The 230,686-nt window shown below is 59.3% G+C and carries 194 protein-coding genes and 13 pseudogenes (1 of these 207 running past the window's edge); 97 read left to right on the forward strand and 110 right to left on the reverse strand.

Annotated elements, in window-relative coordinates; translation table 11 throughout:
- The first annotated feature begins 46 nt into the window (after positions 1 to 46).
- The 3 genes from IPP88_02835 (at position 47) to IPP88_02845 (ending at position 4,637) form a co-directional block, all read left to right on the forward strand.
- Entirely contained in the window at positions 47 to 1,312 is a 1,266-nt protein-coding gene (locus IPP88_02835; GenBank protein ID MBL0121691.1) for an AAA family ATPase, read from the forward strand.
- 242 nt (positions 1,313 to 1,554) lie between these two features.
- Positions 1,555 to 3,381: an ABC transporter ATP-binding protein gene (locus IPP88_02840; GenBank protein MBL0121692.1), complete on the forward strand. Its 1,827-nt coding sequence runs from the start codon at positions 1,555 to 1,557 to the stop codon at positions 3,379 to 3,381.
- Between the two features lie 185 nt (positions 3,382 to 3,566).
- A complete protein-coding gene (locus tag IPP88_02845) occupies positions 3,567 to 4,637 on the forward strand; it encodes an aldo/keto reductase (GenBank protein ID MBL0121693.1) in 1,071 nt (356 codons plus the stop codon).
- A gap of 135 nt (positions 4,638 to 4,772) precedes the next feature.
- On the opposite strand, the gene IPP88_02850 is transcribed toward IPP88_02845, so the two are convergent.
- The gene (locus IPP88_02850; GenBank protein ID MBL0121694.1) at positions 4,773 to 6,011 is read right to left on the reverse strand and encodes a peptidylprolyl isomerase; all 1,239 of its coding nucleotides are present in this window, start codon (positions 6,009 to 6,011) and stop codon (positions 4,773 to 4,775) included.
- A gap of 520 nt (positions 6,012 to 6,531) precedes the next feature.
- A complete protein-coding gene (locus IPP88_02855; protein ID MBL0121695.1) occupies positions 6,532 to 6,789 on the reverse strand; it encodes a hypothetical protein in 258 nt (85 codons plus the stop codon).
- A gap of 631 nt (positions 6,790 to 7,420) precedes the next feature.
- On the opposite strand from IPP88_02855, the gene pdxH reads away from it, so the two are divergent.
- The 3 genes from pdxH (at position 7,421) to IPP88_02870 (ending at position 11,548) form a co-directional block, all read left to right on the forward strand.
- A complete protein-coding gene (gene pdxH / locus IPP88_02860; GenBank protein ID MBL0121696.1) occupies positions 7,421 to 8,053 on the forward strand; it encodes a pyridoxamine 5'-phosphate oxidase in 633 nt (210 codons plus the stop codon).
- 256 nt (positions 8,054 to 8,309) lie between these two features.
- Positions 8,310 to 9,347: a porin gene (locus IPP88_02865; protein MBL0121697.1), complete on the forward strand. Its 1,038-nt coding sequence runs from the start codon at positions 8,310 to 8,312 to the stop codon at positions 9,345 to 9,347.
- A gap of 374 nt (positions 9,348 to 9,721) precedes the next feature.
- Positions 9,722 to 11,548 carry an ATP-binding cassette domain-containing protein gene (locus tag IPP88_02870; protein MBL0121698.1) on the forward strand — a complete coding sequence of 609 codons (1,827 nt, stop codon included), beginning with the start codon at positions 9,722 to 9,724 and terminating at the stop codon, positions 11,546 to 11,548.
- 107 nt (positions 11,549 to 11,655) lie between these two features.
- Here the strand turns inward: IPP88_02870 and IPP88_02875 are convergent, their stop codons facing one another.
- On the reverse strand, positions 11,656 to 11,817 hold the full coding sequence (locus tag IPP88_02875) for a hypothetical protein (GenBank protein MBL0121699.1): 162 nt from the start codon (positions 11,815 to 11,817) through the stop codon (positions 11,656 to 11,658).
- 468 nt (positions 11,818 to 12,285) lie between these two features.
- On the opposite strand from IPP88_02875, the gene IPP88_02880 reads away from it, so the two are divergent.
- From IPP88_02880 to IPP88_02895, 4 genes are all read left to right on the forward strand, one after another.
- Positions 12,286 to 12,624 carry a helix-turn-helix transcriptional regulator gene (locus IPP88_02880; protein MBL0121700.1) on the forward strand — a complete coding sequence of 113 codons (339 nt, stop codon included), beginning with the start codon at positions 12,286 to 12,288 and terminating at the stop codon, positions 12,622 to 12,624.
- Positions 12,621 to 13,127: an SRPBCC family protein gene (locus IPP88_02885; protein MBL0121701.1), complete on the forward strand. Its 507-nt coding sequence runs from the start codon at positions 12,621 to 12,623 to the stop codon at positions 13,125 to 13,127. Before IPP88_02880 ends, IPP88_02885 begins: the two co-directional genes overlap by 4 nt.
- A gap of 56 nt (positions 13,128 to 13,183) precedes the next feature.
- Entirely contained in the window at positions 13,184 to 14,629 is a 1,446-nt protein-coding gene (locus IPP88_02890; GenBank protein MBL0121702.1) for an erythromycin esterase family protein, read from the forward strand.
- Between the two features lie 329 nt (positions 14,630 to 14,958).
- Positions 14,959 to 15,498: a hypothetical protein gene (locus tag IPP88_02895; protein ID MBL0121703.1), complete on the forward strand. Its 540-nt coding sequence runs from the start codon at positions 14,959 to 14,961 to the stop codon at positions 15,496 to 15,498.
- 631 nt (positions 15,499 to 16,129) lie between these two features.
- Here the strand turns inward: IPP88_02895 and IPP88_02900 are convergent.
- From IPP88_02900 to IPP88_02915, 4 genes are all read right to left on the reverse strand, one after another.
- Positions 16,130 to 16,309: a CsbD family protein gene (locus tag IPP88_02900; GenBank protein MBL0121704.1), complete on the reverse strand. Its 180-nt coding sequence runs from the start codon at positions 16,307 to 16,309 to the stop codon at positions 16,130 to 16,132.
- Positions 16,310 to 16,680: 371 nt separating this feature from the next.
- A complete protein-coding gene (locus IPP88_02905; GenBank protein ID MBL0121705.1) occupies positions 16,681 to 17,058 on the reverse strand; it encodes a YXWGXW repeat-containing protein in 378 nt (125 codons plus the stop codon).
- 251 nt (positions 17,059 to 17,309) lie between these two features.
- The gene (locus IPP88_02910; GenBank protein ID MBL0121706.1) at positions 17,310 to 17,639 is read right to left on the reverse strand and encodes a BON domain-containing protein; all 330 of its coding nucleotides are present in this window, start codon (positions 17,637 to 17,639) and stop codon (positions 17,310 to 17,312) included.
- A 277-nt stretch (positions 17,640 to 17,916) separates the two neighbouring features.
- Positions 17,917 to 18,552, reverse strand: coding sequence for an HAD-IA family hydrolase (locus IPP88_02915; protein ID MBL0121707.1), 636 nt, complete (start codon positions 18,550 to 18,552; stop codon positions 17,917 to 17,919).
- Positions 18,553 to 18,729: 177 nt separating this feature from the next.
- Between IPP88_02915 and IPP88_02920 the strand changes: the two genes are divergently transcribed.
- The 3 genes from IPP88_02920 (at position 18,730) to IPP88_02930 (ending at position 22,972) form a co-directional block, all read left to right on the forward strand.
- On the forward strand, positions 18,730 to 21,093 hold the full coding sequence (locus IPP88_02920; protein ID MBL0121708.1) for a glycoside hydrolase family 127 protein: 2,364 nt from the start codon (positions 18,730 to 18,732) through the stop codon (positions 21,091 to 21,093).
- A gap of 436 nt (positions 21,094 to 21,529) precedes the next feature.
- On the forward strand, positions 21,530 to 22,450 hold the full coding sequence (locus IPP88_02925) for a cytochrome C-binding protein (GenBank protein ID MBL0121709.1): 921 nt from the start codon (positions 21,530 to 21,532) through the stop codon (positions 22,448 to 22,450).
- 132 nt (positions 22,451 to 22,582) lie between these two features.
- Positions 22,583 to 22,972: a hypothetical protein gene (locus IPP88_02930; protein MBL0121710.1), complete on the forward strand. Its 390-nt coding sequence runs from the start codon at positions 22,583 to 22,585 to the stop codon at positions 22,970 to 22,972.
- Between the two features lie 235 nt (positions 22,973 to 23,207).
- Here the strand turns inward: IPP88_02930 and IPP88_02935 are convergent, their stop codons facing one another.
- The 4 genes from IPP88_02935 to IPP88_02950 all read right to left on the reverse strand — a co-directional run bounded on the left by IPP88_02935 (position 23,208) and on the right by IPP88_02950 (position 30,546).
- Positions 23,208 to 24,449 carry a glycerophosphodiester phosphodiesterase gene (locus IPP88_02935; protein MBL0121711.1) on the reverse strand — a complete coding sequence of 414 codons (1,242 nt, stop codon included), beginning with the start codon at positions 24,447 to 24,449 and terminating at the stop codon, positions 23,208 to 23,210.
- Positions 24,450 to 24,726: 277 nt separating this feature from the next.
- Positions 24,727 to 27,885 carry a caspase family protein gene (locus IPP88_02940; protein MBL0121712.1) on the reverse strand — a complete coding sequence of 1,053 codons (3,159 nt, stop codon included), beginning with the start codon at positions 27,883 to 27,885 and terminating at the stop codon, positions 24,727 to 24,729.
- Between the two features lie 62 nt (positions 27,886 to 27,947).
- Positions 27,948 to 29,156, reverse strand: coding sequence for an OmpA family protein (locus IPP88_02945; protein ID MBL0121713.1), 1,209 nt, complete (start codon positions 29,154 to 29,156; stop codon positions 27,948 to 27,950).
- 340 nt (positions 29,157 to 29,496) lie between these two features.
- A complete protein-coding gene (locus IPP88_02950) occupies positions 29,497 to 30,546 on the reverse strand; it encodes a patatin-like phospholipase family protein (GenBank protein ID MBL0121714.1) in 1,050 nt (349 codons plus the stop codon).
- Positions 30,547 to 30,600: 54 nt separating this feature from the next.
- Here IPP88_02950 and IPP88_02955 point away from each other — a divergent pair, with 54 nt between their 5' ends.
- The 4 genes and pseudogenes from IPP88_02955 (at position 30,601) to IPP88_02970 (ending at position 32,883) form a co-directional block, all read left to right on the forward strand.
- Positions 30,601 to 31,014 (forward strand): hypothetical protein, encoded by a 414-nt coding sequence (locus IPP88_02955; GenBank protein ID MBL0121715.1) that lies wholly within the window; start codon positions 30,601 to 30,603, stop codon positions 31,012 to 31,014.
- Positions 31,015 to 31,099: 85 nt separating this feature from the next.
- Positions 31,100 to 31,423 (forward strand): annotated as a pseudogene (locus tag IPP88_02960) (hypothetical protein).
- A 354-nt stretch (positions 31,424 to 31,777) separates the two neighbouring features.
- Positions 31,778 to 32,230, forward strand: coding sequence for a disulfide bond formation protein B (locus IPP88_02965; GenBank protein MBL0121716.1), 453 nt, complete (start codon positions 31,778 to 31,780; stop codon positions 32,228 to 32,230).
- Positions 32,227 to 32,883 (forward strand): thioredoxin domain-containing protein, encoded by a 657-nt coding sequence (locus IPP88_02970; GenBank protein ID MBL0121717.1) that lies wholly within the window; start codon positions 32,227 to 32,229, stop codon positions 32,881 to 32,883. The genes IPP88_02965 and IPP88_02970 overlap by 4 nt, the downstream gene beginning before the upstream one ends.
- A 13-nt stretch (positions 32,884 to 32,896) precedes the next feature.
- Here the strand turns inward: IPP88_02970 and IPP88_02975 are convergent, their stop codons facing one another.
- Entirely contained in the window at positions 32,897 to 33,289 is a 393-nt protein-coding gene (locus IPP88_02975; protein ID MBL0121718.1) for a hypothetical protein, read from the reverse strand.
- Positions 33,290 to 33,741: 452 nt separating this feature from the next.
- On the opposite strand from IPP88_02975, the gene IPP88_02980 reads away from it, so the two are divergent.
- Positions 33,742 to 35,844, forward strand: coding sequence for an EAL domain-containing protein (locus tag IPP88_02980; protein MBL0121719.1), 2,103 nt, complete (start codon positions 33,742 to 33,744; stop codon positions 35,842 to 35,844).
- 122 nt (positions 35,845 to 35,966) lie between these two features.
- Here IPP88_02980 and IPP88_02985 read toward each other — a convergent pair whose 3' ends face one another.
- Together IPP88_02985 and IPP88_02990 are read right to left on the reverse strand one after the other, a co-directional pair.
- Positions 35,967 to 38,087, reverse strand: coding sequence for a TonB-dependent receptor (locus IPP88_02985; GenBank protein ID MBL0121720.1), 2,121 nt, complete (start codon positions 38,085 to 38,087; stop codon positions 35,967 to 35,969).
- Between the two features lie 13 nt (positions 38,088 to 38,100).
- A complete protein-coding gene (locus IPP88_02990) occupies positions 38,101 to 39,435 on the reverse strand; it encodes a c-type cytochrome (GenBank protein MBL0121721.1) in 1,335 nt (444 codons plus the stop codon).
- Between the two features lie 320 nt (positions 39,436 to 39,755).
- Here IPP88_02990 and IPP88_02995 point away from each other — a divergent pair, with 320 nt between their 5' ends.
- The 8 genes from IPP88_02995 to IPP88_03030 all read left to right on the forward strand — a co-directional run bounded on the left by IPP88_02995 (position 39,756) and on the right by IPP88_03030 (position 51,561).
- Positions 39,756 to 40,568: a MaoC family dehydratase N-terminal domain-containing protein gene (locus tag IPP88_02995; GenBank protein ID MBL0121722.1), complete on the forward strand. Its 813-nt coding sequence runs from the start codon at positions 39,756 to 39,758 to the stop codon at positions 40,566 to 40,568.
- A gap of 90 nt (positions 40,569 to 40,658) precedes the next feature.
- On the forward strand, positions 40,659 to 41,282 hold the full coding sequence (locus IPP88_03000) for a class I SAM-dependent methyltransferase (GenBank protein MBL0121723.1): 624 nt from the start codon (positions 40,659 to 40,661) through the stop codon (positions 41,280 to 41,282).
- Positions 41,279 to 42,004 carry a pseudouridine synthase gene (locus IPP88_03005; GenBank protein MBL0121724.1) on the forward strand — a complete coding sequence of 242 codons (726 nt, stop codon included), beginning with the start codon at positions 41,279 to 41,281 and terminating at the stop codon, positions 42,002 to 42,004. Before IPP88_03000 ends, IPP88_03005 begins: the two co-directional genes overlap by 4 nt.
- Before the next feature lie 534 nt (positions 42,005 to 42,538).
- A complete protein-coding gene (locus IPP88_03010; GenBank protein ID MBL0121725.1) occupies positions 42,539 to 43,396 on the forward strand; it encodes a trypsin-like serine protease in 858 nt (285 codons plus the stop codon).
- Complete coding sequence (locus IPP88_03015) at positions 43,353 to 45,572, forward strand: right-handed parallel beta-helix repeat-containing protein (protein ID MBL0121726.1); 2,220 nt, start codon at positions 43,353 to 43,355, stop codon at positions 45,570 to 45,572. The genes IPP88_03010 and IPP88_03015 overlap by 44 nt, the downstream gene beginning before the upstream one ends.
- Positions 45,560 to 46,921: a hypothetical protein gene (locus tag IPP88_03020; protein ID MBL0121727.1), complete on the forward strand. Its 1,362-nt coding sequence runs from the start codon at positions 45,560 to 45,562 to the stop codon at positions 46,919 to 46,921. The genes IPP88_03015 and IPP88_03020 overlap by 13 nt, the downstream gene beginning before the upstream one ends.
- Positions 46,922 to 47,097: 176 nt before the next feature.
- Positions 47,098 to 49,911, forward strand: a complete 2,814-nt coding sequence (locus IPP88_03025) for a hypothetical protein (protein ID MBL0121728.1) — start codon at positions 47,098 to 47,100, stop codon at positions 49,909 to 49,911.
- 1,428 nt (positions 49,912 to 51,339) lie between these two features.
- Positions 51,340 to 51,561, forward strand: coding sequence for a hypothetical protein (locus tag IPP88_03030; GenBank protein MBL0121729.1), 222 nt, complete (start codon positions 51,340 to 51,342; stop codon positions 51,559 to 51,561).
- Between the two features lie 314 nt (positions 51,562 to 51,875).
- On the opposite strand, the gene IPP88_03035 is transcribed toward IPP88_03030, so the two are convergent.
- From IPP88_03035 to IPP88_03045, 3 genes are all read right to left on the reverse strand, one after another.
- Positions 51,876 to 55,292: an AAA family ATPase gene (locus IPP88_03035; GenBank protein MBL0121730.1), complete on the reverse strand. Its 3,417-nt coding sequence runs from the start codon at positions 55,290 to 55,292 to the stop codon at positions 51,876 to 51,878.
- A 553-nt stretch (positions 55,293 to 55,845) separates the two neighbouring features.
- Entirely contained in the window at positions 55,846 to 55,998 is a 153-nt protein-coding gene (locus IPP88_03040; GenBank protein MBL0121731.1) for a hypothetical protein, read from the reverse strand.
- Positions 55,999 to 56,195: 197 nt separating this feature from the next.
- Positions 56,196 to 57,032 (reverse strand): HDOD domain-containing protein, encoded by an 837-nt coding sequence (locus tag IPP88_03045; GenBank protein MBL0121732.1) that lies wholly within the window; start codon positions 57,030 to 57,032, stop codon positions 56,196 to 56,198.
- A 420-nt stretch (positions 57,033 to 57,452) separates the two neighbouring features.
- Between IPP88_03045 and IPP88_03050 the strand changes: the two genes are divergently transcribed.
- From IPP88_03050 to IPP88_03060, 3 genes are all read left to right on the forward strand, one after another.
- Complete coding sequence (locus tag IPP88_03050) at positions 57,453 to 58,568, forward strand: hypothetical protein (protein MBL0121733.1); 1,116 nt, start codon at positions 57,453 to 57,455, stop codon at positions 58,566 to 58,568.
- A gap of 396 nt (positions 58,569 to 58,964) precedes the next feature.
- Positions 58,965 to 59,450, forward strand: a complete 486-nt coding sequence (locus tag IPP88_03055) for a prepilin-type N-terminal cleavage/methylation domain-containing protein (GenBank protein MBL0121734.1) — start codon at positions 58,965 to 58,967, stop codon at positions 59,448 to 59,450.
- A complete protein-coding gene (locus IPP88_03060; GenBank protein MBL0121735.1) occupies positions 59,447 to 62,320 on the forward strand; it encodes an EAL domain-containing protein in 2,874 nt (957 codons plus the stop codon). The genes IPP88_03055 and IPP88_03060 overlap by 4 nt, the downstream gene beginning before the upstream one ends.
- A gap of 39 nt (positions 62,321 to 62,359) precedes the next feature.
- On the opposite strand, the gene IPP88_03065 is transcribed toward IPP88_03060, so the two are convergent.
- The 13 genes and pseudogenes from IPP88_03065 to IPP88_03125 form a co-directional block, all read right to left on the reverse strand.
- The gene (locus tag IPP88_03065) at positions 62,360 to 63,580 is read right to left on the reverse strand and encodes an ABC transporter permease (protein ID MBL0121736.1); all 1,221 of its coding nucleotides are present in this window, start codon (positions 63,578 to 63,580) and stop codon (positions 62,360 to 62,362) included.
- Positions 63,580 to 64,377 carry an ABC transporter ATP-binding protein gene (locus tag IPP88_03070; protein MBL0121737.1) on the reverse strand — a complete coding sequence of 266 codons (798 nt, stop codon included), beginning with the start codon at positions 64,375 to 64,377 and terminating at the stop codon, positions 63,580 to 63,582. The genes IPP88_03065 and IPP88_03070 overlap by 1 nt, the downstream gene beginning before the upstream one ends.
- A gap of 23 nt (positions 64,378 to 64,400) precedes the next feature.
- Positions 64,401 to 65,859 (reverse strand): annotated as a pseudogene (locus IPP88_03075) (efflux RND transporter periplasmic adaptor subunit).
- The gene (locus IPP88_03080; protein MBL0121738.1) at positions 65,856 to 67,259 is read right to left on the reverse strand and encodes an efflux transporter outer membrane subunit; all 1,404 of its coding nucleotides are present in this window, start codon (positions 67,257 to 67,259) and stop codon (positions 65,856 to 65,858) included. The pseudogene IPP88_03075 and the gene IPP88_03080 overlap by 4 nt, the downstream one beginning before the upstream one ends.
- A gap of 288 nt (positions 67,260 to 67,547) precedes the next feature.
- Complete coding sequence (locus IPP88_03085) at positions 67,548 to 68,888, reverse strand: anaerobic C4-dicarboxylate transporter (GenBank protein MBL0121739.1); 1,341 nt, start codon at positions 68,886 to 68,888, stop codon at positions 67,548 to 67,550.
- Between the two features lie 121 nt (positions 68,889 to 69,009).
- Complete coding sequence (locus IPP88_03090; protein ID MBL0121740.1) at positions 69,010 to 69,183, reverse strand: hypothetical protein; 174 nt, start codon at positions 69,181 to 69,183, stop codon at positions 69,010 to 69,012.
- A 217-nt stretch (positions 69,184 to 69,400) separates the two neighbouring features.
- Positions 69,401 to 69,847, reverse strand: coding sequence for a DUF302 domain-containing protein (locus IPP88_03095; protein ID MBL0121741.1), 447 nt, complete (start codon positions 69,845 to 69,847; stop codon positions 69,401 to 69,403).
- Between the two features lie 80 nt (positions 69,848 to 69,927).
- On the reverse strand, positions 69,928 to 71,292 hold the full coding sequence (locus IPP88_03100) for a hypothetical protein (protein MBL0121742.1): 1,365 nt from the start codon (positions 71,290 to 71,292) through the stop codon (positions 69,928 to 69,930).
- 259 nt (positions 71,293 to 71,551) lie between these two features.
- Positions 71,552 to 72,895, reverse strand: coding sequence for a sensor histidine kinase N-terminal domain-containing protein (locus IPP88_03105; protein ID MBL0121743.1), 1,344 nt, complete (start codon positions 72,893 to 72,895; stop codon positions 71,552 to 71,554).
- Complete coding sequence (locus IPP88_03110; protein MBL0121744.1) at positions 72,892 to 73,563, reverse strand: winged helix-turn-helix domain-containing protein; 672 nt, start codon at positions 73,561 to 73,563, stop codon at positions 72,892 to 72,894. Before IPP88_03110 ends, IPP88_03105 begins: the two co-directional genes overlap by 4 nt.
- 25 nt (positions 73,564 to 73,588) lie before the next feature.
- A complete protein-coding gene (locus tag IPP88_03115) occupies positions 73,589 to 74,323 on the reverse strand; it encodes a cytochrome b/b6 domain-containing protein (GenBank protein ID MBL0121745.1) in 735 nt (244 codons plus the stop codon).
- Entirely contained in the window at positions 74,295 to 74,783 is a 489-nt protein-coding gene (locus IPP88_03120; protein MBL0121746.1) for a diheme cytochrome c, read from the reverse strand. Before IPP88_03120 ends, IPP88_03115 begins: the two co-directional genes overlap by 29 nt.
- 43 nt (positions 74,784 to 74,826) lie before the next feature.
- A complete protein-coding gene (locus IPP88_03125; protein ID MBL0121747.1) occupies positions 74,827 to 75,240 on the reverse strand; it encodes a DUF1924 domain-containing protein in 414 nt (137 codons plus the stop codon).
- Positions 75,241 to 75,378: 138 nt separating this feature from the next.
- On the opposite strand from IPP88_03125, the gene IPP88_03130 reads away from it, so the two are divergent.
- Positions 75,379 to 75,543, forward strand: coding sequence for a hypothetical protein (locus IPP88_03130; protein MBL0121748.1), 165 nt, complete (start codon positions 75,379 to 75,381; stop codon positions 75,541 to 75,543).
- Between the two features lie 323 nt (positions 75,544 to 75,866).
- Here the strand turns inward: IPP88_03130 and IPP88_03135 are convergent, their stop codons facing one another.
- On the reverse strand, positions 75,867 to 76,184 hold the full coding sequence (locus IPP88_03135; protein MBL0121749.1) for a hypothetical protein: 318 nt from the start codon (positions 76,182 to 76,184) through the stop codon (positions 75,867 to 75,869).
- 794 nt (positions 76,185 to 76,978) lie between these two features.
- Between IPP88_03135 and IPP88_03140 the strand changes: the two genes are divergently transcribed.
- The 3 genes from IPP88_03140 (at position 76,979) to IPP88_03150 (ending at position 80,416) form a co-directional block, all read left to right on the forward strand.
- Positions 76,979 to 77,767: a hypothetical protein gene (locus IPP88_03140; GenBank protein MBL0121750.1), complete on the forward strand. Its 789-nt coding sequence runs from the start codon at positions 76,979 to 76,981 to the stop codon at positions 77,765 to 77,767.
- A 218-nt stretch (positions 77,768 to 77,985) separates the two neighbouring features.
- Positions 77,986 to 78,774: a class I SAM-dependent methyltransferase gene (locus IPP88_03145; GenBank protein ID MBL0121751.1), complete on the forward strand. Its 789-nt coding sequence runs from the start codon at positions 77,986 to 77,988 to the stop codon at positions 78,772 to 78,774.
- 346 nt (positions 78,775 to 79,120) lie between these two features.
- Positions 79,121 to 80,416, forward strand: coding sequence for a hypothetical protein (locus IPP88_03150; protein ID MBL0121752.1), 1,296 nt, complete (start codon positions 79,121 to 79,123; stop codon positions 80,414 to 80,416).
- A 76-nt stretch (positions 80,417 to 80,492) separates the two neighbouring features.
- Here the strand turns inward: IPP88_03150 and IPP88_03155 are convergent, their stop codons facing one another.
- The gene (locus tag IPP88_03155; protein ID MBL0121753.1) at positions 80,493 to 81,380 is read right to left on the reverse strand and encodes a phosphodiester glycosidase family protein; all 888 of its coding nucleotides are present in this window, start codon (positions 81,378 to 81,380) and stop codon (positions 80,493 to 80,495) included.
- 121 nt (positions 81,381 to 81,501) lie between these two features.
- The gene (locus IPP88_03160) at positions 81,502 to 82,029 is read right to left on the reverse strand and encodes an SRPBCC family protein (GenBank protein MBL0121754.1); all 528 of its coding nucleotides are present in this window, start codon (positions 82,027 to 82,029) and stop codon (positions 81,502 to 81,504) included.
- 186 nt (positions 82,030 to 82,215) lie between these two features.
- On the opposite strand from IPP88_03160, the gene IPP88_03165 reads away from it, so the two are divergent.
- Entirely contained in the window at positions 82,216 to 82,734 is a 519-nt protein-coding gene (locus tag IPP88_03165) for a PH domain-containing protein (GenBank protein ID MBL0121755.1), read from the forward strand.
- Positions 82,735 to 82,778: 44 nt separating this feature from the next.
- On the opposite strand, the gene IPP88_03170 is transcribed toward IPP88_03165, so the two are convergent.
- The 3 genes from IPP88_03170 to IPP88_03180 form a co-directional block, all read right to left on the reverse strand.
- Positions 82,779 to 84,056: a hypothetical protein gene (locus IPP88_03170; protein ID MBL0121756.1), complete on the reverse strand. Its 1,278-nt coding sequence runs from the start codon at positions 84,054 to 84,056 to the stop codon at positions 82,779 to 82,781.
- Positions 84,053 to 85,495, reverse strand: a complete 1,443-nt coding sequence (locus IPP88_03175) for a hypothetical protein (GenBank protein ID MBL0121757.1) — start codon at positions 85,493 to 85,495, stop codon at positions 84,053 to 84,055. Before IPP88_03175 ends, IPP88_03170 begins: the two co-directional genes overlap by 4 nt.
- A 513-nt stretch (positions 85,496 to 86,008) precedes the next feature.
- Positions 86,009 to 87,397 (reverse strand): serine hydrolase, encoded by a 1,389-nt coding sequence (locus IPP88_03180; GenBank protein MBL0121758.1) that lies wholly within the window; start codon positions 87,395 to 87,397, stop codon positions 86,009 to 86,011.
- A 443-nt stretch (positions 87,398 to 87,840) separates the two neighbouring features.
- Here IPP88_03180 and IPP88_03185 point away from each other — a divergent pair, with 443 nt between their 5' ends.
- From IPP88_03185 to IPP88_03195, 3 genes are all read left to right on the forward strand, one after another.
- Positions 87,841 to 89,268, forward strand: coding sequence for a YncE family protein (locus tag IPP88_03185; protein MBL0121759.1), 1,428 nt, complete (start codon positions 87,841 to 87,843; stop codon positions 89,266 to 89,268).
- Entirely contained in the window at positions 89,258 to 90,790 is a 1,533-nt protein-coding gene (locus IPP88_03190; GenBank protein MBL0121760.1) for a hypothetical protein, read from the forward strand. The genes IPP88_03185 and IPP88_03190 overlap by 11 nt, the downstream gene beginning before the upstream one ends.
- Positions 90,791 to 90,997: 207 nt before the next feature.
- A complete protein-coding gene (locus IPP88_03195) occupies positions 90,998 to 92,302 on the forward strand; it encodes a class I SAM-dependent methyltransferase (GenBank protein ID MBL0121761.1) in 1,305 nt (434 codons plus the stop codon).
- Positions 92,303 to 92,509: 207 nt separating this feature from the next.
- On the opposite strand, the gene IPP88_03200 is transcribed toward IPP88_03195, so the two are convergent.
- On the reverse strand, positions 92,510 to 93,703 hold the full coding sequence (locus IPP88_03200; GenBank protein ID MBL0121762.1) for a TIGR03013 family PEP-CTERM/XrtA system glycosyltransferase: 1,194 nt from the start codon (positions 93,701 to 93,703) through the stop codon (positions 92,510 to 92,512).
- A gap of 337 nt (positions 93,704 to 94,040) precedes the next feature.
- On the opposite strand from IPP88_03200, the gene IPP88_03205 reads away from it, so the two are divergent.
- The 6 genes from IPP88_03205 (at position 94,041) to IPP88_03230 (ending at position 99,105) form a co-directional block, all read left to right on the forward strand.
- Positions 94,041 to 95,333, forward strand: coding sequence for a M20/M25/M40 family metallo-hydrolase (locus IPP88_03205; GenBank protein ID MBL0121763.1), 1,293 nt, complete (start codon positions 94,041 to 94,043; stop codon positions 95,331 to 95,333).
- A 218-nt stretch (positions 95,334 to 95,551) separates the two neighbouring features.
- Entirely contained in the window at positions 95,552 to 95,932 is a 381-nt protein-coding gene (locus tag IPP88_03210; GenBank protein ID MBL0121764.1) for a DUF3124 domain-containing protein, read from the forward strand.
- A 288-nt stretch (positions 95,933 to 96,220) separates the two neighbouring features.
- Positions 96,221 to 96,775 (forward strand): cytochrome b, encoded by a 555-nt coding sequence (locus tag IPP88_03215; GenBank protein MBL0121765.1) that lies wholly within the window; start codon positions 96,221 to 96,223, stop codon positions 96,773 to 96,775.
- 65 nt (positions 96,776 to 96,840) lie between these two features.
- A complete protein-coding gene (locus IPP88_03220; GenBank protein MBL0121766.1) occupies positions 96,841 to 97,863 on the forward strand; it encodes a hypothetical protein in 1,023 nt (340 codons plus the stop codon).
- Positions 97,860 to 98,369: a DUF1993 domain-containing protein gene (locus tag IPP88_03225; protein ID MBL0121767.1), complete on the forward strand. Its 510-nt coding sequence runs from the start codon at positions 97,860 to 97,862 to the stop codon at positions 98,367 to 98,369. The genes IPP88_03220 and IPP88_03225 overlap by 4 nt, the downstream gene beginning before the upstream one ends.
- A 139-nt stretch (positions 98,370 to 98,508) precedes the next feature.
- Positions 98,509 to 99,105 carry a hypothetical protein gene (locus IPP88_03230; GenBank protein ID MBL0121768.1) on the forward strand — a complete coding sequence of 199 codons (597 nt, stop codon included), beginning with the start codon at positions 98,509 to 98,511 and terminating at the stop codon, positions 99,103 to 99,105.
- 58 nt (positions 99,106 to 99,163) lie between these two features.
- On the opposite strand, the gene IPP88_03235 is transcribed toward IPP88_03230, so the two are convergent.
- From IPP88_03235 to IPP88_03245, 3 genes are all read right to left on the reverse strand, one after another.
- The gene (locus tag IPP88_03235; GenBank protein ID MBL0121769.1) at positions 99,164 to 101,845 is read right to left on the reverse strand and encodes a bifunctional acetate--CoA ligase family protein/GNAT family N-acetyltransferase; all 2,682 of its coding nucleotides are present in this window, start codon (positions 101,843 to 101,845) and stop codon (positions 99,164 to 99,166) included.
- A 48-nt stretch (positions 101,846 to 101,893) separates the two neighbouring features.
- Positions 101,894 to 102,829, reverse strand: coding sequence for a histone deacetylase family protein (locus IPP88_03240; GenBank protein MBL0121770.1), 936 nt, complete (start codon positions 102,827 to 102,829; stop codon positions 101,894 to 101,896).
- An 82-nt stretch (positions 102,830 to 102,911) separates the two neighbouring features.
- Positions 102,912 to 103,667, reverse strand: coding sequence for a hypothetical protein (locus IPP88_03245; GenBank protein ID MBL0121771.1), 756 nt, complete (start codon positions 103,665 to 103,667; stop codon positions 102,912 to 102,914).
- A gap of 466 nt (positions 103,668 to 104,133) precedes the next feature.
- Here IPP88_03245 and IPP88_03250 point away from each other — a divergent pair, with 466 nt between their 5' ends.
- Entirely contained in the window at positions 104,134 to 105,705 is a 1,572-nt protein-coding gene (locus IPP88_03250) for a nitroreductase (protein MBL0121772.1), read from the forward strand.
- A gap of 577 nt (positions 105,706 to 106,282) precedes the next feature.
- On the opposite strand, the gene IPP88_03255 is transcribed toward IPP88_03250, so the two are convergent.
- On the reverse strand, positions 106,283 to 106,525 hold the full coding sequence (locus tag IPP88_03255) for a hypothetical protein (GenBank protein MBL0121773.1): 243 nt from the start codon (positions 106,523 to 106,525) through the stop codon (positions 106,283 to 106,285).
- Between the two features lie 356 nt (positions 106,526 to 106,881).
- Here IPP88_03255 and IPP88_03260 point away from each other — a divergent pair, with 356 nt between their 5' ends.
- A complete protein-coding gene (locus IPP88_03260; GenBank protein ID MBL0121774.1) occupies positions 106,882 to 108,081 on the forward strand; it encodes a PhnD/SsuA/transferrin family substrate-binding protein in 1,200 nt (399 codons plus the stop codon).
- Positions 108,082 to 108,246: 165 nt separating this feature from the next.
- Here the strand turns inward: IPP88_03260 and IPP88_03265 are convergent, their stop codons facing one another.
- A complete protein-coding gene (locus IPP88_03265; GenBank protein MBL0121775.1) occupies positions 108,247 to 109,785 on the reverse strand; it encodes a CYTH and CHAD domain-containing protein in 1,539 nt (512 codons plus the stop codon).
- A 260-nt stretch (positions 109,786 to 110,045) separates the two neighbouring features.
- Here IPP88_03265 and IPP88_03270 point away from each other — a divergent pair, with 260 nt between their 5' ends.
- The 3 genes from IPP88_03270 to IPP88_03280 all read left to right on the forward strand — a co-directional run bounded on the left by IPP88_03270 (position 110,046) and on the right by IPP88_03280 (position 112,509).
- Complete coding sequence (locus IPP88_03270) at positions 110,046 to 110,831, forward strand: SDR family oxidoreductase (GenBank protein MBL0121776.1); 786 nt, start codon at positions 110,046 to 110,048, stop codon at positions 110,829 to 110,831.
- 10 nt (positions 110,832 to 110,841) lie between these two features.
- Positions 110,842 to 112,023 (forward strand): nitronate monooxygenase, encoded by a 1,182-nt coding sequence (locus IPP88_03275; GenBank protein ID MBL0121777.1) that lies wholly within the window; start codon positions 110,842 to 110,844, stop codon positions 112,021 to 112,023.
- Positions 112,024 to 112,143: 120 nt separating this feature from the next.
- On the forward strand, positions 112,144 to 112,509 hold the full coding sequence (locus IPP88_03280; protein ID MBL0121778.1) for a hypothetical protein: 366 nt from the start codon (positions 112,144 to 112,146) through the stop codon (positions 112,507 to 112,509).
- A 62-nt stretch (positions 112,510 to 112,571) separates the two neighbouring features.
- Here IPP88_03280 and IPP88_03285 read toward each other — a convergent pair whose 3' ends face one another.
- A complete protein-coding gene (locus IPP88_03285; protein MBL0121779.1) occupies positions 112,572 to 113,156 on the reverse strand; it encodes a hypothetical protein in 585 nt (194 codons plus the stop codon).
- 202 nt (positions 113,157 to 113,358) lie between these two features.
- Between IPP88_03285 and IPP88_03290 the strand changes: the two genes are divergently transcribed.
- On the forward strand, positions 113,359 to 114,702 hold the full coding sequence (locus IPP88_03290) for a M48 family metallopeptidase (protein MBL0121780.1): 1,344 nt from the start codon (positions 113,359 to 113,361) through the stop codon (positions 114,700 to 114,702).
- 107 nt (positions 114,703 to 114,809) lie between these two features.
- Here IPP88_03290 and IPP88_03295 read toward each other — a convergent pair whose 3' ends face one another.
- Complete coding sequence (locus tag IPP88_03295) at positions 114,810 to 116,033, reverse strand: fibronectin type III domain-containing protein (GenBank protein MBL0121781.1); 1,224 nt, start codon at positions 116,031 to 116,033, stop codon at positions 114,810 to 114,812.
- Positions 116,034 to 116,336: 303 nt separating this feature from the next.
- Here IPP88_03295 and IPP88_03300 point away from each other — a divergent pair, with 303 nt between their 5' ends.
- From IPP88_03300 to IPP88_03315, 4 genes are all read left to right on the forward strand, one after another.
- On the forward strand, positions 116,337 to 117,905 hold the full coding sequence (locus tag IPP88_03300) for an ABC transporter substrate-binding protein (GenBank protein MBL0121782.1): 1,569 nt from the start codon (positions 116,337 to 116,339) through the stop codon (positions 117,903 to 117,905).
- Between the two features lie 549 nt (positions 117,906 to 118,454).
- Positions 118,455 to 119,741 carry an efflux RND transporter periplasmic adaptor subunit gene (locus IPP88_03305; protein ID MBL0121783.1) on the forward strand — a complete coding sequence of 429 codons (1,287 nt, stop codon included), beginning with the start codon at positions 118,455 to 118,457 and terminating at the stop codon, positions 119,739 to 119,741.
- A gap of 2 nt (positions 119,742 to 119,743) precedes the next feature.
- Positions 119,744 to 122,983, forward strand: coding sequence for an efflux RND transporter permease subunit (locus tag IPP88_03310; GenBank protein MBL0121784.1), 3,240 nt, complete (start codon positions 119,744 to 119,746; stop codon positions 122,981 to 122,983).
- A gap of 64 nt (positions 122,984 to 123,047) precedes the next feature.
- On the forward strand, positions 123,048 to 123,587 hold the full coding sequence (locus IPP88_03315; GenBank protein MBL0121785.1) for a DUF1697 domain-containing protein: 540 nt from the start codon (positions 123,048 to 123,050) through the stop codon (positions 123,585 to 123,587).
- Between the two features lie 189 nt (positions 123,588 to 123,776).
- On the opposite strand, the gene ald is transcribed toward IPP88_03315, so the two are convergent.
- Positions 123,777 to 124,898 carry an alanine dehydrogenase gene (gene ald / locus IPP88_03320; protein MBL0121786.1) on the reverse strand — a complete coding sequence of 374 codons (1,122 nt, stop codon included), beginning with the start codon at positions 124,896 to 124,898 and terminating at the stop codon, positions 123,777 to 123,779.
- Between the two features lie 156 nt (positions 124,899 to 125,054).
- Positions 125,055 to 127,346, reverse strand: coding sequence for an EAL domain-containing protein (locus IPP88_03325; GenBank protein MBL0121787.1), 2,292 nt, complete (start codon positions 127,344 to 127,346; stop codon positions 125,055 to 125,057).
- Between the two features lie 435 nt (positions 127,347 to 127,781).
- On the opposite strand from IPP88_03325, the gene IPP88_03330 reads away from it, so the two are divergent.
- The 4 genes from IPP88_03330 (at position 127,782) to IPP88_03345 (ending at position 131,030) form a co-directional block, all read left to right on the forward strand.
- Positions 127,782 to 128,030: a hypothetical protein gene (locus IPP88_03330; protein MBL0121788.1), complete on the forward strand. Its 249-nt coding sequence runs from the start codon at positions 127,782 to 127,784 to the stop codon at positions 128,028 to 128,030.
- Between the two features lie 54 nt (positions 128,031 to 128,084).
- Complete coding sequence (locus IPP88_03335; protein ID MBL0121789.1) at positions 128,085 to 128,948, forward strand: hypothetical protein; 864 nt, start codon at positions 128,085 to 128,087, stop codon at positions 128,946 to 128,948.
- 104 nt (positions 128,949 to 129,052) lie between these two features.
- Positions 129,053 to 130,201, forward strand: a complete 1,149-nt coding sequence (locus tag IPP88_03340; protein MBL0121790.1) for a diguanylate cyclase — start codon at positions 129,053 to 129,055, stop codon at positions 130,199 to 130,201.
- Between the two features lie 76 nt (positions 130,202 to 130,277).
- Positions 130,278 to 131,030, forward strand: coding sequence for an ABC transporter substrate-binding protein (locus tag IPP88_03345; protein ID MBL0121791.1), 753 nt, complete (start codon positions 130,278 to 130,280; stop codon positions 131,028 to 131,030).
- A gap of 117 nt (positions 131,031 to 131,147) precedes the next feature.
- On the opposite strand, the gene IPP88_03350 is transcribed toward IPP88_03345, so the two are convergent.
- Positions 131,148 to 131,705 (reverse strand): GNAT family N-acetyltransferase, encoded by a 558-nt coding sequence (locus IPP88_03350; protein ID MBL0121792.1) that lies wholly within the window; start codon positions 131,703 to 131,705, stop codon positions 131,148 to 131,150.
- Positions 131,706 to 131,817: 112 nt separating this feature from the next.
- Positions 131,818 to 132,042, reverse strand: coding sequence for a hypothetical protein (locus IPP88_03355; protein MBL0121793.1), 225 nt, complete (start codon positions 132,040 to 132,042; stop codon positions 131,818 to 131,820).
- Between the two features lie 254 nt (positions 132,043 to 132,296).
- On the opposite strand from IPP88_03355, the gene IPP88_03360 reads away from it, so the two are divergent.
- On the forward strand, positions 132,297 to 133,244 hold the full coding sequence (locus IPP88_03360) for a LysR family transcriptional regulator (GenBank protein MBL0121794.1): 948 nt from the start codon (positions 132,297 to 132,299) through the stop codon (positions 133,242 to 133,244).
- A 244-nt stretch (positions 133,245 to 133,488) separates the two neighbouring features.
- Positions 133,489 to 133,956: a hypothetical protein gene (locus tag IPP88_03365; GenBank protein ID MBL0121795.1), complete on the forward strand. Its 468-nt coding sequence runs from the start codon at positions 133,489 to 133,491 to the stop codon at positions 133,954 to 133,956.
- Here the strand turns inward: IPP88_03365 and IPP88_03370 are convergent, their stop codons facing one another.
- A complete protein-coding gene (locus tag IPP88_03370; protein MBL0121796.1) occupies positions 133,957 to 134,472 on the reverse strand; it encodes an asparaginase in 516 nt (171 codons plus the stop codon). It lies immediately after the preceding gene.
- A gap of 187 nt (positions 134,473 to 134,659) precedes the next feature.
- Here IPP88_03370 and IPP88_03375 point away from each other — a divergent pair, with 187 nt between their 5' ends.
- Both IPP88_03375 and IPP88_03380 read left to right on the forward strand, forming a co-directional pair.
- Complete coding sequence (locus IPP88_03375) at positions 134,660 to 135,505, forward strand: branched-chain amino acid aminotransferase (GenBank protein MBL0121797.1); 846 nt, start codon at positions 134,660 to 134,662, stop codon at positions 135,503 to 135,505.
- Between the two features lie 232 nt (positions 135,506 to 135,737).
- Positions 135,738 to 137,111: a DEAD/DEAH box helicase gene (locus tag IPP88_03380; protein MBL0121798.1), complete on the forward strand. Its 1,374-nt coding sequence runs from the start codon at positions 135,738 to 135,740 to the stop codon at positions 137,109 to 137,111.
- Positions 137,112 to 137,257: 146 nt separating this feature from the next.
- Here IPP88_03380 and IPP88_03385 read toward each other — a convergent pair whose 3' ends face one another.
- Positions 137,258 to 138,064 carry a zinc ribbon domain-containing protein gene (locus IPP88_03385; GenBank protein ID MBL0121799.1) on the reverse strand — a complete coding sequence of 269 codons (807 nt, stop codon included), beginning with the start codon at positions 138,062 to 138,064 and terminating at the stop codon, positions 137,258 to 137,260.
- Between the two features lie 279 nt (positions 138,065 to 138,343).
- Here IPP88_03385 and IPP88_03390 point away from each other — a divergent pair, with 279 nt between their 5' ends.
- A complete protein-coding gene (locus IPP88_03390) occupies positions 138,344 to 139,240 on the forward strand; it encodes a peptidylprolyl isomerase (GenBank protein MBL0121800.1) in 897 nt (298 codons plus the stop codon).
- Positions 139,241 to 139,293: 53 nt separating this feature from the next.
- On the opposite strand, the gene IPP88_03395 is transcribed toward IPP88_03390, so the two are convergent.
- Together IPP88_03395 and IPP88_03400 are read right to left on the reverse strand one after the other, a co-directional pair.
- A complete protein-coding gene (locus tag IPP88_03395) occupies positions 139,294 to 139,845 on the reverse strand; it encodes a YaeQ family protein (GenBank protein MBL0121801.1) in 552 nt (183 codons plus the stop codon).
- A 12-nt stretch (positions 139,846 to 139,857) separates the two neighbouring features.
- Positions 139,858 to 140,130 (reverse strand): hypothetical protein, encoded by a 273-nt coding sequence (locus IPP88_03400; protein MBL0121802.1) that lies wholly within the window; start codon positions 140,128 to 140,130, stop codon positions 139,858 to 139,860.
- 73 nt (positions 140,131 to 140,203) lie between these two features.
- On the opposite strand from IPP88_03400, the gene IPP88_03405 reads away from it, so the two are divergent.
- A complete protein-coding gene (locus IPP88_03405; protein MBL0121803.1) occupies positions 140,204 to 140,692 on the forward strand; it encodes a hypothetical protein in 489 nt (162 codons plus the stop codon).
- Between the two features lie 14 nt (positions 140,693 to 140,706).
- On the opposite strand, the gene IPP88_03410 is transcribed toward IPP88_03405, so the two are convergent.
- Both IPP88_03410 and recQ read right to left on the reverse strand, forming a co-directional pair.
- Complete coding sequence (locus IPP88_03410) at positions 140,707 to 141,189, reverse strand: RNA-binding S4 domain-containing protein (protein ID MBL0121804.1); 483 nt, start codon at positions 141,187 to 141,189, stop codon at positions 140,707 to 140,709.
- 73 nt (positions 141,190 to 141,262) lie between these two features.
- Positions 141,263 to 143,074: a DNA helicase RecQ gene (recQ, locus tag IPP88_03415; protein MBL0121805.1), complete on the reverse strand. Its 1,812-nt coding sequence runs from the start codon at positions 143,072 to 143,074 to the stop codon at positions 141,263 to 141,265.
- 180 nt (positions 143,075 to 143,254) lie between these two features.
- Here recQ and IPP88_03420 point away from each other — a divergent pair.
- A pseudogene (locus IPP88_03420) lies at positions 143,255 to 143,685 on the forward strand (hypothetical protein).
- A 183-nt stretch (positions 143,686 to 143,868) separates the two neighbouring features.
- Here the strand turns inward: IPP88_03420 and IPP88_03425 are convergent.
- A complete protein-coding gene (locus IPP88_03425; GenBank protein ID MBL0121806.1) occupies positions 143,869 to 145,002 on the reverse strand; it encodes an ABC transporter substrate-binding protein in 1,134 nt (377 codons plus the stop codon).
- A gap of 282 nt (positions 145,003 to 145,284) precedes the next feature.
- Here IPP88_03425 and mgtA point away from each other — a divergent pair.
- Positions 145,285 to 147,857, forward strand: a pseudogene (gene mgtA / locus IPP88_03430) (magnesium-translocating P-type ATPase).
- Between the two features lie 196 nt (positions 147,858 to 148,053).
- Here mgtA and astB read toward each other — a convergent pair.
- The 6 genes and pseudogenes from astB to IPP88_03460 form a co-directional block, all read right to left on the reverse strand.
- A pseudogene (astB, locus tag IPP88_03435) lies at positions 148,054 to 149,388 on the reverse strand (N-succinylarginine dihydrolase).
- Between the two features lie 5 nt (positions 149,389 to 149,393).
- Positions 149,394 to 150,857, reverse strand: coding sequence for a succinylglutamate-semialdehyde dehydrogenase (astD, locus tag IPP88_03440; protein ID MBL0121807.1), 1,464 nt, complete (start codon positions 150,855 to 150,857; stop codon positions 149,394 to 149,396).
- Positions 150,858 to 150,884: 27 nt separating this feature from the next.
- Positions 150,885 to 151,919 (reverse strand): arginine N-succinyltransferase, encoded by a 1,035-nt coding sequence (gene astA, locus IPP88_03445; protein ID MBL0121808.1) that lies wholly within the window; start codon positions 151,917 to 151,919, stop codon positions 150,885 to 150,887.
- Positions 151,916 to 153,209: pseudogene (locus IPP88_03450) on the reverse strand (aspartate aminotransferase family protein). Before IPP88_03450 ends, astA begins: the two are co-directional and overlap by 4 nt.
- 228 nt (positions 153,210 to 153,437) lie before the next feature.
- Complete coding sequence (locus IPP88_03455) at positions 153,438 to 154,568, reverse strand: succinylglutamate desuccinylase/aspartoacylase family protein (protein MBL0121809.1); 1,131 nt, start codon at positions 154,566 to 154,568, stop codon at positions 153,438 to 153,440.
- An 82-nt stretch (positions 154,569 to 154,650) separates the two neighbouring features.
- Positions 154,651 to 155,502, reverse strand: a complete 852-nt coding sequence (locus IPP88_03460) for a transporter substrate-binding domain-containing protein (protein MBL0121810.1) — start codon at positions 155,500 to 155,502, stop codon at positions 154,651 to 154,653.
- Positions 155,503 to 155,684: 182 nt separating this feature from the next.
- Here IPP88_03460 and IPP88_03465 point away from each other — a divergent pair, with 182 nt between their 5' ends.
- A complete protein-coding gene (locus IPP88_03465; GenBank protein MBL0121811.1) occupies positions 155,685 to 156,470 on the forward strand; it encodes a TSUP family transporter in 786 nt (261 codons plus the stop codon).
- 4 nt (positions 156,471 to 156,474) lie between these two features.
- On the opposite strand, the gene IPP88_03470 is transcribed toward IPP88_03465, so the two are convergent.
- Positions 156,475 to 157,086, reverse strand: coding sequence for an arylesterase (locus IPP88_03470; GenBank protein ID MBL0121812.1), 612 nt, complete (start codon positions 157,084 to 157,086; stop codon positions 156,475 to 156,477).
- A gap of 220 nt (positions 157,087 to 157,306) precedes the next feature.
- On the opposite strand from IPP88_03470, the gene IPP88_03475 reads away from it, so the two are divergent.
- Together IPP88_03475 and IPP88_03480 are read left to right on the forward strand one after the other, a co-directional pair.
- A complete protein-coding gene (locus IPP88_03475; GenBank protein MBL0121813.1) occupies positions 157,307 to 158,683 on the forward strand; it encodes an L-serine ammonia-lyase in 1,377 nt (458 codons plus the stop codon).
- Positions 158,684 to 158,813: 130 nt separating this feature from the next.
- Positions 158,814 to 159,935: a ketoacyl-ACP synthase III gene (locus IPP88_03480; GenBank protein ID MBL0121814.1), complete on the forward strand. Its 1,122-nt coding sequence runs from the start codon at positions 158,814 to 158,816 to the stop codon at positions 159,933 to 159,935.
- Positions 159,936 to 159,990: 55 nt separating this feature from the next.
- Here IPP88_03480 and IPP88_03485 read toward each other — a convergent pair whose 3' ends face one another.
- Positions 159,991 to 160,977, reverse strand: a complete 987-nt coding sequence (locus tag IPP88_03485; GenBank protein ID MBL0121815.1) for a serine/threonine protein kinase — start codon at positions 160,975 to 160,977, stop codon at positions 159,991 to 159,993.
- Positions 160,978 to 161,162: 185 nt separating this feature from the next.
- On the opposite strand from IPP88_03485, the gene asnS reads away from it, so the two are divergent.
- The 8 genes and pseudogenes from asnS (at position 161,163) to IPP88_03525 (ending at position 167,791) form a co-directional block, all read left to right on the forward strand.
- A complete protein-coding gene (gene asnS, locus IPP88_03490; GenBank protein MBL0121816.1) occupies positions 161,163 to 162,572 on the forward strand; it encodes an asparagine--tRNA ligase in 1,410 nt (469 codons plus the stop codon).
- Positions 162,573 to 162,620: 48 nt separating this feature from the next.
- Entirely contained in the window at positions 162,621 to 163,319 is a 699-nt protein-coding gene (gene can, locus IPP88_03495; protein ID MBL0121817.1) for a carbonate dehydratase, read from the forward strand.
- Positions 163,320 to 163,363: 44 nt separating this feature from the next.
- Positions 163,364 to 163,930 carry a hypothetical protein gene (locus IPP88_03500; GenBank protein MBL0121818.1) on the forward strand — a complete coding sequence of 189 codons (567 nt, stop codon included), beginning with the start codon at positions 163,364 to 163,366 and terminating at the stop codon, positions 163,928 to 163,930.
- A gap of 350 nt (positions 163,931 to 164,280) precedes the next feature.
- Positions 164,281 to 165,754 (forward strand): annotated as a pseudogene (locus IPP88_03505) (M20 family metallopeptidase).
- A 50-nt stretch (positions 165,755 to 165,804) separates the two neighbouring features.
- The gene (locus tag IPP88_03510; GenBank protein ID MBL0121819.1) at positions 165,805 to 166,638 is read left to right on the forward strand and encodes a DUF2189 domain-containing protein; all 834 of its coding nucleotides are present in this window, start codon (positions 165,805 to 165,807) and stop codon (positions 166,636 to 166,638) included.
- Between the two features lie 10 nt (positions 166,639 to 166,648).
- Positions 166,649 to 167,239, forward strand: a complete 591-nt coding sequence (locus IPP88_03515; GenBank protein ID MBL0121820.1) for a GNAT family N-acetyltransferase — start codon at positions 166,649 to 166,651, stop codon at positions 167,237 to 167,239.
- Positions 167,240 to 167,321: 82 nt separating this feature from the next.
- Complete coding sequence (locus tag IPP88_03520; GenBank protein ID MBL0121821.1) at positions 167,322 to 167,687, forward strand: DUF1579 family protein; 366 nt, start codon at positions 167,322 to 167,324, stop codon at positions 167,685 to 167,687.
- Entirely contained in the window at positions 167,588 to 167,791 is a 204-nt protein-coding gene (locus IPP88_03525; GenBank protein ID MBL0121822.1) for a DUF1579 family protein, read from the forward strand. The genes IPP88_03520 and IPP88_03525 overlap by 100 nt, the downstream gene beginning before the upstream one ends.
- Positions 167,792 to 168,148: 357 nt before the next feature.
- Here IPP88_03525 and IPP88_03530 read toward each other — a convergent pair whose 3' ends face one another.
- The 27 genes and pseudogenes from IPP88_03530 to IPP88_03660 all read right to left on the reverse strand — a co-directional run bounded on the left by IPP88_03530 (position 168,149) and on the right by IPP88_03660 (position 187,055).
- Positions 168,149 to 169,540, reverse strand: coding sequence for a DUF1298 domain-containing protein (locus tag IPP88_03530; protein ID MBL0121823.1), 1,392 nt, complete (start codon positions 169,538 to 169,540; stop codon positions 168,149 to 168,151).
- Positions 169,541 to 169,643: 103 nt separating this feature from the next.
- On the reverse strand, positions 169,644 to 170,099 hold the full coding sequence (locus tag IPP88_03535) for a GNAT family N-acetyltransferase (protein MBL0121824.1): 456 nt from the start codon (positions 170,097 to 170,099) through the stop codon (positions 169,644 to 169,646).
- Between the two features lie 533 nt (positions 170,100 to 170,632).
- Positions 170,633 to 171,079 carry an SRPBCC family protein gene (locus IPP88_03540; protein ID MBL0121825.1) on the reverse strand — a complete coding sequence of 149 codons (447 nt, stop codon included), beginning with the start codon at positions 171,077 to 171,079 and terminating at the stop codon, positions 170,633 to 170,635.
- Between the two features lie 244 nt (positions 171,080 to 171,323).
- A complete protein-coding gene (locus tag IPP88_03545) occupies positions 171,324 to 171,770 on the reverse strand; it encodes an SRPBCC family protein (GenBank protein ID MBL0121826.1) in 447 nt (148 codons plus the stop codon).
- An 87-nt stretch (positions 171,771 to 171,857) separates the two neighbouring features.
- A complete protein-coding gene (locus IPP88_03550) occupies positions 171,858 to 172,238 on the reverse strand; it encodes a VOC family protein (GenBank protein MBL0121827.1) in 381 nt (126 codons plus the stop codon).
- Between the two features lie 99 nt (positions 172,239 to 172,337).
- Positions 172,338 to 172,715, reverse strand: a complete 378-nt coding sequence (locus IPP88_03555; GenBank protein MBL0121828.1) for a nuclear transport factor 2 family protein — start codon at positions 172,713 to 172,715, stop codon at positions 172,338 to 172,340.
- 271 nt (positions 172,716 to 172,986) lie between these two features.
- Positions 172,987 to 173,373: a VOC family protein gene (locus IPP88_03560; protein ID MBL0121829.1), complete on the reverse strand. Its 387-nt coding sequence runs from the start codon at positions 173,371 to 173,373 to the stop codon at positions 172,987 to 172,989.
- Between the two features lie 113 nt (positions 173,374 to 173,486).
- Positions 173,487 to 174,008 carry a hypothetical protein gene (locus IPP88_03565; GenBank protein MBL0121830.1) on the reverse strand — a complete coding sequence of 174 codons (522 nt, stop codon included), beginning with the start codon at positions 174,006 to 174,008 and terminating at the stop codon, positions 173,487 to 173,489.
- 95 nt (positions 174,009 to 174,103) lie between these two features.
- Positions 174,104 to 174,730 (reverse strand): SDR family oxidoreductase, encoded by a 627-nt coding sequence (locus IPP88_03570; protein ID MBL0121831.1) that lies wholly within the window; start codon positions 174,728 to 174,730, stop codon positions 174,104 to 174,106.
- Positions 174,731 to 174,881: 151 nt separating this feature from the next.
- The gene (locus IPP88_03575; protein ID MBL0121832.1) at positions 174,882 to 175,544 is read right to left on the reverse strand and encodes a dihydrofolate reductase; all 663 of its coding nucleotides are present in this window, start codon (positions 175,542 to 175,544) and stop codon (positions 174,882 to 174,884) included.
- Between the two features lie 280 nt (positions 175,545 to 175,824).
- Entirely contained in the window at positions 175,825 to 176,370 is a 546-nt protein-coding gene (locus IPP88_03580) for a GNAT family N-acetyltransferase (protein ID MBL0121833.1), read from the reverse strand.
- 99 nt (positions 176,371 to 176,469) lie between these two features.
- A complete protein-coding gene (locus IPP88_03585) occupies positions 176,470 to 176,985 on the reverse strand; it encodes a hypothetical protein (protein MBL0121834.1) in 516 nt (171 codons plus the stop codon).
- 73 nt (positions 176,986 to 177,058) lie between these two features.
- Positions 177,059 to 177,535 (reverse strand): hypothetical protein, encoded by a 477-nt coding sequence (locus tag IPP88_03590; protein MBL0121835.1) that lies wholly within the window; start codon positions 177,533 to 177,535, stop codon positions 177,059 to 177,061.
- A gap of 66 nt (positions 177,536 to 177,601) precedes the next feature.
- Positions 177,602 to 177,862 (reverse strand): helix-turn-helix transcriptional regulator, encoded by a 261-nt coding sequence (locus IPP88_03595; protein MBL0121836.1) that lies wholly within the window; start codon positions 177,860 to 177,862, stop codon positions 177,602 to 177,604.
- A gap of 1 nt (position 177,863) precedes the next feature.
- A complete protein-coding gene (locus IPP88_03600) occupies positions 177,864 to 178,148 on the reverse strand; it encodes a type II toxin-antitoxin system mRNA interferase toxin, RelE/StbE family (GenBank protein ID MBL0121837.1) in 285 nt (94 codons plus the stop codon).
- 738 nt (positions 178,149 to 178,886) lie between these two features.
- Positions 178,887 to 179,696, reverse strand: a complete 810-nt coding sequence (locus IPP88_03605) for a VOC family protein (protein ID MBL0121838.1) — start codon at positions 179,694 to 179,696, stop codon at positions 178,887 to 178,889.
- A 161-nt stretch (positions 179,697 to 179,857) separates the two neighbouring features.
- Entirely contained in the window at positions 179,858 to 180,202 is a 345-nt protein-coding gene (locus IPP88_03610) for a hypothetical protein (GenBank protein ID MBL0121839.1), read from the reverse strand.
- Between the two features lie 50 nt (positions 180,203 to 180,252).
- Positions 180,253 to 180,597, reverse strand: a complete 345-nt coding sequence (locus IPP88_03615; protein ID MBL0121840.1) for a helix-turn-helix transcriptional regulator — start codon at positions 180,595 to 180,597, stop codon at positions 180,253 to 180,255.
- Positions 180,581 to 180,909 (reverse strand): annotated as a pseudogene (locus tag IPP88_03620) (type II toxin-antitoxin system RelE/ParE family toxin). Before IPP88_03620 ends, IPP88_03615 begins: the two are co-directional and overlap by 17 nt.
- Positions 180,910 to 181,013: 104 nt before the next feature.
- Positions 181,014 to 181,559 carry a GNAT family N-acetyltransferase gene (locus tag IPP88_03625; GenBank protein ID MBL0121841.1) on the reverse strand — a complete coding sequence of 182 codons (546 nt, stop codon included), beginning with the start codon at positions 181,557 to 181,559 and terminating at the stop codon, positions 181,014 to 181,016.
- Between the two features lie 130 nt (positions 181,560 to 181,689).
- Positions 181,690 to 182,034 (reverse strand): transcription initiation protein, encoded by a 345-nt coding sequence (locus tag IPP88_03630; protein ID MBL0121842.1) that lies wholly within the window; start codon positions 182,032 to 182,034, stop codon positions 181,690 to 181,692.
- Positions 182,035 to 182,132: 98 nt separating this feature from the next.
- Positions 182,133 to 182,507 (reverse strand): annotated as a pseudogene (locus IPP88_03635) (nuclear transport factor 2 family protein).
- A gap of 170 nt (positions 182,508 to 182,677) precedes the next feature.
- Entirely contained in the window at positions 182,678 to 183,568 is an 891-nt protein-coding gene (locus IPP88_03640; GenBank protein MBL0121843.1) for a GNAT family N-acetyltransferase, read from the reverse strand.
- Between the two features lie 129 nt (positions 183,569 to 183,697).
- Positions 183,698 to 184,246 carry a GNAT family N-acetyltransferase gene (locus IPP88_03645; GenBank protein MBL0121844.1) on the reverse strand — a complete coding sequence of 183 codons (549 nt, stop codon included), beginning with the start codon at positions 184,244 to 184,246 and terminating at the stop codon, positions 183,698 to 183,700.
- Positions 184,233 to 184,745: a hypothetical protein gene (locus IPP88_03650; protein MBL0121845.1), complete on the reverse strand. Its 513-nt coding sequence runs from the start codon at positions 184,743 to 184,745 to the stop codon at positions 184,233 to 184,235. Before IPP88_03650 ends, IPP88_03645 begins: the two co-directional genes overlap by 14 nt.
- 1,330 nt (positions 184,746 to 186,075) lie before the next feature.
- Positions 186,076 to 186,405 carry a hypothetical protein gene (locus IPP88_03655; protein ID MBL0121846.1) on the reverse strand — a complete coding sequence of 110 codons (330 nt, stop codon included), beginning with the start codon at positions 186,403 to 186,405 and terminating at the stop codon, positions 186,076 to 186,078.
- Positions 186,406 to 186,737: 332 nt separating this feature from the next.
- The gene (locus tag IPP88_03660; protein ID MBL0121847.1) at positions 186,738 to 187,055 is read right to left on the reverse strand and encodes a hypothetical protein; all 318 of its coding nucleotides are present in this window, start codon (positions 187,053 to 187,055) and stop codon (positions 186,738 to 186,740) included.
- A 347-nt stretch (positions 187,056 to 187,402) separates the two neighbouring features.
- Here IPP88_03660 and IPP88_03665 point away from each other — a divergent pair.
- Positions 187,403 to 188,757 (forward strand): annotated as a pseudogene (locus IPP88_03665) (IS110 family transposase).
- A gap of 60 nt (positions 188,758 to 188,817) precedes the next feature.
- Here the strand turns inward: IPP88_03665 and IPP88_03670 are convergent.
- The 3 genes from IPP88_03670 to IPP88_03680 all read right to left on the reverse strand — a co-directional run bounded on the left by IPP88_03670 (position 188,818) and on the right by IPP88_03680 (position 190,079).
- Positions 188,818 to 189,027, reverse strand: a complete 210-nt coding sequence (locus IPP88_03670) for a hypothetical protein (protein MBL0121848.1) — start codon at positions 189,025 to 189,027, stop codon at positions 188,818 to 188,820.
- Positions 189,028 to 189,254: 227 nt separating this feature from the next.
- On the reverse strand, positions 189,255 to 189,638 hold the full coding sequence (locus tag IPP88_03675) for a hypothetical protein (protein MBL0121849.1): 384 nt from the start codon (positions 189,636 to 189,638) through the stop codon (positions 189,255 to 189,257).
- 108 nt (positions 189,639 to 189,746) lie between these two features.
- Entirely contained in the window at positions 189,747 to 190,079 is a 333-nt protein-coding gene (locus IPP88_03680; GenBank protein ID MBL0121850.1) for a hypothetical protein, read from the reverse strand.
- A 124-nt stretch (positions 190,080 to 190,203) separates the two neighbouring features.
- On the opposite strand from IPP88_03680, the gene IPP88_03685 reads away from it, so the two are divergent.
- The 4 genes and pseudogenes from IPP88_03685 to IPP88_03700 all read left to right on the forward strand — a co-directional run bounded on the left by IPP88_03685 (position 190,204) and on the right by IPP88_03700 (position 200,151).
- On the forward strand, positions 190,204 to 191,268 hold the full coding sequence (locus IPP88_03685; protein MBL0121851.1) for an integron integrase: 1,065 nt from the start codon (positions 190,204 to 190,206) through the stop codon (positions 191,266 to 191,268).
- A 278-nt stretch (positions 191,269 to 191,546) separates the two neighbouring features.
- Positions 191,547 to 197,440: pseudogene (locus IPP88_03690) on the forward strand (alpha-2-macroglobulin).
- A gap of 348 nt (positions 197,441 to 197,788) precedes the next feature.
- The gene (gene pbpC / locus IPP88_03695) at positions 197,789 to 199,120 is read left to right on the forward strand and encodes a penicillin-binding protein 1C (GenBank protein MBL0121852.1); all 1,332 of its coding nucleotides are present in this window, start codon (positions 197,789 to 197,791) and stop codon (positions 199,118 to 199,120) included.
- A 23-nt stretch (positions 199,121 to 199,143) separates the two neighbouring features.
- Entirely contained in the window at positions 199,144 to 200,151 is a 1,008-nt protein-coding gene (locus tag IPP88_03700; GenBank protein ID MBL0121853.1) for a hypothetical protein, read from the forward strand.
- Positions 200,152 to 200,237: 86 nt separating this feature from the next.
- Here the strand turns inward: IPP88_03700 and IPP88_03705 are convergent, their stop codons facing one another.
- Genes IPP88_03705 through IPP88_03715 form a run of 3 tightly spaced genes read right to left on the reverse strand, consistent with a single transcriptional unit; the run spans position 200,238 to position 201,671 of the window.
- The gene (locus tag IPP88_03705) at positions 200,238 to 200,798 is read right to left on the reverse strand and encodes a DUF4287 domain-containing protein (protein ID MBL0121854.1); all 561 of its coding nucleotides are present in this window, start codon (positions 200,796 to 200,798) and stop codon (positions 200,238 to 200,240) included.
- A gap of 28 nt (positions 200,799 to 200,826) precedes the next feature.
- A complete protein-coding gene (locus IPP88_03710) occupies positions 200,827 to 201,339 on the reverse strand; it encodes an SRPBCC domain-containing protein (GenBank protein MBL0121855.1) in 513 nt (170 codons plus the stop codon).
- Between the two features lie 2 nt (positions 201,340 to 201,341).
- Entirely contained in the window at positions 201,342 to 201,671 is a 330-nt protein-coding gene (locus tag IPP88_03715; protein MBL0121856.1) for a helix-turn-helix transcriptional regulator, read from the reverse strand.
- 117 nt (positions 201,672 to 201,788) lie between these two features.
- Here IPP88_03715 and IPP88_03720 point away from each other — a divergent pair, with 117 nt between their 5' ends.
- Both IPP88_03720 and IPP88_03725 read left to right on the forward strand, forming a co-directional pair.
- Complete coding sequence (locus IPP88_03720) at positions 201,789 to 202,403, forward strand: glutathione S-transferase (protein ID MBL0121857.1); 615 nt, start codon at positions 201,789 to 201,791, stop codon at positions 202,401 to 202,403.
- Between the two features lie 127 nt (positions 202,404 to 202,530).
- Positions 202,531 to 203,607 (forward strand): trypsin-like peptidase domain-containing protein, encoded by a 1,077-nt coding sequence (locus IPP88_03725; protein MBL0121858.1) that lies wholly within the window; start codon positions 202,531 to 202,533, stop codon positions 203,605 to 203,607.
- Between the two features lie 229 nt (positions 203,608 to 203,836).
- Here IPP88_03725 and IPP88_03730 read toward each other — a convergent pair whose 3' ends face one another.
- Together IPP88_03730 and IPP88_03735 are read right to left on the reverse strand one after the other, a co-directional pair.
- Positions 203,837 to 204,031, reverse strand: coding sequence for a hypothetical protein (locus IPP88_03730; GenBank protein MBL0121859.1), 195 nt, complete (start codon positions 204,029 to 204,031; stop codon positions 203,837 to 203,839).
- A 29-nt stretch (positions 204,032 to 204,060) separates the two neighbouring features.
- Positions 204,061 to 204,567, reverse strand: a complete 507-nt coding sequence (locus IPP88_03735; GenBank protein ID MBL0121860.1) for a DUF1993 domain-containing protein — start codon at positions 204,565 to 204,567, stop codon at positions 204,061 to 204,063.
- Between the two features lie 352 nt (positions 204,568 to 204,919).
- Here IPP88_03735 and IPP88_03740 point away from each other — a divergent pair, with 352 nt between their 5' ends.
- Both IPP88_03740 and IPP88_03745 read left to right on the forward strand, forming a co-directional pair.
- Complete coding sequence (locus IPP88_03740; protein MBL0121861.1) at positions 204,920 to 205,123, forward strand: hypothetical protein; 204 nt, start codon at positions 204,920 to 204,922, stop codon at positions 205,121 to 205,123.
- A 160-nt stretch (positions 205,124 to 205,283) separates the two neighbouring features.
- Positions 205,284 to 206,393, forward strand: a complete 1,110-nt coding sequence (locus IPP88_03745) for an enterochelin esterase (GenBank protein MBL0121862.1) — start codon at positions 205,284 to 205,286, stop codon at positions 206,391 to 206,393.
- A 233-nt stretch (positions 206,394 to 206,626) separates the two neighbouring features.
- Here the strand turns inward: IPP88_03745 and IPP88_03750 are convergent, their stop codons facing one another.
- Entirely contained in the window at positions 206,627 to 207,820 is a 1,194-nt protein-coding gene (locus IPP88_03750; protein ID MBL0121863.1) for a DUF2863 family protein, read from the reverse strand.
- 270 nt (positions 207,821 to 208,090) lie between these two features.
- Here IPP88_03750 and IPP88_03755 point away from each other — a divergent pair, with 270 nt between their 5' ends.
- The 12 genes and pseudogenes from IPP88_03755 to IPP88_03810 all read left to right on the forward strand — a co-directional run bounded on the left by IPP88_03755 (position 208,091) and on the right by IPP88_03810 (position 216,012).
- On the forward strand, positions 208,091 to 208,624 hold the full coding sequence (locus IPP88_03755; protein ID MBL0121864.1) for an SRPBCC family protein: 534 nt from the start codon (positions 208,091 to 208,093) through the stop codon (positions 208,622 to 208,624).
- A gap of 65 nt (positions 208,625 to 208,689) precedes the next feature.
- Positions 208,690 to 209,220 carry a YHS domain-containing protein gene (locus tag IPP88_03760; protein MBL0121865.1) on the forward strand — a complete coding sequence of 177 codons (531 nt, stop codon included), beginning with the start codon at positions 208,690 to 208,692 and terminating at the stop codon, positions 209,218 to 209,220.
- Positions 209,193 to 210,035, forward strand: coding sequence for a DNA alkylation repair protein (locus tag IPP88_03765; GenBank protein MBL0121866.1), 843 nt, complete (start codon positions 209,193 to 209,195; stop codon positions 210,033 to 210,035). The genes IPP88_03760 and IPP88_03765 overlap by 28 nt, the downstream gene beginning before the upstream one ends.
- Positions 210,036 to 210,091: 56 nt before the next feature.
- Entirely contained in the window at positions 210,092 to 210,547 is a 456-nt protein-coding gene (locus IPP88_03770; GenBank protein MBL0121867.1) for a heme-binding protein, read from the forward strand.
- Positions 210,534 to 210,944 carry a hypothetical protein gene (locus tag IPP88_03775; GenBank protein MBL0121868.1) on the forward strand — a complete coding sequence of 137 codons (411 nt, stop codon included), beginning with the start codon at positions 210,534 to 210,536 and terminating at the stop codon, positions 210,942 to 210,944. The genes IPP88_03770 and IPP88_03775 overlap by 14 nt, the downstream gene beginning before the upstream one ends.
- Positions 210,892 to 211,239: a hypothetical protein gene (locus tag IPP88_03780; protein ID MBL0121869.1), complete on the forward strand. Its 348-nt coding sequence runs from the start codon at positions 210,892 to 210,894 to the stop codon at positions 211,237 to 211,239. The genes IPP88_03775 and IPP88_03780 overlap by 53 nt, the downstream gene beginning before the upstream one ends.
- A 15-nt stretch (positions 211,240 to 211,254) precedes the next feature.
- Positions 211,255 to 211,989, forward strand: a complete 735-nt coding sequence (locus IPP88_03785; GenBank protein ID MBL0121870.1) for an SDR family NAD(P)-dependent oxidoreductase — start codon at positions 211,255 to 211,257, stop codon at positions 211,987 to 211,989.
- A complete protein-coding gene (locus tag IPP88_03790) occupies positions 211,986 to 212,558 on the forward strand; it encodes a DUF3109 family protein (GenBank protein ID MBL0121871.1) in 573 nt (190 codons plus the stop codon). The genes IPP88_03785 and IPP88_03790 overlap by 4 nt, the downstream gene beginning before the upstream one ends.
- 162 nt (positions 212,559 to 212,720) lie before the next feature.
- On the forward strand, positions 212,721 to 214,793 hold the full coding sequence (locus IPP88_03795) for an EAL domain-containing protein (GenBank protein ID MBL0121872.1): 2,073 nt from the start codon (positions 212,721 to 212,723) through the stop codon (positions 214,791 to 214,793).
- A 25-nt stretch (positions 214,794 to 214,818) separates the two neighbouring features.
- The gene (locus IPP88_03800) at positions 214,819 to 215,055 is read left to right on the forward strand and encodes a hypothetical protein (GenBank protein MBL0121873.1); all 237 of its coding nucleotides are present in this window, start codon (positions 214,819 to 214,821) and stop codon (positions 215,053 to 215,055) included.
- 1 nt (position 215,056) lies between these two features.
- Positions 215,057 to 215,781 (forward strand): annotated as a pseudogene (locus tag IPP88_03805) (aldo/keto reductase).
- A gap of 21 nt (positions 215,782 to 215,802) precedes the next feature.
- The gene (locus IPP88_03810) at positions 215,803 to 216,012 is read left to right on the forward strand and encodes a KTSC domain-containing protein (GenBank protein MBL0121874.1); all 210 of its coding nucleotides are present in this window, start codon (positions 215,803 to 215,805) and stop codon (positions 216,010 to 216,012) included.
- Between the two features lie 232 nt (positions 216,013 to 216,244).
- Here the strand turns inward: IPP88_03810 and IPP88_03815 are convergent, their stop codons facing one another.
- The 11 genes and pseudogenes from IPP88_03815 to IPP88_03865 all read right to left on the reverse strand — a co-directional run.
- Complete coding sequence (locus IPP88_03815; GenBank protein ID MBL0121875.1) at positions 216,245 to 216,622, reverse strand: hypothetical protein; 378 nt, start codon at positions 216,620 to 216,622, stop codon at positions 216,245 to 216,247.
- 237 nt (positions 216,623 to 216,859) lie between these two features.
- Positions 216,860 to 217,132: a hypothetical protein gene (locus IPP88_03820; protein ID MBL0121876.1), complete on the reverse strand. Its 273-nt coding sequence runs from the start codon at positions 217,130 to 217,132 to the stop codon at positions 216,860 to 216,862.
- 84 nt (positions 217,133 to 217,216) lie between these two features.
- Positions 217,217 to 220,129: pseudogene (locus IPP88_03825) on the reverse strand (class I SAM-dependent DNA methyltransferase).
- Between the two features lie 410 nt (positions 220,130 to 220,539).
- Positions 220,540 to 221,103: a hypothetical protein gene (locus tag IPP88_03830; GenBank protein MBL0121877.1), complete on the reverse strand. Its 564-nt coding sequence runs from the start codon at positions 221,101 to 221,103 to the stop codon at positions 220,540 to 220,542.
- Positions 221,104 to 221,257: 154 nt separating this feature from the next.
- The gene (locus tag IPP88_03835; GenBank protein ID MBL0121878.1) at positions 221,258 to 222,019 is read right to left on the reverse strand and encodes a tail fiber domain-containing protein; all 762 of its coding nucleotides are present in this window, start codon (positions 222,017 to 222,019) and stop codon (positions 221,258 to 221,260) included.
- 106 nt (positions 222,020 to 222,125) lie between these two features.
- Positions 222,126 to 223,415: a hypothetical protein gene (locus tag IPP88_03840; GenBank protein ID MBL0121879.1), complete on the reverse strand. Its 1,290-nt coding sequence runs from the start codon at positions 223,413 to 223,415 to the stop codon at positions 222,126 to 222,128.
- 191 nt (positions 223,416 to 223,606) lie between these two features.
- Positions 223,607 to 224,872 (reverse strand): hypothetical protein, encoded by a 1,266-nt coding sequence (locus IPP88_03845; protein MBL0121880.1) that lies wholly within the window; start codon positions 224,870 to 224,872, stop codon positions 223,607 to 223,609.
- 38 nt (positions 224,873 to 224,910) lie between these two features.
- Positions 224,911 to 226,170, reverse strand: a complete 1,260-nt coding sequence (locus IPP88_03850; GenBank protein ID MBL0121881.1) for a beta-propeller fold lactonase family protein — start codon at positions 226,168 to 226,170, stop codon at positions 224,911 to 224,913.
- Between the two features lie 293 nt (positions 226,171 to 226,463).
- Positions 226,464 to 227,051: a hypothetical protein gene (locus IPP88_03855; GenBank protein ID MBL0121882.1), complete on the reverse strand. Its 588-nt coding sequence runs from the start codon at positions 227,049 to 227,051 to the stop codon at positions 226,464 to 226,466.
- Positions 227,052 to 227,109: 58 nt separating this feature from the next.
- Positions 227,110 to 230,346 (reverse strand): hypothetical protein, encoded by a 3,237-nt coding sequence (locus tag IPP88_03860; protein MBL0121883.1) that lies wholly within the window; start codon positions 230,344 to 230,346, stop codon positions 227,110 to 227,112.
- A gap of 79 nt (positions 230,347 to 230,425) precedes the next feature.
- Positions 230,426 to 230,686 carry the 3' portion of an EAL domain-containing protein gene (locus IPP88_03865; protein ID MBL0121884.1) on the reverse strand. Its footprint extends 2,193 nt past the window's final position, so the window shows 261 of its 2,454 coding nt (coding positions 2,194–2,454); its start codon lies beyond the right edge, outside the window; the stop codon is at positions 230,426 to 230,428.

Raw genomic sequence — 230,686 nt, forward strand, 5'->3', positions numbered from 1 at the left:
GCGTTAGAGACCGGCGGCCCGATTCGGGCCCATTGGGAGACGGAAGATGTTCGAATCTTTGCAGACCGCGTTCGCGACGAACCAACTGGTGTCGGGTGGCATCGTGCTTGCCGTCCTGGGCATGGGCATGATGTGGATGCGTGAGCTGCCGGCCCGCGCCATGGGCTGGGCGCGGCATTTCTTCGTGACCACGCTCACCATCGATAGTCGCGAGGAGTTGCTGTTTCCCGCACTGGTCGAGTACATGGATACGCGCGAGGTGTTCAGACGCATCAATAATTTCACCGTGAAGAGCATGCGCCAGCAGGAGACTACCTTCCAGAGCCTGCATGACGAATTGCAGCAAGGCGGCAGGCCACGGCCGCTGTTTTCGCCCGGCGAGGGCTTTCATCTGTTCCTTCTGGATGGCCGCCTGATGTGGATGCACCGCGAAGTGCAGGTCGGTATGTCGGTAATCGAGAAAATCAAGCTCTCCACGCTTGGGCGCGACAAGAAGCCGCTGGAGGCGCTGGTCAACGCGGCGATGGAGCATCGCATCGAACGTGAAGTCAATCGCATTGCCATTTACGTGGCCAGCGCCTACGGCAACGACTGGACGCGTGCGCGACTGGGCAATAATCGCCGGCTTGATTCGGTTGTGCTGAAGGCGGGCCAGAAAGAGGCAATCCTCGCCGACCTGGAGCGCTTTTTCTCCTCACGTGATCGTTATGACGGACTCGGTATCCCGTGGCGGCGCGGGTATCTTTTGTATGGCCCTCCCGGTACCGGCAAGACCTCGCTGGTCACGGCGCTCGCCTCGGAGCTTTCTCTAAACGTTTGCGCGCTGAGCCTGGCCTCGCCCAATGTGACGGATGAAAGGATCGGCAACCTGCTCGCCAGTGTGCCGCGACGATCATTGATTTTGATCGAGGATGTCGATGCGTTTTTCACCGCCCGCACCAAGGCCGACGCGCAAGTGCGCATTTCTTACTCGGGCTTCATCAATGCGCTCGACGGCGTGGCCGCGCATGAGGGCTCGGTGGTGTTCCTGACGACCAATCACCCGCACCTTATCGATGAAGCGGCCATCCGCTCCGGGCGCGTGGATGTTCGCCTTGAATTGGGCCTGTGCGATCGCAGCCAGCTTGAAAGAATGTTCGCCAAATTCCACGACGACCCGGCGGCTATCGCCCGCTTTGCCGACACTGTCGCGCCGAATTGCTGGTCGCCGGCGCAGGTGCAGGAGGCGCTGCTCAAAGCGGTTTCGGTGGATGAGGCGATCGAACATTTCAAAAGCCGCGAACGCGAAGTGAAGGTGCTGAAGGCCGCGTAGGAGCCATTGGCACATTCATCAAATCAGCAATGGCATTTCGCCTTGGACGTTATGCCGCCGATTGGATGGCGTGAAGGAGGGACGCGTGCATCCCCGGTAAAGCGATCGAATTAGTTCGTAGAATAGCGATTCAAATTCAGTCGGACCGTCCTGTGCGATCTGTATTCTCCTACTTCGAAAAACTCGTCAATCCGTATCCGGACGGCGCACCCGCGCCGACGCCGAATACGTTTCTCGCGTTCATGTGGGCGGCATCGGAGGGCCTGCGCCCGTATTTGCTGTTCATGACGCTGTGCACGGCCGCCATCGGCGTGTTCGAGGCGTTCCTGTTCAGCATGCTGGGACAGGTGGTGGATTGGCTCGGCAAGACGGAGCCCGCCGCGCTATGGACATCCCAGCGCGGCAATCTCGTCTTGCTCGGGGGAATTCTCATCGCGAGCCCGCTGGTCGTCGGGTTGCAGGCGCTGCTGAAACATCAGGCGATGGCGGGCAATTTCCCGATGCGCTTGCGCTGGAAATTTCACCGGCTGATGCTTTCGCAGAGCCTGAGTTTTTATCAGGACGAATTTGCCGGCCGGGTCGCCACCAAGGTGATGCAAACCGCGCTCGCGGTGCGCGACGTGTGGATGATCGTCGCCGACATCCTGGTGTTTGTCGCCATCTATTTCGGGACGATGGTCCTGATTGTCGGCAACTTCGATCTATGGATCGTGACGCCATTCGCGGTGTGGCTGGCACTGTATGCATTGGCCATCCGCCACTTCGTCCCGCGCCTGGGCAAGGTTGCGCAAGAGCAGGCGGATGCGCGCTCGCTGATGACGGGGCGCATCACCGATGCCTACACCAACATCGCGACCGTGAAACTGTTTTCGCATACCAATCGCGAAGCCGGCTACGTGCGTGCGGCCATGCAGGAATTCATGAAGACGGTGTACCGTCAGTGGCGCATGATCACCGCCTTTGAAGTCGTGAACCAGATCCTCAGCGTGTTGCTGATTGCGTCGACCGCCGGCGTGACGCTCTGGCTGTGGACGCAGGGCAAGGTCGGCGTAGGTGCGGTGGCTGCCGCCACGGCGATGGCGTTGCGGTTGAACGGCATTTCGCACTGGATCATGTGGGAATTCGCCGCCTTGTTTGAACACATCGGCACCGTGCGCGATGGCATGACGATTCTCGCGCGGCCGCACACCGTCGTTGATGTGGCCGACGCGAAAGCGCTGGTGGTCTCGCATGGCGAAATTCGTTTCGACAACATGAGCTTCGCGTATGGCGCCAGAACAAGCGCGAACGGGGGCGGCAGCAAGAAAGTCATCGACAGCCTGAATCTCACCATTCGCGCCGGCGAGAAAATCGGTCTCGTGGGAAGATCCGGCGCGGGTAAATCCACCATCGTCAACCTGCTGCTGCGCTTCTACGATATCCGCGAGGGGCGCATCCTGATCGACGGGCAGGACATTGCGCATGTGACGCAGGACAGCCTGCGTACCAATGTCGGCATGGTGACGCAGGATACGTCGCTACTACACCGCTCGGTGCGCGAAAACATAGTCTATGGCCGCCCCGACGCGAGTGAGGGCGACATGATTGCCGCGGCCAAACGTGCCGAAGCCCATGAGTTCATTTTGCAACTCACCGACCCCGCCGGCCGCCACGGCTACGACGCTCACGTCGGTGAGCGCGGCGTGAAGCTCTCCGGCGGGCAACGCCAACGTATCGCGATCGCGCGCGTGAAATTGAAGGACGCGCCAATTTTGCTGCTCGACGAAGCCACCAGCGCGCTCGATTCCGAAGTCGAGGCGGCGATCCAGGCAAGCCTGTACAAGCTGATGGAAGGCAAAACCGTGGTCGCAATTGCGCATCGACTCTCCACCATCGCGGCGATGGATCGGCTCATCGTGCTCGACGAAGGTCGAATAGTGGAAGAGGGTGATCATCGGAGCCTGCTGGCACTCGATGGAATCTATGCGCGGCTGTGGGCGCACCAGAGTGGCGGTTTCTTGGGCGATGTGCTCGATGAGGGCGAGGTGCGGGGGATCGGTAGAAGCGTTCAGAAATCCTTAGCGCATTGACGCGCGACGATTCCCGCATCGCTGTTTTCTTTACGGATCCGGTTTGAAAGCGTTAGGACTATCGCATACTCGCGCGCGAGAAGCGGTCGTGGCATCATTCATCCATATGCGGCGCGGTCTGCACGCCACCGCGATCTTTCCCGGACTGAATTGACCCTTTTCATTTGTGACGAACTTGAGACGCCATGAATCGCCAACCCCCGTTGCCCGCCTCGTTTGCACGCCGCGATTTCATCAGGACAGCCACATTCGGTGCCGCTGCCGCAAGCTTGCCGACATTGCCTTTTGCCATCGGCAATGCACACGCGCAATCCACGGACATCATCACCCGCAAGATTCCGCGCACTGGCGAGGTGCTACCTGCCATCGGGCTGGGTACGTATCTGACTTTCGACGTACTCCCGGGCAAGCCGCGCGACAACATTCGCGAGGTAATCAAACGCTTTTACGAGGGCGGCGGGCGCGTGGTTGATACGTCACCTCTCTACGGCACGGGAGAGATCAGCGTCGGCGATTTCGCCGCAGCGCTCGGCATTACCGACAAACTGTTTATCACCAACAAGATCTGGTCGACCGGTGAATATCTTGCGGACGAGAGCCACGCGCAACGCAGCTTCGACCAATCCCAGCAGCGATTGTGGCGCGAGAAGCTGGATGTGTTGCAGGTCCACAGCCTGGTGAATGTCGACCAGATGCTGCCGATGTTGCAGAACTGGAAGCGCGAGGGGCGCGTTCGATACGTTGGTGCCACGCATCACGAGTTGCCCTATTTCGGCGCGCTCGCGCAGGTTGTTGAGCGCGGCGGACTCGATTTCGTCCAGGTGCACTATTCCATCCAGACTCGTCTCGCTGAGGAGCGTATCCTGCCCGCGGCGATGGACAAGGGCACCGCCGTGCTCGTGAACATGCCGTTTGAAAAGGCGCGCCTGTTCAAGCTCGTGGAGGGCCGTACGCTGCCCGACTTCGCGAGGGAGCTTGGCATCACCAACTGGGCGCAGTATTTCCTGAAGTGGGTGATCTCCCACCCGGCAATCACCGTCGCTATACCGGCCACCAGCAATCCCGACCATGAGACGGAGAACATCAGCGCGTTGAAGGGAGCGCTGCCCGACAAAGACCTGCGCAACCGCATGCTGCGCCACATGGAAACCATTCCCGGATTCGACAAGCTGCATGAAACGCTGCCTTACCCTGGCAAGGCCTACAACGGGATCATCCGCCGGGCACAGACGCTGCGGGCGGCGGTGTCAAAGTAGGTGTCAATGCTGAAGGAGCGCGGTTGCCCGCAACACGTTTTGGCTTGGGGAACCCAGCTTCCGCGGGGGTTTCCGGCACTTCATGCCCGAAAGGCCCCGCCAGTGCTTGAGTTTACCTTCGCGGGCGACAGGTTTTCAATACATCTGGCGCGCAATTACTCGGCTAGATGTCAGCCCGTCAAGTGTGTAATTCATGGTTCCGTTGGTTGCATCGGTGAAGGCGAACGTCATATTGCCGGCGATGGTTGCCGGATCGGTGCCATTCCAGGCGGCGGTGATGGGCTCGCCGCCGGCCGTCTTGTATATTGGCCCCGTGCAACCTGTGCCGATGAACGGGCAATTGGGCACGACGTACCAGACCGGCTTGCCAGTCGCATCGTAGGTATACCAGGCGGCGAAAATGATGCCGAATTGTTGGGTAAGGGAGATTCCCCAGCCTGACTCGCCGGCGTTCCACCACAGGTCCGTGTAATCGACTGCAGGTGCGATTGCCCCGGTCGCAAATACTTGTTGAGTGATTGCCTTTGCGCCCGCAATATTATTGATCGTGTAGGTGAATGCGCCAGCGCTGGTGCTCGCGAAAGTCAACGTACCGGTACCTGCCTTGGTAACGTTCTTGGTTGATCCATTCCATGGCAACGCCGGTGGCGTCCCTCCTAGTACCTTGTATATGTCACCGGTGCAACTGGCGCCCGCAATCGGGCAATTGGGAATCACATACCATGTGGCTTGACCCGCTTCGTCATACGTGTACAGCGCACTGAAAATCATGTTGCCATGCTGCGTAATGCTCATTCCCCATCCCGACTCATTGGCATTCCACCACAGACCCTGGTAGCTATTCGCCACCGCCGCCGCGGTGCTGACCATGACGAGATTTGCTTTTTGGATCATTCCATTGGCGGGCATGCTGACCAATGGCAACTCACTGAACGTACCGCCGGCATTGCCAATGGGCAGGTGCGCGATGGCGTCGACAGTGGCCATGCTGCTGGCGCTGACTTCGCCGAAAACAGTAAATCCGCCATTTTGTCCATCAAGCGAGGATCCATTGTCAGCCAGATTTATGAACCATTGTGACGTCGCGCTATTGGGTTCTCCGCTGAACTTCGCCATCGCGATGGTGCCACGCCGGTTTGACCGGCTGGCGCTGAATTCATTGGCGATCGGTGCGTTTACCGCAATGCTGCTCATGTTGCCGCTGGCATCATTCCAAACGTAACCGCCGCCTTGAATGATAAAACCCGGCACGCTACGATGAATGAAGGAGTTGTTGTACTTGCCGCTGTTTACGTAATTCAGGAAGTTGGCCACCGTGCCAGGCGCGGTGTTGTCATACAGGGTAACGTCGATGGCACCAAGCGGTGTTGCCATACTTACCGTCGTGGCATGTACCGCCGCAGGGAGAGCAAGAATGATGCACGTTGCCAGCTTTAATTGAAATGCACTGTTTAGGCGAATTGAAAACATTGTTTTCCTCGGTTGATCTGTTGGTCTGATGCCTGAAAGTGCGCAGTTTCGGGCCACCGTGACGGTATTGCGTTGGCATGTTGCCGCAGTGGTTAAGCGCCGGTGTTTGCCGCTTTCCTGCCTGCCCGTATTGTCCAATCTCGAACATACTGGCGATGACGCCTTGCCGCATCAGGCGTGCAGTGGATAAGCGCGTCAGAGTGGCAGCGCACTTGGTGTAGGACCGCGCGGAAGACGTTCTTGAGGGGCGCCTCAAAGCGGCGCCTGATTCATCCGGACACGGCCCTTCACTTACGCCTGCATGGATGCAGACAACTGGAAAGCGAACACCAGGCAGCGGCGAGTTACCGTGGCGCGACAGTTGATTGCCCAGGAAAAACGAATGGGGTTCTGTCGCCCTACGGAGCGGCGACCCCACTGAAAGTCATGATGGTGCCTCTGGCGTGGAGCCGATGCCCTTGGGATCCTGCGGGAGTTCCGCGTTCAGCCATTCGTTCGCCGTTTCATAGTCCTCAAATGCGTGAACGTTGAGGCCTCTGCTCTGCGTGCACAACTCGAGAAAATGTGCGTGATTGAATGCCACTTGACCATCGACCAGCAACGCTATTCTCTTCAGGGTCGGTAATGCCAGATCCGGGAAGGTCATGTGCTTGGCAAGTTCAAAGAGTTCGAACTCCGACATGAAACATTCGACGTCTCGCAAATCCAAAAGCACTTCGCAACGTACATTGAAGTCCGGGTCGGTCGAGAGCAATTTCAGCGCGATCTTCGACGCGTCGAGATCGAGTGTCCTTTGCCGTCATCACGATGAGATGTTTGAGGGGATATGCCTTGTTCTGGGTTTTCATGTTTGGTTTCTGGTTGCGGGCGTGTTGTGGGTCGGCAAAGGAGGGCAAAGGGGAGCAAGAATACGAGTTTGTGAGGAGCATGCTTGGAGTGCCGTGGCCCGTCTGTGCGGAAGCGAGCATTGCGCGCGAAACGGCGATCGTGGATACATCGGTCAGGCTTGCATCAGGCTCCAAAGTGCGTCAATCGGAAATTGATTGAGCCGCATTCGTCGACGAAATTACCTGCGTTCACGCACTTTGCCAGCCAGTTTCTCTTGAGACAGGCGCTGCGCAACGCAATCGTCAAAAAGCGTGGTGTGACAGTTCAAGAGCGGGTCCAAACAGCCGTCAGCCGCACCGGGCGTGCAATGGATGAAGCCATCCAAACAACGTGGGCGCGAACACGCTGTGCACGGCTAGATGAGGCAGGTGAGAATACTTATGCGTGTCGGCAGATTCACTTGCCCCGATTTACAATGATCGAACATGAACATCACCGACATTCGCAAAGACTACAAATCCGCCTCGCTGTCCGAGAGCGAAATTGCACATTCACCCTTCAGCCAGTTTGACCTATGGCTGAATGAAGCAATCGCCGGACAACTCCCGGAGCCCACCGCAATGACCGTGGCTACGGTAGGTGCGGATGGCCGTCCTTCCACGCGCGTAGTGCTGCTCAAAGGTATCGACGAACGCGGACCGGTGTGGTTTACCAACTACCAAAGCCGCAAGGGCCGCGAATTGGCGAATAATCCTTTCGCGGCGCTCCAATTTCACTGGGTGGAACTGGAGCGCGTGGTACGCATTGAAGGTCGCGTTGAAAAAGTGAGCGACGCCGAAAGCGATGCCTACTTCGACACCCGTCCGCTCGATTCACGCATCGGCGCGTGGGCATCGCCGCAGAGCGAAATCATTTCCAGCCGCGCCATATTGGTTGCGCGCGCGGCGGAGTTTGCGGCGAAGTTCCTGCTGAGGCCGCCGCGTCCACCCCACTGGGGCGGCTACCGGCTGTTGCCGGATCGATTCGAGTTTTGGCAGGGCCGCCCGAGCCGCCTGCACGATCGAATCGTCTACCGGCTGGATAACGGCGCGTGGCACACGGGACGCCTGGCGCCATGAATCGGGTTGGCGCATACCTGCGCCGGGATTGCCGATGTTCCTTCTTCACGCCCGCGTCGACGGCTGTAAGGAATGCGTGTGGTCGGCAAGAGATGATCGTCAGCGACGGATTGCGAATGCAGCCTTCCACGGGCTATTCAAGCCTTGCTGATTCACGTCCAAACCGCCGCGCCGGCGCGCGTATCTGCACGTTGAGCTTTACAACGAAAAACCGGGAAGCGATACTTGAACGTATTCAACAATAGGGAGAGTCGGCATGCAAGCAAAACAACTGTTACTTGCCATCGCATGTATTTGCGCGAGTGCGTCAGCGTTGGCGCAAAGCGCCAATCCGGTCACGCTGTACGGTCGGATTTATGCCGTGGCGGAGTCGGTTAGCGCGAATGGCGGCGCGGCGCCGGTGAGCTCACGAAGTCGGGTGACGGACCGAGTCTCGCTGGTCGGATTTCGCGGCACCGAAGACTTGGGTGGCGGCCTGAAAGCATTTTTCCAGATTGAATCCGCGACGGCTCCCGACGCTGGCGGCGGCACGTTTGCGTCACGCAACAGCGGCGTTGGGCTGACTGGTGCCTGGGGCAGCGTTTTGCTCGGACGCTGGGATACGCCTTTCAAAGTGGTACACGCGGCCGTGATTGATCCCTTCGGCGATACCGCCGCGTCGGACATAACCGCGGCCGCTCTCAACCAGGGCAACTTTTCGCGTCGAGAAAACAATGTCGTTCAATACTGGTCGCCTAATCTTGGCGGGCTATCGTTCCGGGCGCATTACTCTGCCAATGAAGGAAAGACGGCGACGGTCAATCCATCGCTGACTGGCGCCTCGCTGACCTACGCCGCCGGTGCGCTCTACGTGGCCTACGCGTGGGAAAAACACAAGGACCAGAACGGTGCCACAACTGTCGCCGGCGTCAATGAGACGGGCAATGCGATATCCGCGTACTACAAATTTGGCGGCCTGAAATTGTCGGGACAAACCGGGCGTTACAAGCGAACCGGGACCGAGACGCAAAGGAGCTATATGGTCGGCCTGGATTGGGCGTTCGGGAAGCACGTGTTATTGGCGTCGGTGCAAAATTCCCGGAATGGCGGCGTCATGACCGCAGTGCAACCAAAATGCGATTTGGTGGGAATTGGCTATCGTTACGACTTCTCCAAGCGAACCGCTTTTGTCTCTGACTACACAAAGATTGACAACGACGTCGGCAACTTGTGCAACTTCGGCACAAGCCCGCTTACGATTGGCGCCGGCCAGGATCCTCGCGGGTTTGCCGTTGGCTTCCGTCACACGTTCTGATTTCCCACGGCGGTCGCGCAATATCACCATAGCAAAGGGCCCCCTGCGGGCCCTTTTTTTGCTTCCGCACCTTTGAATCAAGCGGCCACCAATTTTCAGCGAGTTTGGCTATAACCCCAGCGTCACCGCGCCATACCAAAGGGAATCGCGGATTGGGTCGAATAGCTGCGCCCGTGGAAAAAAGTGGCGCACGAATTTCGCGGGGCTTGTCTGTCTTCGATATGCCCCCAGTTAATAGAGATTGCGCGCGCTTTGGATTGCGATTGTGTGCCGTTCTGCCTGCCTTCCCATCGTTGGTACCATGTACATAGCCTCGGCAAGAAACTGCGCTGATGCGTGGCCAAACGTTCCAATCACTCCTCGAAAAACAATCAATGTCCGCTACCGCCAACGCCAACGCCGCAAACTCTTCCCGCGCAACCAGTCCGTCTGAAGCACAAAAGAAGAGTAGCCTCGCCACCCTGCGTGGCCTGCTGCCGTTCCTCGCCCCTTACAAGCGTCAATTCATGCTGGCGGGCATTGCGCTACTGATCGCGGCGGGGGCCACGCTGGCGATTCCGTACGCATTCAAGCAGATGATCGACCTGGGCTTCGGCGCGGCGGGCGCGAAGAGCACGGAAAACATCGACCTCACTTTCCTTGCCCTGTTTGGCGTGGCCACCATGCTCGCGGTTTCGACGGCCGCGCGCTTCTATGCTGTTTCGTGGCTGGGCGAGCGGGTGACGGCCGATATTCGCAGCGCGGTCTATCGGCATGTCGTCACGCAAAGCCCGCAGTTTTTTGAAGTCACGCGCAGTGGCGAAGTGCTTTCCCGGCTCACAGCGGATACCACGCTCATCCAGTCGGTTGTTGGTACCAGTATTTCCCTCGCACTACGTAACACGCTTTTGTTCGTGGGCGGCCTCGGCATGATGTTTTTCACCAGCGTGAAGCTGTCGTCGATCATCATCGTGCTGCTGTTCGCGGTGATCGTGCCGATCATCGTCTACGGCCGCCGCGTGCGCACCCTGTCGCGCGATTCGCAGGACCGCATCGCCGACGCTTCCGCCGTGGCGGGGGAAATTCTCAATGCCATGCCAACAGTGCAGGCCTACACGCACGAGAAAATCGAGGCGGACCGCTTCAGCTCCTCGGTTGAGCGCGCGTTTACCACCGCCATCCGCCGCATCCGCGCGCGATCATTTCTGACCGTGCTGGCTATTGTGCTGGTGTTCGGCGCGATTGTGTTCGTGCTTTGGCTGGGCGCGCATGCCGTCATGCAGGGAAACATGACGGGCGGCGAACTCGGCCAGTTCATCCTCTATTCCGCGCTCGTTGCCGGTGCGGTCGGCGCGCTCGCCGAGACACTAGGTGAAGCGCAACGGGCTGCCGGCGCCACCGAGCGCCTGATGGAGTTGATGGCGGAACGCTCGCCCATCCAGTCCCCGGACAAACCGATTGCCTTGCCGCCACGCACACAAGCCGGTGCATCGCTCGCCTTGCAGGATGTCACGTTTAACTACCCGTCACGTCCGCAGTCGGCATCGCTCACGCATCTCACATTTAATATAGAGCCTGGCGAGACCGTCGCCGTCGTTGGGCCGTCGGGTGCCGGCAAGACCACGCTGTTCCAGTTGCTGCTGCGTTTCTATGACCCGCAGCACGGCCGTATCCTCCTCGATGGCGTCGAGATCCGCGATCTCGATTTGCATGTGCTGCGCGATGCGATTGGCATTGTGCCGCAGGACACGGTGATCTTTGCAGCAGATGCAATGGCGAATATCCGTTATGGCCGCGTCGATGCCACGGACGAGGAAGTCATCGCTGTCGCGAAAATGGCGGCGGCGCATGAGTTTATCGAAAAGCTGCCGGACGGTTATCAATCTTTCCTGGGCGAGCGCGGCGTGCGGCTGTCAGGCGGCCAGCGCCAGCGAATCGCCATCGCTCGCGCACTCCTGAAAAATCCGCCGCTGTTACTGCTGGACGAAGCGACCAGCGCGCTGGATGCAGAGTCGGAGCGCCTCGTGCAAGGAGCGCTGGAAGCCGCAATGGCCGGACGCACCACGCTGGTCATCGCGCACCGCCTCGCCACCGTGCAGAAGGCCAATCGCATAATCGTGCTCGACGAAGGCCGCTTGGTCGAAACCGGCACCCATGCATCGCTGGTCGCACAGGGCGGTATTTACGCCAATCTTGCGGCGTTACAGTTTCATGGCGGATGACCGTTTAGGCCGGCCGCCACCAGCTCGGGCGAATATTGGATGCTCGTAACGACTATACCCAATAGCCACTGACGCGACCCATACGAGCACAGGTGATCGCGGAAGATCTAGCCTTGGGCGAGCAATACCAACGCGAGGGCCATCAGCCAAATGGTGCCACCGACCAGCGATCCCCACATGATGCCGGTGACCTCATCAAGCTGGTCCCAGCGAAGGTCTAACGGATCTGGCGGGTGCGCTTCATGAAACTCAAAAGTGGCGTTGTTCATGGTGTCTTTCAAAGTCCACACGCATATATTCCGCCGCGCGCCGGGCGCTGCTTATAGGCCCGCGGCTGACACTTTTGTAGGAAAACGGCTACAAAATTCGTGCGGGTTGTCCAGCTGCCCATCGCGGGTTCGCTTGGCGGCTGGATAGCCCGCGATGGGCTCGTTAGCTCGAAAAATTGGCGGGTAGCCGAGATTTCTTGGGGAAATGAACAAAAGTCTAGTATCCACGGGTGTTTCCGGGTGATTATTGCCGGGAAGCCGCGCCAGTGCGTGAGTTTTGAAATATTCTTGGCTTGATCCAACGCTCAGTGCGTTCCTTGACAGAGCTTCAGGTTCGTTCATGTTGCCCAAACGATGAAAAGGAATTTCGCTGCGTCGGAAGGCGGGTAGTAGTGCGCGACCACATCGTCACTAAAGGCCAATACTTAGGTATTGACCTAAGCATTGAGGCGGATTATATTCGGTCACATGCCTGAACAAACCTTCCAGCTCGATCGTGTCTTTAGTGCGCTGGCGGACCCGACGCGCCGCGCTGTTCTCGAACGTCTGAGCGTTGGTCCCGCACCGGTCACTGAGTTAGCGCAACCGTTCGATATGGCGCTGCCGTCATTCACGCAGCATCTGAATGTGTTGGAAGGTTGCGGCCTGGTGAGCTCCGAAAAGGCCGGTCGCGTACGGACATACCAGTTATCACCACAAACGCTACAGGCAGCCGAACATTGGCTGGTTTCGCGGCGCGCAAGCTGGGAAACCCGTCTCGACCAATTGGACGGCTATCTCCGGAAAATGAAAGGGAAAACACCATGAAGCCCCTGAATCATCCATTCGATCCAAAGCTCGACCTTATGCTTGAACGCATCGTTGGAATTTCGCCTGCGCTTGTCTGGGCTGCATGGACCGAGCCAGAGCACCTCAAGCATTGGTTCACGCCCGCTCCGTGGCAAACGGTGGATTGCGAAATTGACCTTCGGCCGGGCGGTATTTTTCGCACGACCATGCGCTCACCCGACGGTCAGGAGTTTCCGAACGCCGGTTGCTATCTGGAAGTCATCAAGAATCAGAAGCTGGTCTGGACCAATGCGCTTATGCCCGGATTCCGGCCCGCCGCCACGGCGACTGATTGTGGGGAGCTTTTTTTCACGGCAGTCTTGACACTTGAGTCACAAGGCGATGGCACGAAGTACACCGCGCTCGTCATGCATCGGGAAGAAGATGGCCGCAAGAAGCACGAAGAGATGGGCTTCCATGATGGCTGGGGAACGGCGCTCGACCAGCTTGTTGCGTACATGAAGAAACCGCGAGCGGCTTGACTGGCAGAATTGGAAAATGAAACGGCGTAGCCAAATGCGCACCCAGCGGCGCACTCGTGGACGTGAATAGGGGTATTCCTGGCCGGACGCGTGAGCTGTTCGGCGTGACCTGTCTGTGGGTCGGGCTGTGGGTCACGCTCAGCGTTACTGCTGTCGCACATGCTGAAGATTCGCGCCCGTCAGCCGAAGGGTCGCTCGCGCCCAAGCCAATTGGTGTTTCGGCGACATCGGCGGCAATTCAACGCGCGGCGCAGCCGATCCGTGGCGCCGCGGACGATTACGACGCGCTGATGCAAAGAGTGGGCGACGCGCGTGTGGTGATGTTGGGCGAGGATACGCATGGGTCGCTGGAGTTCTACCGTGAGCGCGCCCGCATCACCATGCGCCTGATCGAAGAGAAGGGCTTCAATGGTGTCGTCATCGAATCGGACTGGGCACCCAGCGAGCGTGTGAATCGTTACGTTCGCGGCGAGGCAGGGGACGAGTCAGCCGAGATTGCGCTATCAGGTCACACGCGATTCCCGGACTGGATGTGGCGAAACGTGCCGTTTCGCGATCTGGTCGCATGGCTGCGCGCTTACAATCAGACGGTCGGGGGCGGAGCGCGTCCCGTGGGCGTATACGGAATGGACGCGCAGGGCATGGCGTCCTCCGCCCACAGGCTCCTGGCCACGCTGGCGCGTGTTGATCCCACCGAGGCTGCACGTGTGCGCGAACACTACGCCTGCCTCGAGCGTTTTGATTTCGATGGTGATCGCTATGGCAAGGCGCTGCAAAATTCCGAAGGCGTCTCTTGCGAACCCGGCGCGGCAGATGCACTCGCTGCGCTGCGGGCGCGCGCCGCGACCGAGGCAGATGCGAACATTGGTGCCAACGACGCCGAATGGTTTTCGGTGATGCAGAATGCGCAAGCGATGCGCGCCGCCGAGGCCTACTCGCGCGCGCAGGTTACGCCCGGCGCGAATTCATGGAACGTTCGCGATCTGCACATGGCCGATGTGATTGATGCTGTCCTCAAGCGCCTGGACAGCCAGGGAGGCGCGCCCGCCAAAGTCGTGGTGTGGGCGCATAACACACACGTCGGCGATGCGCGTGCGTCGGATCGCGGCGTGCGCAGCGGCTATTGGAGCGTCGGGCAACTGATACGCGAACGCCATGCCGATGAGACCGTACTGGTTGGCTTCACGACGCGGCTCGGGTTGGTACGTGCGGCGCCCGCATGGGGTGAGGCCGATCGGGTGTACAACCTGCGGCGCCCGGCTTGGGAAAGTCTGCCGGCGATTTTTGGACGCGTGCGGCTGCCGCGGTTCCTGCTCGTGTTTTCAACTGCGGGAGCGCCGAGATCTCTGGATGACAACTTTCCGCTACGCGCTATCGGCGTCGTATATGCACCAAGACTGGAGCGCAGCGAACACTACTATCGCGGACACGTGACGGGCTTGTTCGACGCGATTGTGCACATCGATCACACTCAGGTTCTGCCAAGATTGTCCCGCAGATAGCGGATCGACCCCATTTCGCCGCAAAGGGCAAGTTGTGGACTTCCTGCAGGATGCTTGGCCACAACATTGCCTGTTCCCCTGATTGCCACGCTGTCGGACATTCAGTGGTGCGTTTTTGCCGCGCTTCCTACGAGTGTTTCCGTGCAACGCTGATGGTGCGCGCACGCCGGGTAGGTAAATATGGTGTCGTTAGCTTACAACGAGCACCAACATTATCAACTATCCCATTGCCTTGACGGCCACGCTGATGATCGCATCAGCAGCCACGTGGAGCGCACCATCGTTTCCGTCCCCGATTGCTTCCACTACCAATGTCAGCGGGGCCGTGCATGATCGTGAGTGACCAATCGAGTGACACATCACGAAGGCGGAAGAGTGACCATCGCTTAACTGACGGACGCAACGCGTCCGCGCCCCCAGCGGATACACAAAAACGGCCCAATTGCGAACAGCTGGCGTTTGATATCCTGATTTCGAATGAAAAACTGGCACGTGGTGTTGAAATTGAACTCACCGGCATTGCCGTGGAAGACGTATTTCACGCTTTCTATCTAAATCGTCATGGCACGCCGGTGATTTCCAGAACCGCGCAAACAATTGTCGTACGCTTCGAGAGCCTCTGGCGGACCGGTGTGCAGATACTTTCTTTGACGAGGCAGGCACACGCGGCAGTAACCATATCGCGGCCCTATGTGTGGGAAATCGCGCTATTGGGCGGCGGCGGAAGTGAACGCCTTTGCCTTGAAATGAGCACGCACAAAGTTAAGGCCACGTACCGGTGGCTGTTGGAGTCTGACGAAACCGGCGATGCATTGGTGGCAGAGACTTCTCCGGCGTTCATGTATGACGCGCGAACAGGCTTCATCTGAGCGTGCCCGCGCTCACATTCGAGTCCGCTAAATCCAGGAATCACTTGCAACTGAAAAGCGTTTCAGATTGTCTGGCGCGCCGAACGGCGCAAGGAGCGGGCTACCTCCTGCCCTTGTGCCCCTTTTGCCCATCATTTTTATGCCTGCCAGCGACCTCCTTTGACTCCGCTTTTTCCCTTTGTGCTTGCTTGTCAACGCCCTCCGATGGGGGCGGTGTGGGCGTCTTGTCTGTTGGTTTGAGATCTTTATTGGGTTGTGTCATGACACTCTCCAGTTGAAGTGGATTTGAGTGAGCACAAAAAATCGTTACGACCATGCGGATGCGTGGCGCGGATAAACGTGGGCCACGAATCGTGGCGGGCCGCGTTCATATCAAGCTGACCAAGAACCCCTATACACGGGCACGTTGAAGCAATATTTTCACGAAGGCCCGTGTCAGGGATGCGCTTCACTGCCTGACGGCGCGTTTCGCGCGATACGCCGGCGATGTCGAGCCTCAGCAAAAAAATCCCCCAACACCAACGACCAACCCCACACTGATTTCGGCAATATGCAAATTGGCCTGGTTCGATTGCGCGGATGAAGGTGATTGAGGACGTGAAATCGATGGTGTGATCGACGATGTGGCCGCTTAGCTCACTGCCTTCTTGACCTTGGCTTTTAAGTCACCGTAGCTCGCCTGAGCCTTGCCGACGGTATTTTTTACGATACCTTTTGCTTCTATTTCCTTGTCCCCGACTATCTTGCCGACGACTTCCTTGATCTTTCCCGCCGCTTCCTTTTGCCGGCCCTGGATTTGGTCTTTATTCAATTTCATGATATTTCCTTCGCGTTGTTTAGGATAGAAATATTGACATCCGGCATTGCACTTGCCGTCAGCCATGATCATCGTGCTCGCCGTCTGATACCGTGTCGGTACGGCAGCGTACAAAAGCGGCTAAAAGCAGTATGATCTTTTGAAATGCATCAATCGAAAAGTCGTCGGCCGGTGGATGGCTCATGCATCCGGGTGACGTAACCTGTGTCTGCCCTCCGCGAAGCGAGCCCGCGCCAGCACTGCATCAGTGATCGGATATCGGAAGATAAACGCGGAAGAAATACGGGCAACAAGAGCCTCACTCGATACCTGCCGCCAGCAAACTGTCGGAAAGAATATCGGGCGGGGCCCTTCCAGTTTGGCGCCTACCGACGGTTCGGATTATCCGGTTGCCTGTCGCGGCTATTCGGTACGCCGTCACCATCACGATCACCGCGGTTCCAGCGGCCACGTTCAAGGGCCCAGCCGTTATTCCGTTCGATCCAGCGTGGCTCGACAAAGTGAAAGCCGGCGCGCTGGCGCTCCCAATGACCTTTTTTCCACGTGTGCTTGCCGCGGTTGGCGTCCCAATAGCCCGGGACCCAGACGTAGCCACGGCGAGGCGCGGGAGTGACTTCATGTCGCGCTGCAGGTGGTGGCGTTCTCAGGAAAATTTCGACGTCGGCAAGCGCGGGCGGCGAGAGGGAAATGCTTCCCAGTGACGAGGCAATCAGTACTGTGAGCAGTGATTTGCGGAATTTCATGATATTCAGTCTCCTTCATGTCGGCCCAGGCTGTTGCGCGAGCCTCCAGTGTGGCTGGCATTTTTACATCGTCCCGAGCGCGGGTATGCCATGCTGATACTGGAATGAGAATAGTATTCTCGCCTTCCCGCGTCGTCAGTACGGCAACGCACATAGCGTCATCGCCGAATCGATGCAACAGCCGGCATCGGTCGGGCGCGTTGAAAGTCAACGTTGCCCGCCAATACTGACCGCAATCGAATCCCGGCGAATTACTTGTCTGCGACGATTTTGATGCTGCTCTCAACTGAGGTAACACCTTTCACAGCGCGCGCGATCGAGACAGCTTTATCTGCTGCCGCCTGGCTCTTTGCGTTACCGCTCAGCGTGACCGCGCCCTTGTCGGTCGTATCAACACTGATACGCACCAGGCTCGATACTTTTTCCTCAGCCAGCTCGGCTTTTATCTTCGCCGTGATGACTGAATCCTTGACGAACGTCTTCGGCGAAGTACGGTTGGCGTCCGTGTCAGCGGTATAGCCCGAAATCGGCAGCATCAACGCGCTGGCTGCGACTATTGTTGCAACAAGTTTGATGTTCATGGTTTTGTCCTGGTTTTGGGGATGGTGGGTTGATGAAGTTGTTGCAACATCTTTGCGGATGCGTCGTGCGATCGGGTTCCCCGAGCAGCCTTCGCCTATGACAACACCGGACACAAGAAAGCCAGGTGGTTCTGCCGGCAATTTGTCTCAGGAGGCATTCTCTGCCTTGCCAACCTCGCGCTCTGTGCGGCGGCGTACACACAGCGAAATATTCATGGAATGATGGGACATTGAATGCCGGTACGCAAGATCGGCAATGCTCGCCGATCTAGTCTGCCTAGCGGATCAGGGCATTGGCGAGTGCAATGACGTCATGAATATTTTTCGATTCGCAAAATGGCGCTGGTGCGCCGCTCGGCAGCGTCAGGCCTGCCTGGTTGTGCCAGATCGTATCGAGTCCGACCTTGGACGTTCCAAACAGATCAAAGCCGGACCCGGCCACGAACAGCACGCGACTCGCCGGCAGATCGAGTTCATTCAATGCCATTTGATATGGATGCGGGTCGGGCTTGTAAAACCCGGCGCGCTCGGATGTGACCACCACGTCAAAGCGCACAGCCACGCTCTCCGCAGCCTTGCGGCCGAGACGTTCCGAGCAATTGGTGACAACACCGATCCGATGCGTTTTGCGTAAGGTGGTGAGCGTGTCGATAACTCCAGGCCACGGCATGAGCATCGGCCACAGGACCTCAAGATTGGCGGCATTCGCGGCAGACAGGCCGACTGCCTTGGCAGATTCCATCACCAGCGTTTCATAGGGCCGGTATGCCCCGCAGCCATAGGTGCGCCGCAGGTATTCGGCGCGCCATTTGCGGCCCATTTCTTTCGAACCGGCGGCCTGGTTCCAGATCGTCCACGAATCCAGCAGGGCCGTGAGTAAATCGAACAATACCGCATCGTATTTCTGCACCATGGTACTTCTTTCAATGTTTTGAACGGAGGGCCAATACTCCCACATTCAACGGCTTCAGGTTGAGCAAGCCCGATCACCAGACCAGATGGAAATGATGGCGGTTACAGATACGCATTCGGCGGCGATACTAGCGGAAATCGCGCTATATTCAGCCAACCTTCACCATAAGGAATTCGCATGTCGATGTCGCGCCGTCAGACCGTTCGCCGCAAGCTCCTGACCGGTCTTGCTATCCTCGGCGTGCCGCCAATGGACGCTCGTGCCGCGACCGGCACGGGTTCATCCACGCCCGCGGCTTTGCCCTTCAAAGTGCTCGCCAAATTGACCGACGCTGTCGAGCTTGTGTCGCCGTCCGCGGTGTTGATCGCGGGCTGGCTGGGTGAGCGCATCAGCGTGAACGCCAGAAACCGCCTCCTCAATGTGGACATGGAACCTTTGCTTGCGGGCTTTCGAGCGAAGCCGGGCAGTCACCCATGGATTGGCGAGCATGTCGGCAAGTGGCTGCACGCGGCCACGCTGGCCTGGGCCAACAACAGCGACCGGACGCTGCGTGCAAAACTCGATCGCGTGGCCAGCGAGTTGATCGCCGCACAGGAGCCTGATGGCTATCTGGGCACCTATGTGCCAGAAAAGCGCTTTGGCTTGTTCGATGGGGCGGACTGGGATGTGTGGTCGCACAAATATTGCCTCATCGGTCTGCTCACCTATCATCAATACACCGGCCATGAGCGGGCGCTGAATGCAAGCCGCAAAGCGGCAGACCTGCTGATTGCCACGTTCCCGTCCAGGCGAAGCATCCTTGCAGCCGGAACGCATGAAGGCATGGCCGCGACCAGCGTGCTGGAGCCGGTGGTGATGTTGTATCGCATCACCGGCGAAGAACGCTATCTTGCGTTTGCCCGCTATCTCGTGAAATCGTGGGACGAGGTTAAGGGGCCGGGCATCGTGAGGACGCTGCTCACGGAAAAGCAGGTCAAGAAAGTATCGAACGGCAAGGCCTACGAAATGCTTTCCAATCTCGTTGGTCTTTGCGAACTGGCGCGTGTCACGGGTGACACGGTATTGATCAAGGCTTCGCTCAATGCCTGGCAGGACATTGTTGACAACCGGCGCTACCTCACGGGCACCACGAGCCAGTGGGAACATTTTCAGGCGGATCACGACATGCGCGGCGATGTCAGGGCGCATGTGGGCGAGACTTGCGTGACCACGACATGGATCCAGTTCAATCTTTCGTTGCTGCAACTCACGGGGGAGGCGCGCTTCGGCAATGAACTCGAGCGTTCTTTTTACAACCATCTCGCCGCGGCGCAGCACCCGCGTGGCGACGATTGGTGCTACTTCACCGCACTCGAGGGCCGCAAGCAATACGACAAGGAAATCACCTGCTGTCACTCGAGCGGACCGCGTGGCCTGGCCTTGGCGCCACAGGCCGCCTATCTTCGCGGCCGTTTCAATGACGAAGATGTACTGCTCGTCAATACGTTTGAAACTTCGCGCGCGATCTTGATGCTCGGCGGCGAACGCGTGACGATCGAGCTGAAGAGCGGATTTCCGTGGCGTGGAGAGGCGACTCTCACCGTGCGGCTGGAAAGTCCCGCCACCTTTGCGCTGAGAGTCCGCGTCCCTGCATGGGCCAGGCCAATGACCATCGCCGGTGCGGCCGCGCGCGCGGGTTGGACGGAGCTGCCTGCACGCGCCTGGAAGGATGGCGACATGATTTCGGTGAAATTCAACCTGGCGTCGCGCGTCGAGTCTGGCGAATACACACTTGCCGGTCGCGCCGCGTTGGCGTGGGGACCATTTGTCCTCGCCTACGAACAGAACGCCAATCCGGCGTTGCCGCCGCCGCATCTGCTCGGCCTCACGCGCAACGCCGTTAAGATCGGTTCGCGACCGGGCGAGCCGTTGACGTTTGAAACCGATGTTGCCGTTCAGCCTGAAGCGCGCCTGCGGGCGGCGAAGTTCTTCACGTTTGCCGATGCCGGCACAGACCGCGGCGTCTTTCGTATCTGGCTGCGCGCACCGGGTGCCGACGCGCCGGGGCCGGGCGAGTCGCTGCTCACCGATGGTCAGGAAAGCCGCTCGCGCGGTGGCAATCCCGCAGGTCACGCCAACGGCTCGATCAACGACGAAGACTTCGAGAGCTTCGTCTCGACCTTCAATGGCGAAATCGCAAAGGAAGACTGGTTTGCGGTCACGCTTGCCCGGCCCGTGACGGCCAGGCGCATCGTGTTTACGCACGGCAAGAATTTTCACGATGGCGGCTGGTTCGACTCACAGGCAGGCAAACCCCGCGTACAGATTCAGCGAACCGCAGCGAGCCAATGGGAAACGATTGGGGAACTTGAGGACTATCCGGCGACCACGGCGGTCAGTGGCAAGGACGTGGAAAAGTGGGATGTGGATGCCCGGTTCACGCTTTACCTCAAAACGCCCGCGAACTTCGTTGCCGTGCGGGTGATCGGCAAGCCCGCCAGCGGCGACAATCCGAAGCAGGCGTTTGCTTCATGCACGGAGCTGCAGGCCTTTTCCCGGTAGGGAAAATAGCCCTGTGTGGCTGGCCGGCAATGGTGCTTTCCAAAGCGACACTGCACCGACATGTAAATGTAAATCGCAATTTGGCGCGGCTCTCCACGCGAAAACGGTCCAAAAGCCGCGCCAGTGCTAGCGTCTGTCGCACAGTATGCGATTGGATACGCGTGATATCACGCCGGGGCGACATCCAAAGGCCGCGCGCTTCGTAACGCTGACGTCAATCAGGTTCTGGCACTCGTTGCAGCGACAGCCAAGCCTCTTTTCCGGGAAAAAACGTAAATACGTCGTTCAATTCGTTTTAGGAGTCGGATCGAATTCACGGGGCATGCTTGCGCAAAATTGCTTCGTGTGTAGGATAGCGAGTTTGGCCGACTCTCTGGAGGCATCTGCGATGACGAAATTCTGGACGCTGTCGCTGGTCCTGTTGGCGGGTAGCTCGATTCTTGCAGCGTCGCCCTGCGCCGCGATTGATTTACCGGCGTGGGCCTACCCTGTCAATCCGCCAGACTTCAAGCCGGCGCCTGACGACGGCACTGTCAAACGCGTACCTGACAGCGCGGCCGCATATACACTAAGCCAGGTACGCAACCTGTTTGCAGCACCTGACTGGCACCCGGGCGATCACCCGAACATGCCGGAGGTGGTGGCACGCGGGCGCAAGCCGGATGTTTATGCGTGCGGATTCTGTCATCGCGCCGACGGGCCGGGCGGGCCGGAGAACGCGAGCATCGCGGGGTTGCCGTATGCGTATATCGTCCAGCAATTGGCCGATTACAAGAGTGGCGCGCGCACGACGGCAGTTGCAACGCGGCTGCCGCAGGCGGCGATGATCGCGCTCTCGAAGCGGATCACGGACGGAGACGTGATGGAAGCCGCGACGTACTTTGCGTCATTGAAGCCGCGATCAAATATACGCGTGGTCGAAACCGACACCGTTCCGCAAACCTTTGTCGCGAACTGGTTTTGGGCCGACAGGAAGACCGGCGTGAAGGAACCGATCGGCCAGCGAATTGTTGAAGTGCCGGAAGACCTGGAACAATTTGAACTTCGTGATTCACGCGCCAAGTTTGTTGCGTATGCCCCGGTGGGGAGCGTGAAGAGAGGCGAAGCGATTGTCACCGGCAAGATGCCGGATACCGCGCCGGCTTGCGCGACCTGTCACGGCGCGGATTTGCGCGGAATCGATGCGACGCCATCGATTGCGGGCCGCTCACCTTCATATGTCGTCCGCCAACTATATGAAGTGCAGAGTGGCAATCGCGCCGGTCAATATGCACCACTCATGAAGGCGGTGGTCGATAAACTCAGCCTCGATGACATGATCTCGATCGCAGCATATCTTGCCACGCGTGCACCCTGATCGCATGCCAATAACGGCAGGATGCCATCAGAAGATGCCCATTCGATTGGGAATCTTGTTACGATCTCTATGCGCATGGCGCGTTGAATTCAAGAATGGATTCACGAAACCGCAATGCATTGGAGGAAACAAATGACCAATCGCATCCACACCATCACGTTGTTTCTGTTCGCAGCCCTGTCGTTGGCAAGCGCCAGCGGTATGGCGTCAGCAGAAATTATCGCAAGCTGTAACAACACCGCCGGCGGGATTTGTGTTGAATATACTGGCGCAGGTTACAAAGATATCAAATCATTGCAACGCGTGTGTGAAGCGCAAACCGTGACGTTCCTCGTCGGGAGCGCCTGCCCCATCGGGGAGCGCGTCGGTACTTGCGTTCGGAACAAGGGCAAGCCCACCGAAACCCAGTACCGCTACTACAGCAATTTCCCGGGATCCGGGCCGAAGGTCTCAAAGAAAGGTGTCGCCGCGCAGGGCCAGCGCCAGTGCAAACCGCCGAAAGGCGAGTGGATCCTAGACTGAGGACGCAATAAAAAAGTATTGAGACAAGACGCGCCCAAATGCGTCTGGGTAATATTGGATGGAAATATTTTTTCACGCCGTAAGCCTCAATCCGGTTTCATACCCGATACAAATTTCGCGGCAGTGATGTTGTGGCGACAGTCAATTTTGCCGTTCTTTGCCTTGAGGGTTAAACGGGCGATCCGCACAGCGTTCGCACGGTGAATCGCCCGCTTTATTTCAGCGTGCCGAAAACTCAGTTGTCACGTTCGCATGCCGCGCGTTGCCGACCGCTGCTGTACTGCCCGGTCAGGCAAGCGGAACCCTCGGGATTGGTTTCCAGATCGAACAACACGCGCGCCGTGACCGCGGTATCGACGAAATCGGAAAACACGCCGTCGATGCCGAGCCGGTAGAACTGCAGGTACTCGTTCACCGGATTGCCCGCATAGTCGCTGGCGAGCCGCCGCTGTTCATTGCGGAAGGTCCAGGTGTGCACCAGCAACCCGGCCTTGTGGGCGCGCGCGATGACGTCGGTTGGCGTCGCAAGAATGCGGCTCGCTTCACCCGGTCCAGGCAGCCCGGCCGCAAGGGTGGTGACGATGTATCGTTTCCACGGGCCAATGCCATCGGCATAGGTCGCGACTTCTTTCAGCCCGGCATCCGTGACGAAGTAACCGAACGTACGTGCCATCAGTTTCGGGTCGCCGGACGCGGTCCAGTCATACGGGCGATCGAATGGTGCGTTGAACGCAAGCGAGCCGTCTGCATTGACATCGTCGGCATCGATCAACTGGATCAGCGGCAGCGGCGTCATTTTGCGGAGCTGCTTCAGGTTTGCCTGTTCGAAGGACTGGATGAACACCGGCGCACCGCGGCGATTCCATCCGGCCTTGTCGAGTGCATCGATCAGCCGCTTTTCGAGTGGCAGGCCAATCCGCTGGTGATAGGTCGGGTGCTTGGTTTCCGGGTAGATGCCGATGGTGCGGCCGGTCTCGTGGGATTTCCGTTTGGCGAGCGCGATGATCTCTTCGAACGTCGCAATATTGAATTTGCCATTGAATTGTTGCGGCCGCTCGGCAAACGCCTGTTTGGCGTGGAGGGTCCTGATCTCGGCCAGCGTGAAATCGGACGCGAAAAAACCGTCTTCCGCGGCGCCGTCAACGACAACTGTACGCCTGCGGCTGGCGAATTCGGGATGATCGATGACATCGGTCGTGTTGATGATGTTTGGCTCGTGACGCGCGATGAGGTGGCCGTCCTTGGTCGCCACCAGATCGGGCTCAATGTAATCGGCGCCAAGTTCCACGGCAAGCGCGTATGACTCGAGTGTGTGTTCAGGCAGATAGCCCGAGGTGCCGCGATGGCCGATCACGAGCGGTAGCGGCTTGCGAGCGACGCTCCGATCGCCGGAATCTGCCTGCGCGCCCAATGGAAGAAATGACAGCGCGAGCGCGCCTGTCAACCACAAGCGCACGGTTTGCTTTCTCAAATTCATGATGACTCTCCTCTGTGAATGGAAGGCAAAGGCTAAGGGCCTGTGATTGCACCACGATTACAGATTTGTAACGGTTGAGTCACAAATTGACCAGCACGAATTCATATATGCGGTGTTGAACCAGGGATCAGCAGGAGCGGGGGAGAGGATTCGAATGATTTCTAAAATCAAGCGCTAGCGCGCATTTCCGGGCATTTTGCCACCGTGAGGCGCGCCGTTGCTGGAGTTTGCCTCTGCGCGCAGCGCCTTGAGGAAGGTGGAAATTGGGAACGCGTGCCTAACGCGAAATCGCCAGCGGAAAATCCGGAATCCCTTGCGGGACGATCGTCACCGGGGATTGCGCACCCTTGGTCAGCGCCTTTACTCGTTCCGAGGTGTACAGGTCGAGCATCTTGTGGGTCACACGGCCGGAGCGGGCATTGTCGGCCTTCCCGCCAATGCCTTCGATGAGGGACAAGGTAAACACACCATTGCGCCAGGTGGCGGACTCCTGTGCAAACTGGCGACCGGTTGCGGCGGCGAAAACAATGACCCCATTTTCGGCGCTGGTCAGTTCATTGACCACCGCGGTGATGTCGTTCGGAATCGCGCGGCGTCCGGTGCCGAGCACATTGCCCGCATGGCAGGTATCAACAAAGAAAAGCGCTTTGCCGGGCAGGGTTGCCAGCGTGTTCTTGATCTCGGTGAAAATCACGCCGGTGCGCTTGAGTTTGTCGACGTCAACGTCCTGCGGCAAATAATAAAAAATGCCGTCGCTGTCGTTTACGCCGTGTCCGGCCAGAAAGATCATGCCGACATCGCGGTTGGTCATTTCGCGGCGGATCCATTCCAGCCCATCCAGCACGTCGTCGCGCTTGGCGCGGTCATCCGTCAACAGCTTGACGACAACCTTGCGATACAGGACGCCTTGCTGTTGCTTGAGGGAGGCGACGAAATCGCCGGCGTCCTTTGCTGCATAGTCGAGCTGGATCGCCGCATTACGATATTTACTCACGCCGACGGCGAGTACATATAGTGCCGGGCGGGTGTCAGGTGTGCCGGGTGGTACTTTGCCCGTATCCGGCTTGGCGGCTGGCGTCGGGGCTGGCGCCGGCTTGCCAGCGTTCTTTTTTGCGTCACCGTCCGCGCCGGTCCACCGCAAACGCAACACGGCGGGGGTGGAAAAACCAAATTGGTTTTCAGCGAATACCATTACCTCGGAATCCTGCGAAGGCACGCTGAAACGCAACTGATACTGGGCCTCACCCCCATTGCGGGTTGTGGCAACGGGGACGCTGCGATTTTCGGGAATGTCGACGATTTGGCCGTTCACCCTCACCCGCAAACTTGAAATGGGCGCATCCGCGGCCGCACGCACGGAGAGATTCAATTTCAAATCCCGCGATGCAATACTGCTGCCGTCATTCGGCGACAGAACCGTGACGACCGGTGGAAGACGTTGTTCGATTTTGACGGCCGGCTTCTTTGCCGAGTCAACCTTTTGCACGGCAGGCTTGGTGGCCGGAACGTCTGTTTTGGCGGCCACCTTGGTGTCGGCCTTTGCGCCTACCTTTTCGGCCACCTTCACGTCCGGCTTCACATCTTGCTTTGATGTTTCTGTCCTGGCGGCGACCTTGACGGGCTTTTCATCCGCAAATTTTTCATCCTTCTTTTCTTCTCTCCTTTCTTCCATTTCCCCAAGCGCCTGCCGCACATCGCTGGCCGCTTCCAGCGCCGAATCGACATCGCCTTTGACAATCACTTGTGCAATGACGTCGGGCCGGTAGAAAGTTGCGCGCAGGCGTGAGCCAGGAAAGAAATCTCCCGCGCGCTGGGCGCCATTGTTGATGTGCCAGCCAATCAGATCTTCGCCGCCGACGCTGGCGGCATAGTAGCCTTGCGGCGTCCACATGACCCATCGCTTGCGGTCCGCGTGCGGCAGGAATGCCAGTTGCTCGACACCGTCGCGGGTGCGATACCAGCGAATCGTGCCGTCGCTGAAACCTGCCACCAGCCAACGTCCATCGCGCGACAAATTGACGTGCCAGGTTGTGCCCGGTGCACTGGTGTGCCACTGCTCAACGCCGCTGCGATTGAAATAGCGCACGTTGAAGTTACTGCCCAGCGCGAAATGGGTGTTGCCGAAATTGATCGCGACCGAGAACGCCACTTCGTTCGGCGCCAAACGCAACGGCTGCTTGTTCAGCGTCGGGCGCGCGCTTTCAAACCAGCGTTCCAGCGCGATTCCCTTGGCGCTCGTTAGCGCGGCGGTCCACTTCGGTGATTTTGCCGCGGATGCCATGCCGGTTATATCGAAGCCGCCTGCTTCCGCCTTGCCCAGCGCATAAGCGAAGCCCACCGCGCTGCCATCGTGCGCCAGTGCAAATGCGCTGTCGTTGCCACGATAGTCGACCAGACCTGCACGACTCATCGTTTGCGGATCCTTGCCCCCATCAATTACGCCCCATGCCGGGTCGCTCGCCGCAAACAATATCCGTCCATCGGCGAGACTGCTCAGGCCGGTCACCGAATTGCCGGCGATGGTGCTGTCGGCAAATGCGCCGCGACCGGCGTCCGTCCAGCGTCGCAACCCATGCTGGGCATCGGCACGTTTCCAGGAGCCGGCCGCAATCAATTGACTGCCATCATGGGACCAGGCCAGCGCGCTGAGATTGCCCTGGCTGATGCCGCTCACGTCGGGCGAATAGGCCTGACGCAAGCTGTCTGCCTCCAATACCGTTACCGCGCTGGTGTCCGAAAAACTCAATGCAATCTTCGATTGATCACCGGAGAAAACGGCCGTGAATGGCTGTGTGCCGCCGATTACGCGGGCGCTTTTAAGCAACCGCAGGCGACCATCAGCCGCATCGTACAAACGCACCAGACCATCAAAGCTGGTCGTGACAACACGTTTGCCATCCCTGGAAAAATCCGCCCCGTAGGATTCGCCTTCGTATTCACTGTCACCGGCAACTTCACGGCTGTTCCGCCAATTGTCGCTACTGGCAAACAGGCGAATGCCGTTCTTGCCCCACATATTGATCAGCAGCGAATTGCCGGCGGGCGAGAAGGCCAGATGTGTGATGACATTGGGCAGGCCGGTGATACGGTGAATCAATTGACCGGAGCCACGCGCGAACAGGTAGACGTCATTATCTTTTGACCAGCCGCCAACCGCGATGACCTCGCTGTCCGGCGTTATTGCCGACGCGTACAAGCTACCCTCGCTACCGGTGCCAATCGGTGGCCGCAGCACATTGAGCAGGCGACCGGATGGCAATTCCCAGACACGCGCGGTCTTGTCCTCGGATGCGGTGACCGCAATGCGTCCCGCCGCATCGGCGCTGATGGAGCGGATCGGCGCCGTGTGCGCTCCGGACTCGATACGCAGAATGGCGGAAGCCGGATACTCGTCAGCCAACGCGGCGCTTGCGCATGCCGCGAGAACTACCCGCAACAAGAAACCAAAAAGCGAACGGCTACTCTGATCATGGCACGAGAACCAGTCGCGGCTGGCGGCTAGCAAGTCGTCGGTTTGAACTCGATACGCCGGTCCAGGGCGTCCGACTGGTCACCTTTGCCGGTGCCGATCATGGCTTTCTTCGAACCGAATCCCTGCGCCGTCAAACGCTGTTTCAACGCCTTGACTTCACCTTCCATCTTTTGCTTGATGTACTCGGCGCGCAACATCGACACCTGCTCGTTGAGTGTCTCCGAGCCACCCCGGCTGGAATGGCCCGCCACTTCCACGCAACCGGTGGATTGCCCGGACTGCTTGGCGATCTCCCTGACCCAGCGATCATGGATGGCGACGTCCGACGCAAAACTGGCGCTGCCCGGCTTGAAGTTGAATTTCACCGCCAGGCGTTGGCTGCTGAAGCCGGTACGAACCAGTTTCGCAAAGGCCTGCATGGCGCTGTCACGGCGGTTGAGTTTGAGATTGGACAGGTAAATACCCATCTGCACGCGTGGCTGATCGCCGGCGGGGATCTTCAACGCGGCGGTATAAAGCGCCAGCGCCTCCTTGTATTTCTTTGCGTGGTAGGCCTGCTGCGCTTCGTCGATCGCGGTCGCGGCCACAATTGTGTCGATGTAAGCCGCATGGATGGGGTCGCCGGCCTTGGTGCCCTGGCAGGTCTTGATATAGCCCTCAATCACCTTGTCGCTGACCCACACCGGGCTGTCGCCAAAGAAAGGCAACGGTTGCGAATCGACGCCGTCAAGCTTGGAGAAAGCGAGACCCTTGCTGATAATTTTTCCCGTCTTCAGATCGGCCAGCGAAAAGCAGATCCGATAGGAATCCCTTTCCAGTTCCGCCTTGCCTTGCAGGTTGATCGGCGTAAACGTGCCCACCAGGATAAGTGGCAATGTGGCGACATTGGCCGCATTGAACGGTTTGACTTCCACCTGCGGAAACTCGGCCTTGAGCAAGGCAACCAGTTTTTTTTCAATTGCCGCCGTCGCAGCAGACTGGGCACCGGTAACTCCGTCGAGAAGTGGATCGATCACGACGGTAAGTTTTTCACCCGGCGGCAACTTGGCGCCGGCAATAATCTGTCTGGCGGCCAGCGCTACCGCTTCATCGTGAGGCAACGCGACTGGCGGTTTTGGTGCTGCCGCAATCGCGGTACTGGTCGGTGCGGCAACGGTCGTGGTCGCGGGAGGCGCCATCTTGTTCACCGTATCTTGCGTGCTGCAGGCACCAAGCATCAGGCCAATCACAAGCATCCGCGCAAAATGTGAAAACAAAGCGCCGCCTGAAAAATTCAATGTCCTATTCATGTTTAGCCTTCCTTCGCAAGACAATGGAATTTCCACGTTCCATCTTATGACATAGATCAAGTAAATTCAACCCTTTGCGCGTTGCGCGTGCGGCTTCTAAACAAACTGTATGCAACTGGTGCTGGAAAGCGGCCGAGCCTGAGAAGGTTTGTGAGGGGAGCGGATTTCCTCTTGATCCGAAATGCGCAATGCGCGGTACGGCGGAAATTGCAGTCACAGCCGGCGAACACGAACGCGGGGAAAGCGTGGTTTATGACCTACTGAAAGTAAAGAGGACTTTGCTTGCCTACAACGGCAGCAGCCGAGCAGCGATTTCTCCGCTCGATGCAAGACGCAGAAATTCGTCACCCATGCGCTCACTCTCTGCCATTGCTGTTCGCCAGTATCGCTCGCGTGCATCTGCATCGTGTTCGAAGTGCTTGAAGTCGCTGCGATCGGGAAGCTTGCGATGGGGAAGTGAATCGAGATATTCCGGCGAGGGCGAGATCAGTACCAAATTCTCCAACCACTGGCCGCGCGCGCGCCGCCACGGCATGGGTTTGTCGAGCCAGCCGGGAATGATGCGGTCGGTAAAATGCGGATATAGCGTGATGCCGTCCGCGCGGTGGTATGGAAGATGAAGGTGGTAGTCGACGATGCCACCGTCCCAGTAGGTGCCGGGCGGCGCACCGGGAATGTGTTCGACGCCCTGCATCACCATGGGGATCGCCGCGGACGCCCACAATGCAGGATGCAAATTCTCGGCATTGAGCGCGGTCGAGACGGTGTGGAAACTATCGAAGGAATGCGACGCTTCGCCAGGCGCGGCAAGAAACGCCGGCATGCCGCGTGCATCGTGAAACCACATGCGATCGGCAAGGTGCCTGAGGTGACGGCGGCCAAGCGCATTCACCAACGCCGCGACCGTAAATCCGGCCGGCGTGCGAAATCGTGATTGCCGCGCCATCAGGCCGAGGCCTCGCGTCGCGATCACATGCAGCCGGTAGTTCGGGTGTGAAAGTACTGCGTCCTCGCGTCCGCCGATCAACTGGCGCGTATTGTTGTGCGCCGATTCGCTCACCATGCGCGCGGTAGGTTTGAGCGGATAACGCTGTCCGCAGTAAATATCGCCAAAATCCCTGAGCGCCGCCAGCACATCGCCGCGACAGACGGCCGCGAAACGCCATGAACCGATGCTGGCGCCGATCAGGTCACGCGTGCGGGGTGCGCGAGGGAGCCATTCGCCGAAGATCGCGTTATCGAGACCGATGATGCCGAGCGCCTTCGGCCCGCCGGCGGCACCGGGAACAACGGCGACTTGGTCTGGCCGGAAGCCTTCGCGACGGATTGTCGCCATTGCTTTCGGGCCGGCGCGCAGGATGGCTGAGGTGCGGCAGCGGAGGAAATGGTGTTGATCGCAAGTACACCAGACTGGTCCGGTCGGGTGAAAGCGGAACGTCAATGGGTGAGATTGCTTTGTCAGAACAACAGAATGGGGATTGTGGCGCCAAGCGTGCCGGTGTACCGTACCATGATCTTCGGTCGCGAACGTGGGATTGGCGCAATCTGTGCCAAACCAGAATGCGTACACGCTGTTTTCGGGCTAAGCTTGCCACACCTTCCTTTGATTGCCGGTCTACTGAAAAAGATCGACGATGCGCTCAAAAACCAAAGCAGACCGGGGGGGAGGAGAGCGGGGGGGAGGAGAAGCGCGGACGGAGAAGCGCTGCACAAGGCCGGTAGTCACCAGGAATCGGTTGACGCGCTTGCCAAGGCAATGAAGCTGCTCGGTATTTGCGCATCCGCCAATATAGTCAAGATATAAAAGGCCTGGATTCCGACGCAGGGAAAATCAAAATCAGGAGACCAACGTCGGAACGCCGGGCCAACACAATTCCAGGAAATTCGTCATCGCCGTTGTCGTACTGGGCTTGCTCGCAGCCGCGTATTTTGCCGCCGCCCTCAACTGGAACTATTCGACCGGTGACCGCGCCGGCTGGCTGCAGAAGCTGTCCGACAAAGGCTGGGTTTGCAAGACGTGGGAAGGGGAGATGGCATTGGTATCGCTACCAGGTTCTTCGACCGTCGAAAAATTTATGTTCACCGTACGCGATGCAACAGTCGCCGCCGAGCTCGCAAAGGTCATGGGCAAGCGGGTGACGCTGCATTACGAAGAGAAAGTGGGATTGCCGACTTCCTGCTTTGGCGAGACGCGCCACTATGTCACCAAGGTTACGGTCGCCAGCGATATCTCATTGTCACCCGGCGTCGTGGTGCAGACCGTCCCCGGAGAGTCGCCTGCACCTGCTGTCCCGAAAAAAGAATGACGATTCACGCACGTGAGTTTCAAATTATTCCTTTTGTGACGTAGTTCATAGAAACACATCCATCACTGGCATAAAGTGAGATCACCTCCTCGTAACACTTTTCAGCCCGGCAACGATTTTCGTTCCGGGCTTTTTCTTTTGGGGAATTGCACGGAAAGCAAAGCGTCCGCGATGCCGGTGGAAATGAAAGCAGAGTGCCCCAAATGGCACGTACTGCACTAGTCACATGCTGGCGCGCTCGGTATAGTGATGCCTTCCAAAATGAACCAGACTGAACACTCGATTCCTCCTCGCACGGACGCCGCAGCGTGGACGCTGATCTTCCTCGCCTGGCTGGTCGCCGCGATTTCGACGCTGGGTGCACTCTTTCTTGGCGAAGTCATGCATCTGCCGGCGTGCGTGCTTTGCTGGTACCAGCGCATCTTCATGTTTCCGTTGGCGCTGATCTTGCCGATCGGGCTGTTCCCTTATGACGCGAAGGTGGTTCGCTATGCGCTGCCTGTGGCGGCGATCGGTTTGCTGGTGGCGATCTTCCACCAACTGCTGATCACCGGCGTGATTCCGGAGCGCATCAAGCCTTGTACGCAGGGTGTGCCGTGCACGGAAAAGGTAATCGAGTGGTTTGGATTTTTGACGATTCCGCTGTTGTCGGTCGCCGCTTTTTCAATCATCATTGCCTTGCTTGTCATCACATATTTTCGGGGATCTAAATGAATAAAAAGACGCTGTTCATCGTTGTAGTGGCGGTGCTGTTGGTGATTTTTGCCGCCGGCACGACTTTCTATTACGCGATGGGCGGAGATCCGGCGCCGAAAGTGGCAGCGATCGATCGCACCGCGCTTATCCGTGTCCATTCGCCCACCATCGGCAAGGCCGAGGCGCCGGTGGTGGTGGTCGAGTTCATCGATCCGGCATGCGAAACCTGCGCAATTTTTTATTCGCGGGTCAAGGAAATCATGGCCGCGAACCCGGACCGGATACGCCTGGTGCTGCGCTATGCACCTTTCCACACTGGCTCGGACAAAGTGGTCGCCGTGCTGGAGGCGGCACGCAAGCAGGGCAAATTCTGGCCGGCGCTGGAAGCTCTGCTGGCGTCGCAGGCGGTCTGGTCACCAAACCATATGCCGCAGGTAAGCCTGGTGTGGAAGCAGCTTGAAGGTCTTGGCCTCGACCTTGAAAAAGTCAGGGTGGACATGGCCGCACCGGAGATTGCCCGCGTGATTGCGCAGGATCTTGACGACGCACGGAAGCTGAACGTCACCATGACGCCGGAGTATTTCGTCAACGGCAAGCCGCTTCCCAGTTTTGGTTTTGATGAATTGAAAACGCTCATCGACGAGGCGTTGGCCGAGACCAAGCGCCGGTGACATCGTGGACAGACTACTGCCGCGTCGTGCAGACCAATGACAACAATGTTGCGCTGGGGCTGCCTTCCTCGATGGGTTCCAGTTCGCGGTCTAGGGCGCCAAACTTGATAATGATGCCGCTGGCCATTTTGTCCGTGTACATCGACAGGTAAGCCACCCGTACCAGGCTCCTCGTGCAATCGAGTTCAAGCTCAGACTTTATCGAGCGGTACTTGTCATTCCCGACTGTTTCAATTTGCCGCGCATCCACCAGCACATACACCTTCACCTTGTCGCCGTATCGGCGGATGGACGACTTGTCGAGATAGCTGGTATCGCCGTTGCCATCCATCTCAAATTTTTCCCAGGTCGCATGCGCAATGCTGCTTACGCCGAACAAGAACATCATCAATATCAGTTTGCGCATTTCAGTACTTTCCATTTATTTGAATTTGCGGTCTAAGCAAATGACATGTATGTACCGTACCGTGCGAATGTACATAACAAAGTTGTCGGTCGTTTGCGCGGATACTTGAGGCGGGCATTTCAAGAAAACCGGCGAGACTTTCCCGTTTCACCTGCATGCGAGGCGAAAACCCTAGCATCCAAGCGGCGTTTCAGTCATTTATGCCCGGAAAGGTGCGTCAATGGTTGAGTTTAATGGCGCGCGTTGGCGCGACGGGTCGCCCGAAGCTTTCGCGGGATTATGCAAGTCTTTGGCCCGTGTCAATCGCGATTTCCGGGAACGGAAGCCGACCACGTTTGCCACCGTATTCCTTTCGTCAATTGGCGTGCCGCGGTTTTGAGATATGATCGATCACATGAATGAGAGGCACACGGTACCGGCGCGGAGACGGCGGCCACGAAAGGACTCGGAAAATGGTGGTTGAACCCATTCAGTCCTCGCTGCCGCCTTCAAATAGTCCGGCGATCTCCGGGCCGGGCGACGCCACCGTGCGGTTGACGCGTTCTTTTAGCCTCACTCGCTATTTCTCCATCGCCAGTTTGCTCGGCATGATTGTGGTCATGACGGTGCTGGTATTGATTTACCGGTATCTCGCCTTTGCCGCGCTGGCGCAGCATGAGACGCGGGACAACATCAATATCACGCAGATATTCGCCAGCACGATTTGGCGCAAACACGCCGATTACGTGAAAGGCGCGTCTGCCATTCCCATCGGCGAACTTCAGCGGCGACCAGAGGTGGCGCGGATCCGGGAGGACGTCCTGCATCAGATGAAGGGCCTCCTGGTGGTGAAAGTGAAAATCTACAATCTGGACGGGCTGACCGTGTTCTCGACCGATCCTGCCCAGATCGGCGAGGACAAAAGTACCAACTCAGGCTTTCTGATGGCGAAATCGGGTGAGACCGTCAGTGACATTACGTTCAGAGACCGATTCGATGCTTTTGAGCGGGTCATCAATGACCGCAGCCTTATCTCGTCTTACGTTCCGATCCGCACGAACCTGGATGCGCCCACGGAAGGCGTGATGGAGGTCTACTCGGATGTAACGCCATACGTTGAAAAACTCCAAACGACGACATGGGTGATTGCTTCCGGTGTCCTGGGCAGCCTGTCTATTCTCTATTTGTTCTTGTTGGCCATTGTGCGGCGCGCGGATCGGTTGATCGCCACCCAGGCCGAAGAAGTACGCGTCGCGCACTTGGCGTTGCTGCAGTACCGCGCGCTGCATGACACGTTGACCGGCTTGCCCAACCGCGTCAGTTTTACGGAGCGTCTGGAAGCATTGCTGACGCACGCCAGGAGGGACGCCGAAAAATGCGCGGTGTTGTTTCTCAATATCGATCGATTCAAGGACATCAACGAGACGCTTGGGCACCTGGTAGGCGACAGGATTCTGCGGGAAGTAGCTACCAGACTACTGCTGTGCCAGCGCGAATCCGAAAATCTTGCCCGTATTGGCGGCGATGATTTCGCGTTGGTGCTGCCGAATGTCTCCGGCACCCGGGGAGTCGAACAGATTCTCCACACTGCCGAGCGAATCCGCGGCGCGATTTCCGACAATGCCTTTGTCATCGACGCCAACGAGCTCATGGTAACCGTCAGCATCGGCATTGCCCTGTATCCCGACGATGGCACGGATGTCGTCGAGCTCATGAAAAGCGCCGATGTCGCGCTGTATCACGCCAAGGAGGCGGGGCGCAACCAGTTCCAGTTCCACACATCGGGCATGAACGCGCGTGCGCTGGAAATGTTGCTCATGGAGCGCGATCTGCGGCTGGCACTGGAGAAGCAACAATTCCGGCTGTATTACCAGGCGCAGGTCGATATCGAAAGCGGCCACATCGTCGGCGTCGAAGCGCTGATACGCTGGCAGCACCCGGAGCGGGGCATGGTGGGGCCGGCGAAATTCATCCCGATTGCGGAGGAACGGGATTTGATCGGTCGCATCGAAGCGTGGGTCATTCATGAGGCGTGCCGGCAAAACAAGCAATGGCAGGACGAAGGACTACCCGCCGTACCGGTCGCGGTCAATATCTCGGCGTTGCATTTCCAGCAAAAATCTTTCTCGCAAGAAGTGGCGGACATTCTGGCGCACAGCGGACTTGCTCCCGAATTTCTTGAGCTGGAACTTACCGAAAGCTCGATCCTGCGCGATGCCGACACCACGATCTCAACCATGAACAGGCTGAAGGGCCTGGGCCTCAAGCTGTCGCTGGATGATTTTGGCACGGGCTATTCGAGCCTGAGTCAACTGAAGCGCCTCCCCCTCGACGCGCTCAAGGTGGATCAATCGTTTGTGCGCGGATTGCCCGATGATGCGGATGACCTGGCGATCACCACGGCGATTATCCAATTGGGCAAAGCCCTGAATTTGACCGTGATCGCGGAGGGTGTGGAAACCGACCAGCAACGAGAGGTTCTGCGGTCGCGCCAGTGCGATCAGATTCAGGGTTACCTGGTGGCGAAGCCAATGCCGGCCGCGGATTTTGCACGATTCGTGCAGCAAAGGGCGTAAATGCCGTCGCCCATCCGGGAGTCTTGGCGTGTGCGCGACGATCGGGCCTAGCGGCTGCCAAAAATTCGTGCCTTCTTTTCGCCTCCGGACAGCAACGGCCCGATTGTGCCGGTCGCCTTAGCTCAAAACGAATATGCCGCATTGATCCCCACCAGAACATTGCGTCCCGGTGCCGGCTCAAAAAATCGTCCTCTTGCTTCTGCCACGATGACCGAGCCGATATAGCGATGGTCGGTGACATTATCAATCCGCACAAACTCGCTGATGCGCCAATTGCCGAGAACGCCCCCGCTGAGTTGCTGCTTGAACCCGGCGCGCATATTGGCGACACCGAATCCCGCGGCGGCGCCGCTGTTGGCTTCGTTTACATAAACCTTTCCGGATGCACGATATTCGATGGCCGCGTGAAATCCCGACGGCTGATGTCGCCACACGAGTTCGCCGTATAACACCGACTGCGCAACGCCCGGCAGCATGTTGCCGGCGAGTACCACCACCAGCGGTGTACCGGCGCTATAGGTATCCTTGAAACGCGCGTCCAACCACGTGTAGGCGGCATAGGTTTCTAAGCCGAGCGGCAAAACACTCTCGAACGAAAGTTCGAATCCGTCGCGCTGCGTTTGCGATGCGTTGCGAAAATCGCTGCGTCCGCCGCTTGATCCATTGGTGACGATTTCGTTGCGCGTATCGATGCGAAACAGCGATGCATTGATGCGCGTGCTGCCGCCGAGCACGCCCTTGACACCGAATTCGGCGTGGCGGCTGGTGGCGGGCTGCAGCGCGAAGTTGAGGCCGGTGGCGCCATTCGGCCGGTAGGCGAGTTCGGCGAAAGTCGGCGTTTCGAATCCTTCGCCATAGTTGGCGTAGAGATTCCATCGTGGCGCAAGCTTGGCCAATACGCCGAGTAGCGGCGTGGTGCGCGAGTAGCTGACCTTGCCGCTGTCGTCGGCATTGACGCCGACAATGTAGGCATCGCGCGAGTCGAACTTCACGCGGCTGTGGCGTGCGCCGCCACTGAGGCTCAATTTATCGCTGAGTTGCCATTCGGCCTGCGTGTAGAAATCGGTATTGGCAACGCGGTCGTCCTCATCGCGCTTGATGGCGCCCTGGGTTCCGGCATTGTTGACGAAGCCGCGCCGCCGTTCGTCGAGGCGATCGCCGTCAAAACCGGCTGAAAACGTCAGCGCGCGATTTGCCGCAGCGTTCAACGAGAATCGACGTGACCAGCGCAAGCCCACGCCACCGTAGGTCCGGTCCAGATCCACCACGCCACCCGCGCCCAGTGGCGTGTTGCCATCTTGGCCGAGAAATTGTTTGACCGTGCGGCCACCCCCGTAGAGCCTTGCCTGCAATGCGCCCGCAGTGTCGGACGCATCGCCAAGGTCATAGACCGCGCCGAGTTGATTCTGGCGAATGCTCTTGCGGGTATTGAACGTTATGGCCGACGTATCGACCTGTCGCGGGTCGGCTTGCACTTGCGCGCGCGTGAGGCCGAGTGGATCCTGCGTGTCTGGCTGGCTCAGGGCGTTGACCACCAGCGTGAGTTTTCCATTCCCGAGCGGCAGCTTGAATTTCGCATTGAGCTGATCGCGCGTGGCCGCACTGTGCGCGCGATACCCATCGGTGTCGAAGCGCGAAATATCGACGAGGTAATTCACACTATCCAGCTGTCCGCCGAATTGCAGGCCATACTTTTGCGTGCCGTAGCTTCCGGCATAGAACGAGTTAGTGATCGTCGGCACGGTCGGCCCATCGGCGGTAAAAATCTGCACCACGCCACCTGATGAATTGCCGTAGAGGCTTGCAAACGGACCGCGCAACACTTCGATACGCTCCGCCGACGATAGGCTGAAGGTCGCGGCTTGTCCCTGTCCATCCGGCATGGTGGCAGGAATGCCATCGGCAATCAGCCGCACGCCGCGCACGCCGAACGTGGAACGGGCGCCAAAGCCGCGCGAGGACATCTGCAAATCCTGTGCGTAGTTCTGGCGGTTCTGCACCACGATGCCCGGTACGCGATTCAGCGCTTCGGAGAGATTGACCTGCGGTTTGCCTTCGCTGATCACGTCCGCGTCGATGCGATCGATCGCCATGGGCAGGTTGAAGCCATCCTGTGTGACGCGAGTCGCGCTGATGACCAATTGGGGAATGATTTGCTCATCCGCAACAGGCGCCTGTGCCGCCGCAGGCAGAGCCACATACAGCAGTAGTGCGCAGGCGTTTGAACATGAGCGCCGTGTCATGACATCAAACTCGTTACTTCAAGCTTGCCAAGTAACCGGCCATGTCGACGATATCCTGTTCCGACAGCGGTTGGGCGGCGCTCGCCATGGTGCCGTCAATATCCGGGCGCGCGCCGCTCTTGAAGCCGCGCAATTGCGTGATCAGGTAATCGACCTGCAACCCGGCGACGCGCGGAATATGGTTTTGCCCAGCGTAGTTTGGCAGGTGGCAGGAACCACAGTGATTGCGCGTGGCGATGGCTTTGCCGGCTTCTACCTTTACGTCGTCGATCTTGATGTCGGACCCGCGCGATTTCTGAACGGAAAAAAAGGGGGGGACCCCCCCCCCCCCCGGGGGGGGGGGGAGCTTGGCCGCGTGCGGGCTCATTTCAGCGTTCACGCGACGGCCCTCGCGAAACTGCAGCAGCTGATAGTAAATATAGAGCGGCGTCTGCGCGGCCAGCGAGGATAGGTGCCTGCGTGCCAGCAGTGGCGGAGTGGGGGGGCGGGGATCGTTGGGCAGGTCGTCGTTCACCCAGTCGCGGGCATTGTTTGTGAACCACAGTTCCTTGGTAATGGGATGAAACGCCATGCCGACGCTGTTGCGCACACCGGCAGCGACCGTCTCAAGTACGCCCTTGTCGGGATCGACGCGCACGATCTGCGCATGCGTGACGGGCGGAATCACGATATTGCCCGGCGAGCCGATCTGGAAATACAGCCAGCCATCCGGACCGAGCGTCATGAATTTCCAGCCGTGCGGCTCGTCCTTCGGCAGGGCATCGAACACCACCACCGGCTTCGGCGGATTGTCGAGGTTGGCTTCGATGTTGTCGTAGCGGAGGATGCGCGACAGCTCGGCGACATACAGCGAGCCGTTCTTGAACGCCACGCCGTTCGGGCGGTGCAGCCCCTTGGCGATGACCTTGGTTTCGCGTTTGCCATCCCTTTCGACGATCGCATAGACGCTACCGACAAAGCGCGTACCAACGAACAACGTACCGTTCGTGCCGAACACCATCGAGCGCGCATTGGGAATGCCGCTCGCGTACAGGCTGATCTCGAAACCCGGCGGTAACTTGATCTTGTCGAGCGGGATTTCGTTCGGCGCCAGTGACGACATGCCCGGCGGATGCGGACTCAGGTTTGCCGCTTCCTGCGCGGCGGTGCGGCCCTGTGCCCAGGTCGGCGGAATGGGCGGCGGCGCCGGAGGTGTTGGCGCGGTAACAGAAACGGGTGCGGGGGCTGGTGCGGGTGGCGTCGGTGGGGGCGCCGCGCTGGCGGGCGCGGGCTGCTGGGCATTCAGGTTTGCGGCCATCAGCAAGGCCGCCGTTGCCGGGACCAGCACAATCTGTAATTTTGTTTTCAACATATCTCCTCCTGCAAGTTTTTTGGGAATAGAGCTTGTGCAATCCGGCAAACGGTTCAATGCGGCTTGACCGGATGGATCGTACTTGTTTTTTGCGCGGCTTGCGGCGTGGTTGGGATGGTTCATATTCACAGTGAGGCAAAGGCCGTCCCGGCAGATCGCGCAAATTTGCGCGATGAGCAGGGCATTGTTGGTGAAATCCTGCGTGGTATCCCCTTTGCAACGCATTTCTTTGCCACAATACAATTTACGCGTTGCAATGGGACAGACACATGAGCGGCATCAATATTGCGCAGTTGCGGCAATCGATCGGGCGGACAATGCGCGACGAAGATGTGGTGAGCGAACGCCTCGTCAACGAATACCGTGCCACGCTGGCTCCGCATCTCGCTGACGTGCCGGCCGGCGCGGCGCCGCTGGCCATTCACTGGTGTCTCGCGCCGCCGGCCGCGCCGATGGCGGCATTGGGTGAGGACGGGCACGCGGCGAAGGGCGAATTCCTGCCGCCGGTGCCGCTGCCGCGCCGCATGTGGGCAGGCGGCTCGGTAGAAACCCTGGCGCCATTGCGGGTGGGCGATCGGGTTCTGCGCACCTCGACCATCGATGACGTGACGCTCAAGGAAGGGCGCAGCGGTGCGTTGTGTTTTGTCGCCGTACAGCATGAGCTGTCCACTGAACTTGGTCCCGCGATTCGCGAGCGGCATGACATCGTCTATCGCGAGTCGAGTTCGCGCACGACCGCACCAGCCGGCCGGGCAGTGGTGGGGGCGAAGGTCGAGCCGTCGCGCGCGGACAAGGTGTGGACAATCGAAACGTCGCCGGTTCTCCTGTTCCGCTATTCCGCGCTGACCTTCAACGGCCACCGCATTCATTACGATCACCCGTACGTGACGGGCGTGGAAGGCTACGCCGGATTGGTGGTGCATGGGCCGCTGCAGGCGAGCCTGCTGTTCAATCTCGCCGCCTCACTTGGCGGCAGCGTGCCGCGGTTGTTTGACTATCGTGGCGTGGCGCCGCTGATTGTTGGCACGCCTCTGCGCGTGTGCGGCAAGCGCGAGGCGACGGGCGAGGTGAAATGCTGGACCGAGACCGACGAAGGCGTAAAGATGGATGCGACGGCGACGTGGTCGTAACGTTTTCCCTGAATCATTCGTCAGGCAAACAAATTGCCTGGCTCGATGTTCCCTATTGACCATTCCTTGCTTGAAGCCAACTGCCCCCAAATGAACCCCAATCTCCCGGACCTGGAAAAAATTACCGATGGCACGCTGGATCATTACAACCAGCGAGCGGAGGATTTCTGGGAAGGCACGCGTGGCCACGATGTCAGCCAGAACATCGGCGCGCTGCTGCAATATATCGAAGGCGATCCACCGTTCGCGATACTCGATTTTGGGTGCGGACCGGGGCGCGATCTCAAGACTTTTGCCGGACTCGGCCATCACGCGGCAGGGCTTGAAGGTTCCGCGCGTTTTGCGGAGATGGCGAGGGAATTCAGCGGCTGCGAAGTGTTGCAGCAGGATTTCCTGAGGCTCGATCTGCCGGTCGCGGCGTTCGATGGCATTTTCGCCAACGCATCGTTGTTTCACGTGCCCAGCGTGGAACTGCCGCGCGTGCTGGGTGAATTGCATGCCGCCCTGAAGCCACGCGGCGTGCTGTTCGCGTCCAATCCGCACGGCGATAACAGTGAGGGCTGGAACCGCGGCCGCTATGGCGTGTATCACGATCTGGAACATTGGCGCGCGTACATGGCGGCGGCGGGCTTTGCCGAATTGACGCACTACTACCGTCCGCCGGGCTTGCCCCGCGATCAGCAGCCGTGGCTGGCAAGCGTATGGCGCAAATGAAGCTGGAACAGATTTTGTTCAGCCAGGGATTTGGCGCCCGCAAATTGTGCCGCCTGCTGATTGGAACCGGCGCGGTGCAAGTGGACGGCAATGTCTGCACGGACGTCGCCGCCGAATGGGACGTGACGCCGGCTTCGATTGACGGTGACGCCTTCACGTTTTGCGTGGAGGGTGTGCCATGGGAATTCCACGCGAAGGCGTATCTGATGCTGCACAAGCCGATGGGTTACGAATGCTCGCAAAAGGCAAAATCGCATCCCAGCGTATACACGTTGTTGCCCGCGCCGCTACGGACGCGTGACGTGCAGGCGGTGGGGCGACTGGATCAGGATACGATCGGCATGTTGCTGTTTTCCGACGATGGCCAATTCATTCATCGCATGACCTCGCCCAAACATGAGGTTCCGAAGATATATGAAGTCACCGCGAGTGAGGCAATCACACCGCAACAAATGGAACGCCTGATCGCCGGTGTGGTGCTCGACGACCACCCGGACCCTGTGCGGGCGCTGGGCTGTGCACTCACCGGCACGCGAACATTGCGGCTCACGCTGACGTCGGGCAAATACCATCAAGTCAAACGCATGTTGGCCGCCGTGGGAAACCATGTCGACAGCCTGCATCGCAGTCAGATTGGACAACTGTCGATGCCGCCTGATTTGGCGCTGGGCCAATGGCGCTGGCTCACGCCTCATGAATTGTTATTGGCGAGTACTGATTGAATGCGAAATTGCCGCTTACCTTGCGATGCGGCGGCACGTTTGGTGTATTCGTCGCGTCGCGCCTGACGAAACATAACAGGCTGCAAGCAGACTGCCGTTTGCAAAAGTAGCAAACACTAGTATTGGCGGTGCTTTCCAAGGCGTTTCGGCTGGAAAAGCCCGCCGATGCTTGAGTTTCGTGTATTTGTCGGCAACAAGTGTCGCCACGATGCCCGCGGGAGGCCGCCGATCTTGCAACGAGGTCAACAGGGCCGCGCCGCCGGTTGCCGACACTGCAAATGCCTCCGTCATGTGCCGCCTGTTGCAGGTATTTCCTCTTGGGCGGCGCCGCCACTCAGTTCGGGCCGCGCCAATAACGTTTATCTAACGCTGGCGGGGTGGTGCGCGTTACGCGCCACCAACATACTCAACAGCATGGGATTGCGGCAACAGAAAGCGTGCCATCACGGTGAATCTGGCTTGGGATCGGATTGCCGAATCAAACGAAATGCAGATTCAACGATGTTGATACTTTTTCTGCACGGGGAGACAGAAATGACCAGCGCAATCGAAGAGTCCGCAGACGGAGTGAAAATGCCAAACCCCAGCATTGGCGTGGCGCTTGGAGCATTATTGGCTGGAAAAGTCCGCCAGTGCTGGCGTTTTGCCCTCGCGCTCATTGCGCTTGGGCTCGTCCTGGGGAATTCAGGCATGGTGCGAGCTATCGTGGGAGGCGCCACCATTCCTGCGCCGCAAGTTGCGCCGGGCGGAACCTTCGAGTGGCTGGTGCGGCTGGAAGGCCCCGGCGGAAGATGCACAGGTTCCTTGATTGCCGCCGACTGGGTGCTGACCGCAGCGCATTGCGGGAACCCTACCGTCGCCTTTATTGGAAACGACACGGTTGGAGTGGCAATCGTGGAGGTAGTTCTTCATCCTTCATTTACCTCCGGGCAGCCCCAGTTTGATGCCTCGCTTCTTCGCATCGCGACGCCCAGCGCGATCCGTCCGGTGAACCGCTCGGTCGCGTCTCTTACCATCACCGCCGGGCAAACTCCGATCACGCTGGCGGGATGGGGCGTCGCCAACTCTGGTGGCGCGCCGGTGGCAGAACCCCGCGCGGGCGACACGACCGTTACGTCGGTCAACACTCAGGTGCTCACCACCGGGGCTCCGACGATCGGCTGCGACGGCGACAGCGGAGGCCCGATGCTCTATCGGGGGACGCTAGTGGGAGTGATGTCGTCAACCGATGCGACGTGCAGCACTTTTACCGCGGGCGCTCGTTTTAGATCAATCGCAGACTGGGTCACGAGCATCGCGGGGCCTAGCTCGCCAATCGCCCCCTGTCGTGCGCAGTGGCGAACTAACCGTGGTTTTGGGCAGCAGCTTCGGAATACCGTACGAGTTCTCTGACCCCGATGGGGCGACGCTTACTCTCGACGCCGTCGTTGCCTTCAACGATGGCCTTCTGGAGTACCTGGGTTGCGACGCGTTGGCGCCACCAACCGTCTGTAATTTCCGCGCGCCTGCGGACTTCGTTGGCGATACCGTCGCGACGTTCACCGTCTCCGACGGACAGGTGACGACAAACGCAACCTGGACCATCCACGTGCAGCCTGATCCGGTACCTGTCGCCCCGATTGCATCCGACTCCTTTGATAAAAGCTGGTCGGGATTCGCTCGATCCGTGGTTCTTGAGGCCTTCGATGCCAATGCCGACACGCTCACCTACACGATCGTCACACCGCCAAGTAATGGTTCTGTGTCCTGCATCGGCAAGACTTGTTCCTACACACCCAACTCAGGCTTTCTGGGTGACGACACCTTCACCTGGACGGCGAGCGATGGCGTGTTCTTGTCGAACACGGGCACTGCGATAATTCGTGTTGAGCAAGGTCCCCGCGACCAGACGTTTACGACCATCGGACAGGAGCCGCTCGCGCAATTCCAACTCATTACCACCAATTTCGTGTCCTACCTGGGGGTCTTAAGCACGACCACGCATGGTGTTTTGGATTGCCCAACTCTCGAATCCCAAACGTTCCCCGTCCGATGCACCTACACGGCAGCGGAGGGATTCGTCGGCGTGGATTCGTTCACGTGGGTCGCGGGTGGCAATGGCTTCTCAGTGGTCGTGACGGTCACCATAAATGTGGATCCGCCGCCCATCACTTACGCCGTCACCGCCGTGGCCAACCCGGTAGCGGGTGGCACCGTCACTTGCCTGCCTGACCCCGTCAACCACGGCAGCACCACAGAATGTACCGCCACCGCCAATGCTGGCTATATCTTGACCGGCCTGGCTGGCTGCAGCGGTTCCAGCGCCATCAGCCCCTACACTACGCCAGCCATCACGGCGGCCTGTACGGTGACGGCCAGCTTCACGGCAGGTGTTCGGTTCGTTGTAACCAGCACGGCCGAATCGGGTCCGGGAACGTGGACGAGCGCGGTAACCATCATCAATAACCAAACCTGCGACGCACCCACAAAACGCATCGAATTCAACATCCCCGCCGCCACCGATCCGGGCTGCAATCCAGCCACCGGGGTGTGCGTCGTGCAGTTGGGCACCGGTACCGCAATTGTCTGCCCGAATGTAGTGGTTGACGGCTACTCGCAGCCGGGGGCGGTCGCAAACACGGCCACCGACCACACCAACAATGCGCAACTCAAGATTGAATTTGCGGGCACGAGCACACTTTTCCTTGGCCATGACGGCATCACCCTGCGCGGTATCGCTTTCGCCGCAGTGCAGGTCGGCATCGGCGTTCGCAACGTGTTCGGCGCAGGCCTGGTGAACACGTTCAGCCAAGTACTTGCCGGCAATTATTTCGGTTGGCGTGCCGACGGACTGACCCCCGCCGGGTTCAACGGCGAACACCGGTTGGCAATAAACAATGGCCAAAGTGTGAATGTCATCGGCGCGCGCGTGGGCGGCCCGAATCCGGCAGACCGCAATCTCATCACCCATACGCTACACGGCAACGGCCTCAGACTTTCGGGCGCCAGCAACGCGCTAGTCGAGGGCAACGTGTTCAATCTGGATCGCAATGGCAATCCGGCGGCAGGCGCCAATTCCAGCCAAGGAATCCTGCTTGACGCCGGCGGCAATAACGCCAACACCATCCGTCGCAACGTCATCACGCAAACCAAGGTATCGGGTGTCCAATGCACCGGCGGCAGCAGCACGACGCTTTCCGAGAATGAAATTTTCGATGTCGGCTCCTCGGGTGCGGCCAATGCACGCGGCATCGAACTGCAGCCCGGTTGTAATCGCAATCAGACAGCACCCGTCATCACCAGCGTGACCGAAGGTGCATCGGTCACAGTTCTAGGCACACTCAATAGCGTGGCAAACGAAACCTACAAGATCGAATTCTTTCACAACAGTGTCGCCGATACCCAGAATCTGGGACGCGCCGAAAAATTCGTGGATGTCGTGCAGATCACCACCAACGCTGCCGGTTTCGCCACCTTCTCGGCAACCCTCCCCGCTTCGTTCGCAATGTTTCCGCAACGGCAACGCGGCTTTCGACGGGTGATACATCGCAAATTTCCCGCTTCTATACCGGCCCATTGCCGACACTGACGGTAAGCAAGTCAGGCAGCGGCGCTGGCATTGTCACTAGCGCGCCAGCCGGTATCGATTGCGGCGCAAGCTGCAGCGGCAGCTTCGTGCAAGGCAGTGCCGTCACGTTAATGGCTATCGCTACCGCCGGCAGTACTTTTGGCGGCTGGACGGGTGCCTGTACGAATGCTACCGGTACTTGTAGCGTGACCATGGACGCTGTCAAAGCTGTTACCGCGAACTTCACCATGCTCGATACGATTGCGCCCACGCCAGGTTTTAGCCTGCAACCGGCATCGCCTGCAGTGGGGACACTTCAACGCATCTCATTTGCACCATCGACCGATGCCGGTGGCTCTGGCATCGATACCTACGCCATTTCTTTGCTCAGTTGCGGCGGTGGTTGCCAGCCCTATGAACTTGGCGGGGGTAACGGGCAATATTCGATCTTGTCGGCGCAGGACATTGGCTTCACGTTCACGCCACTTGCAGGCGGCGCATTCCGTTTTGCAGTAATAGTCACGGACAAAGCCGGCAATGTCGGCACAGCGGAGTTCACGTTCAACATCTCTGCCACGCCCACTGCGACCGTACCATCGGCACCAGTGATCACGACTGCGACGCCGGGAGAGCGCAGCGCGACGCTGGCATTCAGCACACCAGCCGATGGCGGCAGTGCTATCACGGGTTACACCGCGACATGCGGCACCCGTAGCACGAGTGGATTGTTCTCACCGCTAACGGTCACCGGCCTCACCAATGCCGTGGCAGTCTCGTGCACGGTACGTGCAGACAACATCATCGGCAACGGATCGGCCTCGGCCGCCGTTTCAGTCACGCCACAATCCACGCTGGTGTTGCAGTCAGCGCATTCGCGCAAGACCCACGGGGCAGCCGGAGAATTCGCGGTCCCAATCAATCTGAATGCGACCATTGACGGTAACGTCAGCGTCGAACCGCGTATCTCGAGTGGGTCTCAAAAGGTCACGTTCGATTTCAACCAGCCAATCGTGAGCGTGGGTAGCGTCTCCATTTTTGACCAGAACGGGACCGAAATTGGGCAAACCTTCGTCAGTCGTGCAAACAGCCGCATTACCGTAATTCTCACTGGAGTTCCTGATCGCACGCGAGTGGAGATTCGGCTTGCCGATGTCAATCAGTCGCGCGATGTGAACGTAGCAATGGGGTTCCTCGTTGGCGATGTGCACGAGTCGCGCCGGGTGAATTCGATCGACATTCTGACGACGAAAAAAAGACTGATGAGTCCGACCAATAGCGTCAACTTCCGTGCTGACGTTACTACCGCAGGATTCATCAGTCCTGTCGCACTCTCGGCGGTGAAGGCGCGGTCGGGATTGACCTTGCCTTGATGTCGAGTGGCAGATTCGAACGAAGTACCGCCTCGGCGTAGCGGATATTCTTGCAGTACAGGGAGAGAGCAATGAAATGCGTACTCTGCACTTCCAAATTTGCTAACCCTAGCATTGGCGGGGTTTTCAGAGCATTGTTGGCTGGAAAGGCGCGCCAGTGCGGGAGTTTTGCTTTTGTGACTCTGCTCCTGCTCGCGGGCGCATTGGGCAACGCGAACGCGCAAGTACCAGGCGCACCCGTCATCGGCACCGCCGCAGCGGGCAGCGCAGAAGCCTTCATTTTCTTTGCCCCACCCGCTTCCGTCGGTGGCAGCGGGATTAGCGCCTACACCGCGAACTGCATACCGAGCGCGGGCGCGAGTGTCACCGGTAGCGGAATCACCGCGCCGATTACGGTGAGCGGCTTGGTCAATAGCACGCTTTATAGCTGCGCGGTGACGGCCACAAATGCTTCCGGTCCGAGCGCGCCATCGGCGACGGTGAGCGTCACGCCAATTCCCGGCGCGCCACTCACGCTAATCGGCGTGAAATCGCGAAAGACGCACGGCGCGGCGGGCGTATTCGACATCGCGATCGAAAGCGCAACCGCGCTTGGTGGCGCCGTCAATGTCGAGCCGCGCGGCAGCGGCGCGGGCCACAGCATCGTTTTTCAATTCAATGCCGCGGTCAGTTCCATCGGCACGGTCACCGCTATTGATGAAGCGGGTGCTGCCGTCAGCGCCACGGCCGCACAAGCCGGCAATGAAGTCACCATCATGATCGCCGGTGTCGCCGACAACAAACGCGTGAATGTTTCGCTCCCCGCCGTCAACGGCATCGCCGTGAATGCATCAGCCTCGATCGGGTTTCTGGTCGGCGATGTGAACGACACGCGCGCCGTCAATTCGAGCGACATCAGTGGCGTGAAAGCACGCGCTGGACAAAGCGTCACCGCCGCCAATTTCCGTCTCGATGTAGACGTCACGGGCACCATCAATTCATCCGATATCTCCGCGGCGAAGTCGCGCTCCGGCACCACGCTGCGCGGCGCCACCGTGTCACCCGCGGGTGTGGTCGCGCGCGTGGAGATCGAGCAAAAGGGCCTCATCCTCACGCAGACGGGTGCATTCAAACAATTGACCGCGAAAGCATTCGATGCACAGGGAGTTCTGCTCACTGCACCCGTTACCTGGACATCCGGTAAACCCGCCGTGATCACCGTTGACGCGAGCGGCAAGGCAACAGCGGCAGCAAGTAACGGCTCCAGCCAGATCGTCGCCGTTGCGGGCGGCATTTCTTCCGCGCCGCTAGTCGCGCTCTTCACCGAGACCGCGCCCGGCGCGATCCTGATTACCGATTCGCAGATCATCGGCGACCCCGTTGAAACCACACCCAATGCGCCGCCGAGTTTCTCCAACACCTATCAGGTTCGTTTGAGCGGCATATCGCCTCCTGCCATCGGCTCAATCCTGATGAACACCGAATCGAAAGTTGTTGCCGGGCGCGTGGTGGCGGTCGACAGTACGGGGAATCCGATCATCGTCACGCTCGGACTACTCTCGGCGCGCGAGATGTTTCCGACGCTCGATTTTACCGAGACGATCGACATGTCCAACGCGGTCGTCAACATTCCGCCAGCTATCGCTGCCGCCTACAACATCACGCGCGTCGGCAATACATTCTCTTTCACGCCGAAGGCGTCGCCAGGAAAATCCAGCCCGCTCGAAAGCACGCCCGCCAAAGCAAATGCCAATGCCACCATCGGCACCCCATTTGCCGGTGCAACGGGCACCCAGGCCTTGCCGCCGTTTACTTCCTGCGAAGTTTCCATTACCGGCGTCGGTGGCCAAGGCGCGCCATTGCCGATCGCGCTGAGCGCACCACCTTTATTCACGGTCACCGCGAGCCCCGTGCTTGATGTCAGTTTCAACCTGCTTAGCGCTCTTCTCGTCAAACGTTTTGTCATCACCGCCGAACCGGTCATCAAGTTTGAAGGCGGCGTCAGCATCGCGGCCGCATTTGAAGGCAAGATTGAATGCAAGGCCGAACTGTTTGCATACGTCGTTCCCGCCGGCGGGCCGCTGGCGCTCATTCTCGGCGGCGTCGTTCCATTCGGCGTCGGCTTCGAGGCCGGCGGCAAGATCACCGTCGCCACCATGGGCATCGGCACGAAGGTTGAAGTGAAAGGCAAGATCAAAGCCGGAGTGGTTTGCCCTGGTGGCAACCCGCCCTGCACCTTCGAGCGCGCGATGGACGACTTCACAGCAAAAGTCACGCCGACACTCGATGCACCGTCGCTCGGCGATCTTCGCGTGGAGCCGTCACTTTCCGCGTTCGGCTACATGGAGGCCTCCATCGGTAACGTTTTCCTGAAGTCGCTGCGATTCGACTTCGTCAAAGCGAAGGCGGGTGCCACGCTTGCGGGCAGTTTTGCATTGAAGGAAAGCCAGATACTCGATCCGCTCTATGCGTCGGACTACAAACTCTCCCTCGACGTCGGCGCCGGCGCGGGCGGCAAATTGGGCGACGTACTGACGTTGCTGGGATTGCCTGCCGTGAGTGCGCTGGAGCTGAAGGCTTCCACCGACATCGCCAAATCGCCTGCCGGGATCGCGACCGGTGCGGTGACGGCGGACAAGGCAAGCTTTGTGTCAGGCGACACCATCAACTTCACCGTCAAGCTGGACCCGGCGACGGTCGACTTCTTCCCCATTATCGGGCCCTACAACGTGAAGAAGATTCAGCTGGTGCGTAAAGTCGGCGGGGTAGTGACGGTGGTTGCTTCAGTGAACGCGGCACCCGCGCAAACGACTTTCACTCTCGCCTACACCGCGCCTGATTCCGGCTCGGTCGTGCAATTCTCGGCGTTCGTTGTGACGACCTTGCTGCCACTGGATTTGTTGAGCCTGGAACTCGGGCAGGCTACCGGCGGGACCGACTCCTTAGCTGGCTTCAGCAATGAGATCCAAGTTGCCATGGACGCACAAGGCAACGCGATAGGCGGCTTGTAGCAGGGGCTCGTCCCAAGGCGCGCCAGCAAGCTTGGCGAATCGATTTGTCGCAGGCGCCGGCTGGGTTGCGCGGCAACAGGTCATCGAAAGTCTTGCGTTCGCAAAGGTTACGCCAAAAATCGCCATGGATGTGGTGGAAATGCCATCGCGATGTGGGGAAACGGAATGCATTGACCCTAAGTGGGGAAATCCAGATCTTGGACCAACCGGTTCACACCTTCGACCGGTTGGGGACTGCGACGCCATTGAGTGATACGCCACCGAACATCAGTGGGCGTGTCGACACGGACAACCGCGAACCATGCCATCGCGATGAATCCGCGTGGCAATTTGATCGTGGTCTGGAAAGATTTGATCGTTGTCCGCCGCTGTTAGCCCTCACGGTCTCGGCATGGTACAGCGTTACGAAATATTCACCCAGTCTTCGAGGTGGTTGGCAAGCACCTGTGTCACTCGCGACAGCCAACATAATTAGGCAAGAGTACGAAACTCAGGGCGGTTTAATCACCTGGAATTGGTGACATCGAATGACTCGGAACACCCTGATCTCAATGGGCCGAATGGCAGTGCATCGACGACATGGTTACGGTCAGACTAACGACCGCCCGCTTTACGTTAACGCGCCGATTTACGGCCGCGCGGCCATATTGCACGCAAATTGCCAATATCCATTTTGACGGGCCTGCCGATTCCTGTTGAGCCATGCGCGATGGACCACAAGCGGTAATGCTGTCGGTGTTTGGGTGGTCATCAAATAGAAGCCTATATGCCAGCCGATACGATGCGATTTCGGGGTGGGGCCCACCATTATTATTAACATCCGGCTTTGGCTTTCAATCGAATATGCCCAGGTTGCGACCGAGCCTAACGGCACAATGACGGCAACTTGGTCGGCGGGAGAGGCCTGCGTCGAATCAACCGGGCTGTCTAAGGTTCAGATACAGCCGTTTCATGCCTGGCAGCGGTTGGTCGGGCTTGCCCAACGAACCAGCGCACCGTTTGAGTCAGTAATTCTCACTCCCTGACCGGGCCCAAAATCGCGGTACTGGCAGCCTGCAGGCTCATCGCGACTTGGGAGGAATAGAAACAAATGCTTCGGCAAGCTATGGGCCAGCAGTTCAGGCTTGCCACGGTTGGAGTCGGCCCCCATTGATGTTCGGAACAGAGAACAAACCTTAACCTTCCATCAGGACTCGTACCATCTTGCTGCGGATGGCAACGGCCATGCGATCGCCGTGGCCAGGTCGAGGGCACGACGATCCAGTCACATGTCTTCCCGCACTACTGCCCGCAGATGGCAATAACTGTGCCGTGACATCAAACATTGTCGTGCCACACCAGCGACGGCCATCGCCGGGGACACTTTTCCCCTTGACGGTCGAGGTGCAAAACACTTCCAACCAACGGGACACGAACTTTGCCGGCACCATGCAATTTGCGTCGAACGACCCTGCTGCGGTACTACCGGCCGACTACACTTTCACCTCGGCGGACGCCGGGTCGCACACGTTCAATGTCACGCTGCGCAAGGCAGGCGCGCACACCTTCAGCGGTCGTTGGCAATCCAGCGGATCCGGCAACACCACTATGAATCCCGGCGCGCCGACGCAGCTTGGCGTTTATGCAGCAACCGACAGACCGCCGAGGTAAACAAACCGATCACGCCCTCCGTCACCCTTGGGTGTATGACGCGTTTGACAACACAATTACCAGCGCGACCGGCAGCGTGACGCTCACGCTAGGCAACAATCTGAACTCGGCGAGCCTGCTTGGCGCGAACCAAAGCGCCCTCGTCAATGGTGTGGCCACATTCGGGGGGCTGAGCATTAATAAAGCAGGACGTTCTCGCTCATCGCGTCATACCCCGGTGGACTCACCCGCACGAGCGGATTCTTTGCTGTTACCGAATTGTGCCGATCGGTGATTGAGGCACCATGGCGCGCGGCGAGCCCACTCGCGACGGGTCAAACCGAGAGCAGTTTGGCGGAGCAGCCGATACCATGACATGCGCTGATGCGCCGCCAACGGCACCGGCGGAGCCCTGTCGAATTGGTTATCTGAGGCGATCCCCTAAGAAGCTCATCAGCCCCCAACTTTGCTCGGGGCATGCAAATCGCTTCTTGATCGTGTGCTTCGCTACGTGAGGCTAGCGGCATACGCTTCAACCCCGCTCGCACCCCCTCAATCACCCGCCCCAACAGCTTTTCCAACTCCACATCGATCTTCTCCACCGGGAGCGCGCGCGATTTCGCGCCTTGTTTTGTCGCAGGCAAGTTCAGCGATTTCACCCATGTGTGAATATCCTTTGCCATGGTGTCCGTGCACGCCGGATGCGCGAGCAGCAGATTGGCGGCGGCTCCGAGCGACAGGCCGCCATTTTCAGCAGTGGTTGCGTGAATGATTTTGAGTCCGCAAAAAACAATTTCCAGTTTGCGAAATCCCTGCACCTTGCCTGCCGTCTCGTTGACGAGTTCGGTCAGCAGTTCGGCGGCTAGCCTGAAATCCGCGCGCTCGATCGCCACGCGAATCATCAGCGCGCCTGATTCCGCGATGAGCGCAGTAGAGCCCATACGCCGCGCGTTCAAGCGTGCTTGATTGGCAATCGTGGCCGCGCGCGCGTAGTCGTTTTGCATGAGCGCGGCGTGGGCGAGGCCGATTTGCGAAAACGTGAGCGGGCCACGATCGCCGTAGGTCGTGGCGATCGTCACGGCTTGCTCAAATACCAGTTCCGCGGCTTTCGGCCCGGCCGTTTGCAATAGCGCGCCGCCGAGGTTGCAGAGGTGGCGGCTTTGCATGTACTGCAAGCCCGCATCCTGCAACAGTGAGAGCGCGTGGCGATGAATTTCAATGCAGCGATCCAGCTTGCCCTGATATTCGGCCACACCGCCGAGCGCGTTCAGCAGCATTACCAGCACGGTGGCCGAGGCACCTGCCTTGTCGGCCTCCGCCAATCTTGCCGCGAGCAGTGTTTCCGCTTTGTCAAGTTCACCAAGCTCCATCAACGCGGTACCGGCAAAGGAATCCATCCGCACGCGCTCCGCAAATGCCACATCTGCGTCCGCGAGCGCTTCAGCGGCAGCGTGCTCCACGAGTATTTCCGCATAATTGCCGCGAAACAAAAATGCCCCCGCCCGGCCCGCGTGGATGGCGAATGCCAATGCGCGCCCGCCGCTCTCCGTCGGCGGGCCCGCTACCCCGCATGTGAGCGCGACTTCGGCCTTGCGGTACTCCTCGAGCGCCTGGTCGTATTCGCCCAGTTGCCTGACCAAATCCGCGCGCCGGATGCGTAATGCGCACGCCGCATTCACCGGCAGCGCATTATCGACTTCCGGCCAGGCTTCGACGCACGCGCGCACGAGGCCGCGCGCCATCGCGGTGTTCACCAACGCGGCGGCGAGGCTCACCACACGTTCGGTATCGCCGATCTTGCATGCAAGCTTCAAGGCATGCAGTTCATCGGTGAAGCGTTCGGGAATCGTCGCCATCGCGTCTTGCGATTGCGCACCGAGCAGCCGCGTATTTTCCGTCGCGGCACGTTTTGAAATTTCAGCGACGTAGCTCGCTTCCAGGCGCGCGGCGACGGCACGGCTCCGCGCGAGCCGCGCAACCGCCAGCTCCCGCAGCAGCGGATGCAATTTGTATTGGTCGCCGACGCGTTGAATCAACGCACGTGCGCTCAATTCCTGCAGCGTACTTTCGCGCACCCGCGCAATTGAGAAAGCGAGTGTGGCGGAAAATTCACCCTGAAAAAGTGCGAGCGAGATGAATGCCCGCGCCTGCTCGGCGCTTGCCGCGGCGAGAGACTGCTCCATCACGCGACGCACGCTGGCATGTCGTTCGGGCCGATTGCTCGCCCTGGTCGCGGCACCGCTTTCTTTCAGGAGCGACTGCGCGATCTCCGCGCACGGCCGCGAACCCACTTGCGCGGCCGCGAGCTCCAGCGCCAGCGGCAACCCTTCGGCCGCGCGGCAAATCGCGAGCACATGTGGCAGCTCCGCGCTGCGCGAAAAGCCGCGATACGCCTGTCGCGCGCGGCTGGTGAAAAGTTCGATCGCGGTTTCGTTGGAGGTATCCACGGACTCGCTGGTCCCCGATGTCTGATACGAAAGGCCGTTGAGCTCAAGTACCCATTCTTCCTGCAGCCCCAGCGCGACGCGCGACGTCACGACCATTTTCATGCGCGGCGCGGCGCGCAGCAAAGCGGGCAGGAAATCGCGCGCTTCGCAGAGTTCATTGTTGGTGTGCGGCAGCAATTGCTCGAAGTTATCGAGGATCAGAATGCCTTCGTATGAACGCAGCGCCTCGCACAGCACTTCTTTCGGATTTGCGCGCGGTGAGAGTTCCAGCCCGAATGCGGCGGCGATCGCGGCATAAAGAGCTTGCGCGGATCGCACCGCTTCCAGTGCCGCGAAATGCGCATCGTCGTCGTGCCGTCGCGTTTCTTCGGCGAAGGCCAGCGCGAGCCGCGTCTTGCCCATGCCGCCAGGGCCGTGCAGCGTGATCAATCTGCAATGCGGGTCCGAGGCCATTCGCGCCATTTCAGCGAGTTCATCCTGCCGTCCGACGAAACTCGTTGCCAACGCAGGCAGACCGGCGCCGCGAATGCTCCCCTGCCGGCGTAGCGCGCCTTCGAGAATGGCGCGTGTTGACGGTGCGGGTTTGCGGCCCGCGCCCGTGGCGAGTGTGCGCCGCAGCTGCTCGAATTGCGCTTCGGCGGCGCGGATGTTGCCTGCGAGCAAGTGCAACTGCATGACTTCAGCGTGCATCGTTTCATCGGCCGGGTCGCGCTGCAGCCAGGCTTCGGCGATTCCAAGCGCGGAGCCGATTTCCTCTTTCGCGCTACCCGACGCGCACTGTCGCCGCCGTGCCGCGACTTCACCCAAAATCACCTGCCGCACGCGCGCGGCAAGGCTCTCGCGCTGATTGCTGAGCCAATCGTCAAACTCGGGCAATTCATCGAAAACGAGACCGGCCAATAGCGCGCCATGGTAGAGCGACAGCAGCTTTTCAGCGGCGGTTGAGCGCGCCAGCGCATCCGTCACGGACCAGACATCGCAATCGTGCAGCGCGGCTTTGCCGATCGTGAGTTCATTGCGCGTACTGCTGATGGCATTGCGCAACGCCGGTGCGAGGTGATGAAGCAGCTGCCGCAGACTCGCGAGCGCGGACGCGCTATCCACGCGCCGCCAGAGCAATCGCGCGATGGCCTCACGCGTGACCGGGCCATCGGCCAACACCAGCATGGCGAGCAGCGGCAGTGCGCGCGCGGACAGCGCCGGGAGTTTGGCCCCATCGGCCACGATCACGGCCTTGCCCAGCAGTTTGATCGAGAGCGAGCCTGGCGCGAGCGGCGATTCAGCCGAAAAATCGGCGGCGCTCATGCGATCAGTGCCTTGCCGGCCAAATGCGGCCCAATCCGGCTGCTACGCATCGCGTTGGACATCGTTGTCGCAATGTGCCATCTCCCACCCGTTTCATCTGCGGCGACAAGCTGCAAGGTTTGTGCAGCGGCAAACCACACGAATGAGTATAGGCGGCGCATGGAAATTTAGAAACGATTCGCAGCGTCGCGCAGGGGCAATAACGCGGATATAACGCCCGCTATGGCGGGAAGGCTGATCAGCGCCGGTCGCTTTCCCCTTCGAAGACTTTCAAAAGTCAGGACGCCTCGGCGTAGGCCGGGACCCATCCCCATGGGGGTGCTTGAATGCGCCAAAAACATTGAAACCCCAGCATCTACGGGCCTTTCCAGCAATTTATGCTTGAGAAGTGTCGCCAGTGCTGGAGTTTGTGTATTTTCGAACGCTCGGTATCGAGCGAAATATTGAAGTCGTATTCGATCTGCGTCTGTGTGATTGCGTGATTACGCGAGTTGATGATGACGCGATTGTTTCGCCCCGCTCAGGAGGCCAGCGTGTGGAAACGCGCCGGGCGCTAGCCGTTCAGCGCGAGCGACAGCACCGACAGCCAAAGCGCGGTTCCGAGTAGCGAACCCCACAACAGGCCGGTCACCGCATGGAGCGGATCCCGTTGCGGGCGTTCCAGAACGGTCGGCTGTACGTGATGCGTCAGGTATGTCTGATTCATGGCGTCATTCCCTGTTACGTGATTGCTGCCTGCTGCACGGAACGATTGACCCGCAAGTGCAGCAAGTTCCAATACGCACTCAGTATGCATGGTGCGCATCTATCAAACCTTTCGATAAACCCGGGATTACCCCTCCAATTCACTGAATTCATTTGCGGGTGAGTGCTCGCTAGCGTTTAGTTGACTTGCACCGCGCGTCATGCCTTGAGGGCCGCAATCAGCGATGCCACTTCTTCGGCCGAGTCCTTGAGAATGCCGCTGAGCGTTTCGTCGTCGATGGCGATATCGATATCCGCGTCCATGCCCTTGTGGTTCACGCCTGCCAGCGGCCCAAGGGGCGATTCAATCGGCGAGAGCCGATCCGCCAGAAGCAATGTGTCACCCAGTGTTTCAGGAGGTATGGCGAGAAAGCCTTCCCACAGCGTCTCGACCGCGGCCAGAATATTCGCCGGCACACCGAGCACGCGCATGACGGCATGCCCAATTTCTGCCTCGCCCCGATTGTGCCAATCCGTGAGATCACCCTGAAACAGGCCGGGAAAGGCGCTCGCGCGCGAGATGAGGTAAAAGCCGCCAACTTCATGCACGATGCCCGCAAAGAAGGCGGCATCGGCGTCCTGGTGGGTTACGCGCTGCGCGATCACGCGCGCCAGCGCGGCAACGTGCGCGGTGTGCTCCCACAGGCGACCCGCCAATGCGCGATGTTCAGGCAACTGCGACATGCCTTCCATCTGGCGCACCACCATCGCGGTCACCATCACGCGGAGAGTCTTGAAGCCCAGCCGGGAGACGGCGCTGTTCACGTCGCTGGACTCACGACCAGAGCGGTTGTAGGCCACCGAATTGGCGATTCCCACCACGCGCGCCGATAGAATCGGCTCGGCGGAAATCAGCTGGCTGAGCTCGCCAACCGAGCAATCCGGGTCATCGAGCGCACGCCGAACGCGCATCGCGATTTCGGCATGCGTTGGAAAGACCATGTCGCCGCGTGCGGCGTCTGCCGCAATCGCTTCCAGTGCTTTCTGAACGTCCATGTCTTTCCGGCCCCATCTGTATGAATCATGGACTATATCGGCAACTTCCGTGCACAACATGAGGTGGCCGAAATCGATCAGTACGCCGGCAGGGGGTGCGATTCAAACTGGCGTGGAAATGTGAATTGTTTTGCTTCCCCCTTTGGAAAAGGGGGATCGGGGGGAACTTTGGTCATCGCAAGCCCGGGTAACTGCAAATTTTCGAGCATCCCAAATCTCTCTCAACCTCCCTTTGAAAAGGGAGGAGCCAAAATCCACATCACTTTGAATCGCTCCCGCCGGCAGGAGGCTGACGAAACATCTAGGCCGTGGTGTTAGAGTGGAATGCGCCCGGCGGTCAGTGGCATCGAACGCTCGGAACACATGATCCGGCGCGCGAATGCGACGCGGGACCAGAAAAACAATGAGGAGAAAATATTCATGAAACAGAAAAGTTTCGTTGCGCGCATTGCGGCGCTTGCATTGATGGCGCTCGGTTGTGGACCCGCGATCGCGGCCAGCGATGGTGTTCCGGCCTATCGGGTGGATACTTCGTGGCCGCAACCACTACCCAACAATTGGATTCTGGGGCAGGTGAGCGGTGTCGCGACCGACGCGGACGACCACGTGTGGGTGTTGCAACGGCCGGCGTCGCTGAGTGACGATGAGCGCGGGGCGACCACGACTCCACCGCTGTCGAAGTGTTGCGCGCCCGCGCCGGCCGTGCTGGAATTCGACGCTGGCGGAAAATTGTTGCGTTCCTGGGGTGGCCCCGGCAAAGGCTACGACTGGCCGGGCAACGAGCACGGCATTCATGTCGATTACAAAGGGTTTGTCTGGGTGACTGGCAATGGGCCAAACGATGGCCAGATCCTGAAATTCACGCGTGACGGAAAATTTGTCCTGCAAATCGGCAAAGTCGGCGCGCAGGCGGGAAGCGCCGATACCACGCGCCTTGGGCAGCCGGCGGCGGTGGAAGTGGATGCCGCCACCAACGAGGTGTACGTGGCAGACGGATATTACAATCGGCGCGTCATCGTGTTTGATGCCGACACGGGCGCGTACAAGCGCCACTGGGGTGCTTACGGCAAGGCGCCTGTCGATTATGAAAAGCCAAGCGCGCGCCGTACGCATCCGCCTACGGCTGCGCAGTTGCAGCATTTCGGCAATCCGGTCCACTGTGCCCGGGTTTCGAAGGACGGATTCGTCTACGTTTGCGACCGGCTCAACAACCGCATTCAGGTATTCAAGAAAGATGGCGCCTTCGTAAAGGAATTCACGGTCGAGCCGAAAACCGCGGGCAATGGCTCGGTGTGGGACATCGCCCTTTCACGCGATCCGCAACAACGTTATCTTCTCATGGCGGATGGCCGTAACAATCAGGTGCTGACCTTGTCGCGCGAAACCGGGGCGGTGTTATCGCAGCTAGGCCGCCCCGGCCGTTACGCGGGGGAATTCCATTGGGTACATGATCTCGCCATCGATTCGAACGGCAATTTGTACGCAGGAGAAGTAGATAGCGGGAAACGAGTACAGCGTTTTAATCGGCAGCCTTGACAGGATATTTTGTGTGTTAGCGGGAAAGGCTCTAGCACTGGCGCGCCTTACCGGGCGAAATACGTCTGAACGCCGCTCCAGTGCTAGAGTTTTATGTTGGTGTCGAATGGCAATTTTTTCAGGGCATACGCGCGTAGTTCATTGCTTATCGCTCGTATCGTGCCGGCGAAAGCCCACGCGACAATCCGGGGCCACGAATCGACCACCGAGACAACAATTAACAAGAGTCACTTCGCGGAATAGTCAGGAATTCGTATACTTACAGACAATGAAATGTGGGCGTACCAGCCTTTGACACCTGTGCTTTGTGACCGCATAAAGGTAAAAAAGAGAGACCACACAACGCGCATAATTGGTACACATATATCCTCCCTTGGAGCAAGGTTGGAAAGAAAAATGAATACTCGGACGATAACTCGCTTGATCCGCGCGCAACGTGCATATTCGCTAGTGGAAATCCTGCTGGCAATCGCGGTTATCGCCATCCTCGCGGCAATCGCCATCCCCAACTACTACAAGTACATTGAGAAAGCCCGCGTGGCGCAGGCGGTGACCGACATCGGCGGAATGTCGATGATCATCGTGAAGTACATGGACGATAACAACTACACGCCGCCCGACGATCTGGCGACCGTCAAGATGGATGGCAGACTTGATCCATGGGGCCGGCCCTACATGTTTACCAATCTGGTCGGCGTAAAGGGCAAGGGAACTTCGCGCAAGGACAAGAAACTCAATCCGCTCAATTCGGATTTCGATCTCTACAGCGTCGGCAAGGATGGCGATAGCAAGCTGCCGCTTTCCCCCAAAGTCAGTCAGGATGATGTGATTCGCGCACGCGATGGCCAGTTCATCGGCCTTGCTTCAGAATTCGACCCGTGATCCGAGCGCGCTCGGCATTCCTGCAGAGTCGTGTCGGCAAGAGAGTATTTTTCCTGTTTGTGATTTCTGCGTTGGCGCCGCTGGGCGTCATGGCCGCGCTTTCCCTCACCCAGGTACGCGAACTGCTGATCGATCAGGGCAAGACACGACTTGCGGCGCTCGCCAAGAATTATGCCCTGAGCGTGTATGAGCGCATGCTGACCGCGCGCGACGGCGCCTTGCTGATTGCCGCGCAGCCGGCGCGGGCGACACCTTTGCCTGTTGCTGGGCCGCTGCCGGTTTCCGCGAACATCCCCTCGTCCTCATCCCTGGCCAATCAGTTCCGATTTCTCGGTCGCGTCGATGCGATTGGCCGGGTTGAGGCCATCAAGGGAAATGCGCCGCCCGAAGCCGCGGCATTGGTTGCCGAATATCGTGGCATGGCCGTGCCGCCACCCACACTGCTACGGAGCACCGCTGGCGAAAAGTTGTTCATCCTGGAGAATCATCCCCGTACCACTGCGGCGGGCGCCATTGAGCATGGTGTTTTGGTCGGGGAATTGAATCCCGCCTATGTGTGGGGCGATGAAAGCGACATGAAGTCCGGCATGATTATCTGCGTGGTCGACAGTGCGAACATGCAATACGTGAACTGCCACAATGGGCGCGAACTGGGCTTGCCGCGATTGCTCGCTGATGCCGGTCCCAATCACGAGCCGACCGATGTTGTCTGGTCACGGGAAGGGGTGGATTATCGCGGTCGCGTTTGGGCGCAATTCCTGAAGAACGATTTTGGCGCGAAGGACTGGTATTTCGCGATATCGCTACCAGAGGATGATTTGCTTGCGGCCGTTTACACCTTTCGCCGCAGCTTCGTGTTGGTCGTTGGCCTGGCGCTGCTGTTGATCGTATGGTTCTCTTCGCGGCAGATTCGGGCGATATTGACGCCGCTGGGCCATCTTGCCGCCGCCACGCGGCATATTGCAGCCAACGACTTCAGCGCACGCGTCGACGTGAATTCGGCCGATGAATTTGGCGAGCTCGGCAGCGCATTCAATTCCATGACTGGTCGACTCGGCCGTCAATCGCAAATCTCGCGGGCACACGCCGATATCGACCAGATGATTCTCGGGCGCGAGGATCTGAAAGGTATTGTCGACGCAACGCTCCGCCAGTTGCAAGTGCTGATGCCGGCATTTCGAGTATATGCCGTGCTCCTTGATCGCATTGAGCCTGCGGTGGGCCGCCGTTTCTCATTGGATGGTGAATTATCTGGCAGCAGCGCGAACGCGCCAAGGATGGACTCCGTTCCTGTTCCGCCATCGACACGTCCGGATCTCTCGATGCCGATGCTAACGCTCCGCAAACCGTTGGCCAGTGAACCCGATTGGGCGCGCCCGTCAGGCGGGGCGGACATGCCGCCAACGGCCACGCAATGGATTTACCCTCTTGTTTGGGGGCAGGCGGCTTGCGGTTGGTTACTGATCATCGCACCGGATGCCAATGTGATCAGCGATGACGAACGCCGCATGATCAGCGATCTTGCAGGCCGGCTGGCGTTGGCTGTTGCGTCGGTTTGGCGCGATGACGAACTCTATCAGCAGGCGCACTACGATTCGCTGACGGGCCTGCCCAATCGACTGTTGTTCGGCGACCGCCTGCAACGTGAACTTGCGCGCGGCAAGCGCGAATCCCGGACCAGCGCGGTCCTGTTCGTCGATCTTGATCATTTCAAGGCGGTGAACGATTCGCAGGGGCATGGCGCCGGTGACTTTCTGCTTTGTGAAGCGGCGAGGCGCATCGCTTCCGCCATTCGCGAGAGCGACACGGTGTCGCGCCACGGCGGCGATGAGTTCACCGTGCTGTTGTCTGATATTCATGAACATCAGGACGCGTTGCGTGTTGGCGATGCCATTGTCGCCGCTCTCAGCAAGCCATTCACGGTGGCGGGTCAGGATTGCTTTCTCTCCGCATCGGTCGGTATCGCGATTCATCCGGACAATGGATTGTCGGTGGAAGAATTGCTCAAGAATGCGGATACCGCGATGTATCGTGCCAAAGCGGCGGGGCGCGGACAATCGATGTTCTATGAAGAGCGGATGAATGCCGCGGCCATTTCGCGGATTACCATCGATCGCGAATTGCGGCATGCGCTGGAGCATGGCGAGCTTGAACTCTTCTACCAGCCGCAGGTGTCGATGGTGAACGATCGTGTAGAAGCGGCTGAGGCGCTGATACGCTGGAATCACCCACGGCGCGGCTTGCTGGGGCCGGGCCAATTCATTGCCGTGGCGGAAGAAAGCGGATTGATCAACGCCATTGGCCGCTGGGTGATCGAGGAAGCTGCGCGACAGATTGTCGCGTGGCGGCGAGATGGATTCGTCATCGAGCGATTATCGGTCAATGTCTCGGCGCGGCAATTTCGTGAACCCGACTTTGTCGAACATATTCACGCGCACGTGATCGCGCCCGGACTCGCGTCTTCCATCGAGTTTGAGATCACCGAGTCGGCCATGCTGGAACGAATGGATTTGCTTGAAGAAAAGCTGAAAGTAATCGCCGATGCGGGAAGCACCATCGCGCTGGATGACTTTGGTACCGGGTTTTCGTCGATGGCCTATCTGAAAAAACTGACGGTGCATGTGGTGAAAATCGATCGCGCCTTTGTGGAAGATATCGACAAGTCGGCGGAATCGCTCGCATTTGTCGAGGCCATCATCGCGATGGCGCATGCGCTCGGGAAGACCGTCATTGCGGAAGGTGTTGAAAATGACGAGCAAGTGCGATTGCTGGGTGAGCTGGGCTGTGACTTGCTACAGGGCTATCGATTCAGCAAGCCGCTGCCGGGCGCGGCCTTTGTGGCGTATTCGACGACGTTTGGGCGTTCGTGAGCTTCAGTCAAGTATTTGACGAATGAAAATTGCAGGGCGTCATTCGTGTCGCAATGCCTCGATCGGGTCCATTTGCGCGGCGCGCCTTGCCGGGAAATACCCGAACAGCACGCCGATACCCGCCGAAAACAGGAAAGACAACACATTAATGGTCGGGTCGAACAGAAACGGTACGCCCATTGCACCCGCCAGCACGATCGATGCACCCGCCGCGATGACGATGCCTACAATGCCGCCCAGCGCCGCCAGCACCACCGCTTCGATCAGGAACTGCAGCAGCACTTCGCGTTCCAGCGCGCCGATGGCGAGCCGCAGCCCGATCTCGCGGGTACGTTCGGTCACACTGACGAGCATGATATTCATGATACCGATGCCGCCCACCAGCAGGCTTACCGCGGCCACGGCGCCGAGCAGCGTGGTCATCACCTGCGTGGTACCTGACAATGTTTCGGCGAGTTGCTGGGTGTCGAGAATGTTGAAATTGTCGTCGTCGCCCGCGGCCAGCTTGCGGCGCTCGCGCAGCAGTTGCCGCAGGCTTGCTTTCAGGCGCGTGCTGTCGCTGCCGTCCTGCATCGACACCAGCAGGGTGTTGACCTTCTGGTTACCGGTGACGCGGCGCTGCAGCGTGTGCAGCGGCACCAGCACGGAATCGTCCTGATCGTTGCCCATTGCGGCTTGGCCCTTGGACGCGAGCACACCGATCACTTCGCAGGAGAACTGCTTGATCCGCAACTGTTCACCGAGGCCGTTGCGTCCACGCTCACCGCCGTAGAGTTCCCGCCGCACTGTCTCGCCGATGATGCAAACGGCGGCGCCGGAGGTTTGCTCGTCGTCCTCGAATTCGCGCCCGGACGCAAGCTTCCAGTTACCGGTAATGAACCATGCATTGGTGCTGCCGGTAACGCTGGTGGACCAGTTGCGGCCATTCGCGATCACGGTGACGCCGGCGCGCGCTTCGGGCGCCACCGCCGCGACGCCACCGATCTGCGCCTGGATTGCATCGGCATCGGCTTCTTTGAACGACGCCGCGCCACCCCCGCCGCCGCCGCCGGGTCCCTGGCGCTGGCCGGAGCGCACCTGCAGCAGATTCGTGCCGAGGCTTGAGATCTGCATCTGCACGGCCTGCGTGGCGCCATTGCCCAGGGTCACCATGGTGATCACGGCGCTCACGCCGATGACGATGCCGAGGATGGTCAGGAACGAGCGCAGCAGGTTGCGGCGAATCGAGCGTAGCGCAAGAAACAGGGTATTGAGTAACATCAGGATTTCTCGACCGCCTTCGCGGCCAATGGTGCCGGTCGTGCTGTCGGTGCCACCGGCGCCTGATGCGGATTTGGGCCATCGCTGTCAATGAGTCCATCGACAAAATGCACCAAGCGTCGCGCGTAGGCGGCCATGTCGGATTCGTGCGTGACCATCAGCACGGTAATGCCATGATCCACGTTCAGTGCCCGCAGCAGTTCCATGATTTCCCGGCTGCGCTGCGTGTCCAGGTTACCAGTGGGCTCGTCGGCCAGCAGTACGGCAGGTTCGGTGACGATGGCGCGAGCAATCGCCACCCGTTGCTGTTGTCCACCGGACAGTTCGGCCGGCGTGTGGTGCTCCCAGCCACCCAGTCCGACCGATTTCAATGCCGCCGCGGCGGCCGCGTGGCGCATCGTTGCGCTTTCGCCGCGGTACAGAAGCGGCAGCTCGACGTTTTCCTGGGCGGACGTGCGCGCCAGCAGATTGAATCCCTGAAACACGAAGCCAAGATAGCGGCGCCTCAACCGCGCACGCTGGTCTCTCGACAAGGCTTCGACATGCGCACCTTGAAACAAATAGTGTCCCGCGCTAGGGGTATCCAGGCAGCCGAGAATATTCATCGCCGTCGACTTCCCCGATCCGCTCGGGCCCATGATGGCGATGAATTCGCCGGCGCTGATATCAAGGTCGATGCCCTTCAACGCCATCAGCTCGGCCTGCCCGCTGCCGTACACCTTGGTCACGCCGCGCATCTGGATCAGCGGTGTACCGGCGGCGACACGTGGCGCGGCGGTGGTTCGCACGGGCGCCATTTTTTCTTCGGGTGGAACAACGTTCATTTCGTCGCCGCTGTTTTTTGATCGGTAATCACCAGCATGCCGGCCTCGAGTTCGCCACCGGTAATCTCGGTCATGCGGCCGTCGCTAATTCCAGGGACCACCGATACCGCGACTGCGACATCGTCGCGCAATACCCACACCTGCCGCGCCGCCGCGGTGCTGCCACCGCCCGGGGCTGAACCGCGGGTGTTGCCCCGGGGGCATGCGTGGCACCAGGCTTGCAACAATGCCGCTCTTGGTGGTTGTCTTGCTTGCGCTTGCGCCCGCGCCAGTACCCGCGGCGGCTGGCACGCTGGCGGGCGTGAACCGCAGCGCGCTGTTGGGCACCAGCAGTACGTCCTTGCGCTGCGTCGCGGTAATGGTTGCGGTGGCCGTCATGCCGGGTCGCAGGCTCAAGTCGGTGTTGTCCACACCCAGGTACGTGAGGTAAGTGACGACATTGTCGGTGATGGTTGAGCCGAAAGCCACGCGGGTGATTTCGGCCGGATACTTGCGGCCCGCGTAGGCGCTGACCGTGAAGTTGGCTTTCTGGCCGATGGCCACCGTCCCCACATCAGCCTCGTCGACGTAGACCTGCAAGCGCAACTGCGAAAGGTCTTCGGCCACGGTGAATAACGTGACGGCCTGCAGCGACGCGGCAACCGCATTGCCGGGGTCCACGCTGCGCGTCAGTATCACGCCGTCAGAGGGCGCGCGGATCGATGCCTTCGACAAATTTGTCTCGTCGGTGGACAGCGCCGCCTGCGCGTCGGTGACGCCGGCGCGGGCGCTGGCTTCGTCGGCCTTCGCGCGTTCGACGGTTGCGCGCGCGGTATCGAGCTCGGCCTTGGACGGCACTTTGCCTCCGGACAGGCGGGCGACTTCCTCGAACCGGCCCAGGTTGGCGGTGGTTTCTTTCACCGTCGCGGCAGTCTGTGAAACCTTGGCATTCGCGGCGGACACCGCGGCGCGCGAGCGCACGATCTGGTCGCGCAACTTTGCGGTATCGAGCTCGACCAGCACCTGGCCCTTCTTGATTTTGTCATTAACGTCAACATTGACTTTCAGCACCGTGCCCGACAGTTCGCTGCCGATGTTGATCGAACGCGTCGGCTGCAAGGTGCCGTTGGCCGTGACGGTCAACGTCAGGTTGCCGCGGGCAACAGGCTGTGTGCTGTAGCTTGGCGCGGCGTTGGCGGTCTGGTTGAATTGCCAGTACCACACGCCGGCGGCGATCAGCAGGACCAGTATGACGCCTACCCATAGTGCACGACGGCGATACCAGGCTTGTGACGCCGGTTCGTCGAGCAGAGCGGCAAGATTGGTCTTTAGCTTCTGGCCAATGGAGGGTGCGTCCGCTGCCACGGGCGGAGCAGCAGCCGGGGGTGGAACATTCGCGGCAGGCGTCACGACAACGGGAGGCGGTACGGCAACGGAAGGTACCGTGGGTGAAGCGGGTGGCGTGGGCGTGCTCATGAACGGGAAGTCCGGTTGTCGGTTGAGGTTGCGGTCGAATTGTCGCTATCGGCGCGCCATCCGCCGCCTAGCGCCTTGTACAGGCGAACGTGATCGGCACCAAGTTCGGCGCGTGCGCCCGCCACGCTGTCCTGGGTGTTGAGCTGCGTACGCTGGGTTTCGAGTACGGCCGGGAAGTCCACCAAACCACTGCTGTAGCGCTGACGCGCGAGCTGCGCGGCATTGGCCGCCGCCTCGGCTGCCAGCTGTAAACGCAGTAAACGTTCGCGCCCGCCGCGTAGCGCGACCAGTGCGTCTTCAACGTCCTTGAGCGCCGCCAGCACTGCCGCCTGGTAGGCGACGCTGGCTTGTTCGAGCGCGGCCTGCTGCGCGCGCACCTGTGCACGGCTGGCGCCCCCGTCAAATACCGGCATCGAGACGCTGGCCGCCAATGCGCTGACGACCGATGCGCCATGGGTCAATGCGCCGAGCGTCAGAGCACTTAGCCCCAACGAGCCGCTGAGTTTGAAATTGGGCAGACGCGCGGCATCGGCTTGCGCGACGCGTGCCAGCGCGGCCGTCACCTGGTGCTCGGCGGCACGCACATCGGGCCGCTGGCGCAACGTCTCCGCAGGAATGCCCAGCGCCACGTTGTCAGCCGTCTGCGGGACGACGCCGGCGGCTGCCAGCACCGTGGCCAAGGCCGCGGGTGGCTTGCCGGTCAGTACCGCGAGCGCATGACGGGTCTGTTCAATGCTGGTCTGCAATGCCGGCAACTGCGCGCGCGTCTGTTCAGTCTGGGCACGCGCCTGCTCGGTTTCGAGCGAAGTCACCAGGCCCGCCTGCAAGCGCCATTGCGTGATCTGCAGCGTCTCGAGCTGGCTGGCGAGATTGTCGCCGGCAATCGCCCGTCGCGCCTGCGCGCCACGTAGCGTGATGTAACTGAGCGCGACCTCGGCCGCGATTGAGACTTGCACGTCGCCGAGGCTGGCGGCGCTGGCCTCCGCGGTGGCGTTGCTGGCCGCCAGCGCACTGCGATTGGCGCCGAAGATGTCGAGCTCCCAACTTGCATCGAGGCCGGCCCGGAAATTATTACCGTTGCTGTGGCCGCCCGATGTGCTGTGCTGCGCCGACGCCGATGCACCGACATCCGGCCACAAACCAGCCGCCGTCACGTCACGCAGTGCGCGCGCCTGCCGCAGCGCTGCCTGTGCGCTCTTGACGCTGGTATTGGCTTGCAGGGCCTGGGAAATCAGACTGCTGAGCAGCGGATCATCGAAGCGCAACCACCACTGCGCCAGTGAGGCGCTGCCGGGCGCGGTGGGGACATCAGTGACAGACCAGGCGGCGGGAATTTCGACGACGACTGGCGCATAGCATTGTTGCGGCACAGACGCGCAACCCGACAGGGCAAGCGTCATGCTGATAAGTACGGGTGCAATGCGCCTGTTTTTCGCCGCTGCCACCGCCGCTGCTGGTGCATTACCGCGGCCGGCACGAAAGATAAAGGCGTTTTGTCTGGCAGCGGGCATCATCAATCCATCTTTGTCGGCGTATCGCGACCGTGGTGTTTACGATGGTTCAAGCAGGTTCAGGCTTCAGTGGCGCCGAGCCATCGTGTCACCCGCGTGGCGCGAAGGACTCCTGCATGATGCGTTGCGGTATCACCGCGGTCTGTGCGGTGGCGCACGGTGCGCCACCGCGCCAGTTCATACCAATCCGCGCGTTGTTGCCAGGATATAACCGAACACACACGACGTGAAGACGCCGATCAGCCCAGGCAGGATAAAGCTGTGGTTGATCACGTATTTGCCGATGCGCGTCGTGCCCGAACGGTCAAACTGGATGGTCGCGAGGTCGCTTGGATACGTTGGCAGGATGTAGTAGCCGTAGGAGGCCGCCGCGAATGCAACCACGTAACCCGGTGGCACGCCGATCGAGAGCGCGACGGGAACCATGGCGCTGACCGCCGCCGCTTGTGAATTCACCAGCTTCGATACGATCAGCAAAGCAAGCGCGTAAGTCCACGGCTGTGTTTTCACGACGTCCGCCAGGGCGGCCTTGATCTGCGGGAGATTCGCTTCGAATACCGTATCGGCCATCCACGCGACGCCGAATACCGCGACCACGGCGATCATGCCGGCGCGAAACACCTCGTTCTTGGCGATCGCCGTCGGATTGGTCTTGGTGAAGATGATGATGAAGGCACCGGCCATGAGCATGAACATCTGGATCGCCAGCACCATCGACAGCGGCTTGCCGCTCACCAGCGGCCGCATTGAGGGAACCGCACCGAGTGTCGCGACGATCGCGATGGCGCCGATGAATATCCACATCGCTGTCCATTGATTCGCCGACAGCTTCTTGTCGAGCAACGTCGTGGTATCGCCATACACAAATTTTTTGGCCTCAGGGTCGGCAATGAGTTTCTGAAATTCCACGTCCTTGTCGAGATCCTTGCCGCGGAACCAGCTGAAGATGCCGATCATCAGCACGCCCGCCAGCGTGGAGGGAATGGTGATCGACAGCAGCGTGACGAAATCGATGACCGGTGAACCCGCCGGCGCCTTGGCGAGGAACGCCACCAGTGAAACCACCGCGACCGACACGGGGCTCGCCATGATGCCCATCTGGCTCGCGATCGACGAACCCGCCATCGGCCGCTCGGGCCGGATGCCGTTCTTGATGGCCACGTCATAGATGATCGGCAGCATTGTATAGACGACGTGCCCGGTACCACAGAGCATCGTCAGCGTGCAGGTCGTGAACGGCGCGAGGATAGAAACATATTTCGGATTGCGCCGCAGGATTTTTTCCGCGAGTTGGAGCAGCACGTCGAGTCCGCCGGAAGCCTGGAGCGTGGCGGACGCAGCCACGACGGCCACGATGGTGAGTATCACGTCGACCGGCGGTTTGCCCGGGGGAAGCTTGAAGGCAAACACCAGAACGACGATGCCGATACCGCCCAGCAAGCCCAGCGCGATACCGCCTTTTCGTGCGCCGTAGAACAGGCAGGCGAGGATGAGTACGATTTGCAGGAAGAATTCCATCTTGAAACCTCTTTACTTTCTCTTTGACATTTAGTCTTTAGCGGCGTGCACGTGAAAACACGATCCAGCACTCGATTCACAACATCAAGTTTGATGAAAGTATTCTGTGCTTCGCAGAAATTCAGTTGTTGCGCTGCATCAATAGCCGCTCATGTTGCGCGCTTACGAGTTCTGAAGGACGGACCACCGTCGCTTCGAACGGACTCGCGGGTGCATTGCGCACCGGCACGTCATGCGGCATTGTTGCTGACGATTGCTCAAGCAACAGTTTGGTCGCGACGCGTTCTCGCGGCATCGGCGATGCAATGTGTGATATGCGATGTGCGATATCCATTGCCGCCGGGCGCATGGGTGATTGCCCCAATGTGGAATGAAACGCCAGCACTGGCGAGCCTTGCAGGTCATTTATGGTCTGAACGGCGCACCAGTGCTTGATCTACATGAAATTATCCGGCAGTGCCGCGGGCAATCGTACGTGCAAGGTGCGCACGCTCGCCACCGCCTGTCACACTTTACGGCGCGACGACACTCTTGGCGATACCGTCCAGGGCTTTCGAAATATTGCCGACCGGCTGTTCGCAAGCCGTGCCGTGGCGTTTAGCCAGCCACGCCGGATCGTTATAGCCAAGCATGACGCTGCCGTCCGCTGCCTGCCACACCAGCATCTTTAGCGGTAAATCAATGCCCATCGATTGCGCGCACTCCATCAAGGGTGTTCCGCCGTTCGGGTTGCCGAAAATAAATACTTCCGTCGGGCGCAATGTCTTGTCGATTTTCTTCGCACCGGCAGCGTGATCGATGCGCGCAAACAGCGTGAGCTTGCGGGCTTCAATGGCAGCAGCCAATCGCGTGCCCGTTTCGGTTGCGCTGTGCGCGCTTTTCAGCTCGATCAATCCATCCGCCGCATTGGCTCCGTTGGCGATTGCGCAGAATATGGATACCGCCACTATTCTCTTCATCTTCAAACTCCTTCAGTTTCGTGAATGGATCGTGTGTGAAACATTTCGTGTACAAAAAATCATCGCGCGGCGCAAAGAAATCAATGTGCTCGTCCGGTACGCACTTCGGCCGCGATGATATCCCTGACCACGTCCGCCAGATTGACCGGCGCCGGCCGGTCATCGAGTTCAACCACGACCAGATAGCCCTGGTCGATGCCACCGCCGGTGAACGCCTTGGCGAGCGTGAGTTGATCGCTATGCATCAGCCGGCCATCGGACTTCGACCAGTATTCCATTGCCACCAGGCAGCCCGCAGACGGCGTGCCGGGATAGTACGGGCTATTGCGATAGTACTCGGGGTTGATGGTGGTGCCGTGCAACAGCATGTCATCTCGTCCGGCCAGGCCCGCGAGCCACGCTTCCTTGAACGGAAAGTAGCCACGCCATGCCGGCGGCAAAAAACTCTCGTAGCGCGCTTCGCTCCAATCCGCGTTGATGTCGATGTAGGCGTCGCTGTGTTCGTATTCCGCGATGGTCGCTTCCTTCGGTACCTTGGCATGCAGATAAGGCGTGGGGCCAATCCACTGATTGGTGGCGGTGCCGGCGCCAACGATGGTAAACAGCCCCTGCGGCGTATTGCCGTTGGTGATCGTACCTGGCAGATTGCTGAGTGCGAGAGCAAGATGCGCGATATTGAAATAGCTGCCATCGGCGTTGCGCACGAAGCGACCATCCGCTCCGCGCACCATCGCGAGCCCTATGCGTGTGCGATCGGGCCGCTGGAAGCTGAATATCACCGGCAGTCCGGCGCGGAATGGCGCGGCGAGAAGATCGGTGAGCGGCGGTCGCGCCAGGCGTTCGGTGGCGACATCGACGGTGAGCGTGTGATCGAGCGCGATGAGACGCGGCTCACTCGCCCATTCGGGAAAACGCGCGAAGAGTTTCGCGCGCAGGCGAGCGCGAAGGCCGGGCTCATTGATCGCGGCGTCGGCTTTCAGGATCGCGTAAGTGGTGATGGCGAACTCGCGCGGCGTATTGATGCGATCGAGCAGCGGTACCAATGCAGGCGCCGATTCGCGCGCATACATTGTGTAGGCGGCGGACAGCACGTCACGCTGAAAGTCGACTGGCTTTTGGTCGATATCAATCAGTGCATTCTGCAAAATCCCCAAGCCCTGCGCGCGATCGGCATTGAGAAAAGCGATCGCCCACAAGGCGCCTGGCGCGCCATTTTCTTCGCCGGCGCTCGTGGACATGAATTGTTGCGAAATGCCAACCCGAATTTTTTCGTCGCGCTCGGCAATGGCGGCGCGTTCGCCATCGATCGAAGCGATTGGCGCGACAAAATCCGCCGGCCGGTAGCTGGCGATTTCGGCGGGCGAGTGGCGTTTTTCGCCGATGATTCCGGCGCAACCAGTGAGTGCGGCAAGCAGGATGACGCTTGGTAATTTGAACGAATGCATGTTTTTGCCGTTGGGATTGTGAATCGCGCCGTGCATCGCGCGAGTCATATTGCGGCATTGTAGCGGGAGTGCAATATATCGATAAACACTAGCGCTGGCGCGGCTCACCGGCCATTTGTGCCATGAGAGGCTCGCCAGTGCTTGAGTTTTCAACTCTGACTGGCTGAAGCCCTCATTGTGCGGGCGTCAATGGGCGGGCGCTGTCTCCCCGCACACTGACGACATCTCGCAGGACAGGTTCAACGCAGCCATACCCGTCCTACGCCGGCCAATCGACGACGACGGCCAACCCGCCGAGCGTGCTCGACCGCTCAACGCGCACCACAGCGTGATGCACCGCCGCGATGCGTCGCACGATCGACCAGCCCAATCCACTCCCGCCCTGTCCGCTGCCGATCACGCGGAAGAAGCGCTCGCCCAGCCGCGCGATATTTTGCTCGGTCATGCCCGGTCCGCTATCCTCGACCTTGAGTTGAACATGCGCGTGTTGTTTTGCCACGGCAATTTTCACTACTGCGTTCGGCGGGCTGTAGCGGATCGCATTGTCGACAAGGTTTCGTACCAGCACAGCAAGCAGCGTTGCATCTCCCTGCATTTGGCACGGTTCGGGCGCGTCGACTTCAATCGCCTGCAGTTTGTGGATGGCCTGCGGCGCAACGTCGGCGACCACGCGTCGGACCAGCGTACTCAGGTCCAGCGGCGTTGCGGGCGGTGCGGCGCCTGCCTCCAGTCTGGAGAGCGTCAGCAATTGCTCGACCAGCCGGGTGGCGCGATCGCAGCCTTCCAGCGTCGCCTCCAGCGCGTGGCGGCGCAATCCAACGTCCGCTTCGCCAAGGGCAACTTGCGCCTGCGCGCGGATCGCCGCAATCGGCGTGCGCAGTTCGTGGGCGGCATCGGCCGTAAAGCGGCGCTCGGATTCCATCAACTCCGCGATGCGCGCAAACAACCCATTGAGCGCATCGAGCATCGGTGTCATTTCCGACGGCGCATCGGCAAGCGTGACCGGGTGCAGTGCCTGTGGCTGGCGTGTTGCCAGCGTGTCGCCGAGCTTTCGCAAGGGCGCCATGCCGAGTCGAACCGCCCACCAGATCGCCAGCGCCAGCAGCGGTAGCGCCACCAGCATCGGCCAGAGCATGCTGCGCAGTGCCGCCCACAGGATCGAGTCCCGCGAATCCATTTGCTCGCCGACGTACACCTGCACATCGCGTTTGCCGCCGTGCGTCGCAAACACGCGCCACGCCGTGCCGTCCATTTGCACGGTCTTGAAACCGGATTTGAAATGTTCATCCGGCGCGATCATGGGCGCGGCGGGCGCATTGGCCGAGCGCAACAGCAACTGGCCTTCGTGGAAAACCTGGAACGCCACTTTGGGGGAATAGCGATGAAGTATCGGTGCGTCGATATGCTGGTCGTCTTCGTCGATCTCGTGTGCTTGCTGCACTACCAGCAACGCCGCGGCCTGCGCGAGGTGACTGTCGAGCAGCTCGTCCAGCTCGTGACGCACATCGATCCAGGTCATCGCGGCCGTGGCCAGCCAGACGCCCACCACCAGGCCCAGCACCAGCACCAGCAGCCGGCCTTGCAGCGAGCGCGGGAGCTTCATGTTTTCGATTTCTCGCGCAACAGCATATAGCCCACGCCGCGTACCGTCTGGATGAGCGCGGCGCCGAGCTTGCGCCGCAGGTGATGGATGTGGACTTCGATTGCGTTACTCTCCACCTCCTGGCCCCAGCTATACAGATGCTGTTCAAGCTGTTCGCGCGACAGCACGCGGTCCGCATTGAGCATCAGCGCATGCAGCAGATCGAATTCGCGCGCCGGCATGGTGACCGGCACGCCCGCTTGCAGAACGGCACGTGCAGCCGGATCCAGCACGACGTCTTGTGCCGTCAATTGTTCCTGCGGCTGCCCGTGCGCGCGGCGCACCAGCGCACGCAGCCGCGCCGCCAGCTCGTTGAGGTCCACCGGCTTGATGACGTAGTCGTCAGCACCGACGTCGAGGCCACGAATACGATCGGGCACCGCATCGCGCGCGGTCAATATCAATACCGGAATGGTGATTCCGGCACGACGCACCGCGGCAAGCACGTCCATGCCATCCTTCAGCGGCAGGCCCAGATCAAGGACCGCCGCCGCGTACGGCTCCGCGCGCAGTTCGCGCTCTGCCGCGTCCCCGTCACGCACCCAGTCGACCAGGAACCCGAGCTGGCGCAAGCCGGCCCGCAGGCCATCGCCTAACAGCGGGTCGTCTTCGGCAAGGAGTATTCGCATGGATGGAATTGTGTCACGTAAGCCGCTAGTCGCGATGGCCATCGCCATGCCGGGCATTCGCGGCGGCTACCGGCACGTCGGCCAGGCCGGCGCCGGTGGGGGCGTTCTTCCATTGCGTCCACCAGAAGCCCACCACAATCACCAGCATCAACGCCGCCACGATGCGCCAGGCATTGCGTACACCTTCCTCCGGCCGGCCCGGCTTGCGTCCGCTGATCATCGCGCCGATCAGATTTTCGCGGTGCAGCCAGCTGCTGACCAGTGCGCCAAGAATATGCGCGCCCACCAGTGCCAGCATCACGTTGGCCGCAATCTCGTGGCCCTCTTCGAGCCACTTTCCACCTAACTCGTTAAACGTTGCCCAACCGGATGCCGTGATCACAACGGTCAGCCCCAGCAACGCCACAATCGCCAGCGCGCCGGCAGGGTTGTGCCCCGTGTGATGTTCAGGCTTGCCCTGCAGTATTCCGCGGACGTAGGCTACGACGGCAGAAGGGCCGCGCACGAAGCTGGAAAAGCGGGCATAACGCGTGCCCACCAGGCCCCAGAGAATACGAAACGCCACCAGCCCGGCCATGGTATAGCCCAGCGTTACGTGGACCATTCGCCAACTCTCACTCTCGGCCGTGAGCCAGGCACCGGCGAAGCTCGCCACCATCAGCCAGTGGAAGAGCCGCACGGGGGCGTCCCAGACGAGTATCTTGCGGCTCGTCTTCTCATTGGCGGTTACGTCAGAGGGGGATGCGGATACTGTGTTCATTGAAGTCTCCTTTGTCGGCTTGGGGGTGGCAGGCGGCGCAGTTGGCGGCACTTTTCACGGCAGGACGTTTCCACGCGGGTGCCGGAACCTCGCGGTGCTTGCCGACGAACCATGCAGAGAGGGTGAGGCGATCCTGAGGCGGCTCTTCACGCACGCGCTTGTAGGTCCCGGCATTGGCGGCGAGCCAGGTGGAAAGCTCATTCACGGTGGCCGGATCGAGCGAAGCGTCGGCGCCGTAATGTTTATTCAAGTTGCTCATCACACGGTTCCATGAGGCGGCCGGCAGCATGCCCGGCGGATACGCGGTATGGCAGGACGCGCATTCCTGCTGGTACGCAGGCAGTAGCGGCGCACGCGGCGTGCGCCTGTCACCGTCGGCCAATGCCGCGTTGGCGAAACTGAACGCAGCGATCAGGCCAAGAAAAATCTGTTGAAGGGAAATACGCTCTGGATGAGGCATGTCGGGTTCTCCTGATGAAGGTGTCGGAACAGGGGTTCGGCGATCAAGGCTTGAATGTAAGCAACCAGCTCAGCACATCGGCCTTTTCGCCGGCGGTGCATTCGCGTCCCATCACGTCATTGCAATTGCGGCGGAACCACTTCTCGGTTTTCAAGGCGTCGGTAAATCGGTCCACGTTGAACGCCGGCGCCAACGCGCTGATCGCTTTGCCGGTCGCCGCATGCTTGCCGGGCTGGGTAGGCACGGCGCCGTGGCAGGAAAAGCAACTCCATTCCTTGCCGTGGCGCGTCGTAAAAATCTCCCGGCCGCGCGCGGGTGAGGGCGGCGCACTGGCCTGCGCGGCATAGCCGGCCAGTAATTCGGCGGGAGTGGCCGCGCTCGCGGTCGCGACAGCGGACGCGAGGGCGCCGACGATAAATGTGGCAGTCAGGATTCGGGTAATGATCGAAATATTCATGGCAGCTCCTTGTGGGTACGTTGCCATGGTGAATCCTGTGCCTTAGGGTTTTCTTAACGCAATTTTCGCGATAAGCCAGCCTTAAGCCACGGCCACGAAACTGAATGCTCCGATCCACTTCACCCAAGAGGAAATTCCATGGATGCATCGCTGCGTGTTTTTGTCAGCCAGTATGTTGGCGCTGTTGTTGCCGCGCTGATGCTGGTTTTTGTGGTCGCGTTTCTGTCGATGCCGTTTACGCTGGGCGGTCATCCCGGTGAGGCGCGGCCTGCGAGCGCGACGGCGGGGCAGCATATGAGCTGATCGGTTGATTCAATTGTGTGCTTTGCGCGTGACGTGCAATGTTCCGATGCGGCGCGCGGACGCGGAACTTCAATGAGAAATACCGGTAACTACTTCAACGGGAATCTTGTTGGAGGACGGCTTTCGCCCCGTTTTTGCGAGGGCCTGATTTTGTGAAAGCATAGGTTAGGGAACGAGCGCTTTCTTTCAATTCAATTTTCCGCGACTATCCATTCTGCGCAGTCAAAGAACCAGAAAGCGGGCACTCAACGATTGAAGTAAAAGGTGTGACCCAGATTGCCGGGGCACGCGGTCTCAATGGATGGGTTGCACAGTGGATTGCATTAGTTAGCCCCCTCGATTGGTACCCTGCCATCAGCGTCTGGATACTTTCCAGATGCAATAGTGCTCTTTGCGTCCCGAGGAAATGGCCAGATATCAATGGCATCTCCTTCTTTTACCTTTGATTTGAGGTAGGTTTCGAACTTCGCAAAATCATCAAAGGCCAATGGCGTTGGTGCACGCGCACCGCAAAAATGCCAATGTAAGACAACAATGTCACCTACCTTCACTAAATGATTGCGCACAGCTTCCAAATTCTCTGGAGAGAGGATATTGGGCTCTTTGTTTGACCAATTTGAATTGTCGTAGTAGTCGGTCATTGTTTTGCAATCAAACGAATGGAGCTAAACGGCGCCGCTCTTTTGCGGCGCCCACCGACCGAAGGGAACGACCTTGAGCGACGAGTAGGGTGTCTTTTTCATGCCACGGCGAAGAAAACCACAGCCACTACTGGCAAGATAAACCCAATAAGCGTGGCAGTGATTCTGGTTCTGAATTTTGGGACGAGCGTCCATGCGTTAGCTGTCGGAACGAGAAGCGCCGCCGAATAGATGATTTGGTAGGCCATTGGGTCGGCGTTTCGCGTCAGTACATAGAGCGTTAACCAGAAAGCGACCACTGGTACGACTCACGCGAACCAAAGGCGCTGATGAAACTGAAGCGGAGTTGTTTTCTGCATGACAGCTAACTTGTATTCAGCGTGACAGTTTTGCATATTAGCTCGGGAAGCTGCCCGATTATTAACGACGGCGGGCCAATCGGCCGAAAAATGGCTTCCCGCTTGGTGAATGCCTTACCCCACCGCTGTTTGTACCGTATCAACTTCATGCGAAAAGCGGCACGCCGTCAACCATCAGCCGGGTCACGGATCAGCGTTAAAGCATTCGCGCAAACCTGATGTACATCATGCCGACTTGCCAGCGTCCGCATCGCGAGATCGAATATTTTGACTTCTCCGCAAAATCGGCGTATCTCAGAAATTTGTTTTCGCGCATTTCCCCCAATCGCGCGGTCAGAATGCTGTTGCGCGAACCGCGCAAGTATTTTGGCTGGCGCGAGTTTGCAGGACGTTTTTCGTATGTCACATGCTCAATCTACCCAAACGGAGGAACAAATGAAAAAAATGCTTTACGTCGCTTCGCTGGTGTTTGCCCTGCTGCCCCACGCCGCTGCCGCGCAGAGTGTCTTTGATGGAACCTGGAAAACGGACATCAAGACCATCGACTATCCGGCTAAACCGTCCGTCTACGTATTTAAGGATGGCATGTACGAATGCAAGACTTGCGCGACGAAGGTGCTCGTCAAGGCGGACGGCAAGGACCAGAAGGTCGAGGGTGATCCGTATGCCGATACCATCGCCGTGAAGATCATCGACACCCATCACGTTGAGATCACCAGCAAAAAGGCCGGGAAAGTGGTGGGACAAAGCAAGTTTGCGGTGTCGACCGATGGCAATTCGATGTTGCGCGATTATTCGAACCATTCGGCGGGCAATGCTGAAGTAGTCAAGGGCGTGACGAGCTACGCACGCGTGGCATACGACAAGACAGGTTCGAACCAGATGTCGGGTTCGTGGCGCGCGCAAAAGGCCGACAAGCTATCCGACAACGGCTTGAAGGTTACCTACAAATCAGAAGGCGCCATGATGAATATGTCGACCCCACTGGGCGAGTCGTACAGCGCCAAGACCGATGGGACCGATGCCCCTTACAAAGGCGACCCGGGGACGACCAGTGTCGCCGTAAAAGTGCGCAAGAATACCCTGGAGGAGACCTTCAAGCGCGATGGCAAGGTCATCGGCATGTCAAAGATGGAGGTTGATGCAAAGGGCAAGTCGGCAAAGGTCGACTGGATTGACAATCTGACGAAAACAAACGGCAACTATGTGATGGTGAAACAATAGTTGTCTGGCAGGCTGCTAACGCATCAGGCAATAGGCAGCACACCCCGATCCTTCCGCTGCCGGCAAGGGAAGGAATGGGGGTGGCGCATCGCGCAGCCAGTGCCCTGTACTTCCACACAGCCCATTTATTGTGCGCCTTTTGATCTGAATCACTAGTTGAAAGCTGGAAAACGTGATACTGGGCGTATGGTGAAAAATCTAAATTTCAGGGACATGTAATGAATACGTGGATTGCGAGCGGGGCGTTTGCCCTGCTTTTTTTGATGTCAATTGGAATGTTCTTTTTTGTCGTCACACGGGGTGCGTTGCTGATGCGCGGATTGTCATCCGGCTCCGGCAGTGAAAAATCGCATGTCTATCCGATTTACTCGAACATGCGGCTCATCAAGATGGTTGATTTCCAGCCCATCATCTCGGCAATCCTGCTGTTTCAATATCACCGGCTGGTGGCGAAAATCGTTGCCGGGCTGAAGGCGTCCGACCTGAAAGACAAGCGCGTGCTGATTACCTCGTGCGCGTTTGGCAACGTCATTCCGCAGGTGGTAAAGGCGGCTGTCGATGCGGGTGCCGAGCGCGTCGTCATCGCGGACATTATTTCCAATGAGCTGGTGCACGCGAAAAGCAAGCTCGCTGATTACCCCGGCAAAGTGGATTACATCGAAGACAATGCCACGGCCATGAAACAGAAGGATGGTGTCGTCGATGCCAACGTCATTTTTTTCCTGCTTCATGAACTGCCGCATCACCTGAAGGGGCAAGCTCTTAGCGAAGCCGGGCGCATGCTCGCCCCGGGCGGAAAACTCTATCTGGCGGAATTTCATCGCCCGGAATTGTGGGTACTGCGCGCACTGAGCTGGACATACTTCAAGGTCTTCGAGCCGCTTGGTTTGGCGCTTTGGGATTCGCACGATCCGCTCGATTGCCTGGAGAACATGGGCGGTTGGACGTGTGAACGCACCACATATTTTTTTGGCAATTTCCAGATCATTACCGCGACGAAGCAATAGCCGCACAACGCCACACTCCTGCATCCGGGAAAGCTGCTATTTCCCAGCGTATTTCATCGTAGAACGCCATTTGGCGGGCTTGTCCGGCCACAATGCTGCCAGAGACCGCGCCAGTGCTGGAGTTTGCTATTCGCTTCAAACGCACAAAACGCGTGCGTGTGGCAAGCCCGCTGGCAGGGTTTCGTGCGCGTTTTCCCTCACTTCGCGCCGCACCTCCTGCATTTCGTCGGCATGCGGTTGGTTGTACGCCGGCATCGGGCTACCTTACCGTTGGCCAGCCATGTTGGCAGGCACATCCGGTCACGACCCTCCGCGCCGGGTGCCGGCTTTGCAGAAAGGAATGTCCATGCATTCTCACGATTCCCATCGAAACCGCCACCGGCGTCTCCCGCGCGATCTGACAAAATCGTTGGCGGCATGTTTGTGTGCGGGCGCGATGCTCTCCATTACACCGGCGCGCGCGCAAAGTGCCGACCTCGTCGATGTTCTGGTTCGCATGTTCATTCCCGGCCAGTCGATCAACGTGGTGGAGCGCTCGCCGCAACGAGAATTCAGGTTCCGGGCAAAGGGACCGGTCACGTTTACCGACGCGGAAGATGACATTGAACGGCTGGAAGGCCGCGTGTCCATTGTAGAAAAACGTGCGGGCCGGACACGGCGCATTGACTTCAGACCCGCTGGTGCGACCGGGGTCAAGCGGATTTACAAGGTGGATGGCCGCGAGCAGCCACTGGATGCGGAAGGGCGCCGCTGGGTGGCCGAGATGATTGGCTCCACGATGCGCGAATTGCCGCTCGATACGGCGCGGCGCGTTCGTCGCCTGCATGCCAGAGGCGGCGTGGCGGCGGTGCTGTCTGAAATCGAACTGATCCATTCCGACCACGCGCGCCGGGATTACAGCGAGCATCTGGCGAAACTGGGGCCGCTCGATGAAAAATCGCTGGACCGCTTTATCGCGGCGGTATCGCGAATTCATTCGGACTTTGAACGGCGGAGCGCGTTGCTGGTGGTGATAGGTACGCAAAAACTCCCACCCGCGCAACAGGTCGCTGTGCTAGGCGCCGTCGCGAAAATGCAATCCGCGTTCGAGCAACGGAGCGTGCTCGAAGCATTGGCGCCGAAGCTGGGTACCGAGCCCATCGTGGCCAGTGCGTGGCAATCCGCCATCGGCAAAATCCGTTCGGATTTCGAGGTGCGCACAATTCTCAAGGGTATGGCACGGCGCGACACGCTCTCGCCGGCGCATGCGGAAATGATACTGGTGGCAACAAGGAAGATCGAATCAGACTTCGAACGCGCGACGGTGCTGAAAGCCATGGTCAAGCATCTGGCTCATTCGGGCGAATCGTCGCGGGTGGAATTCTTTCGCTCCACCAACAAGCTCCACTCCGACTTTGAACGGCGCGGCGTGCTGACCGCGCTGCTCGAGAGCGGCGACCTGGACCGGAATGCCTATTTCCCGCTGTTCGATTCCATAGGCGCGATTCAATCGAGTCACGAAAAGCACGTCGCATTGCTGACGGCCGCGAAACAAATGCCGCGCGATCCTGAATTGGTGGCGCGTTACCGCGAAGTGGCGGGCAGACTGAGCGACCATGAGCGAGGCCAAGCCGAAAAGGCGCTTGACCGGTTGAAGCTATAGCGAATCGGCCAATGGGCTGTCGACAGCGGCACGGAATACACAGCCCCGAATTGCGAGGACTTCCGCCACGGCTCCGTCAACGAATACGGATGCCGATCACATCCGCCACGGGCCGCTCGATGCGAACGATTGGCACGCTGCTTGACGTATCAGAGGGCTGGTTGGCGATCGCAAACACACCTGTCCCCGGATCCTTCACAACGAGCGCGGTGCTGCCGCCGCCATCCAGATTCAACGCGTCGTTTGCCCCCAGCGTTTTCATGAGCTGGCCGAATTCTTCGAGCGTCACGCCGCGGCTCTGCTCCTGCCGGCCATCCACGGCGACAATCAAAAGCGTGTGGCCATCCGCGCTCAGGCCGACGGCACTTCGGGGGTGTCGCACGGCTTCCTTCGGACGGGCAATGACTTCCCCGGCGCGCAATATGATCGCGCTACCACTGACGGCATAACGCGTATTCGCGGGTAATTCCTGCGCGCTTTCCTGGAACGAAATCCTGCCATCGTCATGCACGATAAAAACGGCACGCAGGGTTTCCTTTACCGGTCGCGTAGCCAATTTGCCGCCGGAAAAATGCCAGCCTTCGGGAATGCCGCAGTTGCCGACGAAGTAGTGAACTTTTTTCCCCAGCAGCGTTCGTGCATTCGGCGCGGCAAAGAAACTTGCGTTGATGGTGAGCGCGAAATCACGCTTGCGAGCAGCGTTGCTAGTGGTGTCAAGTTGACCCACGCAGGGACCGTCGCCGTCCGGATCTCGATCATCGGCGAGAGCGACCTGCACCTCAACCCGCGGATCGCCGAGATCAACACGGGCCACCACGCCGGCCACCGGTCCGGGCAACGTGAATCGTTCGACCTTGAATGGCAATGGCGCGTCGGAAACAGTTGTTTGCGGTGCACTGCTGGTTGCGCAACCGGTCGCGAAAATACATAAGAACAATGGAGCGAGAAGAGATCGGGTTTGCATGTTGAGATGGGGGATGGTGAAGGTGGTAATTCTGAACGTGGCGGACGTGATGGCTTCACTTTGAACAGGCTGAAACGGTTCGAACGTTTCGCGAAACCGCCGGCACGACAAATTGCGCGCGCTATTGTTCGCTGATCCGCTTGAGGTTGGCCAAACCGGATTCGAAGTCCTTGCCGACCATCTTGTCCATGCTGACAAATATCGTCATCAATTTCGACATGAACGGGCTCGGGCCGAACATGGCCCATTCGATGTGCGTGGAATCGCCCCGGCGATGCAGCGTGAATTCAGTGATGTTGTGCGCTTCGAATGGTTTCAGGAAATCCAGCTTGATCGTGATTTTGGAGTAGGGCGCGGAGTCCGTGATCTCCATGCGTCCCATACCGACCTTTTTGTTGCCTTCCCACTCGTATATGGCACCCCGGCCGCTGGTGGCGCCGCTGAAAGTGCGCTTCACCGCGGGGTCGATCTTTTCCCAAGGCGACCAGGCACCCCAATTGTGAAAGTCGTCTATCTGCGCGAACATCTTTTCGGGTAATGCACTGATTTCGGCTTCGCGTTGAAGGCGGAATGTATCGGGTCTGGTCGCGGCGAAGGCAAGCAAGGCGACGATCAGTACGATCACAACGATTGCGGCGATCTGAAGCATGAAATCCTCCGTGGCAGGTTTGGGACACGCGACCTTGTATCACAATTTGCGTGAGCATGGGTTGAAGCCGCCATATGGTCGTCAGGCAGCATTTGGTTGATCGTCCGGTCTTCCACGGCAATGGCCTCATGCTGACGGGAAGCGACATATACTGCCACGTTGGCGATGTTCACAAAGGGATGACAAATGAGCGATGACACCAAAGCCTGTCCGGTCTGCGGCGAAACCATCAAGGCTGCCGCGATCAAGTGCCGCTTCTGCAATACCGACCTGGCAGCGTTCGCCGCCACGCGTGAAGCGGAAGCGGAGAGAGTGCTCTTTACCGGTCGCCCCGCCGTGATTTACAGCGCGTGGCAGTGGATCGCCGTCGTGTTCACGCTGGGCCTGGGCTGGATCTACTACTGGCTGAAGAGTCTAGGCACCCATTACGAAATCACTTCACAGCGGGTGCGCATCGAGCGCGGAATTTTTTCGAAAATCAAGGACAGCGTTGAGGTGTTTCGCATCGATCATTTCGATTTGCACAAGCCGCTCGGCATGCGCCTTGTCGGCCACTGCCTGTTGCATCTGCGCTCATCCGATTCCAGTTTTGCCACCGTGATCCTGTACGGCATTCCCGAGCTTGAAAAGCTTGCGGATAGCTTGCGCGAATGTTCATTGCGCGAACGAACGAGAAGACGCGTCACGACGTTTGTGCAGGCTTAGCAATCGATCGGTATCGCGACGTTTTTTTCGAGAACGAACCGGTCTCAAGGCGGCAGCAATTTCCACGCCCGCAGCAATGCCCGCAATGCCTCGGGTTTGTTGGTCGGTGCTGGTGAACCCGCCTGGTCCTTGGTATTGGTGCCGTGACAGGACGCACATACCCGCACTTCTCCCGGCTGCATCGTCAGCCACACACGTTCACGAACCACCGGGTTGCCGGCGGCATCGGTGGTCTGCCAGGCCAGTGCCCGCCGCGCGGGGACGAACGCCGCGGTGGAGCCATCGGCGGCAATTTTGACGCTGCCAATCGGGCCGCCAGGGTTGGCGGGATTCTTGCCATTGGCGTCGTGCATGGGTTGCGCGATCACGCGCCGTCCTGATCGCGAGTAGCCGCGAATCAGGTCGCCCTGATAAATCTGGAAATGGGCGATGTCGTAGGTCTTGCCACCTCCCGGCGCGACGGTGCTGACGCCACCCGGTACGCGCAGGTTGAATGGCTGCTGCAGATCCGCCCGATCGCGCGTGGTCTGGTTGCGTGTCACGATCATGGCGAGATTATTGTTGCGCAGCCACGAGCGAAGCGCGTTTTCATCGACCAGTTCTTCGGCGAACACCGCGCTTTCGGGCGGTTCCAGTGCGGGAGCTGGCCGGATGGGGCGTGTGCGCGCGACCACTTCAACGGCTTCCATTTCCCAAAGTTTCCCGTCGAAGGTTTGCAGCACATCCGGACTCCACCACGTGACGGCTTTCGTTACGCCGCCAGTCAATGAGGCTCCCGGCTGGTAGAGCCCGGTGGGAATGTCGAGCGTCAAAGGTTTCAACAGGAATTCGGTGATCAGCGAAGGCGTTGCCGATATCGCCGGCGTGTGACTCGCGATCAGATTACCGGAGGCGAGCGGCAGGGGATTGCGAAAGCGCCCACCCGGTGACGACAGCCCCACACCGGGCGCGGTCACATCGCTCAATACCATGCTTTCCGCGGAAAGACCGGGCGCACCGGTCAACTTGACGATCTGATCCGAGGTCAGCGATCCAAACTCGCGCGCGGCAATGCCGACGTAAGTGCCAGCGTTAACCGGATCTTCCCGCAAATGGAACAGGCCGCCATCCATGCGTACGCTTTTGTGATTGGCGTGCAGACTGTCGTTCGTGTAATAGGACAATGCAGGATCGGATGCGAAGGACGGTGGAATGTAGCCGAATGCAAGTTCGTGCCGGCCGACGTGATTGAGGGTCTCTTCCTCGGTCCCGTCTTCGTTCATTTGCCACGGCGTGAAAAAATTCGAGGTGTAGCCGTTGACCGCGCCAAAAGCAGCGCTCACGCTGTCGGCACGGGTCTCGGGAAATACTTCATTGCGATTACCCAGCGCTGCCGCGCCCGCGCTTTCGTCCGCATAGTTGAATGAACCATTGGGCGGGTTGGCGGGTGCGGCCCGGTCCGCATCGGCTTGCTGGTCCTGTTGCAGGTGATCCCAGCGGATGAACACCACGCGACCGTAGCTGTCGATGCTCGGCGAGAATGCCCCGCTGGGCGTGTGATTGAGCATCCGCAAATCGCCGGTCGCCGGATTGAGGCTCCAGATCCGCTGACTGTCGCGGTACTTTCATATTCATCCAGTTGCGGATAAAGATGGGCCTGGCCATTGCGCGGCCGATCCGACGTGAAGAGGATGCGATCGTCGGTGCCATAAAACGGCGAGACATTGTTGTACGTACCGGGCTGATTCGGTACTTTAACGATGCTGACACTCTGGCCTTTGCCGAGGCCGGAGACCTCGTAGATTTGCCAGAAATACGTGGCGACCTGGTACTGAGCAGTGGGCGCACCGACCACCATGCTGAATACCGCCTTGGACCCGCTCCAGTGCACCGTCGGTTCGCGCACGGCGATGGCGTTGGCGCCTTGCCTGCCGTCCATCCCGAATCCGGCTTCCTTGGTCAGATTGCGCAATGTTGCATCCGGATAGCGGATCATCAAGTCCCCGCCGCGCGCGACCGAGTCCATGCTGGCGCGATGATTGCCGAAGGTTGAGGCACGGCTGGCGAAGTCGGACAGAGTTGGAACCTGCGTGACAAACAGGATCGGGTTTGGCATCGGCCCGCCAACCGCCCTCATTCGCGATTTCGCTGCCGCGATGTCGGCGGCGTTGATTGCGCCTGTCGCGTTAAGATCAAATGGAAAATTCGCGGCGGTCGTCATCTGCCCGGCGCGCGTCTTCACAGCGCTCACGTCAATATTGTTCAGGATGCGTGTGCCGTCCACATCACCGACCATGAATGCGATGGAAGGTGTTGCATTCACGGCGATACCGTTTACGCTTGGCAGCGAAATGGTCACGCGTTTGTTGTCGGGCACCACAGTGAGTCGCACCACCACTTCGTTGCCGGTTATCGCCGGTGTTGCCGGAACGGTCGCCGCCACGTCATCAACGGCGGTGACCGCGCCGAATGAATTAATCGTCGCATTGAATTGAAAGACCACATCATGGCCCGTGCCAATGGCACGGGGCTCGACGCTGATCGCGCCGCCAATGGGAATGTTGCCATCGATGGAAATATCGAAGGGGCCGGCGGAGCCGTGCGTCTTGCGCGACTTCACGCCGATAAGGGTTAGCGGTGCCAGTGCCGACGGCGTGACATTCACCGGCGCGGATGCGGCGCCCGTGCCACCTGTACTGCTGGCGGTGACGGCGCAGTCGTAGGGTGTTCCATTCACCAATCCCGCAACCGGGATCGGTGCGGTTGCGCTGGTGCCGGTCACGGTGCCATTCCCGCCGCTTGGGATGCAGGAGGCTGTGTAGCCGGCGATCGGTGCGCCAGCGGATGATGCCGGCGGCGAGAAGAAAACAAATACCTGCGCATTGCCGGCAACGGCGCTGCCGATGAGGGGCGCAGCGGGTGCCTGTGATGCCGCGTTTCCCGCCGCACACAAAACCCGAGCATGCCAATGAGCGGCAGAAATTTTCTGAAAATATTCATGGGATCGCAAACCTCTTTGGCGGGCGCACTTCCCTGGCAAACCCGATCCGCAAGCCTACAACAGAGCCTGGAACCGATGCCAGAAAAAGAACGCGGACAGATTGGGCAACAAATCACCAGCACTATTGGCGCCATCCCTGCACCAACCCAACCGAGGTACGCGAAACCACTATTTTTTTGAATATGCCTGAACATTACCACAGGGCGCCACAGGGTGCCGGGCGATAGTAGTCGAGAATTGCGATGACCTGTGATCAAGGGTCGCGGCAAATCCCACAAGCGATATGCCTGACTGCTATGGAATGCGCCGGGCCGTCTGTTTTGCCCCGCCTTGTTCCAGCAAGAAGCTTCCTGCCTTGCCATCCGTAACATCGCCAAACGTCATGACGATCGGCGCGACCTTGGCAAAGAACCGCGTTTCACTTTCCGGAAAAATTTCAAACTCGCCTTGACCGGTGGCCTGCGCGGTGATTTTCCCGGCATTCACGCGCACAGCGATATTCATGGTCTCGCTGAGTTTGTAGCTTCCCGCGTAGCGTGCCAGCGCCTTTTCGCCAATAGCAACAATCCTCGGGAATTCGCGCGGTGCCAGGCTGTGCCGGCGGTCCATCAAGTGCAGCGCAATGTCTCTTAATTGAGTCGACGAATTCGTGACAATGAATACGCCCTCCTTGGCGGCGCGATCCACCATCAGCGAGCTTGAAGAGCCGAACGTGCCGCCATCGTGATTCATGATTTCGCGTTTGTCGAACGGCAATCGCATCCACGCAAGCCCGATCGGATTGATGCGCCCAGGGCCTTCTTCGCGCGTGGTGGTGGCAAGACCGATGGCGCTTGCCAGCGGCGATACGTTCAAACCGGCAATCGCCTCGATATAGCGCCCCATGTCGCCAGCTGTCGAGCGAATGGAGCCGGCGCCAGCGTGCGCGAATGGCAGATCCCACGCAGGCGTGGGAAGGCCGCGGGCATCGTGAGGCTGTGTCATGCGGTCAGTGAAGCGCTTGGGATCGCTGCTCGTGTTGGACATGTTCAGCGGCTTCAGAATGCGAGATCGCAGCAACGCCTCGAAACTTACCGTCTTGGCCGCACGCGTCAGCGCGTAGCCCAGCAATCCGAAACCAATGTTTGAATACTCGTACTGCGCATTACGCGCACGCACGGGTTTGAAGGACTCGAGGAAATCCAGAAGATTCTGCTCGGTATAGTCGGCGTAGGGGTCCTTCTGGTCCTTCGGTTGCATGTTGGTGGCTAGTCGCGGCAGGCCGGAGCGTTGCGTGGCCAGATCGACCATGCGAATCGGCGCGCCGGTCGAATCGCGCAACGTGAGGCCGTCGGGCAGGAACTTCTCGACCGGATCGTCAAGCTTCGCTTCGCCCTTCTCGTCGGCGATCGCCAGCAGCAGGCCCGTAAAGGTCTTCGTCACCGAGCCGATCTCGAAAAGGTCATCCGCCTTTACCGGCGTGCTGCCGCGCGCGACACCCGCCGTCACGACCCGAATGCCGCTCGCGTCCACCAGTGCCACCGCCACGCCTGTGGCCCGGTGGTTGGCAATCAGGTGTTTGTCGAGAATGGCCTCGACCTCCGCGATGGTGGGCAGCGCGGCCATGGCCAGCGATGGGGCGAATACTGCGATGAGTACGGATGGAAGGACACAAAGAAAGCGGTCCAGGCGAATTGATTGCATGATGGCTTGTCCGTTTGAAGGTGCTGCACTTTCGCATTGTCACCGAATCGGCGCAATCCCCTTTGGGATGATTCGCCTCACCATGGCGACGAATCACCGTGAAGCCGCAGTTGGCATGAGGCACGTCAAAGTCTCCTGGCGAATGATTCGCCGAATTCCTTGACGACTGTCAAATGCGTGCCCCTACGTTCGGCTATCGTCTAGCTGTTCTCTGGCTGCCGGAAACCGCGAAGAGGGAATCGCGATCTCCGCGCTTGATCGTAGCGTTAGTGGTGGGCTGTGCGCGTGGTTAGTGTTTTCTTCGGACTGCCCGCATACAGGCGTCACATTCATCGCGCGCGTGAGATCCGCTCCTGTACTTGCCGGGGTGGATGGCGGCATGGAGGGCCGGATCCGCTGCAACAGCGATCCGCTCGTGGTGGACTCAACACGAAGGCACAATCATGAATGCGCGCGCTGCTCGACTGAACACTTCGCCTCTTCGCCGGGCAGTTGTATTGCTGGCGTTTTGCATCGCGACGATGCCGGCAATGGCCGATACCATTACCGCCACCGTTCCGGCAGGCGCAGGTCCCTGGACCGGCGCGGTGAATCCGGTGACGAACAAGATTTATGTGGCGAATGGCAGCGGCGACACGGTCACCGTAATCAACGGCGCGACCAATACCGCGACATCGGTCGTGACCGCGTACGGGCCGCGCGGCGTGGCGGTCAATACCGCGACCAACCGTATCTATGTGGCGAATAACGTCGGCTCGGTTTCGGTGCTTAACGGCGATACTGACGCGGTCATTGTCACCCTTCCCATTACGCCCGCCGGTTTATTGCCCGCGATTGCGGTCAACCCGGCGACCAACAAGATTTACGTGGTGAGAACCCAGGACTCGCTCGTCACGGTCATCGACGGCGCGACGCACGCAACCGTCAATGTTCCGACCGGCACTTGGCCGCAGACGCTGGCGGTGAATCCCGTGACCAACAAGATTTACGTCGCCAATGCGTCAAGCGCCAACGTCACAGTCATCGATGGCGCGACCAATACCACCACCACGGTCGCGGCCGGTACCAGTCCCCAGGCCGTGGCGGTGAATCCGGTCACCAACAAAATTTATGTGCCTTGCTACAGCACGGGTGTCACCGTCATTGACGGTGACACCAACGTGTCCACAAACGTCTCGGCCGGAACAGCGCCAACCTCCGTGGTGGTCAACCCCGTGACCAACCGCATCTACATCGGCAACGCCCTTAACCCCTACGTTGCCGTGATCAACGGTGCGACCAATGCCGTCAGTTTCGTCACCGTCACGGCCACCAACTCCCGAGTGCTGGGACTCAATACCACGACCAACGAGATCTACGCCGCCACTGGCACCAGCCCCAATAACAAGGTTACGGTGATCAATGGTACCAACAACACGACCAGCACTCTCACTTACGGCACTAATCCCTACCCGGCCGCGTTTGCAGTGAACCCGGTCACTAACAAGACTTACGTGTTGAACGGCATGACCAACGATATCACCGTGATCGATGCGGCCAATAACACCACGGCCACGGTCACTGTGGGTGACACCCCGCAAGCGGTGGCCGTGAATCCCGCGACGGACAAGGCCTACGTCGTGAACCTGTGGGGCAACAGCGTTTCGGTGATCACGGGTGCCACCAACGCGGTCAGCACTGTTCCCGTGGGACTCGGCCCCTACGCCGCCGCTGTGAATCCGGTAACCAACCGGATTTACGTCTCGAATTTCGATGACAATTCGGTCAGTATCATTAACGGCGCCACCAATGACGTGACGGCGGTCAACGTCGGTACCGGCCCGCTCGGCGTGGCCGTGAATCCGGCGACCAATCGGGTCTATGTTGGCTAACAACGGCAGCGATACGCTTTCGGTGATTGACGGCGATACCGGCACCGTCGCCGGCACCGTCAACACTGGACTATTCCCGCGCGGCGTGGCCGTGAATCCGGTGACCAACAAGATCTACGTGAGCAATTCGATCGGCAATAGCGTGACGGTGATCGATGGAGCAACGCTCACGACCGCTACGGTCTCCACCGGCGCCAGCCCCGACGCGGTGGCCGTGAACCCGGTGACCAACAAAACCTATGTCGCGAACAACGGCGGCACCACCGTCACCGTCATCGATGGGGCGAACGGGACCGCAACCATTAACGTCGGCACCAACCCGGTGAGCATTGCCGTCAATGTCGTTACCAATCGGATCTACGTGGGGAACAGCAGTGGCGGAATGACGGTAATCGATGGTGATACTAATGCCACCAGCACAGTCACCGCCGGAACCACAGGGCCGCATGGGGTGACCGTCAATCCGGCGACCAACAAAATCTATGTCGTGAACAACGGCAACCACAACGTCACGATTGTTGATGGCGCCAGCGGCAGCAAGAGCACGGTCGCGACAGGATTATTTCCTTTCGGCGTCGCGGTGAATCCGGTGACCGGCAAAATTTACGTGGCCAACAGCAGCGGCGGAACCGTCACCGTCATCACTGAGTCGCTCATGCAGGCGATCCCGCTCACGACCGCGATCGGCAGCCTGCCCGGCAACCAGACTGGTCTGGCGTCACCGACTTTCACCTTTACGCCGGCCAGCACCTTCGTGCCTACCGTGCCGCCCGTGCAAGGCGTCTATTACCAGATCGACACCTGGCAGGGCGCGTGGCAAAAAGCCGGCGGCACCGGCCTCTATACCGGCACCACCGCGCCGCTCGGCCTCGGCACGCACATCCTCTATGCCTTTGCCGTGGACGGACAAGAGTCGACCTCGGTGAGCACCGGCGTTCAGGCCTCGCCGTTGGTCGGCCAGATGGCCGCGTATGTTTTTACCGTGAGTGCCCAGACGCCGCCCTTGCTTCAGGCGGTGCAATCGAGAAAAGTCCACGGCACGGCGGGACCATTCGATCTGCCGGTGAACCCGCTGACGCCGATCACTGGCGCGATCACAGTCGAACCGCGCTTTATCGGTACCGGTCATACGCTGGTCTTTCAGTTCGACAAGCCTATTGGTTCGATCGGTGCCGTGTCGGCTGTCGACGCCTCCTCGGCATCGATCGGCACAGCAACCGCCGATCGATCCGGCAATGAAGTGGTGGTTACGCTCACAGATATTGCCAACAATCGCCGCGTCCGCGTATCCCTGAACGGCGTCAATGGCTCGGTCAATGCGTCCGCGTCACTCGGCTTTCTGGTTGGCGATGTCAACAACTCGCAGACGACCACCTCCACCGACCTCACGGCGCTCAAGGCGCGTGGCGGTCAAGCCGCGGCCGCCACGACCTTCTGGTACGACCTCAATGCGTCGGGGTCCGTTACCGCCGCCGACATTGCCACCATGAAGGCGCGTGTCGGGCAAATACTGGCACCCTGACTGGGGTCTTGAAGGCCGACATGACGTGACCGCGCAGATATCGCGGCAGGGTAATGTCGTGGCCATCGCCGCTTTACGCGTATCCTGTCGATCAATATATATTTTGATTGCCAGAATCATGTGTGTGCGACCTGTCCAAATCCGCGTCACCCCGGAAAGCGAAATCGGAAGCAATGGGCGAGCCCGTCCTGTGCGGTGCGTGCGGGCATGAGCGCGCCCCCCGTCATTCGCTGGACCGAAGCCGGCCTGGCGCGATCGGCGCGCTGGCGTTCGGAGGCAGGCATCGCGCCACACAAACGCGTGGTGATTGCCGATGAGCAAATGTCCGCAGACGCCGCCTATCGTCTGGCCTGCGAAGGCACCGCCTTGCTCTGGCGCGGCGATTTCCAGAATGCACGGCAGATGCTGCTGGCGATGGCGCGGCGCGTTGATGAAAAGGCACGCAAGGCGCAGAAGCCACGCAAGCCTTCCGTCAAAGGCAAGTTGCAGAAGCCGGGCAAGCCTAACAGGCCAGTGTCGCCCAGCATTGCCGCGTCGATGCCATCTTCGTCAATGCAGTCCAAACCGGATACCGCGGCCGCCACGCCCCCCACCGAAGCCTTCCATCTGCATCGACTGGCACAATCGCAACGCGCCCGTACGCTGGGCATGTTACTGCTGCCATTGGCGGGCGACTATACCGTGCCGTTGCAACGCGCCCCTGATCTGCAGCGCGCGTGCGTGGAAGCTTACGGCCCGCCGGGCGGTGATGCCGTGGCCGGCGATTCGGTCGTGTCGATGCGCGAACTGCTTGGCCTCATCGGCGCGCATGAGTGGCGCAAGAAGGGCGTGGACGTTCCCGCGCTGGGTGAGGGTGAGCGCATCCATCCGCATTACGGCGTATTTGCACCAGTGCGAGGTGAGTACGTCGGATTGGTGGTGAATGCGCTCGAATCGTTGAAGTCGCGCACAAAATCGCTGCCCCTGGCGTTTGATATCGGCACCGGCACCGGCGTGCTTGCCGCCGTAATGGCAAAACGCGGTGTGAAAAGAGTGGTCGCCACCGACATGGACCCACGTGCCCTGGCCTGCGCGAGCGACAACCTGCGGCGGCTGAAACTATCCGCACAGGTGCAGGTCGTGCAGGCTGATCTTTTTCCCTCAGGCCCGGAAGAAAAAAATCGTGCGCCGCTCATCGTCTGCAATCCGCCGTGGATTCCCGCGCGTCCCAGTTCGCCGATCGAAAGCGCGATCTACGATCCGGACAGCCGCATGCTGCGCGGATTCATCAAGGGTCTGGCCGCGCATCTGGAGCCGGGCGGCGAGGGCTGGCTGATCCTGTCGGACATCGCGGAGCACCTGGGCCTGCGTTCACGCGCGGAGTTGTTGGGATATTTTGAGCAGGGTGGCCTGGTCGTCATCGATCGCATCGATGTGCGTCCGAGCCATCCGCGGGTAGCCGATACCACCGATCCGCTGCACGCAGCGCGCGCGGCGGAGGTCACATCGTTGTGGCGCCTTGGGGTGCGTTAGCGTCGACTAGGAAACCACTAAGTTGCCGTTCGTCCTGAGATTGTCGAAGGACTTATTGTGCTTTCCATTATTGATGACACGCAGTATTCCCGTTCGCCCTGAGGTATCGAAGGGTGATAGGGCTTCGATACCTCAGCCCGAACGGTGTATTGATTTATGGAAATTTCAATAATCAGAGGTACCCAATTATTATCTTGGCCCGGGGATTTAACGCGATCCCTCGGCCAGCAGCACCACGCGCACTGAGTAGAGCAGTACGAGTAGATCCAGAAGCAACGTGTGGTTCTTCACGTAGTAAAGGTCGTATTGCAGCTTGTCGGAGGAATCGCCCACCGACGCGCCGTAGTGATGGCGAACCTGCGCCCAACCGGTGACGCCCGGCTTCACACTATGCCTTGCGCCATAGAACGGGATTTGCTTGACCAGCTGATCCACAAAGTAGGGACGCTCCGGCCGCGGACCCACCAGGCTCATCTGGCCCGTAAGCACGGTAATCAACTGCGGCAGTTCATCAATCCTGGTCAGGCGCATGAACCGTCCGACACGAGTGACCCGATTGTCGCCCGCCTGCGCCCACTGCGGTTTGCCGTCTATCTCCGCGTCAGTGCGCATGCTGCGAAACTTGAGGAGTTCGAACGTTTTTCCGCCCAGGCCCACGCGCTCCTGCCGATACAGGATCGGGCCGGGACTATCGAGCTTGATGGCGATGGCGGCAAGCAACATCACCGGCAAACTGAGAATCAGCAGGATGCCGCTTGATACGATGTCGAAGGCGCGCTTCACGAACATTCGCAACACGTGCTGACGAAAGCCGTTGCCAAAAATGAACCAGCCCTCGGTCAGCAGATCTATCCTGACCTTGTCCTGGTACTGCTCAAAAAATGACGACAGGTCGGTCACCTTGACGCCGTGAAGTTTGCAGTCAATCAGATCCGTCAATGGAAGGCTTCCACCGCGACGGTCGCGCATGGCGAGAACGATTTCACTCACATGTTGCTGCCGGGCGATTTCGCGGATTGACCTTGAGGCTGGCAGGATCTTGTTTGCGGGCAATGCGGAATCCTGCGGCTGGTCGGTATCGCCCGCATAGAAGCCAACCAGGGAGAGTCCATGAACGTGGGAGTGTTCAAGCGCTTCCTTGACCATCGCGGCATCTTTTCCAACGCCCAATATCAGCACCCGCCGGGTCAATATCCCGGACGTCGTCTGGCTGAAGGAAAAGCGCACCAGCAGGACAACCATCACGATGGCAATGGCTGCTTCCTTGGGTACCGGCCCAAGCAGGGCGGCACCGGCCACCGGGTAGATAAAATAGTACCCAAGCAATATCAGCAGACCGAAACACAGCGCGTTGAACGCCGTCATTTTCATCGCGTTCGGCGGAAGATGCTGGCTGATCATGCGCGCCCCTCTTTTTTCTTGGTCGTTATATGCATTCTCGGCGCTGATTGTTTCAGCCCTATAAACGGATGAACAACCGCGCATAAAACATGCGAACCGACAAACCAACGCGTGACCAATACTCGAATAGCGAAACCACCATCTCGCGGCGTAAATCACCCACAAACCCTAGCACCCGTGTGCCTCTCAGGCCAAAAGGCCGCCAGAGGCCGCGCCAGTGCTTGTGTTTGCCCAACAACAATCCAATGGTTCCAAATCCTGGTTTACCCTGATAATTTTGGGGCGCCGGGCTTTCTTTCCCCAAACCGCTCTTCATCCACCCGCCCCAGGAATCCACATGTCCTTGCCCGTCACACGCCTTGCCCATTTCATTGCCGCCGTCTGCGCCGTCCTGATGTTTGCCACCGGGCCGGCGCTCGCTGCACCCAACGACGCCGTGCTGACGCTGGCAAAACAGCAAACGCAACCTCTCCTCGACACGCTCAAGGATCTGGTGCATATCGAATCCGGCAGCGGCGACCGCGAAGGATTGGATCGCATTTCGCAGGTGATATTCGATCGCCTGAAAGCATTGGGTGGCGCGGTTGAATTCATCGAGCCGGGCGCCGACGCCTATCGCATGCACGACACGCCGGAAAAAATCGGTCGCATGGTCAAGGCTACGTTCACCGGAACGGGTACGAAGAAAATTCTGCTGATCGCGCACATGGATACGGTGTACCTGAAGGGCGCGCTCGCCAACCAGCCGTTCCGCATCGACGGCAACCGCGCCTATGGGCTCGGTATCGGCGACGACAAGGCCGGCATTGCCGTCATCCTGCACACGCTCGGAATCCTCAAGGCGATGGATTTTCGCGATTACGGCACGCTGACGGTACTGATCAATGGCGACGAGGAAATCAGCTCGCCTGCCGGTCGCAACCTGATCGGCTCGCTGGGTGCCGCGCACGATCTCACCATGTCGCACGAGGGCTCGCCCATTGCCTCCGACCGGCTGTCGCTGGCGACCGCCGGTATCGCCGCTGTCACGCTCAAGGTGACCGGCAAGGCGTCGCACGCGGGCTCGGCGCCCGAGCGCGGTCGCAATGCGATTTACGAACTGGCGCACCAGATGCTGCAGACGCGGGATTTTTCCGACAAGGCCACCGGCGTGAAAATGAACTGGACCATGATCAACGGTGGCACTAATCGTAATGTGATTCCGGCGGAAGCCACCGGTGCAGCTGATGTGCGCGTGCTGCGCGTCGCTGACTACGAAGGACTTGAAAAGAAGGTGCGCGAGACCATCACCAAACAATTGATCCCCGACACCAAGGTGGAGATGACCTTCGAGCGCCGCCGTCCGCCGCTGGAACTGAATCCCGCCGCCGCGGCCATCGCCAAACATGCCCAGACCATTTACGCCGAGATCGGCAAGCAGTTGACCGTGAGTGATTCGGTTGCCGGCGGTGGCACCGACGCGGCGTTCGCGGCATTGGGCAACAGCAAACCGGTGATCGAGCGCTTTGGCCTGCTGAGTTTCGGCGCGCATTCCAACGACAACGAATATATCCACATCGATTCGATCGAACCCAGGCTGTATCTGGCGACGCGCCTGATCATGGATGTATCGCAGGGCAAGGTTAAATAGGCCGCAAACGTACTCGCCTGTTCACGGATCAACAGGGTGAGCCACTTTACAGGCTTTGCTTCGCGTTGCATCCAAGTCTGTAAACTCCACCAACGATCCTCGATTTGCCGGAGTCAAGAATGAATTCGATGAAATGGATATTGTGGTCGCTGGTTTTATTTAGCGGCGTGGCATTCGGCCAGGGGCCGGCGGGCAGAACAAACGGCCAGGTTTTATACCTGCCCATTTATTCGCATATCTGGCATGGCGAGGTCGACGGCAAAGGGCAGCCGACAAAAACGCTCGTGTCCGTGTCGGTCAGCATTCGCAACACCGACCCGTCAAAAGCCATCCGGGTATCGTCGGCACAATATTTCGACACCGACGGCAAGAAATTGCGGGAGTATGTTCCCGCGCCGAAAACGATTGGCCCGATGGGGACTCTCGAGCTTTTCATCCCGCGAAGCGACGACACGGGCGGTTCCGGCGCGAACTTTGTTATCGCGTGGAAATCGGATGTCGCCGTCAATGCGCCGATCGTCGAGGCGCTTCATGCCAATCTTCCATCGGGAAGGTCCATTGCGTTCACGACATCGGCAAGGCAGATAATCGTCGAATAGGCGAGTAGGCAGCGCGTATCCGTTCAAGAACATCGGCGCGTTTTCGCGGTCAGAGTAATCTCACTTAGCGAAACGCCGCGCCGATGGTTGCAGCGACACCAAATATGGCTGCACGCTGCGCGAAGTTTCAACCCGGAAAACAAACCCAAGCACTGGAGCGGCTTGCAGGGCAAAAACCTTCGGGACGCCGCGCCTGGACGGGTGTCTTTCCGTCGTGATCAGGATGGATGCGCCCCTCACAACTCGGCTATCCTGTCGCAGCATCTCGACAAATTAGGATTCAGCAAAATGAACTGGAAAAACACCAAGTCACGATACGGGTCGCTGTCGATTTTTTTCCACTGGCTGATGCTGTTGCTAATGGTCGCGGTCTACGCTGCCATGGAGCTCAAATCATTCGCGGCGAAAGGCAGCGCGCTGCGCGACTCGATGGCAACCTGGCACTTCATGCTCGGCCTGTCGATCTTTTTGCTGGTCTGGCTGCGCGTGCTCGTGAACCTCACCGGCACCCGGCCTATCATTGAGCCGCCGGGCAGCGTGTGGCAGGAAAGAATTGCGCTCCTCGGCCATCTTGCGCTTTATGGCCTGATGATCGCCTTGCCGCTGCTCGGCTGGCTGATATTGAGCGCGAAGGGCAAGCCGGTGCCGTTCTTTGGCTTTGAGTTGCCAGCGCTCATGGGCCAAAGCAAGCCGTACGCGAGCTTGTTCAAGGAGGCGCACGAAGTGATCGCGACGGCAGGCTACTTTCTCATCGGACTGCATGCCGCCGCCGCGCTGCATCACCATTACATCAAGCATGACAACACGCTGACGATGATGTTGCCGTGGCGGCGCCGGGCATAGTGGCAACGCCCGTGGCGAATTGCTGAATCCGTGCAGCCGTTCATTCGTTGGTGCGCTGAGGCGACATGGCACTCCTGATCTTCATGCTCGTTCCGATCATCTATCTGATCGGCCTTGTTCTCCTGTATGCAACCGGGAGGCGCCGCGGCATTTGGGTCAGCCTGGTGTTTTTCGCGCTGGCGATGGGCGTGGGGTTGTGGGCGATTTTCCAATCGCGATCGTCGACGGCGGGAATCGGTGTGCTTTTTCTACCTTTTGTTGGCGTGCTGGCCGGCGTGCTGGGATGGTTATTCCGCAATCTTCAAATTGCCAAACATTTCGCTCTTCGCGTGCTGGGCTGGCTGTGTCTTGCCGGCGCAATGGCCTTGCTGGCATGGGGCGTTTACGATGGGCTAAAGACTATCAAACTCAACCAGACGCGTGATGCCGCGCAACAGGCGCGTTCTGCGCGCATTGATGGCCATCGGGCAGCAATCAAAACGTTGCTCGCGCAGAACAAGGGACGCGAACCGGCCACCCTTGAAAAAATAATTGTCGAGGCAAACAACGACGATGAAATCCTGATCCCGGCATTGGCCAGCGAATATGTGTCCGCCGATACGCTCGATCGCTTTGCACGTGCCGACGATCTCAGTGTTACCCTGACGGCGGTTCGCAATCCCAATTGCCGCGCCGAAACACTGGTGCGGATTTTCCGGACACACTCGTATCCCGATTATTTCTTCCAGGCCTTGGCCGCACACCCCAATACGCCACCGGTGATCCTGCGCGAAATGTATCAAAAGAATCCACGAACCATCATGGGCCTGGATATCTGGTTCGCCAAAAACCCGGCAACCCCTGACGACATGCTGCTCGAACTGACGGATACCAAGGACCCCAATGTCATCCAGAGCCTTCTGCAAAACCCAAAGGTCGATTGCAACATGCTCGGCCGTATTGACAATGCGCTAAAGCGCTCGTCACGGCCCGACGACAGCTATAGTATTGGCAGGCTGTCGGATCTCAGGAAAACACTTTGCGGAAATTTTGCCCAATCGGATAGCCGCGTCACCGTCGCACCACCTCCCACCAAGGAAACACCATGACTATTTCCCTTTACGCCGCCTCCATTCCTGTCTTCAAACAGATGCTCAGCAGCATGAGCGCCGTTCTGGCCAAAGCCGACGCGCATGCCACGGCGAAAAAAATTGATGCGAACGCGCTGCTGCAGGCACGCCTGTTTCCGGATATGTTCCCGCTGATCAAGCAAGTCCAGATCGCCGCGGAATTTGCCCGCAGTGTCTCGGCGCGCCTGGCCGGTGCGGAGGTGCCTGTATACGAGGGAAATGAACAGACTTTCGCCGAATTGCAGGCCATGATCGGCAAGTCGCTGGCGTTCATCGACGGCTTCACGGCAGCGCAAATCGACGGCCAGGAAGGCCGCGAAATCGTTCTTCGTCCGGGCACGCCGAAAGAAAGAAAATTCACGGGCCAGTCGTATCTGCTGAGCTATGCGCTGCCGCAATTCTTTTTCCATGTCACGACCACATATGCAATCCTGCGCCATAACGGATTGGAGATTGGCAAGCGCGATTACATGGGGGCGTACTAGCCGCGCCATGTGGAAGCCGCCACTTCCGCGGCGCCCTGAATTCGCGGATAAATGCCGCCCCGCCGCAGGGGCCGTGAACGTATTATCATTGCCGCAAAATCGCAAGAAAATATCGCCAACGACCAATCAGGAAAGCGCCATGCTCCATCTCATTCGTTCACCTCTCGCCTGGCTGATCGCCGGTTTGCTTGTCGTTTTCGCAGGTGGAGTTTATTGGCAGGTAGGGCAACAGCAACGGCGTGAGCAAGTCGAGCGCGAGCGCGTTGCCGAGGAGCAGGCGGAACAGCGCCGGATGGCGGAACTGGAAACCCGCCGCAAGCGCGAGCAGCAACGGCTGCAGGAAGAGTTGCAGGTGCAAAAAGAGGTGGAAGAAAAGCAACGGCAGATGGATATCGAGTTCCGGCAGGACGAGCTGAAGCACAAGAGATTTACCGCCGACGAACGCCCGGCGCACTCGCCGCTCAATACGTACTTTTCGCTAACCGATGAGCGCAACCGGCGCGAGGCGGAACGAAGGGGGCAAAGCGAAGACGAGGCTGCCGTACAGCGCGCAAGGGCCGAAGTTGACCGCCAGCGCCGGGGACTGGAGCAGCGCGAGTTGGACGAGCAGGCGGTACGCGCCCGGCGTGACGCGGCGGCGAGAGGGACGCCGGAAGTCTCTCCATCGAGTCCACCGGAAGAACCCGTGACGCGGCCGCCATTCATCAGGCCGCCCGCGGCGAGGAAGCCTTCCTGATAGACAGTAAGCGGGTAATTGCGGCAGTGAGATCGCAGGCCCCTCTGCGGAATAGAAACTAGGCGGCAGCCCCCTGTAGCTGCAAAACCACCTCCCGCAAATCCGAATCGTCCGGATCGGGCCGCGAGGTAAATCCCAGGCTGTGCATCAGCGCGAGCATGTCGCTGTTATTGCCGAGCACGAGTCCGATCACCGCCTTCAGTCCGCGCTCGCGTGCGATTTCGCAAAGGCGTTTCATCAGCGTCGAGCCGATGCCCTGGCCCTGGAATTCGTCCGATATCGCCAGCGCAAATTCCACCGTCACGGCATCCGGATTCAGCAAGTACCGCGCGACGCCAATAATGCGTTCGCCGTCCGTTTCGTCGGGGATCACCGCGACAATCGCCATTTCGCGGTCGTAATCGATCTGCGTGAAGCGGGCGAGCATCGAAGGCGACAGTTCCGCCAGCGTTGACAGGAAACGAAAGTAGCGCGATTCCTCGGAGAGTTCGCGCACGAAACGTTGCAGCGCGTTGGCATCCTCGGGGCGGATGGCGCGAAGCTGGCAATGCATGCCGTCGCGTGTGGTGAAATCCTGTGCCAGCAGATTCGGGTATGGCAGGATCGCCATGTGTGCGTACGGGGCGTCGGGTGTCGATACGATCTTTCGCACCACCGCGCGCGCATCCACCACGGCAGCGCCGTCTTCATCGATGATCACCGGATTGATGTCGAGCTCCTGCAATTCCGGCAACTCGCAAATCATTTCCGAGACGCGCAGCAGCAGGTATTCCAGTGCCTCGATCTGCACTTTAGGCATGCCGCGCCATTCACCGAGCACTGCGGCCGAACGTGCACGCTTGATGACACGCCGCGCCAGAAACAGATTCAGCGGCGGCAGCGCCACGGTGCGGTCGTCGATCACCTCGATCATGGTCCCGCCCGCACCGAAAGTAATCACCGGCCCGAACAGTTCATCGGTGGTCATGCCGACATACAGTTCGCGCCCGTTGCGCTTGACCACCATGCGCTGGAGCGATACGCCATCGATTGTTGCATCCGGCGCGCGCCGCGCTGCTTCCTCGGTCATGTCCGCGAAAATGGTGCGTACTTGCTGGGCGGTGCGCACGTTCAGCATCACGCCGCCGACATCGGATTTGTGGGCGATATCCGGCGAATTGATCTTGATGACCACCGGGAAGCCCATGCGTTGCGCAATCGCGACCGCATCATCGGCGGTGCGTGCGACTTCGGTGGGAGTGACGGGAATGCGAAACGCGTTCAGCAATTCTTTCGATTCAGTCTCGGTCAGCACTTCGCGGCCCGCCGTCAGCACGGCATTGATCACCGCTCGCGCTGCGGCCACATCCGGAGCATCTTCCAGGCCACCGACGTTCAACGGCGGCGGCGTTTGCATCAGGCTTTGCTGGTTGTGATAAAACGTCGCGATATTGGCGAATGCATCCACGGCCGCTTCCGGCAGGCGGAACACCGGCAGGCCGGCCTCATTGACCTTGCGCCGCGTTTCGCGCACGCGCGTCTCACCCATCCAGCAGCCGATCAAAACTTTTTTTACCGACGGCAGGCTCGCGGTCGCGGCTTGCGCAATGCCTTCGATATCGATACCGGGCTTCGGCGTCACGACCACCAGCACGCCGTCGATGCCGGGAGACGCCGCCAGCGCTTCCACGGCGGCGACAAAATCGGCGGCGGTGGCATGCTCGCCGATATCAACCGGATTTTCGAGTGAAGGTGCCTGCGGCAATTTCGCTTTCAACTGCGACAAGGTCTCCGCCGACAGCGATGGAATAGCGACGCCGCGCAGAAAGGCGTAGTCCGCCGCCAGCACGCCGGGCCCGCCGCCGTTGCCGATGACGCCGAGCCGATTGCCGATGGGCCGATAGCGCGACGCGAGGCATTTGGCCGCCGAAAATAGTTGCACGAAGCTATCGACCCGCACCGCGCCCGCGCGCTTGAGTGCTGCGTCGAATACATCGTCGCCGCCGACCATCGTGCCGGAGTGCGTCAGCGCCGCATGGCGGCCGCGATCGCGCCGTCCGCCCTTCAATACGATCACCGGTTTGGACCGCGATGCCGCCCGCAACGCGCTCATGAAGTGGCGCGCATTGCGGATGCCTTCCATGTACACGATGATGCTCTGGGTGCGGCCGTCCTGCGCCAGAAAATCGAGTATGTCGGCCATGTCCAGCACCGCCGAGCGGCCGGTGGCGACCACGGCCGAGAAGCGCACGCCATTGGATTCGGCCCAGTCGAGCATCGCCGCCGTCAATGCGCCCGATTGCGAGACCAGCGCGAGGCTGCCCGCGCCCTGCAGTGAACCGGCAACGCAGGCGTTGAGATGAAGATGCGGACGTTGTATCCCCGAGGAACCCGGCCCCAGAAGTTGAATGCCGTGACGCGCGGCAATCGCCGTCAGCTCGCCGATCTGCACTTCGTCCGGTTCATAGAGGATGGCGGTCCGTACCCGCGCGGTGGCGGCGTGCTGCAAGGCCCGCACCGCGCCCGCGCCGGGAATAGCGATCAGGGCCAGGCTTGGGCGCGGCTCCGCCGGTATTTTGGGGAACCCGCCCGGGGCGTCTTCCAGCCAGGTCACGCTACCGTTGAAAGCGCCTTCCGCCAGCGCGGCTTTCAGCAGTGAGGCGACATTTGATACGTTGGATGAGGACGATGAGGACGCCGGCGGTACATACACCAGCAGCGATTTCGGATCGAACAGTGCTGCAAGATAATGGGGATTCATGATTGCCTTATTACGGTGTAGGCGGGCAGTCTCGTTGCCCTCGTCGACTCAGGCGTCGACCGCTCCCAGCAGGACGCCGACATGCATGCCGACGCTGCGGGCAAGTGCGAGCAGATCGTAGCCGCCTTCCAGCACGGATACGATGCGGCCCTTTGCGTGACGCTCGGCGACCTCGACGAGCCGCGCGGTCACCCACGCATAGTCGGCATCGACCCAGCCAAGATTGGCCATGTCGTCATCGCGGTGCGCGTCAAAACCGGCGGAAATGAAAAGCATCTCGGGCTTGAATGCGTCCAGCGCCGGGAGCCAGCTTTCTTCCACGGCCTTCTTCAGCGCATCGCCCTTGGTGCGTGCCGCCAGCGGCACATTCACCATGTTGGTTCCCTTCGAAACATCGCCGACATAGGGATAGAGAGGGTGCTGAAACGTCGATACCATCAGCACTTGCTCGTCGCCGGCCAGGATGTCCTCGCTGCCGTTGCCATGATGCACATCGAAGTCGATCAGCGCGATGCGTGAAATGCCGTGGTGCCGCTGTGCGTGGCGAATGCCCACTGCCACGTTGTTGTAGAAGCAGAATCCCATCGCCGCGTCGCGTTCGGCATGATGGCCTGGTGGACGCACGGCGCAGAACGCTCGCGTCACTTCCCCCGACACGACCAGGTCGGTCGCCAGCACGACCGCGCCCGCCGCGTGACGCGCGGCGGTGAGGGTGTGCGGATTCATGCGTGTGTCGGGGTCGACTTGCTGGTAGCCGCTGGCGGGGGCCAGATTCTCGATTTCCGCGAGGTAATGCCCGGTGTGCGCGCGCAGCAACTGCTCATGCGTCACGGCGGGCGCCGTGTACGGCACCATCAAATCGAGATAGCTTTGCGCAAGCAGATAATCGTTGATCGCATCAAGCCGCGAAGGGCATTCCGGATGATCGAGCCCCATCTCATGCTTGAGAGAGGAGGGATGCGTGATATAGGCGGTGAGAGACATTTGATGCGCGATTGCTTATGTCAACACTTTAACACGCCGGATCACCGGCCAACTCACGCGCTACATTCGCCACGTTCGCAATTTACCCCGCCAGCGACTCCACCCAGCGTGCAATGGACATCCACGTCAGCGTGGCACTGATCGGCACGCTCAATAGTTGCACGCCAAGCAGCAACGTGCCGCCCGCCAGGTAGACCGGATGCGGCCGCCCGCGCGTGCGCCAGTCGTGAATGATCGCCGCGACGATCAGCAGATCCACAAAAATGCCGGGCGGAATGGCGACAAACACCGGTGGCGGGCCCTTGGCATCGGCTGGCGCAAACGCGGTCATGAACAACCGCGCCATCGCCGCATGCATCGGCGGGATCATCGCCAGCAGCATGAAGCGCTTGTGCACGTCCTTGCGGTGAATATTGGCGATCGCCAGTCCGATGAAGACGGCAAACATGACCAACCCACTCAGCGAGACGATGGTGAATCGGCGCGCGCCGTCGCCCATGCCAATGACTTCCGCGACCTTGATGGAATTGATCGCCGCGAGGAAGATGCTGATGGCCATTGCGGTGGCGAGCGCAATCCCGGCCATGCCCCAGTTGCGATGGTTCAGCGTGCGGCCAGTCGCGACCAGCGTGGTTTGCGCGAGGAAGAAAAGCGTCCAGGCGAAAAACAGCATGCCGTGAATGTGGATGATCGGTGCACCCTTGAACGTGCCGGCGGCGAGCTTGGCCCAGTACGTCGGGATGAACCCACCGAATGCGATCAGCACGAAGATGCCCGCCATCCAGACATAAAACCATTGCGCATCAGTGCGCGGCGACGCAGGGGTCATTGAGGTCATCGAGGTCTCCCTTCATATTGGCTTCGGCCGCAATGCTCCGCGGATGTTTCCACGCGCTCTCTGGCGCTCATTCAAATGTCCGAATGCGGACCTTCACATTGAAACGGGCCGTTGTCAACTCTGTAGTGTTTCTATCTCGTTCGCTGAAGGCAGGGAGCGCAATGGCGGATACAAACCCTAGCATCCATGAGCTTTCCAAGCCAAAAAGGCACGAAAATGCCCGCCAATGCTGGTGTTTGCTATAAAGAAAGTGCGACATTTCAAATATCTGTCATTCCCGCGCAGGGTGAGGGAGGGGTTTCGCGTCCTGCAGGGCGCGCCTCCCTCACCCTGCGCGGGAATGACAGGCTCTAGGGCCGGTACCATCGACAAGATGATGTGCAGGTTTGGCCGCATGACATGTAGCACCCCACACAAAACGCTACACTCCCAACCACCGCCGTAGCCCCACGCAAATCAAATCCCCATGACCCCCTCATCAAACCTCTCCGAACTGCTCCGCACCCGCCGCAGCGTGCGCGATTTCCGTGCCGATGCCATCCCCGCTGACGTGCTGGATGCCGTACTGGCCGATGCCAATTGGTCACCCAGTTGGTCGAACACCCAACCGTATCGCATCGCCATCGCCTCGGGTGAATTGCGCGATCACCTGGCGCGGGAACTGACCGCGCGCTATGACGCCGGCATCCGCGCGCTAGCCGGCGGCGTGCTCGGCAAACTGAAAGCGTTCCTGACCCGCGACGGCCTGCCTGACGGCGATTTCAAGGTTCATTTTGAATATCCGCCGGAACTGTTGCCGCGCCGCCGCGCCACCGGCTTCGGCCTGTACAAATTGCTCGGCATCGACCGCAAAGACCATGCCGCGCGCAATGCGCAGATGCGCCGCAACTTCGAATTCTTCGGCGCGCCCACCGCGATATTTATTTTTGTGCATCGCGGCTTGCACGAATATTCGGTGCTCGACGCCGGCATCTTCCTGCAATCGCTCATGCTCTCCGCCGAAGCCCACGGCCTCGCCACCTGCGCGCAAGGCGCACTCGCCACTTGGGCTGGGCCGGCGAAAGCGGCATTCGCGGTGCCGAAGGATTACAAACTGATCTGCGGCCTCGCCATCGGCTACGCGTCCGATCATCCGGTGAATCGATTCAATCCGGGGCGGGGAGAGGTTGCGGAGTTGATGATTGCGGCACGCGAGGGCGAGGGGGGGGGCGGGGGGGGGGGGGGGGCTTTGGGGGGGGTTTTTGGGGGGGGGGGGGGGGGGGGGGGGGGGGGGGGGGGGGGGGGGGGGGGTGGGGGGGGGGGGGGGGCGTTGGGGGGGGGGGGGGGGGGGGGGGGGGGTGGGTCTCGGGGGGGGGGGGGGGGGGGGGGGGGGGGGGGGGGGGGGGGGGGGGGGGGGGGGGGGGGGGGGGGGGGGGGGGGGGGGGGGGGGGGGGGGGGGGGGGGGGGGGGGGGGGGGGGGGGGGGGGGGGGGGGGGGGGGGGGGGGGGGGGGGGGGGGGGGCTGGGGGGGGGGGGGGGGGGGGGGGGGGGGGGGGGGGGTTGGGGGGGGGGGGGGGGGGGGGGGTGGGGGGGGGGGGGGGGGGGGGGGGGGGGGGGGGGGGGGGGGGGGGGGGGGGGGGGGGGGGGGGGGGGGGGGGGGGGGGGGGGGGGGGTGGGGTGTGGGGGGGGGGGGGGGGGGGGGGGGGGGCCCCGGGGGGGGGCCCGCGGGGCGGGGGGCGGGATTGGGCGCCCTGCGGGGGCGCGGCCGCGGCCCATGGGGCGACGCGACAGCATGGGCACACGGGAGGGCTGAGGTAGCCCCGCGTTCTCCGTACGGCTCCAGACTTGCGCGACGCCAGCGGAGAGTGTTGCCGGCTCGCGGGCTTGCCGGGGGGACTTGTCGAATGGTAGAATCCGGAGCGTACGGGACAGCGAGCAACGATTTATCGCGGTCCCGCAAAGCGCACCATCGCCATTGGCCCCGCAGGCGGCATGTCAGCGTCGACATACCTGCAGCCTTCAATCCGCCGCCGTGTCGTCCGCCCTCCCACCTTGGTTGAATAGCCCATCAACGGACACAAGTGCGCTTCTACGGCGACCCGGCGCTTTCACGGCGGGAAATTGACTCCGGCCTGCAAGCCGCGCCTCAGCCGCCGCCTGGCGCTCAGGGTTTAGTGCGCGGCTACAGGCGGCACGGGGGGGGGGGGGCGGCCCCGGGGGCGTTGATCTCAACATCTGTCGCCTTGGGTGAAACAGGGGTTTCGCAAAGCCGTGCTCTGCGCCTGTTTAACCGGAAAGCCAATGCAGTGGCTTGGCCCAATTTCTCAATGCCTCAGTCGCTTGGAAAAACCTGGGTACCGGACTAAATCCGGTACGACAGCGTAAATAGAGGTTCCGTGTTGAGTGGGCTGCATTGGAGGGCGCGCCGGATCGCTCATGCCAGCTAGCAGCGCCTTGTGTTTCTTAACGCGGCAATGCGTCTATCAATGTGGCCAAGCTTTGTCCGCGCGCGGGTCGCGATCCGCTGCTTCGCAAAATCCATGAACGGCGCAGGAGGCGACAAACTTTCGAGAAGACGCATTTACACCGCGTCGTCGTTTGTCTCGCCGAGCAGGTGCTTAATCTCGCTGAGGATTTTCACGTAGCGCGCGACATGCTTTTTCGGATAAAGCGTCGCGAAAAATCCGCCGCATAGTGCAATCGCTTGGCGTCGATGCCTACGCGATGACGGGCGTCGATCGGCAAATCGGCCAGCGCCGTGTTGATACGAAATAGCCGCCGGTGGCAGCGCTCGACTTCATGCGACGCAAGCTGGGAAAGGGTTTGTTTTTTCTGCGTTGGCGAGGTGTCGAGATTGGCGGCGTTCCGCGAGGGCGGCAATGCAGAGCTGCGAGGGTTATCTTGCGGTTGCGTGACGCAAATCAAATCGGCGTGGACTGCCGGGCGAATAATGGATCTATCATCACTCGGGCAACATTTTTTGCGTACAACATTGGTGATTTGGTTGCCATGAGCACGCGGCACTGGCACGCGGTCATTAGTGCTTCTGCCTTGGCGAACGCAAGTAGACAACTTCCCGCCGCGCACGCATCGGCGGCAATTTGCGATGCATTCGATGCATGGCGATGGCGTGAATCGCCTTATGAATGGTCGCTTTTGATTTCCGACGACCGTGCGCCTGTCACTTTGGAGATGTCATGAAATCCGGTTCATCAATATCGATTGGAACAACGACGATGAAAAAAGCAGTTTCCGTAACAGACATTTTTAGCACTTCGCTCTTTGTGCTGGCCGCCATCGCGGCAATATGGGCGCCGGTTGCCAAGGCGTCGTCGATACTGAGTGTCAGCTCCGAGGCAAAAGACACGGATCGAAAATGGGATCTTCTCGACAGCAGCATTCCGCTGGCCCAGTATCTTGCCAAGGTCACCGGCATTCCGATCCGGGCGGAGATCACCCATGATCTGAAGGGCGAACTGGTCACCAGCCGCAATCCGGCCGGTTTCATGATGATGGGACCCGCGCATGTGATCGGCAGCGCGCTTCGGCATGGCTACGAACCCGTTGCGCAAACAACCGGCGATGTGCAGGTTGCCATCGTTGCGCTAAAGAGCAGCGGCATCGACTCGGTCGCCAAGGCCAGGGGCAAGCGGCTTTATCTTCCCGCCGAGGATTCGCTTGCCACCTACATGGCGCTCGCGAAATTCAACGCGGACGGTATCAGCCCGAAAACCCATTTTAAATCGATTACTTACGGGCGATTTCATGGCGTTGGCCTGTACGCGCTCACCATCAATTCGGCCGATATTGCCGTGGCGGACCTGGAGGTCGCGAAGAAGTTCGTTGAATCCGGCAACGGCGTGATCATCGAAACCACCAAGCCGGTTCCCGCGTTCGGCATCGTGATCAACCCCAAGGTATCCGCCGATACCAGGGAGAAGATCAGCCGCGCGCTGCTCGACGCGAAGCCGGGCGCGCTCAAGGCCGCCGGCCTCGATAAATATCAGTTCCGGAAAATCAGTAAGGAGAATTACGCCGAGGTGGCCAAGATGGGATATTTCACGCCCGCGCTGCTGGCAGGTGCAAAGGTGTTAAGCGCCGAAGGGGTGCAGGACATGATGGGCAAGGGTGCGAAGTATTACGATGTGCGCAGTGAAGCGGAATACAAGGCCGCGCATGTCAAGGATGCGGTGCTGTTGTCGTATCACGAGAAGAGCAAGAAGGAAATCGATTTCGACCCGAAGCTTGACGAATTCAAGCTCGTCGATACGGTCAAGGACAAGAATGCCGCCATTATTTTTGCCTGCAACGGCGGTGAATGTTGGAAGAGCTACAAGGCGTCCAAGGTGGCGTTGAGCGCGGGATACAAGTCGGTCTTTTGGTTCCGCGGCGGGCTGCCGGAGTGGCGTGAAAAGAACTTGCCGGTCGAGCGGTGATCTGCTTGCCCGCTGGCGCTGATCGTAACGGTTGATTCCGGGATTTAGAAACATCAAACTCCATTACTGGAGCGGCTTTCGGCGGCATTAAGGCCTGAAAGGCGCTCCAGTAATGGAGTTTGATGATCGCATGACATGCCCGCATCGAGGTTCGTGCCGGTTTTTTCAATCATTCCAGAAGTGTCTGATTTTCTTCAGCGCAGTGATGCGCGCATCGAGATCGGAAAGCGTTTTTTGCGTGCGCTTCGCAAATGTGGCCGCCGCAAAATCGACCAGCGGCTTCGGCGCGCTCAGGCTTTCAATCAGCCTTGAGGCGACGGCGTCGTCGTTGGCCTCGCCGAGTCCCTCCTGAATTTCACCAATCACTTTCAGGTAGCGCGCGACTCGCTTCCCGGGAAACAGGCCGGCAAGAAACTCCATTGCGTAGCGCAATCGCTTGGCATCGATGCGCACGCGGTGGCGCGCCTCCGGCGACAATTCGTCCAGCGCGCCCTTGACCCGCATGAGGCGGCGGTGACGGCGGCTGATTTCATGCGATGCGAAGCGGGCGAGTCCATGCGTTGCCGGCGCGTGTGCCTCATCGCCGTGGCCAGCCATTGTCGACTGAGAATCGCCAGACGCGACGGCGCCGGGAACGCTAATCCAGCGTGCAATCGACATGACCAGCGTGGCTGCGCGGGAAGATGCCAACGCGACGCGCGCGGCGGCGCGTGCATGGGCCTGTCTCTGCATCGCAAGCGCCAAGATCTTTCCGGCAAGCCGCGGATCGCCGAAGTCGCCGAGCAATGCCGGCAGGGTTCGCGTGACAAACACATCCCAATCCCGTGCCTCACCAATTGCGGCGGCCAGCCATTTCAGTTCCGCGGAAAAATGTCCGGCGTGCGCGGGCCGGAAGATGCGGATTGCCGATCGCAGTCTTCGCAGCGCCACACGCAACTGGTGAATGAATTCCGGATCATCACGGGTGAGTGCGCCTTCGAAGTTGGCATCAAAGTGGTCGAGACACGCGGCGATTATTACTCGCATCGCCTGATGCGGCGGCCATTTGCGCTTGAGTGGAATGGCCACGGCGTGTCGCGGAACGATTGCTTCGGGCGCCACCAATTGGTAGCCGCGTTCGGCTTTGCTGAGAATCGATGGCCGCATGGCGATCTCACCGACGAGGGCAAGTGCGACATCGAATACCGCGGCGGCGTTGCCTTCCAGCAGTTCGATTTCAACTTCGGAGATGATCGCCTCGCGCTCGCCGCAACGTATCACGCCTAGGTCCAGCGCCACTTCGACGCGCTGGCTGGGTGAGATTTCCACCCGCCATGTCGTGCGAAAGAAGTCGGTGGTGAACAGCGGCTTCAGCGTGTGATGCAACGCCTTGCTTTGAGCGAGCGTGGCAAGCGGCGTCTCGCGAAACAGGGCGAGATCGAGTTGTGGCGCGCGTAACGGGTATTCCCACTCGCCGCGCTGATGTAATCCGCCGGTCGCCGTTCCCGCGGTCTTCAGTGTCTGCAGCCACTTGCCGGCGGTCTTGCGCAAGCGCAATGCCATGGAATGATGTTTGAGCACAAGTCCGGGCGTGTCGAAGTAAACGTTGAGCACTTTGCGGCGCGTCGGCCCGGCAATGCTCTTCTCGCACAACAGCGGAATCTGGCGAAATGCGACCGCGTCGGCGGGATCAATCGCCAATTTGAGTTCGATTTCGTGGTCCATTTCGTGGTCCCTATCCATCTTTTTCCATCACGATGATTGCGCCGGTGAAAAATGGTTGTTGAGACTGCCAGTCTATCCCCGATGTTGTTGCGTTCGCGCCTGTTCCAATGGTGGGCCGCCGTTCTAACGCGTGTTTTTTTGATCTCGATCAAAGGTGGGCGATGTAATTGCACCGATGATGCCAGCATGGAGCGTCTGGTCAGACGAGGCGGTTTTGCGCCAAAATGATCGATTATCCGAAAAGACGCAAAGGTCATCGCATGGGAATGTTGGACAACAAGAAAATTCTGATCACCGGCTTGCTGAGCAATCGCTCGATTGCGTACGGCGTGGCCAAGGCCATGCATCGCGAAGGCGCGCAGTTGGCGTTCACCTATCAGGGCGAAGGCGTGCGCGAGCGCGTTGAAAGACTGGCGCCGGAATTTGGCTCGAATCTGATCTTTCCCTGCGATGTCGCCAGCGATGACGAGATTGCCGCGCTGTTTGCCGATCTCGGGAAATCCTGGGATGGGCTCGACGGCATCGTCCATGCCATTGCCTATGCGCCACGCGAGGCGCTGGCGGGAGATTTTCACGATGCCGTGACGCGCGAGAATTTCCGCATCGCCCACGACATCAGCTCCTACAGCCTGGCGGCGCTGGCAAAGGGCGGCCTGCCCCTGATGAAGGGGCGCAATGCGGCGCTGGTCGCGATGACTTATCTCGGCGCGGTGCGTGCCGTGCCGAACTACAACGTGATGGGCCTCGCCAAGGCCAGCTTGGAAGCTTGCGTGCGCTACCTGGCATTCAGCCTCGGGCCGATGGGCATTCGCGTCAATGGTATTTCCGCCGGGCCAATCAAGACGCTGGCGGCGGCGGGGGTGGGCGATTTCAACAAATTGCTCAGTCATGTCGAAAAGAATTCGCCGCTACGACGCAACGTAACCACCGAGGAAGTCGGCAATACCGCCGCGTTCCTCTGCAGCGACCTGGCCAGCGGGATCAATGGCGAAATCACTTATGTCGATGGTGGCTTCAACGTTACCGGGCTTGCCAGGGAACAGTAAGGACACCCCCATGCTGAACAATGAAACCGGCGCCAATCCCGTACTGCATATCAAGGGAAAATCACTTCTGCCTATCGTACAAGGCGGAATGGGCGTCGGCATCTCCGCGCATCGGCTGGCCGGGCACGTGGCGCGTGCGGGCGCGGTCGGCACGTTGTCCAGCGTGGATCTGCGGCGCCATCACCCGGACTTGATGGCGCAAACGGAAAAAAGCCGCGACAAGGAACTGATCAATCGGGTGAATCTGATTGCCATCGACCGCGAGGTGCGCGCGGCAACGGAAATTGCGGGCGGCAACGGCCTGATCGCCGTCAATATCATGCGCGCGGTGTCGGAATATGTCGCCAACGTGCGTCAGTCTTGCGAATCCGGCGCGGGAGCAATTGTTGTTGGCGCGGGCTTGCCACTTGACCTGCCGGACCTGACCGCGGCGTATCCCGATGTCGCATTGATCCCGATACTTTCTGACTCGCGTGGCATCGCCATCGTACTGAAGAAATGGCTGCGCAAGTCGCGCCTGCCCGATGCCATTGTCATTGAACATCCGCGTTATGCGGGCGGGCATCTTGGGGCGGCGAAGATCGCCGATCTGGACGACCCGCGCTTTGATTTTCCACGTGTGCTGGAAGAGACCTTTAACGTATTCAAGCAACTGGATATTGAGCGCGAAAAAGTGCCGCTCATTCCGGCGGGCGGTATCTGTACGCCGGCACAAGTGCACGAATTGTTCGCGCTGGGTGCGAGCGCCGTGCAAGTCGGCACGCCATTCGCCGTCACCGAGGAAAGTGACGCCCATCCCAATTTCAAACGCGTGCTGGCCGAGGCCAAGCCCGAAGATATCGTTACCTTTATGAGTGTGGCCGGGTTGCCGGCGCGCGCCGTCAAAACCCCGTGGCTGGAGAAATACATGGTCAAGCTGCCGGTGCTGCAGCGGCGTGCAGGTACGCGCACCGATTGCACGCTGGCGTTCGATTGCCTCGAACAATGCGGGCTGCGCGACGGCATCGAGCGTTTCGGCCAATTCTGCATCGATCATCACCTCGCGGCCGCGTTGAAAGGCGATGTCGAGCATGGCCTGTTCTTTCGCGGGGCCGCCGCGCTGCCATTTGGCAAGCAGATTCGTCCCGTCAAGGACCTGATCAATTATTTGCTGAATGGCATCATGCCGGCGGATCTGGCGCCGGTCGTTTGAGTGCCAATTTGCAAGTCACGAATGTGTGGGATTGTGGGCGGATCGCGGGCGGATAGCAGGCAGATGCCGGGCATTTGGCCCGCCAAAATCGGGAATCCAACTTGACGGCATAATGCTCGCATGTGGGAAAAAACAAGAATCTACTTCGCGATGGGCGAGTCCTGCGTCAAGGAGGCGTGGTCCTTCGCGCCGTGCCGGGAATTCTGGGCGTTGAGTGCGTTTGTGGCGGTGTCAGCGGTGATGACGGTGGTGATGCTGGCATTTTTCGCCAGACGCTGGCGCCTTCATGCCATGCGGCGCGCGACAAAAAAACTCACGCTGGAATATCTTGAATCGCAACAGCAGGTCGCGGATGACTTGACCATGCAGCGCCTCAAATGGAAGGGCGATAGCTTTGTTGCGCCGGAACAAGATCAGGCGCATATCACCGCCGATATACGCGAAGCATTGCGAACCCGGAAGCTCAACGGTCCGCATAGTCATTGATGCCATTGACGTCACTAACGCAGCGGGCTGATAACTATTTCATCGGCACCGCGAACTGCTCGTCAAACGGCTTTCGAACGTGCGAACTCTTCGACTTCCAGATGGCATGGCGCCAGCAGCAGATGCGTGAGTTCTTCCGGATCCTGGGTATGCATGTGTTCGGCAAAGGCGGCCAGTCGCGGGTCATGTGAATCCGTCAGCGCCACGACCAGCGCCCGGGCGGTTTCGCGCGCGGTGGGGCCTCCCGCTTGATAGGTAGGCCAGCCTTTGTAGTGCGACAGGAGTTGTTCGCGATGATCCTGATACAGCGGGCACGCGCGCGTGAAATCGACTTCCGCTTTCTTGGCGGCGATCTCCGCATCAATCTCGGCATCGGAATGCCGGTACCGGGCTTTTTCAGCTTCGGTCCAATGTGCCTTTTTTTCGTGCCCGTCACCATGATGTTCCCGCAGCGTTGCCATCGTCGACTTGAGTTCAATTTGTGAATGGGTATGTGAATCCCGGAAGACGTGAACCATGTTCGCGCCTTGGCCTTCCATTCCGACGTAGCGCATACCCGCTGCCACCCGCCGCGGATTGAAGCGAAACTGACGGCTGCACGCCGCTTTCAGGGTGTCGAGAAGGGCGTTTATTTTTGCGGGATTCATGTGCGGTCCTTTGATTTTTTTGCGTCGCTGTGCCAGGAATGCAGAGTATCACGGCGTTCCCAATGACCTTGCAATTGAGAAGGGTAGTTCATATCGGCATGCATCGCAGCCGGTTTGGCGGTCGCCGGCATTATTCACAACGCTGCATGTCGGATCCGGCAAGTTACCTTATCATTCGTTTCTATTTTCCGGGGAAAGCGATATGTTGAAAGTCTTGGCCGTCTGCGCATTGGCATGGTGTTGCAACGTGGCCCATGCCCAGGTACCGGCGGCGTCCCCTGTGCCGTCAACCACACCGTCCACTGCATCAGCGCAGCCGGTCGCCGGCGACCCGGCTGTGTCGGCCCCCATCCGGCTCGATCCGGTCGTCACAGCGCGGCTTGACCCGGTCGTCGCCACCCAAGCTTTCATGAATCGCCTGCAGGGCGAGGCCCGCGCAAAATCCGATGCCTACGCGGAAGGCGGCTATTGGCTGCTGCTGTGGAATCTTGTCTATGGGCTGGTGGTCGCGTGGTTGCTGCTTTCGCGGCGTATTTCTTCGCGTATCCGCGATTTTGCCGAACGACGCACGCATCGCAAGAGCCTGCAAACGCTCATTTATGCGCTTGCATATATTCCGCTGACAGCGTTGTTCACGTTCCCGATCACATTCTATGAGGGCTTCTATCGCGAACACCAATACGGACTGTCCAATCTTTCCTTTTTCCACTGGCTGGGTGAATCCGGCATCAGCCTTGGCGTGGACATGGTGTTGTTGGGAATCGCGATTACCGGCTTGTACGCAATCCTCAGGCGCGTGCCCCAAACCTGGTGGGCCTGGGGAACGATTGCAGGCAGTGTTTTCATCATGCTGGTGATGATGATCGGGCCTGTGTTTATCTCGCCGTTGTTCAATTCGTACAAACCGTTGCCCGACGGGCCGATCCGCAACGACATCCTGTCCATGGCGCGTGCCAACGGCATCCCGGCGGACAACGTGTATTACTTCGATGCGTCGAAGCAGACCAAGCGCGTCAGCGCCAATGTGAGCGGGCTGTTTGGCACGACGCGGATTTCCCTGAACGATAATCTGCTCAATCGCACGTCGCCCGCGGAAATCCGCGCGGTCATGGCGCACGAAATGGGCCATTACGTGTTGAACCATGGTATCAAGCACACGGTGTCGTTCAGTCTCGTCCTGCTGGGCGGATTGCTGTTCATCAAGTTCAGCTGGGACTGGGCAGCCGCGCGTTTCGGCGGCCGCTTCGGTGTACGCAGCATTTCCGATCCGGCCGGCTTGCCGCTGCTTGCGGCGTTATTTTCTGTCTATGTATTTCTTGCCACACCCGTGCTCAAGACCATCATTCGCACGGCGGAAGTTGAGGCGGACCTGTTTGGCCTGAATGCCGCGCGCGAGCCGGACGGCTTTGCGGAAGCAATCTTCAAGCTGGCGGAATATCGCAAGCTCGAGCCGGGTGCGGCGGAAGAGTTTGTGTTCTTTGATCACCCGAGCGGATATAGCCGTATTTTTGCCTCAATGCGCTGGAAGGCCGAGAACACGAAGTAGCAGGCGGGGTGGGCGATCCGCGCTCATCGCTGGATATCCGGTCACACTCTTTCGGGCGGCAAACTACATAGGATGTCCGCCAGACCCGATCAATTCGTTCAGTGTGGCTATTGCGACGTAAGGTACGTTCCCGCCGCACCGACGGCAACGTATCCGGTCGCGGTGCGCGCGACCGATGTCAAATCATTGGTGGTGCCGGAAGCTTGCGATTGCCACGTGATGCCGTCCGCGCTGGTGTAAATACTGCCGCTGCTGCCGACCGCGACAAACTGTCCCCCGTAAACAACTGATGCGATGTCCTTTGTCGACATTGCGGGTTGCAGGGTCCAGGTCACGCCATCGCTGCTCGTGAGCAATGTCCCCGCTGCGCCAAGCGCCACGTAGGTGGTGGTCGTGGTTGTCGTTGTTCCCACCGTCGTCGCGTATGAGCCAAACGCAATAGCCCGCAAATCGCGGGTGGTGTTGACGGCAATGGTTGTCCACGTCACGCCATCGGTACTGGTCACCAAGGTTCCTTCCGCGCCGACCGCTACATACAATGCGCCACCGTAGACTGCGGCGTACAGGTTTTTCGTCGTGGGTGAGGTGGCGACAGTCCACGTACTGCCATCGGCACTGGTGATAATCGTGCCGGCAGCGCCGACGGCTGCAAACGAACCGGTGCCAGGGCTCGCAAGCGCATAGAGATCGGCGACCGTCCCGCTGGTTTTCGCGGTCCAGGTCAACGCATCGGAAGTGAAGATAACTGTCCCTGCCGCACCTGCCGCGACGAAACCGGCGCCGCCATTCAGGATGGCATTGAGATCCGCCGGGGCCGCGGGATTGGTCAGTGCGGTCGCGGCGGCGCCGCCGACGCTGGAGAAAATGACGCCGCCGGCACCCACGGTGGCAATGGTCGTCGTTGCCACGCTGACACTATTCAGTCGGCCTGTGCCGACGGGCGCGCCCATCACCCAGGTGGCGCCGGCAAGTCTCGGTGTCGCGACCTGCGTTGGGGCGCCCGTTCCGCCTGGGCCGCCATTTTTGCGGCCATTGATGGTAAAGGAATAAGTGGTGCCATTGACCAGCCCGCCTACCGTGTACGGAGATGTCGCCCGCGTAATGGCGCTACCGCCAAGCGATAACCAATTCGACGTCGTGACCGAACTGCCCGTGGCATAGAAAACCCAGTACTCCACGTCCGGATCCGCCGTCCATGTAAGCGTGACGGAGCTGTCGCCTGCCACTGCCTTGAGATCGGGTGGTGCATCGGCGGAGCTGCTGTTGCTGCTGCAACCGTTGAGCACAGCCGCGATGACGAAGGCAGCCATGAGGAGAGCGAATCGTTTCACAAAAATTTCCTTGGACGTTACTGACGGCGGATTATCCCACAATCTCTCTTTGACCCCTCCATGGCGCATACGTTCGTCCGGCCCGACAGGCCGCTTCCAAGCCAATGCCTGGCACCCACTGCCCGCGACGATCCTCAATGCTGGCGTGTCGTATCACGGTGGGGGTACCATGACATTCCGATGAAAAACTCTTGTCATTTCGCTGCTGACGCCATGCCAGGCCTTACCCAGACACGTGTTTCAATGCCGTGGTCCACGCGGGGGCGTGCACGCGCGATCGTCGTGCAACGGATCGCTTTTGCGATGGCCGTTTGCATGGCGGGCGTGCTCATCGGCAACGCCAATGCGGTCACGTTTCGCTGGTCGAGCCAGGGTGATTACCTCACCGCCGATCCGCACGCCCGGAATGAAGGCTTGAATAACAACATCAACGATCACATCTACGAGCGCCTGACGGTTCGAGGCAGGAAACTCGAAATCCTCCCGGCGCTGGCCGAATCGTGGATCAAGGTCAATGACCTCACCTGGCGGCTCAATCTGCGCAAGGGAGTGAAATTTCACGACGGCACGCCGTTCACGGCGGACGACGTTGTGTTTTCGTTCGAGCGCGCGCAGTCGGCCCGATCGAACTTCAAGGTGTTCGCGGCACCCTTGGGCAAGGTACGGCGGATCGATGACCACACCGTCGAATTCGTCACATCCCAGCCGCATCCGGCGTTCATGGGTAATCTTGTTTTCATCAACATCACGAGCCGCAAATGGGCCGTCGCGCATGGCGTGGCCGCGCCGCAGGACTACAAGACCGGGGAGGAAACCCATGCCTCGCGTCACGCCAACGGCACCGGGCCATTCAGGCTGGTCAGCCGCGAGCCCGAGGTGAAAACGGTGCTGCAAAAGAACCCTGATTGGTGGGGTATCAAGGCGGGGCGTTTCGAGGGCAATGTGACGGAAGTGCGTTATCTGCCCATCAAGTCGGATGCGACACGCATGTCTGCGCTGATCACCGGTGAAGTCGATTTTGTGCTCGATCCGCCGCTCCAGGATATCCCGCGCCTGAAGCGTGAGCCGCGCGTGAAAATCATCGAAGGCCCGGAGAACCGCGTGATCTTCCTCGGCATGGACCAGGGGCGCGACGAGCTCGCGCACAGCAATATCAAGGGCAGGAACCCGTTCAGGGACATCCGCGTGCGCCGCGCGATCGCACACGCCATCGATATCGAGGCGATACGCACACAGGTGATGCGCGGTTTCTCGCAGCCCACCGGCAACGTCATGGTCCCTGCATCGTTCGGCTATCGCGCCGAACAGGAAGGCCGCCTTGCCTACGATGTCGATCGAGCGAAAACGCTGTTGCGCGATGCCGGTTATGCGGGCGGCTTCGAGGTGACGATGGATTGCCCGAACAATCGCTACGTGAACGACGAGCGCATCTGCACCGCGATTGCCGCGATGCTGGCGCGCGCGGGAATCCAGCTCCGGGTAGTGGGCCTGCCGCGCGCGCAGTTCTTCCAGAAACTGGAGCGCCGGGATTCCAGTTTTTTTCTTTACGGCTGGGGTGGCGCGCCCAGCGACGGCACCACTTTCCTGACGCCGATCGCGCACAGCTTTGATGGCAAGGGGCGCGGAGATTTCAACATGGGACGCTTTTCCGATCCCGAGGTTGATCGTGCCATTGAACAGGCGTCCGTCGAGATGGACGATGCGAAGCGGGAGGCGCTGCTGTCCGCTGCGGCGGCGCGAATTCGCGAACAATCGTACATGATTCCCCTGCATCGGCAGGTCATTCCCTGGGCCGCGCGCGCCGGGGTCAGTGTGGTGCATCGCATGGATAACGTGCTGAGCATCGCCTGGGTCGCGATGCCCCCAAAATAGTCACAGCCAGATATAAAACACAAGCACTGGCGGGCGTTTCAGGGCGAAAAGCCTCCGAGAGCCGCGCCAATGCTGGGGTTTTATGAATTGACGCGAGTTGAATGTGATTGTGCCGGACGATGGCGCCCTTGCCGTTGCCACTCGTCCCGCAAAACTTGCGTTTCGTCCCCGATTGCTGGTTGCCGGCATTTTGCGTCGTTAAGCTGCTGTTTTCCTGGCATCCAATGGAATGGCGCACGATACATGGTGACAAATTGACACATATGCCGATTGCTGGCCACCGTAATATTGGCGGGGTGCGTCTTGTCGCGGGCCGCTCGTCCCATCAAAGCCAACCTGAATGGGAGCCCGTTCGGTTTCCTTGCCGACCGTTGTCATAGGCATGATCGGTGCGCCCACAAACCCGCTCAAACACGCTCGAACACTTATGCGCGCCTCGCGATTGGGCAAAAGCGTGATAATGCTCCCGGTCGCGCCGCTCAACACCCTACGTCCAACGTTTACGCGACTCATCGTCACAAGAACAACCCATCCGTGGAATAGAAGAAAATGTTGCGTCATATATTGCTTGCCCTAATCATTGCCACTGGCGCCGCCGCGTGCAGCAAGGACGCTGCCAAAGCCGACAAGGCGGCAGCCGCGGCGGCCAACGAGCGGCCGTTGCTGCTCGCGGCAGAAGACCTGCTCACAGTGCGCAATAACGCGTTGGCGTCCGGACCGTCGATTACCGGCTCGGTACAACCCGAGCGCCGCGCGGACTTGCGCGCCGAAGTGTCGGCCGTGGTATTGCAGGTGCTGAAGGAAAATGGCGATGTTGTCCGTCGTGGCGATTTGCTGGTGCGTCTTGACGACACGGCGATTCGCGATAGCCTCGATTCGGCCGAAGCCGCGACCCGCGCATCGAGCTTGTCTTATGACCAGGCGGAACGCCAATTCCAGCGCATGACCACGCTGCGGAAATCGGGGATGGTGTCCACGCAGGCGCTGGAAGACGCGGAAACTCGCCGCAATAATGCGCAAAGTGATCTGGAGGCAGCGAAAACCCGGGCCGCGCAGGCGCGCCAGCAATTGCAGCGTACCGCCGCGCGTGCGCCGTTTGACGGCATCGTCAGCGATCGCAAGGTCTCGGCTGGCGACACCGCGCAAATCGGCAAGGAACTCGTCAAGGTCATCGACCCGACAAGCATGCGTTTCGAGGGTCTGGTATCGGCCGACAACATCGGCAGCGTGAAAGCCGGACAGGCGGTGTTTTTTCAGATAAATGGCTATGGCGACAAGGAATTCGCCGGAAAAGTGAGACGCGTCAATCCGGCGGCCAACGCGACAACGCGGCAAGTCGAAGTGCTGGTGGATTTTGTCGACAAGAAGCAGCCGATTTTGGCGGGCCTCTATGCCGAAGGCCGAATCGAGACGGAAAGCACCACCGGTCTGACCATACCCGCCACCGCGCTGGTGCGTGACGGTGACAAGACTAACGCCTGGCGATTGAAAGGTAGCGCGCTGCAAAAAGTCAGCCTGACAATCGGCGAGCGCGATTCCCGTAGCGGTGATTTCGTCCTGAAAGGCGGACTGGCCGAGGGCGACCGCCTGGTTCGCTATCCGTCGGCGACACTGAAGGAAGGGCAGAAAGTCGAGATGGCGATTGCTGCCGCTCCATCGATTGCACCCGCGAAGGGTACCGGTTCCGCCGATGTTGCGAAGGCAGCAACGTCCGCCGACCTTTCGAAGGCAGCAACGTCTGCCGAAGTTGCGAAGGCTACCAAGCCGGTCGATGCCACGAAAGCCGCCACAACTACTGATGCCACCAAGGCCGCCGCAACCGACGCGAGGAAATAGCCATGTTCCTGTCCGATTTCAGTATCAAGCGACCGGTGACGACGGTCGTCATAATCATCATGCTCATGGGCCTCGGTTTGATGGCGCTGAAGAATTTGCGCGTCAACCAGATTCCCGATGTCGAGCAGCCGGTTATCGTCGTCAATATTCCGTATCCCGGCGCGTCGCCGGAAACGGTCGAGCGCGAAATCGTCAATCGGGTTGAAAAGGCCCTGCAGAGCATTTCGCAGGTCTACCAAATCAAGTCCACGGCGAGCGAGAGTTCGGCGTCCATCGTCATTATCTTCAACTTCAAGAAGAACATGGTGGAAGCCTCGGATGAAATTCGCAATGCGATCGCGTCGGTCAGGCACAAGCTGCCGGTTGAAATGCGCGAACCTATCCTGCGGCGTATTGATCCGTCCGCGCAGCCCATCATGCAACTGGCGCTGTCGTCCAGCAAGCAGACGCATGCTGAAATCTCCCGCCTTGCCGAAGACGTGTTGGCCGACAAATTCCGCGCAATCGATGGTGTCGCGGTGGTCAATGTCAACGGTGCGCTGCGGCGCGAGTTGTCGGTGCTGCTGCGCGCTGAAAGACTGCGCGAGTACAACATCTCGGTGACCGACGTTGTGAACGCGTTGCGCAATCAGAACACCACGTCCCCGGTCGGACGCGTCAAGGGCGCCCTCGATGAGCAAAGCATCCGCCTGGTCGGGCGCATCGAATCGCCCGCCGAGTTTGAGCAGATCGTGCTGAAGCGACGCGGCAATGAAGTGGTGCGTCTTGGCCAGGTGGCCAGCGTTGCCGACGGCTTTGCCGAACTCTCCGGATTCAGCCTGCGCAATGGACTGCCGAACGTCGGTATCGCCGTCACCCGCTCGCGCGACGCCAGCACCGTGTCGGTCGCCGACAAGGTGCGCAAGGAAGTCGAGGAAATCAACAAGACATTGCCGGCCGGATCAAAACTGGAAGTCACCCAGGACGGCGGCAAGGATGCCCAGACCAGCCTGCAGAATGTGATCGAGGCATTGATGTTCGGCGCGCTCCTGACGATCTTTGTGGTGTACGCGTTTCTCAATTCGTGGCGCTCCACGCTCATCACCGCGCTGGCCTTGCCGACCTCGGTGATCGCCGCCTTCATCGCCGTGTGGGCCTGCGGGTTCACGCTCAATTTCATGACCTTGCTGGGACTCTCGCTCGCCATCGGCGTGCTGATCGATGATGCCATTGTCGTTCGCGAGAATATCGTCCGCCACATGGAAATGGGCGAGGACCGGCGCACCGCCGCCAGCGCGGGCACGCAGGAAATCGGACTCGCCGTGACGGCGACGACGTTCTCCATCATCGCCGTATTCATTCCCGTCGCATTCATGGGCGGTGGCGGCGGGGAATGGTTCCGGCCGTTCGCGTTGACCGTTGCCACGTCAGTGCTCGTGAGCCTGTTCATTTCGTTCACGCTCGATCCGATGTTGTCGGCCTATTGGGGTGACCCGGTTGGATACCAGCAACGCACAAAAACGGGACTCAGCCTGTGGCTCTCGCGGTTCAATATCTGGTTCGATCATCAGGCCAGCCGCTATGGGAATGTGATCGCATGGGCGCTGCATCACCGGCGTTACATGGCCTTGATTGCCGGCCTGAGTTTGTTGGGAGCGCTGGCATTGCAGGCCACGGTTGGGGGATCGAGTTTCCTGCCGGCATCTGACGTCGGGACAATCGCCATCGAAGTGCGCACGCCGTCCAGTGCCAGCCTCGACTATTCCCGCCTGAAGGTTGAAAAAGCGGCCGAGCTCGCGCGAACGATGAAAGAAACGGTGGCGACCAACACTAACGTCTACGCCGGCGGCGGGCGCGTCTATGTCGACCTCGGCAAAAGCACCACGCGTAAACGCTCGGCCGGCGAGATCGCCGTCGAATTGCGCACGCACCTGACACGCCTGGTCGGCGCGGAATATACGGTGCTTGACGATTTGAACAACGGCGCCCGCAAGCCCGTGCAGATCCTGTTTTCTGGCCCCGATTCACGGCGACTGATGGCCATCACCAGTGACTTCATGAAAAAGTTGAACAAGGTACCCGGTGCCATCGATGTCGGCCTCTCCGAGCAGGATCCCAAGGACGAACTGCGGATTGAGCTCAATCGCGGCTTGGCCAACGCGCTGGGCATTTCGGTGGGCGATGCCGCACAGGCTCTCCGCGTAGCCTTCGCAGGCGTAGAAGTGGGCGATTGGGTGGACCCGACGGGCGAATCGCGAGACGTTTCGGTGCGTTTGCATCCCGATGACCGCGTCAATGCGACCAACATCGAACGCCTGCCGATCGCCGTCAGTGGCAGCAACATGATGGTGCCCCTGGACCAGATCGCCACCATCACCATGGGCAAGGGCCCGGCGCAGATTCAGCACTCGGACGGCAAGCGCATGATCGCCGTATCGGCCAACGCGCAAGGGCGCTCGCCTGGCGAAGTGACCGCGGACGCGATGAAGATTGCCAGTCAGATCGACTTTCCGACGGGGTACGGGCTTGAACTTGGCGGTGCATCCCGCGACCAGAAAGAGGTGTTCACGGAAATGGGCATTGCGCTGGTGACCGGCATCGGCCTCATGTATTTCACGCTGGTGATTCAATTTGGCTCATTCACCGCACCTTTGCCAATCATGCTATCGCTGCCCTTGAGCCTGATCGGCGTGGTGGTGGCACTGTTGCTAACCAAGGGAACACTGAATCTGATGAGCTTCATCGGCGTCATCATGCTGATGGGTCTGGTGGCCAAGAATGCGATCCTGTTGCTCGATTGCGCGCGCAAGGAAGAAGCACAGGGGGTCAGCCGCGAAGAAGCGCTGATGCACGCGGGACGGGTGCGCTTGCGGCCAATCCTGATGACGACTTTCGCGCTGATCGCCGGCATGATGCCGGTGGCCATTGGGCTGGGTGAAGGCGGTGAGTTCTACCGGCCGATGGCCATTGCCATCATCGGCGGAACTATTACCTCGACCATCCTCACGCTGCTGGTGGTGCCGACGTTCTACGACTCGATCGAAATTGCCCGCGATCGCGCGTTCGCCAAGTTCCATGCGCGCGAAGTGCGCTGGAATACGTTCGCCGCGTTCGTGGTGACGCTGATCGAGGCCATACTCGCGCTGCTGCTGATCCGGTTGATCTATCGGCTGGTCATGATGTTGGTTGGCTGGCCGATGGCACGCAAACGGCATCGGGATCAGATCGTCGCCAAACCGGCGATCCGGATGCAGGGCGATTGAATCGCGGGCGCGATCGGCTGAGCGCGATGTACCTGCTGGCAGCAATTGCGAGGTGCGCACCAGCATGAATATCTGGATCGCATTATTTCGCGGCATCAATGTGGGCGGCAACAACATGTTGCCGATGAAAGCCCTGACGGCACTCATCGAGGGGCTCGGCGGGACGCAGGTGAAGACCTATATCCAGAGCGGAAACGCGGTATTTGGCGGCGGCGGGCCGGATGCCGTGATCCTGTCAAAGCGTATCGAAGCCGCTGTATTGAATAACCATGGATTTTCACCGCGCGTGATGCTTCTCACCCGGAAGGAACTGGAGAGAGCTGCAATCGCGAACCCTTTCCGGGAGGCGGAGGCGGAACCAAAGACCCTGCATATTGCATTTCTGGCGGAGGCGCCAACGCAGCCGGATCTGGCGGGCATGGACGCGCTCAAACGCGAGGGCGAAGCGTATGCGCTGGACGGCAAAGTGTTCTACCTGCATACGCCGGGCGGCCTTGGTCAATCGAAACTTGCCGAGCGCTACGAGAAATTGCTGGGCGTACCGGCGACGGCCCGCAACTGGAACACGGTCATGAAGTTGCGCGAGTTGGCGAAGGAAGCATGAGCTTTGCACCGCAGCCGATTGCGAAGTTGCCGATTTGTCATATCAACCGCAAGGGCCTGACCACGGGGAACACAAAGACCACGGCGGAAAAGCAAGGGTATTTCCGGGTTTTTTCGTGGTCTCCGTGTTCGCCGTGGTTAAGGATTCCTTCACCGGATCACGAAATACTCCACCTCATTCCGTTCGTCGCTACGCCGCCGCCAGCACGTCGTTCAACGGCACATACGCGAGCCCCTGTGCGCTGGCAACCGGCTCGCAGGTGATCTTCCCATCCGCGACATTGAGACCGGCGCCAAGATGCGGATCATCCTTCAGCGCCTGCCGCCAGCCCTTGTCGGCCAGGGCAAGCGTGAAAGGCAGCGTCACATTGTTGAGCGCGAAGGTGGACGTACGCGCCACCGCACCGGGCATATTGGTCACGCAATAGTGCACCACGCCATGCTCGATGTAGGTGGGATTCGAGTGCGTGGTCGGGCGCGAGGTTTCCGCGCAGCCGCCCTGGTCGATGGAAATGTCGACGATGGCGCTGCCGGGTTTCATGCTCTTGACGATGTCGCGGGTAATGAGCTTAGGTGCCGCCGCGCCGGGAACCAGCACGGTGCCAATCAGCAAGTCGGCGCGCTCGGCGTAATGCGCGATATTGGCGCTGCTGGAAAACACCGTGCGTACGCGACCCGAAAACTCGACCGCGACGCGCTTCAGTACATCCGCGCTGCGATCCAGGATGGTGACATCGGCACCCATGCCGTGCGCAATGATGGCCGCGTGCGTGCCGGATACGCCGCCGCCGAGAATCACCACTTCCGCCGGCGCCACGCCGGGCACGCCGCCCAGCAGGATGCCGCGTCCACCGGCTGATCCTTCGAGCGCGCGTGCACCCACTTGCGGGGCAAGCCGGCCGGCTACTTCGGACATCGGTGTCAGCAGCGGCAGTGCGCCGCGCGCGGATGTCACCGTCTCATAGGCAATACAGATCGCGCCGGAGGCGATGAGGTCCTGGGTTTGCACGGCGTCCGGCGCCAAGTGCAGGTAGGTGAACAGCACCTGTCCACGGCGCAGGCGTTTGCGTTCAATGGCGAGCGGCTCCTTGACCTTGACCACCAATTCGGCGCGGGCGAATACTTCTTCCGCGGTCGCGACCATTTCCGCACCCGCCGCACGGTACTCATCATCGGTGATGCCGGCACCCACACCCGCACCCGCCTCGATCAGGACTTCATGCCCGCGCGCGACCAGCTCATGCACGGAACCCGGGACCAGCCCGACGCGACGTTCGTTGTCTTTGATTTCTTTTGGTGTGCCGACGATCATTTCATGCTCCAGTTTCGTTTGTTGTTAAGGACTGCGACTAAAGAGTGCGACTATTTTCCAACTAATGCGCCAGCGTGGAAACACCTGCAAAAAAAGTTAAAACTCAAGCACTGGTGCGCCATCTGGGCAATTTGTGTCTGTAGAGCCGCGCCAGTGCTAGGGTTTGCCTGACGGTTCGTGTAAAGCCGGGGCGCTGACTACATCGCTGACTACATCGCTGGCTACGTCGCCGGCTATGTTCATGGCAGCGGGCTCCGGCCACCCAATCAGGTAGCCTTGAAACGCCTGGCATCCCAGCGCAATGAGAAAATCCCATTGCGCTTCGGTTTCGATGCCTTCGGCAATCACCTCTTTGCCCATGCTCTGCCCCAGCGACAGGATGCTCCGGACAATCGCCGCGGCATTGGGGTCGGTGAGCATGCCGTGGACAAATGACAGGTCCAGCTTCAATTGATCCACCGGCAATCGCTTCAGGTACGACAGCGACGAATATCCCGTACCGAAATCGTCCAGGCACAGGATGATGCCCTTTGCCTTCAGCACGGCCATCCTGGCGTGCGCGTCTTCGACGTTACTCAGCATCACGCTTTCGGTCAGCTCCAAAACAAGTTTGTGCGGGTTGGCTCCGGTGACGTTGAGCACGGTCATCACCAGTTCGACGAAATCCGCGTGGCGAAATTGATGCGCGCTGACGTTAACCGCGATAGTCAGGTGCGCTTTGTCCGGTTGCGCGCTCCATGCCACCAACTGCATGCATGCGGTCTCGAGTACCCAGGCGCCGAGCTGCTGAATCAGTCCCGCATCTTCGGCAACCACGATGAACTCCTCCGGCCACACCAGGCCGCGCCGCGGGTGTTGCCAGCGCACCAGCGCCTCACAGCCGGTGATGCGCCGTTCACGATCCACTTGCGGTTGATAGTGGACCGACAATTGCCCGTCATGCAGCGCCAGCCGCAACTCGGATTCGAGCGTCGCGCGCGCCGAAAGCGCCAGTTGAATATTTGAATCGTAGAATCGCAATGCATTGCGGCCCGCCGCCTTGGCCTGGTACATCGACAAATCCGCACGTTTCAGCAACTCATCGATGGAATTTTCCTGACCGGCAAAGAGGGCGATGCCGATACTTGCGCTGCCGTGGAACGGGTGATCCGCAAGGATGAAGGGCTGATTCAGGGCCGCCAGGATTTTCTCGGCGGTGGCCCGCGCCTGATCGGCGGTCTCGTGGGGGGCATCGCTCAGATCGGTCAACATCACCACGAATTCGTCGCCGCCCAAGCGTGCCACGGTATCGCCGTCGCGCATGCAGGCAACGAGCCGCTGTGCGACCTGCTGGAGCAACAGGTCGCCTTTGTCATGGCCACGGGTGTCGTTGATGGTCTTGAAGTGATCAAGGTCAATGAACATCAGCGCACCCGCCCGCTTGATGCGGGCGCTGGCCAGCATGGCCTGGTGTAGGCGATCCATCATCAGCCGGCGGTTGGGCAGGCCGGTCAGTGAATCGTAGAAGGCGAGGCGCGTAATCTCCTCTTCGTGTGCCTTGCGGCGCGAGATATCGGTCATGGTGCTGACGTAGTGAGTCACTTCCCCTTCGGCCGCCGTTACCGCGGTAATCGTCAGCCAGGCAGGATAGACCTCGCCATTCTTGCGTTGATTCCAGATCTCACCCTGCCAGGCGCCGGTGAAGCGGATATTTTCCCAGATGGCGCTGTAGAAAGCGGAGGTTTGGCGACCCGAGTGGAACATGCGCGGCGTCTGCCCGATTATCTCGTCGATACGGTAGCCGGTCATGTCTACAAATGCGCGATTGACTTGCAGAATGTGCGAGCGGGCATCGGTGATCATGATGGCTTCCTGCGATTCAAACGCGGTAGCGGCCACGCGCAAGTCGGCTTGCGCGTCCTTGAGCGCGCTGATGTCAGTGAGCGCGATGCGTACCACCGTCGCTTCTCCGCTCGTCGTGACTTGCAGGCAATCGAGTTGGGCATGCAGTGCCGAGCCGGCACGGGTCCGCAGCGCCAGTTCGATGTGCCGCTTCTCGGATGTCTGCAGCAGGCTCATGAAATCCCGGCGCCAGCGGTCGCTGTGCGACGGTGCCACATAGCGCGCAAAGCGGCGCCGCAGCAGTTGCTTGCGCTCCTCACCCAGCATAGTCGCGCCGGTCAGGTTCACTTCGAGGATGACACCCTCAAGGTTCAGCGTGAAGTAGCCGACGGGCGCGAAGTCATACAGATCCAGGTAACGATCCCGGGCAGTTTCCAGCGCAAGCTGCGTGCGCCGCAGTTCTTCGTTTTGCTGCTCCAGTTCCGTCTGGTGTACGCGGAGATCGTGTAGAAACTCCTCGCAGGTTCTCGCCTGCGCCTCATTCTCAAGCGCGCGGGCAAGCTGCGCTTGCGCGCCGCCACGCAATGTCGTTTTGTGCCGCTTGGCTCCGCGCGGGTTTTTTGGCATGGGCGTCATGCCTCGACCCGCGAGCTGAAGTTGAGCTTTTTTCCCGCGCGTTTGGGCGCTCGCATCGGCTCGCGCAAATTGCGCTTCAATGTCCTGGCCACGGCATTGCGTCGCAGGGCAGGCTGCTCTGTGTGAAAAGTTTTGTTTTTCTCAGCCACCGAATAGCCCAATAGGAGAGAGTACGGAATGTGCGCCCGACGCCCAGGATTTCAGTAAGTATCCATGATTCACGTGCCACTTGGCTGCACCGCCCTTCAGTCAAATGGTAGCCGACCCTGCGCGTCGCGACTTGTGTTGGATCAACGAAGTCACGCGGACAGGAAACGTAAGCGTGGCAGCGCCGACGATGAAGATCGTGGAAGGCGGCGTGAAAGGCGGATTTCAGGCGTTTCTTGTCGAACTCAAGCACTGGCGCGCATTTAGAGGAAAAATGACGTGGAAGGCGCGCCAGTGCTTGAGTTTCAAAAAGGGTTTTGGAGTTTGTTTGGCCACGCTCGATTCGAAAATGCGGTGCCGGACAACGGGCGGTTGCCGCCTGATATTCATGCTTGGCGGATCGATTGTTGGGAAGCCGGTGATATGGAGCCAATCGCCAGGCCGAATTGGCCTGTCCCGGTACGCTTGCGGGATGTGTTGATCGCTTCGGCATTCGCCTTGCTGCGCCAGTATCCGGGGGTGCTATAGTTTCTCAATTGAGGAGGAGTCGGTCCGGTCGATTTCAAAAAAGGGAAACGCCCTATGAAACAAGTTCTCGCCATAGCCTTTGCGGCGATCATGTTGATACTGTCGGCCTGTTCGTCGGGGCTCGATCGCAAGTTCGACGGTACGAGTGAGAAGTCCTTTGAGTCCAGCCTCGCCGCGATAAAAAAATCCGCCAAACCTGATGAAATCGCGCGTCTCGACGACGCATTGCTGGTACTGGCCATCACCGATGTGAGCATTGGCTACGAAGGCGGCATTATCGGCGCGCTTCAGAAAATATCCACCAGGAGTCCGGAACAACTCGCGGATCAACTGATGCCGCTGGTCAATGGCAAAACCGGACGCGAAATCATTGCCGCCGGACAAAAGCGGAAAAAAGATGAAGCGGCCCGACAACTCGTCAACGTTGACCGCGAAATCGCCCAGTTGAAAAAAATGAGCGAAGACAAAGAGTCATCAAAGGGAGCGCTTGCGCCCATCGCGATCATTGAGCCCACGCTGCGTTTCAACAGCGTCGGTCCGGAAAAAATCAGTGTGATGGATTTCAAGGTCAGAAACGGTACCGATATCGGGCTTACGTATCTCTACCTGCGCGGCGCGGTCGCGGACTCAGTCAGCAGCAAAGTGCTGTTCAGCGACGACATCAAATACAAGCTTGCCGACGAGCCCCTCCTGCCCGGCGTGACCAAGAGCTTGCGACTGCCGTATTCGGGACGCGGCAAGTGGAATGCGCCGGAGATCTGGGGAAAAGACAATCTGGTATTCACCATCGAAGTTGTCAACGCAGAGAACCTTCAGGGACACAAGGTCGCGGCGGCGTTCACGCACCATGATGCCAAGCGGCTGGGCTCACTGGAAAATACCCGTCAAACACTTGAAAAGATACTGACCGAGAAGTGACGCCGTACCGGGCCGTACCCCCGGCCGGGCCGGCCACCTTGACGGGTGGCACGATACATTGACACAGGCAAGACCGCACGACCCGAATCAGGTACTCCAGGAACATGAGCCGCATACAGACAGTCGTTTTCGCTTTCCTCGCCGTCAATTTTCTGCTGGGCGCGATATCTTTGCTGGCGGCGCGTGGTGAGCGTCCGGCGCCAGCATTGCGGTGGTGGGGATGGGGCACGCTGATCTATGCTGCCGGATTGTTCATCGCGATGCTGCGATCGGCCCCTGAAGCGACAGCGCTCACGCTGGGCAACGCGCTGATTGCGTGGTCTCCGATCATTGCCATTGAGGGCGTACTCGAAAATACCGATTTTCGTTTGAATCGGCGCTGGGCATATGGCGCGCTGGCGATCGCAATCGCGATCCTGATTTATGCCAACTATTACGGCGACCTGGGCACGGCGTCTCAATCTTTGATTAACCTGATCGCGCCTGCTGTCATTGCGATCGCCACATTTGTCATCGGCGCCTACTGCCTGGTGCGTACGCCACGGCTAACCGCACCGGCCGCGTCGATTTTCCTGGCAGGGATGATGTTGCTGGCCGCCGCATTGTCGACGCTGCGCATCGCTTTTGCCAGCAACACGGCCAGCCTTGCCAGCGATGCCGATGGCATTGATCTGGTGATCTCGTTGTTTGTCATCGCGCAGATCGGTGTTGCCGTGGCGTGCACGTTGGCACTGTTCTGGATCGAACTGGTCAAAATGGAGCGCGTGCTGGCCAAGTTTGATTTCACCGACGTGCTGACTGAAGTGCCAAACCGCCGCGCAATCATGCGTCAATTCAGGGAAGCGGAATCACAGGCGGTGCGGAATGGCACGAATTTCGCGCTGCTGATTCTGGATATCGATAACTTCGGGCAGATCAATGACCGCTATGGCCATGCAATTGGTGATGAGGTGTTGCGACATGTTGCCGGCAGCCTGGCCCGGACGCGGCGTGCCGGCGACGCCTTGGGGCGCGTCAGTGGCGAAGAGTTTGTGATGCTATTAAACGGCTCGCGAGCAAACGCAGAAAGCGCGGCGGAACGATTGCGCACGGACGCTCAGGAAGTTGGTTTTGACTGCCGCGGGGTGAAACTGTCGATAAAGTTGAATGGGGGCTGGCGATGTTCCCCGAGGACGGTGTCGACTGGGACCAGCTATTTGCGGAAGCGGACAAGCGTTTGCGGAATCCCAAGCGAGATGGCCACAATCGCGTAACGGCGGCATAATTGCTTCTCCCATGCGAAATCCCCTGTTGATAGTTGCCGTCATGTTGCTCAATGCCTGCACATCTATGCCGACACCACCAACCGCGGTGGTATCCGCTGCCACGCGCGTGGAGCTGGCCCCATCGGGCAAACTGCGCGCCGCCATCAATTACGGCAATCCGATACTTGCCACGCGGGATGTCGTGACCGGCGAGCCGCGCGGCCTGTCTGTTGATCTTGCGCGTGAACTGGCGAGGCGGGTGGGGCTGCCGGTCGAATTTGTCATCTATACGGCGGCGGGAAAGGTTGTTGAGGGAATCAAATCCGGCGCCTGGGACATTGCGTTTTTCGCCATCGATCCGGTGCGTGCGGCTGATACCGATTTCACGGCGGCCTATGTTGTGATCGAAGGGGCCTACCTGGTGCCATACGATTCACCGATCCAGCGCAACGAAGATGTCGACCGCGAAAACGTGCGTGTGGTGGTCGGTCGCGGCAGCGCATACGACCTGTACCTCAGTCGCGAATTGAAACAGGCGAAGCTGGTGCGTGCCGCGACTTCGCCGGCAGTGACAGACATGATGGTGGCCGGGAAGATCGAGGTCGCGGCTGGTGTGAAGCAGCAATTGCAGGCCGACGCGAAACGCTTGCCGGGCCTGCGTTTGCTCGACGGCCGATTCATGGTCATCAATCAGGCGATGGCCGTGCCGAAAGGCCGACCGGCGGGTGCCGCTTATGTTGCCACATTCGTGGAAGAAATGAAGTCCACGGGCTTTGTGGCGGATGCCCTGAAACGCCATGGCATCGAGGGCGCCATTGTGGCGCCGGCTGCGCGTTGACGGCCTTGCCGCAACCAATTACGCGCACAACATAAATCAAAGCTGTCTGACCGCGCGCCTTGCCGGTATTGCGGCAGGTCAATTTCAGATTGCCGCAAAACCAGTGTTGGGCGTGCTTCAGATCCGCGTTACTCTTCGCAGGTAGTCCACATTGGCCTTCAGTGTCCAATCAAACTGCGCAAGCTGTTGCTGCACGAGTTCCTGACCGATGGTGAGCGGATTGCCGGGTGGCAGTTCCAGGTACGCGTCCGCGTCGGCATGATCGACAATGATGCGCATGCCAGCCTTGCGCGCGATATGCATGATTGCGGCGTTTTGTGTGAGACAGTGCATGAAGAGTTCGACGATTTGCAAATTGCGTGCACGCATCGCCGCACGATTGAACAGTGCCGTGCCGATGCCGTGTCCACGATATGCCGGCAAAACGCTGATACCCAATTCGGCGGCACCGTCCACGCAAGCCAAATGTGCAACACCCAGCAAGGTGAGTTCGTCGGTGTAGATGCCAAACACGCTATCGCGCTCAAACCGAATGCCGTCCACGTAAGCGTGGCGGGCATCGAGGTTAAGCAGGTTGCCGAAGCGCAGGCGCACGTCGTCGTCGGATAATTCGTCGAAATGCCGTTTTACCAGTTCCAGGTGGGAATGATTCAGGCGATGAACAGGGATCGTCATGGTTTATTCCGTCTTGGGTGATGAATAAAAAGGCCCCCGACCTAAGCCGGGGGCCGAATCCACGCCGTGAGGCATGGAGGAGGAGACGTGTCCGGTACGGCAGTACCGGATATCAGAAATGGGGCGGCAGCGCGGTCGAATACTCGTCAGGCGTTTCGACGAGTGCCTTGACTTTTGCGGAGACGTAGTCGGCGAGGCGCGTTGTGCCACTCCAGAGCGCGAAAATGCCGTTGGCAATGAGTTCACCCATGACGCGGCTGCGCTCAAGGCGGGCGCGCTGGATATATATTTCGATGGTGCGATAGTCGATCGTATTGGTATTCATATTGGTATTCATAAAGACCTCCATTGTGTGGAAGATGGTGGAACAAACGGTTGCAGGCGGATAGACTGTTTCCGGTCGCTACGCTGAAATTCCTGATAACTTCTAGGGGTATTGTTGCGTTGCACAATTGCAATATCGGCCCATTGGAGGGCAAAATCCAATCGTATGTTTGGATGAAGTGCATTGATTTTATTGATATCCGTCACAAAATTGTTGCAGCACAGCATTTTCCCGTAGAATTCTTGTTTGATTGTGGATATCCCCTCATGGAGCTTTATCAGCTGCGAAGTCTTGCCGCGATTGCCGAAGCCGGGCAATTGACGCGTGCGGCTGAAAAGTTGCATGTCAGCCAGCCTGCCCTGAGCGCCCAACTCAAGGCGCTGGAGGAAGAGCTCGAACTGCAACTGTTTGACCGCACGCCGGCCGGCATGACGCTCACGGCGGCCGGTAAACGCGTGCTCGCCAGTGCGGGAAAGGTGCTTGCCGCGGCGCAGGCATTGCAAAACGAAGCACGGCGGCTCAAGGCGCAAGTCGTGGGAAAAGCGAGCATCGGCACGCTGAGCGATCCGGATTTCATCCGCTTGGGTCAATTCATGAATACGGCTGTTGCCCGATTCCCGATGCTTGAGCTTGAGCTCCATCAGGAAGTGACCGGCGTTGCGTTTGAGCGCGTCGTCTCCGGTGATTTTGACGCAAGTTTCTACTACGGCGAGATTGGCAACCCTGATATCGCCGGCCTGCCGCTTCGGGATGTCGCCTACCGCGTCGCCGCGCCAGCGGAGTGGAAGGATCGATTGCAGAACGCTGGCTGGGCCGAGATCGCCGAGATGCCATGGATCATTCCGCCGCCGATCAGCACCCACCACAAGCTCGTTTACACGCTTTTGCGGAAGTATGACGTCGAGCCCGGCAAGGTTGTCGAGGCTGATCAGGAGGCGGTGATCAGCTCGCTGGTGGTGTCAGGTCTCGGCGTTGCATTGATGCGTGAGGATATGGCGCTCGAAAAAGTCGCCAGCGGCGAAGTCTGCCTTTGGAGTGACACGAGGCTGACCACCACGCTTTGGTTCATTTACCGTCGCGAACGCCAGCACGACCCGTTGATCCGTGCGCTGGTGTCCGTGCAGGAAGAGCTGTGGGATTTACGCAGGGACGTACCGGTCATTGCACGTGTGGGCGCGGGTTCGGTCGCCACGCGCAGCGGGCGCAACGCGTAATTTGCATTTTCTCGTCAGCAAGGAATAGTCTTCAGGATGGCCACCGACGGGATTTTGCCTTTTTTGGCGCAATGGCGGTAATCGAATAGATGCTGCGTATCCAGGCGAACGCCGGGTGATGGTGCCGCTCGCACATTATTCGAGTTCGGCATTGCGTTGCGCGACTTTCTATACCGATTCGTACTTAATGCCTTGCTGGCTTGGGTAGCATATTGGATTATTCCGCAAGGCTCAGGAGTGCGCGATGCCAGGATTGACGCCACAACAGCAGCTGGACAGTTTTATCGATAAGTTCACGCCGGATGTCGCCTCGCAGGCGCGCGAAGCCATGGAAAAAATGCTTGCAAGATTGCCTGGCGCCAGCATGCTTGTCTATGACAATTACAATGCATTGGCGATCGGTTTCGCACCTGGCGAACGCACGTCCGAAGCCATCTTTTCATTGGCGGTGTTTCCCCGCTGGGTGACGCTGTGCTTTCTGAAGAACGGCCCCGCGTTGCCGGATCCGGCGCGTTTGTTGAAAGGCAGCGGCACCACGGCGCGGCATATTCGGCTCGATAAGCCCGCCATGCTGGACGATCCCGCGGTGAAAACATTGATGAAGGAAGCACTGCGCATGGCGGATCCGGCCATCGACAAAGCGCAACCATCGCGCCTGATGATCAAATCGGTATCGGCAAAACAGCGTCCGCGGCGACCTGTGGCGAAGTAGTCAGGCGATACGCGTGGCTTCAAACACGCCTTCAACCTTGTTCTTCTTGACCTGATCCCAGGTGAACACCCGGCCATTCATGGCGATGTAAGTGTTCGGCGTCAACGACTGTGCGGCGGCCATTGCAAAACCAAGATTGAATAGCGCATCCGAACCCTGAACCGAATAGGGAATCATGGCGCCGGTGAAGACGATTGTTTTATCGAGCCCGGCTTGTCCCACCACTTGCGCGGTTTGCGCCATCGTGTCGGTGCCATGAATGATGACGATGCATTTCTCGGGCGCATTGCGGCACGAGGTTAATACGAGTTCGCGATGTTCATCCAGCATGTGCAGGCTGTCGATGAGCTGGTTGATTTCCAGTTCGATCGGAATCGTCACGCGCGATTGTTCCAGAATCGCAGGCAGGTGCGAGTTCCTGAAGGTGAGCTCACCCTTGATCGCGTCATAGTGCTTGTCGAAGGTTCCGCCGGTGACGATGATGCGCACGGCGAGCGAAGCATCCGGAAGATTCATTTTCATGGGCGGAAAGGTGTTTTCAGAAGGAGGAGATTGGGGCGGCGCAGACATTGTAGCGTGCGGGTAAGTGGATTCAGGCAACAGGCCTGGTCCAAGATTCTTTGAATTCCAGATTTGCTTCTGTGCACGTGCTTGCTCCCATTGCTGGGATAATGGCGTACTTCCTACCAACCGCGGGACCAGCATGTATCAGACGTATTTCAACGGCAATTGGACCGAAGGCAACACGCCGCTGTTTGGCGCAATGGATCACAGCGTGTGGCTCGGCTCGTCGGTATTTGACGGTGCGCGCTCAATTCGCCGGCTGGTGCCGGATCTCCGGTTGCATCTTGAGCGGGTAATCCGCTCCGCCGAGCGGCTGGGGCTGCAATGCCCGTACACCGTCGACGAGATGATGACAATGTGCCGGGAAGGCATTAAACGATTTCCCGCTGATGCGGAGTTATACATTCGCCCGCTGGTGTTCGGCACCGAGGGCCTGCTGATTCCGGTCCCCGAGAAATCTGCGTTTGCGCTGACCCTGTTCGATGCGCCGATGCCCGCGTTTACCGGGTTTTCAGCATGCCTTTCCGTATTGCATCGTCCCGATCCGAGCGTGGCGCCGACTGACGCCAAGGCATCCTGCCTTTATCCGAATTCAACCAGAGCCTTGCGCGAAGCGAAGCAACGCGGCTTCGACAATGCGGTCGTCTGCGACGGCGAGGGCCGTGTCGCTGAATTCGCCACCGCCAATATTTTCCTGGTCACGCCCGCGGGCAAAGCCGTCACACCGGTTGCGAATGGCACATTCCTGTCCGGCATCACGCGCGCACGTGTGATCTCACTGCTTGCCAGGGAGGGTATCGCGGTAGAAGAGCGCATTGTCATGCCAGCCGATCTCGAAACAGCCGCGGAAATTTTCAATACTGGCAACTTTGGAAAAGTGACGCCGTGCATTCGCTATGAATCGCGCGCGTTGCCAGTCGGCCCGGTCGCAACACTGGCACGCGATCGGTACATGGAGTTCGCGGCGAAGGCGTTGCTGGACTAGATTTGCGTAGATCCTTGTCACGAACTTCACGGCCGGAATCGGATTTCATCCGTGCAATCCGCGGCAAGTTTTTCATAGGTGATTCGCGATTCGCCTGTTATACTGCGCGCATCCGGCGAATTGACCAGTCCCCCTCGCCGTCGTCAGTTCTGACGTTGTAAATCTCCCTTCCGTTTGCCTCCGACTGGCGCCCACCGTGGTGACAGGCCGACTATTTTCAAAAAAGTAAATCATGTCATTCGCCTCCCTCGGCCTGTCCGAGACACTCGTGCGCGCCGTCACTGAACACGGCTATACCCAACCCACTCCTATCCAGTTGCAGGCGATTCCCGCCGTGCTCGGTGGCGGTGATCTGCTCGCGGGCGCGCAGACCGGTACCGGCAAAACCGCCGGTTTTGTGTTGCCACTGCTGCAGCGCCTGTCCACTATGCAATCCAAAAAGCTCACGGGAACCAAGCCGGTCCGTGCGCTCATTCTCACGCCAACCCGCGAACTCGCGGCACAGGTTGAAGAGAGTGTTCGTACCTACGGCAAGTACGCCAGTTTTTCTTCCGTCGTCATCTTCGGCGGCGTCGGCATCAATCCGCAAATCGCGGCGCTGAAACGTGGCGTCGATATCGTGGTGGCCACCCCTGGCCGCCTTCTCGATCTTCACCAGCAAAGGGCGATCGATCTTTCGCACGTCGAAATCCTGGTGCTTGATGAAGCCGATCGCATGCTCGACATGGGTTTCATTCACGATATCAAGCGCGTGCTGAAACTGCTGCCGCCGAAACGCCAGAACCTGCTGTTCTCGGCGACCTTTTCCGACGAAATCAAAACGCTGGCCGACAATCTCCTTAACAATCCCGCGCTGATCGAAGTCGCGCGCCGCAATTCGACCGTCGAAGCAATCACGCAAAAAATTCATCCGGTGGATCGCGACAAGAAGCGCCAACTATTGGCGCATCTGATCAAAACGCAGAACTGGCATCAGGTGCTGGTGTTCACCCGCACCAAGCATGGCGCCAACCGTCTGGCGGAATTGCTGAACAAGGATGGTATTACCTCGCTCGCCATCCACGGCAACAAGAGCCAGGGCGCGCGCACCAAGGCGCTGGCCGAATTCAAGACCGGTGACCTGCAAGTGCTGGTCGCCACCGATATCGCCGCGCGCGGCATCGACATCGATCAATTGCCGCATGTGGTGAATTTTGATTTGCCCAATGTCCCGGAAGACTATGTGCATCGTATCGGCCGCACCGGCCGCGCGGGCGCCAGCGGCGAAGCGATTTCGCTGGTGTGCATCGACGAGGCCACTTTTCTGCACGCCATCGAGCGGCTGATCAAGCGCGAAATCCCCAGCGTCGTCATACCGGGATTTGAGCCCGATCCGCATGCCAAGCCGGAGCCGATTCAATTGCGCACCCCCGGGCATCGTCCGGGTGGACGCTCGCAATCGCGTCCGGGGCAAGGGCGCGGACAGGCGAAGACGCATGCAAAACCCGCGGGCGCCCCGTCGCAGCAAAGGCGGCAAGGCAATCCGCTCGGTACGGGCCATAACAAGCCGGTGGGTACGCGTTCGTTTGGACGAACGGGCGGCGGCGGTGCGAAGGGCGGTCATTGAGTGAATACTCGCATCCAGCGATGTCGTCGCGTTGACGGGCCTATGCAGTAAACTCTAGCACTGGTGAGGCTTACAGGATGAAAAGTCGCCGGAAGCCGCGCCAATGCTAGAGTTTTTTTGGACTATATTCGAAGGTAAGTGCGGTGCTATGACGCCGTTGAATCGGTCTCATCAAGCAGCGCATCGCCCAGGCGCGTTTTCTGTTGCCAGAGAATCCATCCTGCCCAGGCGATAGAACTCAACACCACCAACGCACCCAGTTTGTGCACCAGCCACCCCAGGCTGTGTGCACGCTTCAGCAGCCCGGTTTCGCTGAGCAAATAAATCCAGTCGTGCCCACCTTCTTCGCCGGTGCGGCCACCCAGCAGCACCAGTTGCGGGTGCAGCGCGTCATAAACATACGGCGCCACATCGAGCAGGCTCACGCCGACCAGCCATAGTCCAATGGCCGCGCCGAACGGGTCGCGATTCTTGACCAGGAGTGCGCCGCACAGGATGGCCGGCATCAGCAACTGCCCAAGCGTTCCGCCGAGGATGGTCACAAATTCGCCAAACAGGCGAAAAATGACGTGCCCGGCTTCGTGAAACACCAGCAGCGGACCGTGCAGGAACGATGCGCCGATATCGCCGGTGCGATGATCCATCCAGATCAGCCGCAATCCCCATAGCGTGAACAGCGCCATCAAGATCACACGCCCCCAGAATACCGCCGGATCGACATGCGGCGGGACGTATCGCACGACCTCGCGCAGTTGCTGAGTCAGCATCCGCAAGCGGCCGGGTTCCGTGTCGCCATTAGCTGCCGATACATCGAATGATTGGCGCGGCAACGGCACCGCAAACTTGGCGAGGATCAGGCCGCAGGCTGGGCACGCGGCAGGCAGGGACTGATCCACCGGCAATGGCCGGTGCCGGCATTTCGGGCAAGAATCGTAATGAGTAGCGTGGGTCATTGTGCGATGAAGGTCACGACGATATTAACCCGAATATTTCACCGTCGCCGACGATACCAAGTCCGGCCGCATGCGAAATTTGTGCGCACGTCTTCAGGATGGTCTCGCGCGACGTCAATGGTTGACGGGTGATCTGGATATACTGCTGCATCGCGCGAACGATGTAATTTGCCGCGCCAAACAAGGGACGGAAACGCCATGATTGGATTTAGGAAGATGGGCCGCGCAGGCGTATTCAGAGTGAGGACACAGCGCGCATTGAGCGTGCTGACGGTTGCCATGTGGGCGGTGGCAACAGTGCCAGGCACCGTGCACGCACAGGCGCTGGTCGCAAAACCGACGTTCTCCTATTCCGAACTGTTGGCCGCATCCAAGCCCGGTGAATGGCGCGCGCTGGATCTGGAAAATACGCTTTACATGGATCTGCCCTCGGGTCGGGTGGTGATCGAGATTTCCGCTGCTTACGCGCCGGCTCACGCCGCCAACCTTCGCGCGCTCGCACGCGAGGGTTATTTTGATGGACTGGCAATCGTTCGCTCGCAGGACAACTATGTCGCGCAATGGGCTGATCCCGACGAGAAGAATCCGCGGCCGATGAAGCAGGGCAAGCGCAGCCTGGCGCCGGAATTCACCCGCGCCATCGACGGCAAACTGGCGTTTACGCCCTTGCCGGATATCGATGGTTATGCGCCGCAAGTCGGTTTCTCAAATGGCTTTCCGGTCGGGCGCAATCCGAAGACCGGACAAACGTGGCTCGCGCATTGCTACGGCATGGTGGGCGCGGGACGCGACAATGCGGAAACCAGCGGCAGTGGCGCGGAACTGTACGCCGTCACCGGCCACGCGCCACGCCATCTGGATCGCAATATCACATTGCTGGGGCGCGTGGTGCTGGGCATGTCCTTGTTATCGACGTTGCCGCGCGGAACGGGCGCGCTTGGCTTTTCCGAAAGGGCCGAGCAGCGCGTGCCGATCAAATCGGTTCGGGTCGCGGGGGATGGGCCGGCCGGCGAACGCACGAATCTTGCAGTGATTCGGACGGATACTCCGCTGTTCACGTCGCTGGTGGAAGCGTTAAGGAATCGCGGCGGGACCTGGTACAAGGTCCCGGCGGGGCATATCGAGTTGTGCAATGTGCCGATTGCGGTGCGGCCCGTGGCGGTTACGGCCAAGTAGAGATCAGTAAGTTAATGATCAAATTCGCAAGCCCGCGTGAGGCGTTGCGTAGCTTACTTTGCCATCACGCGCTTTAACGCGACCGGCTCCACCAGCACTGTCTGCTCCGCATTCCCCATCCAGATATGTCCGTCTTGCAAGGTCGCGTTGATCTGCATATTGCGATCCGCCAGAGACGCCATGGCCTGCGTTGCTTCGACCGGAATATCGAGAATATCCAGATTGGTGAGCCGTTCCAGCGCGCCCTGATTGGCGTTCCACCAGATTCCCACGCCGCGGCCGCCGTAAGCGAGCAACACCACGCGCCGCGCGCGACCGCAGGCTTTGCGTAGTTCGCGCTCGTCCGGCAGGCCGACATCGATCCAGCATTCAATATTGCCGGTGAGATCTTTTTTCCAGAGCGCGGGCTCGTCATCGGCGGACAGACCGCGCCCATACGCGAGCGTCGCATCGGCGTACATCGCGAATGCCAGCAAGCGCACCATCATGCGCTCGCTGGTTTCGGAGGGATGCCGCGCCAGGGTCAATGAATGGCTGGCATAGTAGCCGCGATCCATGTCCGACACGCTGAGCTCGACTTTGTGGACCGTCGCTTTAAGCGCCATTATTTAGCGCCATTATTTTTTGGCGAGGCCCTTGGTGAGCAGTTCCGCCGTGATGTCATTCAGCGACTTTTCCTGTTTTTCGGCGAGCGCCTTGATTTGCTTGATGAGATCGCCATGCAGCTTGACGGCAAACGGAATCAAACCGAGTTCCTGATCGCGTTTCCGCTGTTCGCGCTTGTCCACCAGCGCGCCAGCGTCCTTGCCGAAACGATCCGGGATTCCATTGAGTTTCATGTTGCCGGCAAGCTTCAGGCCCTTGGCTTTTTCCAGATCGGTTTTTTTCATGATGATTCCCGTGTTGTTGATGCAGAGCATTCATTTTACGCGTGCAGCGCTGCCGGCGCGTTACCATATCGTCATGGGAAGCAAAGATACTTGGGAACTTTTGAGTTTCGTCGTCACGGTGATTGGCCTGCCGGTGGCGATCGCGGTTTTTTTGTGGGAGCAACGCCGTGAGCGCAACAACGAAGAGGAAGCCGAGTACCAGTTGCTGGCGGATGCCTACAACGATTTCCTCAAGGTGGTGCTTGACAATGCGGACCTCCATCTGCGCGGCAATGCACCGAACGCCAACCTGACCACGGAGCAGGAAGAGCGCATGCTGGTCATTTTCGACATGCTGATCTCGCTGTTCGAGCGCGCATATCTGGTCGCCTATGCGCCGAACATGTCGGGCGAGAGGGCGCGACGCTGGAACTCCTGGGACGACTACATGCGCGACTGGTGCCGGCGCGAAGATTTTCTCAAGCGTTTGCCGACCCTGCTACGCGGGGAAGACCCGGAATTTTCGTCGTACATCCTGCGGCTCGCCGCGGAAGAAAATCCGCATCGCGCCATGACCCGCTGATCGTCGGCGACGAATCAAGTCTTGCGATTGCGCCGATGCGCTTCTGCCTTGTCGGCGAACACGTTGGATTTCTTTTTCGATTTGACGCCAGATGGTGCGCCGACCTTTGGGGCGACCCTAGCACCGGTCTTCACGCGGACTTTCGCGCCGGGCTTGGCGCCTGTCTTGGCTCCCGCCGCGGACCACACACCCGGCGGAGATTTTTCGGCTTTCTTCTTGGCGGCTTTGGCACGCGCTACTTCTACGCGCGCCTCTGCTTTCGCGGCGATTTCTGCGGGGTCCGCCGCCAACACAGTGATGCGAACATCACCCAGTTGCACGACCTGTCCCGGCCGGATCTTGCAACGCTTGCGCAATTCAGGTTGTCCATCAACGTGGACATTGCCCTGTGTCACCAGCGCGCCACCCTCGCCGCCACTGGTCGCAAGCCCGCATATCTTCAGCAGCTGGTTGAGTTCGATGTATTCGGTGATGATGCGGGTTTCGGTTTGTTGCATGATGTTTCTTTCGAGTTGTCTTCAGCGGTCAGTGTACGCGATGTCTGTTAGTCCGACGTGACTCGGCCGTCGGCTAGGCATGCTCCATCAGCACACTCAAAAACGCTTCGCCGTATTTCTCCAGCTTGCGTTCACCCACGCCGCTGATCGTGCCAAATTCCCGCAGGCTCTGTGGGCGCTGCAAGATCATTTCCCGCAGGGTGGCATCGTGGAAAATCACGTATGGCGGCACGCCTTGCTCGCGGGCGAGGCGCAAGCGCGCTTCACGCAGCGCCTGCCACAGCGCCTCTTGCTGCGGGGAAATGTCGTTGGTTTCGGCACTGCGCACGGCCGGATCGCGCCGTGATTTCTTCGCGTTCTTCGCGGTCTGCAATCGCAAGGTCACGGGCTGTTCGCCCTTGAGCACTGCCTTGCTGGCGGCCGTGAGCTTGAGTCCGCCGAAGCCTTCCAGATCCACGCTCAACAAGCCGGTCGCGGCCAATTGGCGAAACACGCCTTTCCATTGCAGCTCGGACAAGTCCGCTCCCACGCCAAACGTGGGCAGGCGGTCGTGACAGAATTGCTGAACGCGTTCTGTCTTCTTTCCCAACAGCACATCGACCAGATGAACAACGCCGAATCGCTGACCGGTGCGATACACGCACGAGAGGGCTTTCCGCGCCGCCGTCGTGCCATCCCACGTTTCCGGCGGGTCGAGACAGTTATCGCAATTGCCACAGGGATTGGGTCGTTTTTCGCCAAAATATTCGAGCAGTGTTTGCCGCCGGCAGCGCGTCGATTCACAGAAGCCGAGCAATGCATCGAGCTTTTGCCGCTCCAGCCGTTTGCGTTCTTCGCCCGCGTCCGAGCCATCGACCATCTGCCGCAGCATCACCACATCGGCCATGCCGTAGGTCATCCATGCTTCCGACGGCAGCCCGTCTCGCCCGGCGCGGCCAGTTTCCTGATAATAGCCCTCCATGCTCTTCGGCAAATCCATATGCACGACGAAACGCACATTTGATTTATCGATGCCCATGCCAAAGGCGATGGTAGCGACCATCACGACGCCTTCTTCCTGCAGAAAACGTTTTTGATTGGCGGCGCGCGTGCCCGCATCCAGCCCGGCGTGGTAGGGCAGGGCGTCAAATCCCCTTGCCGCGAGAAAAGTCGCGGTCTCCTCAACCTTCTTGCGCGACAGGCAATAGACGATTCCCGCATCCTCCTTGCGCCCGGCAAGAAATTCGGCCAGCTGCTGGCGCGGCTCGTTCTTCTCGACGATGCGGTAGCGAATATTTGGCCGATCAAAACTGGCGACGAAGCGGCGCGCATCTTCCAGCGCCAGGCGCTCAATGATTTCGTTGCGGGTCGGCACGTCCGCCGTCGCGGTCAATGCTATACGGGGAACATTGGGAAATTGTTCGTGCAGGATCGTCAGCTGCCGATATTCGGGACGGAAATCGTGCCCCCATTGCGAAACGCAGTGCGCTTCGTCGATGGCGAACAAGGCAATCCTGGTGCGTTCGAGCAGGTCGATGAAGCGTGGCGTCAGCAGGCGCTCCGGCGCCACATAGAGCAAATCCAGCTCACCGTTCAACAGCGATTTCTCCATCGCGTTCGAGGCGCGGGCATCCATCGTCGAATTGAGGAAGGCGGCTTTCACACCGAGCTGCTGCAGCGTTTCCACTTGATCCTGCATCAGCGCGATCAGTGGCGATACCACGATGGCGGTACCCTCGCGTACCAGTGCCGGAATCTGAAAGCACAGCGATTTGCCACCGCCGGTCGGCATCAGCACCAAGGCGTCGCCGCCGGCAATCAGGTGGTTAACAATGGCTTCCTGTTCGCCGCGAAAGGCGGGGTAGCCGAAAACGGAATGAAGTATTTTCTGTGCGTCGGTAGGCATGCCGACATGATAGGGGATTGCTCTGCAATTTCGCGAACGTGACCGCTTGATTGCGTGGCGCTTTTTTCCGTTTCGCGTGGGTAGAATGGCGGTGTCGAAGGCAATGGACCGTGATGGGACCGCGATGACGCGAATTGAGTTCAGCGAAACAGTCCAAATTGTCGACACGCAGGTGCGTCGATGAGCAGACGTTTGGACCATGCACCGATCTTTGGTTCGGGCGCCCTCCGCGCCATCGAGTTGCACGCGCAAGACATCCCGGCTTTGCAGGAATTTTTCGATGCCAATCCCGAGTACTTTCTTGCGGTCACCGGTCAGCCACCGGGGCGAGAAGAAGGGAATTGCACGGTAGTGGCGCCGCAAATGCAATGTATGCGCAGCTTGAATCATGGATGCGTGGCCACGGCGCACTGTGGCTTCGGCTCGGCGTGGTGGAAGGTAACGCGCGGGCCGAGCGGTTCTGGGAGAAAGCGGGCTATCGCGAAGTTCGCAAACGCAGCGGCGTTGCAATGGGGGCGCGGACCAATGTCATCCGCGTAATGGCCAAACCGATTGCCGGTGGAACGCGCGAAGAATATCTCGTGCTGGTAGCGCGCGACCGCCCTGAGTAGGCCATCGTTGCGGGCCACCGAATTCGCCCTGCCGGGTTGCCAAATTCATCTGGGCGCGGCGCAAGTGAAAAACTCTAGCGCTGGCGCGGCCTGTGGCGACATTATGGCTGAAGAGGCGCGCCAATGCTTGGGTTTGTCATTTCCATTGACGAAGGCGAACGCGGAAATGAGCGAAGCTGGCTGCTAGCGTACAAGCTTGCCGCCTTTGCCGATCATAGTGATATCCACCAGCGTGCTGCCGTTGTGATCCTCTGGCGAGTAACTAAGCCTCATGCCACCGAGATCCTTGTCGCGCATACCCTCGTAGGCCGCAATGAGTCCATCGCGCGTGGGGTTCTTGCCGGCGGCGCGCAAACCTTCCACCAGCGTTCTGGCCAGGACGTAGCCCTCCATGCCGGACATGGAGTAATCCGTGACATTGATGGACTTCATTAATTCCTGAAACTCCCGGGAGATCGGCATGCTGCCATCCCAGGGGAAGGGCACGACTTGCGTGACGACAATGCCGCGCGCGTTATCGCCAATGGCCTTGAACAGTACGTCGGTGGCGACAATGGACAGCGCGAAAAACTGTGTCTTGTCACCTGTCTTCAAATAGGCTTCGACCAGCTTCGGCGCCGGCCCGGCCAGCGTGAGCAGAAATACTGCTTGCGGTTTGGCCGCGGCAATCGGCAGTACGGCTTGCTCGATATTCGTCCCGTCTTCCTTGAATGGCGATATGCCGACCACGTCGAGTTTCTGCTCCGCCGCCGCGCTCTGTGCCGATTTCAGCGCTTCGCGGCCGAAGCCGTTGTCGAGATAGATCAGGCCAATCTTCTGGATGCCCAGCGCCTTGAAGTGGGTGGCGAGACGATTTATCTCGTCAGCATAGCTTGCCTTGATGTTAATCAGATATGGGTGAGTCTTGCCGTAGAACGTCTCGGCGCCCGAGGTGGTGCCGATAAGCGGTACCCGTTTCTCATTCAGGTACGGCAGCGCTGCCCCGACATTGCCCGTCCCGGAGATCCCCCACATCGCGAACACACCGTTCTTCTCGACGAGTTGTTTGACGTTCTCTTTGGTTTTGTCTGGCTTGTTGGCATTGTCGAGACGGATAACCTTTATCTTTCTGCCGTGAACTCCGCCGCGCCGGTTGACTTGATCGAAATAAGCGTCCGCCGCTTGCACCAGCGGTTTCATGCGCGCCGCGATGGTGCCGGACATATCAATGTCCTGGCCGATGAGTATTTCATTCGCCGAAACGCCGGGTTCTGCCTGTGTGGGAGGCGCCATTGAAATACACACGACCGCCACGGCAATCAGATGCGCAATTTTCATTTCTTCCTCCGACGCTATGGCCTGAAGCGTTTGGTATTCGTAAATTCATTCTATGCCGTTCGGGCGCGCAGCGTATTGCGATCGCGCAACCGTGTTTTGTTGGTCAAGGTGACGACTATGTGCACCAGTCAAGCGCCAAGTGTGCGGCAAGGCATATACTTGATAGATGAATAGTGTTGTTTGACGGAGATAGTGTGCTTCGCAAATCGATTCTCGCTGTGCTACTTGCTTTGGCCGGCAATCTTGCCGATGCTCACGCCGGTTTAGCCGGGAGCAGTTGAAATGCCGATTGCGTCAACGCACAGGCCCTGGTGGCTTGAGCCGTTGTCTGCCGAGCAGTCCGACCATGCCTCGCTTGCCAACGGCCTGTCGGCCAAAGATGCCAAGGCGCGGCTGGCGCAATTCGGGCCCAATCTGTTTCGCGAACGTCTGGATAAATCGCTGCTGCTGCAATACCTGACGCGCTTCAGGAATCCGCTGGTCCTCATCCTGCTCGTCGCCAGCGTGGTCTCGGCGTTCACCGGTGAAGTGACCAACTTCATCATCATCACCTGCATGGTCCTGCTGAGCGTCACGTTGGATTTCGTGCAGGAATATCGCGCCAACGCGGCGGCAGAAAAATTGCGCCAGTCGGTTTCCTTTCGAGCCATCGTGTTGCGCGATGGCAAGCCGCTGGAAGTTCCTGTCAGCCAAGTGGTTCCCGGCGACGTAGTGGTGCTGTCGGCAGGCGATTTGATTGCCGCCGACGGACGATTGCTTGAGGCGAGCGATTTCTTCGTCAAGCAGGCGCTGTTGACGGGTGAATCGTACCCGGTGGAAAAGCGACCGGGCGAGTTGCCAGAGTCCGCCACCGACTTGCAGGAAGCAACCAACTCAGTGTTCATGGGCACCTCGGTGATCAGCGGCAGCGCGCGGATGCTGGTGGTGAAGACAGGGGCGGAAACGGCCATCGGTGCCATTGCCGACAGCATCTCCCGGCCGTCGGAACCAACGTCGTTCGAACTCGGCACGCGCCGCTTTGGCATGCTGATCATGCGCCTCACGGTGCTGATGGTGATGTTCGTGCTGCTGGTGAACGCCTTTTCCCACAAGCCGTGGCTGGATTCCTTCCTGTTTGCCGTGGCGCTCGCCGTGGGACTGACGCCGGAACTGCTGCCAATGGTGATCTCGGTCACGCTTTCGCGTGGCGCGATGCGCATGGCAAAAAAGCACATGATCGTCAAGCGCTTGTCCGCCATCCAGGATCTGGGCTCGATGGATGTGCTGTGCACCGACAAGACCGGTACCTTGACTGAGGCAAAGATCCGCCTGGAAAAACATTTAGACGCGCAAGGCAATGCCAGCGAACGCGTCCTTGAGTTGGCGTATTTCAACAGCTTCTTCGAGACCGGCCTGAAAAGTCCGCTCGACGAAGCGATTCTTGCGCACCAGCACATCGATACCGGCTCATGGAAGAAAATCGACGAAGTTCCGTTTGACTTCGAGCGACGTCGCGTCTCGGTGCTGATCGATAACGGCGAGACACGCTGGCTGGTGGTGAAAGGCGCACCGGATGAAATCGTCGGCTTGTGCACGCAATACGAAGCCGATGGCGCCGCAGGACAGCGACCGCTGGACGATGCCGCGCTGGTTACCATTCGCGGCCTGTACCACGCGCTGGAGGAAGAGGGTTTTCGCGCGCTCGGTATTGCCTGGCGGCAGGTACCGATGGATCATCCCCATGCCGTGGTCGGCGACGAAGCCGAGCTGGTGCTCGCCGGTTTCGCCGCCTTCCTCGATCCGCCCAAGGCCAGCGCCGCCCCCGCACTCGCCGCGCTCGATCGCGTCGGCGTCGACATTAAAATCGTCACTGGCGATAGCGATCTGGTGACCCGACATGTCTGCACCGAGTTGAAAATTCCGGTGACGGGACTGCTGATCGGCAAGGAGATCGCGGAGATGGATGATCACGCGCTACAGGCGCGCGTTGAATCGGTGAACCTGTTCTGCCGCGTGAATCCTGCACAGAAGGAGCGCGTGATCCGCGCGCTCAAAGCCCGCGGCCATGTGGTCGGCTACCTCGGCGATGGCATCAACGATGCGCCGTCGCTGCACGCGGCGGACGTTGGACTGTCGGTGGATTCGGCCGTGGATGTCGCCAAGGAGGCGGCCGACATGATTCTGCTGAAACAGGACTTGCATGTGCTGCATGCGGGCGTGCTGGAAGGTCGACGCACCTTCGGCAACATCATGAAGTACATCATGATGGGTACCAGCTCGAACTTCGGCAACATGTTCAGCATGGCCGGGGCGTCGCTGTTCCTGCCTTTCCTGCCGATGCTGCCCACGCAAATCCTGCTCAACAATATTCTCTATGACATCTCGGAGGTGCCGATTCCACTGGACAAAGTGGATGACGTGGAGATTCGCCACCCGCGGGTGCTCGATCTCGATTTCATCCGCAACTTCATGCTGGTGATCGGGCCGATCAGCTCCTTTTCGATTTCCTGACCTTCTACGTGATGCTGGTGGTGTTGGAGGCCGACGAAAAACTGTTTCAGACCGGCTGGTTTGTTGAATCGCTATGCACGCAAGTGCTGGTGATCTTCATCATCCGCACCCGCGGCAATCCGCTGAAGAGCCGCGCCCATCCGGTGCTGGTGGCAACCTCGCTCGCGGTCGTGGCGATCGCCGTGCTGTTGCCCTATACCCCAATCGGATTGCATTTTGGTTTTGTGCCGCCACCTGCCAGGTTCTATTTGATTCTTGGCGGCATGGTGGTGGTCTATCTCGTTATTGTCGAATTGGCCAAGCAGGGCTTTTACCGGTGGGTGGGGAAAGCAAAGTTGTCGCGCCGGGCAGTCGTGCGGGCTTAATTTGTCAGCGGTGAGCGGCTAGATAAAGTCAAGCACTGGCGCGGCGTTCGGGCCATTTATGACTGGAAAGCCTCGCCAGATGGCGATCTTTCTTTCCGCAGAAGAGCGACACGCCCCCCCCCCATCCCCCCCCAACCAAAGCTGGAACCGGATGCACCAATCTTCCGAGCTTTGAACCACAAACCCAACGTTTTAGTTAGCCCAGCTGGAAGGGGTAGATGGAACCCAGCGCAAGGATTTGCGTCAGCTCATCCAATGCCGTCCGGCATTCAGCCAGTAGTGCCGGATCACCCAGGTCGCTTCGTCCAATCGATCACGATAGTGTCTCTCCACCCATGCGGTCAGATGGTCGTAAAGCGCGTCATCCATCAGCACTGCCGGATTGACCGCGGCAAGCCCCAGCTCACTGAGTTCCACGCGCAGACGCAAGCATGCAGGCCCGCCACCATTGCGCATGCTTTCGCGCAGGTCCATCACCAGCACTTCACGAATCGGTGATTTTTGTGCGAGCAGTTTCTGCAAATATGCCCATACCGGTCATTGCGACGACACTCTTCCGGTATCAGCAGCAACACGGCGTCGTCGCGCGACTCAAGAGTTGGCTGTTGAACAGATACGACTGCACGGCATCTTCCACGCTTACGTCGTTCGCGGAAACCTGCACGGCAATTAATTCACCGTCGAGTCTGCTGGCGATTTCATTCAGCACTTTGGCCTGGTCGACAAACGCGAGTTCGTGGCAAAACAGCACATTGCGATTGCCCACGGCGATCACATCGTTGTGAAACACGCCGGCGTCGATCACATCGGGACTCTGCTGCGCAAAGACCACGTTCGCTTCATCGAGCCCATGCAATCGCACGATGGCTTGCGAGGCTTCCAGCGTCTGTCTGGCGGGAAACTTTTCCGGCCTGGGCGCGGACGTGTTGAAACCACTCGCGCCGAAGACGAAGAACTCCACGCCGGGCTCGCCGTACTCACGGCAGAAGCGCGTGTGATTGGCCGCCCCTTCGTCGCCGAATTGCGGGCAGCCCGGCAACGCCGGATGATGGGCAAAATATTTTTCATCGCGAAATATCGCCTGCAAGGTACGTGATGTCTGCGGATGCTCGATGGCACGATGGAACTTGTTGTTGAGATTGGCAGGCGTGAAATGCACGCGGCCATCGGACGTATTCGCGCCGGGACTCACGGTGGCCGCGTTGGCGGACCACATGCTCGATGCCGACAGCGCGCTTGAATACACCAATGGCGATTGGCGGATTGCGGCGCGAATGACCTCCGCATCGCTGCCGCCAAATCCCAGCACACGCAAAGTGGCCATGCACGGACGTTCCTGCGGTGGCAGCACGCCTTGCTTGAATCCCATGTCGGCCAGCGTTTTCATTTTCGTCAGACCTTGCAGCGCGGCAAGTTTGGGGTTTGCGATGGCGCCCTGGTTGCTTTTTGACGCAATATTGCCGAAGGAAAGCCCGCTGTAGTTGTGCGTGGGGCCGACCAGTCCGTCGAAGTTGGCTTCGAGTGCGCGCATGGCCGTCACAGTACCAGGCCCGGACTGAGTTTTTCCGGCAGCGTCAGCGTGGCCGCTTCCAGTGACGCCTGCGGATAGGCGCAATAGTCCGCGGCGTAGTACGCGCTGGCGCGATGATTGCCGCTGGCACCGATGCCGCCAAACGGAGCCGCGCTTGAGGCGCCCGTGAGTGGCCGATTCCAGTTCACAATGCCGGCGCGTATATGGCGCAGAAAGGTCGAGTATTCATCCGCGTTTTCGGACAGCAACCCGGCGGCGAGTCCATAACGCGTATTGTTGGCGATAGAGAGCGCGTCGCTGAATGTCTTGTAGCGGGTGACCTGCAGAAGCGGCCCGAAATGTTCTTCATCCGGCAGGTCCACCACGTTGGTGACATCGAGAATGCCGGGGGAAAGCAGCGCGGTGCCGGCTTTGAGCGTTTTCATTTCAAGTAATGAAATGGCGCCGCACTGCAACAGCGCATTCTGTGCACGCAATAGTTTTTCCGCGGCACTCACGGAAATCACCGCGCCCATGAATGGCGGATCGGCGTCGTCGAAATGTCCCACCTTCAAACGCGCGGAAACCTCGACCAGTCGCTCGATCACGCGATCACCCTCTTGACCGACAGGCACGATCAGGCGCCGCGCACAGGTGCAGCGCTGCCCGGCCGAAATGAACGCCGACTGGATGATGTGATGAATCGTGGCGTCGAGATTCCTATTTTCGCCCACCACCAGCGGATTGTTGCCGCCCATTTCCAGCGCGAGGATTTTCTGCGGCTGCGCGGCGAATTGCTGATGCAGATGCGCGCCGGTTTGCGAACTGCCGGTAAAGAACAGGCCATCGATGCCGGAGTGTCCTGCGAGTGCAATCCCCGTATCCTTCCCTCCTTGCAGCAGATTGAGCACGCCGGGCGGCAATCCTGCCTGCTCCCAAAGCTTCACGGTGGCTTCGGCGCTTCCGGGCGCCAGCTCGCTCGGCTTGAATATCACGCAGTTGCCGGCGATGAGTGCGGGAACGATATGGCCATTCGGCAAATGTCCAGGAAAATTGTAGGGGCCGAACACGGCGACGACGCCATGCGGGCGATGCCGCAGCACCGCGGTGTGATCAGCCTGCGGTGTGCTGCGTGCGCCAGTGCGCTCCTGAAACGCGCGAATCGAAATGTCGATCTTGCCGATCATGGTGGCAACTTCGGTGGCGGCTTCCCACAGCGGTTTGCCGGTTTCGAAACCAATGGTATGGGCGAGTTCGGACTTGTGTTCGCCGAGCAGGCGCGTAAATTCCTTGAGATATCCCACGCGCGTATCGACATCGAGATTTGCCCACGTCGGGAAAGCCGCGCGTGCTGCGTTGATTGCCGTGTCCACCATTGCCGCCGACGCGGCGTGACCCTGCCACACCATCTCCTGCGTAACAGGGTTCCTTGAAGCCCATTGCGGACCGTCGCCGGCAATCCAGTGGCCGCCAATCCAGTGCTGTGTCATATGAACTTGCCTACCCTGCATGATGGACTAATGTCGGTCGCCGACGGAAAGTGGGACGGCGCGTATTTCGTCGCCCGCGTGGATATTCAATGCAGCTGCTGTATCGGCACCGAGTGGAAACCTGTCAGCCACTGGCGCTGCGGCGACCAGTGCCGCGCGGAAATTTCCAAACCCGATGTTGGAGACCAGATATATCACTGCATCGACGGCTGGCGCGAGATTGCTCACCACTGCTTCGAACCCGCAGCTGTGCGCGACCGCATTTACGTCATCCAGATCGCACTCGACGGTCGGGCCAGCATCGAAAATATCCACGTAGCCTTCATATCGAAAGCCCTCACCTTCCAGCATGCGCCGGGCCGGAATCGTTTGCGGATGCGTCTGGCCGATCGCCGCCTGCGCCTCGGGCGAAAGGAACGAAGTGTACAGCGGATGTTTTGGCATCAACTCGGCGACAAATGATTTCTTGCCAATGCCGGTCAGGTAATCCGCCTGCGAAAACTCCATGGAAAAAAATCGCCGGCCAAGGCTCTCCCAGAACGGCGATTGGCCGTTGTCGTCCGACACGCCGCGCAGTTCAGCGATAATTTTTTTTGAGAATCGCTGGCGATGCTGCGCGAGGAACAGAAAGCGCGATTTGGACAGAAGATGCCCATTGCGATCCCGGCGGTATTCTGGCGCCAGGAACAGTGAGCAAAGTTCACTGTGCCCCGTGTGATCGTTGCTGAGAAATAGTGTTTGCGTTTGCGTGAATACTCCCAGTTCCTGCGAGGCATGCACGGCGAGGCCCACCCGATACGAGTACCACGCCTGGCGCAGCCCAACGGCAGTCGCAAGACCGCAGGTGCCGACCACGCGCCTCGTCAACGTGTCTTCCAGCACGAACAGGAACAGCTCATCGGCTTTCTGCGCCGTCCCGGCAAACGATGCATTGGAAGCTTCGATACGCAGCGAAAGTGCCGCTTCACTTGAAGGCAAGGTCGTCAGTCCAACCCCGGCTGACTTGATGAGCTGTAACAGCGCAGGCAAGTCGGCACTGGTGATCGGACGGATGATCATCATGAAGGTTGCACAGTCTGCTTGACGGATACAGCAGTTGCCTCGCTTGCCAGCATCTCGCCAATCACCGCATCGAAGCGCTGCAAGCCCAGGTCCACATCTTCGGCCGTAATCAGCAGGGAGGGCGCGAGCCGGATCACGTTGGTGCCCGCGACGAGAATCATCAGGCCGTGTTTTTCCGACATCTTCACGAATTCCTTGGCGCGCCCGTGCCACGCGGGAATCAGCTCGCAGCCAAACCACAGGCCGCTGGCGCGAATGTCGGTGAACAGGTGATGTTTCTGGTTGAGCGCGTGAAGACCGGCCGACAACTGCGCGGAGCGCGCCGCAATATTGGCGCGGGTTTCCGCGGTTGATATCACGTCGAGCACCGCAAGCGCCACCGCGCATCCGAGCGCATTGCCGCCATAAGTGCTGCCGTGGGCGCCGACGGTGAAGCTTCTGGCAATTTTCTCCGTGGTCAGCATGGCGCCGATGGGAAAGCCGCCACCGAGTCCCTTGGCGGACGTGAGAATGTCCGGTGTCACGCCGCAATCCATGTAGGCATACAGCGGGCCGGTACGGCCGGCGCCGGATTGCACTTCGTCAAAAATCAGCAACGCTTCATGTTGATCGCAAAGTTCGCGCAGGCCTTTGAGAAATTCGCGTGTGGCCGGCAGCACGCCACTTTCGCCCTGCACCGGTTCGACGATGACTGCGCAGGTGTTGGCGGAAATGTGTTTGCGTACCGCCGCGAGGTCATTGAATGGCAGATGGGTGATTCCCTCTGGCAGTGGCCCGTAGCCTTGCGTGTATTTGGCCTGTCCGCCGACGGTCACGGTGAACAGGGTGCGGCCATGGAATGAATCATGGAAAGAAATGATCTCGTTCTTGTCGCTTTCCGAGTTGGTGCTCGGCGGAACCGGCGCGCGGATGGTGATCACAGGCGACTTTGCGGGCGAGCTTCAGCGCGGCTTCGTTGGCCTCGGCGCCGGAGTTGGCAAAGAAGACGCGCTCGGCGAACGTGAGTTCACACAATCGTTGCGCGAGACGAATGGCGGGCTCGTTGGCCAGCACATTGGCGACATGCCAAAGCTTGCCGGCCTGCTCGGTCAGCGCATTGACGGCAGCCGGGTGCGCATGGCCGAGCGAGCTGACCGCGATGCCGCCGGCGAGGTCGAGATACTCGCGGCCCGCCTGGTCCCAGACGCGCGAACCCTTCCCGCGCACGGGAATGAAACTGCCGGGTGCGTACGTGGGCACCATCACCTCGTCGAAGGTAGAACGGGTAACCGGCTGAGCGTTTTGCGGCATTGATTTCTCCTGAAGCAGCATGCGGGTGAACGATATTTTATGCGGGTGAGGCGGCGCGCGCGTGATGCTTCGGCGCTATACAAACACTAGCATTGGTGCGGGCTCCATGACAAAAGTATCGGAAAAGCCGCGTCAATGCTTGACTTTGACTAATTTTTAGAATGGGAATGCCGATGCGTTTTCACAGATAGTCAACGGGCGGCCGTTTGTGCGTCTTCGCACAGATCGTCAGGCGCCCAGCAACTTTCCGGTGCGAAATGCCTTGGCCCCGGCCACCTTGGCGAGCCGCATGTCGGCGCTGGCAAAATAGCGATTCTCCCGCGCGTACATGACGCCATCGGTATGGCTTACCAGCGTGCAGACTTCGGCCGTGAGCGGATTGATGACTTCGGCAACTGCGTCGCCCGCTTGAATCCAGTCACCGGGTGCTTTCAGGAACACCAGCACACCGCTGACGGGCGACTTGATGGTCTCCGCGCCCGCGAGCGGCGTGGCCGGATATTTGAGGTCCGGAAGCGGCGTCGCCGCGTTACTGCCGCCGCCATCAATCACGCCACGATGGATGAGGAAGGCAATGATGTTCTCGGCGTCTTGCTTCGCGAGCGCGTGGTTCACATCGGTCTGGCTGCGCAATTCCACGGTGACGGAAAGACACGCCATCGGAATTGGAAAACGGCCCTTGAAGTGATCCGCCAACTGCCACCAGGTCTGCGAACAGGCCTCGTCGAAGGGATTGTCGCCGCTCTCGGTCGCCAGCAATGTCGCGTAGGCGCCAAGATAACGCGCAAGCGGCTCGCACTGCGGCCATAGCGGCGTGCCGGTGTACAGGTGCAATACCGCGTCGGTGTCGCAGTGCAGGTCCAGCACCACATCGGCATCGCACGACAGGCGCATCAGGACGCGCCGCATGCTTTCAAGTTCGGTATGCGGGACCAGCGCATCAAGTTCGGCCAGCATGGCTTCGCGCACCACGCGTGCGTTGGATTCGCCGCTCACGGTCAACCTTGGTTCGACGCGGTCAACAATGGCCGGATACATCGCCGGATAGTGGCGGTTGAAGTTTTCACCGGTCGCCATTTCGAATCGGCCGATCTGGCTGTGCAGCAAGGTTTGCGAGAGCCCAATTGGATTGGCCACCGGAACCACCACGATTTCACCGGTGATTTTCCCCGCCGCTTCCAACTCGGCAAATCGCTCGCGCAGGTGATGCGCGACCAGCATGCCGGGCAACTCATCGGCGTGCAGCGATGCCTGGATGTAGATCTTTTGCCCTGGTTTTCCATTGCCATAGTGAAAGCTGACGATTTCGCGATGGGTGCCGACGTAGGTCGAAAGCAGGGGATGTTCAATGGTTTGCATAATGACCAGTTTTTTTGGCGCGTTGCGCTGGCGCCGGCGTAACGATGCTGCGATCGTTACGCCGTAAGCAGATTGTCGAGACCTACCTTACGGTGGGCGCTTTTGTCGCGGCACCGCAATCCGATCCGCTCGCGCAGGTTCCGGATATGTCGAAATCGAAATACTTGTTCTGGATTTTCTTGTAGATGCCATTGCTCTGAATCGATTTGATGGCCGTATTGAAGGCGTTGCGCAACGACGCCTCGCCTTTTCGCAGGGTGATACCCGCGCCGGCGCCAAACACCAGTGGATCGATAAAATTCGGCCCGAGCAATTCAAAGTCCTTGCCCAGCGGTTTTTTCAGAAAGCCTTCCGAAGCGGCAACGCCGTCCATGAAGGCGCCATCAATTCGACCCGCCGCGAGCTCGACGAATATTTCGTCAGGCTTCGCAAAACGTACGATGGTGGATTCCTTGAATGTATCGGCCGCAAAACGGTCATGCGCCGTGCCGCGTGCGACGCCAATGCGCTTGCCCTTGAGGCCGGCTGCCGACACCGTGAGGCCGCTGGCTTTCCGGACCACGAAGCGAGCCGGTGTACGGTGATATTTGTCGGAAAAGGCAACAACCTTTTCGCGCTCGTCGGTGATCGACATCGAGGCGATGACGGCATCGATTCTCTTGTCATGCAATGCGGGGATCATGCTGTCGAAATCCAGTTGCACGAATGTGCATTCCGCCTTCATCTGTTCGCAAAGCGCATGCGCAATGTCGATATCAAAGCCGACAGGCTTGCCGTCGGCGATCTGGCTGAATGGTGGATACGCGCTGTCCACACCGATCTTGATTTTCCGGACCTCCTTAACGGGTTGTGTCACTTGGGCAAACGCCGCCGTTTGCAGAACCGGGAAGATAAAGAGGGCAGCAATCAGGGAAAAAGCAAATATTTTCTTCATGGACTTGGTCTTTCTCGTGCGGGTGGATATGACTGCAAATGACTGCAAGTTGCTAGTTTGCCCCATATCGGGCCGTTTGGTACGTCGGGCAAGTCGCGCGCGTTGCACGTGCGCGGCAGGTGCGATTGCGTGGCGCCGATCGATCGCCGTTATCATGTCCGCAGATTCACTTTCCTGTTCGTATGCCTTCCATCCTGATTTTCGCCTGCATCGCCGTCGCGGTGCTGGTTACGTCCTTCATTTCCGGCATTCTCGGCATGGCCGGCGGCATGATCCTGATGGGGGTGCTGCTGGCGCTGTTGCCGCTGCCGGCGGCGATGATGCTGCACGGTATCACCCAACTGACCTCAAACGGCTGGCGTGCGTGGCTGTGGCGGTCGCACGTGGACTGGCGGGTATTTCGCGGCTATGCGCTGGGCGCGTTCATGGCGCTGGGAGCCTTTTTCGTCGTACAGTTTGTCGTCAGCAAGCCGGCTGCGTATATTTTGCTGGGGTTGACACCTTTTGTGAGCGTTGTCCTGCCGAAGCGGCTCTCGCTGAATGTGGATGATCGCGGTCAGCCGCTGATGTGCGGTGCGGTTTGCACGGGCCTGCAACTGCTCGCGGGCGTGTCCGGGCCGTTGCTTGATGTGTTTTTTGTGCGTTCCGCGCTGGATCGGCGCGGCGTAGTCGCGACCAAGGCCATGTCGCAAACACTGGGTCACGTCATCAAGATTTTCTATTTTGGCGGCATCAGCATATTCATCGCCAATGGCGGCATGCGCAACAGCGTTGTCGCCGAATTGTCATTGCCATTGATCGTCGCCTGCGTCGCGCTGGCGTTCACCGGCACCACGCTTTCCCGACGCGTGCTCGACAAAATGTCCGATGCCAACTTTCGCCTGTGGACGCAGTGGACCATCATGACGTTAGGGGTGATTTATCTGGCGAGCGGGTTGTGGATGATCGCGGGCCTGGGCCGTGGGTAGGCCACTAAACGGCGCCTGATTTTTTGAGCAACTTGGCAACGGCCTCGGCGATTTGCGCGTAGCCCCTGGCGTTGGGATGGATCAGGTCGGATTTGAGCGCATTGTCGCGCAGGATGCTTTTGAGCACGTCGTCGTTGAACGGGATCGCAAACTCTTTCGCGATGTCGGCGTAGAAATCAGGCGGGGACAGCGACAAGCCCGGCTTCGGCGTAGCGATGAGCACAACACCGATCCCTTTTCCTCGTGCCAGCTTGATCATCGCGCGCACGTTGGCGGCTACCGACGCGTCGCCTTGCTTGCGCAGGAAATCATTGCCGCCGTGGCACAGGATCAGCAGTTTTGGCTTGGTTTCTTCCAGCACATCGGGCAATCGCTGCAACCCATCGGCGCTGACCTCTCCCGGCACGCCGGCGTTAACCACCTTGCGGCCAACCAGCGATTGCAATTGTGCGGGATAGGATTCCGCCGGTGCCGCGCCGGTGCCGAAGGTGAGGCTGTCGCCGAATGCCACCACCACGTCGTTGTTGCCGAGCGGTGAGACTTGCGGCGGCTTGCTGCAACCGGCAAGCAGCAAGGCGGACAGGAGGAACGTACAACGCAGGTATCGAAATTTCATGGCGCCAGCTTAGCGGAGAAACGAGCTGTCAAGCCGTCGCCATGTAGAGCGCCTCGCTTCGCGGGCTGTAGCGAAGTATTAAACACAAGCACTGGCGCAGGTGTGCGGGCCTAAAACCCGCTGAACGCCGCGCCAGTGCTTGTGTTTAAGATCCTACAACGCTTCCCGATTGTCCACAGGCTTTGTGGCAAGCTACCCGCACTTCAATCCGGAAAATGCCATGTACATCAGCCTGTTCGACATGTTCAAAATCGGCATCGGTCCGTCCAGTTCGCACACGGTTGGTCCCATGCGCGCGGCGCGGCGCTTTCTGGTCGAGATGCCGGAAGCCGATTTCGCGCGCATTCATCGCGTCGAGGTGGAATTGTATGGCTCGCTTGCGCACACCGGCCACGGGCACGGCACCGACATGGCGATCTTGCTGGGGCTGGAGGGCGCGTTGCCTGATTTCGTCGATACCACCACCGTTGCCCAGCGCGTGCATGACATTCACGTGTCGCGCGAGATTTTGCTGCTGGGCAAGGCGCGCGTGCATTTCGATTGCGATCGCGAACTGATCTTCAACCGCGTCGACTTGTTGCCGGTGCATTCCAATGGCATGCGCTTCGCCGCGTTCGATACAGCGGGCAAACTGATCGCGGAGCGCGAGATGTATTCCATCGGCGGCGGCTTTGTGGTCGATACCGATGAGGCGTTTGTCGGCAGTCCACGCGGCGTGGAAAAACGCGTTCCCTTTCACTTCGAAACCATGGACGAATTGCTGGAGCTGGCGAAATTGGCGAACCGGCCCATGCACGAACTGTTGATGGAAAACGAGATCGCCTTGCGCGGCGAGGCGGCCACGCGCGAATTCATTGCGCGCATGAAAGAGGTAATGTTCGAGTGCATCGATCGCGGCATGCGTACCGACGGCATGCTGCCGGGCGGGCTCAAGGTGAATCGCCGAGCCAAGGCCATCGCCGCGCGCCTCAACAAGACCGACGCGCATGTCAGTGAGGGTGCCATGAACTGGGTGAGTGTGTATGCGATTGCGGTCAACGAGGAAAATGCGGCGGGCGGACGGGTAGTGACCGCACCCACCAATGGCGCGGCAGGGGTGGTGCCGGCGGTGCTGCGCTATTACCAGGATTTTCGCGATGCGGATGACGCAGGCATCACCCGCTTTGTGCTGGCGGCCGCCGCAATCGGCGCGCTGTGCAAACGCAACGCTTCTATCTCCGGCGCGGAGGTCGGTTGCCAAGGCGAGGTCGGCTCGGCCGCGGCGATGGCGGCGGGTGGCCTCGCGGCGGCACTCGGCGCCAGCAATGAACAGATTGAAAATGCCGCCGAGATCGCGCTCGAACATCATCTCGGCATGACTTGTGATCCCATCGGCGGACTGGTGCAGATTCCGTGTATCGAACGCAATGCCATGGGCGCGGTCAAAGCAATCAATGCATGTTCACTGGCGATGCTCGGTGACGGCTCGCACATGGTGAGCCTCGATCAGGCGATCGAGACCATGCGCCGGACCGGAGCGGATATGCAGAGCAAATACAAGGAAACGTCGCTGGGGGGGCTGGCGATCACGGTGTCGGTGCGATTGGTGGAGTGCTGATTCGCCCACGAAGCCTTTTTTTGCGCGACAATGCTCGCACCTGCAATTTCACGAAAGCGCTCCCGGGCTACTCAACGAAGCGCGAACAAAGCACGACAACCATCGGCACTCGGATTCGGGGATTATTGATATGACCTACGCTGCGATCACCGGTTGGGGCAAATGCCTGCCACCCGCCATACTCACCAATGCGGACCTGTCGACTTTTCTGCCGACCGATGATCACTGGATCGTCAGCCGCACCGGCATGAAGGAACGGCGCATCACACATGTCCCGGCGATCGAACTGGCGTACGTTGCGTCGGCACGGGCGCTCGCCTGCGCGGGTATCCAGCCCGATGACCTTGATCTCATCATTTACGGCAGCTGCAGTTTTGACGAACATGTCCCCAATTCCGCATCGGGCGTTCAAGTGCGGCTCGGCGCGCACAAAGCGGCGGCGATGGATGTGAATACCGCCTGCACCAGCTTTCTCTACGGCATGTCGACGGCGACCGCGTTTATCAAGTCGGGCGCCGCGAAGAAGGTTCTGGTCATCGGCGTCGAGAACATTTCGCAATACATGGATTGGCATAATCGCAATGTGGCCGTACTGTTTGGCGATGGCGCGGCGGCCTGCGTATTCGAGGCGAGCGAAAACGAAGAAGGTGTCATCGCCCAAAAACTTCAATGCCTTGCCGACTCACGCCAATCCTTGCGAGTTCGCGGCATGGGCGGGATATACGCCAACCTTGGCACCCAGCTCGGCGATACGCGCTGGGATTTCGACGGCCAGGAAATTTTCAAGAAGGCGGTCACCGGCATGGGCGAAGGCAGCCTCGACGTCATGCGGCAGGCGGGTGTGACCATCGATGACATTGAAGTGATTGTCCCCCATCAGGCGAATCTTCGCATTCTCGAAGCCGTCGCCAAACGCGCCGGCGCATCGATGGACAAGGTGTTCCTCACCATTCACAAGTACGGCAATATGAGTGCCGCGACCGCGCCGGTTGCGCTGGTGGAAGCCCTGGAAGCGGGGCGCGTCAAACCCGGTTCACTGGTGCTGATCCCGGCCTTCGGCGGAGGCCTGACCATGTCCGCTCACCTGATTCGCTGGGGTTCGCGGGTCACGCCGATCGCCACCACCGATATCGATTTGCCGCCGTGCGAGAAGACGGCGTTGCAGATGGTGCAGGAAATCATGGCCCAAAAGGAGCCGCGTGGCCGGTCTGAGGCATCGCTGATGAGTCCCAAGTTCATCGAGGAGATGTAGTTTGCATTGTGGCCGGACGTGCAGCGCGCAATGATGTCATGTGGTACTCGCCATATTACAAATGCAGCGGCCCTTCCTCCATCGCCGAAACCTGCTCACGTAATTCCAGAATCCGGTCCTGCCAGTAACGCTGCGTATTGAACCACGGAAAGGCCAGCGGAAAGGCCGGATCGTCCCAGCGCTGGGCCAGCCACGCCGAGTAGTGAATCAACCGAAGCGTGCGCAACGCTTCCAGCAGATGCAACTGGCGCCGGTCGAAGTCGGCGAAGTCCGCGTAGCCTTCCAGCACGTCGCGCAGTTGCCGCGTCATTTCTTCGCGCGTGCCCGATAACAGCATCCACAGATCCTGCATCACCGGCCCCGTGCGGCAATCATCGAAATCGACGAAGTGCGGGCCATCGTCGGTGTAGAGCACATTGCCGGCATGGCAGTCGCCGTGCAGGCGAATGTTGGCGATGTCGCCGGCGCGCTGGTAGCACACACGCACACCATCGAGCGCCTGGTCGGCCACGCTGGCCCAGACGGCGCGCAAATCGATCGGAATGAAATCGCTTTGCATGAGCCAGTCGCGAGGAGCCTCGCCGAAGCTCGCAATATTGTGCGCGGGACGATGAATGAAGGGCTGCGTGGCGCCGACGGCGTGAATGCGGCCCAGAAATCGTCCCAGCCATTCCAGCACCTCGGGATTGTCGAGTTCCGGCGCGCGTCCGCCGCGGCGGGGGCTGAGACTGAAACGGTAACCGGCGAATTCATGCAATGTTTTGCCGCCGATGATGAGCGGCGAAATCACCGGGATCTCGCGCTCCGCCAGTTCCAGCGTGTAGGCGTGTTCCTCAAGAATCTGCGCATCGCTCCAGCGGCCCGGCCGGTAGAACTTGGCGATCACCGGCGTCGCTTCCTCGATGCCGATCTGGTAGACGCGGTTCTCGTAACTGTTGAGCGCCAGCATGCGTCCGTCGGCGAGATAGCCGGTGTTCTCGACCGCATCGAGGATGACATCCGGAGTCAAATTGGCATAGGGCGTCGGGCTGGCGTGCATCATCCATTGTAACTGGCATACCCGGTGGACCAGCGCCAATGCGGCTCCTGGGGCGTATGCCGCGGAGAGCCGCGCCAGCAGGCGAGTTTCAGCCGATCCGAGATTCAGGCGCCGCACGTCAATTGTCGGGCGCGCGGGCAAAACCGGTAAAATTGGCTCCTCCCCATGAAATATCTCAAGGCGCCAACATGGCTTCGTTCAGTTGCTTCGATATCCTTACTGGCAAGGCATCCCTCGGGCTTTCGCATGCGCCCGTCACGCTCAAGGGCTGGGTGAAAACCCGACGCGATTCGAAGGCCGGCATTTCTTTCGTCAATGTTTCTGATGGTTCCTGCTTCCATCCGGTGCAGGTCGTGGTGCCGAATACGCTCGCCAACTATGCCGATGAAGTACAAAAACTGACGGCTGGCTGCGCGGTCGAAGCCACCGGCACCATCGTGCCGTCGCCGGCCAAAGGCCAGCCGTTCGAAATGCAGGCCACTGGCATCAAGGTGGTCGGCTGGGTGGATGATCCGGATACCTACCCGATCACACCCAAGGCGCACACCATGGAATACCTGCGCGAGGTCGCGCATCTGCGCCCGCGCACCAATGTCATCGGCGCGGCGACGCGGGTGCGCCACACCATTGCCTCGGCGATCCACCGCTTCTTCCACGAAGAAGGATTTCTGTGGGTCAATACGCCGATCATCACCGCCTCCGACGCGGAAGGCGCAGGCGAATTATTCCGCGTCTCCACGCTCGACATGATGAACCTGCCGAAAACACCCGAAGGCAAGATCGATTTTTCGCAGGATTTTTTCGGTCGCGAGGCGTTCCTCACCGTGTCCGGCCAGTTGAATGTGGAAACTTATTGCATGGCGCTGTCGAAGGTCTACACCTTCGGCCCGACATTTCGCGCGGAGAATTCCAACACGTCGCGCCACCTCGCCGAATTCTGGATGATCGAGCCGGAGATCGCCTTCGCTGACCTGAGTGATGACGCGACGCTGGCCGAAGCGATGCTGAAATACATCATCACCACCGTGCTCGCCGAACGCGCGGATGATATGGCTTTTTTTGAGGAGCGCATCGAAAAAGGCCTGATCGCCAAACTGGAACACATCGTCAAATCCGAATTCGTTCGGATGGATTACACCGACGCCATCAAGGTGCTTGAAAGCACGAAGGAAAAATTCGAGTATCCAGTGAAATGGGGCATCGATCTGCAATCCGAGCACGAGCGCTATATCGCCGAGAAACACGTCAATGGACCGACGGTGCTGATGAACTATCCGAAGGAGATCAAGGCGTTTTACATGCGGCTCTCGGACGACGAGAAAACCGTGGCGGCGATGGACGTGCTGGCGCCGGGCATTGGCGAGATCATCGGTGGCTCGCAGCGCGAAGAGCGGCTTGATGTACTCGACAGGCGAATGCTGGAATGTGGACTTGATCCGGCGCATTACAGCTGGTATCGGGATTTACGCCGTTACGGCACCGTACCGCACGCGGGATTTGGGCTGGGGTTTGAGCGGACGGTTTCGTATATCACAGGGCTCGCAAATGTACGCGATGTGATTCCGTTTCCGCGGACGCCGGGGAGTGCACGCTATTAAGTCCCTCGCCTCACATGCGGGTAGCGGCAGACCGCGGCTAGTTCGCCAATGAACCTCCCAGACAAAAACCTCGAATCCCTTTTCCACAACAATCGCGCCTGGGCCGACCGCATTCGCGCGCAGCATCCCGATTTTTTCGAGCAACTCGCCAAACAGCAGAATCCAAAATTCCTGTGGATCGGCTGCTCCGACAGCCGGGTGCCCGCGAACGAAATTGTCGGGTTGATGCCAGGGGAAGTTTTCGTCCATCGCAATATCGCCAACGTCGTCGTGCACACTGATCTCAATTGCCTGTCGGTGATCCAGTTCGCGGTAGATGTGCTGAAGGTGGAACACATCATGGTGGTCGGGCACTACGGTTGCGGCGGGGTTCGCGCGGCATTGTTTGACCAGCGCGTGGGGCTGGCGGATAACTGGCTGCACCATGTGCATGATGTTCGAGACAAACATGTCGAGGCGCTCAAAGCCATCGGGCTTTCCGATGCGCGCCTCGATCGACTCTGTGAACTCAACGTAATCGAGCAAGTGGCAAACGTCTGTCAAACCACCATCGTGCGCGACGCGTGGGAGCGTGGGCAGGAGCTGGCGATTCACGGCTGGATTTATGGACTGAAGGACGGCTTGCTGCGCGACTTGAATGTGACGGTGTTGGATCGCGATGAAGCCGGCGCCACGTGCAAAGGCGCGGTTGAGGCGCTCACCGCGGCGAGGCCAGTTCCGCATGCAAGCGGTTCTGGCCAGGCTTGACCGAACGGTAAGGTTAGAGTTTTGGTGGGTCTGCCGGCGGCAGTATGGGCGCGGGAGCCGGCACGATCGGTGGTTCCTCAATCATCACGGGTGCTGGCGCGGGTGTGGGCGGAGCGACCGTTACGATGATCTCCGCTTGCGGTGGTGCAAATTCAATTGCGGGCGGGGTGACGGGCGGCGTGACGGATTGGGTCACTGACGGGGCCACGGGCGGCGCAATACGCTTCACCGGCGTGGATGCCGACTTCGCGGCCACGCTGGTCTTTGCCTTGACCGGATTGAGCGATTCGCTGCTGTGGTTATTGCCGTGTCCCGCCAGAGGCATTGAATTCGCTTCCTCCGACTTCGTCATCGATTTCAGTGGATCGGTGATAGGACTGTCGCTCGCCGTGATGGATGCCGCCGGAACCGGAACGTTGCTCGCGGCCGAAACAGCCGCCGCGGAGGGTACGCTCGGGTCCGGCGCTGTTATTGCCGTGTCAGTTTTCGCGGCGCTGTTATCTGAATATTTGTCTACGCCCATCGCGATGCCTGCCCCGGCGGCGATCACCAGTGCGGCGATCAAAACCGGCCGCATCGAGCTTGCGGAAAAGCTGCCGGAGGTCGCGTAGTTGTCATGCACCATTCTCAAGTCATCAAGTGTCCGTGACAAAGGCGGTGTCGGACGATAGTTGAACGTCTGGGGATTTGTCTGTACGGCTTCCATGGTGGTTCCTTTCAAGCTGATGGCGGTTTGCCATGACACCAGTGTAGGTTTTGGGCGACATGCACCGTGTAGGCGCAAGCTCATTTGGGCTGTAGGAAGGCTCCGTTACTCCTCGTGGGTAACCGGGCACTATTTGGCTCGATGCCGCGTGGGCTCGCTGACAAAATACCAGGGCGCCGCCAGCGATCGGTCGCGCAAACGTCGCAACGCGTCTCGCAGTAAAATCAGCCTCGTCTTCGTTTATCGAGAACCCACATGACCGCCCGCGATGCCATACCCGCAATAAATGTCAATGCCGATCAACTCCTCACCGATATCTCACGACAGTGGGATGCCGACATCGTCCCGCAACTCATCGAGTACGTGAAGATTCCCGCCAAGTCCCCGGGCTTCGATCGCGATTGGGCAAAGAATGGTTTTCTGGATGCCGCCATTGAACAGGCGCGAGCATGGGTTGCCGCGCAAAACGTGACTGGTCTCACGCTGGAGGTGGTGCGCCATGATGACCGCACGCCGGTGTTGTTCTTCGATATCCCGGCAACCGGCGGGCTCGATCCCAACCGGACCATTCTTTTCTACGGTCACCTCGACAAGCAGCCGGAAATGACCGGTTGGCGTGCCGGACTCGGGCCGTGGACGCCAGTTTACGAAGACGGCAAACTCTATGGCCGTGGTGGTGCCGATGACGGCTATGCGGTATACGCCGCGCTGTCGGCGATCATGGCGCTGGACAAGCAGGGTGTTGCGCGGCCGCGTTGTGTTGGGCTGATCGAGACCTGTGAGGAAAGCGGCAGCTACGATTTGCCGGCCTATCTTGAGGCGCTTTCGCCACGCATGGGTGACGTGCAACTCGTCATGGCTCTCGATTCCGGCGCGGGCAACTATGACCAGTTGTGGGTAACCACTTCGCTACGTGGCCTGGTCAATGGCACGCTGACGGTGAACGTGCTGACCGAAGGCGTGCACTCGGGTGACGCAGGTGGAGTTGTGCCTTCCTCATTCCGCGTCGCACGGCAATTGCTTGATCGCATCGATGATTCGCGAACCGGTGTGGTGAAGCCTGCCATGTTCAATTGCGGGATTCCTGCTGAGCGGGTCGCGCAGGCAAAGCAGGCGGCGGAAATTATGGGTGAATCTGTGTGGCAGCGATTTCCGTGGGACAGTTGTTGCCAGGATGGCGGCAAGTTCGTTTTTGTCCAGCCGACGACCAAGGATCCGGTCGAACTGATCCTCAACCGCACCTGGCGCGCCGCGCTGGCCGTGACGGGTGCGGATGGGCTGCCCGCCATTGCCTCGGCCGGAAACGTGCAGCGTCCCTACACATCTTTGAAACTCTCGCTGCGTTTGCCGCCGCTGGTGGATGCATCAAAGGCCGCCGTCGCCTTGAAGCAGACGCTGGAAGGCGATGCGCCATACTCTGCACGCGTCACGTTTGAATACGAGCAGGCGGCAAGCGGCTGGAATGCGCCCGCCACGTTGCCGTGGCTTACCGCGCTGCTCGATGGCGCCTCGCAGACTTTCTACGGCAAACCGGCCGCGTATCTGGGTGAGGGCGGTACCATTCCGTTCATGGGAATGCTCGGCGTGAAATTTCCCGAACGCGCAAATGTTGGTCACCGGTGTACTGGGGCCGAAATCGAATGCGCACGGCCCGAATGAATTCCTGCATGTGCCCTACGCGAAGAAACTCACCGCGGCAGTGGCAATGTTGCTGGCCGGGATGCAGTAGTTGGCCCGCAGGAGAAGCAGGTTCGAAACAGGAATGTGGAGATGATGCGGATGCACACTGACATGGACTCAACGCCTAAAAGCCAGCATTTCACATTTCCCGCGATTCGCGAGGTCGAGGCAACACGGGCGCTTGACTGGTTACGGCGGGGATTCGCCGACATGCGCGCGCAACCGGGCGCCAGCGCATTCTACGGTCTCTGCTTCGGGGCGATGGGTGTGGTGTTGCTGCTGGTCTTCCGCTTCGCGATCGATTACACCTCCACGCTGGCGATGGGCTTCATGCTGCTCGGGCCGTTTCTGTGTATTGGCCTTTATGATCTTTCGCGCCAGCGCGAAGCGTCGCCACCCGCGAACTTCCGGCGATCGCTGGTGGCCTGGCGCGAGAATCCCGGCGGCATCGGCATCTACGTGCTGATCCTGACGGTGGTGTTTCTGGTGTGGGCAAGGGCATCGTTGGTGACGTTCGCGCTGTTCGAATCGCACGCCATGCCGACATGGGCGGCGTTTTTCCTGCAATTGGCGGCGATGCAGAATATCGGGTTTATGATGGCCTTCTTCGGTGTGGGCCTGATCTTCGCCACCATCGTGTTTGCGTTCAGCGTGATTTCGATACCGTACCTGCTGGACCGTCGCGCCGATGCCATCACGGCAGCGGCCGTGAGCGTGATGTCGCTGGTGCGTAATCCCGTGGCCATGATCGTGTGGGCGGCGCTCATCGCGCTATTGATCGGCGTCGGTTTGCTGACGGCGTATATCGGCCTGGTGCTCACCGGCCCGCTGATCGGCCACGCCACCTGGCACGCGTATCGCGATCTGGTGGGGCCCGCCTGCTGGCGTCCGGCGCCGAAGCGGCATCCGATCCACGCGCGTCCACGTGAGTGATCGCACGGTGATCGCACAACGAGTTGCCACGGAGCTGTCTACCAGTCGGCTGCTGGTTCGCCGGCTGACACCCGCCGATGCGCAGGCGTTTTTCGACGTGTTCTCCAACGCGGACGTCATGCTGTACTGGAGTTCGCCACCGATGACATCGCTCGCGCAGGCCGAAAAAAAGATCGGTGAAATTCTTGAACACTATCGCAAGGGCGACCTGTTTCAATTTGGCATCGAGCGAAAACTCGACCGACAGCTGATCGGTACCTGCACATTGCATCAGCTTCACGAGCAGAACCGGCGCGCCGAGATCGGCTACGCGCTGGGCCGGCCATTTTGGGGGCAGGGCTACATGCACGAAGCGCTGGTGGCGTTGATCGACCATGCCTTCCGTGTGGCCGGATTGCACCGGCTTGAAGCCGACATCGATCCGCGCAACGAGGCATCCGCCCGATCGCTGGAGCGCCTCGGCTTTCAGCGCGAAGGGCTGTTGCGCGAACGCTGGATCGTTGGCGACGATATTTCGGATAGCGCGCTATACGGATTGCTGGCGGTGGAATGGCTGCACATGCAGGCGACATACCCTGAAGTCTCGATTCGCGACGCTTGACGCAACAGGTATTGTCCGGCGGGACATTGTCGGCGACAGCAATGTTTGGCAGAATATTGTGACCTGCCGAAAGGAGCCGCTCATGCCGCTACCGCCGCGTTTTGCCAGCCTGTCCGGTGAATGGAAGGGAACCAAGCGCCTCTATCTGAACGGCGAAGCCGGACCGGAAAAACTTTCAGGCTCGCGCGCGACGATCGCGAAGGCGGTGCGGGGCACATTTCTGCTGGTCGACTATTCCTGGAAGTTTGAAAGTGATCCGCACGAAGGCGTGTTGTTACTGGGCTACGAAGAAAAACAAAATGTAGCGACGGCGGCGTGGGGGATTCGTGGCACATGGGCCAGCGAATCATGCACTGCACCGGCGCCATCGACGCGAACGGCGTATTCGCGGTGCGTGGCAGCTATGAGGCACCACCCGATCCGGACTGGGGCTGGCGCATCGCGCTGAACATTCAATCGGCGGATTCACTCGCCCTTTTCATGCACAATATTTCGCCTGACGGAAAAGAGCATCTTGCCGTGCGGGCGGAGTTTGGGCGATTAGCGTACTGAAGCGGTTTTCATGGCCCCCCGGCGCGTAGAGCGCCAGTGGGAGCGGCGTTTCAGGCCTTTCCGGCCGGAAAGGTGCGCCAGTGCTTGAGTTTGCTTAAGGGAACTTCCAATAACTCCCCGTTCGTGCTGGGGGATCCGGGCCCCCCCAACCCCAGCCCCCTTTTCCTTTGGAGGAGGCCCCTTCGATACCCAGGCGGAAATAGGGTTAATAGAAGTTCCCTTAAGTCAGCGAATAGAGAGTCGTCATTCCCACCTAAGCGGGAATGACGATGTTTTTGAATTCACGAAATATGCAAACCAAACTTTTCGCATGCCGCAATAATTCACGCGCGTTGGCAGCCGGTAACGCGCTATCCGCTACGCCGCATGCGCATCGTGCACCGAATTCTCCAGCTCCGTAAACGCTTCCTGCACATACTCGCCCAGGCGATGCAAATTGGGCAGCTCTTCGGTGGCGATCAAGCCAAAGAACAGGTCGCCCGCATAACTGAACAAGGTGATGTTGAGCAGGTTGCTCGGGGGCAATGTGCTGATGGGGTGCATTTCTTCCATCTGGGCACCCTTGATGAACAGATGCTCTTTCGGGCCGGGCACGTTCGAGACAAGCGTGTTGCCCATCGGCGGCAGGGTATTGGAAAGTTTCAGCAGTTCCACGATCTCCGCGACTAGCCCGGTGATGATGGTGTATGACTCGATTGCCTCCGGTGCGACGCTGTCGATCATGGAGCGCACATTGCGCAGTGAATAACCGATGTTACGCAGCCGCACATAGGGATCGTCCGTGGGCGGCGATAATTCCACCAGAATAATGCCGAGCTTGTTGCCGGCAGTTTTCTCGCCTTCCTTTCGCAGGTTTACCGGCATCTGAATGGTGAACGGGCGCGGCAGTTCGACGCCCTGGTCGCTGAGGTAGCGGCGCAACGCACCATCGAGACAGGTCAGCGCAATGTGATTCAGCGTTGAACGCGTTTGCTTGCGAATCCTGTCGACGCGCGCCATCGAGACGCCCGCGGTCGTGAACTGGCGGCCCGGCGTCACTTGCCCGGTCAGCGGAGTTTTCGCGCTCGAGACAAATGGCAGCGCGATCGCGTTCTTGGTGAGATTGACGCTCTCCAGCAGCAGCATCGCGGCCAGCCGGCCGATGCCGAGCAAGCGGCGGCTGGTGCCGCCCACCTCCGACCACGCCGATTGCAGCAGCTCCTGGCTGCGTTTTTTGCGCTGGCTCGCATAACCGCCGTGCTTGCGCGTCCACATCGGTGTCAGTTTGGTTTGCCGGGCCGTTGGCGCCATCGCCTCGGCGGTCCAGCGAGTCAGCGTGACGCCATCCGCATAGGCGTGATGTATCTTCTGATAAAGCGCAAACCGGCCATCTCCCAGCCCGTCGATGACATGCACTTCCCACAGCGGACGCGACCGGTCGAGCATCGGCGTATGCAGCCTGGCGACAAAGTCGTAAAGCGCTTCGCGGTCGTTGTGGCCTCTCTTGAGCTTGTGATAAAAAATATGCTGCGTGAGGTCGACCGTGTCCACGTCCTGCCAGTGTGGCATCGGCGTGAATGAAAAATTGATGACGCGATTGAACGGCGGATTCACCTCGGTGAACGTCAGGAATTCACGATGCAGGTTCTTGGCAAAGGCAACCGTCGATTTATCCGGCCGCTTGCAAATCAGCAAGCCCGCCACGTGTTTGGGGCTGGCCTCGGTTTCAGTGATGAAAAAGCCAAGATCGAGCAGAGACAGGTTGTTCATGGTGGTCCGTGAGCGTTGACATCGAAAGCTCTATTTTGCGCCATTGCGCTTGCGCAGGGAAACGGGCGATGGCCGTGCGGCGCCTGCCGGGCGACCTTGACGCTCAAAGTTCCCGGGTCATGAAAACGCTGTACGGATCTTCAACATACTCCGCAAACGGTCCGCAATCGGTAAAACCAAAACTCGCGTACAGCTTGCGGGCAGGCTCGAAACCTTCCACGGATCCCGTTTCCAGACTCAGGCGGCGATAGCGGCGCTGCCGGGCAACGTCAAGGATGTGGCCCAGCATATTCTTCGCCACGCCTTTTCTGAGGTGGGCCGAGGATGTCCGCATCGACTTGATTTCGGCATGCCGGTTGTCCAGTTCCTTGAGCGCGCCGCAACCCAGCAACTCACCGCCTTCCCATGCGGTCCAGAACGTAACATCGGGTTTGCGCAATTTCTCAATATCCAGCGCATGCACGCTTTCAGGGGGCGAGAGCAGCGCCATGCCCCGAAGATGTTCCTGCAACAGCGCATGTATCTCGGAACCGCACAGATCGTCGATTTTAATGTTCATGGGAGGCGGACTTTACTGATGATGATGGGCTTATCACCTTGGCCGATCGGTGTGGCGAAATGCCCAAAAAGCAGGATCGGGTGATATTCCGAACTATACCGATGCGAGTCCGGTGATTCAAATCAGCGATCAGCGAAGTGGTGGTGAAGCGAAGCTGGCGTCAGCGGGAATAGCAATTCGAATGCCTCCGGCCGGCCCCGGCATCAGCCCGAATGAGTTGGCAGACGCGGGTGGGGGTGGCGAGACTCTTGGAGCTTGTCCGCAGACGAGATGCGATGCCTGACTTGCGGATAATTTCGTATGGCATTTCTCAATCGTCAATTGATTGCTAGCGTCCGCTCATTCCCTTAAGTAATTCGTCGTCTCAGCCGCCGGGACGGAGGCATAGCGCGCTACTGAAGGGGAAACGGAATCACACGTCGATTGATTGCGCGATGATTTTGGTATTTTGAGTTTTCCTGCAGCTTCAACGTCCGGCATAGGCAACCTGCCCTGGGCGGGTACGCGTGAATGAGGGGGTGGGTGCCGCCTTGTCAGTCCGGAATCTCGGGCTCGACGAGCGTGGCGAGTTGTGCGAGGGATTCCTGCCAGCCCAGGTAGCACATCTCAAGGGGAATGACTTCAGGTAGTCCTTCCTGCACGATGTTGATTTCGGTGCCGCAGGAAACCTTCGTCAAAGTCACCGTCACCTGGATTTCCCCAGGCAAATTAGGATCGTCGAATTTGTCTGTATAGCGAAGTCGCTCGTAAGGAACAAGTTCAAGGTACTCGCCACCGAATGCGTGACCGTTCCCTGTATTGAAATTCGTGAACGACATCCTGAACGTGCCACCAACCCGGGCATCCATGTGGTGCACCTTGCAGGTGAAACCGTATGGTGGTATCCACTTCGCCATTGCGTCGGCGTCCAGGAAAGCCCGGTAGACACGCTCCGGTGTTGCTCGTAGCACACGATGTAATCGCACGGTACCTGTCGGCATTTTAGATTCTCCTTTCAATGCGCGAGTCTGGGGGAAAGCGGCCCCATTTTATTGCCAAAGCGCCGCGTAATGTGTCGCGCGATGTGTCGCGTAATATGTCGCGCAATGCGGAGTACCTCGGGAACCCCCGCGTTTGACGTAGCCGACGCTGCGCGGTCTTGTCGCGCCGCATCCGTGCTGATGGAAGGATTAGGCGCCATGTTGCCTCACTTTGACGCGCTCCACATGAGGGAGGCGTAAGCCTTCATGTCGCCGCCGCGGAGAGTACCGCGTGAAGCCGGTTCAGGTTCTGCTCGTTCGCGGGTTCGACGATGTGCCTGATTCGAGCGGCAACCTCGGCGTCGTCAAAGGCCTGACGCCAGGCGAGCCTGGTGTGGCCGCCCGCATCGCTCAGCGTGACGGTAAGCGTGAAGTGCGGCTGAGAGACATGGCGAATGACGATGCGTGTGGGCGACACCTCAAGAAAGGTATTTTCATTCGGATAGTTGGTGCCGTCTGGCCCATGCATGACGAATTTCCAGAGGCCTCCCGCCTTGAACTCGAAGATTTCGAAGGTGTTGGTGAAGCCGTCGGGCCCCCACCAACTTGCGAGGCGCCGCGCGTCGGCGAAGGCTTTGAATACATCTTGCCGGCCAAAGGGCAGCACACGGCTGGTGGTGAAGACGGCATCATTGTCAGCTTGTAAGGTCACTTCGGCCTCCGTTCTTTTATTGGCTGAAATTTGCGCCCCGCCTGAGGGGGAGGGGAGGGTTGCAGGGCGGCTTTGGCGGCAGGGTGCTCACACCCTGCTCTCCAGCAATTGGCCAATGCGTAACAGATTGCCGTCAGGATCAACGATGGCGAACTCCCGGAGTCCCCAGGGCTTGTCCTCGATTGCATCCATGCGCGGGATACCGCGCTTCGGCAACTGAGCGGAGGCAAATGCGGTGTAAATACTCTCGGCGTCCTGGACTCGGATGTAACAGCCCGCCGAAGACTCCGCGGGAACAAGTGCTTTGTGCGTGAAGAAGTGAATCTCGATGGTCCCTCGACGCATGACGGCGTAAGAGTCATTGAATTCGTGCGCGCCGCCTTCGAACCCAAGTTGCTTATAGAAGGCCACGGCGCTGCCGATCGATCGGGTCGGTAGTGTCGGTATCGCAAGATCGGTTTTCTGCATCGGGAACCTCCGTTTGTAAGGACGGCGAACGATCAAGCCAAAGTGCGCCCCGCCGTTCGCGCGTCCCAGTGGATGAGGCGAATGAACTTGAGTGATGGGTTACGCATCAGCTTTCGTATCCTGGCTAAATACATTTCGCCAGACTCCGTTTTGGTGCTGCCAAATGGATGAAATGTACGTGCGTTCCTGACCCGCGTCCGATCCTGAACCGTGTCGGGACCAAGTGGCCAGGTACGACAGGACGACCGTGTCAGGGCAGAGGTGAATGACCCTTGCATTCGACAGCGAGTATGCGCGCGCGATGGGCCCCACCGCCAATTGACCGACGTGCTCGTCTCTTCCTGCGAAGCCTGTGCTGTAGACGCCCAGGAAGTTTTCCGCCAGGAGGCTCGCATCCGCTGTTGGGTCGCCACAAACCAGGGCTTTCCACACGCTGGATTCGAGGTTCAGGAAGAACTCAATGTCGGTTGAACTCATGGGTGGATGCGCGCGTGACGCCTAACGAGGCCGCAGAGAAAGTTGCCGACGCAATGTTCGGGGCAAACATGGCGTACGTTCACCGTCCCCAAAAGCGAGATAGCGCCGCATACGCGATTTTGAGAGGTCAATTTTCACACCCGATTCGACATGGTGTTCAAGAAGGGTTTTCCCGCAGCTTCACATTTGAAGTTGAGCCGCAGACCAAGACTTGCCGAGCACTGTCGGCTCCACCGGCCAGGCGTCGGCGTTTGGCTTTCAGGCATGAAGCTCACTGCCCCGGAGGCGGTTGCCAAAGTTCGACCTTGTTCCCCTCGGGATCCATCACCCAACCGAACTTTCCGTATTCGGAGTCGTCCGCCTTCTTCAGGACATTGCACCCCTCGTCCCGAAGCAACTGAAGCAAGGCGTCCAGGTCTTCAACCCGATAGTTGACCATGAAGGTCGACTTGCTAGGTGCGAAGTGCTCGCTGTCGGCGGCGCCGACGGACCACACGGTCGTTCCCTTGGTCGGATTGCCCGCGGCATCGGTCCAGGTGAATGCGGTGCCTCCCCATTCCTGGACGTCAATACCCAAATGCTGCTTATACCGGGCTCGCAGCTTGACAGGGTCATTCGCGTTGAAGAAGATTCCTCCGATTCCTGTAACTCTCTTCATTTGAGACTCCTAAGTGAGGTTAAGTGGGAGCGTACTGCGTTCGTGACACGTAACTTTAGCGGTAAGCGGTCGCCGGCGGCGGCACGCCGTTGGCGCTCCGCCGGGGTAAATGGTTAGGCCCCGGGCAGTGCGTCATCTGCACGAAGCCAACGCAACATTTGAGGATAAAAATTCGCGGCAGCGCCAGTCACCGGATTCGGCGCAACGGCCATTCCCGCCAAGCACAATCCCGGGAGGCCCGGATAGACCCCCATCGAATATGTCATGCGAAGACCGGCTGATTGCCCCTTGTAACCGCCCTCATGGAACAGCACGTCCAGCGGCAGATCGAGGTCGACGGCAGCCGCGTATGCCCATGCCATGGCCTCGAGTTCCCCAGCGTGTGGCGCGCTCTGTTCGAACGCCAGGTCATCCGACGCCTGTTGACGAAGCATGCTGGGTAACACTGCCAAGTGACCGGCTTCGTGCAGCAGGTCCCCCGGCCATAGAAGTTTGCTCAGGTCAGCCACGAGCGAACCTTGCCGAACCGCGATTCCGGGCAAGAATGTGGCGTTATCGATGGATTCAAGCCTGACCTCAATTCCAACGTTGGACAGGAATCGAAGAATGGGATCAAGGTAATCAGCGTTCTGCATACCGTGGCAGTTCTTCCGGGCTTAACGAGTGAAATCACCGGGCTGCGCGGCCTCTTGCGCAGCTGCGTCGGATTGACGGGTGGGAGGTGGTTGCACTAGCGCACCACCCAGCCGCCGCAAACAGGAAACACTTGACCGACAAAGCAACTCGCCGGTTCGCTGCAAAGGTACGCCGCGAATTCAGCGTCTTCTTTGGCGTCTACAAGGCGTCCCAGGGGAACCTCGCGCTTCAGGCGCTCCTGGAACCGTGGATTGCTCTGAACTTCGGGCGGAAAGTAGGTCGGGTTATCAACGAAGTTCTGCGCGATTGCATTCACTTGAACATTGTGGGGAGCAACCTCCACGCCGACGGCCTGCACGTAGGCAAGCTGGGCGCCGCGGGCAGCGCTGTATGTCGAGGAGCGCTTCATCCCGCGCAGTGCTGATGCGCTGCCCATGACGAGAATCTTGCCCGAGCGCCGCTCGATCATGGCTGGCAATACAGCACGGAACAGTCGTTGCAAGGGATGCACGAGGGCGGCGAATGTGTCATTCCACTCTTCGTCTGACACCTCCGTGGCCGCGGTGGTCGGTGCGGGTATGGCCAAGTTGGCAACGAGAATATCGACGTGCCCGGCCTCAGCGACGATAGCACCAGGCGCGTCTGCGCTCATCAGAGGATCGATACTCGGGATAACCGTGGCACCGTGACGGGCGAACACTTCGCACAGGACCGGGCCCATGAACGCGTCGGCGTGGGTGACGAGCGCGCGCTTGCCCAGAAGGATCTGATTTGACACGGACTCTCCTTCCTGTAAAGAGATGATGATTATCGCGACCCCCAGCGTTCCGGTTCAGCGGCAGCGCGGCAGCACCGTCCGCCTCAACCGGTTGTCAGGCGCCATTGTGCGCTTGGCGCCGGAGCACAACATGGGTGGCTTTCTCCGACGCAACGAACTGGACACATTCGTATCCCAGAGCGCGCAAGTCAACCCCTTCGAACAGCCGCTCTCCCCCGCCCAGCAGGACCGGCGAGATAGCGACGTGCAGTTCATCGATGAGGCCGGTACGAAGATATTGCTGGATCGTGTTGGGTCCGCCGCCAATGCGCACGTCCATGCCGTTGGCGGCCTCGCGCGCCCGGTCAAGCGCCTCGTGAATACCGCCCGTGACGAAATGGAATGTCGTTCCGCCTTCCATCTGGATGGGCGGGCGCGCGTGATGAGTCAAGATGAAAGTTGGAACGTGATAGGGTGGGCTGTCCCCCCACCAGCCTTTCCAGTTCATGTCGGGCCAGGGGCCGCGACTCGGCGCGAACATGTTTCTTCCGAGAATCCAGGCGCCCACATTCCTGAAGCCCCGCGCAGCGAAGTCGTCATCGGTTCCCGTGGTGCCGCCTTCGGCGCCAAACAGGGTCCGTTGGATCGTGCGGGTCGGGATTAACCACTGGTGCAAATCTGTCCCGCCGACGCCGAGCGGATTATTGATGTCCTGATTCGGACCCGCTCCGTATCCGTCAAGCGAGATGGTAAAGCCTTCAACTCGGACGCGTGTCATCTTCATTCCTTCCTTTCGACTACCGCCGGATGACAAAGCTCAGCGACGCGGCCTGCCGCTTGCCGCGACCGCTGGAACGCATTGTTCGCAGGCGCTCATTTTATGGGCTTCTCGATCGTTTTCTCGTTACGCTGTTAATTCACTCTCGGATCTTATATCCGCGGCATTCTGCAAAATCCGTTCAAACATCGCCGCCGCGGTGGCGATAACGACATAGCCGAACGTGCGAGGTAAGCGGGCCCTTTGCCGTTGGGTTCCCGCTTGAATGATGGGTGAGGCCTCACCGCGTTGAGTCGATGGAGGGACGCCACAAGTAGCGACTGACGGTCTCTTCGCTTCCCTGGAACTGCATGACAATGTCTCTGTCATGAACGAATGCAGCTCGCTCCAGGGTGCGGCGCGAAGGCTCGTTGCCAGTCTCGGTGATGGCCAGGATGCTGGGCAGATCGAAGTTCTCTGCAGCCCACTGGCAAGAATAGAGCAAAGCCTCGGAACCGTATCCGCTCCTGCGTGAGCGCTCGGCGATAGCGTAGGAAATTTCCACTTCGCTGTCGAATGGGCTGAACCCTACGTGGCCCAGTAGTGTTCCGCCCGCCAGGTGCTCGACGGCCAGGACGTACGGGCCCAGACGCGGATCGCCTGGCGACGAATAGCACGAAATCAGGTACTGCATGCGAGAGGTAGCTTCGCTCATGTCTGCGTAGACATGGGACGGAAGCCAGCGCCGGGTGGACGGCTCGCCGTTCAGTTCCATCATCCGCGCCGCCTCTTCGACGACGAAGTGGCGTAGCCGAAGGGAAGGGGTGTTGATCGGGAGCGAATTCACGGGCATCGGGAGTACCGTGGCTGTCGATGTGGCGCCGAACGTCGTAGCGCAGGGGCGCGAAGCCGGATTGCTGGCGAAGCGTCCCGCTGCAGCGAGAAGTTAGGTGATGACGTGATATAGAAAGAAGACCTTGCCATCCATGCTCCAAAAGTAGAGACGCCCAAACATGCACCCCCTTGATCCATCGGAAGATTGCTGGTCGGCTTCAATGAAGAGCCATTGCATCTCCGTTTGCGGGCGCACCACCCAGCCCGGTTTATCTCCAATGACACCCAAAAAACGTTGGACATCGTCTTTCGGATTGGCCGGTACCAAGTTGAATTTTTTCAGCAGATCGGAAACCGCTTCGGCATCTCGCGCTTCCAGGCGCCACAACTCATCTCCGTCATTGAAATTGTTATGACGATAATAGTGTGTAACTCGAAATGCAGAGGAGATGGGGCCACAAACTTCCAACGGAGGCATTGCAACGGAAAGAAAGTCGCTGTCACTAATATCCCACGATTTTGGCCAAGTATGCCATACCAGAATCAGCCAAATTGCCACACAGGCAGCGAGAACCAGCCCGAACACTCCCGCGATTGCGTAGCCCAGAATCTTTAGCGCCTTTGGCATAAAGAGCACCTAGCGCGCGAGTTCAGCCGTGTGGGGAGGCCGCAGGCCGGAGCGCGTCGGCTGGCATGAAAGGTTAGGCGTCACTTGCTGTCGCTCTCGTCTTTTGCATTGCGTGACAAAATGCTTCGCACGCCGCCTCGCACTGGACTCGAATATGGCCTTCTGCCAAGTCGAAAGTAGCGCCATCTGGTAGAAGAAGCCTGGCGAAGAAATAGGGATCTCCCTCGCTGTCGGTGCCTTCAACAACGACGGGGGCGACCACGAGGTTCATCGGTACATTCGTTCGGATCGTCTTCAACGGGTAGCGCCAGACCAATGTTAATCCGTCTTGCGAGTGGACTGACGCATAGAAGCAGGCCTTGCTTGTCGCAAATTTGCCAAGCGCCAGCCCTCCGAGCCAGAACACTCCGAGAATGGTGGATGTGGTCAGGAGCGAGTAGCCTGCGGGTGGGCCGTCCCGGACAAGGATCGCCGTGAAAGCGATAAGCAGGGTCAACCAGACCAGGGCGAATGCCCAAATGAACGCCGAGGCACGGTTCTTGAGTTCCACTTTCGTGACGCCTAACGACCAAGGTGCGCGGCCGGCCGCTTCTGTCCGGTCCGTGCAATCGCCGTGTTATGCGGCGTGCTCAAGTGGAACTTCCCAGCCAGGGAAAACGAGTACTGCGGGGTGGCAATTGAGTGCACGGGCAAAGGTCTTGGCGCGTTCCACGCCCAAATTGACCCGCCCGTTCTCTATAGCTGAGATGGTCGCTTGTGGAATACCCGTAAGTTCGGAAAGTTGGCTTTGACTCAGTTCCTGGAGCTCACGCAGGATACGCACAGACTCACCAACCGAAACCTCAATTCGCTTCTTCGCCGGACGAAAGTCTTTCATATCATGCTTTCCTGTAATCGTGAGCCGTAACTTCCACCACCTGGATCTGCAACACCTTCGCAATTACACGGTAAATCACGCGCCACTGAATTCCTAGACGAGAGGAGCGATGGCCTTTCCATTCCCCAGACAATGCTTCATCGTGAAATCCCTTGATGGCTCGTAAGCCTTGTGGTCCCGAGATTCTGGCAATGTCCTTCCATTTTTCGTAACGCTTCAGGACCTCGATCGGGACACCACCGGAAAGCTGCTTGTCGACTCGACGGTGCTCTTCGATTTGCCACATGCCGTATTATGTATATATCACAAATGGTATGTCAAGCGTGACGACTGTTTCTTGACGCATAACGACCGAGATAAGCGGCGCCGCGCTTTTGCGGAGTCCCGCGAAGGAGCCTTCTGGCGAGGAAATACCCGGGAACATTGAGAATGACTCCGACAAGCAGAGCCAATGCGACGATGATTGCAATTGGGGCAAGGTTCATGGGAGCGTAAACGTATTACGTTTGACATGAGTGGTGCACAAAAGGCGACATCCGCTCGATGGAAGGGTTGGGCGTCATGAGGGCACGCGCCGCGCCTTGGATGCTTGGCAGTTGTGTCTTCGTGGTTTGATCACTTCTATTTGCCCGCTTCTCCAGCCGGTGAGACAGGATGCAACTTCAGTGTTGGTGCAAGCCTTCCAACGAAGCTCATTCTCGGGCTATGCGCGCAGAGAGGCGCCAGCCCTTGATTGCACAGAATGTGAAGAATGCTGACATGAGCCAACAGACCGCCGCCAGTAGCCATTCGTGGCCGGAAAAGTATGTGCGATTGCCTGATGCAGGAACAAGTCCGCTGACTGCTACGACGCCGAGCAAGACCAGCAGCAGTGCAAGTACGAGACTTGATAGCGGCCGAGCGGTGAAGAGGCCCAGCGTATTGGGAAGAGACACTGGTTCCTCTGAAGAGTAGTGGTGAGGTATAACGCTCAACCTTTGACATATGGGGCGCGCTTTAGCGCGGCCCGCTTGATTGATAGGCATTACTGTTCTGCGCGGAATTCCAACCACAAACCGTGAGCACTGTTCGGCGTGACCAACTTTCCAGATGTTGAACTGTCGAATTCATAGCGCTGATATGTCCTCTTGCGTGGGGAGTTGGCAGGTGGTCTGACGGACATCACCACGCCGATGACTGGGCGGCCCGGGAGAATCTGATTTCGACCGGGGATGATCACCACTCGTCCGTTCTGTAGCTCGAATACCTCGCCTCCAGTTGGTTCCGGAACGCGAACTGTGACACTTCTGGAGGCAGCGCCAAGCGCGATCAGCAAGCTCCTCAGCGGTCTGGAGTCTTCGCATGCGATCCAAACCTCACGCATGGCGAGGGCGCCGTTTGGGTGAGCGAAGTGCTCTGGCCGGTCTGTGGTCGAACGGTTGTCGGATGTGATGAATACAAAGCCCAGCTTTGGATCCTTGAAGGTAGTCAGTCCCGCTGCTTGGTCGAAGTCGATTCTTGCCTCTGCCAGCGCCGAGGCAAGCCTGGCCGTGTCTCTCACATGAAAGGAGACATACGCTGGCCCATCGCCGGTCTCCAGGTGCTTGCGGTACGCTGCACTCGACTCGTCTGAACCAGCCGCGACAGTGATCAGCTCAATGCCTGAGCCGTCAGGGAACTTGATGTGGTGATTCCTGATACCTGTAGTGTGCTGGCGTCCTGGCTTGAGGGAGAACCCAAGCCGCTTGAAGTCTGCCGACGCTTGTTCGAGATCCCGAACCGCCAACGGGACGTGATCAATGCCTGCGATAACGCCTTGACTCTGCGCGCAGGTCGTCCCAAGGGATGCCATCACGAGTAAGACGTTTCCAAGGAATCGCATGTGCGGGAACGGTGGTGATGTCGCGTGATGCATAACGTTTGAGCTCAGGCCGCGGCTCGTCAGGGCCGTCGCGCCTGCGGCGAATGATTGGGCGGCAACACTCGTTGTACTCCGCCTATATTTCCGAGAACGTCTCAGGACTTTACCCGTGACTCTCCGAGCAACATCACGTTGACGTTGCCTTTTGCCTGAATGCTCAAATAAAGAAGGTATGGCGCAAGAAACATCATGCCTCCGAAAACTGCTACGACCGCCAATGCAATACCAGAACCAGAAAATTGATTCCTCCAGGCAACCCACAGGCCGGAAAGCAAAAGAAAGGTTGTGAAGTCAGCGTTGAATTGGCCAGGCCAAGTCATGGCAGCGATATCAAGGAAGAATACTGGCAGGAGATTCCAGCCGTGATTCATGCCAACCATCATCGTGTAAGTGCCAAGACACACGACAACCACCACCAAATAGATACGAAATGCCTGCATAACTCCACTCCCCTCAGTTTCTGCACACGATGGATTTTGCCGCCCAACGATCAAGTTGACCGGCGCGACGCGCTCTTGGCGCGCCCGCTCGAACTCCGTGTTAGCCCTGTATCAGGAACGAGGCGAATTTCAACTTTGAAGCCGAGCGCCCGCGCATATTTTTGAAGCGTTCCCACGGAAGGGGAATGACTGCTGGTGGGCGATTCGAGACGTGCAATTGCAGACTGCGTAGTGCCTACCAGCGTCGCGACTTCGGCCTGAGTCAGTCCGGAAGCGGTACGCGCCTTTAGCACTTCATCCAGGAACGCAAATTCGTCCGCAAGCTGCTCGTAAGCTTTTCGGACTTCTGGTTTCGCGAGTACGCGCGCCTTGAACTGTTTAAGTGTGCGTTCCATTTTGAATCTCCTTCATTCGCGTTCGTGCGATCGACAGTTCCTTGGCGGGTGTCTTGTCAGTTTTCTTGATGAAATGATGAAGCATCACTATTCGCCGGCCAATTCTCGTGCAAAAGAAAACCCGGGCAATTCCTTCGCCTGCTTTGACGCGAAGCTCGAATAGGCCATCGCCTTCGTGTGCGGCATTCCGAGACCGGGGCCATATATTTCCATGCGCTCCGCATACCGGACGAAGCGGGCCACGAAGCCTGGCGACATCTTCGTGATTTCGGATTCAACTCGATCATTGTAGAAGACGACGGACCAACTCATTGAGGGAGTATAGCGGATATGCTATATCGCGCCATTGGAATTTTGAGGGCTAACGTGCGAGTTAAGTTGGTGCCACGCTGTTGGGGCTCCGCGTAAACGAGGGGTTAGGCATCGGCTCGTAGCGCCGCGAGCAGTTGTTTTGGATTGGGCCAGATATAGCGAATCTCTGACGCCGTGCCGCCGCCAGGTGGCTGGATCTCTAGGCGCTCTACTGCTTTGCCGCCCAGCTTCTCGTAGAACCGGCGAGCGTCGACGTTCTGCTCATAGACCCACAAGTACAGACCGATATCTGGCTGAGTGGCTTCAGACCTTTCGCACAGCGCTTGAAGCAACTGCCGGCCCATCCCACGGCCTCTGTACTTCGGTAGGACGTGCAGGTTGTCGATCTGTGTACCCCAGGTTGAATCATGCTTTCCGAACGCAAAGGAAAAGCCGGTCGTCTCCTCTTCTAGCTGGGACAGAAAGCCAAAGTGACTCTCAGGAATGGGGCTCAGTCGTCTCGTCCAGAGCGCGAGCCGATTGGCCAGGAGTTCGCCGTCCAGGAATTCCTGTCGAAGCACCCCACGGTACGCGCTGCGCCAGCTCGCGGCATGAATCATGGCGACTGCGGACACGTCTTCACTGCCGATGGGACGAACAACGGTGTTCAACTGCGATGCCTAACGTTTGAGATGAGAGGTGGCGCCCGCCTTGCCGGCTGACGTTCTCTCGATTGAAGGGTTGGGCCGCACCACTCCGCTCCGCGTTGGCGCTGGTGTTGTGCTGACCGCCTGGAAGCACTTACGACTCGGGGTCATACCCGAACTGCCGAAGTTCCTGAGCGCACCAGCACCCGGCAGCTATCTTTGCTGCCCACTGTTCAGCCTCTTCTCGTGTCTGCACTTTGAGCACGCAGAAGCCTCCGTTGAAGTTGCTCGTCTCAGGGTATGTTCCTGGCGACACCTTGCCCTCCCCAGTAACCATGACCGGCGGGATGGTCTCGTCGATGCCGCCGCCGAACACGTAGACACCTGCAGTCTTTGCCTCGCGAATCACAGCGTGGGATGACTCTCCCACTGAGGGGAAGTCCTCATCGGAGATGTGCTTCATAGCCGAGCTAGGGAACGAGATGAGGTAGTGGTTCATTCTTGGATTGACTCCTTGGTACAGCTTTGCGTCCAACGTCGTTGCCTGGTCATGTGTGGCCTAACGTTCGCGGTGAGGGTCGCCCCTCGACCGCGCGGTTAGGTTGCGTTGTTTGAGCTTGCATTTAACTTCTTCTCCCCAGTGGCAAAGGATGCCATCTGAATTCGGCCGTCCCGGACCTGATAGATGCACAACATTTCAATTGTACCCAGGCCTTCAGGGAAATTTCTCGTGATGCTCTCGAAGTCAACGACAACGCTGCCAACGACGGTGCGAGACAGAAGGCGTGCATAGAGATCGGGCTCTGCAAAACGCTGAAGGAAACGAACACGCAACTCCTCTCACCCTTTCGCTAAGCGATCACCATGCAATGTGAATTGTGCTGCGTCGGGGGCGTAGGCTTCGAGCAAGCCTTCGATATCCTTTGCGTTGTACGCATCGAGCTGCGTTTGAACGACCGATTCTGGCGACATGGATTTCCTTTGGAAAAATGTGAGATGGCGATTTGGATTGGCTTCGCAACCTAACGTTCGACCTGAGGCGCCCGCTACGGCAGGCAGCGTAAGCCTGGGCCGAGGCACAAGGTGGATCTCCCAGCCCAGGCTTACGCTGCCTGCCGTAGCGGGTCGGCTCGAGCGAGGGGTTAGGCCGCACCGACAAGACTCGTACGAGTGAGAATAGCGGATTGCTTATACGGTTCGAAGCCGACGCTGACGTACAGCTTTCGTGCTGCCTCATTGGAGGGGTGGAAGCAAAGCTTGATACGTTCAGCGCCCGCTGCGGCCAGAAGGTTGACTCCGGCGGTGAGTAGGTGGCGAGCGAGGCCTCGACGTTGATGCGCAATTTCGGTTCGCATCGGCTCGACAAGGCCAGTCGCGGTGTCTGGGTCAAACCAGAACAAACCATACGCAGCGACGTTCTCGTGGCTATCAAGCACGAGCAGATCAAGGTCTGGACGATACAAGGAAGATTGTCGAAGTCGTACTTCGAGCTCCGGTCCGTTTCTCTGGACCATGTGGTGAGGACGTTGCAGGGTGTCGAGGCGAGTGCACAGGCGGTAGTCCTCATGAAGCGAACTGATGGGTAGACGAGCGCTCGCGGACAGGCACGCTATGACGACACCGAGGCTTTCGTCCTGCGTCATGGCGAAACCGTGGCGACCTAAAACGTCTTGGGCGAAATGATCGGCTCGATCGACAACCACGTCGACGTTTCGAACCCCGTGCGCGCTGGCGTGAGCAAGTCCGCGCTCAAGGACATGCATAAACCACTCTGGAGGCGCGTTCGGCATCACGATCGGATCGAGAGCGACTCCGTCGCCCCAATCGGTGGCGATCACTGCCGACTCTGGACGCCCCTCGTTATCGAACCAGAAGAGTTGAGGGAAATTGTCGGTTGAACGCGATGCGCGCCACCACCAGTGCAGGTCAGCGGCCTCCAGTAAGCCGGCAGCATAGTGAAAGCGACGAACTCGATGAAGCAGCGAAGTTGCTGCGTCCAGATACTGAATACCGGTTCGATGTTGCTCTTGCATTGATCGGATTCTCAGTCCTATTGTTCAGCAAACAACACTACACGTGCGGCCTAATGTAGACCTAACCGGCACTGCGCGGCTTTATCGCGCAGCGCCCAGCGACTGAAAGGAGCGAGGTTGAGCGCCGGGTTAGAGGGCAGCATTGGCAGCCTTTTCGAAGAAGGTGATTGAGACAGTAGGCGACAGCAACTGTGTTCTCGTGATGCGATAGCCTGCGCGCTGGTAAAGGTGAATGTTGTTCTCGCTCTTACTACCCGTGAACAGCTCGAACTTTGCCACGTTATTGCATGAACGTTCTATCGTCTGCAACAGGCGCGACCCAATACCTTTGCCTTGAAACTCCGGGTGGACGATGAGACGCCCAACAGCGCAGGTATCGCCAGCAATTCTGGCACGCACTGAGCCGACGAGACGTTCACCGACCGTGGCTTTGAGAATGACTGAATTCGGAAATTCCTCGCGCAAGGACTCGATGGTTTGGGTAAGCGGAGGAATTGACCAGTCGTTGTAGAGAACCGCCTCCGATTGGTAAGCGAGCTTCTGGAGAGCCAAGATGTCCTCGGCATCCTCGGAAGTGGCATGAGAGATTGAAACCACCCTAGAGCCCTCTAACGACCAAGGTGACGAGCGCGCCGCTTTTGGCGCGTCCGTGTTGAGAGCCGAGTTAGGCCTCGGCATTTGGTGAGACCTGAGTGAGTATCTCTGTCGCATCTACCTCAAGTCGTATCTCATTGATCGGCTCTTGAAGGAAGGCATGAAACAGGGGCATGTCGGGTAGGTCATAGGCTCCACAATCGAGTAGCAGATCGTAGTTCGAGATGACCCGCTCAAGTAGTTCTCGGGCCTCAAACTTTGGAATCATTCGAACAGCATGATCCTTTACGCCCGCATGCTTCGAGTTGTTGTATGCGTAATTCAGTAAGTCGCCAATGTCCTTTTCCGTTGCTTTTCCAGGCTCTCCAGTTTGGCGGTAGTGGAGGCCATTCGCGATCTTCTTTATCGTTCTACGAGATTGTGACCAAGCGGGTTCCATCTTTTGTTTGAGCACGTACCCTGCGAATAGTGTTTCTGCTGCTCCAGCCAGAACAATCGCGCTGAAAAAGCGGCCGCTAAAGTAGGCTTTGAGAGAGTCTTCCAACTGCTCTACGGCCATATCCAGTTTGGTTACTTCAATCATGGTTGTTCAGCTGAAGGTGAGCTTTCTAGCGAGGCATAACGCCTGAGGTAAGGGAGCGCGGGCTTTTGCGCGGTCCCAGTGAGCGAAGCGAACGGCTTGACTGAAATGTTAGCGGGCATTTGCGGCCTCAACATACCGATTGACCGCGACTCAACTCAAAATATACAGCCGCATCACTCTTTAGCTGAAACTTTGCGGTCGTGCAATCGTTTACGTAGGGCCGCTGAGGATTCTCGAAGCATTCATTTTTTCCAACCCATCGCTCGAAAAACGGGTCCGACTTCTGCATGTACTGTTTTCTACAGGAATCGTAGTGAATGGAGTTACTTTTCGACACGGGCCGCTTCCAAAGAACTTGCACGATCTCGGCTCTCGTGGCGCCAAGGTGCAATCCATCAAGTGTGCGAAGTTCGCTCCCGAGGCCTCGTAGTAAGGCACAGCGTTTCTTCGCCGCGAAAGGAACTTCCTTGCCGTAGACGCGGATACTCGTAACCTGTCCTTTTGGACTGGACATTTCTGAGTTGGAGGCGAATACAACGATGACTTCCCCCGTTTCGTCTTCTAAGCGATAGCAAACCTTTGACTCAGAGGTACTGGCGTCCCCGGTATGCCAGACATTGCTTTCGCCAAGATGCCTCTTTACATCTTTGAGCGTTTGCCGCGAGCCAGCGATAACACCTAGGAAAGTGACCGTCTTTTCCGCAATCACATTTCCGGCGCAGGGCAGACCCAAAGTAGTCGCAAGGACAACACAAATCGTATTTGCAATTCTTCGCATGCCCGCTAACGACCAAGGTAAAAGGCGCCGCGCCTTTGCGGCGTCCAGCGACCGAAGGGAGCGACTTTGACTGCCGAGTTAGACCTCATAGTACCGCTTCAATAGCTGCAACTTTAGAGGGAAGCCATCCCATTGACACAAAGGCCAAAGGAAATGCGAACAAGATGAGCAGCGTGTCGGCGTATCCGAAAAGCCCCATCAACGAAACGAACAATAAGACCGGAACGAAGCCGACAAAGGTCCATGCGTAGTAGGACGTGAGGCGATAGCGAAGCGGAGTATGGCAAGTAACACACAGCCACGATTCGAATGGCCAAAGCGGCCCAAAAAGCGCGACTCGAAGTGGTGCGGTAGGCGGTGCGCTGCAGTTCGGGCATACGTGCGTTTTCACTTGCATGATGTTTAACGTCCGAGTTTAAAGGGCGCCGCGCTTTTGCGGCGTCCAGCGACCAAAGGGAGCGACCTTGAGCGACGAGTTAGAACTCATCACTGGCAAAAGTGGGACGCGATGAACCGTAAATCTACAAGCCACGAAATGAAATAAATGCCCCATCAGTCCTCGATTCCGGTGATTGAAAGTTCTACGCCCGTTGAAACCTGATGGACGAAGAAACGAGTGCCGTCCGCAAACTCAATCATGACTGCACCCTCACGATGGCGGACAACACGACTAACCACTTTCCCTCGGAGAAGTTCGGACGCCCGCGCAGATTCCTTAGACAACTCGTTGGTGTTGAGGGGCAGATGAGTTCTAACGACTGAGTTGTGGGGCGGCGAAGCCGTCCCATACGAACGATGAGTTAGGCATGTGCCATCCAAAGCATCCGAATCGCTGTGCTCGCGGGTATGGCCGCAGACACCAACAAAATTCTTGCCGGCCATGAAAGGCGAACTGGTTTTAGCCAATTAGAAGGTACTGGAACAAGAGCGCCAACAAAAAGATGCTCCTTCCAACCGTGAGCAACGCGTACAGCATGCGCCTGGAATGTAAGGATCCAGCCGCACACAATGCAAACAAGGATCGGCGGAAGGAATAGGAAGAGAAATTGATCCATTGACAGGTATGGCACTACATATGCGGCGCATGCAGCCGCTCCGACGATCAGTATTTGAAGCCAGATGATGCGCATTTACTTGATGCTTAACGGCTTAGCTAAAGGGCGCCGCGCTTTTGCGGCGTCCAGCGACCGAAGGGAGCGGCCTTGAGCGACGAGTTAGCCGTCAACAAAGTTTGAAACATACTGAACCTCATCTTCCAAGCACACACCATTGCCTCCTTGTAGCGGGCGAATTCCCAATATGACACCAGATGGCCCCTGTTCCGCCTGTATGACAACTACAGGTTGAGTGGAGCCATCTTCCAGTTTCTGAATTGCGGCACGCGGAAGCTGCATATCAATTGGTTCCGAATGACCTTGGATGTAAAACACCGCGATGCCGTTCTTCACATCGCCTTCGGTCGCAGCACGCCCGGCAATCGATGGCGTCGCTTCCCAGCACGAAGGATCAATGGGGTGCCAAAGGTTCGACATGACGGCTAACGTTCGAGCTAAAGGGCGCCGCGCTTTTGCGGCGTACAGCGACCAAAGGGAGCGACGTTGAGCGACGTGTTAGCGATGTAATCGGCCCGCAGCCGCAAATCGCGCCGAAGAAACACGGCGTGCCGTCGTTGTGGCAAGGTGACATGCGGCGCGGCGGAAGACCGATATGGCATTGGTGCAGTTTGCCCGAGTGTTAGCGTGGTCATGGGTCACGTCATCGACATTGGTGAATGGGTTTGGCGGTGTAATGCCATCGAACCGATATCCCGTTTAAGAGAGTGAGCAAGACGACGTACCCGATGCGGCGCCACATTTCATAACGAATGATGGAGCAATCGATGGCGCAACGCAAACGCAGCATCAACCTCAAGACAGTCAAATCGCGGGTCGCCCTGACGATCACGCACCCCAACACCGCCGGCATCGACATCGGCAGCGCGTCCCACTTTGTGGCCGTGCCGCCTGACCGGGACGATGAACCGGTGCGTGAGTTTCCCGCTTCACGGTTGACCTCAACGCGCTGGCCGACTGGCCCGATGCCTGCCGGGTCGACACCGTCGCCATGGAATCCACCGGCGTGTGTTGGATCCCACTGTTCGAGTTGCTGGAGTCGCGTGGTTTCAAGGTGCTGCTGGTCAATGCGCGGCACGTCAAGAACGTGGCGGGGCGCAAGTCCGATGTGCTGGACTGCCAATGGCTGCAGCAATTGATGACCTACGGTCTGCTCAGTGGTGCGTTTCGTCCGGCCGAGCAAGTTTGTGTGCTGCGCGCTGTGGCGTCAGCGCGGAGCGCTGCTCAAGAGCCAGTCCCGTGATGTGCAGCATATGCAAAAGGCGCTCACGCAAATGAACGTCCAACTGGCCAATGTCATCTCCGACGTGGTGGGCGAGACGGGGCTGAAGATACTGCGCGCCATCGTGGCGGGCGAGCGTGCTGGGTGCCTGGGTGCCATGAAGAACGCACGCATCCACGCCAGCGTCGATGAGATCGCCAAGAGTCTGGAAGGCAACTGGCGGGCCGAACACTTGTTCGCACTCAAGCAGGCGCTGGACGCGTTCGACTTCATCGGCACGCAATTGGCCGAATGCGACCGAGCAATCGAAGCGCAGTTGCGACTTCTACAGACGCATGACGGCGAGCCAGCCAAAGGCAAGAAGCGCGGTCGGCGCGCAATGCGCCAAAGTTCGATCTGCGCACACAGCTATTCAAGATGTGCGGCGGGACTTGACGCGCATTGATGGCATCGATGTGACCACCGCGCTCGCGGTCATCAGCGAGACCGGCACGGACATGTCGCGTTTTCCCGCCGTCGGGAATTTCACCAGCTGGATGGGCTTGTGCCCGGGCACCAAGATCACCGGCGGAAAAGTGATGAGTGGCAAGACCAAGCGGTGCGCCAACCGCGCGGCCCGTGCCCTGCGCATGGCCGCCGCGTCGCTGCGAACCAGCCAGTCGGCGCTGGGTGCGTACTACCGTCGCATGTGCGCGCGCATGGACAAACCCAAGGCCATCGCCGCGGCCGCCCACAAACTCGCGCGGTTGATCTAACGATGCTCACCAAAGGCGAGGAGTACACCGACAAAGGCCCAGGGCCTATTACGAGGAGCGCTACCGCGATCGCGTACTGCACCATCTGGCAAAGCGCGCCGAAAAAATGGGTATGCAACTCATCGCCGCCGAACAACCCACATGAAACCCGAATTACAAATCAATCACTTGGGAGGTGTTTCTTAAGAGCCATCATGGTGTTCGCCTATGAGAAGAAACTTGGGAAGACGGAAATCAAAAACAAACGCAGGGCAGAGCGATTCCCAGCCTTTTCGTCAACATCAGACACCACCATCAACTTAGCTCGGTGCTGGCACCAACAGTAAAACACCCACACCACGCAAAGGCCGAGGATCAGCGGATAGATGGCCTGAACCGCAGCAGCTGCAAAGCCGAAAAGGGTGAACATGAGCATGGAAGCGACAAGAATGGCGGTTGATCTACCTGGAGAAATGCAGCACTTGCACTTGCAACTCGTGCACTCAGCAGGAGATGCGCGCCACGAGAGCCATTTGCTCATGAAGCTTATGGTGGGTTGTTGGCACCGTGGGCAAGGGTACATTTGATGGCTAACGTCCGAGCTAAAGGGCGCCGCGCTTTTGCGGCGTCCAGCGACCGAAGGGAGCGACCTTGAGCGACGAGTTAGGCATGTTCATTGCCGGACACTCGCCGCCCATGCCACGACCACGCCCAAAGGAATAGGCTTGGAAGAAAGAACCAAATGACGCCATTTCCGAGTAATGCAGGAACCAAGAGTGCGCCAGTGTAGCCGCGACCCACTTCGTCGAAAACGATTACAAAGAACGGAAAGCCAAAGGCCTTGTAGGTTCCCGCAGCCTCATGCATTGGATATTGCGCAAATACCGAAGTGACCGCCAAAAGTGTGCCGACAAGAAAACGCCAACGAAATAGTTTTCGCCAATCTTGAGGAACGCCGCCTTGTGCATTTGCTGCGCGAACTCTCTGCGACGCGACAACCTCAAGCGCAAAAATAAAAAGTCCAAAAATTGTGAAGGTGAATAGCATTTGATGCCTAACGACCAAGCTAAAGGGCGCCGCGCTTTTGCGGCGTCCAGCGACCGAAGGGAGCGACCTTGAGCGACGAGTTATGGCCGCCAAGAAACATTGCATTCATCAGTGCTTTTGCTGACTTACGGCGGCATGTTGGTCGTTTGATGCGAACCACTTCAGCCGCAAATACCAAGACAGTTCTTGAAGTGCGACGAGAAAGCAGAGGTAGCCACAAAGCGTGCAAAAACCACCCTCTTGCAATAGAAGCACGCCAATGATCGTGCCGTTGGGGTTTGAAAGCAGTTCAATTGAGATGGCAACTGCGACCATGCAAATGCCCATAAACAATAGCAACGCCATTGAAGTGAGTGACCGCGGCCCCTGCGGACCTTTTAGGAGTACGTATGCAGCTCCTATTGCCAGCAACACCAGATTCACTATCAGATTGGAAGACATCTCAACCATAACTCAATGTAGGGAGCACCGCGTCTGCATACCGTTCCGCGCTGCTCCCTATCATTCCTGAAAAAATGCGGAAAACACGCTTGCAATCAATTGCTTCCGCCCATAAACTGTATATATGTACAGCCATAACACTTTCCCGATTTCCGTCATTCACGCAAATTCTGCATTTCGCCCGTACGTCGTTAACAAGCGTCAGTCTAGCAACGTCCTTCCCCCGCTGCAATCGACAAAAATTCTGGAGCAGGTGCGGGAGCGGGTTCGGTATTTGCACTACAGCATGCGTACGGAAGAGGCGTATTTGTACTGGATCCGGTTTTTCATTCGTTGGTCCGGCATGTGCCATCCGCGCGAGATGGGGGCGGATGAGGTTCGCGGTTTTCTGACGTTTCTCGCGGCTCAGCGAAAGGTGTCTGCCTCCACGCATCGCGTCGCGCTTTCTTCGCTTCTGTTTCTCTATCAGAAGGTGCTGTGTGTCGATTTGCCGTGGCTGGATGGGCTGGCGCGGCCGTCAGTGCCGCGACGATTGCCGGTGGTGTTATCGCGGGAAGAGGTGGCCCGGATCCTCGCGCTGCTGAGTGGCGAACATTCCGTGATGGGGCGCCTGTTGTATGGCACCGGCATGCGCATCACCGAGGCGCTGCAACTCAGGGTGAAGGATGTCGATTTTGATCATCGGGCCATTGTCATTCGCGAAGGCAAGGGTTTCAAGGACCGGGTCGTCATGCTACCGCAGGCGTTGATCGAGCCGCTGACGCAGCAGATTGCCCACGCGCGCGCACTGTGGTCACAGGACTTGGCGTGCGGCAAGGCGGGCGTATACATGCCACACGCGCTGGAGAAGAAGTATCCGAAGTCGGGTGCGAGCTGGAGTTGGTTCTGGGTATTTCCGCAAGCGGCGCATGCGCTGGACCCGCGTTCGGGGTTGACGCGGCGGCACCACATGTACGATCAGACGTTTCAACGCGCGTTCAAGCGGGCGGTGCAACAGGCCGGCATTTTCAAGCAGGCCACGCCTCACACCCTTCGCCACTGCTTCGCGACGCACTTGTTGCAATCCGGCTATGACATCCGCAGCGTGCAGGAGCTACTTGGCCATGCCGATGTGAAGACCACGATGATCTATACCCACGTTCTGAAAATTGCCGGGCGTGGCGTGATCAGTCCGCTGGATAGGATGTAGCTGCGGAACAAATTCGCGCAATCTTGCCGGGGAAGCTCACATGCCATGCCGAAGCTTGAACACAAGCACTGGCACGCCTTGCAGGTCAAAAGTGCCCGGAACGCCGCACCAGTGCTTGTGTTTTGATTGCGAAATGCAAGAAGGACCATTTGCAAGCCCCCCACATTTCCGCCACAACGCTGCCTCAATCCACATGGCGCTGACATGATTTCACCCTGATCTGCGAATATCATTCAGTCTGGTCGTCACACCATGCGGGCGACAACAAAGGGGAAGTCATGAAGTGGATCATCGCCATCCGCGATCTCGCCGCCAAGGCCGGACGGGGATTTGCACGTCTGTCGGGACGTGTGCTCTCGCCGTTAGTCGGTCACGTTTCCTGGAACGCGCCGCCGTGGGCGCGATGGACCGGGGCGCGCATCGGCGCGGGCGGGCGATGGGCAGGCGCGAATCCCACGCATGCCGGTCTGGTGGTGCTGCTGCTGGCGGCGCTCGCGGCGGGTGGCGTCTATGGCGCCAAGTGGTGGCAGGCGCGGCCGAAGCCGATCGAAGTCAAGCTCACGGTGCAAAATCCGCCGCGCACACCGATCGAAAATGAAGATGAAACTGATCGCGGGCCGCGGCCGTTGCTGGTGAAGTTCGCGCAATCGGTGGCGCCGCTGTCGATGGCCGGCAAGGAGGTACCCGCCGGCATCCGCATCACGCCGCCGATTGAGGGCAAGTGGAAATGGAATGACGACAAGGAACTTGAATTCCAGCCGAAGGAAGATTGGCCCGTCGGCGCGGAACACGAAATCGAATTCGACCAATCGGCGCTGGCGCCGCACATCAAGCTGGCGTCATACACGATGTGAATTTCTCGCATCCCGTCAACGGCGCGGAGCTGGAGAAACGCATCGAACTGAAACTCGCCGGGCAGACCGAAGGCATCTGGGGCGTGGGCCGCGAACGCACCAAATTCACCGTGAGCTACGACAAGCTGAAACTGAATGCCTTCGTCCATTCCGAAAATCTTTCCACGCCGCAGGAAGACAGCAGCATCGAACTGAAAGTGGAGAAGGGCTTGGTCGCCGCGCGCGCAGGCAAGCCATTCGACAACGCGTTGACGCAGGCCGTGCGCGTGCCGGGATTGGCGAGCCTGACGGTGAACCAGCTTGCCGCCAACGTGGCCATGAGTGCCAAGAACGAGCCGGAGCAGATCATCGTCGCAACGATGTCGGCGAGCACGTTCGAAAAAGACATCAAGGGCGCGACCAGCGCGTGGCTGCTGCCGGTTTACAACCCCAAGACCAAAAAAGAGGATCGCCATGGACCTTATTCGTGGAGTGACCCGAAGGAAATCACTGAAGAGCTGTTGAAGGATGGGACCCGGATCGATCTCGATCTTGTCGCGGGTGAGCGCGAGCACAACGAGAACCACGCCTTCAAATACAGCGCGCCGATCGGCCGCTATATGTACGTGCAGGTGGAACGCGGCATGAAATCGTTCGGCGGCTATACGCTCGCCAAGCGCGTGCAGCATGTGCTGCAGGTGCCGCCGTTTCCGCCGCAACTGAATATCCTCGGTCAGGGTGCGTTGCTGGCCTTGAGCGGCGAGAAGAAAGTCGCGGTGATGGCGCGCGACCTGCCCGGTGTGAAGATGGAAGTGGGGCGCCTCCTGCCGGCACAGTTGCAGCATCTCGTCACGCAATCGGAAGGCAATTTCGACAAGCCGCAATTCATCGGCGCCTTCGGCATGGACAATCTGACCGAACGCTTCGAGAAGAAGATTCCGCTGCCGCGCCTGAAGCAAGGAAAGGCGCATTACGAGGCGCTGAATCTCGGCGATTACCTGAAGAAGGATGGCAGCGGCAATGACAAGCGTGGCATCTTCCTGCTGCGCGTGCAGGGTTACGACCCGAAGCTCGATCGCAAGGCGGTGAAAAAGGAAGACGAGGAAGCCGCCGATCCCGACGAAGGTGAGCCGGAAGCCGGGCAGCGCGAAGATGCGATCGAGCCTTCCGAGCGCGAGGATTTCCGCCTCATCCTCGTCACCGATCTCGGCATTCTGGTGAAGCGTTCGCTCGATGGCACGCAGGATGTGTTCGTGCAATCCATCGCCACGGGTCAGCCGGTGGCCGGTGCGGAAGTGGAAGTGATCGGCAAGAACGGCTTGACCTTGTTCACGCAGACCACCGATGCGTCGGGCCGTACCCAGTTCCCGAAACTGGAGAACCTGTCGCGCGAACGCACGCCGCTGATGTACCTGGTGAAGAAAGCCGGCGACATGAGTTTCCTGCCGCTGAATCGCCGCGATCGCGGGCTGGATTTTTCGCGCTTCGATGTCGGTGGCATTCGCAATACGGTGCTGCCCGGCACGCTCTCGGCGTATCTGTTTTCCGATCGCGGCATCTACCGGCCGGGTGACACCATCAATATCGGCATGATCGTGAAAGCCGCAAGCTGGGCGAAATCGGTCACCGGCATTCCGCTGGAGGTCGATGTCACCGATCCGCGCGGCCTGTCGGTGAAGCGCGAGAAGATCAAGCTCGGCGCGGGTGGCTTCAATGAACTCTCGCACGCCACGCAGGAAACATCGCCCACTGGCAACTACACCGTAAGCCTGTTCACTGTGAAGGACGGGCAGGCCCACACTCAACTCGGCAGCGTGACGGTGCGCGTGCAGGAGTTCCTGCCGGATCGTATGAAGGTGGTCGCGCGCCTTTCCACCGAAGTGACGGGGGGGCCAAATGAGGGCTGGGTCTCGCCGAACGAGTTGAAGGCGAAAGTGAATGTGCAAAATCTGTTCGGCACGCCGGCCACCAATCGCCGCGTGGAAGCCACGCTGACGTTGCAGCCCGCGTATCCCGCATTCCGCAGCTACCCCGATCATCGCTTCTACGATCCGCTGCGGGCAAAGGAAGGCTATTCCGACAAGCTGACCGACGGCACCACCGACGACGAAGGCAATGCCGAATTCGCGCTGGGGCTAGATCGCTATGCCCGCGCCACTTATCGCCTGCATTTCCTCGCACGCGCCTTCGAGCCCGAAGGCGGGCGCAGCGTGGCCGCCGATACGGCGATGCTGGTGTCGGAGCTTCCGTACCTGGTGGGCTTCAAGCCCGATGGCGATATGGGCTATGTCTCGCGTGGCTCCAAACGCAGCGTGAACCTGATCGCCATCGATTCAAAAGCGAAAAAGATTGCTGTGGGTGATCTGAAGCTGGAATTGATCGAACGGCGCTTTGTCTCGGTGCTGCTGAAACAGCCCAACGGCACGTACAAATACGAATCGCGGCCCAAGGAAATTCCGGTGAAGGAAAGCGTGCTGTCGATTCCGGCCACCGGATTCGCGCTGGCGCTCGATACCGCGAACCCCGGCACGTTCTTTTACCGCATCCGCAATGCCGAAGGCGTGGAGCAGAACCGCATCGAATACAGCGTGGCCGGCGCGGGTAACGTCACGCGCACGCTGGACCGCAATGCGGAGCTGCAACTGACCTTGAAGAGCAAGGACGTGACCGCCGGCGAGGATATCGAAGTCAGCATCCGCGCGCCGTATGCCGGCGCGGGCCTGATCACCATCGAGCGCGACAAGGTCTACGCGCATCAATGGTTCAAGGCCGGCACGCAGGCCTCGGTGCAGAAGATAAGACTGCCGGCCGATTTCGAAGGCAACGGCTACCTGACGGTGCAGTTCATCCGCGATCCGGGCTCGGACGAAATCTTCATGAGTCCGCTGTCGGCCGGCACCGTGCCGTTCTCGGTGAACCTGGCGAAGCGCACCAACAAGCTCGCATTCAGCGCGCCGGCGAAAGTGAAACCCGGCGAGGTGTTGAAGATCAAACTGAGCGCCGAACAGCCGACGCGCGCGGTGGTATTCGCGGTCGATGAAGGCATTCTGCAAGTGGCGCGTTACAAGGAAGCCGACCCGCTTGCGCATTTTTTCCAGAAGCGTTCGCTCGATGTGCGCACGTCGCAGATCCTGGATTTGATCCTGCCGGAATGGAAGAAGCTGATGCAATCCGCGGCACCCGGCGGTGACGCCGAAGGCGCGCTCGGCAAGAACCTGAACCCGTTCAAACGCAAACGCGACAAACCCGCCGTGTACTGGTCCGGCATTGTTGAGGTCAACGGCGAGCAGGAATTCAGCTACACCGTGCCGGATACCTTCAATGGCACGCTGCGGCTGATGGCCGTCGCCGTGAGCGAACAAACCATCGGCACGCTCAGCAGCAAAGCCATCGTGCAGGGCGATTTCGTGCTCTCGCCGAACGCCCCGCTGGCGGTGGCGCCGGGTGACGAGTTCGAGGTCTCGGTCGGTGTCGCCAATAACGTCGCTGGCTCAGGCAAGGATGCGCAGGTGACGGTCGCGCTGAAAACGTCGCCGCATCTGGAGGTGATTGGCGGTGAATCTCAAACGCTCAAGATCGGCGAGAAGAAGGAAAGTGTCGCTATCTACAAGCTGAAGGCAAGGTCGGGTGCGGTCGTCAAACTGGGTTCGGCCACCATGACCTTTTCGGCGGCGCTGAATGGATCGCCCGACAAGTCCGCAAAACTCGGCACCGATGTCAGCGTGCGTCCGGCGGGTCCGTATTACACGCAGGTGACCGTCGGCAGCTTTACCGGTTCGCAGGAAGTGCCAATCAAGCGCGACGTCTTCGCGGAATATCGCAAGGCCGAGGCGGCCGTATCGCCGCTGCCACTGGTAATCGCCAGCGGACTCATGGCCTACCTCGACAGCTTCCCGCACCTGTGCACCGAGCAGATCACCAGCCGCGCCTTCCCGGCGGTGGTGCTGGGACAGCGGCCCGAGTTCGGAAACGTGACGCAGAAAGATGGCGCGAACAAAGCGCAGCAATCCTTCGCCTCGGCCCTCGGTGTACTGCGCTCGCGGCAAAATGCCGAAGGCGGATTCGGCCTGTGGACCGCGTCGGTGGAAGCGGACGAATACGCATCCGTGTACGCGCTGCACATGCTGATCGAAGCCCGCGAGCGCGGCTACAACGTGCCGCCGGACGTGATGGCAAAGGGTAATGGGTGGCTTCAGCAACTCGCATCCAGCCCGGCGAAAGACCTTCACGACGTACGTGCCCGCGCCTACGCCGCCTACCTGCTTACGCGTCAGGGAACGGTGACCTCGACTTATCTGGCGGCGTTGCGCGAAACGCTCGACAAGAAATTCACAACCCCGAATGTCTCGACGTGGCAGAAAGATTCCATCGCCGTATTCCTCGCCGCCAGCTATAAGCTGATGAAGGACGAGAAGCAGGCCGCGAAGCTGATGGATGAACCGCTCGCGCAACTCGAAAAGCGCGGCGAACCGTATCGTTACGAGCGTTACTACGATCCGACCATTCGCGACGCGCAGACGCTGTACATCGCCTCAAGGCATTTCCCCGATCGCGCACGGAAGCTCGATTTCGCCACGCTCGGTGCCATGGTGAAAACCATTCAGGATGGCCGCTTCAACACGCATTCCGCGGCGTATGTGATTCTGGCGCTTGACGCCTATGCGTCACAGATTGAAAGCAAGATCGCCGGCAAGCTGAGCATCGCCGAGATCGGCAAGGACGGCAAATCGCAATCGCTGGCCTTGCCGCAGAACCTGATTCCGCGCGTGCCGTTCTCGGCGGGTACGGCGAAACTCAAGTTTGGTAACGAGGCCAACCTGACGACTTACTTTGCGGTGTCGGAATCCGGCTTCGACAAGGCGCCGTCGATGACAGAGCTGAAATCGGGGATGGAGATCATTCGCGATTATGTCGATGCCGAAGGCAAGCCGATCACCACCGTCAAGGTCGGCCAGGAACTGACGGTGCGCCTCAAGTTCCGCACCATCGGTCGCGATGTTGTTCCCAACGTCGCGCTGGTGGATTTGCTGCCGGGTGGATTTGAGCCGGTGCTGAATCCGGTCGACGCGCCGAGTGTGGCGCCGGCGAAGAAGGGCGGGTTTGTGAATCGTCTCGGCAACGTCGGCGGCTGGAACGTGGAATACGCCGATGTGCGTGAGGAACGCGTGGTGCTGTACGGCAGCGTGAACGCGAACGTATCGGAGTATCGCTATCGCATTCGCGCGACCAACGTCGGCACGTTCGTGGTGCCGCCGGCGTATGGCGAATCGCTGTATGAGCGTGATGTGCAGGCAAGGTCGTTGCCGGGGAAGATTGTGGTGGAGCGGGCGGGGAAGTAGCGTAATGAGAGAGAAAAGGGCGAGACAATGAACATGCGCATCAGCGATTTCCATCGCCCGATGCTTTGCAATGGCTTAGTCACCAAGTTGCCCCCTTGGAGTGTTCGGACAGGGTGCTGCGCAAGATCTGACGGATCAAGTCGTTTGGTATTGTTTTGTTACCTCAGGGCGAACGGCATTTATAATTCACTTTGGTTTGTGGTTTTTGCCGCTCCGAGCTTTTCCTTCTCGAGTTATATGCCATTGGCGAAGGGAGATGCAAGGAGCTCGTCTGTGGAGTGGCTCATGAAAACGCTCTGCGATATTATTCGCGATGGTTGTCGTCCTTCTCACTTTGGTGGCGATTAGATTCATTTCCGTGTCGCCCTCCATGACTTCGCCCCCTACTCCTCCGCCATCTACGCCGAAGACGGCACCCTGCTGCGCCTCACCACCGCGCGCGACGAGCAGTACCGCCTGTGGACCCCGCTTGACACCATCTCGCCCAAGATCACTGAAGCCGTCACGCGCTATGAAGACCGCTGGTTTGCCTGGCACCCCGGCGTCAATCCCGTCGCGCTGATAAGAAGCGCACATGCCACGTTCTCCGGTGAGCGCCGTCAAGGCGGCTCCACGCTGACGATGCAGCTTGCCCGCAAGCTATACGACATTGACAGCCGCAGCGTCGGTGGCAAATTGAAACAGATCGCCGCCGCGCTATGGATTGAAGCGCGCTACAGCAAGCGCGATATCCTCGAGGCCTATCTCAATTTCGCGCCCTATGGCGGCAACATCGAAGGCGTCGGCGCGGCGAGCCTCGTGTATTTCCACAAGCGCGCAGCCGATCTCACCTTGCCCGAGGCGTTCACGCTGGCGGTGATTCCCCAGAACCCGGCCGCGCGTGGCGGTAACAGGACGGGCTCGCCCGCGCTCGCGGAGGCGCGCACGCGCATGGCGTCGATATGGCTCGACAAGCATCCCGACGACGAGTCGCTTGGCGCCAAACATGCGGTGTCGGCCAAGTCTGCGTCCATGCTGCCGTTCCGCGCGCCGCATCTCGCCAACCAGTTGCTGAAGGAAAGCCGTGGCGAGCTCTTCACCACGATCGATGTGAAGATGCAAACCACGCTCGAGCGCACCATCGCGCAACGCATCGAGCAGCATCGCGACAGCGGCATCCGCAACGCCTCCGCTATCCTGCTTGATACCCAGACCATGCAGGTCAAGGCGCTGGTCGGCTCCGCCAATTTCAACGACGACGATATCGATGGCCAGGTCAACGGCGTACTGGCCAAGCGCTCACCGGGTTCGACCCTGAAGCCCTTCATCTATGCGCTGGCTTTCGACCAGGGCGTGCTGCATCCGATGACGGTGCTCAAGGATGCACCCACCGCGTTCGGGCCATTCAGTCCGGAGAATTTCGACGGTCGATTCATCGGCCCGATCACCGCTCAGGATGCGTTCACCCGCAGCCGCAATGTGCCAGCCGTGCAGGTCGCCTCAAAACTCACGCGGCCGGGTTTGTACGACCTGATGAAGACATCCGGTGTAGCCAACCTCGCCAGCGAGAAACACTACGGGCTGGCGCTGACGCTCGGCGGCGGCGAGGTGACGATGGAAGAACTCGCGCGGATGTACGCGATGCTGGCGAACGGGGGGAAGGAGGTCCATCAGTACGCGTCATGCTTTGCCCGCGGATAAGAAGAAAGTTGGCGGCTCAAATAATGGCTGTCGCCCCGGCGTCCCTGAAGGACTTCCTCCGGTCCCAGGTTTGTCACGGCGAAGAGGGCAAACAGGGCTCCGGCGCTCGTTCGTCACAAGTGCGGGTCGCCAGTAGCGAAATCACAAACAGCACGCGTCTATTGTCCGAAGAAGCCTCCTTCGTCACCCTCGACATGCTGAAAACCAACCCCCGCCCCGACACCGGTCTCCCCGCGCAACCCGCTGTTGCGTGGAAGACCGGCACGTCCTGGGGTTTTCGCGACGCGTGGACCGCAGGAATATTCGGCCGTTACGTGCTGGTCGTGTGGGTCGGCAATTTCGACAGCAGCAGCAATCCCGCTTTCATCGGTGTTTCGGCCGCCGCGCCGCTGTTTTTCAATGTCGTCGATGCGTTGCGAAATGAAGGGCTGATGGCCGAGGACATGCCGCGTCCGCCACCGGCGAAACTGACGCGCGTGGATGTCTGCGCGGCCTCCGGCGATTTGCCGAACGCCGATTGCCATCAGCGCGTGCCGACCTGGTACATGCCGGGCAAATCGCCCATCCGCCTGTCCACTTTGCATCGTCGCGTGCTGATCGACCGGCGCACCGGCAATGCCGTCTGCGCGGAAGGGCCGGACACGCAATGGCAGGTGATCGAGTACTGGCCTTCCGACATGCAGCGATTGTTTCGCGATGCAGGCATGCCGCGCCGCGAGGCGCCGCGTCAGGCGGAATGTGGCAATAACCCGCGCGCCCGGGCCGGCAATGCCAGCGAGCCGCAGATTGTCTCACCGCTGCGGGCGGTGACCTATACCTCGCGAATTTCCCAGCCGGTGGCGATTTCGCTTCGCGCCGAGGGGCCCCGCGGCAAACTGTTCTGGTTTGCCAATGAAGCGTTTCTCGGCGAAGCCAATACCGGTGAAGGCCTGGCGTGGCAGCCGCCGCGCGCGGGGCACTTTGTGCTGCGGGCGGTGGATGAAGCGGGGCAGGCGGATAGCCGGGATATCAACGTTGAACTAGTCCCCTAGCACTGGCGCAGTGTTTCGGGCGATTCCGCCCGGAGAGGCGCACCATTGCTTGATTCTGGTTGCGAAGGCTATATACGTTGTTGCCACTACGCCGCGTCGTACGCTTGCTTCAGCCACGTCTTCAATTCCGCGTCCACGTCCTGGGTATTCGATAGCCGCACGCGGTGCGAAACCATCGCGCTAAAGCTGCCCGATGGTTCGAGTCGCGCGGTGGTTGCTTCGCCCTTCAGGTTGATGCCCAGATCGACGCGCGTGGCCGTTGTGGCCTGGATCAGCGCAAATTGCTTGTTGCGCCGGTAGCTCACGCAGGTTTTCTTCGGCGAGATTTCGACATCGGCACCGAGTTTGTCCACGGCGGCCGTCACGGCGTCGTATATCGGCCGCAAGGCCGCCTTGGCGCCGGCATACTGGGCGCCGACCAGATCCCCTGCTGCGGGCGGTTTCTCCGCCGATTCGCGTGACCGTAGTGCAATACTGTTCGCATAGCCATGACCAAGTCCGTGTTCAGCCTTGAGCCAGGCGACGATCTCGCCGTGCCGTGCGAAATTTTTCTTGCGCGCCATCGTTACCCAGGCATCGAACGACCGGCCGGTGTTCTTTTCAAGGTTGGCTCGCATCGTCGCTTCCGCGTCTTCGATCTTTCCCATGGTTCGCTCTCCAGTTTGTCTTGAATGCCTACAACGGCCAGTTTTTCACACCTGACTTCTTCGGCAACACGAACTCCATGTACTTGAACATGAAGTACATGAGCCGTGTGCCGAAGGGCGGCTTGCCGGTTTCCACGACAGATTTCAGCGTGTTGACGATCATGCTGCCTCCGCCCTGCATGTCTTTTGCCGTCTTGCTGCCGAGCGGCATGCGGTCCACGGTCAACGTGCACTCGACACCGGCCGCCAGCTGTTTCAGTTCGTAAATCACTTCGCAATCCGGATCATCGTATTGCGTGAATCGAAACGTGTGCGCAAACCGGGTCGGCGGCGTGAAATCGGTGATCTCGCCGACCACCATCACATATTTTCCCGAGCCGGTGCGCATCTGGAATTTTTTCCCTGGCGAAAGCGCCTGCGCATGCAGCCACGCATTGAATACCGCTGCCTGGGCCTCTCCCTGCTTGGTCAATTCGCGCCATACCGCGTCAATGCTGCCATTGATGACGACCCGGAATATTGCCTTGGTGGTCTCGGCCATGCTCATCTCCTCCCTTTTTCAATGATGCGTTTGAGATCCGTCAGCCGCCCGGCCCAGAAGCGGCTGTATTGGTCAGTCCAGTCTTCATGCACTTGCTGTAGCGGTACCGCGTTGAAATAGAGCATCCGCTCGCGGCCGATACGCTCCGACACGACCAGGCCGGCGGCTTCCAGCACATCGATATGTTTCATGACGCCGATGCGTGAAAATGAAAAATGTTCAGCCACAAAATTCAGGTTGCAGCCCGGATGCTGGCGCACCACGTCCAGGATTGCGCGGCGCGGCTGGCTCGCCATCGCGTGAAACAGCAGATCGAGTTCGTCTTCGTTCATCGGCAGCTTTATAGGTAACCGTATGGTTACACGACAATATTGCGTTGTCAAGCGGGTGCTGGCCTCCGCGCCGCTTTCCGGTGAGAATTGTCACCTGCCCTGCAAAGGAGAAGAAAAATGCAACTTGTTGGCATGCTCGATTCCCCCTACGTCCGCCGTGTCGCCATTTCGATGAAACTGATGGGATTGCCTTTCGAACACCGTTCGCTATCGGTGTTTCGGCAGTATGCCGAGTTCCAGAAAATCAACCCGGTCGTGAAAGTGCCGACGCTGGTGTGCGATGACGGCGAAATCCTGATGGACTCGACGCTGATCATTGATTACCTCGACGGACTGGTATCGGCCGATAAACGCCTGATGCCGGTGGATCCTGACGAACGGCGGCGCGCGTTAAGGAACATCGGGATCGCGCTGGTCGCCTGCGAAAAAGCCGTGCAACGTTTTTATGAACTTACGCTGCGTCCCGCTGACAAACAGCACGCACCATGGATCGATCGGGTGACACAGCAGATGGCGGCGGCGTTTGACGAGCTGGAAAAAATTGTTGGCGGCGCAGCGCCGTGGCTGCATGGCGAAAAACTGATGCAGGACGATATTTGCGTGGCCGTCGCCTGGCGCTTTACGCAATTTGTGATGCCCGATGTGATCGGTGTCACGCGCTATCCAGTGCTGGCGACGTTCTCGGATCGCGCGGAAGCGCTGCCCGAATTCAAGGCGACGCCATTGGATTAGTTCTTCTATTTTCACTGCGGGTATCACATTCGCATTGCAATCGCATTGCACCCACACCGCACCCGCATCGCAGGATGTTTTGTTCACAAGCTGGAAATTCCGAGCCGCAACCCCATTGTTGAAAAGTATGAAAAAGACCTTTCTGTTTGCGATATTCCTGTCATTGATCACCGGCGGCACGCTGATATACGCCGAGCGATCCGCCGAGAAGTCCGTGGAGCCGCGGGCCGTCACCCCGCGCGGACCGCTGCAGGAGTCTGAAAAAAGCCTGGTGACATTGTTTGAGCAAGCCGCGCCGTCGGTGGCCTACATCACCACCGAGCGCGTGGAGCAAACCGGCTTCTTTTCGGTCGGCGTCGCACAAGGCGCGGGCAGCGCGTTCATCTGGGATAGCGCCGGGCATGTCGTCACCAACTTTCACGTCATCGATAACGCCCGCAAGATCATGGTGCGGCTTGACGCCGGCAAGGATGCGGTTCCCGCCGAATATGTCGGCGGTGCGCCGGAATACGATCTGGCGGTCGTCAAGCTGAAAACCATTCCACCGGGATTGCGGCCCATCCCGCTCGGTACGTCGCGCGATTTGAAAGTGGGCCAATCGGTGATCGCCATCGGTAACCCGTTCGGATTTTCGCGCACCCTGACCAGCGGCATTATTTCCGCGCTGGACCGCTATCTGCCCACGCAAAGTTATGCCGAAATTGCCGGCGCCATCCAGACCGATGCCGCCATCAATCCGGGCAATTCCGGCGGGCCGCTTCTCGACAGCGCCGGCAGGCTGATCGGTGTGAACACCGCGATCCGTTCATCGTCCGGCAGCTCGGCCGGTGTGGGCTTTTCGATTCCCGTCGATCTGGTCAATCGCATCGTGCCGCAATTGATCGCACGCGGACGCGCGGCCAGCCCCGGCATCGGCGTCGTTCCCTACGATCCATTTGTCGTGGCGCGCAACGGCATCAAGGGTGTGGTGGTGAATGGGCTGCGCGCCGGAACGCCCGCCGCCCAGGCCGCATTGAAACCCCTGAGCCGCAATGGCGAACTCGGCGACGTCATTACCGCCGTGAATGGCCGGCCGGTGGAAACGCTGTCGACTTTCGTCGCCGAACTGGATCGCGCCGGCATCGGCAATGTTGCCGAGTTCACGATTGAGCGCGATGGCAAGGCCCGCAGGGAAAAAATCCGCGTCATTGACGCGTCGCGGTAGGCCCCTACAGCTTTTGCAGCGGCCCGTCGAGGTAGGCGGGGAATTCTGGTACGTGTGTCCCGCCGGGCGAGTGCGAATCTGCTTGCGTTCTGGGAGCGGAGCCGTGGGATCAAGACCTGTGGGGGCGATGCGGGCGCGGGCGGGCGGCAGCTGGCGCGTCCGGCCGAGCGACGCCCACCGGGGGGGGGGGGGGGGGGGGGACACGCCAGCGCCTCTGCTTTCGGCATAGTCAAGAACAAGTCCGCCGGTAGAAATCGACGCTGGTCACCAGTTTCAGATACCGATCCCGGAAAAATGACGCGCCGCAACCGGCACGGTTTCTCTTCACCCGGAATAGAAAAAGCGAGTCTGCCGCCAGCGGTACGGGATGGAAGATCAGGAATTCCTGGCGATACGCCAGATACGCCACGCCGGCAGCCAGCATGCCGTCCGGCGCGCGCGACCGTTGCCGGATCAGAAGCTGCCAAGATAATCCATCTTGCCCACGTCCACGCCGTGATGACGCAGGATGGCGTAGGTCGTCATGACATGAAAGTAGAAATTCGGCAACGCCCAATGCAGCAGATAGTCCTGGCCCTTGAAATGCATTTCCTTGCCGCCAGGCAGGATGGTGATGTCGCGATCTTCCTGGCCATCGATATCGGCCAGCTTGAGGGTCGAAAGAAACGCCAGCGTTTTGTCGATACGCGCATATACATCCGCGAACGTGACCTCGGTGTCGTCGTATTTCGGAATCTCCTGACCGGCCAGGCGCGCGCACGCACCCTTCGCCACGTCGGTGGCGATCTGCACTTGCTTCGTCAGGGTGTACATGTTGAGTTGGAGCCGCGCGCCCAGCAGCACCGCGGGCTCGATCTTTTTCGCCTGTGCATACGCCTCGCCCTTTTGCAGGATCGTTTTCAGGTTGCCGAGCATTTTCTGGAAGACGGGTACGGAAGACTGATACAGGGTTACGGTCATGTGAGGCGCCTTCAAGGGTAAGCGTGCCGGTGGGGTTGCAGGGCGGGTGTGGTGGTTGCGAGGAATTCTAGCAGGGCGTGGCGCGCCCATGATGCGTCCGGTTTCCGTCACGACACGCCACAACACGCCACGAGTCAAAATCCGCGCCGGGAACTTGTCGCGTCGAACAACGGAAATACCAACGTCATCGCGCCAATGCACGCTTCCTTCAAGTCGGTGAAATGACATTTCGCCCAATGTTTTCTGCGCTTTGTCGCAATCCACTTTGGCGCGCGGGCGGGCCGATCTAAAGTGCAGGCACTGCCAGCCAAGGGAGCCAATCATCAAACTTGAAAGTCACATGGAGCAAATCATGAAAAATTTCCTGAACGTTCATTCACGCCAGTCCAATAGTTTTGTCGCCACCGCATTTGGTGTGGTGATGGCTGTCCTGCTGATCGGCAGTTACGAAGCGACACATTCCGTCGCCGACAGCGAAATGACGGTTGCGCATACCGCACAATCCGGCACGGTGGTGCGCATGGAAACCATCGTCGTCACCGCAAAACGCGGCTAGTCGCGCAAGTCGTTCGCTGCCACGGCACGCCGGCCCGGCACCAGGGGACGCTCTGCGATAATACGGAAACACGCCACGAAGTTTTTCGACGAACATCCCCGCAATTCTTCGTGCGCCCGTTTCCAGCAACAGTGATTCGTATTTTTCCGGAGCATCCCGCATGGCACTGAAACGACCCGCCTGGCCGCAAGGCCGCACCGTCATTCTGGAACACACCTCGCGCATCCTCGCCGACAACGCCCTCGGTGATCCGTATCAACGCAAGCTGGCGGTCTGGCTGCCGCCCCAATACGATGAGTTGGCCACCCACAAGCGTGGCAAAAAATTCCCGGTGCTGTTTGACCTCGTCGGATTCATGGGCTCGGGCTTCAGTCACGTGAACTGGCGAAATCTCGACGAGAATATTCCCGAGCGCGCGGCGCGGCTGATTCATGAAGGCAAGATGGGCCCGGCGATTCTGGTATTTCCCGACTGCTTCACCGCGCTGGGCGGCAACCAGTACATCAATTCGTCCGCGATAGGCAACTACGCCGATTACCTTACCAAGGAGTTGATTCCGTTCGTCGACCGCGAATTTCGCACGGCGGCCTCGCGCGAGCATCGCGGCTGCTTCGGCAAATCATCCGGTGGCTACGGCGCCATTATTCACGGGATGAAGTACGCGAAATACTGGGGTGCGGTGGCGAGCCACTCCGGCGACGCCTATTTTGATTTTGTGTACATGAAGGATTGGCCGGGCACGCTCACGGAAATCATGAAGCATCGCAAGATCAAGCGCGTGGCGGGTGCGATCAATGTGGCACGGGAAGAAAAGGGCGCGGCACTCGGCATCGACGATGGCCGCGTGAAAAACTTTCTCGATCATGTCTGGAAAAAGGAAAAGCTGTCGGATGCGGAAGGACATGCACTGATGATCCTCGCCATGGCCGCCAGTTACGATCCCGACCCCAAGGTGCCGCTGGGCTTTCGCCTGCCGTTCAACCTGGAGACCGGCGAGCGCATCGAAGCCCGCTGGAACGCGTGGCTGAAACACGATCCGATCAATCTCGTGAGCAAACACGCTGGCAGCCTGAAATCGCTCAAGGGAATATTCATCGATTGCGGCTGGCGCGATCAATACAGCATCCACTTCGGCGCGCGCATTCTGTCGAAGCGGCTTGCGGCGGCGCGTGTCAAACATGTGTACGAGGAATTTGACGATACGCATTCCAGCATCGATTACCGCATGGATCGGAGTTTGCCGTTTCTTTACAAGGCACTGAAACCATGAAGCCTTGATGCGGGGCGACGCCGCCGAAATCTGAATCGACCGTGGCCCGCATTGAGCGCAGCGAAATGCGGGGGCGATTTCGAACGCAGCGAAGTTCCCGGAATACTCTTCGCTGCTTCCGGGATCTGCAACCAGAGTCTGGCCAAGTTAATTGGCAAAACCCTAGCACTGGTGCGGCGTTCCGGGCGAAAAGGCCTGAAACGCCGCTCCAGTGCTAGGGTTTTACATCAAAATTAATGGTAATGCACCGCTGCGGTCTCCGCTTCTTCCGGCAATTCCGGGTGCACCATTTCGCTGTCTGCATCGGCAAACAGCGGCGCGCCGCAGTCTTCGCAAAACTCCGGCGCAAACAGTCCGCTCAATTTCGTGACTTCGCCGATCTTGCATTCGGCCAGAACCGTCTCAACATCCTGCGCGGGGGCCGGTTGCGATTCATCGTCCTCGCGCCCGAACAGGGGCCAGACAATGCCGTGCACGACGTCATCCTGCCCGCGCTGCGTGAAGGCGATGCGGTATTCGTCGACGCGTTGCTCGCCGAATCCGGCGACGATGGCGCGAAGCTGCGGGGCGGTGGTCTTGAGCGTGTTTTCGAGATAGCCGACGGCGGCGCGAATCGCGTAGGGGCGCACGCGGCGATCGGACTCGCGGCAGTTGACGAAATAGGCATCGGGCAGCAGGGACTCGAACGCGCAGCCTGGCAGCAGGCGCGACAGGTTCGGGCGGCACTGGGCAATCCAGCGTTCGAGGCCATCGCTGCGCGTCATGCGCTCGGCGGGCTTTTCAATTTCCTGCCAGCGGAAAAACGCCTTGCCATGCGGAACCGCGACACCTGCCAGCAGGAAGCGGGTATCGGCGAGCAATGGCGCGGTCTCGGGCATTTTCGCAAAATCGAATCGCGGCGATGTGCCGGACACAGCCGCTTCGCTAAGCTTGACCGCCATTTTATGGACACTCGAAAAATCACGCGGCATCTGGTCGATGCTATAAAGATAGGGGCTCATGCATGCGCGCGCGCCCTCGGCGAGCACGTGGCCGTGCAGTTGCGGGAGGATGGCCTCGACCGCGTCCTTGGGGATCGGGCCGGATGGCACCGCATATCGCGACCATGCCACCAAGGGCATGGCCAGCAGCAGAATGTCCCAGCGTGCGCCATTGACCTCGATGACCGTGGATTCGGCACAGGCTTCCACCAGTTCGATCAGCACATCATGCGCGGCGAGATTGCTCTGAAACGTATGGTCGAGTGCGGACTCCAGTGCCGCATCGTTGCCGGCGGCCATCAGCTTGCCGGCCAGTGCGGTGATGCCGGCCTCCCAATACACGTCCTCGGCGCGGCTGCCGGAGGCAACCAGTCCGGTGGAAAGTCCGATCAGTTTCTCGGCGTCGCGGGTGAGGCGGAGAGGGGATTTGCTGCGTTGGCGTTTCATTGCGTTCAATCGTTGGTGCGAGAGAATAGATTATATCTGTACCGGAAGTGCGCTGCCCTTTGTGAGAGCGGATGCGAGACGGGCTTGTGTCGTACTTCCAGTCGCCGGCCGGTGATGTCATTTGGGTACCTGCTTAAACGTGTTTGCCAATGACGAAGGACGTAATGGGCAGGATGCAACGATAGCCTGTCAAGTTGGCATAAAATTGTTGCGCGTGAATGTCTGTCATTGGTGACGTGAATACGAGTGACGGCAACTGAGAGGAACCGGATGAAATTATTCAAGTTCATTGCGCTGGGCGTATTGGGGCTGTTCGCATTGTTCGGCTTGTTCAGCTTCACTTTATCCAGCAGCTATAAAGTGGAACGATCCATCGACATCAACGCGCCGATGGAAACCGTCTATCCGCTGGTGTACGACCCGAAAGCGTGGGCACGCTGGAGCGTGTGGAGCCGCCGCGATCCCGCCATGAAATTTACGTATACCGGTGCGCCGGCAGGCGTTGGCGCCAAGTGGTCCTGGCAGTCGAAATCCGAGGGCAGCGGCAGCATGGAATTCACCGGCGCGGAATTCAACAAGAATGTCGCGTACAAGGTGTCGTTCGCGGCATTTGACGCCGTCATGTCCGGCCGCCTGGAATTTTCTCCCGCGGTCAAAGGGGTGCGGGTAACGTGGATCGCCACCGGCGACGTGGGCGCCAATCCGCTGATGCGATACTTCGCGTTGGCAATGGAAGGCATACAGGGGCCGGACTTTGACGGTGGCCTCACCAATCTCAAACAACTGGCGGAGAAATCGCAATGACCCTGGCAAACGGAGCGATCACGATTAGGCCTTTCCTTGCGCGATGGAAACTGCTTGCCGTCCTGATGATGGCTGCATTCCTGGCCGGTTGCGCGGGCACCGGACCGAATAACACCACCTCGGAGGGCGCGGATGCCAACCTGATGTTGAAGGGGCACGATCCCGTTGCCTACTTCACGCTGGGAAAGCACACGCTCGGGAAGGCTGATGTCAAGACCGATCATGACGGTGCGACCTACCGTTTCATGAGCGAAGAAAATAAGGCGATGTTTTTGAAGGAACCTGCGAAATACGTTCCGCAATATGGCGGCTTCTGTTCCAACGGAATCGCCTACGGAATTCCCTGGGGCGGCGATCCCGACACCTGGAAAATCATCGGCGGGAAGCTCTACATTTTTGGTGGCACAAGCTCGAAGAACTATTTCCTGATGGATGAAAAAGCTAATCTCGCGCTGGCGGACCGTTATTGGGCGGATGAAATCAAGGGCCATAACGCGTTTATCCAACGTTACAAACGCCTGGCCCTTCGCGTGCCGCACTACAAGACCGGGAAGGAGCTGGAAGCGCAATGGCAAAAACAGCAAGCGGCAAAATAAGACAGTCGGCAACAACTACCGCAGCCAAGGCCCGCAAAGATTCTGCCGCACGGGTAACACGCAAGCCGCGCGCAACGAAACCTGGTGTGGCGTCCGCGATTAATGCGCGTGCCGCGCTTTCAACGCTGCTGTCGCTCGGCAATGCCGGCGCCGCGAAATTTGCCGCGCGTTTTTTCAAGACCGGCAAGGGGCAATACGGTGAAGGCGATCGATTCCTCGGCATCCGCGTGCCGGTGCTGAGATCCGTCGCGCGCGATTTTCGCGATGCCGGTCTGGAAGTCGCGTTGCCGCTACTGAAATCGGGCTGGCACGAGGCGCGCGCGGTCGGATTGATGCTGCTCGTCCAGCTATATCAGCGTGGTGACGAAAAGACGCAAAAGCGCATCTACGATCTCTATCTCAAAAGCACCAAGCTCATCAACAACTGGGACCTGGTGGACATGTCGGCCGCCCAAATTGTCGGCGCGTGGCTCGACGGCAAACCGGCGGAGCGCCAACGCGTGCTGAGCCGGCTCGCCAAATCCAAATCGCTATGGGAACGGCGCATTGCGGTACTCGCGACTTTCTACTACATCAAGAAAGGCGAATACAGCGAGACCTTGCGCATCGCGCAATTGCTGCTGAAGGACGAAGAGGATTTGATCCAGAAGGCGGTCGGCTGGATGCTTCGCGAAGTTGGCAAGCGGATTGGCGAGGACAAGGAGGAATCGTTCCTGAAGCGCTACTACCGCCAGATGCCGCGCACCATGCTGCGGTATGCCATCGAGCGATTTGCGGAGCCGAAACGGAAGCGGTATTTGATGGGATTGATCTGAACTGCCTTGCCGGAGCGTGCAATAATATTCATTACTCTCATTCTGGTGAAGATCCTGTGAAAACCAAACAATATCTGACCTTCGACGATTGCAAGAAAATCCTCGCCGCGGCCGAGGCGGAAGCCGTGAAAAACAACTTGGCAGTCTGTATCGCGATCGTCGATGATGGCGGGCACTTGTTGACCTTTCAGCGGCTAGACGGATGTGCGGCGGCCAGCGTTGCCATTTCCCAGGGCAAAGCGCGCAGTGCCGCGATTCGCCGGCGGCCGACCAAGAATGATGAAGATATGGTCAACAATGGCCGCACGTCGGCCCTGTCGATGCCGGGCATCACCTTTCTCGAAGGTGGCGTGCCCATCATCGTTGGTGGCGAAACCATTGGCGCTGTGGGTGTGTCGGGCGTGAAATCGTCCGAGGACGCGCAGATCGCGCAGGCCGGCATCGACGCAGTCACCGGCCAGACGTTCCAGCATGCGTTGCCCAAGTTGTGCGAGCGGCATGGAGGCCGTTGACCTTACCACTCATATCGGCACGCCGATCACCATCGACGCTTGCTGGCCGTGCCACGTGATCTGGTTCGACCACCTTGAAAGTACGTCGCTGTCGCCAGGTTCGGTGATCGAATTGTTCAAGCGCATTCATGCGGTGCGCGATGTGTCGCGCAATCTGGTGCGTGCATACGCAATGCCCGACTTGCAACACGGCGTTGCAGAACACCAGCGATATCGCCAAGGGTGGGCGCTTTGCCTATTCGCGTTGCGGAAACGGTCACGGCCGCCTGATTGCGTTCACCCAGTTCCTGCGGGAGAAGAATTTTATTCGCAGCCTGCAGCCGCACGAGATCAAGTCGCTGTCGGTGAAGGTCAAACAGATTCGCTGCTCGAGTTGCGGCGGGTCGATCAATCTTGAAGCTGACAAGGCCTGTGCGCATTGCGGCTCCGCCATTGCGGTGCTCGATGAAGCCGCGGTGGAAAAGGCCCTGGCAACGCTCCAGCAAAAAGAAACAGATCGGGTGTCCCCGAGTCCGGAACGTATTGCGGCCGCATTGTTGGCGTCGGAGGAAAGTGCCCGCCGCGCGAGGCACATGCCGTCCAGCGCCGGCTCACAGTACGGCGTGCTGGAGGGTGTCCTGGTTGGCGGCGGACTCATCGATCTGGTGCAAATAGGCGTGGGCGCGGCGCTGGCCGCCTGGCTCGATGATTGAATCAACGGAAAACACATGAATCTTTATTTTGTAACGGGTACAACCAAGGGTCTCGGCGCCGCGTTGCGCGATGAGTTGATCCGCGACCCCGACAATCTGGTGATCGGCGTGTCCCGAGCACCGGCGTCAAGTATTGCCCCGATCAACCTGCACGCGGATTTCACCGATATCGCGTCCATCGGGCCCGCATTCTCGGCTTGCGAGGCGTACCTCAAGGGAAGGAACTTTGATCTCGCGGTGCTGTTCAACAATGCCGGCGTGGTCGTCCCGGTCGATACGTTTGACCAGCTTGATCCGATGGAGACCGCCGACAATGTGAATATCAACCTGGTCGCGCCGATGGTGCTGACACGACTGTTCGCCAATGCGACGCGCATGTGCGCAAAGCAAAGGCTGGTGGTGAATATTTCGTCTGGTGCAGCCAAACGCCCGATCGCCGGCTGGTCCGTCTATTGCGCGTCGAAGGCCGGCCTCGAAATGGCGACGCGGGCAGCGGCGATGGAAGCCGCCAGCAGCGATAGTAGCCTCGCAATCTGTTCCCTTGCGCCGGGCGTGGTCGATACGCCCATGCAAGCGCAGGTGCGCGGCGCGACCGAGCGCGAGTTTCCCGACGTGGCGCGCTTTCGCGCCATGAAGGCCGACGGCGTGCTACGGGATGCGGTCGCGGTGGCCCGCGACATGATCAAACTGATCAAGGAGGGTAAATTGACCAACGGTGGAAACTTTGACATCCGGGAGCTCCTCGCATGACCGACGCGATCGCCGCACGCCGGCCACGAAAGCCTTCCGCCAAACTTCACTATTGCGATCTCGCCGCGTGCGAAGGTATTTGCTGCAGTGATGGCGCGTTTCTGCAGCCGGATGAGGAGAGACTGATCCACCGGCTGGTGAAAAAGTATCCTGCGCATTTCAGCCAGCTTCCCAAGCACTACATCATCGACGGCGAGTGGGAAGGCAACACCGGACGCAAAACCGAGACCCATCCTTTTCACTACAAGAGCAAGCCAGATCATTTTGCCAATACCCGCTGCTCATTTACCGAAGCGGATGGTAAGTGCGGACTGCAGACGCTCGCCGTCAAATTGGGCAGGCACAAATGGGCTTACAAACCGATGGGTTGCTGGCTGTTCCCGCTCGGCGCGGAAAACGGCAAGCTGATCGCGCCGCCGCGTAATCGCCGCGAAGACCCAAACAACCTTGGCAAGCGCTATCCGGGTTTCGCCTCCTTCACGCCATGCGGCAAGAATGAGCCCAAAGGCCGTATCTGGTGGATTGCGCTGAAAGAAGAAGTGCAGCACTTCAAGGCAATTGACGATTAGGTTGTCCACGGACGATGCCCCGGACAGGCGCGGCGCGTTCGCCCGTGAATGTCGGACGCAAAACTGATAAGTTAGCGTTATGCGCATTTCCTCTTGATCGCCATGCCTTCTTCAATACCGCCTCCGCCAGGCACGTCCGCGCATTCTGACGCGGTTACAACGTTGACCGCCTCCCTGCAGGCGGCGGAAGGCAAGCTTGCGCGAATCGTCGAGGCGTTCGATCATCTTGAATCCGGCGTCGTGCTATATGGTCCGGATGACCGGCTGGTATTTTGCAACCGGCGCTTCCGCGAGATCTACTCTGAAGTGGCGGACGTACTGGTGCCGGGGATGGCGTACGTCGATATTGCGCGGGCCTTTTTCCGGAGCGGATTCGAACACCGTTCGCTGCAGGATGAAGAAGCCTACGTCGCGACCCGCGTTGCCAAGCACCTCGATCCCGACGAGGGCGACTATGAATGGTTGCTGGGCGACGACACTTGGCTGCTGGTGTCGGATCGCAAGACCGCCGATGGCGGCGTGATCGGCTTTCGGCTGGATATTACTGCCCGCAAACACGCCGAGCAGAAACTGGCGCAAAGCGAGCAGCGTCTTACCGGTCTGCTGGAAATGTCATCGGATTGGTACTGGGAGCAGGATGAGAATTTTCGTTTCAAACACATTTCCGGCGGAATGCTGCGGTCAACCGGGATTGATCCGGCCGAGCGCTACGGAAACCCGCGCTGGGACATCGACTACGTCGGCATAACCAGGGAGCAGATGGACGAGCACCGGCGGCACGTCGAGGCACACGAGTCGTTCCGCGATTTTCAATACGCCTACACGATGCCCGAGGGCAGAATCTGCTGGGTGAGCGTTTCGGGCGATCCGCAGTTTGACGGCGCCGGCAACTTCAAGGGCTATCGGGGCGTGGGCAGTGACATCACCGAGAAAAAACGCACCGACGCGCAGATTCGTGAACTGGCGGAATATGATTTTCTGACCGGACTGCCGAACCGCATGCTGCTTGCGTCGAGATTCGAGTTCGCCACGCGACAGGCGCAGCGGCATGGCGGCGGCCTCGCGCTGCTGTTCATTGATCTCGATCATTTCAAGAATATCAACGATTCGCTCGGCCATCACGTCGGCGATTTGATCCTGGCGGAAACCGCAAGGCGCCTGGCGGACGCGACCCGCGCGACCGATACCGTCGCTCGCCACGGCGGCGACGAATTCGTGGTGATGCTGTCCGGCGCGACGGAAGCGGCCGCACTTGCGCGCGTTGCCGAGACCATGGTCGAAACCTTGAGTCAGCCGTATACCATCACCGGACGCGAACTGACCATCACGCCCTCGATCGGCATCGCGATCTGGCCGATGGATGGGGAGGATCTGAATACACTCGTGAAGAATGCCGATCTGGCGATGTACCACTCCAAGTCGCAGGGGCGCAATCAATTCAGTTTCTTTCGCACGGAGATGAACGACCGCGTTACCGAGCGGCTCGCCATCGAGAACGCGCTGCGCCGTGCCCAGCAACGCGACGAATTCACGCTGGTCTATCAGCCGATATTCCAACTGCCCGAACGCAAGCTGAACGGCGTGGAAGCATTGCTGCGTTGGAGCAGTGAATCGCTGGGGTCGGTGCCGCCGTCGCGATTTATTCCGATCGCCGAAGAAACCGGCCTGATTGTCGCTATCGGCGAATGGGTGATCCGCGAGGCGTGCGCGCAACTCCGGCGCTGGCGCGATGCCGGGCTGGATCATTTTCCGATAACGGTGAACGTATCCGCCGTGCAACTAAAGACTCGGCGCCTGGTCGATATATTGCTGGCGGCAACCGTCCAATTTGAATTGATGCCGTCGGACATTGAGATCGAGTTGACCGAAACCGCGCTGATGAATCAGGGCGATAGCGCGCTGGGCACGCTCGATGAAATGGGCAAGCAGGGGTTTCGCCTGGTCATCGATGACTTCGGCACCGGCTATTCCAATCTCGCCTACCTGAAGCGGTTCGATATTTCCAAGCTGAAGATTGACCGCTCTTTCGTGCGCGACATCACCACCGATCTCGACGACGCGGCGATCACGCGGGGTATCATTGGACTGGCGAAGAGTCTGGGGCTGCGGGTGGTCGCGGAGGGAGTCGAATATGACGCGCAACTGGAGCTCCTGATTCAATACGGCTGCGAAGAAGCGCAAGGCTACTTGCTGTCGGAACCGATAGCGCCGCTGTTGTTGCAAGAAAGATTTTGATGCAGGAAAACCAGGAGTAATCAGAGTGCCCACATACAAGTTGCAGGTGCAGGACGACGACGCGCACACCGATGTCTGGCGCGACGTGAAGAATGAAACCGGTCAGTTGCTGGTGTTCGACAAGGAGCCCGCCGCGCGCGCCAGGCTGGAAGAATTGTTTCCGGTGCTGGTCAAGATGGAGAACTTCGCCGCCGGGCCCAAACGCACGCGGGTCGTGATCGTGAATCCGTACCAGGACATTGATAAAGAAAAGGAAGACTGACGTGGAATACAGAAGACTCGGGCGCGCGGGATTGAAAGTGTCGGCGCTGTCATTCGGATCGTGGATTACCTACGGCAATCAGGTGGAAGAGAAGGCGGCGACCGAGCTGATGAGCGCGGCGCGCGATCATGGCGTGAATTTTTTCGACAACGCCGAGGTGTACGCCGCCGGCAAGTCGGAAGAGCTGATGGGCGCCGCGCTGAAGAAACTCAACTGGGACCGGTTGACCTACATCGTCTCCAGCAAATTCTTCTGGGGCCTGCCGGCGAAGTTCGGCGACGGCGTCAACGAAAAAACACGCTCAACCGCAAATACCTGATGCAGGCCATCGACCATTCATTGAAGCGCTTGCAGCTCGATTTTGTGGACCTGGTTTACTGCCATCGCCCGGACGCCAATACGCCGCTGGAGGAAATCGTTTACGCGATGCACGACATGATCCTGCAGGGCAAGGCGCTGTACTGGGGCACGTCCGAATGGAGCGCGACCGATATCATGGGTGCGATCGTCGGCAAATTGGCCGGCGTGGCGAAAGAGCTCAACTGCACCACGGCGCAACTCGCCATTGCGTGGTGCCTGAAAAATCCGCGTGTGTCGAGCGTCATCACCGGCGCCTCGCGTCTCGCGCAGGTGAGCGAAAACATGAAGGCGCTGGAGATTGCGGTCAGGCTTACGCCCGAGGTGATGACGCGCGTGCAGGAGATCGTTGGCAGCAACTTCGACTGACGAGATGAGCGGAGCCGTGCGATGGAAATGAAAAAAGTGAATGTCGCCAATCTGAAAGCCATCGGCTACGACGACAAGCGCCGCGTGCTGGTGGTCGAGCAGTCCTCGGGCACCTATGAATACGCCAATGTTTCGTCGGAGGTGTGGCGGCGCTTTTCCACGTCGGCGTCGATGGGAAGCTTCTTCAAGGACACGATTGAAGAGGATTACCAGAAGCGGCGTATCAAGTAGCAAACACAAGCACTGGCGCGGTTTTCCGGGACGTTTCGGCTTGGAAGCCCCGCCGGTGCTGGTGTTTGATGGTAAACCGCTCCCAGAAAAACCCGTCGTCCCAGCGCAGGCTGGGATCCAGTCCGGTCAATCTCACTTTGAATCGATTTGTATAATCAGACGGTGTAATGGACTGGGTCCCAGCCTGCGCTGGGACGACGGTGCTTGATGCACTATTGAACCGGAAACCAGATTACTTCTTGGGCGTGATCGTGGCTTCTTCAATCAGCAATGGATAAGAATAGCCGCTCCCAAAATCCTTGTTCAGTGCCACGACGCCAGAAATCGTGACCTCATCGCCGACCTTGGCGGTTTGCTTGCTGGTAATGGTGAGATCGTTATTCGCGGCGTCTCCCGTGCCATCCTGCAGATGCAGGAAATTGCGACCCATGATGCCGTTGTTGACCTTGACGACCTTGCCTTGCGCGCTAACCGTCTTGCCGGCGAGGGCCGCCTTGTTCTGGTTCAGCGCCGCGACGGTTTGTACTTTCGGGTCCGCGGCGGATGCGCTGAATGCCGCCAGTGCAAGTGCGCCAATCAGGGCGGCGAAAGCGATGGATAGAATCTTCATGAAAACTCCTGTGAATGGTGAAAGGTCAGTGCGGAAACGTCTGGCGACAGTATATCGTGAGGTGGCGGCGTCGCTCGGCTGAAACACTGTTTGTCGAGTTTCGTGGCGCGGAAGCAGCGGAGCGTATTCCGGGGCCGCCGATGCGCAATGTTGTTCCAGCTGATCCCGTATTACGCTGCGCTGCATGCGGGCTACACTTGGGTATCTCCGCCACCTGGGGCTGTTACTTTCGTGCAATCAGTATTTCGGCCACTCCAGGCAACAGGTCGTGGCGCGTTGCGATGTGTATTGGGCGGTCGAAACCGTATCGCCGGTACAGCCCGACACCGTCGCGAACGTCCCAGCCGCGACCGGCGTCGAGGTCCACGAATTACCCGGGGTGGGAATACCCGCGCGGCATACCGCCGCGCGGCATTGCGCAAGCGTACACACGCCGGCGCGAAAATTATCGAAACAGAACTGATCGGCCTGATCCCAGTTCTGCGGCACCGGACTGGAGGCGTAGCACATGGTCGAATATGGCGAAACACAAGCACTGGCGCGGGTCAAGGCAGATAAATGGCTGAAGAGGCTCGCCAGTGCTTGTGTTTATGTTTATGTGCGTATCGCTTTGCGCCGCTTGGGTTTGGCGGACTCACTCGGCAGCAGGCTGGTGTACTGCTGATACAGTTCGAACAGGAAGGCGACGCGTTCGGCGTCGTTCCTGAAAGTTCGCTTACCGTACGCGGCATCGACGGCGGCGTCGAGTTTCTGGTGCGCTTTCACCAGCAGCGGCGGCATGGTGAGTGGGTCGTAGAGATCGGCCAGGCTGCTCCCTCGACCGCCAACGATATCGTTTTGGCTCCCTCTCCCCCCGGGAGAGGGCTGGGGTGAGGGGGCGTTGGTGGGTGACATGAATTCAGCGCGCGCGTCGAGGACGGTTTGGGCGGCATCCTCGATTTTTTGTTTTTGTGTGGCGGTGGGGGAGTCGGGCCAGGGGAAGTTGTTGTAGACGATGCCTGTTGAATACTGAATTCGACTTTCAAGTCTTCCAGAAACAACACGTGTCCACGCCATATGCATTGCCGACATCAAGACGCCGAAGTGGTACTTCTCGGCATTCCGCAATGTGTAAAGTTTGTTGCTGGCGATTACGTTTCCTGAAATGAAGTCTATGGGAATGTATGTGCGCGCTTCAGATGAAACTTCCGGAAACGCCAGGTAATCGGCGTCGCTATGGCGGTCTTCCGCAAAGAGTATTGAGAATTTCGCCATCTCGCGCGTTGCTGATTTCTTGCTTTCACTGCGATACTTTTGTACAGCGGCAATCCGTTCTCGCACACTTGGAAGTTTTAGCTGCGCGGGCGTGGCATCCTTCAACCACAAGCAGTACCTGTTCTGTCCATACAAGAATTCATCAGTCCCCCAAAAGGTACGAAACAGACCTTCAGAATCTGGTTCATGCGTAAGAAATTTCCGCTTTTCTTCGTCGTTGAAAAGATACTGTCCGTCGTCTACCGGCTTACTCCCATACTTCATAGCCGGAATTTGGCATATTGGTGTCGACCGTCTGGCTAGAACAAGATCGGGGAAATCGATAAGGTATGGGTTGATGTTTCCAGCAAGGACGGCATGTGGTTCGCCACGATACTCGTCATATTCAAAAATGACCTTCGTTGAAGATTCCTGTAAGCCAAATCCAATAATGACGCAATGAACACCAGCGTTACCGGTCGCTTCATTGCTCCACGCGAACGTGCGATGCGCGAAATGAATCTTGATGCCTTGCGCGAGCAGCCATCCCCACAGCACGCCGACTTGTTCGCCTTGGGTGATGGAGTTGGTGGAGACGAAAGCGCAGCGGGTTTCGCTCGCACCCTCACCCGGCCTGTCGGCCACCCTCTCCCGGCGGGAGAGGGGTTGAAGTGAGGGGCTTTCAGGTACTTCGTGGCGAGGACGTACCATGCGGACACGAAGTCGAGTACACCCGCGCCTTTGATGCCGTGCATCACGTGTTCCATATCCGCCTTCTGTTCGGCAGACTGATACTGTTTGCCCACAAACGGCGGATTCCCCATCACATAACTGCACCGCTCCGGCGGTAGCACGCTGGCCCAATCGATACGCAGCGCATTGCCGTTGACCACGTGCGGCGAGGTCTTGAGCGGGATGCGCGCGAAGTACATGCCGAATTCTTCCGACACTCGCACGATCATCTGGTGATCTATCAGCCACAGCGCAACCTGCGCGATTTGTGCGGGGAATTCCTCGATCTCGATGCCGTAAAACTGATCGACGTCGAGCTTGATCTCCTGATGGATATCGAGGAAGCGCGAGCCGGTGGTCTCGTGCACCACGCGCAGCACGTCCAGTTCCAGCAACCGCAGTTCGCGATAGGTGATGACGAGAAAATTCCCGCAGCCGCAGGCGGGATCGAAAAAAGTCAGGCCGCGCAGGCGCTTGTGAAACTCAAGGAGTCTGTTCTTGTTGCTTTTCACCTTGGCGAATTCGGCCCACAGTTCATCGAGGAACAGCGGCTTAATGAGCTTGAGGATATTTTCTTCGGACGTGTAGTGCGCGCCCAGATTGCGCCGCGCTTTCTCGTCCATGATGCTCTGGAACAGCGCGCCGAAGATGGCGGGCGAGATCGCGCCCCAGTCGAGCGCGCAGCAATCGAGCAATGTCTCGCGCATCTTCGCGTCGAAGCTCGCCATCGGCAGCGTTTCCTCGAACAGCTTGCCGTTCACGTACGGGAAGGCGCGCAGTTGCTCGTCGAGCGTGTGGGCGCGCTTGTCGTCGGGCGTATTCAGCACCTGGAACAGCTGCGCGAGTTGCGAACCCAGATCGGTGCCGTCCTCGCGCGTGCGCTCATCCACCCACGCGCGGAACGCCTGCGCGGGCAGGAAGATGCCGGTGTCGTCGGCGAACAGACAAAACAACACGCGTACCAGCAACAGTTCCAGCGGATGGCCGGTGAATCCGCTGGCCTTGAGCTGGTCGTGCAGCTTGCCCATCTGCATCGCCGCTTTGATGTTGACGGGGTCCTGCGGCTTGATCTCGACCACCTGGTAGCCGGCGATGAAACCAAAGCGCTTGATGTGCTTGTGCAGGTCGGCAAGCCTGAAATGGATTTCGCCGTTGTTGCCGTCACCCGCTTCCAGATCGAACAGGCGAAAGCGCGCGAAATCGGAAACCAGGATGTAGCGCGGCAGATCGCGCTCAGTGATGCCGTCGAAATAGTCGGCGGCTTGCGCGAAGGCGATCGAGGTCCTGATCGATACTCTTGTGCTCGATCAGCAGCACGCCTTTCCAGAAGGCATCGATGCGGCCATGTTTGAGCTTCTCACCGGCGCGCGAGAGTTTGACCTGCTTTTCGAAGATGGCGACACGGCGGCGATCGATGCCGAACACGGCGAAGAAATCATTCCAGAAACTTTGCGCCTCGGCGCGCTCGGAAGATTCGTCCTCCCACTTCTTGGAGAAGGCGACCGCGCGGGTTTTGATTTCGTTCGGAGGAGAGGCATTGATGGCAGACGTTGGTTTTCTGCATTATGCGCGATGGTGCGGGAGTTCAGCTATTCCGCGCTTGAGGCGATTTGCAGACATCGTCTTTCGAGTCAAGTTTTCTTGGAGTGAAATCTGGATCGTAGGGTGGGTAAAGCGCAGCGTGCCCACCAATGGACATCAGCGTGGGCACGCTGCGCTTTACCCACCCTACCTCGTGTCAACGTTGGTCATTCCGGCCTACGTGGGAAAGAAGTGAAGTTGAGGTGACGAAAAACTCCAAATGCGCGATGGCATGACGGCGCAATCACACCGTCGCAAAGCGCAACTTTCCATGCGGGCGCGCCAGCACCTACTGCGGAAGCGGCACGCTCGTCGCACGCGCCTTCACCGCCGCCACATCAGAGGCGCTGATCACGCCCGTCGCATTGAGGTCAAAGACAAAGTTGGAATTGTCGGCGCTGGCCGGCGCGGGCTTTCATCGCCGAAACATCCTTTGACGAGACGACACGATCGTTATTCACGTCGCCAACAAGGAAGCCCATCGAGGCCGCCGCCGTGCCGGAGCCATTGAGCCCGTTGATCGTGACCGTGAGGCGCTTGTTGTCGGCGACGTTGGTGAGCGTCACGACCACATCGCCGCCCACCACAGCGGCGGAGGCATTGCCCATTGAGATCGCGTTGTTGAGTGCCGTCGCGGCGGCATTGACCGACGTGACGGTATTGTCGAAATGAAACACGAGCGAATGCCCGCCGCCGATGGCGCGCGGCTCGACGGTCACAGGGCCGGTGATGACCTGGTTTTGATCGATGGTCAATTTGTAGGTCGTGGAACCGTGGATCTTTTGCGAAACCACCGACAGCAAATTCAGCACGGCGGGCGAGGCGCTGATCTCCGCGCGAAAACCGTTGCTCAATCGAAAGCTGAGGCTGGTGATGGTACCCGTCGCCACCGCATCGCCGACGGAAGAGGCGAGGCGGTAATTGGCCGAAGCCATGTCAGCGGTGCCGTTGTTGATGGTGTCGCGCGGGATGGCGTAGTTGGCGCTGGTCTGGCCGGCGGCCCACGTGAAAAGTACCAGCCAATAAGCATGCGCCTGCCAAGGTAATTCTCGTCAGATTGTTCATCGCAATCTCCTCTGCAGGAATTCGTTACCTGCCGCCAAGCATCGCTTTGATGGTCTGCAACTCGCGCTCAAGCAATTCTACTCGCGCGCGCTGCTGCGTCAATTCCGCCGCCTGTTTCTGGATATCCACGGCTTGGGCGGCGATCGTGCGTTGCTGCTTCTGGAATTCGTTCAGCAGCATCGGCGGCAGGTGCTGGTACATCACCGTTTCAATCTGGCCATCGGCGGAATGCGCGACCAGGCCGGGATAGACGTCGTTCACCTCCTCGGCGATCAGACCGTATTGCAACATGCGGCCGGCGGGATTCTGGTCGGCTTTGTAATGAAATGTCACCGGGCGCAGTTTCATGAGCGCGCTGCTGGCGGCGTCCATGTCGGTGATGTCGTCCTTGTAGCGGCGCGAAGAGGCGGTCGTGCCGAGTTGGCCGTTGCTGTCGATGGAGACGGCAATGCCCGAGCCCGCGATCGAGGTGCCGTAGATGCCGGATATGAACGTCCTGAACTGCTGCGCGGACGATCCAATGCGCGTGGTAAAAGTATCGCCCGCGACACCATCATTGCCGATATGGATGTTGAAAAAGCCGGTCGTGAGGTTTACCCCCGCGTTGAGCCCGATGGCGATATTATTGACGCCGGTGGTCGTGTTGTAGAGGGCCCGATAACCCATCGCCGTATTGTTGTGGCTGGTGGTGCTATTGAAGAGCGTTTGATATCCGCTGGCGGTATTGGCACGACCGTTTGCGTGGTTGTACATTGCCTGATACCCGCTCACGGTGTTGAGGTCCACATCGGGTGACGCCGTTCCCGTTCCCGAGCCGGGCCCGGTCCGCTGAACTTGGCACCAACGGTGTTGCTCGCCGCGCCGATGAGCGTGAAGTCGGTCGTCCCGACAGTCAAAATGGTGTAATCGACCGTATTGGCAAAGGAGCCTGCGGCGACGACTTTCCCGCGTTGACCATCGCACTCACACCGCTGACGGTATTGAAGCTGCTGGTAATGCTGTTCTGCATCGCTCCCGCGCCGCTGACGGTGTTGCCGGTGCCGATGGTGTTGCTAAAGAGTGCGTTCCCGCCGTTGGCGGTGTTGACGCCGCCGGTGGTGTTGCTAAGAAGTGCGTTCGCACCATTGGCGGTGTTATAGGTGCCCGTCGTGTTGCTGAGAAGCGCCTGCACGCCGTTGCCGGTGTTGTTGCCGCCGGACATCGTGAAGTTGCCTGCCCCTTCGCCGATGAACGTGTTCGAGAACCCGTAGTAATGCATGAAGCGGGTGCCGGCCTTCATGATGGTCCCTGCGCTCGCGGTTGTGTTGCCCGGCAGAATGAGGTTGCCGCTAAGCGTGGGGGAACCGCTCCATGCCGGCGCGCCCGCCGTGCCAGTGAGTATCTGCCCGGTGGTTCCGCCCGCCGGCGCGTTGTCATCTGCCGCGCAGGACCACGCGCTGCTGTTCCATTTCGCAATCTGGTTGGTGGCGCAGGCAGTGGTCGGCAGCAGTTGCGTCGCGGCGAGACTGATGGTGCCGCTGCCGGTAATCGGCCCGCCGGTCAACCGCTGCCGGTACCGACGGCGGTTACGCTGCCCACGCCCGCCGTCAGCCATTGCAGGTTGCTGCCGTCGGTGCCGAGCACCCTTGCCGGCCGCCGCGCCGGAAACCGGCGAAAGCTTCGCCTGCGTGACGGCGTTGCTGGCGATCTGTGCCGTGCTGATGGTGCCGGTCAAGTTGCCGGTGGGAAGCGTCGCGGTGGTGATGGTGCCGCTGATTTGCAAGCCTGGCAGGGTTGCCGCGCCATCAAGCGACGAGGCGCGAAACGCGTACGGACTGCTGGCGAGCGGCTGGCGCGGTGTCATTTCGGCATCGGCATTGATCGATACCGTGAGCCAATACGGCACGTCGAACGGCAGCGTGAGCGGCGACGCCGGAACCGAGCCGAGCACGGCGTTGAATTTGCCGTTGACGACGTTGACGGAAAGTTGTGTTTCGGTCCAGAGCGCGGCGCCGCCGGTCGCTGCGTTGTACAGGCGGAACGTCATCACCACCGGCGTGTTGACGGCGGTGCCGCCGGTGTCGGTCAGTACGCCCTGATAGTTGATTGCTTCGGGGCGCAGCAAAGACCTGCGGGTGAGAGCAGCGAATCCCGCGAATCCCACCAATCCCGCACGGAGAATTTGCTGAAGAAATTTGTTCATATTGTTGCTCCATTCACGTCTGGCAATACTTGAAACGGTGTTCGGAATCAGGTGAGGGCATCCGTGTATCAAATTGGAAACCATTCAATTTCCGTCGTCCCAGCGGAAGACCAAGGCTGGGACGACCCGCCTGTCCACCTTCTAGAATACGGAACGGACGGGATTCCAGCTTTCTGGAACCAGCGTGGCGTTCAGAACCCCTGCCGCACAATCGCCTTTCGCTGCGTCACACCGCCGATGGTGTACGTCATGACCGCGTTGTTCTGGTCGCCGAAATCGAGCGTCATGGTGCCGGCTTTCGTGACCGAGAATTTCGCCGCGTCGTAACTTACGCCCAGCCAGGCGGAGCTTGACGTGGAGTAGATATCGCCGGTAAAGCTGGAGCCGCTCCACGTGCCGCCCGGCACCGCGTAGAACACCGTGCGGCCGCTCGCATCGTAGGTGTACCAGACCGGGAACAGCATGCGGCCTTGCTGCGCGATATTCATGCCCCAGCCGTTTTCCTCGGTGCCGGCCCACCACATGTCGTTCACCTGCAATCTTGTTGCGCCGTCGTCGGTCGCAAACGGTTGTCGCACGATCGACTTGCTGCCGCTCACGCCATTGATGGTGTAGCTCAAGGTGGCGGTGCCGCTGCCGGTGTAGGTGATGGTGGCGGTGCCGACCGATGCGCCCGCATTGAAGCTGCTGGCGCGGTAGTTGTTGAAGGCGGATGAGGTCGGTTGATACAGCGCGCCGGTGTAGGCGTTGTTGGCCGCATTCCAGGTGCCACTCGGCAGTACGTACCAGACCGGCTTGCCGCTCGCATCGTACGCATAGAGCACCACGAACTGGAGCCGCCCGTGCTGGGTGATGGAAATGCCCCAACCGTTCTCCGCCAAGCCTGCCCACCACATGTCGGTGTAATCGCCCGCTGCGGCGACCAGCGGCGTGACCGGCACGACAACCTGCTCAAAGCCGTTGTCGGCGGTATGCAGATACGTGACGACATAGTTGTGCAGCCCTGCCGTGATGCCGGTGATCGTGCAGGTCGCCACACCGATATTGGTGGCGCCGGGCAGCGGCGCAATGGTAACCGCGCCGCAGCCGGGCAGCGCCGTACCGTTCTCGTTGAACGCGACTTTGTTGGTGAGCGTGGCGCTGGCGACGGTGGCGCGCAGCACGACGCTGGCGCCGACGGCGGGTTGAAGTGGCGTGGTGCTCACATCAAGGCCAACACTGCCGGGGTTGATCAATTGCTGGAGCGCGGCAGCGGCGCCGGGATTGTTCGTGTCGCCGCCGTAAGTGGCGGAAAAGAACGAGGGGCTGTTGACGATGAGGGGAGCCGGCACCGGACATTTCGCGCGTGCCGATACCAGCGGGACCGCCGCGCACAGCGTCAACGGGCCGGCATTGGTCGCCATGTTAAAGGTGACAGTTCCGGTTGGCGTGTTGCCCGTTGCCGACGCCGTCAGCACGACGGATGAGCGGTAGATCGCCGGGTTGCTCGATGACGTCAGGATAAGCCCGCCGGCCGGGAACTGGGAATGGCAGCATGCGAAGCTGGCGGTGACGGTGCAGTTGGCGGTGACCGCGTTGGTGGTGTAGGTATTGCCCGCCAGCGTGCCGCCGCAGGTGCCGCCGGCGGATGCGGTATAGCCCGGCGCCGGGGTGATGGTGAAGGCCGCGGTTGCGCCCGACGCAATGGTTTGCGCTGTTGCGGGATTGATGGCGCCACCTCGCGTGACGGGAAGGGTCGGACCAGGGCTTCGTCCGGTGAAGGTGGTGGCGCCGGCAATAAAGCCGGCGCGACCGCAATACCGAATGGACCCTGCGTGACGGGTACGGTGGCGATCACGGTTTCAGTACCGGTATCGATGACCGAAACGGTATTGCTGCCCACGTTGCCGACGTATGCGCGCGTACCAGAGGCATTGAATGTCACGCTGCGGGGTGAAGATCCGACCGCAATGGTGTTGGTCACGGTGTTGGTCGCGGTATCGACCACCGAGACCGTGTCGCTACTGCCGTTGGCCGTGTAGACGCGCGTGCCGGCCGGATTGACGGCGACACCGCTCGTGCCCGCCCCAACCGCGACGCTGGTGATAATGGTGTTGGTCGAGGTATCGATCACGAATAGTTCGGCGGGGCCGAATTCGTTGGCCACGTAGGCGCGCGTACCGCTCGGGTTGAAGGCGACCCCGAATGAGCCAGGGCCGCCTGTGAGGCCTATTGCGCCAGTCACGCTATTGGTAGTGGTATCGATGATCGAGACCTGATTGATCCCGGGATTGGTCACAAACAGCCGCGTGCCCCCCGGGTTAATGGCCAACCCGTAGGCCTGTGAAAGCGGCACCGTGCTGATGACGCCATTGGTGGAGGTGTCAATGACCGAGACAGAGTTGGATATCAGGTTCGCCACATAGACGCGCGTGCCAGCGGGATTGACAGCCACGCCAGCCGGTCCAGATCCAACGCCGATGGTTGCGACAACTGTATTGGTGGCGAGGTTGATGACGGATACAGTATTGGGGGTGGAATTGGCGACATAGGCGCGTGACCCGTTCGGGAGGATACCGATGCCGAAGGGCGCTCCACCAACGGGAATGGTGGTGACCACCGCATTCGTGGCGGTATCGAGAACGGAAACAATGCTGCCGTTTTGGCCCGTGATATAGGCAAACGGTTGCGATTGTGCGGACCCGACTGCGGCGAGCATCAATAGCGATGCGATGACTGCCCACAGGGACTTCATGATCGTGCGCGGAATTGCCATTTTTTCCTCCATCTATAAAAGTTGCGTGCTATTGAGGTCAGGTGCGGTTGAGAGGCTGTGTGTGGGTGATTTATTCAAAAAAATATTCTTAAACACGAGTGCTGGCGCGGCATTTGGCGGCATTTCGGCCGGAACGCCTCGCCAGTGCTGGTGTTTGTGTTTGGTTGGTTGACTTTTTCCTGTACATCCACATCCTGCCGCCCGCGTGATCGGCTTCGCACTTACAGATGGCTTACAGTTGTCAGCGCACCGCCAAAACGAAGGTAAGTATTTGATTTTCCTGTGACCCGCGATCACGGTATCCCCAGTCTGTGCAGTGCTCGAACACGTTTGTCCTCGATGCGATTTCGTGTCAGCGCTGCCCACGGAAGCTCGCGTAACTCCGGCAAGAACGGGCCCTTGCATAATTCACGCATGCGGTTTGCGGCGGCATCGCGATCAGTTCCGTTCAAGGGCGGTTGCAGCGGCATCAGCAAGGATTCGAAGAGAGCTTCCAGCTCCAGGCTATCGACACGCGCGGCGTCGGCATTGATTCGCAGCTCATCACCATGCCGCCGCAAAATCGTGTTGCCGCCGCAGATGCGCTTCAGTCTTGCCAGCGTGGTATCGAGCGATTGCCGCGCGCGCGCGGATTCGGCCAGCGGCCAGAATTCGGTGGATGCACGTTCAACGGCGAAGCCCGCGCCGCCCGCGGCAATCACCCGCAGCAGCAGCTCGATCGGTCGCGTGAGGCGCGAGGGGGCGGTCTCAATTTCGCGGCCGTCGACCCACAGACGAAAGCCGCCGAGGCATTCGATGATGACTGGCACGGACGCGATTGACGGCGCGCCCGTTTGCCGCGCCTCGCGGACTGGCGCGCGAGAATGGATGAAATCGACCATGCCCCAATGCTGGGCCGGGCGACGCGCGCCGGGTACTTACAACTGACTTACAACAAGGCTAGTCCGAGGCGGGAGCGGTGCGATCGGCGCGAAGCTTATTGGCCAGGGACCGCAGATTTTCCGACGGATCCAGCCCCAGTTCGACTTCAAGGGTGCGCACGCAGCGCGCATAAATCTGCAATGCGTCGGCAACTTTCCCCGCGCGCGCGTAATGCCGCATCAGCGCCTCGTGCGCATCCTCGGCGAGGGGATCGCGTTCGGCGATGAAGTGCAGGATATCGGCAGCCCGATCCGCGGTGCCGACCGCGGATGCGTCTGTTGCGCCGTTCCCAGCGATGGGAGTCAGTTGAGCAACTTCGTGCATGAGTGCGCGCTTCAGCTTGCGCCACAGGCGATCACGAAACGAATCTGTCCATGGGTTGCCCGCGACGTGCGCCAGAAAGTGTCCGCGATACTCGGCGACAATTTCGCCCAGTACCTTTGCGTGGTTTTCGCCATCGGCATCGCGTTCAAGCAGGTCAAGGCGCGCATCGAGGCTGAAGGCATCAACCCACACCTCCGCATGGTTCAGCGTGAGCGCGCGATCAGCCAGCAGGATCGACGTATCCGAACCCAGCTGCTTGCGCAGGCGGTGGAGCGTGGTATCGAACACTTGTTGCGTGCCTTGCCGGCCGTCCCCAGGCCATATTTTTGAGACCAGCACGTCGACGGGCACATTTTCACCGCCGAGCGCGACGAGGGCTTGCAGCAGTTGCATGCCCTTTTGCTGCCCGCGCGCGGCGACCGTTTCCCCGTCACGCGCAACAATTTCGAAACGTCCCAACGTATACAGGCGCACCGGCCACGGCCAGTTGGTGATGGCCGTTGACGGTGGTGACAGCCGCCGGCGGCGTATCACGTCGCAAACAAACTCGGTTTCAATTTCCGCCCGGAGTGCAGTGGCGCAAAGTTCCTGCGTCAGCGAATTAGCATGACGCAGGAACAGTGGAAAGCGGTGCTCACGCGCCATCGACATCGCCTTGGTCAGCGCGGCGACCGGGTTAGTGCGGGGATCGCGCAACGCGCACAATGCTTCGATGCACGCGGCAAAGATATTGCAAACGATTTCGCTATCGCCGGTAAAGTTGGGCCGGAACCGTTCGCAAACGGCGAGCGCCGTCTCGAAATCGCCGCGCAGCGCTTCGCCGCCGGCCTCGATCATGAAACTTGCAGGATGCCGATTGGCCACCCCCCCCATCAAGGCAATTATCGCGGCGCCCTCGCTTGCCGCCATGACAGCCAGAGCGCCATCGCCGCGCAACAGTGCGATGCGGCCCGTGAAAATATGGTGGGCGAATTTGGAGTTCAGATTTTTCGGGCTCCAGTATTTCTTCAGCCCCGAGCACATTTTTTCGGCGCGGTCAGCGTCACCTGCATCGCAGGCCACCTCCATCTTCAGCAGCAACATGTCATAGATTGCGCGTTCCTCGTTGCTCAAGGCTGCGAGGGCATCGCCACGCTCCACGCACGATATGGCGGCGGCAGTGCTGCCGTACATCGATTCATACGTAATCAGATGGAAATACCATTTCAGAACCACGGTCGGGCTGGCACGTTGTTCCAGCGCATTTCGGGCGACGATCGACGTCGCCAGATCAACATGCTCAAAGACCCTCATCCGCCATGCCTGCTCGACAATTGACGTGAGCGCGTAGAGTTGAAAATTGGGGTCCTCGACCGCTTCAACCAGTTCCGCGATGCGTCCCGTCAGCCGTACGCGATCGTCGTGGGTCGTCTCCGCCGCTGGGTGGAGCAGCATGGCATAGAGACACTCGATCTCGCTGCGCGCCGAGGCAAACACGAAACTGCGACCGGAAAGCGCATGTAAGCGTTTGACGTATCGCTGAAGTTCCCCAAACGACTCCTGGCGAAGATAGATAGCGACAATCACGTTCGCGGTGCTGACCAGGCAGCCGAGATGATCGCCGGCACGGTCAAAAGCCCGATACGCCTGCTCGAGGGCATCGACAGCAATGAATTGATCGGCATAGCGCAGGCATTGCCCAAGCAGCAGGAGCATCCACGGCTGAGCCCGCAGTGTAGCCTCGGGTAGTGCGCGTAATGTGTTGATCACGAGCTGATAGCGTCCGCTGGCAAGTAGCGCATCGGCATGGCGCCCCATTAACCCGATGATTTCCTCCCACGCTTCGCAAGCGATCAACAGATCGACTGTCTCATGGGCGTCGTCGGCGGATTCCAGCATGGCGGCCGATGCCAGCTTCAATTCACGCAAGTCCGCAACGGTGAGATGTTTTGCCGCTTCCTGCCGCAGGAAAGCGCGAAACAAGTCGTGATAGCGATAGCGTGCACCGCCGCCGCCAAGGCGAATGGTAAAGATGCCACGGTGCACAAATTGTTCCAGACGAGCTTCCGCGTCGTCGTGGCCAGCCAGCGTTTTTGCGGCGGCGGGCGACACGCTCACCAGAAAACAGGTCCGCATCAGGAGACGCGCATCTTCATTGCCCAGGCGTTTCATTGCTTCCTGGGCAAAGTAATTGAACAGCACACCGCTGTCCGCCTGCGCGGGACGGTCGAAGGGCAATGCCTGCGTGGCCGTATTGTGCGATTGCATGGATAGCAACAGTGCGCCAGCCACCCAACCGTGGCTCCTGTCCGTGATTTCCGCGATGCGTTGCTCATCGGCGATACCGCGCAAATGCAGAACGGCCTTAAGTTCATCGGCGGTGAAAATGATGGTTTCCTGCGGAACCAGTGCCAGCCGGCCCTGGCCGAGCAGGCGTGAATACTCGGCAGACGGTGCGCTACGGCTGACCAATAGCACCAGCCAAGCACCTGCCAATTCCTCGCAGAGCGTGGCGATGATGCCGTGGACGGCGGAGTTGTCGGCCACATCCTGCAGGTTGTCCAGGACGAGCGCAGCGCCATTCGCCGCGCCGAGGGCGATCAATGCGCGCGCATAACGGCGGCTGAATGAATCCAGATTGTCGCTGAACTCCGGCGAGAACACTGGCAGGTTAACGCTGCCTTTCGCGTTGATCGCGGCCGCGGCCAGTTGCAGGAAGTGAAAGAAACTTTGCGGCTCGCCATCACCGGCATCCAGATGCACCCACATGACGGGTTTCCTGGCGCTGGCAATCAAAGAGGCCGCCGCAGTGGTTTTGCCGGTTCCGCCGGCGGCATGCAACCATACCGCTGAATTGGCCGCCGCCTTGGCAAGCGTATCCACGATGCGGCGTCGCGCGGTAATGGCGCCGAGTTTGGGTGGTTGAACTTTCGGCAAGGTTGCGTGCGCCATGCGGCAATTCTAGCCTGCAAATTTCGTGCGACGCGATAGTGGGGGCGTTTGTAGGGACGTAAATGGTCGAACCGGAAAACTACGGTTGCCCACCCGATTCCTCAAGCCGCGGCTGCGGCTTGCCGACGAAGTAACCCTGCACGTAGTCCACGCCGATCTTCTTTAGCAGTTGCAGCGTCCTGTCACTCTCGACAAACTCGGCGATGGTGATCTTGCCGAGCAAATGACCGATGTGATTGATCGATTCGACCATGGCGTAGTCGATCGAATCACGGTGCAGATTGCGGATGAAGCTGCCATCGATCTTCAGGTAATCAACCGGCAGATTGCGCAGGTAGCC

It is taken from the genome of Betaproteobacteria bacterium (genome assembly GCA_016720925.1).
Lineage (GTDB): Bacteria > Pseudomonadota > Gammaproteobacteria > Burkholderiales > Usitatibacteraceae > UKL13-2.

Bases quoted from the DNA above. Each gene is read 5' to 3' on its own strand.
- IPP88_02855 (MBL0121695.1), bottom strand. From the start codon at position 6,789: ATGTCGGAGTTCGAACTCTTTGAACTTGCCAAGCACATGACCTTCCCG.
- IPP88_03850 (MBL0121881.1), bottom strand. From the start codon at position 226,170: ATGGCAATTCCGCGCACGATCATGAAGTCCCTGTGGGCAGTCATCGCA.
- IPP88_03510 (MBL0121819.1), top strand. From the start codon at position 165,805: ATGCACACTGACATGGACTCAACGCCTAAAAGCCAGCATTTCACATTT.
- IPP88_02885 (MBL0121701.1), top strand. From the start codon at position 12,621: ATGAAGCCCCTGAATCATCCATTCGATCCAAAGCTCGACCTTATGCTT.
- IPP88_03045 (MBL0121732.1), bottom strand. From the start codon at position 57,032: ATGGACGTTCAGAAAGCACTGGAAGCGATTGCGGCAGACGCCGCACGC.
- IPP88_03475 (MBL0121813.1), top strand. From the start codon at position 157,307: ATGTACATCAGCCTGTTCGACATGTTCAAAATCGGCATCGGTCCGTCC.
- IPP88_03425 (MBL0121806.1), bottom strand. From the start codon at position 145,002: ATGAAAATTGCGCATCTGATTGCCGTGGCGGTCGTGTGTATTTCAATG.
- IPP88_03155 (MBL0121753.1), bottom strand. From the start codon at position 81,380: ATGCAAACCCGATCTCTTCTCGCTCCATTGTTCTTATGTATTTTCGCG.
- IPP88_03305 (MBL0121783.1), top strand. From the start codon at position 118,455: ATGTTGCGTCATATATTGCTTGCCCTAATCATTGCCACTGGCGCCGCC.
- IPP88_03285 (MBL0121779.1), bottom strand. From the start codon at position 113,156: ATGAATCCCGCAAAAATAAACGCCCTTCTCGACACCCTGAAAGCGGCG.
- IPP88_03855 (MBL0121882.1), bottom strand. From the start codon at position 227,051: ATGGTCGATTTCATCCATTCTCGCGCGCCAGTCCGCGAGGCGCGGCAA.
- IPP88_03235 (MBL0121769.1), bottom strand. From the start codon at position 101,845: ATGAATCCCCATTATCTTGCAGCACTGTTCGATCCGAAATCGCTGCTG.
- IPP88_03585 (MBL0121834.1), bottom strand. From the start codon at position 176,985: ATGCCAAAGGCGCTAAAGATTCTGGGCTACGCAATCGCGGGAGTGTTC.
- IPP88_03405 (MBL0121803.1), top strand. From the start codon at position 140,204: ATGGGAAGCAAAGATACTTGGGAACTTTTGAGTTTCGTCGTCACGGTG.
- IPP88_03530 (MBL0121823.1), bottom strand. From the start codon at position 169,540: ATGAACAACCTGTCTCTGCTCGATCTTGGCTTTTTCATCACTGAAACC.
- asnS (MBL0121816.1), top strand. From the start codon at position 161,163: ATGGCTTCGTTCAGTTGCTTCGATATCCTTACTGGCAAGGCATCCCTC.
- IPP88_03480 (MBL0121814.1), top strand. From the start codon at position 158,814: ATGACCTACGCTGCGATCACCGGTTGGGGCAAATGCCTGCCACCCGCC.
- IPP88_03520 (MBL0121821.1), top strand. From the start codon at position 167,322: ATGCCGCTACCGCCGCGTTTTGCCAGCCTGTCCGGTGAATGGAAGGGA.
- IPP88_03115 (MBL0121745.1), bottom strand. From the start codon at position 74,323: ATGAACACAGTATCCGCATCCCCCTCTGACGTAACCGCCAATGAGAAG.
- IPP88_03005 (MBL0121724.1), top strand. From the start codon at position 41,279: ATGAAGCTGGAACAGATTTTGTTCAGCCAGGGATTTGGCGCCCGCAAA.
- pdxH (MBL0121696.1), top strand. From the start codon at position 7,421: ATGAACATCACCGACATTCGCAAAGACTACAAATCCGCCTCGCTGTCC.
- IPP88_03750 (MBL0121863.1), bottom strand. From the start codon at position 207,820: ATGAAACGCCAACGCAGCAAATCCCCTCTCCGCCTCACCCGCGACGCC.
- IPP88_03310 (MBL0121784.1), top strand. From the start codon at position 119,744: ATGTTCCTGTCCGATTTCAGTATCAAGCGACCGGTGACGACGGTCGTC.
- IPP88_02840 (MBL0121692.1), top strand. From the start codon at position 1,555: ATGTGGGCGGCATCGGAGGGCCTGCGCCCGTATTTGCTGTTCATGACG.
- IPP88_03370 (MBL0121796.1), bottom strand. From the start codon at position 134,472: ATGAATCTTCCGGATGCTTCGCTCGCCGTGCGCATCATCGTCACCGGC.
- IPP88_03335 (MBL0121789.1), top strand. From the start codon at position 128,085: ATGAAACAAGTTCTCGCCATAGCCTTTGCGGCGATCATGTTGATACTG.
- IPP88_02850 (MBL0121694.1), bottom strand. From the start codon at position 6,011: ATGGCAACACCGCTTGGTGCCATCGACGTTACCCTGTATGACAACACC.
- IPP88_03220 (MBL0121766.1), top strand. From the start codon at position 96,841: ATGGCACTCCTGATCTTCATGCTCGTTCCGATCATCTATCTGATCGGC.
- IPP88_03040 (MBL0121731.1), bottom strand. From the start codon at position 55,998: ATGAATCAGACATACCTGACGCATCACGTACAGCCGACCGTTCTGGAA.
- IPP88_02910 (MBL0121706.1), bottom strand. From the start codon at position 17,639: ATGAACATCAAACTTGTTGCAACAATAGTCGCAGCCAGCGCGTTGATG.
- IPP88_03740 (MBL0121861.1), top strand. From the start codon at position 204,920: ATGAAAAATTTCCTGAACGTTCATTCACGCCAGTCCAATAGTTTTGTC.
- IPP88_03565 (MBL0121830.1), bottom strand. From the start codon at position 174,008: ATGCAGAACGCTGATTACCTTGATCCCATTCTTCGATTCCTGTCCAAC.
- IPP88_03275 (MBL0121777.1), top strand. From the start codon at position 110,842: ATGCTGAACAATGAAACCGGCGCCAATCCCGTACTGCATATCAAGGGA.
- IPP88_03400 (MBL0121802.1), bottom strand. From the start codon at position 140,130: ATGAAAAAAACCGATCTGGAAAAAGCCAAGGGCCTGAAGCTTGCCGGC.
- IPP88_03290 (MBL0121780.1), top strand. From the start codon at position 113,359: ATGTTGAAAGTCTTGGCCGTCTGCGCATTGGCATGGTGTTGCAACGTG.
- IPP88_02915 (MBL0121707.1), bottom strand. From the start codon at position 18,552: ATGGTGCAGAAATACGATGCGGTATTGTTCGATTTACTCACGGCCCTG.
- IPP88_03610 (MBL0121839.1), bottom strand. From the start codon at position 180,202: ATGCAGGCATTTCGTATCTATTTGGTGGTGGTTGTCGTGTGTCTTGGC.
- IPP88_03215 (MBL0121765.1), top strand. From the start codon at position 96,221: ATGAACTGGAAAAACACCAAGTCACGATACGGGTCGCTGTCGATTTTT.
- IPP88_03645 (MBL0121844.1), bottom strand. From the start codon at position 184,246: ATGCCGAGGCCTAACTCGGCTCTCAACACGGACGCGCCAAAAGCGGCG.
- IPP88_03735 (MBL0121860.1), bottom strand. From the start codon at position 204,567: ATGACCGTAACCCTGTATCAGTCTTCCGTACCCGTCTTCCAGAAAATG.
- IPP88_03550 (MBL0121827.1), bottom strand. From the start codon at position 172,238: ATGCAGAAAACCGATCTTGCGATACCGACACTACCGACCCGATCGATC.
- IPP88_03270 (MBL0121776.1), top strand. From the start codon at position 110,046: ATGGGAATGTTGGACAACAAGAAAATTCTGATCACCGGCTTGCTGAGC.
- IPP88_03410 (MBL0121804.1), bottom strand. From the start codon at position 141,189: ATGCAACAAACCGAAACCCGCATCATCACCGAATACATCGAACTCAAC.
- IPP88_03190 (MBL0121760.1), top strand. From the start codon at position 89,258: ATGTTGGCTAACAACGGCAGCGATACGCTTTCGGTGATTGACGGCGAT.
- IPP88_02875 (MBL0121699.1), bottom strand. From the start codon at position 11,817: ATGAACAACGCCACTTTTGAGTTTCATGAAGCGCACCCGCCAGATCCG.
- IPP88_02880 (MBL0121700.1), top strand. From the start codon at position 12,286: ATGCCTGAACAAACCTTCCAGCTCGATCGTGTCTTTAGTGCGCTGGCG.
- IPP88_03240 (MBL0121770.1), bottom strand. From the start codon at position 102,829: ATGTCTCTCACCGCCTATATCACGCATCCCTCCTCTCTCAAGCATGAG.
- IPP88_03575 (MBL0121832.1), bottom strand. From the start codon at position 175,544: ATGACACGCGTCCGAGTTGAAGGCTTTACCATCTCGCTTGACGGATAC.
- IPP88_03655 (MBL0121846.1), bottom strand. From the start codon at position 186,405: ATGGCCGGCAAGAATTTTGTTGGTGTCTGCGGCCATACCCGCGAGCAC.
- IPP88_02945 (MBL0121713.1), bottom strand. From the start codon at position 29,156: ATGCTTGTGATTGGCCTGATGCTTGGTGCCTGCAGCACGCAAGATACG.
- astD (MBL0121807.1), bottom strand. From the start codon at position 150,857: ATGACACAGCACTGGATTGGCGGCCACTGGATTGCCGGCGACGGTCCG.
- IPP88_03600 (MBL0121837.1), bottom strand. From the start codon at position 178,148: ATGTGGCAAATCGAAGAGCACCGTCGAGTCGACAAGCAGCTTTCCGGT.
- IPP88_02995 (MBL0121722.1), top strand. From the start codon at position 39,756: ATGCGCGACGAAGATGTGGTGAGCGAACGCCTCGTCAACGAATACCGT.
- IPP88_03470 (MBL0121812.1), bottom strand. From the start codon at position 157,086: ATGAAATTTCGATACCTGCGTTGTACGTTCCTCCTGTCCGCCTTGCTG.
- IPP88_03375 (MBL0121797.1), top strand. From the start codon at position 134,660: ATGTATCAGACGTATTTCAACGGCAATTGGACCGAAGGCAACACGCCG.
- IPP88_03130 (MBL0121748.1), top strand. From the start codon at position 75,379: ATGGATGCATCGCTGCGTGTTTTTGTCAGCCAGTATGTTGGCGCTGTT.
- IPP88_03785 (MBL0121870.1), top strand. From the start codon at position 211,255: ATGAATCTTTATTTTGTAACGGGTACAACCAAGGGTCTCGGCGCCGCG.
- IPP88_03715 (MBL0121856.1), bottom strand. From the start codon at position 201,671: ATGAACGAAGACGAACTCGATCTGCTGTTTCACGCGATGGCGAGCCAG.
- IPP88_03725 (MBL0121858.1), top strand. From the start codon at position 202,531: ATGAAAAAGACCTTTCTGTTTGCGATATTCCTGTCATTGATCACCGGC.
- IPP88_03745 (MBL0121862.1), top strand. From the start codon at position 205,284: ATGGCACTGAAACGACCCGCCTGGCCGCAAGGCCGCACCGTCATTCTG.
- IPP88_03775 (MBL0121868.1), top strand. From the start codon at position 210,534: ATGGAGGCCGTTGACCTTACCACTCATATCGGCACGCCGATCACCATC.
- IPP88_03080 (MBL0121738.1), bottom strand. From the start codon at position 67,259: ATGACGCTTGCCCTGTCGGGTTGCGCGTCTGTGCCGCAACAATGCTAT.
- IPP88_02905 (MBL0121705.1), bottom strand. From the start codon at position 17,058: ATGAAATTCCGCAAATCACTGCTCACAGTACTGATTGCCTCGTCACTG.
- IPP88_03710 (MBL0121855.1), bottom strand. From the start codon at position 201,339: ATGGCCGAGACCACCAAGGCAATATTCCGGGTCGTCATCAATGGCAGC.
- IPP88_03185 (MBL0121759.1), top strand. From the start codon at position 87,841: ATGAATGCGCGCGCTGCTCGACTGAACACTTCGCCTCTTCGCCGGGCA.
- IPP88_03205 (MBL0121763.1), top strand. From the start codon at position 94,041: ATGTCCTTGCCCGTCACACGCCTTGCCCATTTCATTGCCGCCGTCTGC.
- IPP88_03630 (MBL0121842.1), bottom strand. From the start codon at position 182,034: ATGAACCACTACCTCATCTCGTTCCCTAGCTCGGCTATGAAGCACATC.
- IPP88_03555 (MBL0121828.1), bottom strand. From the start codon at position 172,715: ATGAGTTCAACCGACATTGAGTTCTTCCTGAACCTCGAATCCAGCGTG.
- IPP88_03245 (MBL0121771.1), bottom strand. From the start codon at position 103,667: ATGACCTCAATGACCCCTGCGTCGCCGCGCACTGATGCGCAATGGTTT.
- IPP88_02965 (MBL0121716.1), top strand. From the start codon at position 31,778: ATGAACCAGACTGAACACTCGATTCCTCCTCGCACGGACGCCGCAGCG.
- astA (MBL0121808.1), bottom strand. From the start codon at position 151,919: ATGATGATCATCCGTCCGATCACCAGTGCCGACTTGCCTGCGCTGTTA.
- IPP88_03535 (MBL0121824.1), bottom strand. From the start codon at position 170,099: ATGAACATTAAAATCGACGATCTGTGCGGTTCCGAGATACATGCGCTG.
- IPP88_03340 (MBL0121790.1), top strand. From the start codon at position 129,053: ATGAGCCGCATACAGACAGTCGTTTTCGCTTTCCTCGCCGTCAATTTT.
- IPP88_02865 (MBL0121697.1), top strand. From the start codon at position 8,310: ATGCAAGCAAAACAACTGTTACTTGCCATCGCATGTATTTGCGCGAGT.
- IPP88_02870 (MBL0121698.1), top strand. From the start codon at position 9,722: ATGTCCGCTACCGCCAACGCCAACGCCGCAAACTCTTCCCGCGCAACC.
- IPP88_03055 (MBL0121734.1), top strand. From the start codon at position 58,965: ATGAATACTCGGACGATAACTCGCTTGATCCGCGCGCAACGTGCATAT.
- IPP88_03380 (MBL0121798.1), top strand. From the start codon at position 135,738: ATGTCATTCGCCTCCCTCGGCCTGTCCGAGACACTCGTGCGCGCCGTC.
- IPP88_03700 (MBL0121853.1), top strand. From the start codon at position 199,144: ATGGCTGTCGCCCCGGCGTCCCTGAAGGACTTCCTCCGGTCCCAGGTT.
- IPP88_03140 (MBL0121750.1), top strand. From the start codon at position 76,979: ATGAAAAAAATGCTTTACGTCGCTTCGCTGGTGTTTGCCCTGCTGCCC.
- IPP88_03830 (MBL0121877.1), bottom strand. From the start codon at position 221,103: ATGGCTTCGGCCAATTACCGCCTCGCCTCTTCCGTCGGCGATGCGGTG.
- IPP88_03360 (MBL0121794.1), top strand. From the start codon at position 132,297: ATGGAGCTTTATCAGCTGCGAAGTCTTGCCGCGATTGCCGAAGCCGGG.
- IPP88_03090 (MBL0121740.1), bottom strand. From the start codon at position 69,183: ATGCCGCGAGAACGCGTCGCGACCAAACTGTTGCTTGAGCAATCGTCA.
- IPP88_03790 (MBL0121871.1), top strand. From the start codon at position 211,986: ATGACCGACGCGATCGCCGCACGCCGGCCACGAAAGCCTTCCGCCAAA.
- IPP88_03070 (MBL0121737.1), bottom strand. From the start codon at position 64,377: ATGGCGCCCGTGCGAACCACCGCCGCGCCACGTGTCGCCGCCGGTACA.
- IPP88_03485 (MBL0121815.1), bottom strand. From the start codon at position 160,977: ATGATGCACGCCAGCCCGACGCCCTATGCCAATTTGACTCCGGATGTC.
- IPP88_03100 (MBL0121742.1), bottom strand. From the start codon at position 71,292: ATGCATTCGTTCAAATTACCAAGCGTCATCCTGCTTGCCGCACTCACT.
- IPP88_03010 (MBL0121725.1), top strand. From the start codon at position 42,539: ATGACCAGCGCAATCGAAGAGTCCGCAGACGGAGTGAAAATGCCAAAC.
- IPP88_03000 (MBL0121723.1), top strand. From the start codon at position 40,659: ATGAACCCCAATCTCCCGGACCTGGAAAAAATTACCGATGGCACGCTG.
- IPP88_03720 (MBL0121857.1), top strand. From the start codon at position 201,789: ATGCAACTTGTTGGCATGCTCGATTCCCCCTACGTCCGCCGTGTCGCC.
- IPP88_03675 (MBL0121849.1), bottom strand. From the start codon at position 189,638: ATGCTATTCACCTTCACAATTTTTGGACTTTTTATTTTTGCGCTTGAG.
- IPP88_02895 (MBL0121703.1), top strand. From the start codon at position 14,959: ATGATCGTGAGTGACCAATCGAGTGACACATCACGAAGGCGGAAGAGT.
- IPP88_03265 (MBL0121775.1), bottom strand. From the start codon at position 109,785: ATGGACCACGAAATCGAACTCAAATTGGCGATTGATCCCGCCGACGCG.
- IPP88_03125 (MBL0121747.1), bottom strand. From the start codon at position 75,240: ATGAATATTTCGATCATTACCCGAATCCTGACTGCCACATTTATCGTC.
- IPP88_03345 (MBL0121791.1), top strand. From the start codon at position 130,278: ATGCCGACACCACCAACCGCGGTGGTATCCGCTGCCACGCGCGTGGAG.
- IPP88_02975 (MBL0121718.1), bottom strand. From the start codon at position 33,289: ATGCGCAAACTGATATTGATGATGTTCTTGTTCGGCGTAAGCAGCATT.
- ald (MBL0121786.1), bottom strand. From the start codon at position 124,898: ATGATCGTCGGCACACCAAAAGAAATCAAAGACAACGAACGTCGCGTC.
- IPP88_03390 (MBL0121800.1), top strand. From the start codon at position 138,344: ATGTGGGCGGTGGCAACAGTGCCAGGCACCGTGCACGCACAGGCGCTG.
- IPP88_03165 (MBL0121755.1), top strand. From the start codon at position 82,216: ATGAGCGATGACACCAAAGCCTGTCCGGTCTGCGGCGAAACCATCAAG.
- IPP88_03765 (MBL0121866.1), top strand. From the start codon at position 209,193: ATGGCAAAAACAGCAAGCGGCAAAATAAGACAGTCGGCAACAACTACC.
- IPP88_02845 (MBL0121693.1), top strand. From the start codon at position 3,567: ATGAATCGCCAACCCCCGTTGCCCGCCTCGTTTGCACGCCGCGATTTC.
- IPP88_03640 (MBL0121843.1), bottom strand. From the start codon at position 183,568: ATGCAAGAGCAACATCGAACCGGTATTCAGTATCTGGACGCAGCAACT.
- IPP88_03560 (MBL0121829.1), bottom strand. From the start codon at position 173,373: ATGAAGAGAGTTACAGGAATCGGAGGAATCTTCTTCAACGCGAATGAC.
- IPP88_03095 (MBL0121741.1), bottom strand. From the start codon at position 69,847: ATGAAGAGAATAGTGGCGGTATCCATATTCTGCGCAATCGCCAACGGA.
- IPP88_03150 (MBL0121752.1), top strand. From the start codon at position 79,121: ATGCATTCTCACGATTCCCATCGAAACCGCCACCGGCGTCTCCCGCGC.
- IPP88_03500 (MBL0121818.1), top strand. From the start codon at position 163,364: ATGGGCGCGGGAGCCGGCACGATCGGTGGTTCCTCAATCATCACGGGT.
- IPP88_03035 (MBL0121730.1), bottom strand. From the start codon at position 55,292: ATGAGCGCCGCCGATTTTTCGGCTGAATCGCCGCTCGCGCCAGGCTCG.
- IPP88_02980 (MBL0121719.1), top strand. From the start codon at position 33,742: ATGGTGGTTGAACCCATTCAGTCCTCGCTGCCGCCTTCAAATAGTCCG.
- IPP88_02970 (MBL0121717.1), top strand. From the start codon at position 32,227: ATGAATAAAAAGACGCTGTTCATCGTTGTAGTGGCGGTGCTGTTGGTG.
- IPP88_03135 (MBL0121749.1), bottom strand. From the start codon at position 76,184: ATGACCGACTACTACGACAATTCAAATTGGTCAAACAAAGAGCCCAAT.
- IPP88_03225 (MBL0121767.1), top strand. From the start codon at position 97,860: ATGACTATTTCCCTTTACGCCGCCTCCATTCCTGTCTTCAAACAGATG.
- IPP88_03570 (MBL0121831.1), bottom strand. From the start codon at position 174,730: ATGGGCCCGGTCCTGTGCGAAGTGTTCGCCCGTCACGGTGCCACGGTT.
- IPP88_03840 (MBL0121879.1), bottom strand. From the start codon at position 223,415: ATGAACAAATTTCTTCAGCAAATTCTCCGTGCGGGATTGGTGGGATTC.
- IPP88_02835 (MBL0121691.1), top strand. From the start codon at position 47: ATGTTCGAATCTTTGCAGACCGCGTTCGCGACGAACCAACTGGTGTCG.
- IPP88_03455 (MBL0121809.1), bottom strand. From the start codon at position 154,568: ATGCAAACCATTGAACATCCCCTGCTTTCGACCTACGTCGGCACCCAT.
- IPP88_03670 (MBL0121848.1), bottom strand. From the start codon at position 189,027: ATGCTCATGTTCACCCTTTTCGGCTTTGCAGCTGCTGCGGTTCAGGCC.
- IPP88_02950 (MBL0121714.1), bottom strand. From the start codon at position 30,546: ATGGCGACAATCCGTCGCGAAGGCTTCCGGCCAGACCAAGTCGCCGTT.
- IPP88_03065 (MBL0121736.1), bottom strand. From the start codon at position 63,580: ATGTTACTCAATACCCTGTTTCTTGCGCTACGCTCGATTCGCCGCAAC.
- recQ (MBL0121805.1), bottom strand. From the start codon at position 143,074: ATGCCTACCGACGCACAGAAAATACTTCATTCCGTTTTCGGCTACCCC.
- IPP88_03395 (MBL0121801.1), bottom strand. From the start codon at position 139,845: ATGGCGCTTAAAGCGACGGTCCACAAAGTCGAGCTCAGCGTGTCGGAC.
- IPP88_03030 (MBL0121729.1), top strand. From the start codon at position 51,340: ATGCAATTTGCGTCGAACGACCCTGCTGCGGTACTACCGGCCGACTAC.
- IPP88_03110 (MBL0121744.1), bottom strand. From the start codon at position 73,563: ATGCGAATACTCCTTGCCGAAGACGACCCGCTGTTAGGCGATGGCCTG.
- IPP88_03820 (MBL0121876.1), bottom strand. From the start codon at position 217,132: ATGTGCTACGCCTCCAGTCCGGTGCCGCAGAACTGGGATCAGGCCGAT.
- IPP88_03355 (MBL0121793.1), bottom strand. From the start codon at position 132,042: ATGAATACCAATATGAATACCAATACGATCGACTATCGCACCATCGAA.
- IPP88_03660 (MBL0121847.1), bottom strand. From the start codon at position 187,055: ATGTCGAACCTTTGGCACCCCATTGATCCTTCGTGCTGGGAAGCGACG.
- IPP88_02935 (MBL0121711.1), bottom strand. From the start codon at position 24,449: ATGAATTTGAGAAAGCAAACCGTGCGCTTGTGGTTGACAGGCGCGCTC.
- can (MBL0121817.1), top strand. From the start codon at position 162,621: ATGAACCTCCCAGACAAAAACCTCGAATCCCTTTTCCACAACAATCGC.
- IPP88_03615 (MBL0121840.1), bottom strand. From the start codon at position 180,597: ATGGAACGCACACTTAAACAGTTCAAGGCGCGCGTACTCGCGAAACCA.
- IPP88_03365 (MBL0121795.1), top strand. From the start codon at position 133,489: ATGCCAGGATTGACGCCACAACAGCAGCTGGACAGTTTTATCGATAAG.
- IPP88_03260 (MBL0121774.1), top strand. From the start codon at position 106,882: ATGAAAAAAGCAGTTTCCGTAACAGACATTTTTAGCACTTCGCTCTTT.
- IPP88_03650 (MBL0121845.1), bottom strand. From the start codon at position 184,745: ATGATTGAAGTAACCAAACTGGATATGGCCGTAGAGCAGTTGGAAGAC.
- IPP88_03230 (MBL0121768.1), top strand. From the start codon at position 98,509: ATGCTCCATCTCATTCGTTCACCTCTCGCCTGGCTGATCGCCGGTTTG.
- IPP88_02930 (MBL0121710.1), top strand. From the start codon at position 22,583: ATGACCAATCGCATCCACACCATCACGTTGTTTCTGTTCGCAGCCCTG.
- IPP88_03280 (MBL0121778.1), top strand. From the start codon at position 112,144: ATGTGGGAAAAAACAAGAATCTACTTCGCGATGGGCGAGTCCTGCGTC.
- IPP88_02920 (MBL0121708.1), top strand. From the start codon at position 18,730: ATGTCGATGTCGCGCCGTCAGACCGTTCGCCGCAAGCTCCTGACCGGT.
- IPP88_03145 (MBL0121751.1), top strand. From the start codon at position 77,986: ATGAATACGTGGATTGCGAGCGGGGCGTTTGCCCTGCTTTTTTTGATG.
- IPP88_03050 (MBL0121733.1), top strand. From the start codon at position 57,453: ATGAAACAGAAAAGTTTCGTTGCGCGCATTGCGGCGCTTGCATTGATG.
- IPP88_03760 (MBL0121865.1), top strand. From the start codon at position 208,690: ATGATGGCTGCATTCCTGGCCGGTTGCGCGGGCACCGGACCGAATAAC.
- IPP88_03160 (MBL0121754.1), bottom strand. From the start codon at position 82,029: ATGCTTCAGATCGCCGCAATCGTTGTGATCGTACTGATCGTCGCCTTG.
- IPP88_03300 (MBL0121782.1), top strand. From the start codon at position 116,337: ATGGCCGTTTGCATGGCGGGCGTGCTCATCGGCAACGCCAATGCGGTC.
- IPP88_03120 (MBL0121746.1), bottom strand. From the start codon at position 74,783: ATGCCTCATCCAGAGCGTATTTCCCTTCAACAGATTTTTCTTGGCCTG.
- IPP88_03325 (MBL0121787.1), bottom strand. From the start codon at position 127,346: ATGCCAAAAAACCCGCGCGGAGCCAAGCGGCACAAAACGACATTGCGT.
- IPP88_03315 (MBL0121785.1), top strand. From the start codon at position 123,048: ATGAATATCTGGATCGCATTATTTCGCGGCATCAATGTGGGCGGCAAC.
- IPP88_03730 (MBL0121859.1), bottom strand. From the start codon at position 204,031: ATGCTGGCTGCCGGCGTGGCGTATCTGGCGTATCGCCAGGAATTCCTG.
- IPP88_03595 (MBL0121836.1), bottom strand. From the start codon at position 177,862: ATGAAAGACTTTCGTCCGGCGAAGAAGCGAATTGAGGTTTCGGTTGGT.
- IPP88_03705 (MBL0121854.1), bottom strand. From the start codon at position 200,798: ATGGGAAAGATCGAAGACGCGGAAGCGACGATGCGAGCCAACCTTGAA.
- IPP88_03385 (MBL0121799.1), bottom strand. From the start codon at position 138,064: ATGACCCACGCTACTCATTACGATTCTTGCCCGAAATGCCGGCACCGG.
- IPP88_03525 (MBL0121822.1), top strand. From the start codon at position 167,588: ATGCACTGCACCGGCGCCATCGACGCGAACGGCGTATTCGCGGTGCGT.
- IPP88_03200 (MBL0121762.1), bottom strand. From the start codon at position 93,703: ATGATCAGCCAGCATCTTCCGCCGAACGCGATGAAAATGACGGCGTTC.
- IPP88_03195 (MBL0121761.1), top strand. From the start codon at position 90,998: ATGAGCGCGCCCCCCGTCATTCGCTGGACCGAAGCCGGCCTGGCGCGA.
- IPP88_03465 (MBL0121811.1), top strand. From the start codon at position 155,685: ATGCCTTCCATCCTGATTTTCGCCTGCATCGCCGTCGCGGTGCTGGTT.
- IPP88_03105 (MBL0121743.1), bottom strand. From the start codon at position 72,895: ATGAAGCTCCCGCGCTCGCTGCAAGGCCGGCTGCTGGTGCTGGTGCTG.
- IPP88_03815 (MBL0121875.1), bottom strand. From the start codon at position 216,622: ATGAAGATTCTATCCATCGCTTTCGCCGCCCTGATTGGCGCACTTGCA.
- IPP88_03085 (MBL0121739.1), bottom strand. From the start codon at position 68,888: ATGGAATTCTTCCTGCAAATCGTACTCATCCTCGCCTGCCTGTTCTAC.
- IPP88_03810 (MBL0121874.1), top strand. From the start codon at position 215,803: ATGGAAATGAAAAAAGTGAATGTCGCCAATCTGAAAGCCATCGGCTAC.
- IPP88_03755 (MBL0121864.1), top strand. From the start codon at position 208,091: ATGAAATTATTCAAGTTCATTGCGCTGGGCGTATTGGGGCTGTTCGCA.
- IPP88_02985 (MBL0121720.1), bottom strand. From the start codon at position 38,087: ATGACACGGCGCTCATGTTCAAACGCCTGCGCACTACTGCTGTATGTG.
- IPP88_03460 (MBL0121810.1), bottom strand. From the start codon at position 155,502: ATGAAGAAAATATTTGCTTTTTCCCTGATTGCTGCCCTCTTTATCTTC.
- IPP88_03250 (MBL0121772.1), top strand. From the start codon at position 104,134: ATGACCCCCTCATCAAACCTCTCCGAACTGCTCCGCACCCGCCGCAGC.
- IPP88_03350 (MBL0121792.1), bottom strand. From the start codon at position 131,705: ATGACGATCCCTGTTCATCGCCTGAATCATTCCCACCTGGAACTGGTA.
- IPP88_03685 (MBL0121851.1), top strand. From the start codon at position 190,204: ATGTACAGCCATAACACTTTCCCGATTTCCGTCATTCACGCAAATTCT.
- IPP88_03540 (MBL0121825.1), bottom strand. From the start codon at position 171,079: ATGCCGACAGGTACCGTGCGATTACATCGTGTGCTACGAGCAACACCG.
- IPP88_03180 (MBL0121758.1), bottom strand. From the start codon at position 87,397: ATGCAATCAATTCGCCTGGACCGCTTTCTTTGTGTCCTTCCATCCGTA.
- IPP88_03860 (MBL0121883.1), bottom strand. From the start codon at position 230,346: ATGGCGCACGCAACCTTGCCGAAAGTTCAACCACCCAAACTCGGCGCC.
- IPP88_03680 (MBL0121850.1), bottom strand. From the start codon at position 190,079: ATGTCTTCCAATCTGATAGTGAATCTGGTGTTGCTGGCAATAGGAGCT.